The sequence below is a fragment of the Rhodoferax sp. RT4P68 genome (assembly GCF_056521305.1).
Window position 1 is genome coordinate 1 of the sequence record NZ_JBWMBB010000006.1, and the last position, 225,601, is coordinate 225,601.

Sequence of the window (225,601 nt, forward strand, 5' to 3'; positions counted from 1 at the left end):
CGTCCACGATCACGCTGAAACAGCGTCCACGATCAGTTTGAAACGGTGTCCACGATCACGCTGAAATCCCGTCCACGATCAGACTGAAATGCCGTCCACGATGGGCTGAAATACGCAGCCTGCGATGTCGCGCGCGCTGTCTACGTAGTTCTGCAGCGCTTCGGTCGCACCGTTGAGCCAGTTCTCCTGCGCGGCCTGCAGCTGGGCATAGTGGCCTTCATACGAACTCAGCGCCTTCGATTGGAAAGTTTCGATCAGCGCCAATTGGTCGTCGTACTGCTTTTGAGCATCAGGCCCGAACGTGCCGGCCATCTCCAGCTGCGCGCGAGTGTTCTGCAGATCCTGGCGCTGCTGCGCGTACTTCTCCGTGATCTGGGTCAGGCCCGCCAACATCTCGCGGTACTGATTGCCCATGCCGATCCCTGCGAGTTGCGCGGCTTGGGTCTGAACCATCGTGTCCAAGAATGACTGCGCCGCCTGCCGCGCAGCAAGCATGCCCGACTCGATGCGTTTTGCCGCTGCCTGCTCTTCGATGCTGAGCACTGTCAGCTGTGTGGTGGCGCTCTCGCGGAGCTTGGCAAGCTCGGCCTGTGCGGCAGCAACCTTGCGCGCGTTCTCGATGCCGGCCGTGCCTGTCAGCTTCTCCGCCTCCAGGCGTGTGATCGATTGCTGCAGCGCATTGATCTCGACGTTCGTTTGCTTCTCGATCAGCATGCGCTTTTCACCGTAGAAAGCCCGCTCTTCGGTCAGGCCAGCGGATCGCATGGCGTTCAGGATCTGCTCGCTGTTGTCGAAAGTCGCCACGAGCGCATCACGCGCGGCCTTGATCTTGTCAAGGTCGGCAGTCAAGCGCGCGACGGCCTCCGCAGCGCCTGTATCGGCGCTCTTGATGCCACCCGTCTTGCCTCTAGGCGGCTTGCCACCGCTGCCCGTGCCTGCCTTGCTGGTCTGCTGCACGACGGTCCCCACGTCGCCCAGCCGGCGGGGATCGGTCGCAGCGAACCGGGTGCGCTGGCTGGCTGCCAGCTGATCTTCATAGGCGCTGAGAAAGGTGCGGCCGGCCTGTGCTCCGCTGTCCGCCACCACCTTTCGGCCGACGCTGTCCAGCCCGTAGCGTTTGCGGAAATCCTCGCCGACCTTTGCTGCGCCGGAGAAGTCAAAAGACGCATAGCGCTCTGCTGCGCTGTAGGTCGATTGGGCAAAGTCCAGCAACACCGCGAACTCTTTCTTCGTCGTGGCGATCTGGTCGGCGATCTTGGCCAACTCGCGCGCAGCGTCCTGCGCGAAAGTCCGAATGCCGTTGTTGTCCTTCAGATCGCTCGCCGTGGCGCCCAGCGAAGTAGTCTCGCTGATCACGTCCTTGAACGACGTTGCCAGGTCAACGAGCGTGGGAATCACGCCGCCTGCAATCTGGATCTTGAAGCCTTGGAACATGGCATCAAGCGCCTTCAACTGCACGTCCAGCGCTTTGGAACTGGCGATGACATCTTGGTCGATCACCGCGCCGTACTGACTGGCCTGCCGGCTTAGATCCGCCCACGCCTGGCCGTTGCCGCGCAGCAAGGGAATCAAGGCCGATGCATCGCTGGCGATGGCCTCCATGAAGAAAACCATCTCGCTCTGACTGACGCCCGCCTTCTCCAAGGACGATGCGTAGAGTTGGAGAGCGTCAGGGCCGGACAGCTTGCGGAACATGTCCGCAGTCACACCGACCTTGGGCGCGATGTTCTCGAAGAAATCAGCAAGCGGGCCGCCTCCCGTCTGCATGAAGTCGCCGATTTTGTCCTGGGTGTCCTTGAAGATGTCGGCTAGCTTGTCCTGCTCGACGCCCACCGTTCGGGCGCCATAGGCCATCTCTTGGAACGTCGTCGTGCTGGTGTTGGACAGCTCCGACATCCGGGAAATCTGCACGCCAAGCTCTGCGACCTCCTTGGACCAGGAGACGATGGCAGCGCCGGCCGCCACCGCCGCTGCACCAGCTGCGGCGCCAATCTTCGCGCCTGCTGCGGCAATGGCTTTCGCCCGCTTTTCAGCTTCGCGTTCTGCCTTGTCCAGCGGACCGGTGAAGCCGCCGATTCGAGCGACGAGGTCCAGGCTCAACGTCCCGAGTGAATTTGCCATGGCTTACTTTCCAAAAAATAGCGGTTGAAACTTCGGTTGTGAAGTGCAGCACTCATTTCTTCACTGCCCTCAGCGGCGGAGGGCTTGATGCAAAGCGGCCAGAGACTTGCTTTGCGGCTGCATTGGCACTCGACTTCTTACCAAGCTCGCCTATGCGCGGGTGCATGAACGGCAACAGCGCTATCGCCGCGTCAACCCGGGTCTTCAGCGCGCCGGCTTCCGGATCTTGGGCGTACCACATCAAGAACCTCAACGGGCAATCGAACTTCGGGTTCGGGTCGTAGCCGTTCAGCCGGCGCTCTATGGCAGCGACGATCTCCGGTTGCTTGCGTAGTCGGCTCGCTGTACGTGCGGCACGGTCCATCGAATAGCCGGCTTGCCTGGCAGATTCAGCACCGGTCAGCCCTGAGGCGATGCCGTCGCAGAACACGCGCTGGCGAGCGAGTAGCCGCGTCTTCCCGTCACCAAAAACACGCTGAGGGGCAAGATTTTCTGTGCGTGCGAGGTTGGGTGGTTTCCCGTTCGGCTTCGGGGCTGTCATTCTCAAGGCCCCCCATCCTCTGGCTGCAGAAGGCTGAGCACCCGGGATAGCAGATCACGGACTTCGCCGATCTGATAGTCCAAGTCATCGAGCTTGCCCGTCGTGCTGATCTGCTCGGCGAGGAGGCCATCAATGGAGTCGTCAAGGCGCTTGCCCATCGCAGTGATCTGGTCGGCGACGCTCATGCCCGTTTTCCTCTGGTTGCCCCCTTTTGGGGGGGGCGCGTGGCAAGGAAGTCATCGAACTCGTCGCCCTCACCAGCGATCTCCCAAGGCTTGCGGCTGCCGGACTGCTGCCGCGAGTTGGCCCCTGCCACCAGGCGGTCGAAACGCGACTGCGGGCAGATGCGTAAGCGGGCCGAGAGCGCCACCAGCAGCTTGTCCGCCTTCTCCTTGGCGTTGAGCCAGGGGGACGCCTTGCCGTCGATCACAGAGCCCTCTACGCCCAGGTGTTCAGCTGCCTCGCTAGACAGATGCGCCGCGACCGCGTAGGACTCCAGCAGCGGCAGATCTACCTCAGAGAAGTGCGATGGGTCCACCGAGTTGACGACGTGTGCGAAGACGCGCGCCGGACCTTCAGACAGGGTGTTCAGGGACTTGATGCGGGGTTTGCCGGTACTGACGCGGCCTTTGGTCGCTGCTGGCATGGGTCGTCCTAGGGTGTAAGGTCACATGTCAAATGAAACGGGGGAGGACGGGTTCCAGGTGAAGGGCTCAGACCTTTGCATCTGGCCCCCCGGGCGTGGCAACAGGCCAGCCATCCGCACCCACAGCAATCTTGGCGACGCGGCCTAGATCGGCGTTGGTCTTGTCCACATGGCATGGCTTCGGACAGAGCACCTGACAGTTCTGGTCCGTGTCCTCGCCACCTGCGAACAATGGGACGCGATGGTCCAGTTCGAAGCCACGCGGCCAATCGGTCAGGCGCCCGCACATTGCGCACATTGGATCGGCAGTCCACACGCGAAGCCGGCGCTCCTGTGCCTTCCTGCCGCGAAGTCGTCCGTCGTGGCTATCGAACATGCTGCACCCACACCTCACAGAATGCGACGGCGCCCTGCGGGTCGGTAGCGGTATGCACCACACGACCTTTGCGCAGCACCTGCCACAAGTCCTTGCCATGCGCATAGGACAAGCCGAAACCCAACTCGCGGACTCTCTCCATCGCGGTTGCGAATGACATCAGTGCACCACCACCGCTTGAGACAGACCGACCTTGCGGGCGATGGATGCCAGCTGCTCTGCGTGCATCGTTTCGCAGAACGCCATCGCCGACTCGATCTCGCTCGTGCTCACCCCTGCAGCCTGCAGACGCTCTCGGCCGCGAACACGTTCTTCCGCCAAGGAGGCAGCGAGTTCGTTCAAAGCTCGGTCATTGCCGAGCGCCTCATCAACGCATGTGCTCATTTGGTCACCAACCAGTCGGAAAAAATGAATGCCCCTGAACAGAGGAACCGGGAGGTCCAGGGGGACCAGCGGGTCCAGTTGGGCCGGCACGCCCTGCGCCGCCGTACCCGTTCTGTCCGTTCTTGCCGGCCGGCGCGTCCAGCCATTCGCCCCAAGTTCCGTCGGGCTGTTCGAAGCGGATGCGATGCCCATCCACCTCATGCGCGGGCGGCGCACCTGTCTCACCCTGCGGACCCTCGGGGCCTCGCTCACCACGTTCGCCGCGCGGACCTTGCAGACCCTGCGGACCGCGATCACCCTTTTGGCCAGGCGGACCTTCTTCACCCTGCGGACCGACGACGGGCGCGGGTGGCGCTTTGAGCTTCACTCCGCGATCAGCAGCAAATGCCTCAAGGCGATCTGCTGCAGGGGCGTCGCTCTTCAACGCCAGTCCATGCTTGGCGGCCAATGCTTTCAGCCGTTCGTCAACATCAACATTCATCGCACGTCCTTCGCGTCGCGGCCGGCTTTCACAGCGAGAACCCAACTCGACCCGCCGAACTCGGGCGCTGCGGTCGTGGACTCGCTGCAGTACCACATTGAGCCTTTGGCCGTGACGACACTTCCCTTGCTGTAGAACTTCCCAACCTCGTGAACGCCTTGGTAGCGCAGTGGAAACTTCTCGACCTCCTCCATTCGCTTCTCCAGCGTGGCGATCTTGTCGTCGCGTTCCTTGATCTCAGCACGCGCTTCGGCCGCCAGTTCCTTCATCAGGTCCAGCGCCTCGCCCAGGTCCTTCCTAGCAAGCTCGCGCTCCGTCTTCAGCGCCTTGGTCACGTCAATGTCTGGCGACTTCACCACCTGCTTGATGTCGCTGAGCAGTGACGAGTCGGTCTGAGTGAGCAACTTCACTGCCTGCAAGAGTTCTGCTTTGGTTGCAAACTGCTCTTGGACAACCTCCAGGCCCTTCATGACATCGCCGATGCAGGCGGCTTTCTTAGACGTGCGGAGTTGTTGAAACTCGCGCGAGGCGGTGTCGATCTCTCTCTGACTCGGCGTAGTCATGCCGCCACCTCAGTACGGGACATCGTTGATCACGACCACGCCACCAGGACGGCCGACCATCCAACTTGTAGTCCGCTCCACACGAATTGCTGTCGAGTTCGTTTGCCAGAGACTGACCATCTGCACGGGGCCAGTCCCAGGCGTGTCGGACATTGCGACATTCGCATGCTCAGACCGCGCGACGTCAATGCCGTCCTCGGCATATAAGATTGACCCTGCGTCCAACAACGCAATGGTGCTGCCACCCGAGGAGTAGGGAACTGATTCGCTAGTAATCACAGGCAGGCCGCCCAGCATGCCACCGCGAGCGCCCAGGTCAGTGGCAATGCCACCGCTCCCGGCGCGCAGGCCAATGGCGACAGCGGTGCGCGGATGCATGATCCAATAGGCCGTCAGGAGGTCACCCTCCAGGAGATTGATAGCCGCCTCGACATCCGACTTAATGTCTGCTGCGGTGCCGCCTGACGCGGTCAGTGCCGGTGCGCCGAATGTGACTGCCGCAGGGCGGATGCCGGACTCACCACTGTTGAGCGGATTGATGAATGCCGCATCGGACGTTTGCACCACCGCCTTTGCCAGATCATCACGCAAGATCAGATCGGAGCCAGGCCCGAAGCGCAGCAGTTCGTCGCTCACGACCAACATACCGACAACTTTGGTCGGTTCAAGAAACTTCCGATTGAAGGCAGCGGAGGTGATCGGCTTTACTCGCCCCTCGCCGACGAAGTAGCCGATTGCACCGTTCGCCTGACTCGCGACAGGGACACGGACTGGAACGCGACGCAAGCCGGACAACTTGCCGACGATGGTCATCGGCCGCACGACTTCAAGAAACTCAAGCTGTGCACCCGAAGTCTCCGCGAGTGGCGACGCCCAGACACTTCCAGTAGTGGAGCCCGCTGCTACGGCTGCCTTCAGCAACGTGGCCACGCCGCTGCTGTGACCCCAGGTTGATTGCGACACCGCCAGGGCGCTGCGGACATCACCTTTCGAGTTCACCAACGCGCCGGCGGCGCGAATGAATGAGGCGCCTTTAAAGTACTCTGTCATAGCATTCTGAGTTGATTAAGCATGACTCCTATTGGATTAGTCATGGTCTTTCTGCGCCAGCCCTTTGCAGTGCGTTGCGGGTACTTACGTGGACCAATCACATCTGGTTGATTCAATCCATTTGGCGATGTCATGGAGTCGGTATGTGACTCTGTGCCCGTGTCCACCCAGTCGAAAGAAGTCCGGCCCCGACCCATCGGCTCTCTTGTTCGCCAGCGTTGCCTCCGCAAGACCAAGCACTGCGGCTGCCGGCCCTTCTCCAATGCGACCATCGCCGGTAATTGGATGGCTAGCTTCTCTGCATGCCGCCTCCAACATTCGAGCGGTCGCGGCAATCTGTTCTTCATGGTTCATGCCGCCCTCAATGAAATGGTGCGTGGGGTTCGGACTGGTCTCGAGCCGGCTTGAACTGGCCTTCGACCAGCAACCTCACGATCTGCACAGCGAGCGCCCCGACCGCTTGGGCCTGTGCGTTATCGGGACAGGCGCGGACGATGGCCGTCAGGGCTTCGAATTTGGACTTGAAGTCTTCAGCTTGGGTGTCGGTCATTCCAGCTCCAGTTGTTGGGGCGCGGCCGGTGTAGCCGGGCTACGCTGTCCGCACGTTGTCCGCGAACTGTCCGCTGGTGATGCGGACACGGGCGCAATGTTGTGGCAGTACTCGAGGGCGATGTCCCACGTCGCGCCGGAGTAAGCCTGCTCTGCGGATAGATCCTCATGGCTGCCACACAGGCCCAGCATCCCGTCTAGAGCGGCAATGCGATCCAGCAGAACCAGCATGCGGCGGTGCATGGTTGCGATCTCGCGCAATGCGTTCGGGTCGCTGGTGGGCACGAGTCCCAACGTTTCGACCATGTGGCGCAGGTGGAGCGGATGCACATCGACGGCGCAGCTGTCGCCATGCATTGATTCGTTCTCCAGTCGGAGGCAGCCGTTCGGCAGGGTCTCGATGGTCAGGTGAGGGATCTCGGTCATGCAACCTCCCCGGAGTCAGCGAAGAGGTGGGCAAGCCCCGTAGATGTGGCAACTCTCAGAACAGTGCAGAAACTGCACAAGGCGAGGCGTTGATTCAGGCGCCTACAAGTGCAGAAAGTGCACCTAGAGAGTGCGCCCCTTGTGCAGAAACTGCACCTGTGGGCGGGGGTAGGGGTGCAGAAATTGCACCAAGGCTTGCGTTTTTGACGGAGGCCAGATGACGGTACTGCCCGCGTGGAAAGTCGCGTTGCGCCATCTCCATGTCGGCCGACCAGTCGAGCGGCCACCAAGTGCAGGCGAACCATGCCGACGTGCTGGGGAACTTGCCCATGCGCGTTTCCACGACAAGGGCGCCGCTCTCCAACAGTTCGCGTTTCGCGTCGATCAGAGTGCGGTTGCTGCGCCATCCGCGCGTCTGCATGATGGTCCAGCCGGCCAGCAACTTGCCGTTGTTCTTGCCCATGTACTGGCTCGCAATGTCCAGCATGAGGGCCTTGGCCGAGAAGCCCAGCGCCCGGTACGCGTCGGACTCCAGAACGGGCAGCGGCAGCATGATGAAACGGCCCGGGTCGCGCCGGTCTTTCTTGTACGTGCTCATGCATTCCGTGCCTCCTGCGGTTCGGAGACAAGTTCGTACACCGCAATGCGCGGGTGCAGAAATCCTTGGTCGTCCCACATATCGATTCGTTGGACAGTCGGGATGTCGTAGCCATACACATCCTTCAGTTCTTTAATCCGAACAGCGGGGGCAATCACGCCGGCCTTGCGAAACTCAATGGTGTTGCATCTCCCGGTTCGGAGCAGTCTCAGAACTCGTTCGTACTGAGCTTCCGTTGCAGTGCTCTTCGGGCTAAACTGACGCTGCTTTTGGGTGGGGTTTTGGGAAGCCGTCGTGGTGGTGACACACCCGGCGGCTTCGTTGTTTTTAGGCATACATGTCCCTCGCCGTGCTTGCGGCAAAGTGAGCGCCGGGAGTGACCGTGTTAGCCGCGACGAATTTTTCGAGGCCATTGACTGGGTAGCGGATCGCGCCGCCCATCTTCACGTACGCAGGACCTTGTACGCGCTTTGTGCAGCGCCAAGTAGCCAGCGTCGCGGGCGCCATGTTCAGATATTCAGCAGCCTCGACCTCAGTCAAGAGCGCGGACCTGCGGTCGGTCGCGCGTGCCGGTTGTGCCTTCATTTCCATCTAGAAACCTTTCCATCGGTTGCAATGGCCGGCTGGCTATTGCGCTGCTTTGTGCAGTACCGACAGTGTTCCGAGATGGGTTCGATCAATCTATTGTTTGCGATCCCAAAACAAAGACACTTCCGCTTGTGTCTTGAAGACACTTCCCCTTATGTCTTTTTTGCTCGTTCTCTCGCCTTTTGAATTTGCGCCGTCATTTTCTCTAGGCTGATCTCCCACCCGGTTTCGCGGTCAACTAGGCGCCGCCGCCCGTCTGTGCGCCAAAAGAACGGCGCTATGCCATCGTCCTCGCCTGGCGATGTATTGAATATGTGGTTCGCGGCCTCTATGTTGGCGCCCCTACGTGACGGAAAGTCCTTCAAGACGGCTTGATAGAACTCGGTTTTTTTCAGCACCGGCCGATGCGCTCGATTGAACTTCCTAAGCTTTTCATTGAGCGACTCTGTGCCGATCGCACCTGAGAGAAAACCTTCCCATTGGGCTGCGTCGAATGCCAAGCCCCAAGCCGCTGCAGGATCTTTTTCTTCAACCATCATCGCTTCGACCGCATAGCACGTTGCGACCATCAGGATCTGATACGCGGCAGGCCCATAGGCATCGGGGTTGGCGCCGATCTCTGCCCTGATCTCGTCTCCGCTAACCCGATTCACCGTGCCGTCCGAAATTTGCTGCAGTAGGTCCTCGTACCAACCCGCTGGCCATTCCGGCATCGCCAGCGCGCTGTAGGCATTCAACGAATCAAGCAGGCGATGACAGCGATATCCGGGCGTGAAGCCCTTGCGCGCGTGACCGATACCATCCAGGAACTCTTGTGGAGTCATGTTGCCTTCCTCCGCGCGCTCGCCTTCTTGGCGGCAGGCTGCAAGCCAGCACCGACAAGGATTGCAGAAACTGCAGCGCCCATGGCCTCCCGTACTGGCTCGTGCTCTGCGATGCGCTGATAGATCGATGCCGCGTGCATAGACTTGTGGCCGAGCGACTTCATGCTGATAGCCATGTTTGCGCCAGTTCGAGCCATCCAACTACCAAGGGTGCGGCGCAGATCATGGATGTTGATGTCGTCCATTCCTGCCCTCTTGCGTACGGTCGCCCAAGCCCGCTTCGGCTCTTGATAGTGGCCGGTCTTGCCGGTGCCGGGAAACACAAAGTCGCTGCTTCCTACTTCTTTTTTCCTTGCCCGAAGTACATCCATAGCGGCTGGCACCAACGTGACCTGTAAAGGATCACCGTTCTTCACATACTCGCCGGGCACCGTCCAAATCTCGCCTTCCATGTGGATGTCTTTCCACTGCATGGCGGCGACGTTGCTACGCCGTGCGCCGGTAAAAATCGCCATCAGGAAGAAAGACCGCGCGGTGTCCGGGGCCGCCGAAATGGCGGTGAAGAACCGTTCCAACTCGTGCGCTTGAACGTGTCTCTCCCGAGACCGCTCGTCGTTCTTGGTGATCTTCTCTGCGGGGTTGGCGCTGTTCCAAAGTCCATTCTTGGACGCCCAGTTGAACGCAGCTTTGATCATGGATAGGACGCGATTTGCCGTCACCGGCCCGCCGTCGAAGCCTTTGACCTTGCCGAGACTGATGTCGCTGTGCAGCTTGGCAACGATCCGCTGTGAGACCTTGGACAACTGCAAGCGCCCCACGGTAGGCTCGACATAGTTGTTGTGCAGTCGCTTTAGCTCTGCCAGGCTGCGCGGTTTCATGGGCCTGCGCGCGAAGTAATCGGCCATCAGCTCGTTCAGCGTGGACTCGGCGCGGATGGCGCGATTGGCAGCGACGTGTGATTCACCACGTCCGAGCGCGGCGATGATCTGCTTTGCCTTTGCCCGGGCCTCATCCGGAGTTACCTTGCTGGCCGGGCCAATGGTGACGCGCTCGGGGTTCCCGCTCTTGAGCCGAGCGAACACGGAGTAGGTTTTTGAGCCCTTGTCCGTGACCCGCAGCACTAGGCCATCCTGTTCGTCGTCCGTGTAGCTGACGCGCTTTCCAGCAGGCGCCGGGGGCAGGGCGGCGACAGAGGTTTTTGTGAATCGCACATGTCCTTTCCGTAACCCGAGCTTCGGGGTTACGCCGGGGTTACGTGGAGGCGCAAAAACGCGCAATCTCTAGCCGTAACCCGCAGGACGATTCTCGTGGTAAGTCGTTGTCAGATCAAGGATTAACAATGATCCGCAAACTGTGCCCATGTCCTCAATTGGTAGGGCGGTCAAACTTCTAAGCTGTGGGTCGGGGGTTCGATCCCCTCCGGACAGGCCAGCTCTCTTCAGTCTTCCTCAAGCGCCAAGACGCGCTTTCTTTCGCCATAGAGGAAGGGCGGGAGCATCCGCGCTGCCTGGCGCAGCACGGCAAATTGGTAGTCATCCAGCGCGGTCTCGGCCATGTCGAAGTGGCACAGCGTGCCCCGCAGATCCATGCCGTGGTCCAGCAACGGCACTGCGTGGTAGGAGACAACGATTCCCTGGTACGGGCTGTAGCTCACCCGACTGTCTGCGCCCGTGTTGTTGGATCGAAATTCACCGTCACGCAGCGCGAGCTGGCAAAAGCTCTCCTTGAACGGCACGACCTCGAGGTACTTGGCGCGGGGCTGACCGAGCCGGTCGACAAGGTGACGGTTGACCAGGCTATCGCCCACCAGCTCGAACACCGCCGTGAACCGGCACGGCGTGCCCGCGTTCAGCACGGTCAGTGCCGCGTCGATGCCTTGGCGCTGCAGTGCGTGCAGAAAACGTCCAACGTTGTCGTCCATCAAACACCTCGTCAGAACATTACCGCTCGGGCCTGGATTCTAGGTCGCCCAACCAGCGCAGACGCGGCAGCTCGCCAGCGACGTGTTACGGCCGTTACAAAACCGAGATCGTCGGCTGGCCGTCGCGGCTCTTGGATTCGACGACGACGCGCACGCTGATTTTTGGCAGTTCATCCTCCAGCGGCGCGAAGTTGCTGTGGACCCATGCCTTGACGACACGCATGGAGCCAGCGTCGATCTTGGGTGCCCACGGGTCTGCAGGATCAGGCACCACGAAGCCGATGTGACCCCAGGTCTTCCACAGCCCCCAAAACCGTACGCACTTCACCCAGACACCGATGCCCTGAGAGTGTTGGCCACTGCCCAGCCTGCGCAGTTGGACCTCGGTGCCCTTGTGCGCGAACGCCTTGATCAACTTCGCGCGATCGCCGACAGAAGCCCCGATGACGGTCACCGTGTGGGTGTTGCGCTCCATATTTCTTATCCTCCTGGCAAGGCATGTGGATGCGGCGCACGCTGAAATGTGTGACGCACCAATCTGGGACATTCTCCGAACGACAGCGACGTGGCCGACGCTGCGCGTGGCGTCTTCCCGCAGAGGACCGTCGTCCCGCCGATCCTCGCAGACCAGGCGGCGAAAGTTTAGGAAGCCCGTGGCCGGGCAGCTGTAAGACAACGTCCCGAGTCGTCATGATGGCTCCGTGGCACCAACGCCCCCTGCCTGTTTCCCAGGCACCGCGTCGCAGCCCGCGCCCAGCAACGATCCCCGCAGATGCGCAGGGTGTTGTCCCCAGGCTTGTCCCCACATGCCAGGGGAAACTCTGAGGCAAGTTCGTGCCTATGTGCAGTATGCGCAGCGCTTTCCGCGAGAAGCTGCACGCGCAAGGGGCCGCAGGTCTGTGCGCTGGCGCACGCGTGGCGCGCGTTGACACCGCGCGCCGCACGGCGATAGACTCGCGCCCGCTCCGGGGTGCACGCTGCAATACGTGCTGAGATGGTCCAAACCAAACCCGCGAACTTGAACCGGTTAGTACCGGCGTAAGAAGAGCTGCATCATCTCGGCACCACGCCGGCCACATTCGGCCGCATCGTGCCAAGGGGCGCACGGGGCATTCTCACCACCTGTGGAGCCCCGATGAACGCACCCGAAGACAAGCTCAGCCAACAGTTCGCGCAGTTGCTCGCCCTCACGCGCGAGCCGTTCCCCGCATCACGCAAGATCTACCTCGAAGGCTCGCGCAGCGATGTGCAGGTGCCTCTGCGCGAAGTGACGTTGACCAACGGCGAGGTGGTGCATCTGTATGACACCTCGGGCCCCTACACCGACCCGGACGCCGCCATCGACGTGCGGCGCGGCCTGGCCCAGCCGCGTGCGCCGTGGATCGCCGCGCGTGGCGACACCGAGCTGTACGCAGGGCGCAGCCGCCAGGCGCTGGACGACGGCGTCAAGCACGAAGCGCAATCGGCCGAGCGCATCGCGCAGCTGCGCGCCGATGCAGCTGCTTTGCAGCGCCAGCCGCGCCGCGCCAAGGCGGGTGGCAGCCACACCGGCAACGTCACGCAGATGCATTACGCGCGGCGCGGCATCGTGACGCCCGAGATGGAATACGTGGCGCTGCGCGAGAACGGCCGGCGCGAGTGGATGGCCGACTACCTGGCCGATGCAGGGCGTGAGCGGCGCCTGGCCGGCAACCCCCTGGGCGCGATGCTGCAGCGCGGCCTGGTCACGCCCGAGTTCGTGCGCAGCGAGGTGGCGCGTGGGCGCGCCATCATCCCGGCCAACATCAACCACCCCGAAGTGGAGCCGATGGCCATCGGCCGCAACTTCCTCGTGAAGATCAACGCCAACATCGGCAACTCGGCCGTCACGTCGAGCATCGAGGAAGAGGTCGAAAAGCTGGTCTGGGCGATTCGCTGGGGCGCCGACAACGTGATGGACCTGTCCACCGGCCGCAACATCCACACCACGCGGGACTGGATCGTGCGCAACAGCCCGGTGCCCATCGGCACGGTGCCGATCTACCAGGCGCTGGAGAAAGTGGGCGGTGTGGCCGAGGACCTGACATGGGCCATCTTCCGCGACACGCTGATCGAGCAGGCCGAGCAGGGCGTGGACTACTTCACCATCCACGCCGGCGTGCGGCTGGCGTTCATCCACCTCACGGCGAACCGGCGCACGGGCATCGTGTCGCGTGGTGGCTCCATCATGGCCAAGTGGTGCATCTCGCACCACCGCGAGAGTTTTCTCTACACGCACTTCGATGAGATCTGCGAGATCATGAAGGCGTATGACGTGAGCTTCTCGCTGGGCGATGGCCTGCGCCCCGGCAGCGCTGCCGATGCCAACGACGAAGCCCAGTTTGCCGAGCTGCACACGCTGGGCGAGCTGACGCAGGTGGCGTGGAAGCACGACGTGCAGACCATGATCGAAGGCCCGGGCCACGTGCCCATGCACATGATCCAGGCCAACATGGACGAGCAGCTCAAGCACTGCGCCGAGGCGCCGTTCTACACGCTGGGGCCACTGACCATCGACATTGCGCCGGGCTACGACCACATCGCCAGTGCCATCGGCGCCGCGATGATCGGCTGGATGGGCACGGCCATGCTGTGCTACGTGACGCCCAAGGAACACCTGGGCCTGCCGGACCGCGACGATGTGAAGCAGGGGATCATTGCCTACAAGATCGCAGCGCACGCGGCCGATGTGGCCAAGGGCCACCCGGGCGCTCGGGCCCGCGACGATGCGCTCAGCAAGGCGCGCTTCGAGTTCCGCTGGACCGACCAGTTCAACCTGAGCCTGGACCCGGACACGGCGCGCGATTTCCATGACGAGACGCTGCCCAAGGACTCAAGTAAGGAGGCGCACTTCTGCTCGATGTGCGGGCCCAAGTTCTGCTCGATGAAGATCACGCAGGAGGTGCGCGCGTTCGCCGCGTCGAAAGGCCTTGCCGAAGGCGAAGCGCTCGCGCAGGGCATGGCCGAGAAGTCGGCCGAGTTCAAGGCCGCAGGGGGCGAGTTCTACGTCCCGATCGCGCACGCGAACGCGAACGCGAACGTGTAGGCGCCATGGCCTCGTTCGGTATCGCAGGCGCAGGCCTGCTGGGGCGGCTGCTGGCGTGGCGTCTGGCGCGTGAAGGCCATGCGGTGGCGGTGTTCGATGCCGCGCCTGGGCCACTGCCCCTGTTCGACGCGCGCGGCCCGGCTGCCGCCAGCGCGGCGGGCATGCTGTGCCCCTTGGCCGAGCGCGACCACGCGGCGCCGGCCATCTCGGCGCTGGGGTGGCGCTCCATCCCGCTGTGGCGCGAAATCGTGGCGGCGCTCGGCGAGCCCCGGCCCTTCTTCGCGCAGCGCGGCAGCCTGCTGCTGGCGCACCGCGGCGACGGCGGTAGCGCGCAGCGTGTGCTGGACCGCCTGGCGGGCGACCCGCAGGCCGCGCCACAGGTGCTGGACGCCGTGGGCCTGCAAGCGCTGGAGCCGGCCCTGCCGCCCACGGCCCATGCCTGGCTGCTGCCGGGTGAGGCACAGATCGACCCGCTGGCCACCTTGGCCGCGCTGCACGCGCAGGCACCTGGCGTGCAGTGGCACTGGGGCTGCGCCGTGGCGCGCGCGCTGCCGCACCGTCTGCAGTTCGCAGACGGCGGCACGCGCGCGTTCGACCAGGTGATCGACGTGCGCGGCCTGGGTGCCAGTGGCGCGCTGCCGCTGCGCGGTGTGCGTGGCGAGACGGCATGGCTGCATGCGCCCGGCCATGGCCTCACGCGGCCGGTGCGGCTGCTGCACCCGCGCCACCGCGTCTACCTGGTGCCACGGCCGGACGACCTGCTGTTCGTCGGCGCCACCGAGGTCGAGAGCGAAGACCGTTCGCCCGTGTCGCTCAAGAGCGCGGTCGAGCTGATGAGCGCAGCGCACAGCGTGCTGCCGATGCTGGCCGAGGCGCGCATCCTGCGGCTGGATCGGCACCTGCGGCCCGCGCTGCCGGACCACCTGCCGCGTACCGAATGCGAGCCGGGGTTGCTGCGCATCAACGGCCTGTTCCGCCACGGCTGGCTGGTGGCGCCGGCGCTGGTCGAGGATGCGCTGCATTGGTTGGCCCAAGAGGTGGCGGCGTGACCCAGGAGTGCCTGCGCATCGCGCTCGATGGTCAACCCCACACCGTGCAGGCCGGCACCACGCTGGCCGCCTTGGTGGCCGCGCTGGGCCATGTGCCGCAGGCCGTCGGCACGGCGGTCAACGGCGCCTTCGTCCCACGCGCGTTGCGTACGCAGCGCACCCTGCACGACGGTGATGCCATCGTGCTGTTTCAACCCATCGTCGGCGGCTGATCTTCCATGCACACACCTTCATTCGAACCAGACCACTGGCAGGTTGCCGGTGTGCCGCTCACCAGCCGCTTTCTGCTCGGCACGGCCGGCTACCCATCGCCCCACATCCTGGGCCAGGCGATTGCGGCTGCCGGCACGCAGGTGGTCACGGTCGGCCTCAAGCGCGCGCTGGCCGCAGGGGGTGACAACGGCTTCGTCGCCATCGTGCGCGAAGCCGTGCGCGGGCAGGGCGCCCGCCTGCTGCCCAACACCGCCGGGTGCCGCAGCGCGCGCGAGGCGGTGCAGCTGGCACACATGGCGCGCGAGCTGTACGACACGCCCTGGGTCAAGCTCGAAGTGGTGGGCGACGAGCACACGCTGCAGCCCGACCCGTTCGAGCTGCTGGCGGCAGCGCAGCAGCTGGCGCGCGACGGCTTTGTCGTCTGGCCCTATGGCACCGACGACCTGGTGCTGTGCCGCCGCCTGCTGGATGCCGGCTGCCCGGTGCTGATGCCCTGGGGCGCGCCCATCGGCTCGGGCCAGGGCCTGCTGAACCCGTTCGCACTGCGCACCCTGCGCGAGCGCCTGCCGGATGCGACGCTGATCGTCGATGCCGGCCTGGGCGCGCCGTCCCATGCGGCGCAGGCGATGGAGCTGGGGTTCGACGCCGTGTTGCTGAACTCGGCCGTGGCGCAGGCGCGCGACCCGGTGCGCATGGCGCTGGCGTTTGCCGATGCCGTGCGCGCTGGCCGGGGTGCCTGGCATGCGGGCGTGATGGCGCGGCAGGATTTCGCCGTGCCCAGCACGCCGGTGGCCGGCATGCCGTTGCTGCTGGACGGCGCGCCTGCCGTGCCCCTGGCGGCGGCTGCGCGGGCGTGGCCATGAAGGCGGTCGTCTGGTGCATTGCCGGCACCGACAGCAGCGGCGGCGCCGGGCTGGCGGCCGACCAGCGCGCGGTCGAGGCCTTCGAGGGCGTGCACTTCTGCGGCATCGTCGCGGCCGTGACGGCGCAGAACTCATGCGCTGTCACGCAGGTGGCGCCGCTGCCGGTCGCGCTGCTGGACGCCCAACTGCAGGCGCTGGCGCAGGACATGCCGCCCACCGTGCTGAAGACCGGCCTGCTGGGCGGGCCGGAGCAGGTGCGATGCGTGGCCCACTGGGTCGACCGCTTGCGCGCCGAGCGGCCCGGGACCGCGCTGGTGGTCGACCCGGTGCTGGCCGCCAGCAGCGGCGCGGCATTCGCAGACGAGGGCACGCGCGCGGCCTACCGCGAATGGCTGCTGCCGCGCGCCACGCTCCTCACGCCGAACCAGCACGAAGCCCGCCTGCTGCTCGGTGGCCAGCGCCGGGCCGGGCCGGATGTGCCCGCGCTCGGCCGTGCGCTGCGCCTGGCCGGCGCCCAGGCCGTCTGCGTGACCGGCGGCGACGCCGACCACGGGCCCGGCGGCCTGGTGCTGGACTGGCTGGACAGCGCCCACGCCCAAGGCTGGCTGGCGCTGCCGCGTATCGACACGCGCCACACGCACGGCACCGGCTGCACCTTCGCCAGCAGTGCGGCCGCGGCGCTGGCGCTGGGCTTTGTGCCGGCCGATGCGGTGGTGCTGGCCAAGATGGCCACGGCGCAGGCCTTGCGCCATGGCCATGCCGCCGGTGCCGGGGCGGGGCAGGTGGGCAGTGCGCGCGGTTTCCATGCCACGCCTGCGCTGCTGCCCCAGATGAGCTGGAGCGAAGCGCCGGCCTTCGCGCCGATGCCATCGGACCCGGTGCGGCCGCACGCGCCGCTGGGCCTGTACGCCATCGTGGACAGTGCCGAGCGTGCGCACGCCGTACTGGCCGCCGGCGTGCGTACGCTGCAGCTGCGCATCAAGACGCCCGACCACCCCGACGCCGACTGGTCGGCGTGCCTGCACCAGGCCGTGCGCGCCACGGCACAGGCGTGCCGCGCGGCGGGCGCGCGCCTGTTCGTCAACGACCACTGGGTGCTGGCCATCGAGGTCGGTGCCGATGGCGTGCATCTGGGGCAGGAAGACCTGCTCGCGCTGGGCGACGATGCCCGCGCCTGGCTGGTGGCCAGTGGGCTGGCGCTGGGCGTCAGCTCGCACAGCCTGTGGGAGCTGGCCCGCGCGCGTGCGCTGGCGCCTGCCTACATCGCCTGCGGCCCGGTCTGGCCGACGCTGACCAAGGCCATGCCATGGCTGGCGCAGGGGCTGGACAACCTGCGCTGGTGGTGCGCCATGGCCGGTGCACCGGTGGTGGCCATCGGCGGCGTGCTCTCGCCCGGGCAGATCACGCAGGCCGCAGACTGCGGCGCCGACGGCGTCTGCGTGGTGCGCATGCTGGGGCCGCAGCCGGGTGTGACGGTGCCGCAGATGCAGGCGGCACTGGCCGAGGCGCAGCGGCCGGCGCACGCGATGGACGGCTGGCCGCACCCCAGCCTGTATGGCGGTGCGATCGCTCGAAGTGAGGGTTGATTCGATCGCTTATCTTTGCCAATGGTGCGACGAATTAGGTTCGAATGCAGAGCGACTGTTAGACTCATCACCGGCAAACGCAATGTGAGTTGCGCACGCAAAGCCACAGGCCCCAGCTCGACGCACATCGCACGAGGGGGCAGCTGGGTTGCATCTGTTGGGCATTGCCCCTTCAGTCCCGTTGCGCTTCGCCGTTGCTTTGCCACAGCACTGCCACGTTTCGAAGACCACCGGGAGGCCCCATGCTTGTTCCTATCCACACCGTTCCGCGCGCCACGGCTGCGCAGCTGCACAGCGCTGCGCGGGGGACGTCGACATGAGTGCACTGCGCAACCTGCGCATCGGCGCGCGGCTGAATCTCGCGTTCGGCGTCATCTTGCTGATCGTCGCGACCAGTGCGGCCGTGGGGGTCTGGCGCTTGCAGACGCTGTCCGGCATGACGAACCAGCTGGCCACGGTGGACAACGAGAAGAACCAGGTGGCGGTGCGCTGGCGCCAGACGATCGACTTGAACTGGGTACGCACGCAGGCCGTGCTGCTGGATGCGGACACCCGCCGCATCCCGATGTGGCAGGCCGAAATGGACAAAACCTCGGAAACGACCATGGCGTCGCGCAAGCGGCTGCATGAGCTGGTGGATACGGACATCGGCAAAGCGCTGCTCGCCGACATCGATGCCAAGCGCGAGGCCTACCGCACGCCGCGGGCCGCCATCTTCAAGCGCAAGCTGGCCGGCGAGGATGTGACGCAGGAGTTGGAAAGTACGCTCAAGCCGCTGGCCGCCAGCTACAGCGCCAGTATCCGCACGCTGGAGGAGCGCCAGCAGGCGCTGTACGACGCATCACTGCGCGGCGCCGAGGAGGGCGCGGCGATGGGCACCACGGTGCTCGTGGTCTGCGGCGTTGCCGCCGTGCTGCTGGGCGCATTGTTCGCATGGGTGATCTCGCGCTCCATCACCGCACCGCTGGCCCAGGCGAGTGCGGTGGCGCGGCGCATCGCCGATGGCGACCTGACCGAGACCGTGGCGGCGCATGGCCGCGACGAGGCCGCCGAGCTGATGACGGCGCTGCGCGACATGCAGCAGCAGTTGGGCTCGGTGGTGTCCGGCGTGCGCCACAGCGCAGACGGCGTGGCCACGGCCAGTGCGGAGATTGCACAGGGCAACAACGACCTGTCGGCCCGCACGGAGCAGCAGGCCTCGGCACTGGAGGAGACGGCCGCATCCATGGAGCAGCTCAGCTCCACGGTGCGCCAGAACGCCGACAACGCACGTCAGGCCAAGAGCCTGGCGGTCAGTGCCTCCACCGTGGCGCAGCAGGGCGGCCAGGTGGTGGCGCGCGTGGTCGACACCATGAAGGGCATCAACGACAGCTCGGGCAAGATTGCCAACATCATCGGCGTGATCGACAGCATCGCTTTCCAGACCAACATCCTCGCGTTGAATGCGGCCGTGGAAGCTGCCCGCGCGGGCGAACAGGGTCGCGGCTTTGCGGTGGTGGCGACCGAGGTGCGCAGCCTGGCCGGCCGCTCGGCCGAGGCCGCCCGCGAGATCAAGTCGCTGATCGGCGCCAGCGTGGAACGTGTGCAACAGGGCACGACGCTGGTGGGCGAGGCCGGTGCGACGATGACCGAGGTGGTCAGCGCCATCCAGCGCGTGAGCGATCTGGTCGGCGAAATCAGCGCGGCCAGTGCCGAGCAGAGTTCGGGCGTCTCGCAGATCGGCGAGGCCATCACGCAGATGGACCAGGCAACGCAGCAGAACGCCGCGCTGGTGGAGCAATCAGCTGCCGCTGCGGACAGCCTGCGCGGCCAGGCGGGTCAGCTGGTGCAGGCGATGGCGGTGTTCAAGCTGCACGGCGGTGGCGGCGCCGCGCTGCGCGCACTGCCGGCCTGAGAGCGCAAGGCTCAGCGGACCAAGGTGGATTTGCCGAACAGGCTGCCCACCAGGTCCACCACCAGCTCGGCCGTGCGGTTGCGCACGTCCAGCGCCGGGTTGAGTTCGACAACGTCCAGCGAGCCCAGGCGGCCGGTGTCGGCCAGCATTTCCATGCACAGCTGCATTTCACGGTAGGTGGGGCCGCCGGGCACGCCGGTGCCCACGCCGGGCGCGTCGACCGGGTCCAGGCAGTCGGCGTCGAAGCTCACGTGCAGGTGTGTGTTCTCGTCCATGTCCTGCAGCACCTCGGTCATGGTGTTGCGCATGCCGTGCTCGTCGATGTGGCGCATGTCGAAGACCTGCAGGCCGAAGGTGTGCACGGCCTCTTTCTCGGCGGCGTCGACCGAGCGCACGCCGACGAAATCGATCTGCTCGGCGGTCAGCGCTGCCGGCGTGCCCGCCCAGCCCACCAGCTCGGCTGGGCCGTGGCCCAGGAGGCAGGACACCGGCATGCCGTGCAGGTTGCCGCTGGGGCTGATGGCCTCGCTGTTGACGTCGGCATGCGCGTCCAGCCACACCACCCGCAAGTCCAGACCACGCGTACGGCAATGCTGCGCCACGGCGCTGATCGAACCCACGGCCAGGCTGTGGTCGCCGCCGACCATCATGGGCACCTGGCCGGCGGCCAGTGCGGCGGCGACGCCATCGAACACGGCGCGGTTCCAGGCGACGACTTGCTGCAGGTGGCGCACGCCGCCGCTGTGCGGCGACCAGTCGGCCACCGGGCCGGCGAGGTTGCCCACATCACGCAGTTGCACGCGCTGCGCGGCCAGCGCCTCGGCGATGCCGGCCACGCGCAGGGCGTCCGGGCCCATGCCGGCGCCGCGCACACTGGCGCCGCAGTCGCTGGGGGCGCCGATGTAGGCGACCGTCGTCGTGGCGGTCATTTGCGTGCGTACTGGGTGGCGCCAAACATGTTTTCACGCGCCTTGTCGTCGGGTGTGGGCTTGCGGCGATCGGCCAGCACGGCCACGCCGCGCTTGACGGCCGGGCGCGCGGCGATGCGGTCGAACCAGCCTTTCAGAAACGGGTAGTCGGCCCAGTCGATGCCCTGGTTCTCCCAGCTGCGCAGCCAGGGGAAGATGGCGATGTCGGCAATGCTGTAGCTGCGCCCGGCGATGTAGGCGGTCTGCGCCAGCTGCTTGTCCATCACGCCATACAGGCGCCTCGTCTCGTTGGTGTAGCGGTTGATGGCGTAGTCGACCTTCTCGGGTGCGTACAGGCGGAAATGGTGCGTCTGGCCCAACATGGGGCCGACGCTTCCCATCTGGAACATCAGCCACTGCAGCACGGCATAGCGCTGGCGGTCGGTCTTGGGCAGGAACTTGCCGGTCTTGCCGGCCAGGTACAGCAGGATGGCGCCGGATTCGAACAGCGACACCGGCTTGCCGTCGGGCCCCTCGGTGTCGACGATGGCCGGGATCTTGTTGTTCGGGCTGATCTTCAGGAAGTCGGGCTTGAACTGGTCGCCCGCGCCGATGTCGACCGGCACCACCTCGTAGGGCAGGCCGCACTCCTCGAGCATGACGTGGACTTTGTGCCCGTTGGGTGTGGGCCAGGTATGGACGGTGATCATGGTGTGGGGGCGGCTCAGGCCTGCTGCGCGAACTTCCAGGCCATCTCGGCCAGCGGCCGGGCGCCGGCGCCCGAGGTGGCGGCCCGCTCGCTGGAGGCGGTGCCCGATTCGGCCCGCTTGGCGATGCCCTGCAGGATGGCGGCCAGGCGGAACATGTTGTAGGCCAGGTAGAAGTTCCAGTCGCGGGCCAGCGCATCGGGCGTGGTGAAGCCGGTGCGCTCGCAGTAGCGGGCGATGTAGTCGGCCTCCGACGGGATGCCCAGCGCCGGCAGATCCAGCCCGGCGATGCCGCGGAACTGGCCGGGGCTGATGTGCCAGGACATGCAGTGGTAGCTGAAGTCCGCAAGCGGATGGCCCAGCGTGGACAGCTCCCAGTCGAGCACGGCGATGGCGCGCGCCTCGGTCGGGTGGAACATGATGTTGTCCAGCCGGTAGTCGCCATGCACGATGCTGGTCAGCGCACCATCGCGCGCGGTGGCGGGCATGTTGCGCGGCAGCCATTCGATGAGCTTGTCCATCTCCGGGATAGGCTGGGTGATCGATGCGACGTACTGCTTGCTCCAGCGGCCGATCTGGCGCTCGAAGTAGTTGCCCGGCTTGCCATAGCTGGCCAGGCCGCGGGCGGCGTAGTCGACCTTGTGCAGCGCGGCGATGACGCGGTTCATCTCGCCGTAGATGGCGCCGCGCTCACTGGGGGCCATGCCGGGCAGGCTTTGCTCCCACAGGATGCGGCCCTGCTTGAACTCCATGATGTAGAAGGCTCGGCCGATCACCGATTCGTCATCGCACAGGCAGTGCATGCGGGGCACGGGCACGTCGGTATCGGCCAGGCCGCCCATGACGGCGAACTCGCGCTCGATGGCGTGCGCCGAGGGCAGCAGCTTGGCAACCGGGCCGGGCTTGGAGCGCATCACGTAGCTCTGCGTGGGCGTCACGAGTTTGTAGGTGGGGTTGGACTGGCCGCCCTTGAACATCTCCACCGTGAGCGGGCCGGCAAAGCCGGGCAGGTGGCGGCCCAGCCAGTCGGCCAGGCGCGCCGTGTCGAATGCGTGTTGGCCGGTCACCTCTTTGGTGCCGACGAAATGTTCGAATTCACTCATGTGCGGGTCTCCTTGGGAATTGTCTCGGTGGTGGTAGCAGCGGCTTTCTTGCGCTGCCTCAGGTGGCCTGCACGATGCGCATGAGGGCCTCGCGGTCGCGCACGATCAGGCCGGCCGGTTCGATGCGGATCGCTTGTTCGCGCTCCATGGCCTTGAGCTCCTGGTTCACACGCTGGCGCGAAGCGCCCAGCAGCTGGGCCAGTTCTTCCTGCGCCAACTGCAGGCTGATGCGCACCTCGTCGCCGTCGTCCAGGCTGGGCACGCCGTAGCTGCGCACCAGGTGCAGCAGCTGCTTGGCCAGGCGCGCGCGCAGGGGCAGGGTGTTGAGGTCTTCGACCAGGCCGAACAGCAGGCGGATGCGACGCGCCTGCAGCCACAGCAGGGCTTCGTACAACTCGGCATGGGTGGCCAGGATCTTCTTGAAGTCGGCACGCGCGACGCACAGGATCGTCGAATCGCCGTGCGCATAGGTGTCGTGTGTGCGGCGGTCGCCGTCGAAGATCGACACATCGCCGAACCAGATGCCCGGCTCCACGTAGGTCAGCGTGATCTGCTTGCCCGACAGCGAGGTCGAGCTGACGCGCGCCGCGCCCTTGGCACAGGCGATCCATTCCTCTGGCGGTTCGCCGCGCGCAGCGATCAGTTCGCCGTCCTTGAATCGCTTGACGTAGGCGCATCGAAGAATGTCGTGCCGCAACGAGGGGGAGAGGGATGAGAACCAGCGGCCGCCATTGATGGCGGCGCGCTCGGCGATGGTAAGAATGGGTTCGTCCATGGACTGTCGTTTCGGAGACTGGGCGTCGGTGCTGCGCGCGGGGTGGTTCCTGGCTGGTGGGGCGGTCGGGCGGCCCATGCGTCAGCGGAAGTGGGGAGTGGTCTTGTCCAAGGTAGCAGCCAGCGCAATGCCGGCATTCGGGTGGTGCAGGTGGGTCACGAACAGGTCGCGCTCGCGCGCCATGTGGGCCGACAGCGCTGCGCTGGCGGCATCGTTCAGCAACTCCTTGATGCTGGCCAGCGCGTTCGGCGCGCGCGCATCGAGTTGCGCGGCCAGGGCCAGCGCCATCTGCAGCGCACTGCCCGGCGCGGCGATGCGGTTGACGACGCCGAGCGCGTGCAGGCGTTCGGCGTCGATGCCGTCGCCCAGCATCAGCAACTCAGTCGCCAGTTGTCGCGGCATGGCACGCGCCAGATGCCAGCTGGCACCGCCCACGGGCGACAGGGCGGCGCGGCTCTGGTCCAGCGCGAACACCGCGTTGCGTGCGGCCACGACGAAGTCGCAGGCCAGCACGAGCGCAAAGCCGTCGCCGGTGGCGGCCCCTTCGACGGCGGCCAGCACCGGCTTGGGAAAGGTGCGGATCGACTCGATCCAGCTGTGCAGTCCCTCGACGTGCCCGGCCTGTTCGAGCGCGGACGCGCGCTGCTCGGTCTGCAGGCGATGCGCGTCGCCGCCGCCGCTGAACACCGCACCCTCACCGGTGATGACCACCGAGCGCACCTCGTCGCTGGATTCGGCAACGTTGAGCGCCTCGATGCCGGCAGCGTGGATGGCCGGGTCGAGCGCATTGCGTTGCTCGGGGTTGGACAGCGTGAGCACCATGGTCTGGCCATGGCGGGTGCTTTGGAGTGCGGCGGACATGGCGTGCAGTATCCGGCAGCTCTCAATCTTCCTCGTGCAGCAGGCTCAGCCCGAGCGCGCCGCGCCGACGCAGCCAGGGGCTGGGCCGGTAGCGTGGGTCGCCGTAGACGGTCTGCATGTTGAACAGCACCTCCAGCATGCTGGCGGGGCCATAGCGGTCGCCCATCGCCAGTGGCCCCAGCGGATAGCCCAGGCCCAGAGTCACGGCCAGCTCCAGGTCGCGCGGCGAGCAGATGCGCTGCTGGCAGATGTCTGCGGCGATGTTGACGATGGTGGCCACCACACGCTGCGTGACGAAGCCGCCGCTGTCGCGCACCACACTGACGGCCTTGCCATCGCGTGCGAACAGCGCGTGGGCGGCCTCGCGCATGTCGATGCGCGTGGCCGGGTTGGTGGCCAGCACGCGGCGCCGCGTGGCGGCGTCGTCCACCAGCAGGTCGATGCCGAGCGTGCGTGTCGGGTCCAAACGCTCGACCACGGCCACCGTGGTGACGTCAAAGCCCAACGGAGCCACCAGCGTCAGAGCCTGGGCCGAAGGCGCGCTGCCGGTCTCGATGCGCGCGCCGAGGTCCTTGAGCAACTGCAGCAGCTCGATGCGGCGCGCCGCCCGTGTCGAGACCCAGACCGGTGGCAGCTCGGCCACCTGCGGCGTGGCGGGCTCGGCCGGCACCTGGGCGACGCCGTCCTGGTAGCGGTAGAAGCCTTCACCCACCTTCTTGCCGACCATGCCGCCGGCCAGGCGCTGGGCGGTGATCACGCTCGGGCGGTAGCGCGGCTCGTCGTAGTACTGGCGGTAGACCGATTCCATCACCGGATGCGAGACGTCCAGCGCTGTCAGGTCCATCAGTTCGAAAGGGCCGAGCTTGAAGCCGATTTGGTCCTTCAGGATGCGGTCGATGGTGGCGAAATCGGCCACGCCCTCGCTGACGATACGCAGGGCCTCCGTGCCGTAGCCGCGCCCGGCATGGTTGACGATGAACCCTGGAGTGTCTTGCGCCTGCACGGGCGTGTGGCCCATCTCGCGTGCGTACTGCGACAGCGCAGCGCAGACGCTGGCGTCGGTCTTCAATCCGGCAATGACTTCCACCACTTTCATCAGCGGCACCGGGTTGAAGAAGTGGTAGCCGGCAAAGCGCGCGGGGCGCTGCAAACCGGCGGCGATGGCGGTGATCGACAGCGACGAGGTGTTGCTGACGAGGACCGCGTCCGGTCGCAGGAGTGTTTCCAGTTCTGCAAACAGCGCCTGCTTGACGTCGAGCCGTTCGACGACCGCCTCGATCACCAGATCACAGTCCGCCAGGTCGGAAAGCCGCGTCGTTTCGACCAAAGCCGCCCGATGCGATGCCAGGCGCGCGGTGTCCAACCGCCCCTTCTGGTGCAACTTGTCCCATTGCTGCAACACTGCCGCACAGCCTTGCGCGACAGCCTGCGCTTGCACGTCGAACAGTTTGACGGTGCTACCCGCTTGTGCTGCAATTTGCGCGATTCCGCGGCCCATGGCGCCGGCGCCAACGACGCCAACCACCGCATACGTAGTGTTCATTCGGCAATTATCACCAGCGGTTCTGGTGGTATCGTGATCGAATCATTTGCATATAAAACCTAGTGACTCTCAAAAACAAGCTCGTTGGCGTGGCCTTGCTGGGTGTAGCGATGAGCAGCTCGGCATTGACCTTGGGACGGGCACGCGGCGCGGTCGTCTTGGGCCAGCCCCTGAGTCTGGCGATCGAAGTACGCGTCGACAGCCCTGATGAGGCCACTGCCCAGTGCTTCAGCGTCGAAGTCTTGCATGGCGATGTGGCGATCGATGCGAGCCGCGTTCGGGTGGTGGTGCAGTCACAAGGCGGCTCGTCGCAAGATGCGGTGATTCGCGTGCGTTCCAGCGCAGTGGTCGACGAGCCCGTGGTGGGGCTGGTGCTGCGCGCCCTGTGCGGCCAGCAGGGGTCGCGCCGCTACGATTTCCTTCCTGAGTTTCCGCCGGAATTGTTGGCCAACCAGGCGCCGGTCGCTGTGGTGCCGGATGTCTCGACACTGACTCCCGGGCCGGTTGAAGCAAACACGACCAACGGGGTGGGCGCGATCGCGACGCCCGTACCTTCGCGGGCACCGGTGCCATTGGCACGTCCACCGGCGGCGTCGGCGCCTGCTGCCGAGGCGCCTTCCGCGGCCCAGGATGCGCGGCCCACGCCGGCACCGCCTCCTTCCGTCGTCCGCGCTCCTTCCGCAGCGCCGCGTCCTGCGGCACCGCGCCCAGTCCAACGGCCCAGGCCCCGTCCTGCTCCCGCAGTCCAGGCCGCAGCTCCGAAGGCGGCACCCGCACCAGCCAAAGCACCGGCGCCCGCGCCAGCCGTGGCGAGCGCCGACGCCGCGCCGGGAACCAGTGCCGGAAGCCCACGCCTGACCTTGGACGCACCTGGCGACCGACCCGCCTTGCGCGGCACTGTCGCGTTGGGTGCAGCGCCGGCCGAAAGCCTGCCGCAGCGCGCCGAGGCCGCTGCCGCATGGCGTGCCTTGAACGCCAGCCCTGAAGAAGCGCTGCGTGCCGCCGAGCGGTTGCAGGCACTGGAGACACAGGAAAAGGCCGCGCGCGATGCGCGCCAGAAGGCCGAGGCCGCACTGCTGGCACGGCTGGAGCGCGCCGAGCGCAGGCTGGACGAGGCCGAGAACAACCGCGTCGACATCGCCATCGTCTACGGCATGCTGGCGCTGCTGCTGGCCGCCATCGCCGCCGCCGCTTTCTTCTGGAGCCGCGCTCGCAAGAGTGCGCAGGAAGCCGCGCACTGGGCGCAAGGCGCAGCCGCCGGGTCGCATGGCGTCGATGCGCGCCAAAGCATGCAGCCGTCCACTCGGCAGGCTACACGCGATGGCGTGGACAGCGCCTTGCTGTCCGCACCGGGCGATGTCTGGGCGCCATCGCCCAAGCCTTCCGCAGCAGTGCCCGCCCCGGCACCCACGCCGCGGCCGCTGCCAATTCCGTTCCCCATCGCCAGCGCGCCCCGCGAGCGTGGGCTGGGCACCGATGCTGCGCTGATGCGCGCAGCCAACCCGGAAGATTTTCTGGACGCGCAGCAGCACGCAGACTTCTTTGTCTCGCTGGGCCAGTACGACCAGGCGATCGAGGTGCTGAAGAAGCACATCGACGACAACGCGGAAATGAGCCCGCTGGCGTATCTGGAGTTGATGAAGATCTACCACACGCTCAGCCGCCAGAGCGACTACAACGCCGCGCGCCAGGACTTCCACGCCCACTTCAATGCGCGCGTGCCGAATTTCGCAGCGTTCACGGACGAGGGCATCGGCCTGGACGACTACCCGGCCACGATGCTGAGCATCGAGACCGCCTGGGGCACGCCGCGCGTGTTGGACACGATCGAGGCCAACATATTCCGGGCCGAGGGCGACCCGGGCAAACCGCTGGATCTTGCCGCCTACCGCGATCTGCTGCTGCTGTATGCGGTGGCCAAAACCCTGGCGCGCACCGACGAGGAATCGACGGGCGACATGGCAGGCCGCCTGCCGGGCCTGGGCGGTGGGTCGAGCGATTCGTCGTTCATGCCGCAGCGCCTGACCCGGCCGGATTTCACGGCGTCGCTCAACACGCCGGATTCGAGCTTCGCGCGCTCTGCGGCCGCGCCGCTGACTGGTAGTGCAGCCGCTGCAGCAGCTGCGGCCTCCGCTGCAGCCGTGGCAGCCTCCTGGGCCGAGCCCGAACTCGATTCGGCGCCAACGCCGCTGGGCGGCCAGGATGCCGGTCTGGCGCTCGATCTGGATCTGTCGAACTCGTTGTCGCTGGCGCTGGACGACGCGCCGGCTTATCCGCAGATTCAAGCGCCACGGCTCTCGCCTGTGTCCGAGGTGGATATCGATCTGCCGCTGCTGGAGATGGAGATCGAGCCCGAGACCGGCATGCAGACCAACCCTGCGCTGTTGGGCGAAACCGCGCCACAGCCGCCGGTGGCGGTTCCGCCATCCAAGCCGGAGTTCGACAGCGGCATGATCGATTTCGACCTGTTCGATCCGAACACGGAAGCTCGGATCGCACCCAAGTCGACGCGGTGATGGGGCGGGGCTGGTTGCGTTTGGCGCTTGGCGTTTAGCGCCGAACCTGCAGTGAACCCGGGTTCACGATATTGGTCGGCGTGCCCTTGATGAAGTTCAGCACGTTGTCGAAGGCGGCATTGAAATACATCTCGTAGCTTTGCAGTTCCACATAGCCGATGTGTGGGGTGCAGATGCAGTTTTCTAGCCGCAACAGCGCATGGCCCTGCAAGATGGGCTCGCTCTCGAACACGTCGACGGCGGCCATGCCCGGCCGGCCGCGGTTCAGGCCTGCCAGCAGGGCGTCTGTCTCGATCAGCTCAGCGCGCGAGGTGTTGACCAGCAGCGATGTGGGCTTCATGCGCGACAAGTCCTCCAACGTGACGATGCCGCGCGTCTCCTCGTTCAGGCGCAGGTGCAGGGAGACGACGTCGCAGTTGGCAAACAGTTCCTGCTGACTGGAGGCGACGTGGTGGCCATCGGCAGCTGCGCGCTCGCACGATCCGGCACGGCCCCATACCAGCACGCGCATGCCGAACGCGCGAGCGTAGGTGCTGACGATCTGCCCGATGCGGCCATAGCCGAAGATGCCCAGGGTCTTTTCCCGCAGCACGGTGCCCAGGCCGAAGTTCGCCGGCATCGATGCGGTCTTCAACCCGGACTGCTGCCACGCGCCGTGCTTGAGGTTGCCGATGTACTGCGGCAGCCGCTTGGTCGCAGCCATGATCAGAGCCCAGGTCAGCTCTGCAGGCGCCACTGGCGAACCCACGCCTTCGGCCACGGCGATGCCGCGCTCGGTGCAGGCCGCCACGTCCACGTGGGCACCGACACGGCCGGTCTGGGCGATCAGCTTGAGCTTGGGCAGTTTCTCGATCAACAGGCGATTCAGGTGCGTACGCTCGCGGATCAGCACGATGATGTCCGCATCGCGCAGCCGCACCGAAAGCTGGCCTAGTCCCTTGATCGTATTGGTGAAGACCTTGGCCGCGTAGGGATCGAGCTTGGCAGCGCAATCGAGCTTGCGCACCGCGTCCTGGTAGTCATCGAGGATCACAATGTTCATGCGGGCATTGTGCCTCGCGTGCCGTGCAGAGCCGGCCAGCCAGACGGCTTCGACGGGGCTGCCGTCCGGGCTGGCGGCCGTGTGACATCGGCGTGTTGGCCGGCGTGTTGGCCGGCGTGTCAGCCGGTGCGTCGGCCGGTGCGTCAGCCGACGACGCAACGCTCGGCGCCGTCAGTCAGCTGCGGTCGAAACCGCTGGCCGCTTCTGCAGCGGCCAGCCGGTCCAGTTCGGCGCAGACATCGGCCATACGGCCGGAGATCACCATGCGGCCCGCCGCGTTGCGCGCCTGGTGGGGCTCGACGACACGCAGCACCCGCAGTGGCATCGTCGCGCCGGCCCGATGCGGCCCGCGCTCTGTCAGCCGGTCGCTCCGGTTGGCAGCGCTGGCCCATCTGCCGAGCAAGCGGCGCGCCAGACGGGCGACGCGGTGCCGCGCTGCAGGCTGCACCGGCGGCGTGCCGCTCCGGTGCACTCGGGCTGGCGCAGTGCTGCTGGCACGGCCAAGCTGTGGCCAGTGCAGTTCGAGCCACGCAGGCAGGGCTTGAACCACGCGAGCGGCTGCGAAGATTGCGATTCCCATGTCAACTCCTCTCCCCGAAATAAGGGGGTGTACACAGGCAGGATTGGTCGATAAGCCCGCAGCGAGAGGGTTGTCGTGCCACTGCACGGCCAAACGCCCGCCACCTCGCGCTGCGGACAAGTACGTACCGCTTACATCAGCATGGTGTTGCGGATCAGGCCGACGGCCAGACCTTCGATTTCGAACGGCTCACCGGGCTCCACGACGATGGTCGGATAGTCCGGGTTTTCGGGTAGCAACTCGATGTTGTCCTTGTTGCGCCGGTAGCGCTTGACCGTGACTTCGTCGCCGATGCGGGCGACGACGATCTGACCGCTCTTGGCGTCTTTGGTGGCACGCACTGCCAGCAGGTCACCGTCCATGATGCCGATGTCGCGCATGGACATACCGCGCACGCGTAACAGGTAATCGGGCTTGTGCTGGAACAGGCTGCTTTCGACGTAATAGGTCTGGTCCACATGCTCCTGCGCCAGGATCGGCGAGCCGGCCGCCACACGGCCGATCAAGGGCAGTGCCAGCTGAGCCAGCTCTTGCAGCGGCAACATGAATTGCTTGTTGCGCGCGGCGTGCAGAGAGCGCAGCATGTCGCCGCGCAACCGGATGCCGCGAGATGTCCCGCTCACCAATTCGATGGCGCCCTTGCGCGCCAGGGCCTGCAGGTGCTCTTCAGCCGCGTTGGCGGACTTGAACCCCAGTTCGCTGGCGATCTCTGCGCGAGTCGGGGGCGCGCCGGTGTTGGCAATGGCGGACTGGATCAATTCCAGAATCTGTTGCTGCCGAGCCGTGAGCTTGACAGGGAAGGCATTGGACGAAGCGTCGGACATGGCATTTCCTTTCGGGCTGGAGCAGTTCTGTTGATATTTCCAGTATCTGTATTTTTAACCAGTTTTCTGCACTGTGCAAGCATTCGCTGCAGCTTGCCCACCTCGGTCGGGATTTCGTGGCTTCCTGCAACGGGGGTACGGAGGCGTCAGTGGCCGTTGCCTGCCACGGCCGTCGTGCAATGGATTGCGCATGCGGACCCACCCGCGCAGGCAGGGCGTGCTGACCTGCGCAGTCCTGCGCTTCGAGAGTGTCTTGTGGGAGCGTGAAGGTTAGCGGCACGGGCTTGCATCCGTGCATCGGCAGTCGGCGCAGGCAGTCCGGCAACGCCGCCTGCACTGTGGCGAGCCTGAATATCAAACCGTGTTGTCAGCGCTGCCATGAGCACTGCACGTTTCGGGCCGTACGGCCGCAAGTTGACTGGCCGTGCCTCGCATGCTGCGACGCCTCGAACGTCCGCCCGTCGAACCGCCGTCAGGCAGCAGGCAGCGTGCGCCTGGTGGCCGTCAGTCGGCCAGGGCTGCCAGCGCGCGCGCGGTGATCTCGTCGACCGTGCCCGTGCCCGAGATGCTGCGGTATTTGGGTGCCTGCGCCGGGTCGGCTGCAGCCCATTTGGCGTAGTACTCGACCAACGGTCGGGTCTGTGCGCTGTAGACCTCCAGGCGCTTCGCGACGGTCTCCTCGCGATCGTCGTCGCGCTGCACCAGAGGCTCGCCCGTGACGTCGTCGACGCCCTCGACCTTGGGGGGGTTGAACTTGGCGTGGTACGTGCGGCCCGACGGCGCGTGCGAGCGGCGCCCGCTCATGCGTTCGATGATGGCGTCGAAGGGAACGTCGATTTCCAGCACGTAGTCGAGCTTCACGCCCGCGGCCTTCATCGCGTCGGCCTGGGGGATGGTGCGGGGGAAACCGTCGAACAGGAATCCGTTGGCGCAGTCCGGCGCGGTGATGCGCTCCTTGACCAGGCCGATGATGATGTCGTCCCCCACAAGGGCACCCGAATCCATGACCGATTTGGCCTGCACGCCCAACGGGCTGCCCGCCTTGACCGCAGCGCGCAACATGTCGCCAGTGGAGATCTGGGGAATCCCGAACTTTCTGCAGATGAAGGTGGCTTGCGTGCCTTTGCCGGCGCCCGGCGCGCCCAACAGAATCAGTCTCATGGATGTCCTCGGATGTTGTGAAGCTCGCGACACTGCTGGCAGAGCGTGCCGCCGCAGTGTTTCATGCGACCGAGGATAGCATGCGACCTTCCGTGATTTGCGCTCTTGACGCCGGCCCGCACGTCCCCCAGGCGCCTGCGGCGAACGGTTAGAACAGCCGCCGCACGCGCTCCAGGTCTTGCGGAGTGTCCACGCCCACCCCCGGCGGCTCGTGCGTCACGTGCACGGCGATCTCGTGGCCGTGCCACATCGCGCGCAGTTGCTCCAGGGCCTCGATGTTCTCGATAGGCGACTGTGCGAGCAGTGGAAACTGGCGCAGGAAGCCAGCGCGATAGCCGTAGATGCCGACATGGCGCAACGGCGCGAGCGCGGGCAGGGCGGTGTTGTCGGCGGCGTAGCCATCGCGCCACCAGGGGATCGGGGCGCGGCTGAAGTACAGCGCGCAGTCGCGCGCGTCCAGCACTACCTTGACAACATTCGGGTTGCGCAGATCGTCGATGGTAGTGATGGCATGGGCCGCCGTGCTCATGCTGGCTTGCGGGCGCTGCGTCAGCAGGTCTGCCACGGCATCGATCAGCAGAGGGGCGATCAGCGGTTCGTCGCCTTGCACGTTGACGACCACGTCCTGGCCGTCCAGGCCGAGCAGAGCGCAGGCCTCGGCCAGTCGGTCGCTGCCGGAGGGATGGTCGACACGCGTCAACACCGATTCGACACCGTAGGCCGCGCAGGCCGCTGCGATGTCGGCGCTGTCGCAGGCCACCACCGTGCGCGTGGCGCGCGACTGCATGGCGCGTTGCGCGACCCGCACGACCATTGGCACCTCGCCCAGCAGAGCCAGCGGCTTGTTGGGCAGCCGCGTGGACGCCAGGCGCGCCGGGATCAAGACGGTGAACGGGGCCATCAGCGTTCGATTTCGTCGTCGCTCAGGGTGCGGGCCTCGTTCTCCAGCAGGATGGGAATGTCGTCGCGCACCGGGTAGGCCAGCCTGGCGCTGCGCGAGACCAGTTCCTGGCGTTCGCGGTCGTACTGCAGCGGCCCCTTGGTGACGGGGCAGACCAGCAGTTCCAGAAGTTTGCTGTCCATGGCGGGGTCAGGAAGTCGAAACCGGCAATGGTACCTGCGGCCCTGTCGAGGAAGGCGTCGGCGAGCCCAGCATGCGGTCGAGCGCCTGCAGCAGCCCTTCGTCCAATGTCAGCTCCAGCGGCACGGCCCAGGCGTGGGGGTGTTCCGCCCACAGCTTGACGGCGTCCTTCGCAGTGCACAGCCAGACCGCCGGTGCCTGAGCGGGGGGCTGCCAGCCGGCGAAGTCGAAGTGGTCCGGCAGCGGCAACTCACGCACCTCGTGCAGGCCGGCGGCGCGCAGCATGTCGAAAAAGCGCTGCGGCCGTGCGATGCCGGCCAGGGCCAGCACCGGCGTGTCGGCCAAGCTGGCCAGCGCCATGCGCGTGCCATCGGCCTGCTGCGCCCACTGGCCAAGCCGGCGTCGCGCGCGAAAGCCTTCGAACGCCGGTTGCTCCCCGGTGTGCACGACGAGATCGGCCGGCCGCGGCCAGTGTTCGCGCAAGGGGCCAGCCGGCAGCAGCCAGCCATTGCCGACGCCGCGGTCGTCAAACACGCAGACCTCCACGTCGCGCGCCAGTGCCAGATGCTGCAGGCCGTCGTCGCACAGCACGATCTGTGTGCTGGGGTGACGGGCCAGCAGGGCCAGACCCGCCTCGGCACGGCGTGCCGCAACGAACACCGGCACACCGCAGCCTTGCCGCACGAGCAGCGGCTCATCGCCGACTTCATGCGCAGGGCTGGACGGCAGCACCTCACGGCAGTCCGTGGTGGCGCGGCCGTAACCGCGCGCGATCACGCCGACCTGCCAGCCGCGCGCGCGCAGGTGGTCGACCAGGCCCATGACGACCGGCGTCTTGCCCGAACCACCGGCGACCACGTTGCCGACCACGACCACCGGCACGGGCAGGCGCGTGCTGCCCAACACGCCGCTGCGGAACAAGCTGCGCCGGCCAGCCGCCACCATGCCGAACAACAGCGACAGCGGCCACAGCAGACAGGCCAGCGCGCCGCGCCGCAGCCAAACGCGTGGCAGGAAAGCCGCCAGCCAGCCGCGCATGGCCGTTGACGGAGAGGGGCTAGCGCGCGGCGGCGCCAGCGGCCGTCTGCGTCGCGAACGTGATCTGGAAGAGCCCCGCGCGACGGGCCGCCTCCATCGCTGTGACGACCGCCTGGTGCGCCGTGGTGGCATCGGCGCTGATGACGACCATGGTGTCCTTGGCGTCGCGCGACGCCGCCAGCATCGATTGCGACAAGGCGTCCACGCTGCGGTCGGCCAGCGGGTTCTTGTTGACGGCATAGCGGCCGTCGCTGGAGATCGCCACCACCACCTCACGCGGCCGTTCCTTCTGCTGCTCGGCGTTGGCCACGGGCAGTTGGATCTCCAGCTCGGCGTACTTGCTGTAGGTGGTGGTCAGCATCAGGAAGATCAGCACCACCAGCAGCACGTCGATGAACGGGATCAGGTTGATCTCGGGCTCGTCGCGCCCGGCCCGCCGGAAGTTCATGGCTGGCGCAGGCTGTTCAGGTGCCGCGCAAAACGCTCCGCCGCAAGTTCCAGCGTCAACAGGTAGCCGTCAACCCGGGCGCGGAAATAACGCCAGAAGATCAACGCCGGGATGGCCACGATCAGACCGAACGCGGTGTTGTACAGCGCGATCGAAATGCCATGCGCCAACTGCGCCGGGTTGCCGCCGACACCGCCGGTGGCGGCCGATTGGGAACCGAAGATCTCGATCATGCCGATGACCGTCCCCAGCAGGCCCAGCAGAGGCGCGGCCGAAGCGATGGTGGCCAGTGCGGCCAGGTATTTCTCCAGCCGGTGCGCCACTGCGCGGCCCGTGGTTTCGATGCTGGCGCGCAGCTCTTCCTCGGTACAGCGCGGGTTGGCGTTCAGCGTCTGCATGCCGCTGGCCAGGACTTCGCCCAGGGCCGAGTTCTGCGCCAGCTGGCTCACGATGCCGGGCGCGGGCACCGCGCGCTGTGAGACCGTCATCGCTTCATCCAGCAACTGGGCCGGCGCGACCTTGCGGGTGGTCAGGTTCACGAAGCGTTCGATGATCAATGCCAGGGCCAGGGTGGAGCATGCGATCAAGGGCCAGATCGGCCAACCAGCGGCTTGTATGATCGAAAACAACACGGATCTCCGGGCGGTTGAGGGTCGCGGATTATGGCCCACAGGGTTTTGGCACCCCGCGCCGGGCGCCATTTCGCACGGCCTCCCGGCTGTTTCTCTCCCTGGTTTTGCGCTACGAAACGACGCCGGTTCTCGCCCACAATTTTTGTGGATAACTTTGTGAAGAACTCTCGCCGGAACGGTCGAAACCCAGCAATGGCGCGGCTTTGCGACGCTTCGTCTAAAAATTAGGCAATGAAAATCCCAATGAATTCAAAGGCGTTCTACGAGAATGCTGGCTTCCCAGGGCCTGTTCACGTAGCCGCGCGGCCTATCGCCGCAGTTGTGGAGTACTCCGATTTTTTTTGCTGTGCTGCAGCAAACATCCGGGCCCGCAGCCGGTGCTGAATCGAGCATTGGCGCCGTCTGTGTGGCAAGTTGGGGCGCTATGCCGCGCCATTGCTGGTGCACTGGACCAAGGCTTCAATCCTGTCGCGGTGTGCGGCGAGGTTTCGGGCTTCTCGCGCGCATCCAGCGGTCATTGCTATTTCAGTCTCAAGGACCCGCAAGGCCAGATCCGCTGCGCGATGTTCCGGCGCGCGGCCTCGCTGCTCGATTTTTCGCCGCGTGACGGCGACCTGGTCGAAGTGCGCGGGCGCCTGGGCGTGTACGAGCCACGCGGCGATCTGCAGTTGGTCGTGGAAAGCCTGCAGCGGGCCGGGCAGGGCGCGCTGTTCGAGCAATTCGCCCGGTTGAAGGCGCGGCTGGAGGCCGAAGGCCTCTTCGATGGCGCACGCAAGCGCGCCCTGCCGTTGCTGCCGCGTGGCATCGGCATCGTGACCTCCCTGGGCGCTGCGGCGCTGCACGATGTGGCCACGGCTCTGCGGCGGCGCGCGCCGCATGTGCCGGTGGTGCTGTCGCCGGCCCTGGTGCAGGGCGAGCAGGCGCCGGCCGACCTGGTGCGCGCGCTCGAGAGCCTGTATGCCCTGGCGAGCGCGCCGGCCGAAGGGCGGGGTGCAACCGCACCGGTCGACGTGATCTTGCTGGTGCGCGGCGGCGGCTCGATCGAGGATCTGTGGGCCTTCAACGACGAACGCCTGGCGCGCTGTATCGCGCGCAGCCCCGTGCCCGTCGTGTGCGGGGTCGGGCACGAGACCGACTTCACCATCGCCGATTTCGTGGCCGATCTGCGGGCGCCCACGCCGACCGCCGCAGCCGAGCTCGCAGCCCAGCCGCAGGAGGTGTGGCTGGCACTGCTGCAGGCCATGGCCACGCGCCTGCGCGACAGTCTGCTCCGCACGTTGGAGACCCGCGCGCAACGGCTGGACCAGGCCGTAGGCCGCCTCGGCCGGCCCTCGCAGTTGGTCGCGCGCCAGCAGCTGCGGCTGGCGCGCGCTGCGCAGCAACTCGACCATGGCGCGCGCGACGCCGTGGCCCGTCGCCACACTGCCCTGGCCCTGCAAGCGCCGCGTCTGGACCAAGCCCTGCGCACCCGCTTGCACAGAGCGCACGATGCGCTGGCGCAGTCGCAGCGCGTGCTCGGTCTGCTGGACCCGCATGTGGTGCTGGGCCGGGGCTACGCATGGCTGGCCGACGCGCAGGGGCAGACGCTGACGAGCGTGGCGCAGGTGCCTGTCGGCGGCCGCATCACCGCGACGGTGGCGGACGGCGAGATAGACGCGCAGGTCCTACAGACCCGTCTTGTTTAGTTCCTACAATCGTTTGAGAGACACGTGCTTTTGCAACCCTGACCCCACGAGGAAAACAATGGAACACACCCTTCCCCCCTTGCCGTATGCGATCGATGCGCTGGCCCCGGCCTACTCGCAGGAAACGCTGGAATACCACCACGGCAAGCACCACAACGCCTATGTGGTCAACCTGAACAATCTGCAGAAGGGCACCGAATTCGAGAGCATGACGCTCGAAGAAATCGTCAAGAAGTCCAGCGGCGGCATTTACAACAACTCCGCGCAGATCTGGAACCACACCTTCTTCTGGAGCTGCATGAAGCCGGCCGGCGGTGGCGAGCCCTCGGGCGCCCTGGCCGCGGCCATCACGGCCAAGTGGGGCAGCTACGCTGCGTTCAAGGAAGCTTTCGTCAAGTCGGCCGTGGGCAACTTCGGTTCGGGCTGGACCTGGCTGGTCAAGAAGGCCGATGGTTCGGTCGACATCGTCAACACCGGCGCGGCCGGCACGCCGCTGACCACCGCCGACAAGGCGCTGCTGACGGTCGACGTCTGGGAGCACGCTTACTACATCGACTACCGCAACATGCGCCCCAAGTTTGTCGAGACCTTCCTCGACAAGCTGGTGAACTGGCAGTTCGCCGAAGCCAACTTCGCCTGACCGCCCCTGCAGCGGCTCAGCCTGCGGGCTGCCGCTTCAACGCCGACGCCCTGCCCGTGCAGGGCGTTTTACTTGGGCGCAGTGAACGGCTGGCCGGCCAGCTTGAAGCCGGCCTTGATGCCCTTCTTCGCGAACCAGCCCTGGTTCATTTCCAGCACGAAGCGCACTGGCTTGGCCGAGCAGTGCGAACGCTCGTCCAGCGGTTGCATGTCGGCCAGGTTCACGATCACGCCGGCGTCGTCCACGAACGCAGCTGTCAACGGCAGCAGCGTGTTCTTCATCCAGAAGCACTGCACGCCGGCCTGCTCGAACTCGAACAGCATGCCCTCGTGCTGCGGCATCTGGCGGCGGTGCATCAGTCCGATCTGCCGGTGCAACGGCGTCAGCGCCAATTGCACGTCGATCTGGTGCATGCCGGCCGACAGGGTGGTGCGTGGCAAGTCGAGCTGCGGGCCTTCCTGCGCCGGCGCGGCAGTAGCCAGCGCGACCAACAGGGCAGAGAACAACGAGCGGATCAAGCGCATGGCAAAGGTGGGAAAGCGGCGGGAAAAGCCATTGTGCGGGATGTGCGGTATTGCACTGCGCCAGGCCCCCGCCAGGCCCGCCGGCAGGCCGCCCGACAGGCCCTTCGACAGGCTGTTCGACAGACCCGCCCGGACTAGAATCGCGCGGCATTTTTCTCGAGTGCCAGGCTGTCGGCATTTCGTCCTTTCCCCCGCATCCCATTGGAGACATCCCCCATGTACCAGCACATCCAGGTGCCTGCGCAAGGTCAGAAGATCACCGTGAACGCCGACATGTCGCTGAACGTGCCGCACGAGCCGATCATCCCGTTCATTGAAGGTGACGGTACTGGCCTGGACATCACGCCGGTGATGCTGAAGGTGGTCGATGCCGCGGTGGCCAAGGCCTATGGCGGCCAGCGCAAGATCCACTGGATGGAGGTGTATGCGGGCGAGAAGTCGACCAAGGTCTACGGCCCCGATGTCTGGCTGCCCGAAGAAACGCTGCACGCCGTGCGCGACTACGTGGTGTCGATCAAAGGCCCGCTGACCACGCCGGTGGGCGGCGGCATCCGCTCGCTGAACGTGGCGCTGCGCCAGGAGCTGGATCTGTACGTCTGCCTGCGGCCGATCCAGTACTTCAAGGGCGTGCCCTCGCCGATGAAGCAGCCCGAGAAGACCAACATGGTCATCTTCCGCGAGAACTCGGAAGACATCTACGCCGGCATCGAATTCGAAGCGCAGAGCGACAAAGCCAAGAAGCTCATCAAGTTCCTGCAGGACGAGATGGGGGTCAGGAAGATCCGCTTCCCCGAGACCTCGGGCCTGGGCATCAAGCCGGTGTCGATCGAAGGCACCGAGCGCCTCGTGCGCAAGGCCATCCAGTACGCCATCGACAACGACAAGACCAGCGTGACCTTGGTGCACAAGGGCAACATCATGAAGTTCACCGAGGGTGGGTTCCGTGACTGGGGCTACGCGCTGGCGCAGAAGGAATTCGGCGCCGAGCTGATCGACGGCGGCCCCTGGATGCGCATCAAGAGCCCCAAGAACGGCAAGGAGCTCGTCATCAAGGACGTGATCGCCGACGCCTTCCTGCAGCAGATCCTGTTGCGCCCGGCCGAGTACTCGGTGATCGCCACGCTGAACCTGAACGGTGACTACGTCTCCGACGCACTGGCCGCGCAGGTCGGTGGCATCGGCATCGCGCCTGGCGCCAACCTGTCCGACTCGGTGGCCATGTTCGAGGCCACGCACGGCACAGCGCCAAAGTACGCCGGCAAGGACTACGTGAACCCCGGCTCGGAAATCCTCTCGGCCGAGATGATGCTGCGCCACATGGGATGGAACGAAGCGGCCGATCTGATCATCCGCTCGATGGAGCAGGCCATCGCGTCCAAGCGCGTCACCTATGACTTTGCGCGGTTGATGGATGGGGCCACGCAGGTGTCTTGCTCGGGTTTTGGCGAGGTGATGATCGAGCACATGTGAGGCTGCGCCAGCCCGTGGCGAGCGGTGCCACCTGGCGGCCCACCCTGGCGCTGCCAATGGCGCCGCTGAAGGCCTCGCGCCGCGCTGCACAACTGGCGGCGGCGTTGCATCGGTAGTCGCCCCTTCGCGGGTGTGACGCCACCCACCGTTCCGAATCCTGACCTTTCCGGGGCCCATGCCGGGCTCGGCCCGCCGGCTCACCGCGAGGCGCGCACACGCCTGCCGCTTGTTCGTTTTCCCTGGCGTCCGCGCCCAGGATTGCCCAAGCCTCCTCCTGCTCGAGCGCCGGTGGCACAGCCCGGGGCGACCCCACGCGGACCGCGCCTGAACCTTGTAACCGGCACGTGCTGCACGTCCCAGCGCACCGGCTTCTAAGTTCAAAAAATATCGATCAATAAACTATTGATCGCGAATTTGTGAACTCCTAGACTTTCCGCAGCCCGGCGCTTGGCCCGGGCTGAATGACAGTCACCAAGGATGTCCGTGCAATCCCACACCCGAACGCAGCAGCGCATGCTCACCGTCCGCATCCACCGCGGGGCGCAGCAGGGCGCACTTGCCACCTATGCCGTGCCCTGGCGCGAGAACCAGACGGTGCTGGATGTGGTCACCGAAGTGCAGCGCCGGCTGGAGCCCACGCTCTCGTACCGCTTCGCCTGCCGCGTGGGCGTGTGCGGCTCCTGCGCCATGACCGTCAACGGCAGGCCGCGCTGGACCTGCCGCACCCATGTGAGCCGGGTCGAGGAAGACGGCGTGATCGTGATCGAGCCGCTGCGCAACATGCCGCGCATCAAGGATCTGGTGGTCGACATGTCGGAGTTCTTCGACAAGTGGAAGAAGGCAGGCAACGCCTTCGTCGGCACCGCCACGCGGCTCGACGCACCAGCCAAGGTGCGGCCCGACAGCAAGCAGCGCAAGTTGGCCGATGCCGGCATCGAGTGCATCAACTGCGCCGTGTGCTATGCCGCCTGCGACGTGGTGGCCTGGGACAAGGACTACCTCGGGCCCGCTGCGCTGAACCGGGCCTGGACGCTCTACAACGACGAGCGCCACGCCGACCCCAAGGGGGTGCTGAAGCAGGCCACCTCCGGCAGTGGCTGCAATGCCTGCCACAGCCAGGGCAGTTGCATGACGCACTGCCCGGTGAGCCTCAGCCCCACTGGCAGCATTGCGGGCCTGAAGAAGCAGGCGCTGCGCCAATTCTTCAGCAGAGACTAGCCATGCAGCCGCGTCTCTTCGTGTTGCAGCGCCTCAGTGCGCTGGTCATGGCGCCCTTCGTTCTGGTGCACCTGGCGCTGGTGCTGTATGCGGTGCGTGGCGGCCTCACGGCGGCCGAGATCCTGTCGCGCACGCAGGGCAGCGTTGGCTGGATCGCGTTCTACACATTGTTCGTACTGGCGGTGGCGGTGCATGTGCCGATCGGCCTGCGCAACATCCTCGTCGAATGGGGCCGGCTGCCGCGCGGTGCGGCTGACATCGTCTGCGCACTGTTCGCCTTGCTGCTGCTGGCGCTGGGCCTGCGCGCGGTGGTGGCGGTCGGAGGGCTTCTCGCATGAAGTCCCCGCGCAACCACCGGGCGTACTGGGCCTTTCTCGGACACCGCTTGTCGGGCCTGGCGTTGGGCATCTTCCTGCCGGTGCACTTCTACGTGCTGGGCCTGGCGCTTCAGGATGCCCAGCGCTTCGACCGCTTGCTCAAGTTGTCGGAGATGGGCGCGGTGAAGTTCGGCGAGTGGGGCCTGGTGCTGCTGCTGTCTATCCACCTGTGCTTCGGCCTGCGCCTGCTGGCGATGGAACTGCTGCCCTGGCGCGCCACGCGCGATGCGCGGCTGTCCTGGATCGGCTGGGGTGGCGCGCTGTCGCTGGCCATCGGCATGGTGTTCATCGCTGGAGTGATGTGAATGCAGATCGACAACCACAAGACCGACATCCTCATCCTGGGCACAGGCGGGGCAGGGCTGTTTGCGGCCCTGCATGCGAAGAAGGCCAACCCCGCGCTGCAGGTGACCGTGGCGGTGAAGGGCCTGCTGGGCAAATGCGGCTGTACGCGCATGGTGCAGGGCGGCTACAACGTCGCGCTGGGCGCCGGCGATTCGATCGAGCGCCACTTCATGGACACCATCGAGGGCGGCAAATGGCTGCCGCGCCAGGACCTGGCGTGGCGGCTGGTGACCGGTGCCATCGAACGCGTGCAGGAGCTGGAGAACGAGATCGGCTGCTTCTTCGACCGCAACCCGGATGGCTCTTTGCACCAGAAGGCCTTCGCCGGCCAAAGCTTCGACCGCACCGTGCACAAGGCCGACCTGACCGGCATCGAGATCATCAACCGGTTGATGGAGCAGGTGCGCGCGGTGGACGCCGAAGAACTGGAGGAGCACCGCGCGATCGAGCTGATTCCTGCGGCCGACGGCTCGGGCATTGCCGGCGTGCTGTTCATCGACATGCGCACGGGGCGCTACCGGTTCGTGCAGGCCAAGGCCGTGCTGCTTGCTACCGGCGCCGGCCCCACCATGTACCGCTACCACACACCGTCGGGTGACAAGACCTGCGATGGCCTGGCCATGGCGCTGCGCTACGGTCTGTCGCTGCGTGACATGGAGATGGTGCAGTTCCATCCCACGGGCCTGCTCGGCGGGCCCGACACGCGCATGACCGGCACCGTGCTCGAAGAAGGACTGCGCGGCGCCGACGGCCATCTGCTGAACGGTGCCGGGGAACGCTTCATGACCCGCTACGACGATCGCGGCGAGCGCGCCACGCGCGATGTGGTCAGCCGCGGCATCTACGCCGAAATGCGGGCCGGTCGCACCAGCCCCATGGGCGGCGTGTACATCCAGATGAGCCACCTGGGGCCGCAGATGGTGGCCAAGAAATTTCCGGGCATGGTGACGCGCTGCAGCGATTGCGGTTTCGACCTGGCTGGTGGCCGCGTGGAGGTCGTGCCCACCGCGCACTACCTGATGGGCGGTGTGGAGTTCGAGATCGACGGCTCGACCGCATCGCCTGGCCTGTTCGCGGCCGGTGAGGACTGCGGCGGCGTCCACGGCGCCAACCGACTGGGTGGCAACGGCGTGGCGAATTCCACGGTGTTCGGCGGCATTGCCGGCGATGCCATGGCCGCCTATGTGCGCCGGGAAGGCCGCTGGCGCGATCCGGACACGCGCGTGCTGCAGCAGGGCGTGGCGCAGGCGGAGTTCCCGTTCTCGCGAGCTGCGGGCGCCGTGCACGAACTGCGCGATGCGCTCTCGCACACCATGTGGAACGACGTGGGCGTGCTGCGCAACCAGGCCGACATGCAGCGCGGCCTGGCCGCTGTCGCATCGCACCGTTCGACCTTGCTGGCCATGGGCGTGGCCGACGGGGACCGGCGCTACAACGTGAGCTGGCACGACTGGCTGAACCTGGAAAGCCTGGTCGCCATCTCCAAGGTGATCGCGGTGTCTGCGCTGGCCCGCGAGAACAGCCGCGGTGCGCATTTCCGCGAAGACTTCCCCGAGCCAGGTGACCTGCAGACCAGTTGCTACACGCGCATCCGCGCCGATGGCGATGCATTGCGGCTGCAGATGGTGCCGGTCACCTTCGACATCGTGCGGCCAGGGCAGTCCTTGCTGACCGGCGAGGAAGGCGCGGCTGGCCAACCGCCCAAGGTCACCGCCTGAGCGGCACTGCACAACAAAGGAGCGAGATGAACATTCCGATTCAGCGGGTGCGGGAAGCCGCGCTCGAAATCATGAAGCGCGCGGCGATCGAGATACCGCAGGACTACCGGGCCGGCATCGCAGAGCTGCGCAAGAGCGAGACCGGCAAGCTGGCCCGCTTTGTCATCCACGCCATGCAGGACAACTGGGAGGCGGCCGACCAGGACCGCCGCCCCATGTGCGCCGACACCGGCCTGCCGCGCTACTACGTGAAGGTGGGCAACGAAGCGCGGGTCGAAAGTGGCTTCATCGCGGTCGAGCACGCGCTGCGCAAAGCCACGGCCGACGCCACGCAGCTGGTGCCGCTGCGGCCCAACCGCGTGCACCCGCTCTGGCGCACCGACAACAACAACAACGTGGGCATCAACGCGCCCGAGATCGAGTGGAGCTTCGAGCCCGATGCTGACTGGATCGACGTGACCACCGTGCACAAGGGCGGCCTGTTCGGCACCGACTACCGCATGCTGTTCCCCGGCGACGGCATCGACGGCATCAAGCGCTTCGTGCTGGACACGTTGATCGCCTTCGGCAAGCGCGGCCTGGCCTGCCAACCCGCCATCGTGGGCATTGGCCTGGGCGGCTCCAAGGACACCTGCATGCAGCTGGGCAAGCAGGCCGCCTGCCTGCGCACCGTGGGAGACCGCAACCCCGACCCACGCATCGCCGAGCTGGAGCTGGAGCTCAAGCAGCTGGGCAATTCCATCGGCATGGGTGCGATGGGCTTTGTCGGCTCCTCCATGGTGGTGGACTGCCACATCGAGGTGGGCCACACCCACACCGGTGGCATGCCGATCAGCATCCACACCTTCTGCCTGTCGTCGAGACGTGCCACGGCCCGCATCCACGCCGACGGCCGCATCGAATACCGCACGGACCCGCAATGGTTCACCCCCTACATGCGCCGGGAGACAGTCGAATGGAACAGCAGCAAGACAACGCAGACGGCATGAAGGTGTTCCACCTCGAGCTGCCCGCGCAGACCGAGGACATCGCCAGGTTGGAGCTTGGCGCCGCGGTCTACCTGAGCGGCGTGGTCTACACCGCCCGCGAAGGCGTCTACAAGAAGGTGCTGGACGAGGGCCTGCCCCTGCCGCTGGACCTGGGCGCCATCAGCAACGTGAACTTCCATTGCTCGCCGGCCGCCGCGCCCAACGGGCAGGGCGGCTACAACGTCGGGGCGGTGACGGCAACCGCCAGCTTCCGCTTCTCCAAGTGGATTCCGCGCTGGATCGCCACAACCGGCGCCCGCATCATCATCGGCAAGGGCGGCATGCCGGCGGACGACTACAAGCAGGTGCTGGCCCCCGGCGGCGCGGTCTATCTGACCACTGTGGGCTACGGCACCGGTGCTCTGCTGGGCCGTGGCATCCAGCGCGTGCGTGAGGTCTTCTGGCTGGACGAACTCGGCATCGCGCAGGCGATGTGGCTGTTCGAAGTGAAGAACTTCGGCCCCTTCATCGTCGAGAGCGACCTCGCCGGCAACTCGCTGTTCGCCCAGCACGGCGCCATCATCAACGCCGGTATCGAGAAGCTGTACGAGGGGCTCAAGCCCCCTGCGCTGCACCGCTATGGCGAGAGCGATGACCGCAAGAACGAAGTGATGTGAGGGCATCCAGATGGTGATCGACTTCAGGCTGCGGCCGCCCGTGGATGGGTTTCTGAACACGCTGATGTACGCGGCCGGTGAACGCCGCGACGGCTTCACGCGCACCGTGGGCTTCACGCCCTCACCGGCGGCGCAGCAGCAGTCCATGGGCTTGCTGCTCGATGAGATGGACGAGGCCGGTGTGGCCCAGGGCGTGGTGGTCGGCCGGCTGGCCGGCGTGCTGGGCAGTGTGTCGAACGAGGACGTGGCCGGCATCGTGGCCGCGCATCCCGGCCGCTTCATCGGCGCCGCCTCGATCGACCCGACCTCGCGCAAGGGCGCCTGCGACACCATCACCCAGGCGGTACAGGCCGGCTTCAAGCTCGTCAACATCGAGCCTGGCTCGTATCCGGTGCCGCTGTATGCGGACGACCGCAGGCTCTACCCGGTCTACGCCCATTGCGAAGACCTGGGCGTGCCGGTGATCCTGATGGTGGGCGGCACGGCCGGGCCGGACCTGAGCTACTCGGACCCGATCCGCACCGACCGCGTGCTGGCCGATTTCCCGAGCCTCAAGGTGGTGGTGGCGCACGGCGGCTGGCCCTGGGTGAACGAGATCCTGCACGTGGCGTTTCGCCGGCCCAACATGTACCTGTCGCCCGACATGTATTTTTCGCGCATGCCGGGCTGGCTGGAGTATGTGAAGGCCGCCGATTCCTTCCTGGCCGACCGCATGCTGTATGCCAGCTCGTTTCCATTCTGTCCGGTGAAGGACTACAAGCGATGGTTCGAGGCCCTGCCGATCCAGCCCGTGAACCTGCGCAAGGTCATGGGCGGCAACGCCTGCAAGCTGCTCGGACTGTAGGGGCGGTATGGACGTCAAGACCCTCTACACGCTGGTCGCCATTGCCGACCGCGGCAGCTTCGTCGAAGCAGGCAACGCCATCGGGCTGTCGTTGTCGGCGGTCAGCATGCAGATGCGCTCGCTGGAGGAAGAACTGGGCCAGACGCTGTTCGACCGCAGCCGCCGCCCGCCGGTGCTGACCGCCAGCGGGCTGACGCTGACGCACCGCGCCCGCGACCTGATCGCACACTGGGAAAGCATGAGCGCCGCACTCAAGCGCGGCACACCGGGCGGGTTGCTGAAGCTGGGTTCGGTGCATACCTGTGTCTCCGGTGTGCTGCCGCTGGCGCTCAAGCGGCTGCAGCAGCAGGGCCACGGCATCGACATCCACCTGACGACCGGCCTCACGCACGAGCTGGAGCGCGCCATCCTGCACCGCCAGCTGGACGTGGCCGTGGTCACCGAGCCCGAGGTCGCACGCAGCGACCTGGACTTTCTGCCGTTCGTGGACGAGGCTTTCGTGGTCATCACGCACCGCACGAACCAGGGCGACTCCGATCAGCAGGTGCTGGAGAGCACGCCGTATGTGCGCTTCAATCGCTCGGCCCGCGTGGGCACGCTGGTGCAGGAGGAGATCGTGCGCCGCAAGATTGCGGTGCGCTCCATCATGGAGATCGACACGCTGGACGGCGTGATCGCGATGGTGGCCAACGGCCTGGGCAGTTCCATCGTGCCGGGGCGGTTGACGAGGAACGAGTTCCCGGCGCCGATCCGCACGCTGCCCTTCGGCTCGCCGCCGCTGACCCGGCGCCTGGGCATCCTGGTGCCGCGCGACAACCCGCGTTCTCACCTGTCCCACGTGCTGCTGGAGGCGCTGCGCGCCGTGGCAGCCGGCCCCAAGGGCAACCCGACACGGCCCACCCCCACGGGCTGACAGGCGCTGCGCCCACGGCGGCGCAGACATTCCGACATCCCCCGACAACAGACACAACAAAGGAGACCCCCGATGCGAGAAGCAAGGGATCTGAACCGCCCGAGGCGGCGGCTGGCGAGCCGGTTTGCAGTGGCGCTGCTGCTGGCCGGCCTGGGCCTGCCCGCGCTGGCAGCCGAATGGCCGGGCAAGCCGGTGCGGCTGGTCGTCCCGTTCGCGGCCGGTGGCGCCACCGACCTGCTGGGCCGGGCGTTGGCGGTGGAACTGGGCAAGGCCTGGAAGCAGACCGTCGTGGTGGACAACCGCCCGGGCGCGGGCGGCGCACTGGGCGCCGAGGTCGTGGCCAAAGCTTCGGCCGATGGCACCACGTTGCTGTTAGCCTCCGGCAGCATGTTCACCGTCAACCCGCATCTCTACCAGAATCTGCCGTATGGCAACGACAGCTTCGAGATGGTCAGCAAGGTGGCCAGCGGCCCCATGGTGGTGACCGTCCACGTCGGTGTCCCGGCCAAGACCCTGCAGGAGCTGATCACACATGGCAAGGCAAACCCGGGCCAGCTTGCCTTTGGCTCGGCCGGCAACGGCAGCCAGGTGCACATGGCGGGCGAAGCGTTGGCCGATGCGGCTGGCCTGCAGTTCGTGCATGTGCCCTACAAGGGTGAGAGCCCGGCCTACGTCGACCTGATGGCCGGCACGGTGCACCTGGTGGTGGGCAACATCAGCGGCGTCTCGCCGCTGCTCAAGGGCGGCCGCCTGCGCCCGCTGGCGGTGACCGGCAAGGAACGCTCGGGCCTGCTGCCCGACGTGCCCACTGCGGTGGAGGCCGGGCTGCCCGGCTTCGACTTCTCCGGCTGGTTTGCGCTGATGGCGCCGGCGGGCACACCACGCGCGCTGACCAGCCGCATGGCCGCCGACGTGCAGCGGGCTGTGGAACAGCCTGCCATGAAGCGCTACCTGAGCGAGCAGGGCATGACCGCCACGACCTCCACGCCCGCAGAGCTGCTGGCAGAGATCGGCAGCGAATCCTTGCGCTGGAAAGAGTTGGTCAGCCGCCGTGGCCTCAAGGCCAATTGATCTCCCAAGCCGCGCATGCCGCTGGGCGGTCGTGACGTAGCCACGCATGGACGATGGCACCGTCGCCCTGGCTGCGCTGGCCATCACCGTCGCCTACACGGTGTTCGGGCTGACCGGCTTCGGGGCGGCCATGGTGGCCGTGCCGATGCTGGTGCAGGTCGTGCCGCTGCAATTTGCCGTGCCCCTGGTGCTGCTGTTCGACCTGGTCGCCACGTCGCTGGTCGGGTTGCGCAACTGGCGCCAGGTGGCGACGGACGAGTTGAGGCGCTTGCTGCCCTGGATGCTGGTGGGGGTGTTCATCGGTGCGACAGCGTTGCAGCGGGTCAGCCCGCGCTGGCTGCTCATCGGCCTGGGCGTGTTCGTGCTGGCCATGGCGTTGCGCAGCCTGCTCGTGGCCGCGTCGGCGCAGACGCGCATTTCGGCACGTTGGGTGATCCCGGCAGGCGTCGTCGGTGGCGTGTTCAGCGCCTTGTTCGGCACCGGCGGGCCGGTCTACACCATGTACCTGGCACGCCGGCTGGACGACGTGGACCGCTTGCGCGCCACCATCGCGACGGTGGTGTTCACCAGCGCCGTCGTGCGTTTGGGAGCGTTCGGTGCGACTGGCCTGTTGCAGCAGCAGGGGCTGCTGCAGACGGCAGTGGTCCTGCTGCCCTGTGTGCTGTTGGGCGTGTGGATGGGCTCGCGGCTGCGGCGTCGCCTGTCGGCCCTGCTCGTCAAGCGCCTTCTGTTCTGCTGCCTGGCGGCCGGTGGTGTGGGCGTGATGTTGCGGGGGTTGGCGATCAGCGCCTGACGGTGCTTGGGGCACCGCCACCACGGCAGTGCCAGGCGCTCCGCCAGGAACTCGACGCGACCAGATCACGCCGCTGCGCGGGTGGCGCGCCTGACGACGGGCCGCCCGGGGCCGGCTAGCGTGCCGCAGGCCGCACGGCCGCCGCGGCCGCCGCGCGCGCCTGCAGATGCACCAGCAACAGCCGCGCCGCAGGCGACAGCAGCGCCGCATCGCGCAGGCAGATCGCAAACCGCCGCGTCGCCCAGGCATTGGTCAGCTGCACGATGCGCAGGCCCGCCCCCGGTTCGCCTGCCCCGGCGTACGGGCGGGCGATCTCCCCTGGCACGATCGCCACACCCAGCCCGGCCTGCACGCAGCGCAGCGCTGCATCGAAGCTGGAGACCACGGCCCGGTAGTGCAGCGGTTTGCCGATGATGGCCGCAGCCCGCGCCAGCATCGTGTGCACCGCCGTCGAGGCCGGCAGCCCCACGTGCTCGTGGTCCAGCGTCTGCGCGAAGCTGCACTGCAGCGCCTGCGCGAGCGGATGCGCGGGGTGCGCCGCGATCGCCAGGTGGTCGCTGTGGTAGGGCCGCGTCTGCAGTCCCTCCAGGTCTGCCGCATCCCAGCAGACGCCGAGCGGGGCCAGGCCCTCGCGGACGGCGGCGACCAGGTCGGTGCTGGTGCGCTCCTCCAGATCGACCCGGATCTGCGCGTTCTCGGGCGCCTGCAGGAAGGCCGCGATGTCGTCGGGCAGGCCCTCGGCAATCGAGGAGACAGAGGCCAGCACCCGCACCTGCCCCTTGATGCCGTGACGGTAGGCCGCCATGTCCCGCGCCACGCGGTCGGCGGTGGCCAGCATGGCGCGGGCGTGCTCCAGCAGGATCTCGCCCGCCGCCGTCGGCACCACGCCACGCCGGTGGCGTTCCAGCAGCGGCGCCTGCACCTGCTGCTCCAGCAAGGCCAGACGCTTGCTGATGGCGGAGGCGCCGATGTGCTCTTGCTCGCCCGCGCGGGCCAGATTGCGCTTGTCGCACGCGGCCACGAACAAGCGCAGGGTCGTCAGATCGAGGTCATACATGGCGTGTGTTTCCGGTTGGGCATGTCTGGGCGGAAAAATTGTCGCTTCAGTGCTTGGATGGTGAAGTCTAAAGTCGCACCCACCCCAAGAGGAGACAAGCGAGATGACATCCCTTCCCCCCCACGTCGTGGTGCGCGAGGTCGGCCTGCGCGACGGGCTGCAAAGCCTCCAGACCGTACTCGCCACCGCGCGCAAGATCGAATGGATCCGTGATGCCTATGCGGCCGGCCAGCGCGAGATCGAGGTCGGCTCCTTCGTGCCGGCGCGGCTGCTGCCGCAGCTGGCCGACACGGCCGAGCTGGTGAGCTACGCCAAGACGCTACCCGGCCTGGTGGTCTCCGTCCTGGTGCCCAACCTGCGTGGCGCCGAGGCCGCCATCGCCAGCCAGGCCGACCTGATGCTGGTCCCTCTGTCAGCCAGCCACGCGCACAGCCTAGCCAACCTGCGCAAGACGCCGGACGACGTGGTGGCCGAGGTGGCGAAGATGCGCGCCGCCCGCGATGCCGCCGGCTCGAAGACGCTGATCGAAGGCGGCATCGGCACCGCCTTCGGCTGCACGCTCCAGGGCCGCGTCGAGCCGGCTGAGGTGCTGCGCTGCATGCAGGCCCTGCTGGACGCCGGCGCCGACCGCGTCAGCATCGCCGACACCGTGGGCTATGCCGGCCCGGCGGCCGTGCGCGACCTATTCGAGCAGGCCCGCGCCATCGCCGGCGAGCGCTTTTGCTGCGGCCACTTCCACGACACGCGCGGGCTGGCGCTGGCCAACGTCTACGCTGCGCTGCAGACCGGGGTGGCCCGCTTCGACGCCACGCTGGCCGGCATCGGCGGCTGCCCCCACGCACCCGGCGCCAGTGGCAATGCATCCAGTGAAGACCTGGCCTTTTTGCTGGCTGACGCCGGCATCGACACCGGCATCGACCTGCCGCGCCTGCTGGTCCTGCGCGAGAAAGTCGCCGGGTGGCTGCGCGATGCGGGCGAGGGCGACAGCCTGCACGGCACGCTGTGGCGCGCCGGCCTGCCCAAGACCTTCCAGCCAGAAGCCGCTACCGCCTGAATCCACGAAAGCACTCCATGCACGCCGAACAGAACGCCCCGCACGCCAGCGCCACCGCCAAGGCGCCCCTGCCGCTCACCGGCGCGAACGCCGATGCAGCCTTGCCGTTGGCCGGTATCCGTGTCCTCGAATTCACCCACATGGTCATGGGCCCCACCTGCGGCATGATCCTGGCCGACCTGGGCGCCGAGGTCATTAAGGTCGAGCCGCCCGGCGGGGACAAGACGCGCAAGCTGCCTGGCCTGGGGATAGGCTTCTTCCGCAGCTTCAACCGCAACAAGAAGAGCATCGTGCTGGACATCACGACCGATGAGGGGCGTGCCACAGCCGCCGAGCTGGCCGGCTCCTGCGATGTGGTGCTGGAGAACTTTCGGCCCGGGCTCATGGAGAAGCTGGGCCTGGACCACGCCACGCTGTCGCAGCGCTTCCCGCACCTGATCTACGTGACGCACAAGGGCTTCCTGCCCGGCCCCTACGAGAAGCGGCTGGCGCTGGACGAGGTGGTGCAGATGATGGGTGGCCTGTCGTACATGACCGGCCCGGTCGGCCGGCCGCTGCGTGCCGGCACCAGCGTGAACGACATCATGGGCGGCATGTTCGGCGCCATCGGCGTGCTGGCCGCGCTGCGCGAGCGCGACCGCACGGGCCTGGGCCAGGAAGTGCAGAGCGCGTTGTTCGAAAACTGCGTGTTTCTTTCGTCCCAGCACATGCAGCAGTTCCTGATGACAGGCGAGCCGCCGCCGCCGATGCCCTCGCGCATCTCGGCCTGGAGCGTGTACGACGTGTTCACGCTGGCCGGGGGCGAGCAGCTGTTCATCGGCGCTGTCAGCGACAAGCAATTCGTCACGCTGTGCAAGGTGCTGCAGCGCGAAGACCTGCTGCAGCTGCCCGGCTTCGGCGACAACGCCTCGCGCGTGGCCATCCGCCCGCAACTGCTGGCTGTGCTGGGCGAGATCCTGTTGCACCACCAAGCCGATGAACTCTCACCCAAGCTGGAGGCCGCCGGCATCCCCTACGCGCCCATCATGCGGCCCGAACAGCTATGCGACGACCCGCACCTGAAGCAGAGCGGTGGCCTGGTGCCCATGGCCACCGACGAGGGCGGCGTGACCGAGGCGGTGCTGCTGCCCATCCTCATGGGCGGGCGCCGGCCCGGCGTGCGCATGCCGCTGCCCAAGGTGGGCGAGCACACGGACGAGATTCTGGGCGCGCTGCGGCAGCATGCCGCGCACAGCGCCTGATGCATTGATTGAAGAAACGGAGACCACCATGACGACTTCCCACGCCACTCTCACGCGCCGCACGCTGCTGTCGGCCACCGCACTGCTGGCCTTGCCCAGCTTCGCCCAGAGCGACAAGCCGGTGCGCTTGATCTTGCCGATCAGCGCCGGCTCCGGCGTCGACACGATTGCCCGCGCCTCTTCGGTCGCCATCGGCAAGGCCCTGGGCCATCCGCTGGTGGTGGAGAACCTGCCCGGCGCCGGCGGCATCACCGGTGCCTCGGCGGTGGCCAAGGCCGCGCCCGACGGGTTCACGCTGGGCCTGTTCTCCAACAACCACGTCATCAACCCGGCCGTCTACAAGAAGATGCCGTTCGATGCCGTGGCCGACTTCACGCCCATCAGCATCGTCGGCGCCACGCCTTTGGTGCTGGTGGCCGGCAAGGCCGTGCCGGCCAGCAACGTGAAGGAGCTGATCGCGCTGGTCAAGGCCAAGCCGGACGACTTCAACTACGCCTCGTCCGGCAACGGCACCATCATCCATTTGGCCGGCGAGATGTTTGTCGAGCAGGCCGGGCTGAAGGTGCGCCACATCCCCTACAAAGGCACGGGGCCGATGGTCAACGACCTGCTGGGCGGCCAGGTGCAGTTCGGTGTGGTCGCGCTGCCAGCGATCCAGGCGCACATCAAGAGCGGTGCGGTCAAAGCCCTCGGCCTGTGCGGCGCCACGCGTTCGCCGGCCGCGCCGGACATCCCGACGATTGCCGAGCAGGGTTTGCCGGACTACGACGTGGAGGGCTGGTTCGCCGTGGTCGGCCCGGCCAAGCTGCCGGCGGCGGACATCAAGCGCGTGCACGAGGCATTCGTCAAAGGCTTTGCCAGCCCGGAGGTGGCCGACGCCATGGCCAGACAGGGCAACGTCATCAAGCCCACGTCGCCGGAAGATGCCGCGAAGTTCTTTCGCAGCGAGGCCGCGCGCTATGCGGCGCTGGCCAAAAAGGCCAACGTCTCGCTGGATTGACCGGCCCAATCAGCCGGCCCAATCAGCCGGCCCAATCAGCCGGCCCGAATCAGCCGGCCCGAATCAGCCGGCCCGAATCAGCCGGCCCGCGCCGCCTTCAGCACATCGGCGATCTGGAACGCCAGCTCCAGGCTTTGCGAGCCATTCAGTCGCGGGTCGCAGGCACTGCGGTAGCGGCTGCTGAGGCCCTCGTCGGTCAGTGCCTGCGCGCCGCCGCGGCACTCGGTCACATCCTGCCCCGTCATCTCGAAGTGCAGGCCGCCCGCGCACGTTCCTTCTTGCGCATGCGCGGCGAAGAAGCCGCGCATCTCGGCCAGGATGCGTTCGAAGTCGCGCGTCTTGTAGCCGTTCGATGAGGTCACCGTGTTGCCGTGCATCGGGTCGCAGCACCACACCGGCTTGCGGCCCGCACGGCGCACGGCGCGCAGCAGCGCAGGCAGGCGCTCGGCTACCTTGTCGCTGCCCATGCGGCTGATCAGCACGATGCGCCCGGGCTGCTGGTCCGGGTCCAGCCGGTCCAGGAGACGCAGCACATCGTCGGCACTGGCGGTGGGGCCGAGCTTCACGCCGACGGGGTTGCCGATGCCGCGCAGGTACTCGATGTGCGCACCGTCCAGCCCGCGCGTGCGCTCGCCCAGCCACAGCATGTGGGCCGAGCCGCCATACCAGCTGCCTGTGCGTTCGTCATAGCGCGTCAGCGCCTGCTCGTAGTGCAGGTGCAGCGCTTCGTGCGAGGTGTAGAACTCCACCGCGTGCAGCTGCGGCGCGCGCGTCGCATCGAAGCCGCAGGCCTCCATGAACGCCAGCGATTCGGTGATGCGGTTGGCCAGCTCTTCGAAGCGCGTGCCCTGCGGGCTGGTGCGCACGAAGTCGGCCGTCCAGCGGTGCACCTCGTGCAGGTCGGCAAAGCCGCCCTGGGCCAGTGCGCGCAGCTGGTTGAGCGTGGTCGTCGAATGCGCGTAGGCGGTGAGCAAGCGCGCCGGGTCGGGCGTGCGGTCCTGCGCCGTGAACGGGCTGCCGTTGATGATGTCGCCGCGGTAAGAGGGCAGGGTGGTGCCGTCCACCGTCTCGACGTCCGAGGAGCGCGGCTTGGCGAATTGCCCGGCAATGCGGCCCAGCTTGACGACCGGGCAGGCGGCCGCATAGGTCAGCACCACGGCCATCTGCAGGATCACGCGGAAGGTCGATTCCACCGCCTCCTGGCCGAAGTCGTCGAAGCTCTCGGCGCAGTCCCCGCCCTGCAGCAGAAAGGCCTCGCCGCGCGCCACGGCGCCCAGGCGCGTGCGCAGCTGCGCGATCTCGCCCGGAAAGATCAGCGCCGGCAGCGTGGACAAACGCTGCTCGGTGGCGCGCAGCGCGGCCTCGTCCGCATAGGTCGGCAACTGCAGCGCGGGGCGGTCGCGCCAGGAGGAAGGGGTCCAGTGGTTGAGCGTGTGCATGGTGTGAGCTTATGCCGTTTGGCTGGCCCTGGATTTACCGGCCAGCCCTGTCACGGCCTGGCCCGGTCGCCGCTGAACAATTCCGCCATCGTCCGCCGCAACCACGCATTGCCATCGTCCGCATGAAAGCGCGCATGCCAGTGCTGGCGCACCGCATAGTCGGGCAGCGCGAACGGTGGCTCGATCAGCTTGACGGCCTCTTGCGTCGCCAGAATTTCGCCGAGGATGCGCGGCACGATGACCAGCAGCTCGGTGCGCGCCACGATGCGTGCCACGCCGAGGAAGCTCGAGAGCTGCACCACCACGCGCCGCTCGATGCCCTGGCGCGCGATCACCTTGTCGACGATGGCGTGTCCGGTGCCCGACGAGCCCACGACGGCGTGCGCCTCCGCCGCGAAGGCCTTGCGCGTGATGCGCGCGCCGACGCGCGGGTGGTTCTGTGCCACCAGGCAGACGAAGTTCTGGCGGAACAGGGTCTGGCCGTAGAAGCCCGTCTCCAGCAGCGGCATGAAGCCCACGGCCAGGTCGATCTCGCCATCCTCCAGCCGACGCGCGCTGGCGGCTGAGACGATCTCGGTTTCGATCAGGACGTGCGGGGCCGCGCGGCGCAGGTGCTCCACCAGCCGTGGCAGCAGCACCACCTCGCTGATGTCGGTCAGGCAGATGCGAAAGCGGCGTTGCGCGCGCAGCGGGTCGAACGCCTCGCGACTGTTGCGGGCCTGCTCCAGCTGGGCCAGTGCCTCGCGCAGGGCCGGCTGGATCTTCTGCGCATGCGGTGTCGGCTGCATGCCGAGCGAAGTGCGCTCGAACAGGCGGTCGTCAAAGTGGGCGCGCAGCTTGTTCAGCGCGGTGCTGGCGGCGGCTTGCGCCATGCCCAGGCGGTCAGCGGCCTGCGATACGCTGGCCGTCTGCCAGATGCCGTCGAACACCTTGAGCCATTCGAGGTCGAGTTTGGACATTGCATGTCTCCATGGCTTGGGTCGGCTGCTGTGGTGCGGTTCAGATCTCGATGGCGCAGTATTCAAAAAAGCAATGCCAAGTATCCGCCAGCAAGCTTGCTGCAATAGAACCCCGAGCCAACAATCACGCCACTGACACAGATCAACATCCCCGGAGACACCACATGACAACGCCGAACGCCCGCCAGGCCTACTACGACCGCATCCGCCCGCTGCACCTCACGCCCCTGTGGGAATCGCTGCACGCCCTGGTGCCGCGCGAGCCACAGAGCCCCTGTGTGCCGGCACTGTGGCGTTACGAGGCGATCAAGCCGTTCCTGATGGAGTCGGCCACGCTGATCACCGCTGAAGAGGCCGTGCGACGCGTGCTGGTGCTGGAGAACCCGGCCATCCCCGGGCGCTCGTCCATCACGCAGTCGCTGTACGCCGGCCTGCAGCTGATCATGCCGGGCGAGGTGGCGCCGGCGCACCGGCACACGCAGTCGGCGCTGCGTTTCATCGTGGACGGGCAGGGTGCGTACACCACGGTGGGCGGTGAGCGCACCACCATGTACCCGGGCGACTTCATCATCACGCCGTCGTGGGCCTGGCACGACCATGGCAACGAAGGCGTGGCCGGTGCGGCCGAGCCGGTGGTCTGGCTGGACGGGCTGGACATCCCCATGCTGCGCTTCTTCGACGCCGGCTTTGCCGAGAACGCCGACGCCATGTCGCAAGAGGTGGCCGTGCCCGAGGGCCACAGCTTCGCGCGCTTCGGCCACAACATGGCGCCGGTCAAACACCGCCACCGCTCGCCGACTTCGCCGATCTTCAGCTACCCCTATGCCCGCAGCCGCGAAGCGCTGGCCGCGCTGGCACGGGGCGAGGCGCCGGACCCGTGGCACGGCCACAAGCTGGCCTATGTGAACCCTCTGACCGGCGGCTCGCCGATGCCGACGATCCAGCCCTTCCTGCAGCTGCTGCCCCAGGGCTTCGCCGGCCAGGTGCACCGGCAGACCGATGGCGCGATCTACAGCGTGGTCGAGGGCCAGGGCACGGCCACCATCGGCGGCGAGCGCTTCGCGTTCGGGCCGCGTGACACCTTCGTCGTGCCGTCGTGGGCGCCGCTGCAACTGGCGGCCAGTGACGAGGCCGTGCTGTTCAGCTACTCCGATCGGCCCGTGCAGAACGCCATGGGCGTCCTGCGCGAGCGTTTCGAGTAGCCCGCATCCACACCCGCCGGCCTGCGCCGGCACCCCTTTTTTTTCAACCCCGGATGCCGCCACAGCGCGGCAGGAGACCACGCATGTCCTACGTTTTCGCCCCCACCCCCACGGTCGGCCTGCCGGTCACCGGCAGCGACCAGCTGTTCCCCGTGCGCCGCGTCTACTGCGTCGGCCGCAACTACGCGGCCCATGCGCGGGAGATGGGCTTCGACCCCGACCGCGAGCCGCCGTTCTTCTTCTGCAAGCCGAACGACGACGCATCGGTCGTGCCGGTCGCTGCCGGCAGCACGGCCACCATTCCGTACCCGCCGCTGACGCGCAACTACCACTACGAGGCCGAGCTGGTCGTGGCCATCGGCAAGGGCGGCAACAACATCCCGGTCGATCAGGCCGCCGAGCACATCTACGGCTACGCCGTGGGCCTGGACATGACGCGCCGCGACCTGCAGATGAAGATGCGCGAAGCCGGCCGGCCGTGGGAGATCGGCAAGGCGTTCGATTTCTCGGCCCCTGTCGGCCCTCTGCGCACGCTGGCTGCGGGCGGTGAAGTCAGCGCTGGTGCCATCACGCTGGAGGTCGATGGCCAGGTGCGTCAGAGCAGCGACGTGCGCAACCTGATCTGGTCGGTCGGCGAGGTGATTGCCAACCTGTCCACGCTGTTCACGCTACAGCCCGGCGACCTGATCTTCACCGGCACGCCCGAGGGTGTGGGCGCGGTGGAACGCGGCCAGACCATGACGGTGCGCATCGACGGCTTTGCGCCGCTCGTGGTGCGTGTCGATTGATGTCGTGACGAGACCCGAGGAGACAACCATGAACAAGACTGAACGACTCCCCGTGCTGGTGGCCGGTGGCGGCATCGGCGGCATCGCGGCGGCACTGGCCCTGGTGCGGCGCGGCTTCGACGTGCAGGTGCTGGAGCAGGCCCCAGAGCTTGGCGAGATCGGGGCCGGCATCCAGCTCGGCCCCAACGCCTTCGCCGCGTTCGACGCGCTGGGCATCGGCGAGATCGCCCGTGCCCGCGCCGTCTACACCGACGAGATGGTCATGCACGACGCGCTGGACGAGACGCTGGTGGGCCGCATTCCGACCGGCGAGGCCTTTCGCCAACGCTTTGGCAACCCCTATGCCGTGATCCACCGCGCCGATGTGCATGGCGCGCTGCTGGAGGGCGCGCAGGCCACCGGCCGCATCCAGGTCGCCACCGGCACCCAGGTGCAGCGCGTGGAGCAGGACGCGCAGGGCGTGACCGTGGTCGACGCGACAGGCCGGCGCCACCGCGGCCAGGCGCTGATCGCCGCCGACGGAGTGAAGTCAGCCGTGCGCCGGCAATACGTGGGCGACGAGGCGCGTGTCTCGGGCCACGTGGTCTACCGCGCAGTGGTCGAGAAGAACGACTTTCCCGAAGACCTGCGCTGGAACGCCGCCGCCATCTGGGTCGGCCCCAACTGCCACCTGGTGCACTACCCGCTGCGCGGCGGCGAGCAGTACAACGTGGTCGTCACCTTTCACAGCCGCGAGCAGGAGGAGTGGAGCGTGCGCGAGGGCAGCCGCGCCGAAGTGCTGAGCTACTTCGAAGGCATCAGCGCCCGCGCGCGCCAGTTGATCGAGTTGCCCAAGGACTGGAAGCGCTGGGCCACGGCCGACCGCGAGCCCATCAGCCAGTGGGTGTACGACCGCGCCGCGCTGCTGGGTGATGCCGCCCATCCCACGCTGCAGTACCTGGCGCAGGGCGCCTGCATGGCGATGGAGGATGCCGTGACGCTGGGCGAGGCGCTGGGCCGGCACGACAACGACTTCGTGAAGGCCTTTGCGCTGTATCAGACTTCACGCGTGGCGCGCACCGCACGCGTGGTACTGTCCGCGCGCGAAATGGGCCGCATCTTTCACGCGAAGGGCGTGGAGCGCCAAGTGCGCAATGCGCTGTGGACGGGCCGCACGCCAGAGCGCTATTACGACGCCATGGAATGGCTGTATGGCTGGACGGCCGACAACTGCCTGGCCCCCCTGATTGCAACTTCGGAGACAACGACACCATGAACAAACGCAACGCCCTCATCCGCCTGACCGCCCTGTCCGCCCTGTGCTGCACAGGCACCGCCGCGCTGGCCCAGGCCACCGACTACCCGACCAAGCCGGTCAACATCATCACGCCCTTTGCCGCGGGCAGCGGCCCCGACGCGGTGATGCGGATGGTGGGCGACAAGCTGGGCCGCTTGTGGAATCAGCGCGTGACCATCGACAACAAGCCCGGTGGCGGCGGCTTCATCGCCATCGACCAGGCGCGCCGCGCGGCCCCCGACGGCTACACCCTGCTGCAGCTGGACAGCGAACATGTGGCCGCCCTGCCGCACCTGTACAAGTCGAAGAACTTCGTCACGCTGCAGCATTTCGACCCGGTGGCCTCGCTGTTCCGCACGCCATTCTTCGTCGCGGTGGGCACCGACTCCAAGTACAAGACCATGGGCGATCTGATCGCCGACGCCAAGGCCCGGCCGGACAAGATCGTCTACGGCTCCTGGGGCGTGGGCAGCCCCGGCCACCTGGGCGGCCAGCAGGTCGACGCGCTGGCCGGCACGCAGATGCAGCACGCACCGTTCCGCGAGGTGTCGCAGCTGTTCACCAACGTGGCCACGGGCGAAGTGCCGTGGAGCTTCGCCTCGATCCCGTCCAGCCAGGGCATCTACAAGACCGGCAAGCTGCGCTACATCGCCGTGGCCGCGGCCAAGCGCGTGCCGCAGATGCCGGATGTGCCGACCATGGCCGAATCCGGCGGGCCGGCGGGGCTGGAGGTCAACTCGTTTGTCAGCTTGCTGGCGCCCAAGGGCATGCCGGCTGCGTTGCAGGCGAAGATCAACGCCGATGTGGCCAAGGTGATTGCCGACCCGGAGATCCGCGCGCGCTTCGACACCTTCGCGTTCGAGCCGCTGGCCTGGTCGCCGCAAGAGATTGCGCGGCAGGCGGAGATCAAGTCCAAGGTCTACGGCGAGCTGGTGAAGCGCGGGAACATCAGCCTGGAGTGAGGCGTTGACGACCGCGAAGCGCGGCGCCCGTGCGGGTGTGGCCATGGCCGCTTCATCCAAAAATGGATGCACGAGCGCGGGCCGATTTCCACAATCGCGGCAGTACTTCGAAAGAGTACCCATGAGGGCGGCACCTGGCAGGTGCTGTATTTGCCGCAAGGCGCCGACATCTGTTTCCGGTTGCGGCTGACCCGCTGACCTGCGGACTGCGCCCTGAATGGCGCCGCCAACCTTTCGTAACCTTCTCGCGGGAAACCCCTGATCGCAAACGTTTGCGCAATCGTTTTTGTCTTCCTATATTGGCTGCTTTCCAACGCAGCACAACAAGGAGACAGCCCATGCGTTCGACCCGCCGCACCCTGACCACCACGTTGGCCCTGGCCGGCCTGCTGGCCGCCACGCCCACCTGGGCGCAGAGCCCGCCCAAGGTGGCCCTGGTCATGAAGTCGCTGGCCAATGAGTTCTTCCTGACCATGGAAGAAGGCGCCAAGGCGCACCAAAAGGCCAACGCCAAGCAGTACACGCTGGTGGCCAACGGCATCAAGGACGAGACCGACGCGGCCGCCCAGATCCGCATCGTCGAGCAGATGGTGGCGCAGAAGGTCGACGCGCTGGTGATCGCCCCGGCCGACTCCAAAGCCCTGGTTCCCGCCATCAAGGCGGCCGCCGACAAGGGCGTGCTGATCGTCAACATCGACAACCAGCTGGACCCGGCGGCACTGAAGGAAAAGGGCCTGTCCGTGCCCTTCGTCGGCCCGGACAACCGCGCCGGCGCCAAGCTGGTGGGCGATGCGCTGGCCAAGACGCTCAAGGCGGGCGACAAGGTCGGCATCATCGAAGGCGTGTCCACCACCTTCAATGCCCAGCAGCGCACGCTGGGCTACCAGGATGCGATGAAGGCCGCCGGCGTGACCGTGGTGGGCGTGCAGTCGGGCCAGTGGGAGATCGACAAGGGCAACCAGGTGGCCTCCAGCATGATGCGCGAGCACCCCGATCTGAAGGCCCTGCTGGCCGGCAACGACAGCATGGCGCTGGGTGCCGTGGCAGCGGTCAAGGCCGCTGGCAAGACTGGCAAGGTCACCGTGGTGGGCTACGACAACATCAGCGCGATCAAGCCCATGCTGAAAGACGGGCGGCTGCTGGCCACGGCCGACCAGTTCGCGGCCAAGCAGGCGGTGTTCGGCATTGAGACGGCTCTGAAGGCCCTGGCCGCCAAGACGCCGCAATCGGGCATGCCGGCCGAGATCAAGACCGACGTGGTGCTGGTCACCAAGGACAGCAAGTAAGCATGGCGGCACTTTCTGTGCTGTCGCTGCAGGGCATCGGCAAGGACTACGCCGCCACCGTGCTCGACGGCGTGAGCCTGGATCTGCACGCCGGCCAAGTGCTGGCGCTGACGGGCGAGAACGGCGCGGGCAAGAGCACGCTGTCCAAGATCGTCTGCGGCCTGGTGGCGCCCACGCGCGGCAGCATGCAGCTGGGCGGCCAGCCGTTCGTGCCGCGTTCGCGCCGCGAGGCCGAGGCCCAGGGCGTGCGCATGGTGATGCAGGAGCTGGGCCTGGTGCCCACGCTGACCGTGGCCGAGAACCTGCTGCTGGGCCGCCTGCCGCAGCGCGCCGGCTTCGTGCAGAAGAGCCGGCTGCGTGCGCTGGCCGAGCGGCAGCTGGCCCGCATCGGCCTTGTCGACATCGACCCCGACACGCCGGTCGCGCAACTGGGCATCGGCCACCAGCAGATGGTGGAGATCGCGCGCAACCTGCAGGACGACACGCGCGTGCTGATCCTGGACGAACCCACGGCCATGCTGACCGCACGCGAGTCCGAGCGCCTGTTCGCCCAGATCGCCCAGCTGTCTGCAGCGGGCGTGGCGCTGGTCTATGTGTCGCACCGGCTGGAGGAGCTGCGGCGCATCTGCGACCAGGTGGCCGTGCTGCGCGATGGCCGGCTGGTCGACGCGCGGCCCATGGCCGGCGTCAGCGAGGCCGACCTGGTGCAACGCATGATCGGCCGCGCGCTGGACGACGACGCGGACCGCGCGCGCCGCCCGGTTGGCCCGGTGAAGCTGCGGGTGCGCGATCTGGGCCGCGGCCAGGCAGTGCAGGGCGTGAGCCTGGACCTGCACGCCGGCGAGGTGTTCGGCCTGGCCGGCCTGGTCGGCTCCGGCCGCACCGAGCTGCTGCGCCTGATCTACGGTGCCGACCAGGCGGACCGCGGCAGCGTCGAGCTGCTGGCGGCCAACGGCCAGGCCGCGCCGCGCTGGTCCAGCCCCATCCAGGCCGTGCGCCAGCGCATCGGCCTGGTCAGCGAAGACCGCAAGTCCGAAGGCCTGCTGCTGCCGCAACCCATCCGCGTCAACACCACGCTGAGCGACCTGCCGGCCGTGGCACGCGGCGGATGGCTGCAGCCGGGGCGCGAACGCGCCATCGTGCAGGCCCTGGTGCGCAAGCTGCGCGTGCGCTGCCAGGGCGAAGAGCAGGCGGTGTCCGCCTTGTCCGGCGGCAATCAGCAGAAGGTGGTGTTCGCGCGCTGGCTGCACCGCGACTGCGAGGTGCTGCTGCTGGACGAGCCCACGCGCGGCGTGGACGTGGGCGCGCGCGCCGACCTGTACGCCGAGCTGGAACACATGGCCGCCGACGGCCGCGCGCTGCTGATGGTCTCCAGCGATCTGCGCGAGCTGATGGCCATGTGCGACCGCATCGGCGTGATGAGCGGCGGGCGCCTGGTGCAGGTGTTCGAGCGCGGCGCCTGGACCGAGCGATCCCTGCTGGCGGCTGCATTCAGCGGCGTCAGCGAACCACGACACGAGGGGGCCTCTGCATGAGCGCGCGCCGGGCCGCCCCAAGCAAGCTCGCCCCGAAGGCGAAGCCGGAGGATTTTCAATGAGTGCCGCAGCAAGCACGACGCCGCGCAGCGGCCTGAACGCCCAGCTGGGCACCTACCTGGGCCTGGCCGTCGTGCTGCTGGGCATGGTGGCGCTGTTCAGCAGCCTCTCCGAGTACTTCTTCACCGCCGACACCTTCGTCGCCATCGTCAACGAGATCCCGGCGCTGGCGGTGATGGCGGTGGGCATGACTTTCGTGCTGATCATCGCGGGCATCGACCTGTCGGTCGGCTCGGTGCTGGCACTTAGCGCGGCGCTGAGCGCGATGGCCGTGCTGCAGTGGGGCTGGGGCACGCTGCCCGCCGCGCTGCTGGGCCTGGGCGCTGGTGCGCTGTGCGGCCTGGTGCTGGGCTCGGTCTCGGTGGCCTGGCGGCTGCCGTCCTTCATCGTGTCGCTGGGCATGCTGGAGGTGGTGCGCGGCTCGGCGTATCTCGTCACCGGCTCGCGCACCCAGTATGTGGGCGAGCGCATTGCCGGGCTGGCGGCGCCGCTGGTGGGCGGCGTGTCGGTGGCCTTCCTGCTGGCGGTGGCACTGGTCATCGTCGGCCAGCTGGTGCTCACGCGCACCGTGTTCGGCCGCAGCGTGGTGGGCATCGGCACCAACGAGGAGGCCATGCGCCTGGCCGGCGTGGACCCGCGGCCGGTGCGCATCATCGTGTTCACGCTGACCGGCCTGCTGGCCGGCCTGGCCGGGCTGATGCAGGCTGCCCGCATGGAGGCGGCCGACCCGAACGCGGGGCAGGGCATGGAGCTGCGCGTGATCGCGGCCGTGGTGATCGGCGGCACCAGCCTGATGGGCGGGCGCGGCTCGGTGGTCAACACCTTCATCGGCGTGCTGATCATCGCGGTGCTGGAGGCCGGGCTGGCCCAGGTCGGCGCCAGCGAGCCCAGCAAGCGCATCATCACCGGCTGCGTGATCGTGGTCGCGGTGATCGTCGACACGCTGCGCCAACGGCGCGCCAACAAGGGTTGAACCGATGGCCACCATCAAGGACGTGGCACGCCACGCCAATGTCTCGGTGACCACCGTCTCGCACGTGGTCAACAAGACCCGCTTTGTCAGCGAAGAGGGCCGCGCGCGCGTGGAGCAGGCCATCCGCGACCTGGGCTACGTGCCCAGCGCGGTGGCGCGCAGCCTGCAACGCAGTGCCACCCACACGCTGGGCATGCTGATCCCGAACAGCTCCAACCCCTATTTCGCCGAGATCGTGCGCGGCATCGAAGACCGCTGTTTTGGCGCCGGCTACAACCTCTTGCTGTGCAACACCGACGACGAGCCGCGCCGCCAGGGCATGGTGCTGCAGGTGCTGGCCGAGCGCCGGGTCGACGGGCTGATCGTGGTCTCGTCCGGCGAAGACCCGGCGCTGCCCGGTCTGCTGGCCGGCCTGCGCATTCCCACCGTGATGGTGGACCGCGAGATCGACACCTTGCCCTGCGATCTGGTGGAGACCGCCCACATGCAGGGCGCGCTGCTGGCCGTGCAGCACCTGACCACGCTGGGCCACCGGCGCATCGCCTGCATCGGCGGCCCGGCCGGCGTGGCCACGGCCGAGCAGCGTGCCGAGGGCTGGCGCCTGGCGCTGGCCGGCCTCGGCCTGCCCACGGCCGGCCTGCTGCAGCCGGGCGACTTCACCAGCGAAGGCGGCTATGCCGCGATGCACGCCATCCTGCGGCAGACGCCGCGGCCCAGCGCGGTGTTCGTAGCCAACGACCTGATGGCCATCGGCGCGCTGTGCGCCGCGCACGAATGCGGCGTGGCCGTGCCGGACGATCTGTCGCTGGTCGGCTTTGACGACATCGAACTGGCGCGCTTCGCCTGCCCGCCGCTCACCACCGTGGCCCAGCCCAAGCAGCGCATCGCCTCGATGGCGGTGGACATGCTGCTCGAGCGCATCGAAGGCCGCCGCCAGGACGCGCGCAAGGTGGTGTTGCAGCCGGAGCTGCGCGTGCGTGCGTCGACGGCGCCGTACCGGGGAGAGCGCGGATGACGGTCCAGCCCACCATCGTCGTGCTTGGCAGCCTGAACATGGATTTGCTGCTGCGCGTGCCGCGCGCCCCCGAGGCCGGCGAGACACTGACCGGCCATTCGCTGGCGCTGCTGCCGGGCGGCAAGGGTGGCAACCAGGCCGTGAGCTGCGCGCGCCAGGGGGCCTTGGTGCGGTTGCTCGCCCGTATCGGGCGCGATGCCGACGGCGAGGCCTTGTCCGCTGCGCTGGCCATGGACGGCATTGCGCTCGACGGTCTGCAGATCGACGACAACGAGCCCACCGGCCGCGCGCTGGTGATGGTGGAGGACTCGGCGCAGAACCGCATCGTGGTGCTGCCCGGTGCCAACGGCAAGCTGGAATTCGAGGGCTACACCCCCGTGTGGCACAGCGCCCAGTTCCTTGTCACGCAGCTGGAAACGCCGTTGCCGGTGGTCTTGCAGGCGGTCGCCGCGGCGCACCGGGCCGGCTGCCGCGTGCTGCTCAATCCCTCGCCGATGCAGCCACTGCCCGATGAACTGTGGCCGCAGCTGGACACGCTGGTGGTCAACGAGGTGGAGGCCGCGGCCTATGCCGGCTGCGAGGTCGCCACGCCCGCGCAGGCCGCCGCCGCCGGCCAGGCGCTGCGCGCGCGCGGCGTGGGGCGCGTGGTCGTCACGCTGGGCGCGCAGGGCGCCGTGATCGTGGAGCAGGGCGGTTGCCGTTTCCAGCCGGCGCTGCAGGTGCAGGCCGTCGACACCACGGCGGCGGGCGACACCTTTGCCGGCGCCGTGGCCGTGGCGCTGGCCCAGGGGCAGGATCTGGCGCAGGCCACGGCGCGCGGCGTGCGTGCCGCCGCCGTGTGCGTGACACGCCTGGGCGCGCAGGTCTCCATCCCCACGGCGGCCGAGGTCGATGCCCAGCCCGAACCACCCATTGCCCAGGATCTGCCATGAAGCGCACCACATTGCTGCACGCCGAACTCTCGCGCGTGATCGCCGGCATGGGCCACGGCGACCTGCTGGTGATCGGCGATGCGGGCCTGCCGATCCCGCCGGGGCCGCAGTGCATCGACCTCGCCGTGATGCGCGGCGTGCCCTCATTCGCCGACGTGCTGACCGCTGTATTGAGCGAGCTGCAGGTGGAGCGGGCGGTGGTGGCGCAGGAGGCGGCGGCCGGCCAGGTGCCCGGCTGGGCTGCGCCGCTGGCGCCTGCCGCCGTCGAGGTGGTGACGCATGCCCAACTCAAGCAGCTGTGCGCGGGCGCCAGGGCGATGGTGCGCACGGGCGAGTGCACGCCGTATGCGAACGTGCTGCTCTATGCGGGTGTGGCGTTCTGACCTGTAAGGTTTGGCCAAGTGGTGCGGCGCGTGGCGACGGGGCACAGGTCGTTCGAGGCTGGCTGGGCCGGTGCGCCGCGGACCGCTCTCGGCCAGGAGCTGTCCGTCGCCATGGCCTGCTTTCCGGCAACTCGCTGCCAGACTTCGAACAATGCGGCGTCTTCACTAGACGGCGACTTCACTAGCTGGCAAACGTCGGGAGTGCGAGGTGGCAGTCTGATAAGGCCTCGCGGCCCATCCGCAGCCTTGACTTCTCCGTGCGGGCGCGCAAACACCTGAGGGCTTGGCGCAGGTATCGGACGCAAGCAGTGGGGCGAAACTCTCTTGTAGACTTCTCTCAACAGAGCGCCAAATAACTGCGTGCTGAAGGAGAAAAAATGGCGACCCAATCCGCATCTGCGCCAACAAAGAAGATCATCCGAAAAAAGGCGACTACCTATCCTGCCTTGCTGATGACACAGAACAAGCATCGTTTTTACTTTACGACGATCCCAGTCGACGATCTGTTCAGTTATTGCTTCGTTGCAAAGCGAGACGAGGATCCTGTGGCAGGATTTCAGCGCGCCTTAAACGAGTCGCGCGCTGACGACATTGCAAGCTATCTTGCTGCTGGGACTGGTTCGATCCCGAGCAACATTGTCTTGTCTGCTCAACCGAATGCAACTTTCCTCTACAACCGGAAAACGAAATCTATTTCTTTCTCGCGCGAGCCGTCAGCCTTCTTGGTTTTGGATGGGCAACATAGACTTTGGGGTTACCAGAAATGTTCTGTTCGTCACAGAGTCCCAGTCGCTATCTACGAGGGCCTAACGCGTGCAGAAGAGACGAAATTGTTCATCGACATTAACACGACGCAGAGGGGTGTGCCTGCGGCGCTACTGCTTGATATCAAAGAACTCGCTGACGTCGAAGACGCGAAAGAACATACGCTCCGTCAGATCTTTGACCGCTTGAACACCGATTCGCAATCACCCCTCGCCGGAAAACTCAGCGCTTCCAAGTCGCTTGCGAACCGCATCTCAAGGGTGACATTCAACCGCGCAGTGGGTCCGATTCTGACTTCCGGTGTTGCTCTCGACGCTGGTGCAGAGAACAGATATAGGCTAATTCTTAACTTTCTCAACGCGTGGGATGCCGAAATTCCAGAGAAGTCACTACTTCTGCGGTCGGCCTTTTTCGAATCGATTTTTGAACTTTTCGGCGAAGTGATCCAGAGTACCTTGACCTCGAAGAAAAACGTTAAGCAGGCGATGATTCAAGCAACCATTCGACCGTTGGCTCGTCTTAGCTACTTCGGAACCGGTGGCAGGGTACTTTTGTCGAAGAAGGCAATCGTTGCGATCATGCAGTCCACCCTGAGAAAGACCGCTCCCATTTCGGCTGAGATGTTGTGAGCTTGCCTCAAAGCGCTCTTTGGCAGCGAATTCGCCAACGGGCTTTAGACGCAGTGCCGCCCGGGGCAAACGTCAGTTTCAAGAGCCCACTAACGCTAGCTGCATGGCAAGCGCGCGGCACTTATACAGTCGCATCAGCAACATCAACTAGGTTCTCCATAGCGGCCTCTCCAACTGACTTTGGAGGTGCATTGATCTCTGATGCCGCATACCACTTGGATCATGCGCTTGAGCATCAGGTTTCATTGATGAAGACGTTAGCGAGTTCAGAGTGGAACAGCCCAGCTTGGCAAGTGGTCACATTTTACTACTGGGCATACTTCGCAGCTATGGGTTTTTCGAGGATGGTCGGGCATGCTCTTTGGTTCGTCACTCCCGATGTGGCTAAGCAATTTACTAAGCTAGCGCCGACAGGTTCAATGTCGATGGGCAAAGGAACCTACGAGGTAATCTGCGGTGGTGCGATAAGCGCTGGAACGCGCGAGATTCTGCTTGTGAAGCGTCAGCGTCGCGTTCACGAGCAACTTTGGACCACTGTGTTCGGACTCTTTAAGGCCATATACGCCGAGGTTGGGTCGGGCGTAGCTTCCCCTCAAGAGGAGAGGCTTTTCATGGCGATCATCGCCTCGTCGGCGGTTCTTGGTGATGACTGGCCGAGCGCTTTGCGCAATGCAGTGAACTACAGACCGGGATTTGCATACACGGCACCGCGCTTCAAGAGCAGCCTGGATACCTTTACCTACCTTTCCACGGGCGCGCAAACCGTTGATGGACTGATTGACCGATTGGAAAACAACACGATTCTGATGCGGAGCGATCCTAGCGTAGAGCGGCAGCCAAAGCTCGCGGCGAGGATGCTTATAGATCTGACGCTTCTCTTGAGTCGCATCGCGCACTCGCTTCATGACGAGATCGTTGATCGAAGCGGTCTAGATCGACGCTGGCTAGTTAGCAAGAATCGGTTCGCACAACAGCGCGGATTGCTTAACGACGGTGCGCCATGGCCGTGTTGACGTGACATGCCACCACGGTTTGTAGAGAACACATCAGTAGCGTAGTCGCAAAGTTGATTTCTTGTAATGCCACAGTCGGTTGGGATCAAGCGCCGAATGTCGTATATCAGGCAAACGTTCTGCAGCCTCGACCGACTCCCCAGGGCGCAAAGTTGCCGGCGACGATGACCCGCTGTCGGCCAGGAGCGGGTGCCGGTCAGCGGCGGCTTCGACGTTGTTCGTTTCGTATCACTGAGCGCAGAACGCACTTCGCCATAGTCCACCAAGGCAGCGCGGAGAACTTGGCTTAGCATGATCTCGGCGGCTGCGCATCCCTACCATTTAGGATGCTTTCGCAAACTGAACTGAAAGAGCCTGTGGGACAATCGGGATAGTGCCCAAGCCCACAACATGCGAATGAGCGATGGCGTGGGAACGCGGGTCCGTTCATCGCTCAGTTCCTTGCTTTGCCCTCAGTGGACGAAACCTCTATAACAAGGTAGGAGTGGACATGTCCTTAAAGAAGCCGTCGTCTGCTGCCGTCTCTATGCTTAGAGATTTGCAAGAGCATGCGCGCACTGACTTCAAGTCTCTCTCAGTTCTGGACGAATCTGCCGCAGATAATCTCACGGCGGTGATGGCATACCGTCATCTAGCTTACTCAAATATCGAGATTCAACAGCTTGAAGAGTACAGGGCTGGCATTCGAAGTTCTATCCAAGACGCGCTGAAGCTTGAGAGGCCAACTCCCTACCAGGATCCACTAGATTATCAGTTGATCTGCAACCTCGACGAAAGACTCAGGAAGATAGTCTCCGAGGTATCCAATCACGGGCTCCATTCCGGAGTGCTTCTCGGGAGCCTGCCGATTGGTCAGTGTAATGCGCTCACCCTTTGCCTAGATGAGAGATCTGAAGAATACCTGATACTTTTTCAGACCGGCATCTTCGGTTCACTTAATCTGTTAGCTGCAGCACTTTTCAGCGAGTGGCCGGAACACTCGGACGGCCTCCCGCTATCGCCTGACCGCGATAAACTCGTTCGTGCGGTAAGACAGAACAAATTGCTGCACCAGCAGTTCCTCCAGGCGCTAAACGGAATTCTGATAGTAGGTGATCCGCGAAAGATAATCCCACCCGCGCTATCACCCATAAAGTCCGCGTCGAAGGAAGGACTACTCGGATTCGCGGAGCTATTCGTGCTTGCCCACGAATACGGTCACATCCGGCGAGGTGACTTCGGCCAAGAACGAAGGGTAGAAGCAAAGATCGGGAATAGGGCCTTGACGATTGCCGCCAGATCTCACCAAGAAGAGTTTGCCGCCGACATGCACGCGGAAGAATGGATTACGCGAGCCGGAACGGCCGACCCAATGCACATAATACATTGTTTTCAAGGCATTGCATTCTTCTTTGCATGTCAGATCGTTCTAGAGAATGCAATGGCGGCTATACCTGCGCGCAACGCTGGTCACTTAGCTAGAGATACCCATCCTTCGCCTACCGATCGATTTGACGCACTCATAGAAGTATTAGGCTTTCAGATTGGATACAAGAGCGCAAGAGTGATCCGCGAAGGTTGCCTAACCGCCTATGCGGTTTTCGAGGCTCTGTGGGAGTCCGTCAGGCAGGAATGGATTGTTGCAGTCAAGCGACCGGAATTTGCAATTGCGGAGATCTGGCGAGGTGCTGTTGAGTGCCAACTCCGGCCTCGGGAGAGATTCGAAGAGACAGCACCAGATCCTCTAGCAATGCAGCTTCTCGGTTTTGAGCTTAAGGAGATGGAAGGGCACAAAGGAGAGGCGTTCCTTCAGCTGTTGCATCTCGGGGACAAAGACCGCAATAAATCACTCTCCGCAGCGCGGTGGGTAGTTGAACAACCCCATCTTATTGTCCTGTGCTTGATTCACGAATTTTCGGCCGGTGAGGTCGTGCGTCGGGATGGACTTACCGACTATCTTGTTACTGAGTTTCCGGGAATCGAACGCTGGCTCACACAGCTTCGCTTTGTTCTTAGTCGTTACCGGGGAAATCCTGATATATTGGGTGTGCCCGCAGTTATGCCAGAATTCATGACCGGTTGCGAATTTTTGGTCTCGATTGCACAGAAGAAAATCGCCGGCGCTGAGCCTGACTATTTGCGACTCTTGTTCGAAGCTGCAAGGCGTGCGCATCATTCCGCGACCTAATCGTTATATTCTGTCTACCGGAACGTCTTCATAAGCTTTGATGGCTAAGCTACCGACGCCGGCGGCACGCGATATGCCCTTAAAGAATCTCCGCAGTTTCACCAATTTGAGCAATAGTGGTCCCGACGTACCAAGTGCGCGATAGGCAGCATCGCCAGAAACTACTAATCCGGAGTCGAGCTTTAGATCTCCCAATTCAAAAGACCTGAGCGCTTCAATTCCTCCCTTTAAGGATACCGTAGACGAGTCGGAAGCTGCTAACACCAAGGCCAAATTATTTGCCACTCGCAAGCTTGACACTAATACCCACGAAGAATCCCACCGGCTGTCCTCTCGAAGCAATGAGCATACTGTTTCTAAGTTTGCTACGTCATCGGTATAGGTTCGGCACGACTTCAGATATAACGAGTTTTGCCGGGCAAAATTTATCTGCATCTCCCCGCCGGCACCTCCGATCTCCAGTGTGGATGCGGTCACTTTTCCTTCCATTCCCAGATATTTGACCTGAGTTCCCGCACTAAGGAATTCGAGGTTCGACGGGGCGGAGCGGGTTTGCTTAAGAACATCCGACGGAAGAAACTCATCCAATTGACCAAGTTTCTGAAAAATTCCGTCTTGTAGCATGCCGAAATCCCCGAGCGAAATTCGAGTACCTGGCTCCCACACGGGATGCATACCTAACTCGCGCCTTACTGTTTTCGCATAGTTATCTCTAACCGACATTGGAACTCCTAAACTACATTCTTCACGCATCTGAAGATGCGATTGCGGTATTAGCTACAGACGGGATCGCTAAACATCAAGGGGCTCTCGCGGATTCTGACGCGACTACGCACTAAGTCAAGGCGGCGGCGCCTCTGGATGGGCGATGATCGGATGGCTACCACGCGCATTTGGAGCTCAAGTAGGCGCGCAGGGATCGGCGACCATCTTCTGTTCTCCCCTATGTCTGCTTCGACGACTGGATCTATGTGACCTGAATGACAGCAACGGGCGCGAAGCCGACCTTTTCTCCAGCGCTTCGCGCACGTCTGCCTGATCTTTCCCTGCTGCCGACCGACATTCAGCAGGCAGGCCACAGGCGGGGTTCGCGCATGGCGTACCAGCCACAACGCTGCGGAGCGATCGACCCTTACCGAATCGGCACCGGCCGCGTCAGCAAGTCCACGTAGAACTCGAAGAACCGCGCGTTGTCGAACTTCGTGACCACCTTCATCTTCTGCAGCGTCGGCCCGGCCGGCTGCGTGGCGTAGCCGATGGACTGGCCGTTGTTGGCGGCGCCCGGCGCGTTGACCACGTCCACGTACTCTTCCTTGACCTCGGTCGCATACGTGGGGTCCATCAGGTAGGCGATGGTCAGCGTGTCCCACACGTCCATTTCGTAGTTCGGGTCGCCCTCGAAGCCCACGCCGTTGAAGCCCGGGCCCATGACCTCCTGGAACTGCCGGGTCACGGCGGTCTGACGCGTGCCGCGCACGACGCGGTTGTACATCGGCGTGGTCAGCTGCACGGTGTCGGTCACGTCCAGCGGCACCACCACCTGCGGCACCGGCTGGCGCACCACGTACTGCGCGGCCTCGGGGTCGAACCACCAATTGAACTCGGCCGTCTTGGTGGTGTTGCCCGGCACGTGCACCGCCCCGCCCATGTAGATGATCTGCTTGATCAGCGGCACGATCTCGGGCGCCTTGCGCATGGCCTTGGCGATGTTGGTCAGCGGGCCGATGGCCAGGATGGTGATCTCGCGCGGGTTGGCCTTGATGCTGTCGATCAGGAAGTCCACGGCATGCTGGGGCTGCAGCGACACGGTCGTCGCGAAGCCGTCCGACGGCGCGACCACTTCGGCTGCGGTCGGTGCCGTCTTCTGCACGCTCCAGGCTCCGTAATAGCCGTCGTTGGCGGCGCCGGCCGCCAGTTCCTGCTCGATCGTGGCCCAGTCGTGCGACAGCGCGTAGTTCTCGCCGGCATAGACCGGGATGCGCTGGCCCATGCCCAGGCGCTCCATGGATTTCAGCGCCTCGGCCACACCCTGGTCCAGCCACTTGTTGCCCGAGACCACAGTGATGCCCAGCACCTTCAGCTTGCCTTCGGCCTGCAGCTGCGCGGCCATCACGCCCAGCTGGCCGTCGTCGCTCATGGTGTTGTAGTCGCTGTCGATGATGATCTTCTGTGCATCATCGTCGTCGCTGCCGCCGCAGCCGTGCAGTGCCAGTGCCAGTGCCAGACCGGCGAGCACGGCCCCGAAGGTGCGTCTTTGCATGACGGGCCCGTTCATTTGGAATCCTTGGTCACCAGCACCACGTCAGTCTTGATCTCGGCCGGCATGCCCGATTGCGGCGTCTTGGCGGCCAGGGCCTTCAGAGCCGTCTCAATGCCAAATACCGCCTGTTTGGCCGCGAACTGGTCGGCCGTGGCCAGCAGCCGCCCGTCTTTCAGCATGGGCTTGATGGCGCTGATGTTGTCGTAGCCCACCACCACTACCTTGCCGGTTTTGCCAGCAGCCTTGACCGCCGCCACGGCACCCAGCGCCATGCTGTCGTTGCCCGCCAGCAGGGCCTTCAAATCTGGGTGCTCGCGCATCATGCTGCTGGCCACCTGGTTGCCCTTGTCGATCTCCCACTGGCCCGACTGCACGCCCACCACGGTCACGCCGGCGGCCTTCATCGCATCCTGGTAGCCCAGCGTGCGCTGCTGGGCATTGAAGGTGGTGGACACGCCTTCGATGATGCCGACCTTGTCGCCGCTCTTGAGCGTCTTGGCCAGCGCATCGCCCACCAGCTTGGCACCGGCGCGGTTGTCCGGGCCGACGAAGGGCACGGACAGGCCCTTTTCCTTCAGCGCCGCCGGGTCCAGCTGGTTGTCGATGTTGACGATCAGCACGCCCTTGTCGGCGGCCGCCTTGATGGCGGGAACCAGGGCTTTGGAGTCGGCCGGGGCGATCACCAGCGCGTCGACCTTCTGCGCCACCATCTGCTCGACGATGCGGATCTGGGCGGCCGCGTCGGTCTCGTCCTTGATGCCGTTGGCCACCAGCGTGTACTGCTTGGCGTTGGCCTTCTGGTGCGCCTTGGCGCCTTCTTCCATGGTCAGGAAGAACTCATTGGCCAGCGACTTCATGACCAGCGCCACCTTGGGCGGGCTCTGCGCCCAGGTGGGCGTGGCGGCCAGCAGGCCGGCCAGGGCCAACGTGGTGGTGAGGGTGCGGCGGGTCGAACGCATGGGCTGTCTCCTTGTTGTGCTGCGTTGGAAAGCAGCCAATATAGGAAGACAAAAACGATTGCGCAAACGTTTGCGATCAGGGGTTTCCCGCGAGAAGGTTACGAAACGTTGGCGGCGCCGTTCAGGGCGCCAGCCGCTCGCGCAACCAGTCGCCGCCCTCCAGGCGGTACCGCAGCCTGTCGTGCAGCCGGCTCTTGCGGCCTTGCCAGAACTGCCATTCGGTGGGCACCAGCCGGTAGCCGCCCCAGTGTGGCGGGCGGGGCGGTTGCAAGAGGTACTGCGCGCCGATCTTGGCGGCGTTGGCCACCAGCACGCCGCGGCCCGAGATCACCTGGCTCTGCGGGCTGGCCCAGGCGCCGATGCGCGAGTCCAGCGGGCGGCTGGCAAAGTAGTCATCGCTCTCCTGCGCAGACGCTTTCTCCACCACGCCCTCGATGCGCACCACGCGTTCCAGCTCGACCCAGTGGAACTGCAACGCCGCATACGGGTTGCCGGCGAGTTCCTGGCCCTTGCGACTTTCATAGTTCGTGTAGAAGACCAGCCCGCGAGCGTCGTAGCCCTTGACGAGCACGATGCGCGTGGATGGCCTGAGGTCACCGCCCACAGTGGCCAGCGTCATGGCGTTGGGCTCGGGAACCTGGGCCGCGATGGCCTCGTTCAGCCATTGGTCGAACTGCTGCAGCGGGTCGGCATGCGAGGCCGATTCGTCGAGTTCGGCGCGCTCGTAGCTCTTGCGCAGAGCGGCGATGGAAGTTTGGAGTTCACTCATGGCGCAATTGTGCGCTGGCCGATCCAATGGCGATTGACGACTGAACATTCATTCGCCTAACATCGCCGCCGTGATGAAGCCCAAAGACGACGACAAACAGCAAGCCATCGCCAGCGCCACCTTTGCGCTGGTGGAGCAGGTCGGCCTGTCGGGCCTGACCATGGCCGGCATTGCGCGCCAGGCCGGCATCGCCACCGGCACGCTGTACGTGTACCACCGCTCCAAGGAAGAGCTGCTCAACGCGCTGTACGAGCAGGTCAAGGGCGCGCTGGCGCGGTTGATCACCGACGAGGCCGACGCAGGCCCCATGCCGTTCCGCGCGCGCTTTCAGCGCAACTGGCTGCGCATGCTGCAGCACCGGCGGGCGCATTACCCCGAGACGGTGTTCATGGAGCAGTACTACAACTCGCCCTGGTTCAGCGAGGCGTCGCGCCAGTTTTCGGCCCGCTTCACCAGCGCCTGCCTGGGCTTTTTCGACGAGGCGCGGGCGCAGCAGATCATCAAGGATGTGCCGACCATGCTGCTGGCGTCCAGCTTCTTCGGCTCGGTGCGCGAGACGGCCAATCTGCTTCGCAGTGGTGACCTGCCGGACACGGATGCCGCCCTCGCGCAAGCGTTCTCGATCTTCTGGGACGGCATCAAGGCCTGAAACCCGGGAAGTGCGTCTTTTGATTTCACCCGTAACAGAATGAACATTCATTCATAACATCCCCCACGAAGGAGTTCCCATGGCCACCTTGAACATCAATGGCAAAGACATGCGCGTCGATGCCGACGACTCGACGCCCATCCTCTGGGCCCTGCGCGACACGCTGGGCATGACGGGCACCAAGTTCGGTTGCGGCGCCGCGCTGTGCGGTGCCTGCACGGTGCATCTGAATGGCGCGGCGATCCGCTCCTGCGTGACGCCGATCGCGGCCGCCGCCGGGCAGAAGATCACCACCATCGAGGCCATCCCGAGCGACCGCGTCGGCAAGGCTGTGCACCAGGCCTGGGTCAAGATCGATGTGGCCCAGTGCGGCTACTGCCAGAGCGGCCAGATCATGAGCGCCACCGCGCTGCTGCAGGGCAATGCCAAGCCCAGCGATGCCGACATCGACGCTGCCATGGCCGGCAACATCTGCCGCTGCGGCACCTACGCCCGCGTGCGCGCCGCTATCCATGAAGCTGCGGCCACGCTGGCCTGAACGGGGAGACGACCATGCATTTGCAGAACACCACCACCGAACAACTGCGCGCCATGCTGCCGCCCGCGCTGGACCGACGGCTCGACACCGTCGCGCACACCGATGGCGTGCCGCGCCGCAGCTTCCTGAAGATCAGCGCCGCCACCGGCTTCGCGCTGGGCGTCTTTCCGCTGCTGGCCGACGCGCAGGGTGCCGCCGCCGCGCCGGGCTTGAAGCCTGCGCAACAACCCGCCGCGTTCGTGAACATTGCGAAGGACGGCATCGTCACCGTTACCGTGAACCGCCTCGAATTCGGCCAGGGCACGCACACCGGCCTGGCCATGGTGCTGGCCGAAGAGCTTGACGCCGATTGGGCGAAGGTGCGCGCCACGCACGGTGATGCGGCCCAGGCTTATGCCGACCCCGCGTTCGGCATGCACCTCACCGGTGGCTCCACGGCCATCAAGCATTCCTACACCCAGTACCGCGAGCTGGGCGCGCGCACGCGGGCCATGCTGGTCCAGGCTGCGGCCGCGCAGTGGGGCGTGCCTGTTGCATCGCTTGCGACCGAGCGCGGCGTGGTCATCGGCCCAGGCGGCAAGCGTCTCGCGTACGGCGCGCTGGCCGAGGCCGCCATGGCGCTGCCGGTGCCCGCCCAGGTGACGTTGAAAGTGCCGAAGAACTTCAAGCTGATCGGCCAGCCCACGGGCCGGCTCGACGCCGCCGCCAAGTCCAGCGGCCAGCAGTCCTTCGGCATCGACGTGCGCGTGCCTGGCATGCTGACGGCGGTGTGCCAGCACCCGCCCGTGTTCAAGGGGAAGATTGCATCGTTGGACGATGCCGCTGCCCGGGCCGTGCCCGGCGTGAAGGCCGTGCTGCGCGTGCCGCTGCACGACGGCGGCGAGGGCGTCGCCGTGGTGGCCACCGGCTACTGGGCGGCCAAGCAGGGCCGCGATGCGCTGAAGCTGCAGTGGAGCGACGCCGGCGTCGAGAAGGTCGACAGCGCCGCGCAGCTGGCCAGCTACCGGGCGCTGGCGGGCAAGACCGGCAACTTGAAATTCGACGCCGATGTGTCGGGCCTGGCCAAGGCACCGCACAAGATCAGCGCGGAGTTCGTCTTCCCCTACCTGGCCCATGCGCCGATGGAGCCGCTGAATTGCACCGTGCAGTTGACGGGCCGCGGCGCCGACGCCAAGGCCAAGCTCTGGGTCGGCACGCAGATGCCGGGCCTGGAGGCCGCCGCCGCCGTGCGCGTGCTGGGCATCAAGCCCGAGAACCTGGCGATCGAGGTGCAGATGGCCGGCGGTGGCTTCGGCCGTCGCGGCCTGCCGACCAGCGACTATGTGGTCGAGGCCTGCACCATCGCCAAGGCTGCGCAGGCCGCAGGTATCGACGCGCCCATCCAGACGCTGTGGAGCCGCGAGGACGACATCCGTGGCGGCTACTACCGGCCCATGCACCTGCACCGCGCCGAGATCGGCTTCGACGCGCAGGGCAAGGTGCTGGCCTGGGACCATGTGATCGTCGGCCAGTCCATCCTGGCCGGCACCTTTTTCGAGGGCGCGATGGTCAAGGACGGTGTGGACACCACCATGGTCGAAGGCATGCGCGAGCCCTACGCGCTGCCCATGCGCCTGTCCGCCCACCACCCGAAGGTGAACGTGCCGGTGCTGTGGTGGCGCAGCGTGGGGTCCACGCACACGGCCTACGTCATGGAGACGCTGATCGACGAGATCGCGCGCACGACCAAGCAAGACCCGGTGGCCTACCGCATGGCGCTGATGGACGAGAAGAGCGCGCGCCACCGCGCCGCCCTGCAACTGGCGGTCGACCGCTCGGGCTATGGCAAGCGCACGCTGGCTGCAGGCCGCGCCTGGGGCGTGGCCGTGCACGAGTCGTTCAGCTCGGTCGTGGCCTACGTGGTCGAGGCGTCCATCGAGAGCGGCACGCCCAAGCTGCACCAGGTCACGGCCGGCGTGCACTGCAACCTGGCGGTGAACCCCAAGAGCGTGGAGGCGCAGATCCAGGGCGCAGCGCTGATGGGCTTGTCGATGTGCCTGCCGGGCGCGGCCATCACGCTGAAGGACGGCGTGGTGGAGCAGAGCAACTTCGGTGATTTCGCCGTCCCGCGCATTACCGACATGCCCAAGATCGCCGTGCACATCGTGCCCAGTGCCGATGCGCCCACCGGCATGGGCGAGCCGGGCCTGCCGCCGCTGGCCCCCGCGTTCGCCAATGCGCTGGCGCGGCTGACGGGCAAGCCACTGCGCGAGCTGCCGTTCAAGCTGGCTTGAAGGCGATGCCGGGGGCACCTGTCGTGCTGGTGCTGGCCTCGGGCCGGGGCGAGCGCTTTCGGGCTTCGGGTGGGCAAGTGCACAAGTTGCAGGCGCTGCTGGCCGGCAAGCCGGTGCTTGCGCACACGCTGGACGCGGTGCGCGCCAGCGGGCTGGCCTGGCATCTGGAGGACGCGGGGCATCCGGGCATGGGCGACTCCATCGCAGCGGCGGTGCGGGCCACGCAGGGAGCAGGGGGCTGGCTGGTGTTGCCGGGCGATCTGCCGCTGGTTGCTCCGGCTTCCCTGCGTTTGGTGGCGGCGGCTTTGGCGCAGGCGGCTGTGGTGCTGCCCACGCACGACGGCGTGCGCGGCCACCCGGTCGGCTTCTCACGTGTTTGCCGGGACGAGCTGCTGGCGCTCACCGGTGAGGCGGGCGCCGCTGCCATCGTGCAGGCGCGCAAGCGGGCCGGGCAGGTGCTGGAACTGGTGCTGGACGATGCCGGCTGCGTGACCGATATCGACACGCTGGACGATCTGGCGCGGGCCGAGCAGCTGTGGCTCAGCCGGCCAGCCTGAGCAGCCGCCCCAGCGCCTTGTCGTGGATCTGATGGCGCTTCAGGCCGTCGTAGGTCTGTTGCGCGTAGTCCAGCGTCGTGCCGTAGCGGCCGCACGACTGCGCGAACACGCGGCGGTAGTCGTCGTCGGTCAGCACGCGCGTGAAGTTGGGGCTGTTGCGCGACAGCGTGAACGCCAGCGCGCGCACCGGGCCGTGCGGCGTGGCGCAGTCCAGCCAGCGCGGGTCGTACACGCCGGTCATCATCTCGCGCTCCCACAGCCGCTCCAGCACGGCATGGCCGTCGGCGCGCGGCACGCGGAACACCACGCCCTGGCAGCTGCCGCCCGACAGTAGCGCGAACACCAGGCCCGGGCATTCGGGCGTGCCACGGTTGATGCGGCTCCACATCTTCAGCGCCCGGTGCCAGCCGTGCACGCGGGCGGGGCGGTGCTCGATATGGTCGAACTCCGGGCGCCAGATCAGCGAGCCATAGCCGAAGATCCACAGGTCGCTCTGGCCGCCCCATTGCTGGCGTGCGCGCTCCAGCATGGGCACGGGATCGCGCAGCGGGGGCGGCAGTGAAGGGGGCGCAGGCGGTGTCACGGCTGCCACTCTAAGCCATGGCGGAGGGCGTGCGCGCCGGCCGGCGGCGCTGCTGGTTTCGTAACCTGCTCGTAACCCTGCAGGCCTGGATCACACGGGTTCGCGGTTAGCATCATCGAGGCCACCAGGCGCCGCGATCGGGCGTGCCCACGCGTGGTCCCACTTGCCGAGCGAGGCCACCACGATGAAGACCCACGCCACCGTCCAACACGTCACAGACCGCATCAAGGCCCGCAGTGCGCCCGGTCGCAGCGCCTACCTGGAGCGGCTGCAGGCCACCGCCAGCCGCACCCGCGGCTCCGACCGCATGGGCTGCGCCAACGTGGCGCACGCCTTTGCCGCCATGCCGTCCAACGACAAGTTCAAGGTCGTGGCCGAGCGCGCGCCCAACATCGGCATCGTCAATGCCTACAACGACATGCTGTCGGCCCACCAGCCGCTGCAGCACTACCCCGATCTGGTCAAGGAGGAGGTGCGCAAGTTCGGCGCCACGGCGCAGGTGGCCGGCGGCGTGCCCGCCATGTGCGATGGCGTCACGCAAGGCCTGCCCGGCATGGAGCTGTCGCTGTTCAGCCGCGACGTGATCGCCATGGCCACCGCCGTCTCGCTCACGCACGACATGTTCGATGGCGCGCTGATGCTGGGCGTGTGCGACAAGATCGTGCCCGGCCTGTTGATCGGCGCGCTGCATTTCGGCCACCTGCCCACGGTGTTCGTGCCGGCCGGCCCCATGCCCTCGGGCCTGTCCAACAACGCCAAGGCCAAGGTGCGCGAGCAGGCGGCCCAGGGCCTGGTGGGCCGCAAGGAATTGCTGGAGGCAGAGTCAGCTGCCTACCACTCTGCCGGCACCTGCACTTTCTACGGCACGGCCAACAGCAACCAGATGCTGCTGGAAGCCATGGGCCTGCATGTGCCGGGCACGGCCTTCGTGCAACCGGGCGAGGCGCTGCGCACCGAGCTCACGCGCGAAGCCGCCCGCACCGTGCTGGGCCATGGCAGCGCCATTGCTGGCAACACCGCGGCCTTCAAGTGCCCGCCCATCGGGCTGCTCGTCGACGAGCGCGCCATCGTGAACGCCATGGTCGCGCTGCTGGCCACCGGTGGCTCGACCAACCACCTGATCCACTGGGTGGCGGTGGCGCGTGCAGCCGGCATCACCATCGACTGGGACGATTTCGCCGCGCTCTCCGAAGTCGTGCCACTGCTCTCACGCGTCTACCCGAACGGCAGTGCCGATGTGAACCAGTTCCAGGATGCAGGCGGCCCGGGTTTCGTGATCCGCGAGTTGCTGGATGCCGGTCTCATGCACGAGGACGTGCTGACCGTCCGCGCCGGCGGCATCCGCGACTACACCCATGTGCCCGTGCTGCAGGGCGAAGCGCTGGGGTGGGCGCCGCCCGGCCCGTCGAAGGACGAGGCCATCGTGCGCAGCGCCACCGCGCCGTTCAGCGCCACCGGTGGCTTGAAGCTGCTGCAGGGCAACCTGGGCCGCAGCGTGATCAAGGTGTCGTCGGTGCCCGACGACCGCCACGTGATCGAGGCGCCGGCCCGCATCTTCGAATCGCAGGAGGAGCTGCAGAAGGCGTTCTCGGCCGGCGAGATGCAACGCGACCTGGTCTGCGTCGTGCGCTGGCAAGGCCCGCAGGCCAATGGCATGCCCGAGCTGCACAAGCTCACGCCGCCGCTGGCGGTGTTGCAGGGCCGGGGCTTCAAGGTGGCGCTGGTGACCGACGGTCGCATGAGCGGCGCGTCGGGCAAGGTACCGGCCGCCATCCACCTGTCACCGGAAGCGGCTGCCGGTGGCCCGTTGGCCAAGCTGCGCAACGGCGACATCGTGCGGCTGGACGCGCCCGCCGGCACGCTGCAGGCGCTGGTGCCGCAGGCCGAGTGGGACGCCCGCACCGCCGACACCATGCCCGAGGCCCTGCGTGTGGCCAACAACCTGGGCCTGGGACGAGATTTGTTTGCTGGCATGCGGCGCAACGCCGCCGCGGCCGAAGAAGGAGCGACGACATGGCTGTGAACACCCCCCTGACTTCTCTGGACGTGATGCGCGATGCGCCGGTCATCCCGGTCATCGTGCTGCACGATGTGGCCCACGCCGTGCCGTTGGCGCGCGCGCTGCTGGCCGGCGGCATCCGCATGCTGGAGGTGACGCTGCGCACGCCGCAGGCCCTGGCCTGTATCGAACAGATCGCCAAGCACGTCCCCGATGCCGTGGCCGGCGCCGGCACCATCCGCAGCGCCGCCGACGCACAGGCCGCCGCCATGGCCGGCGCACGCTTCGGCGTGAGCCCTGGGTACACCAGCAAGGTTGGCCAGGCCTGCCGAGACGCCGGCTTTCCGCTGCTGCCCGGTGTGGCCACCGGCAGTGAAATCATGATGGCGCAGGAAGATGGGCTGACCGAGCTGAAGTTCTTCCCCGCGATGCAGGCCGGCGGCATGGCCATGCTGAAGGCCTGGCAGGGCCCGTTCGGCGAAGTCACGTTCTGCCCCACGGGCGGCGTGACGGTGGGCAACGCGCCGGAATTTCTGGCGCTGTCCAACGTGGCGTGCGTCGGCGGTTCGTGGATCGTGCCGAACGACGCCATCGTGGCGGGCGACTGGGGTCGCATCGAACAGCTGGCGCGCGCTGCCAGCCAGCTTCAGCGGTAGATCCTGCGCACGGTGGCCGTCCGGCCGCTGCGCGCTCGTTTTCTGGAGGCTTGGCCGCCCCCGATTGGCCCTGCGGTCCTACCGGTGGCGCATGCACCGATGGCGCGCCAGCGTGGCCGGCGCGATGATGTCTTCTCCTGCCACAGCGCCTTCGCGGTGGCTTTTTTTTGGAGAGTACCCATGCACCTGCCGCACCCCGATCGTCGCCACGCCTTGGCCATCGCCTTGTCTGTGCTGCTGGCCGCCCCCGTGGCCGCGCAGCCAGCCCCCTATCCCGGCCGCCCCATCACGCTGGTCGTGCCGCAGGCCGCGGGCGGCACCAACGACATCGTGGGCCGCCTGGTGGGCCAGAAGCTGGCCGAAGTGCTGGGCGGCACGGCCGTGGTGGACAACCGGCCGGGTGCCGGCGGCAACATCGGCACGCAGCACGTGGCGCGCGGCCCCAAGGATGGCTACACGCTGCTGATGACGATCAGCAGCAGCCAGGCCATCAACCCCTCGCTGTACAAGAACCCGGGCTTCGACCCGGTCAGAGACTTCGTGCCGATCGGCCTGGTCGGCGCGGTGCCCAACGTGTTGCTGGTGAACCCCACGTTCCCGGCGCAGAACCTGGCTGAGTTCCTGGCGCTGGCGCGCAAGAGCCAGGCCGACTACCAGTACGCCTCGGCCGGTAACGGCACGCTCAACCACCTGCTGGGCGAGATGCTCAACAGCATGGCTGGCCTGAAGCTGCAGCACGTGCCCTACAAGGGAGTGGCCCCGGCCATGAACGATGTGATGGGTGGTCAGCTGCCCATGCTCTTTGCCAGCCTGCCGTCGGCGCTCGCCCACATCCAGGGCGGCAAGCTGCGCGCCATCGCCGTCAGCGGCGCCAAGCGATCGCCGGCATTGCCGAACGTGCCGGCCATCGCCGAGGCTGTGCCCGGCTATGACGGCACGCTGTGGATCGGCCTGTTCGCGCCGACCGGCGTGCCCGCTGCGGTGCAAACGACGCTGGAGGAGGGCATGCGCAAAGCGCTGGCCGCGACCGACCTGCGTGACAAGCTGACCCAACAGGGCGTGGAGATCGCGCCGCCCACTTCGCCGGCCCAGTTCAGCGCGCTGTTGCAGGACGACCTGGCCAAGTGGGCCCGGATCGTCAAAAGCTCGGGCGCTGCTGTCGATTGAGGGCCGTGCGCGGCCGGCGCATCAGAAGCGAGTGCCTCTCAAGCGCTCAGCGCAGACCGCCGCCGCTGCCACCTTCTGCGCGCTGGATGAGCTCGATCTTGTAGCCGTCGGGATCGGTCACGAAGGCGATCACCGTGGTGCCGCCCTTGACCGGGCCGGCCTCGCGCGTGACGTTGCCGCCACTCGTCTTGATGCGCTCGCAGGCCGCGGCCGCATCGGGTACGCCCAACGCGATGTGGCCGTAGGCGGTGCCCATCTCGTAGTGGTCCACGCCGTGGTTGTAGGTCAACTCGATCTCGGCGTGGTCGGGGTTGTTGCCGTAGCCGACGAAGGCGAGCGAGTACTTGTACTCGGGGTTCTCGCTGGTGCGCAGCAGTTTCATGCCGAGCACCTGGGTGTAGAAATCAATCGAGCGCTGGAGATTGCCAACGCGCAGCATCGTGTGGAGAAGTCGCATCGGCTGATTGTGCTTCAGCGCTGCGCAAAGACCAGGCAGGTGGTGGTGGCGTGGGCGTACAGCTTGTCGTCCGGGCCCACGATGCGGGCCTCGGCTGTGGCCATCTGGCGGCCGACGTGGATCACCTTGCCGATGGCGCGCAGCGGGCCGGTCTTGCTGGACGCGGCACGCACGATGTTCACCCCCAGCTCGGCCGTGGTGTAGCCGCTACCGGCCGGCAGGCTGGTGTGGACGGCGCAGCCCAGCGCCGAATCGAGCAACGTGGCGTACCAGCCGCCGTGCACCGAGCCCAGGGGGTTGTAATGCTTGAGCTGGGGTGTGCCCTGAAAGATCGCGGTGCCTGGGCCCACTTCCACCAGAGCGAAATCCAGCGTATCGGCGATGTGGGGGTAGGGAAGCTCGCCGGCCAGCATGGCTTGCATCACCTCCAGGCCGCTCTTGCCGGCCACGTGCTCGGGCCGAGCCAGGCCGGCCGCCCCACCGCCTGCGCGCATGCGGGCCACCACGTCCTGCACTTCGCGCGTCCAACGCTCCCGGGTTTCTTCTGCGCTCATCGCATCGTCCTTTTGATTGCAATTACAAAGGTTGTAGCTACAATCATAATCCATGAGCACCCGACCGCGCAACAGCCCTCAGCCCCAGGGTTGCACCAACATGCAACTGCGCCAGTTGATGCGCAGGGTCGCGCAGCACTATGACGTCGAGCTTGCCCGCGCCGGCCTCAAGACCACGCAGTTCTCGCTGCTGACGGCGGTCGACAAGCTGGGGCCGCTGCAGCCGGGGGCGCTGGCGCGCACGCTGGGGCTGCAGGCGTCCACACTCACGCGCAACCTCAAGCCCTTGGTGGCCGCTGGCCTGCTGACGCTGGGCCCGGGTGCGGACGGGCGCAGCCGCCTGGTGGCCATCACCGAGGCCGGCCGTGCCAAGCGCGCCGAGGCCAAGGCGATGTGGAAGCACGCGCAGCTGGAGCTGAACCGCCTGCTGGGGGTCGAGCGGGTGGTGGCGCTGCACAGCCTGATCCAGGAATCGTTGGCCTTGCTGGCACCCGTTCCTGTAGAGGAAGAGACCGATGCCGTCTGAACCCGCCCCCGCCTCCGCCACGCCGTCGCGCGCGCTGTGGCTGATCCTGCTGGCCGCAGCCGGCACCTTCGCGCTGACCATGGGCACGCGCCAGACCATGGGGCTGTTCCTGGGGCCGCTCAACACGGCCACCGGCCTGGGCCTGCCCAGCATCAGCCTGGCGTTCGCGTTCGGCCAGCTGTGGTGGGGGTTGACCCAGCCGTTCGCCGGCGCAATCGCCGACAAGGTCGGCACCGGCCGCGTGCTGGCGACCGGCATCGTGCTGGTGGCGCTGGGCACCGTCCTGACACCCTGGATGACCAGCACCGCAGGGCTGATCTTCGCCATCGGCGTGCTGTCCGCCGGCGGCGCTGGCATGGCGGGGCCGGCGGTGCTGATGGCCGCCGTCACGCGCATGACGGCGCCCGCACAGCGCGGCCTGGCCACCGGGATCGTCAATGCCGGTGGCTCGTTCGGCCAGTTCGTGATGGCGCCGCTGGCCGCCGCCTTGATGCTTGGTTTGGGCTGGGCAAGTGCCATGCAGGCGCTGGGGCTGATGGTGTTGCTGGCCTTGCCGGCCGTGTGGGCGTTGCGCGGCAGCGCGTCTGCTGCGGCCGCATCGCCTGCGGCCGCGGCAGCCGCCCGGCCCTTGGGCAACATGGATGCGATGCGCGTGGCGTTCGCGGACCGCAGCTACCGGCTGCTGGCGGCCGGCTTCGTGGTCTGCGGCTTCCACGTCGCCTTCCTCGCCACGCACCTGCCCGGCGTGGTGGCGGCCTGCGGGTTGCCGGCAGAGTGGGGCGCCTGGTCGCTGGCCATGATCGGCCTGTTCAACATCGTCGGTAGCGTGGGCATGGGCTGGGCGGTGGGCCGCTGGCGCATGAAGTCGCTGTTGGCGCTCGTCTATGCGCTGCGCGCGCTGGCCATCGTGCTGTTCCTGCTGGCGCCCAAGACGGGGCCGGTGATGCTGCTGTTCTCGGCCTTCATGGGGCTGACCTTTCTGTCGACCGTGGCGCCCACCGCCGGGCTGGTGGCCAAGTTTTTCGGCACCGGCAACATGGCGCTGCTGTTCGGCCTGTTGATGCTGGCGCACCAGGTCGGCGGCTTTCTGGGCGCCTGGCTGGGCGGGCAGGTGTTCGCGGCGACCGGCAGTTTCGATGCCATGTGGCTGCTGGACATCGCACTGGCGGTGGGCGCGGCGCTGATCCACTTGCCGATCCGCGAGGCCCGGCTGGCCCAGCCGGTGCGCGCCGCTGCAGCCTGAATCGCGGCCCTTCACCTGCCTGGCGGCGCGCCGCCAGCCGCAGGGGATGGCCGGCCGCCGCTGGCCGACGCGCGGCGGCGCCGGCCGCAAGCACGGCAGGGCCGTGTGTCAGCATCCTCCTACGTGACCACGTCTCCCCCCGATCTGCCCGCAGCTGCAGGCGCATCGCCATCGGGACAGGCGCATCCACCCGATCCCGAATTCGACTGGCTGCTCGCGCCCTTGCTGCTCGCACTCGGCCCGTCCGCCGATGACGCCGCGCTGCAGGGCGCTGTCCGCGCCTGCGAGGCCCGCTTTCGCGAGATGGCAGGGCGCCTGGACATGGCGCAGCACACCCGCGTGCGGCAGGAGATCCGGCGCACCGTCGACGACCGTGTCGCAATCTCTCGCCTGCAGCAGGAGATGGCCTCGCTCGAACTGGACCTGCCCACGCTGCTGGCCACCGTGGTGCAGCGCACACCGGCGCTGACGAGCGCCGACGGTTGCGCGCTGGAGCTGCTGGAGGACGACGGCTCGCTGGTGGTACGGGCCGGCAGCGGGTTGATGGCGCCCTTCATCGGCAAGCGCAGTCTGCCGGCCGAGACCATGCTGGGCCGAACCTTGGCCGAGCGCCGCGTGATGGCGTGCGAGGACATCGAGCAGGACAGCCGTGTCGACCGTCAGCTCGCCCGCCGTATCGGTGCGCGCGGCCTGGTGATGGCGCCGCTGCGCTCGGGCGACAAGATGGTGGGCGTGCTGGTGGCGGCCTACGCCGCGCCGCATGCCTTCTACGACCGCGACGTCGGCAATCTGCAGTTGCTGGGTGAATCGGTGGGCGTGACCATCGACCGGCACCGCATGAACGCCAAGCTGCGCACGTCCGAGGCCAAGTACCGCCTGCTCTTCGACCGCAACCCCCAGCCCATGTTCGTGGCCGACCGCGGCAACCTGCGCATCATCGCGGCCAACGCTTCGGCGGCCGAACGCTATGGCTACAGCGAGTCCGAACTGCTGGCCATGTCCCTGCCCGACCTGCTGGCGCCGGGCGAGACGGCCGGGCGTGAGCCGCAGCCCGGCGCGCGTTTTGGCGATCTGCAGTTGCGCCATCGAACCAAGGACGGCGAGCTGTTCGACGTCGAGGCTTCCGGCGCAACGATTGAGTTCGACGACCGCGTTGCGCGTCTGATCCGCTGCACCGACATCACCAAGCGGCTGCGCGCCGAACGCGACCTGGTGCGCGTCAGCCGGGCGCAGCACATGCTGTCTGCCTGCAACGAGAGCGTGGTGCGTGCCAGCTCCGAAAACGCCTTGCTGCAGGAGCTGTGCCGCATCGCCGTGGACATCGGCGGCTACCGCATGGCCTGGGCCGGTTTTGCCCACGACGACGAGCAACGGCGCATCGAACCCGTGGCCAGCGTCGGCGATGTGGGCAACTACCTGCATGATGATTTCTTGCTGAGCTGGTCCGACCAGGTGCCCCATGGCCTGGGGCCTGCGGGGCTGACCATCCGCAGCGGCGAGTTGGTGATCGTGGAGGATGTGCGGCGCGATCCGATCTTTGCGCCCTGGGCGGCGCGCGCGATCGAGCACTGCTTCTACGGTGTGGTGTGCCTGCCGCTGCGCGACGGCGAGCGCACCTTCGGCCTGTTCTACCTGTACCTGGCGGAGGTGGCGTCGCCGAGCGCGGACGAGGTGGCGTTGCTGCGGGCGCTGGCGGACGACCTGGCCTTTGGCCTGGTGACGCTGCGTGCGCGCGAACAGCAGCGCCGCACCCAGGAGACGCAGCAGCGCATCCAGAACGCCATGCTGAAGGTGGCGGCGGCGGTGTCCGCCAGCACAGGCACCGAGTTCTTCGAGCAGCTGGCACGCAACATGGCCGATGCCCTCGGCGCGCAAGCCGGGTTCATCGCCACGCTGGCGCAGGAAGAACCGCTGGTGGCGCGGGCCCTGGGCGCGGTGGTGCACGGCCAGGTGCGCCGCAATTTCGACGCACCGCTGCAGGGCACGCGGCTGGCGAAGCTGCTGGACGAGGGCCGCTGGATCGTCGAGGACGGGGTGCGCGAGGAGTACGCGCCCTGTGCGCTGCTGAGTGGCATCGGCGCCCAGGTCTACGCCGGCCATGCGCTGCAGGATGGCGCGGGCCGCACCACCGGCTTCGTGCTGGTGGCGTTCTCCGAGCCACTGGCCGAGCGCGCGTTCCTGATGTCCACGCTGCGCATCTTCGCGGTGCGGGTGGCCGCGGAACTGGACCGGCGCCATGCCGACGAGCGCAGCCGCCACCAGGCCTCGCTGCTGGACAAGGCGCGCGATGCCATCGTGGTGAGCGACATCGCCGACCGGGTGGTGTATTGGAACAAGAGCGCCGAACGCCTGTACGGCTGGGAGGCGGCCGAGGTCATGGGCCAGCCGGTCTCAGCACTGCTGGCCGATGACGGCGCCACCGCCCGCCACGCCCGTGCGCAACTGCTGGCCAGCGGCGAGTGGACGGGCGAGGTCGCGCGGCGGCGCAAGCATGGCAGCCCGGTGCTGGTGGAGGCGCGTTGGACCCTGGTGCGCGACGATCAGGGCGCGCCGCAATCGGTGCTGATGATCGATACCGACATCACGCAGCGCAAGGCGGCCGAGGCCAAGATCCAGAAGCTGGCGTTCTACGACGCCCTGACCAGCCTGCCCAACCGTCAGCTGCTGCAGGACCGGCTGCAAAAGGCCCTGGCGTCCAGCCAGCGCCACGGCAGCAGTGGCGCGCTGCTGTGCATCGACCTGGACAACTTCAAGACGCTGAACGACACGCTGGGCCACGACAAGGGCGACATGCTGCTGCAGCATGTGGCGATGCGCTTGGTCTCTTGCGTGCGCGAGATGGACACCGTGGCCCGCCTGGGCGGCGACGAGTTCGTGATCGTGCTGGAGGAGCTGGCCGGCTCGGCGGAGGAGGTCGGCGGCCACGCACGCCGGATCGGCGAGAAGATCCTGAACACGCTGGCCGAGCCCTATCGGCTGGAGGGCTATGAGCACCTGAGCACGGCCAGCATGGGCGTGGCGAGCTTCGGCCCGGGCACCGAGAGCGTGGGTGAGTTGCTCAAGCAGGCCGACATCGCCATGTACCAGGCCAAGAGCGCGGGCCGGCACACGCTGCGGTTTTTCGATCCCGGGCTGCAGGCGGCAGTGACGGCCCGCGCGGCGCTGGAAGGCGATCTGCGCCAGGCCTTCGTGCAGCGCGAATTCCTGCTGCACTACCAGCCACAGGTGGACGGTGCCGGACGCATCACCGGCGTGGAGGCACTGGTGCGCTGGCAGCACCCGCAGCGCGGCATGGTGTCGCCGGCCGACTTCATCCCGCTGGCCGAGGAGACCGGCATGATCCTGCTGCTGGGCCACCGCGTGCTGGAGATCGCCTGCACGCTGTTGGCCTCCTGGCGCGAGCGGCCCGGGGCCTGCGCCCTGACCATGGCGGTGAATGTGAGCGCGCGGCAGTTTCGCCACGCCGAATTCGTGCGCCAGGTGCGCAGCGTGCTCGAGCTGACAGGGGCCGACCCCGGGCGCCTGAAGCTGGAGCTCACCGAAAGTGTGCTGGTGGACGACATGGCGGCCATCGTCTCGAAGATGGCGGCGCTCAAGGACATGGGCGTGCGCTTCGCGCTGGACGATTTCGGCACCGGCTATTCGTCGCTGACCTACCTGAAGAAGCTGCCGCTGGACCAGCTGAAGATCGACCAGTCGTTCGTGCGCGATGTGCTGACCGATGCGAACGATGCCGCGATCGCCCGCACCGTGATCGCGCTGGCCAGCAGCCTGGGCCTGGGTGTGATCGCCGAGGGGGTGGAGACCGCCGAGCAGCGTGACTTTCTCGCCCGCGAGGGCTGCCATGCCTACCAGGGCTACTTCTTCAGCCGACCGGTGCCGGCCGAGGCGTTGGAACAGTTGCTGACCGACCGGGGCGTGACGAGCCCGGCGGTCGGGCGCTAGCAGCCCGGCGCCGGCGCCATCAGGCGGCCTGTGGGGCCTGCCAGGCGGCCTGTGGGGCCTGCCAGGCGGCCGCGAAGGCCGCCGCATCGCGCTGCACCGCGGCAGCCGCCTTGCCGGGCTTGTACAGCGCCGAGCCGATGCCGCAGCCTGCCGCGCCAGCGTCGCGCCACACCGCAATGTTCTCTGCCGTCACGCCGCCCACCGGCAGCAGCGCCGTGCCGGCGGGCAGCACCGCCAGCATGGCCTTGACCACGCTGGGCGAGGCCATCTCCGCAGGGAACAGCTTCAGGCCATGGGCGCCAGCGGCCAGCGCGCCGAACGCCTCGGTCGGCGTCAGGATGCCGGGCAGGCAGACCATGTCCAGCCGGGCGGCCTCGCGCACCACCTCGGCTTCGAAATTGGGCGACACGATCAGGCGCCCGCCAGCGGCCTGCACCTCGCGCACCTGGGCAGCGCTGAGCACGGTGCCGGCCCCGACGAGCGCGCCGGGGTGGGCCGCCGCCAGCTGGGCGATGCTGTCCAGCGGCTGGGGCGAGTTCAGCGGCACTTCGAGCATGGCGAAACCGGCGCCCGTCAGCGCCTGGCCGATGGCGGGTGCCTCGGCCGGCGTCAGGCCGCGCAGGATGGCGACCAGCGGCAGGCGGGCCATGGCGGCGCGAAGGTGGGAAGCGGCGTTCATGCAATGTCCTGTTCGTTGAGGGTGCGGGCCAGCGCGTGCAGGCCGGCCCAGGTGGCTTGCGCGCCGAGTGCGAGGGTCGGCACCTCGTGCACCTGCAGCGCCAGCGCGTAGCGTTCGGTCAGGGTCTGCGAGCCGATCAGCACCACGCGCTCACCCGCGGTGGGCGCGGCACCTCGCAGTTCGGCGCCGATCACCAGGCCCGACAGATAGCTGGCCAGCGCTGCGGCCGAGAGCCGGTCGAACAGCGACAGCGTGCGCGCGCTGAACGCGTGGTGCAGCAGGCCACCGGCGCCGCGCGCGCGGCGCACGCCTTGCACGAAGGCATCCTGCTCGAACGGCGCATCGGCCTGCAGCGTGCGCGCGAGGATGGAGTGCTGGCTCAGCAGCGCATAGAACTCACCGGTCATGAAGCTGCGAAAGTGCGTCACCCGGCCGTCGTCCACCCGGGCCCACTTGCTGTGGGTGCCAGGCAGCACGAACTGGCCCTCGCGCAAGCCGGCCAGCTGCATCGCGCCGAAGATCTGCACCTCTTCGCCGCGCATGACATCGGGCGTGCCGCCGTCTTCGGTGCTGAGACCGGGCACGATCGCCACCGGCATCGCGGGGCGGGCGGTGTCCACCCAGGCCAGGCGCGCGCCGAGTTCAGCAAAGCCGGCCGGGCAGGGGCAGTAGGGCGCTTCGATCCAGCCTTGCCGGCTGCCGGCCATGCCGCTCACCAGGGTCAGCCGGCCGGGCTCTCGCCAGTCGCCGTAGTGCTCGTCCAGCACGGCCTCGAAGCCGCCGGCCGGCACCGTCAGGATGCCGCGGGGAAAGGCGCGCTCGTGCAGCACCTGGCCGTCAGCGGCCAGCAGCGCGCCGCGCAACGAACTGGTGCCCCAGTCGATGGCCAGCAGGCCGAGGCGGGGTTGGATAGGGGCAGTGGAAGGCATGGCGGGGTTATACCGCGCGCGATACTCGCCGCTTTTCAAGGACGACGACCATGACGCAACTCCGCACGACTGTGCTCTTCACCGACACCGATGGGCGCGCGCGCTTCAAGGACGAAGAAGTGCCGCTGGCCGAGGGCACGCCGCAGGCCATGTTGTCGGCGCTGAAGGCCAGCGACGGCTACCAGTTTCGCGAGAGCCCGGTCGGCTTTCGCAGCCAGTTCCATGTGACCGTCACGCCGCAGTGGCTGGTGATCCTGAGCGGGCAGATGGAGATCGGCCTGCAGGACGGCAGCACACGCGTGTTCGGCCCCGGTGAGGTGTTCTATTCGAACGATGTGCTGCCGGCCGGCGCCACCTTCGACGCGAGCGTGCACGGGCATTGGAGCCGGCAGGTCGGGGACGAGCCGCTTCGGACCTTGTTCGTGCGGACTTGAGCCGCCACGGGCGGACCGGACGCAAAAAAAGCCACCGCATGCGGTGGCTTCTCTTTGCGTGCCGAAGCGCGCTCTCAATCGCAGCTGCGGGCGCCAACCTGTGACCCCCGCACGCTGGCTGCTTCAGCGGCCGTAGCCGCCACCACCACCACCACCGCTGCGCTGGCCGCCGTGGCCACCACGGCCGCCGCCACCACCACCGCCACCGCCGCCACTGCGGTTGCCGCCGAAGCTGCGGCCGCGACCGGCTGCCATGCTGTCCACGCTGGTGCGCATCGGGTCGGGCTGACCACCGGCACCACCTGCACCGCCGCCCGTGCTGCGAGGGGCTGCGTTGCTGCGGCCGCCCAGTGTGGACGTGCGCATCGGATCTGGCTGGCCATGGCTGTGGCCACCACCACCGTGGCCACCACCACCGTAGCCGCCACCACCACCACCGCCGCCGCCGCCGTGGCGAGCACCGGCGCCGCCGCTGGCCGGGCGGGCCGGCTGGTGACGCGGCTGACCGCCACCGCCACCGCCACTGCGTGCGCCACCGCCGCCACCGCCGCTGCGGCCTGCGCCCTGACGGCCGCCACCACCACCGCCACCACCACCGCTCTCACCCTTGGTCTCGCGCATGCGTTGCATCATCTCGCCGCGCGCGGCCTTGGCTGCAGCGGCCATGACCTCGCGGCTCGGCGGCTTGCCGGCACCGCCCCACAGGGTCTGTCGACCCATGGCGATGGGCTCGCCCTTTTCGCCGGCGTCGGGGCCGAAGCCATCGATCACCTGCACGGGAATGCGCTGCTTGGTGAAGTCTTCGATGTCCTGCATGAAGCCTTCTTCGTCCATGCAGACGAGGTTGATGGCTTCACCGCTAGCGCCGGCGCGGCCGGTGCGGCCGATGCGGTGCACGTAGTCTTCGCTGACGTTGGGGATTTCGTAGTTGACGACGTGCGGCAACTCGTCGATGTCGATGCCGCGGGCCGCGATGTCGGTCGCCACCAGGGCCCGGACTTCACCGGTCTTGAAGCCCGACAGTGCCTGTGTGCGCGCGCCCTGGCTCTTGTTGCCGTGCAGCGCCATGGCCGTCACGCCGTTCTTGTTCAGGTACTCAGCCACATGGTTGGCGCCGAACTTGGTGCGCGTGAACACCAGCACCTGGCTCCAGTTGTGCTCGCTGATGATGTGCAGCAGCAGGGCCTTTTTCTTCGCGCGGCCCACCGGGTGGATCACCTGCGTGATGCGCTGCACCGTGGTGTTGCGCGGCGTGACCTGGATGGATTGCGGGTCACGCAGCAGCGTGGCGGCCAGATCGCGGATCTCATCGCTGAAGGTGGCTGAGAAGAGCAGGCTCTGCTTGGCCTTGGGCACCACGGCCAGCACCTTCTTGACGTCGTGGATGAAGCCCATGTCCAGCATGCGGTCGGCTTCGTCCAGCACCAGGATCTGCACCTGGCCCAGGTCCAGCACGCCTTGCTGCAGCAGGTCCAGCAGGCGGCCGGGGGTGGCCACCAGAATGTCCACGCCTTGCTTGACCTTGCTGATCTGCGGGTTCATGCCGACACCGCCGAAGACGACGGTGGAGGTCAGGTCCAGGTACTTGCCGTAGGTCTGGACGGATTCCTCGACCTGGGCGGCGAGTTCACGCGTGGGCGTCAACACCAGGGCGCGGATGCCCTTGCCGTTGAACTTGTTGCGGGGGGCTTCGGTTTGCGAGAGGCGCTGCAGCATCGGCAGCACGAAAGCGGCGGTCTTGCCGGTGCCGGTCTGGGCACCGCCGAGCAGATCTCGGCCTTCCAGGACGACCGGGATGGCCTGGGCCTGGATCGCGGTGGGGGTTTCGTAGCCTTGCTCATGCACGGCTTTGAGGATGGCCGGAGCCAGGTTCAGTTCTTCGAATTTCATTGAACGACAGTTGGGCGCCCGTCCGGGCGCTAGGAGATCGGCCTGTCGCGATGGAGGGCCATCGGACCAGTCTTAGGCAGACATTGCTTGAGGAATGAGACCCGACGCGCCACAGAGCGTGGGCGGGAGTCGCCAGCGAAGTGCTGGTGTCGAGGCCGGCTGGAGGCCCACGACAGGGCGCATTGTCGCATGCTGGGATAATCCCTTCACCGCCGGGTGCCCCGGCCGCTGTTTTCTCTTCGCCGCGCCGGCTTCGGCAGGCTCCCCAACCGCAGGATCCATTCGCATGGCCCAGTACGTCTACACCATGAACCGCGTCTCCAAGACCGTGCCGCCCAAACGGCAGATCTTGAAGGACATATCTCTCTCCTTTTTCCCTGGCGCCAAGATCGGCGTGCTGGGCCTGAATGGCTCGGGCAAGTCTTCGCTGCTGAAGATCATGGCCGGTGTCGACACCGAGATCGAAGGCGAGGCCACGCCCATGGCCGGCCTGTCGATCGGCTACCTGGAGCAGGAGCCCAAGCTCAATCCCGAGCACACCGTACGCCAGGCCATCGATGAGGCCATGGGCGAGGTCAATGCCGCCAAGGCCCGGCTGGAAGAGATCTACGCAGCCTACGCCGAAGAAGACGCGGACTTCGACGCGCTTGCGGCCGAACAGGGCCAGCTGGAAGCGGTGATCGCTGCCGCCGGCACCGATTCGGAGCACCAGATCGAGATCGCGGCCGACGCGCTGCGCCTGCCGCCATGGGACGCCAAGGTCGGCCTGCTGTCCGGTGGTGAAAAGCGCCGCGTGGCGCTGTGCAAGCTCTTGCTGTCCAAGCCGGACATGCTGCTGCTCGACGAGCCTACCAACCACCTGGACGCAGAGTCCGTCGAGTGGCTGGAAGTGTTCCTGCAGCGGTTCACCGGCACCGTCGTGGCCATCACCCACGACCGCTACTTTCTGGACAACGCGGCCGAGTGGATTCTGGAGCTGGACCGCGGCCGTGGCATCCCATGGAAGGGCAACTACAGCACCTGGCTGGAGCAGAAAGGCGAGCGCCTGGCGCAAGAGCAAAAGGGCGAGGAAGCCCATGCCAAGGCCTTGAAGAAGGAGCTGGAATGGTCGCGCCAGAACCCCAAGGCGCGTCAGGCCAAAAGCAAGGCGCGGCTGGCGCGCTTCGAGGAGCTGTCGGACGTCGACTACCAGAAGCGCAACGAGACCAACGAGATCTTCATTCCCGTGGCCGAGCGCCTGGGTCAGCAGGTCTTCGAATTCAAGGACGTCAGCAAGAGCTTTGGTGACCGGCTGCTGATCGACAAGCTCAACTTCATCGTGCCACCTGGCGCCATCGTCGGCATCATCGGCCCCAACGGCGCCGGCAAGTCCACGCTGTTCAAGCTGATTGCCGGCAAAGAGAAGCCGGACAGCGGCGAAGTCATCGTCGGGCAGACCGTCAAGATGGCCTTCGTCGACCAGCACCGCGACGCACTGGCCGACAGCAAGACTGTCTGGGAAGACATTTCCAACGGCCTTGACATCATCAACGTCGGCAAGTTCCAGATGGCCAGCCGCGCGTACGCAGGCCGCTTCAACTTCAACGGGCAGGACCAGCAGAAGAAGGTCGGCAACCTGTCGGGCGGCGAGCGCGGGCGTCTGCACCTGGCCAAGACGCTGATCCAGGGCGGCAATGTGCTGATGCTCGACGAACCGTCGAACGACCTGGACGTGGAAACGCTGCGCGCACTGGAAGACGCGTTGCTCGAATACGCCGGCACTGTGCTGGTCATCAGCCATGACCGTTGGTTCCTGGACCGCATCGCAACGCACATCCTGGCGGCCGAAGGCGACTCGCAATGGGTGTTCTTCGACGGCAATTACCAGGAGTACGAGGCCGACAAGAAGCGCCGCCTGGGTGAAGAGGGCGCCAAGCCCAAGCGCATGCGGTTCAAGGCGCTGAAGTAACAGTCGCGCCTCGCGCACTACGCGCACCTCGCGCACCTTGATCTGGCCCGTCCCTGCGACGGGCCTTTTCGTTTCTAGGCGCCGTCCGCTTGGGTGGCCGGAGCCGTTGCCGGGCTCAGCACGCGCTTGCGCACGGCGTGGATGTTGTTGCGCAGCGCGTAGAGTTCTTCCGTGTAGGAGAGCGGCACGGCCACCTTGTTGACCACACGGTCGAGTTCGGCGAGGTCGGCCAGCAGCGTGTCGCGGTCGCCTTCGCCAGAGTCGGCGCGCGATTCGATCTCGCGCAGCCGCCCGTACCAGCGGAACACCCGTGAGCGCACCCGAAAGGCGTAGAGCGGCGGCACGATGCGCGACAGCGGCAGCATGGCCGCCAGTACCAGGCCCAGCACCAGCCACATGCGCTCGACCAGGTTGCCGATCCAGAACGGCAGATAACGTTGCCAGAACGGTGGCGTGCCGTTGATGGCGCGCTCGCCTTCGGCACTGACCGGCAGTTCGCTGGTGCGCGTGTTCGGAAAATCGCGCGCCCGGTTGAACCAGCCGGCGCCGCCATGGATGGGCTGTGCACTCTGGGCAAACAGTTGGCGCAGAGCGGGGTGCGTGTCCTTGCGCGACAGCAGCGAGGTGGTGGCCGCCAGCAGCTCCACGTCGCGTGCCGGCACGTCGGAGGCGATGTCCACCACGCCGCGCGGCAGCGTCACGGGCGACAGGAAGGGCAGGCGCCGTGCGTAGGCCTCGCTCTGCACGAAGTCCATCAGCTTGACGCCCGGCGTCTGCAGCAGCATCTGCACCAGTAGCGATTCGGGCGCGGAGACGAAGACCAGCGCGTCCAGCCGGCCGGCCAGGAATTCGACCGTGGCCGGCGTGTGCGCCAGGTGCGACAGCCGCAGGTCGCCCGGCGCCATCCGGTTGATGTCCAGCAGACGCGTCAGCAGGGCGGGCACGCCGCTGCCGGCGGTGTCGACGTTCACGCGCAGACGCCGCAGGTCCGCCAAGGTGGTCACCGCGGCGTCTGGCCGGCTCTTGGTCGTCGGCTCGCGGTAGAACAGCCACAGCGGCTCGACGAACAGGCTGCCCAGCGACGTCAGCGCTTCGTCGTCGGCCGCTGCGTCGGCCGTGCCGCCGCGCACGAACGCCACGTCGGCTTCGCCCTCGCGCAGCAGGCGCAGGTTGTCGGCGGCGCCCGCGGTCTCGATCAGCTCCACCGTGATGCCGTTGGTTCGCAAGGCTGCGGCATAGCGCTGGCCGAAGTCGGCGTAGGCGCTCTGCGCCGGGCCGGTGGCCAGCCGCACCTGGGTGGGCGGTGTCGGGTCCAGCCACCAATAGGCCAGCGCCAGCAGCAGCACCGGCAGCAGTGCCAACGGCCCGGCCGAGAGCAGCAGGTCGCGCACGGTCAGCAACCACAGGCGCACGGTACGGCCGATCTCGTCGCGGCGGCGCTCGGCCGAGGCTGGTTTGCGGGCCATCAGCCGGGCCGGCGCGTGGCGCCTGCGAAATCCCGCGCGCAAGGCAGGTGCAGCGTGCCGCACTGCAACGCCTGGGCGGCCCAGACGGCCTGCAGCACGGCGCGGGCCATGGCCTCGGCGGCCATCGTGGCCAGCACCATCATGCCGGGGGAGGGGCGTTCGGCCAGACCGGTGGCCAGCGCGAAGACGGTGTCGCCGTCCGACATCGTGTGGACGGGGTTGATGGTGCGCGCCAGGCCATCGTGGCCGGCCTGGGCCAGGCGCTGGGCCTGCGGCTTGGTCAGCGCGGCGTCGGTGGCGATCACGCCCAGCGTGGTGTTGGTGCCGGCCAGCAGCGGGCGCGGCAGTTCGCCGGCCAGCAAGGCACGGCGCGTGTCCCACAGGGCAGTGCCGTCGGGGCTGCGCGCGCCGGCGATGACCAGGCCAGTCTGCGGGTCGACCACGTCGCCCAAGGCGTTGCAGGCTACCAGGGCACCGACAGTCACGCCATCGACGCAGACAGACGCGGTGCCGATGCCGCCCTTCATCGCACGCCCGACGCCGAACACTTTGCCGACCATCGCGCCGCTGCCGGCGCCCACGTTGCCCTGCGCCGGTGCCGAGCGGCTGGCCGCCGCACAGGCGGCGTAGCCGGCTGCGGCGTCAGGGCGGATGCGGGCGTCACCCAGGGGCAGATCGAACAACACGGCCGCAGGCACCAGCGGCAAGGTGCCGTAGCGCACGTCCAGCCCTACGCCTTGCTCTTCCAGCCAGCGCATGGCGCCGTCGGCGGCGGCCAGTCCCCAGGCACTGCCGCCGGCCAGCATGACCGCATGCACGCGCTCGACCAGGTTGCCCGGAGCCAGCAGGTCGGTCTCGCGCGTGCCGGGCGCTGCGCCGCGCACGTCCACGCCACCGACGGCGCCGGCCCGCGCCAACACCACGCTACAGCCCGTGGGGCGGCGTCGGTCACTGAAGTGGCCGACCTCGATGCCCTGGACATCGGTGATGGCGCCACTGGGCGCTGGCGCTGACAGGCTGTTCGACATGGCGGGCGATTATGGAGCCCTGGCGCGGGTCAGCAATGGCGTGCTGGCTGTGTTCCACAGCGTACATACAGAGCACCAAACGCACACAAAGCCCTGTATTCGCGCATGATTTAGATCGTTTTATGTCTGTTACTCGTTCGTTTTTGTGAATAATCGCCGCGCGATCCCGGGCAGGCCTTTTGCGGACCTTGGCGCAGCTGTGGATCTATGAGTTTTCTTCCGACTTCGTATAACGCCTGGGGCGTTCTTGGCTCGCTGTTCATCGCAGCGTTTGCCTCTTACGTCACCCTCGATCTGGCCCGCCGCGTCCGCACGCCGGACCGCACCATCGCCCGCAACTGGTGGCTGGGCGGCTCGCTGGTGATGGGCACCGGCATCTGGTCCATGCACTTCATCGGCATGCTGGCGTTCTCGCTGCCGATCGCATTGGGCTACACCTATGGGCTGACCCTGGCCTCCTGGGTGGCGGCCGTGCTGACCTCGGCCACGGCACTGGGCATCGCCAGTTTGGAGACGCTGGCGCGCCTGCGCGTGCTGGGCGGCGCTGCCGTGATGGGGCTGGGCATCTGCGCCATGCACTACACCGGCATGGCGGCGCTGGACATGGCGCCCGGCATCGTGTGGGACGCGCGCTGGGTGGTGGCTTCGGCGGTGATCGCGGTGGCGGCCTCCGGGGTGGCGCTGTCACTGTTCTTCTGGCTGCGCAGGTTCGAGGGCTTGCGCCGGGGGCTCTATCAAGTGTTGGCCGCGCTGGCCATGGGCCTGGCGATCGCCGGCATGCACTACAGCGGCATGGCCGCTGCGGGCTTCCCACAGGACGCGGTGTGCCGCAGCGCCGATGCGCTGGGGGGCCCGCAGTTGTCTTTCGCGGTGGCGACCGCCTGTGCCCTGATGCTGGCGCTCACGCTGGGCGTGGCCAGCATCGACAACCGCGTGCGTCGCGGTGCGCAACGGCTGGCCACGTCGCTGCAGGAGGCCAACGCACAGTTGCAGTCGGCTAACGACGAGTTGCACCGTCGGGCCTTCACCGATCCACTCACCGGGCTGCCCAACCGCCTGTTGTTCGAGGACCGGCTGGAGCACGCGCTGTCGCGCGGCGAGCGCGCGGCCGAGCGCATCAGAGGGCGCAAGGCCGAAAAGATCGGCGTGCTGTTCATCGACCTGGACGGCTTCAAGCCGGTCAACGATTCGTTCGGCCATTCGGCTGGTGACCAGGTGCTGCAGGAGGCCGCCGCCCGGCTGCAACGCGAGGCACGCGAGAGCGACACCGTCGCGCGCGTGGGGGGCGACGAGTTCGTGCTGCTGATGGAGGACACGGGAAGCGTGGTGGACTGCCTGGCGCTGGCGGGCCGCCTGGTGGCCGCGCTGGGGGCGCCGTTCGACATCGCCGGGCGCCATGTGCAGATCGCCTGCTCGATCGGCGTCGTGGTCTATCCGGACCAGGGGCGGCGCGACAAGCTGGTGGCCAACGCCGATGCCGCGATGTATGTGGCCAAGCGCAACGGCGGCAACGGCTTTGCGCTGTTCGAGTCGTACATGGACCACAAGCCCGGCGAACAGCTGGGCCTGCAGAGCGATCTGCGCCAGGCCGTCGAACGCGGCGAACTGGAGCTGTACTACCAGCCCAAGGTCGACGGGCTGCGCGGCCAGATCCACGGTGTGGAGGCGCTGCTGCGATGGAACCACCCGCAGCAGGGCATGGTGCCGCCCGACGTCTTCATTCCGATGGCCGAGCGCTTCGGCCTGATCGGCAAGCTGGGCAATTGGGTGATTGACGAGGTCTGCCGCCAGATGCAGGCCTGGGCCGATGCCGGCGTGCGCATGAAGGTGTCGATCAATCTGTCCGTCCACCAACTGCGGGAGCCAGACCTGGTGACCCGCATCGAGCAGGCGCTGCTGCGCCACTACGTGCCGGCCTCACAGCTGCTGTGCGAGATCACCGAATCGGTGGCGATGGAGGACATGCGGGCCACGCAGCGCGCCTTCGAGGACCTGGCGCGCATCGGCGTGTTTCTGTCGATCGACGATTTCGGCACCGGGTATTCGAGTCTCAGCTACCTGCGCCAGCTGCCGGCGCGCCAGCTGAAGATCGACCGCAGCTTCGTGCAGGATCTGGAGACCAGCAGCGATGCGCGCGCGGTGGTGGACGCTGTGATCCAGCTGTCGCATGCGCTGGGCCTGCGCGTCGTCGCCGAAGGCGTGGAGACTGCGGCGCAGCACGACATTCTGCTGGCCATGGGCTGCGATGAACTGCAGGGCTATCTGTTTGCGCGGCCCATGCCGGCCGCCATGCTGATGGAGTGGACGCAGGGCCGCAAGCCCAGCGGCACGCTGGAATTTTCGCCCTCGGTCGTGGGACATCTGTGATGCCGCGCGGCCAGCGGCGCGCAGGCGCTCAGCGGTTGCGCGACTTCATGGCTCGCTCGACCTCGCGCTTGCCTTCGCGGTCCTTGATGGTGTCGCGCTTGTCATGCTCGGCCTTGCCCTTGGCCAGCGCAATCTCGCACTTGACCTTGCCATCCTTCCAATGCAGGTTCAGCGGCACCAGCGTGTAGCCCTTCTGCTCGATCTTGCCAGTCAGCCGCTTGATCTGCTCTTTGTGCAGCAGCAGCTTCTTGGTGCGGATGGCATCGGGGTTGACGTGGGTCGAGGCCGACTTCAGCGGGTTGATCTGGCAACCCACGACGAACAGCTCGCCATTGCGCACGATCACGTAGCCATCGGTCAACTGCACCTTGCCTTCGCGCAGGGCCTTGACCTCCCAGCCTTCCAGCACCATGCCGGCCTCGAACCGCTCCTCGAAGAAGTAGTTGAAAGCGGCCTTCTTGTTGTCGGCAATGCGCGTCGCGGCGTCGGGTTTCTTGGCCATGGGGCTCCAGATGGGGATGCGGAGCCGGTCCGCAAGGCATGTCTACAATTTGACGAGCCCTCGATTCTATGAAAACCGTCCAGAAGTCCGTTCTGATCTGGTACAGCGCCGAACAGATGTTCACGCTCGTGACCCAGGTTGACCAATACCCCCAGTTCCTGCCGTGGTGTGACCGCGCCTCGGTGCTGCAGCGTCACGACGACGGCATGACCGCAGAAGTCGGCATTTCCTTTGCGGGCATCCGCCAGAGCTTCACGACCCGCAACCGCCATGTGTTGAACCGCGAGGTGCACATGCAGTTGGTCAAGGGGCCGTTCTCGCAGCTACAGGGCGATTGGTCGTTCAGCGCCGTGGGCGACGGCTCGCAAAACGCCTGCAAAGTGGAACTGGCGCTGCGCTACGGCTTCAACAGCATGGCGCTGGCAGCAGTGGTCGGCCCGGTGTTCGACCGCATCGCTGGCAGCCTGGTCGATGCCTTCGTCAAGCGCGCCGAACAGGTGTACGGCTGATGACTGCGATGGCCATCACCGTGTCGGTGGCCACCGGCCCGCGCGAGGTGGTGGAGGCGACGCTGCAGTTGGCGTCCGGCGCGCGGCTCATCGATGCCGTGCGGGCGTGCCAATCGTTGCCCGGCTTCGCCTCGATCGACCTCGCGGCCATGCCAGCCGGTGTCTGGGGACGCAAGGCGGGTCCGCACCAGGGGCTGCACGATGGTGACCGCGTCGAGCTGTACCGGCCGCTGCTGGTGGACCCGAAGCACGCGCGCCGTGAGCGTTTCGCCAACCAGGGTGCGCGCGGCGCGGGGTTGTTTGCCAAGCGGCGCCCCGGTGCCAAAGCCGGGTATTGAGAGCTCAGCTGCAGTCGCTTGCGATGATGGTTTGCAGGCGTTGCGTCTCACTGGCGCGGGCCGCGTCGTCCAGGATCTCGCGTTCGCCCTGCGCGTTGGTGCGCGCGATGCGGACGCCTGAGTCGTAGTTGGACTTGGCCTGGCGGGCGCGGGCGCAGTTGTCGGCACGAGCCCGGGCCTGTGCCTCCTGCTCGGCCTTATTCTTGGCCGCTTCCTGCTGCTCTGTCTGGTCGCGGCGCTCTTGCAGCTCTTTGTCGGTCCCGCTGAGCTTGGGGACCGCCGCGCCGCTGGCCGCCGAGGTCGCGGCTGTGGCGCCCGGCGCCGGTGCGGTGGGGCGCAACACGCTGCCCTTGGGGCGCTGCAGGATGTCGGCGTCTGCGATGTGGGCGGGCGGCGGCCGATCGCTGTAGACCTTGCGGGCCTTGCCTTCCAGCCACACCCACTGCGCTGCAACGGGCAAGCCGGCGCCCAGCAACAGGGCCAGGATCAGGACACGATTCGTGCGCATTTCGGCAGTTTAGCCCCCTGCCCGAGGCGTGCGAATGACACGGGTACAATCTTTTTTTTGGAGCTTAGACATGCGCCTCCTCGGAAAAGCGCTCACCTTCGACGACGTGTTGTTGGTGCCGGCGTACTCCCAAGTCCTGCCCAAGGACGCCTCTCTCTCAACGCGTTTTTCACGCAACATCTCCCTCAATTTGCCGCTGGTGTCTGCCGCCATGGACACCGTGACCGAGGCGCGCCTGGCGATCGCCATCGCGCAAGAAGGCGGCATCGGCATCGTGCACAAGAACCTCACGCCGCAGCAGCAGGCTGCCGAGGTCGCACGCGTCAAGCGCTACGAATCCGGCGTGCTGCGTGACCCGGTGGTGATCACCCCTCAGCACACGGTATTGCAGGTCATGCAATTGTCCGAAGAGCTCGGCATCTCGGGCTTTCCGGTGGTCGATGGCGGCAAGGTGATCGGCATCGTGACGGGGCGCGATCTGCGTTTCGAGACGCGCTATGACCAGTTGGTCACCGCGATCATGACGCCGCGCGAACGCCTGATCTGCGTGAAGGACGGCGCCACCCCGGCTGAAGCCAAGGCCCTCTTGAACAAGTACAAGCTCGAGCGCCTGCTGGTCGTCAACGACAGCTTCGAGCTCAAGGGCCTGATCACGGTGAAAGACATCACCAAGCAGACCAGCTTTCCCAATGCCGCGCGCGATGGCTCGGGTCGGTTGCGAGTTGGCGCCGCCGTGGGCGTGGGCGAGGGCACGGAAGAGCGCGTCGAGGCGCTGGTCAAGGCCGGCGTCGATGCCATCGTCGTCGACACCGCACACGGCCACAGCAAGGGTGTGCTAGACCGCGTGCGCTGGGTCAAGCAGAACTATCCGCACATCGACGTGGTGGGCGGCAACATCGCCACCGGCGCGGCCGCTTTGGCATTGGTCGAGGCTGGTGCCGATGCGGTCAAGGTCGGCATCGGCCCGGGCTCGATCTGCACCACGCGCATCGTCGCGGGTGTGGGTGTGCCGCAGATCATGGCGATCGACAACGTGGCGACCGCACTGCAGGGCTCTGGTGTGCCGTTGATCGCCGACGGCGGCATTCGCTACAGCGGCGACATCGCCAAGGCCATCGCAGCCGGCGCGCACTCCGTGATGATGGGCGGCATGTTCGCCGGCACCGAGGAGGCGCCGGGAGAGGTCATCCTGTTCCAGGGCCGCAGTTACAAGAGTTACCGCGGCATGGGCAGCATCGGCGCCATGCAGCAGGGCAGCGCAGACCGGTACTTCCAGGAATCGAGCACCGGCAATCCCAATGCCGACAAGCTGGTGCCCGAAGGCATCGAAGGGCGCGTGCCCTACAAGGGTTCCATGCTGTCCATCGTCTACCAGATGTCAGGCGGTGTACGGGCCAGCATGGGCTATTGCGGTTGCGCCAGCATCGAGGAGATGCGTAACAAGGCCGAGTTTGTGGAAATCACCACAGCCGGCATCCGCGAGAGCCATGTGCACGACGTGCAGATCACCAAGGAAGCGCCGAACTATCGGGCAGAATGATCGCGCCCGAAACCCGTATACAAGGAGTCAGCATGGGATTGATGTCGTTCATCAAGGAAGCCGGAGAAAAACTGTTCGGCAAGTCACCTGAAGTTGCAGCAGCGGCAGCCGAGCCGAGCAACCAGGAGAAGGCGGCCGCTGCGAATGCCGCCGCTTCCAAAGCCATTGGCGACTACGTGCGTGCGCAGCAGCTGCCCGCCGACGCGCTGACCATCAACTTCGATGGCACCAGCCGCATCGTGACGGTGGCCGGCACCGTGCCCACGCAGGAGATCAAAGAGAAAGTCCTGCTGTGCTGTGGCAACGTGGAAGGTGTCTCCGGTGTGGACGATCAGCTCGTCTCGACCGAGCCGGCTGACCTGAGCCAGTACCACACCGTCGCGCGTGGCGATACGCTCAGCGCTGTGGCGAAAAAGTTCTACGGCAACGCCAACGCCTACCCGAAGATCTTCGAGGCCAACAAGCCGATGCTCTCGCATCCGGACAAGATCTACCCGGGCCAGGTGCTGCGCATTCCGCCGGCCTGAGTTTTCGAGCTCTCATGAACCAACGGGCAGCATCCGCTGCCCGTTTCACTTGCTGACCATGCAACACGACAAGATCCTCATCCTCGACTTCGGCTCCCAGGTCACGCAACTGATCGCGCGCCGCGTGCGCGAAGCCCACGTCTATTGCGAGATCCACCCGAACGATGTGGACGATGCCTTTGTCCATAGCTTTGCGCCGAAGGCCATCATCTTGTCGGGCAGTCACGCCAGCACGTACGAGGAGCATGACCTGCGCGCGCCGCAGGCCGTGTGGGATCTGGGCGTGCCGGTGCTGGGCATCTGCTACGGCATGTTCACCATGGCCGTGCAGCAGGGCGGGCAGGTCGAGGCCAGCACGCACCGTGAGTTCGGCTACGCCGAGGTGCGCGCGCACGGCCATACGGCGCTGCTGCAGGGGATCGAAGACTTCAGCACGCCCGAAGGTCACGGCATGCTGAAGGTCTGGATGAGCCACGGCGACAAGGTCACGGCGCTGCCGCCCGGCTTCAAGCTCATGGCCAGCACGCCGAGCTGCCCGATCGCCGGCATGGCCGACGAGGCGCGCGGCTATTACGCCGTGCAGTTCCACCCCGAGGTCACGCACACGCTGCAGGGCAAGGCGCTGCTGGAGCGCTTCGTGCTGCAGATTGCCAAGGCGCAGCCCGACTGGGTCATGCGCGACCACATCGCCGAGGCAGTGGCTGCGATCCGCGAGCAGGTCGGTGACGAAGAGGTCATCCTGGGCCTGTCGGGCGGTGTCGATTCCAGCGTGGCCGCCGCGCTGATCCACCGCGCCATCGGCGACCAGCTGACCTGCGTGTTCGTGGACCACGGCCTGCTGCGCTTGAACGAGGGCGACCTCGTGATGGAGATGTTCGTCGGCAAGCTGCATGCCAAGGTCATCCGCGTCGATGCGAGCGACCTGTTCCTGGGCAAGCTCGCTGGCGTGAGCGATCCGGAAGCCAAGCGCAAGATCATCGGTGGCGAGTTTGTGACGGTGTTCAAGCAGGAGGCTGCGAAGCTCAAGGCGGGCAGCGGTGGCCACAAGGGCGCGACCTTCCTGGCACAGGGCACGATCTACCCCGATGTGATCGAGTCGGGCGGCGCCAAGACCAAGAAGGCCGTCACCATCAAGAGCCACCACAACGTGGGCGGCCTGCCCGAGCAACTGGGCCTGAAGCTGCTGGAGCCCCTGCGCGACCTGTTCAAGGACGAAGTGCGCGAGCTGGGCGTGGCGCTGGGCCTGTCGCCCGAGATGGTCTATCGCCATCCGTTTCCCGGCCCGGGCCTTGGCGTGCGCATCCTGGGTGAGGTCAAGAAGGAATATGCCGACCTGTTGCGCCGCGCCGATGCGATCTTCATCGAAGAGCTGCGCAACTTCCGTGAAGAAGCACCCGGCCCGAACTTTGGCAAGAGCTGGTATGACCTGACCAGCCAGGCCTTCACCGTGTTCCTGCCGGTCAAGAGCGTGGGTGTCATGGGCGATGGCCGCACGTACGACTATGTGGTAGCCCTGCGCGCGGTGCAGACCAGCGACTTCATGACGGCCGACTGGGCCGAACTGCCGTACGCGCTGCTCAAGAAGGTCTCGGGCCGCATCATCAACGAGGTGCGCGGCATCAACCGCGTGACCTACGACGTGAGCAGCAAGCCGCCAGCGACGATCGAGTGGGAATAGTTGAAGGTCTGCCAAGCCGCTGCATGCGGTCTCGGCCCGCCCTGAAGCTCGAGCGCTGACGGGGCTCATGGGCCCCACATGGGCCTGCTAGGTACGCGTACGCATTGGGCGCTCGCCGCCAAGTCCCTATGGTGCGGGGGCCGGTGTGAGCATTGACGATCTCCGGTGTCCGGGCGGCAGGCCGAATGAATCTACACAGATTCAAGCGCGATCTTGCTGCCCGTTCCGCGTCGCGCCCCGCCTGCCAGAGAGACACCATGAGCCCGTTGCACAAGATTTTCCGTTTTCCGAAGGCAGCAGGTGTCGTCGCGATGCTGCTGGCGACCCTGATCGCGGGTTGCGGGGGTGGCGGGCTCGACCCCATCCTCGGCACACCGGGGGCCGGGCGCGTGCCGACCGTGACCGCCACCTCGCCCGTGGCCAGCACGCCCACCATCACTGGCGTGGCCAGCAGCGCCAAGGTATCCGCCACCTTCAGCGAAGCGATGTCCGCAGCGACGATCACCAACGCCAGCTTCACGCTGGCCTGCCCGGCCGGCACGCCGGTGGCCGCCAGCGTCACCTACGACGCCGCCACCCACACGGCGACCCTGACTCCCGACGCCACGCTACCAGCCAGCACCACCTGCCTGGCCACCGTCGCCGACACGGTGCAGGACAGCACCGGCACCGCAATGGGCGATGCCTTTGCATGGAGCTTCCTGACCGCGCCTGTGGACACGACACGTCCCACGGTGAGCTTCACGGTGCCGGCGGCAGCCGCCGCGGGCGTGGCCAGCAACGCCGTCATCAGTGCCACCTTCAGCGAGGCGATGAACCCGACCACGATCACCGCCAACAGCTTCACGGTGACCAACACCGCTCTGGGCACCACGGTGGCCGGCACGGTGAGCTACGTGGCGGCCTCGCAGACCGCCGTTTTCACACCGACGGCCCCCGCCGTCCTGGCCAACGCCAGTCCGTACAGCGTGACGATCGCCGGTGCCGCCACCGACCTGGCCGGCAACGCGCTGGCCGGCAACCTGGCGGTGCCACCAGGCGCCGGCAACCATGTTTGGACCTTGACCACCGGCGAGGCACCCGACACGACACGCCCGACCGTGACGCTGACCCTGCCCGCGGCAGGCGCCGGCGGCGTGCCGACCAACACCGCCATCAGTGCCACCTTCAGCGAAGCCATGAACCCGGCCACGATCACGGGCGCCAGCTTTACCGTCAGCAACACCACGTTGGGTACGGCTGTGGCCGGCACGGTGCGCTATGCCGCCGGTTCGTCCACGGCCGTCTTCACGCCGACCGCCCCCTCCATGCTGGCTGGCAGCAGCGTGTACATGGTGACCTTGACCGCTGCGGCCACGGACCTGGCGAGCAACGCGCTGGCCGGCAACACGGCCGTGGGACCGGCCGCCGGCAACCAAGTGTGGAGCTTCACCACTGCTGCCGCGCCCGACACCACCCGCCCCGAGGTGACGCTGACTGTGCCGGCCGCGCAGGCCACGGCCGTCGCCGCCAACACCGGCATCAGCGCCACGTTCAGCGAGGCCATGAACCCGGCCACGGTCACCGGGGCCAGTTTCACGCTGACCAACACCACGCTGGGCACCGCGGTGGCCGGCACGGTGAGCTATGCCGTCGGCGCGCGCACCGCCACTTTCACGCCGTCCAGCCCCGGCGGCCTGGCCGCCAGCAGCGGCTACACGGCCACCATCACCAACGCGGCCAGCGACCTGGCGGGCAATGCGCTGGCCGGCAACACGGCGCTGGCGCCGGCTGCGGGCCACCACGTCTGGAGTTTCACCACCGGTGCGGCCCCCGACACCACCCGCCCGGCGGTGACCTTCACGGTGCCGGCCGCAGACGCAACCGGCGTGGCCAACAACACGGCGGTCACCGCCACGTTCAGCGAGGCGATGAATGCATCCAGCCTCAACGGCACCAGCTTCACGCTGGTCAACACCACGCAGGGCACAGTGGTGGCGGGCACGGTGAGCTATGCCGCGGGCTCGATGGCAGCCACCTTCGCGCCGGCCGCCGCCCTGGCCAGCGGCAGCCTGTTCACGGCCACCGTGACCACGGCCGCCACCGACCTGGCAGGCAACGCGCTGGCCGGCAACACATCCGTTGCGCCGGGCGCTGGCAGGCACGCGTGGACCTTCACCACCGGCGCCGCCGGTGACACCACGGCGCCCTCGGTGACGGACGTCAGCCCGCCTGACTTCAGCGCCGGCGTATGCCTGACCCGCCCCATCAGTGCCACCTTCAGCGAGGCGATGGACCCGGCCACGGTTGTCGCTGCCACCTTCGTCGTCAGCGACAACGGCGTGGCCGTGGCCGGCAGCGTGAGCTACAACGTGTCCAGCCGTGTGGCCACTTTCGTGCCGAGTGCAGGGGCGGGCTTCACCCCCAGCCGCAGCTATAGCGTCACCGTCGTTGGCGGTGCTGCAGGTGTCAAGGACCTGGCCGGCAACGCGCTGGCCGCCGATCGGCAGTGGAGCTTCAGCACGGGCAACCAGCCGTGTCTGGCCCCGGTCCCGCTGGGCTCGATCGCATCCTTCGGCGCCTTTGGCGGCGCCGCCGGCATCACCAACCAGGGCATCAACACGGTCATCGGCGGCAACATCGGCAGCACCGCAGCCTGCACGCTCATCACGGGCCTGCACGACGCGAGCAACGCCTACACCGAGACGCCGCTGAACATCGGCGCCGTCAACGGCACCGTCTACTGCGCCCCGCCGGCGCCCGGCACGACCACCACCTTGGCCATCGCCACGCAGGCCCACGCCGACGCACAGACGGCCTACAACACGCTGGCCGCCTTGCCCCCAGGCAGCGACCCGGGCGCCGGACAACTGGGTGGCCTGGTGCTGCCCCCCGGCGTGTACACCGCGGCCGGTTCCACCTTCGCCATCACCGGTGCGAACCTGACACTGGACGCCCGGGGCGATGCCAACGCTGTGTGGGTGTTCCAGAGTGCGGCGGCGCTGACCGTCGGCGCGCCGGCCGCACCCCGCTCGGTGTTTCTCGTCAATGGCGCGCAGGCCAAGAACGTGTTCTGGCAGGTAGGCAGTGCCGCGCGCATCGAAGACGGCAGCACCATGGTGGGCACGATCATCGCGCCGGCCGGCGTGACGATTTCGACCGCCGACCAGACCGTACAGACCACGCTCATCGGACGCGCCATCGGCCTCACGGCTTCGGTGACCCTGGTCAACGTGACCATCGTCGCGCCATGAACGCGACCCACCACCCAGGCGCGCACGACATCCAAGGAAAACCGATGCACGCCATGCACACCATGCACACCTTGCGCCTGTGCGCACTGGCCTGCCTCGGCGCCCTGTTGGCTGCCTCGGCATCAGCGCAGGATCAGGGCTACGGCTACGTCGGCCTGTCGGGCGGTCCATCGCGCGCCAAGATCGACCAGGCGCGCATTGCCACCGGGTTGCAAGTCGAAGGCCTGGCCACCAGCGGCTTCGAACGCGACGAGAAGGGCAGTGCCTACAAGCTCTTCGGCGGCTACCAATTCAACCGCTACTTCGGCGTCGAAGCAGGCTACTTCAGCCTTGGCAAGTTCGGCTTCCATGCCACGACGGTGCCCGTTGGGATGCTGAGCGGCCAGCTCCAATCGCAGGGTCTCAACCTGGACCTGGTTGCCACGCTTCCGTTGAGCGCTCGGTTTTCCGCCATCGCCCGCGTGGGCGGCCACCTGCACCGCACGCGCGACCGCTTCACCAGCACAGGCGCGGTGAGCGTGCTCGACCCCAACCCCCGGAAACGCGCCGCTGGCTACAAGTTCGGCGGCGGACTGCAATACGAAGTGAATCGCAACTTCCTGGTGCGTGCCGAAGCCGAGCGCTACCAAATCGACGACGCCGTGGGCAACCGTGGCGGCGTCAACGTGGTGTCCGTGGGGCTGGTGTTCCCCATCGGCCGTGCCGGGTCACCGCCACCGCGTGCGATGGCGCAAGCGCCCTACGTGGCAGCGCCGCTCCCCATGCCTGCGCCACCGCCCCCGGCCAACCAATCGAATATCAAGCCCCCGTGACCAGCGCATCCGTGGCGTTCACGACGACCATGGATTGAAGCGCGCCAGCCCGTAGCCCGAACCGGCCACGTTGGCCGTTGCGAACCCGCCGAAGCCGAAGCTCGCGTCCAGGCTGCCGTCGGCCCGGTAGCGCGCAACGCCCGTGGGCCCGATGTTGCCGATTGGTGTGCCGCTCGCCATGATGGCGCCATCGGGCTGCACGACGAGGCTGCGCGCCAGGTCCGGCCCGCCCGCGATGTCGGCCAGCACCTGGCCGGCGCTGCCCAAGCTCGCGTCCAGACGGCCATCGGGCAGGTAACGCGCCAGCCTGAAGTTCTCGGACGCGGTGTCGTCGCCGGCCACCAGGATGCGGCCATCGGGCTGGATCGCCACCGCGAACGCGCGGCCCACCACGCCGCCGAGCACGGTGCCGCCGGCGCCGAAGCCGGTGCGCCCAGTGCCGCGCAGCTGCCGGGGTCGGAGAGTTGCAGGGCTAGAGAAGATCTGCTTGAAGCGCGTCGCCCGGTCCACAGCCGGACGAGGCGGGGCAGGGTGTCAACCCGGTCTGTCGGATGCGACCGCATGAACGCACGGGCTTCTCCTTGGACTTGGGCGCCATGTGGTCTGGCAACCGCTCGATGCGCACCCGCAGCGTCGCGATCTACCCGGCCAGGTTGTGCTGCTCGGTGCGTGGGAACGAGAAGGTGAAGGTGGTCCTCTCGTCCGACGATGCGACCGTGATGTCGCCGCGGTGGGCCACGGCAATCGCACGCACGATGTACAGACCCAGGCCCACACTGCGGGCCGCACGGTCGCTGGTGGCACCCCGCACCATCGGCTCGAAGAGCCGTGGTTGCAGGGCGGGTGGGATGGCGACCCCGTGGTTCGACACAGAGATGCGCACCACGCCCGCGTCCACTTCCGAGTGGATGGTGATCGCCGCGCCGGGCGACCCGTGGGTGCATGCGTTGCTCACGAGGTTGCCCAGAAGCTGGGCGACGCGGTCAGGGTCCAGCGAGCAACGCCCGTCGCCCAGGTGGGTGCAGTGCAAGGTCCGCCCCGGAACGCTGAGCGCCAGTTCATCCACGGTCAAGGCCACCAGGGCGTGCACGTCCATCGGCCTGCGCTGGACCGACAGCCCCCGTCCGACCCGCACCAACGTAAAGTCCAGCAGATCCTCGACCAGCCGCTGGGCGCGTCGCGCCGAGCTGGAGACACGGTGGGCCATGCGTAGCTTGCCTTCGGACGTTTCGCCACGCGCCAGCATCTCGGAGCCCACCAGAATGGCGGACAGGGGCGTGCGCAGGTCGTGGCTCACGATGCCGACCATCTGCTCGGCGAGCAGGGCGCGGTCCTCGGCCTGTTCGCGCTGCCGTGCAATGTCGGTGATGTCGCTGAGCACGCCCACGATGCGCAGCTTTGCGCCTTGCTCGTCCTGCAGAACGTGGCCAGACGACTCCACCGTGCGCATGCCGCCGGCGATGTCTGCCAGACGGTAGGTGCAGTGGTAGCCCTGCGCGCCCGAGATGGCAAGCTGCAGGGCCCCGCGCTCGCGCTCTATGTCGGCCGGATCGATCCGCGCGTCGAACTCGGCTTCGGACACGGACTGCGCTGCGCTGTGTCCCAGCAGGCGGGCCACCTCATCGTCGTAGTGCCTGAATCCCGTGGCGAGGTCCATCTCCCACAGGTACAGCGATCCCAGCCGCAGCGCTTGCCGCAGGCGGGACTGCGTCACCTGCAATCGCTCCTGCACCAGGCGCTCGCTGGCCAGGAGAGCGTCCGCCCGTCGGCGGGCGATCAGCAGCTCTTTCTCGTACTTGTTGCGCTCCTCCGCCATGGAGATCGAGACCTGGTCCAGCGTACCGCTGGCGCGCACGCGGCGAATGACGTTGAGCATGACCGGAAACGCGTGCCCGTCCGAACGCTTGAGGTCCAGCTTGACCTCGGACAGTGAGCCCTGCATCTCCAACATGGGCAGCCAGTGCGTCTGGTGGAAGATGCGCCCCCCGACGGTGAGCAGTTCCTGCAGCCGTCTGCGGCCGACCAGATCCTCCTGCGCCAGTCCCAGCCAGCCGCAGAAGGTGGCGTTGACCTTGAGAATGGTTCCGCTCGGGTCCAGCACCAAAAGACCGACCGGGACCTGGTCGAACAGTTCATCCGCAGTGGGCAGTGGCGGGCTGGGCTCGGGCATCAGAAAGCCAGGTCTTGCAGAAAGGCGTCGACCGCTTCGATGCTGGCGCAGGGCGCGCTCAAGTGGGGGCAATGGCCCACGTTGTCGACCACGGCGAGCCTGGCGTTGGGTAGCGTTCGCTGCATGTACTCGCCCACGGCGAAGGGTGCGATGAAGTCGTCGCTCGACTGCACGATGAGGGTGGGGGCCGCGAGTTTCGGCAGGTCTGCGCGGTTGTCGGCCAGGAACGTGACGCGGGCGAACTGCTTGGCGATGTCCGGGTCCGTGCGGCAGAAGGAGTTGGTCAGTTCCTCCCCCAGCTCCGGCTTCTCGGGTGTGCCCATGATGGCCGGCGCCATGCCACTGGCCCACCCGAGATAGTTCGATTCCAGGGTCTCCAGCAACGAGTCGATGTCGGCACGGCTGAAGCCGCCCAAGTAGTCGCCGTCATCGATGTAGCAAGGCGATGGGCCCATCATGACGTGCGCCGCCAGCGCGCCAGGCTCCCGAACGGCAGCCAACAGCCCGATCATGGCGCTGACGGAATGGCCGATGAAGACCACCGGGCCTTGTGCAAATGCGTCGACCAGCTCCAGTACGTCCGATGCGTAGCCTTGCAGGGAGTTGTACTTGGTGCGGTCATAGGCGTTGATGTCGGACATGCCTGCGCCCACCAGGTCGAACGTGACGACGCGAAAGCGCGAAGCATAGTGGGGCGCCAGGAGGCGCCACATGTTCTGGTCGCACCCGAAGCCGTGGCTGAACATCACCGTCGCTGGACCGGCGCCTGCGACCTTGACGTTGTTCCGCTTCTTCAAATCCATCCTGGCTCCGTAGACTCGCGACGCGAGGCAGCGGGATTGTTTCACAGGCGGTACGAAGCCTCGGGGCGTTCCGACCGGTGCGGCAAGCCGAGGTGCTGCGTTCACCGATGCGCAAAAAAGCGGTGGCTCGCAGTCACGACCGTCTTGGCACAGCGTGACCAGAAGAGGGCACGTCCCTAGGCCAACGTATGGCGCGGCAAGGCGATCGTGAAGACGCACCCAACGCCCGGCACATCACGGACCGTCAACGTTCCACCATCAGCCTCGACTGCACGCCTTGCAATGGACAATCCGAGACCAACGCCGGATTTATCGCTGCTTTGCTGGAAGAACGGGATGAACATTCCTGTCACGTCGCCTGCGGGCAGGCCGCCACAGTGGTCGCTGACGTCAATATGGACGCGGGTGCCGGCGGCATACGCCGCCAGCTTCACCTCGGTGTGCGATCTGGAGAACTTGAAGGCGTTCTGCAGCAGATTCTCCAGCGCGGACAGGACGAGTCCATAGTTCGCTTTCAGGGCCAGCTTCGGGTCGGCTGCTTCGACGGTGAAGCTGCAACCAACTTCGGCGGCGCGCAGCTCTCCAGAGGCTTTGGCGGCAGCGATCAGATCAGCGAGGGGAAAGAGGCTTGCAGCAATGCCGGTGGCCCTGTTGCGGACATCACCGAGCGCTTGGGTGACCAGCCTGTGCATGGCTGCATGGCTTCGTTTCAAGACCGAGCCGGTCGCTCCGGCAAGCGTGAGGCCCCCGAGTTCGAGGGCTTGCACCGCGAGGACGGCCGTCTGCAAGGCGTTGCGAAGCTCATGCACCAGCAGTCCAATTCGCTCGGCGGACTCATGCGCGCGCTTCGCGTCCAACAATGCATCGCGATGAAAACTGTACTCGCTGACGGCGTCCGCGATCGCATTGTCCAGACAGCGGTTCAGTGTCCGGAACTCCTCGATGGCAAACGGCGCATCGCGCTCAAATGCCAGATCGGTGACCGCTTGGCAAAGGTCGCCATAGTCATGCACCACCTGGTCCACTGTGTAGCCCAGTTCAAGCAACTTCTTGCCATGCGCCGCCGCGGTCACACTCATCTCGGAGAGCGTGCAAGTGGAGACACGGTCGGTTGGGCCTGAAATCTTCTCGCTGGCCACTTGCTCGCCAGCCTCGTCCGCGGCCAGTGTCTTGATCAGTTGGTCCAGGAACATCGGAATGCCGTTGACGAGCTGCTCGGCAGTCGCCCCGCGTCGTGGCCGCTGCGAGACTTTTTTCTTGCATCGCAGGATGAGCTCTTCGCGGTTGCCAGAGAGAAAGTTGTGCATCATGGGCGCAGCAGTGTGTGTGTGTCAGGCAGGATGGCCAGACACCCGGCCCCCAGAAGCGGTGCAGCCGCAGACGTGATGCAGCTTGCCTGCGCCGTTGGGTCCCTTCAGTGCGGTGTCCAACATAGCGATGCCCGTCGGTTGAGTCATGTCAATGAATTGCAGCCTGACCTGAACGCCAGCCCTTGGTTCACAAGGGGTGCGGCCCGGCGCCGACCCGGCCTCGCAGGGCCCGCGCCACGAATGGCGCGTGGTGCGCCATGGGCGTCAGGCGCCGGTGTCGACGCCACGGATGGTGAGCACCGGCACGGGCGAGAGCCGGATGATCTGCTCCGCGCCGCTGCCGAGCAGCACACGGCCGATGCCCCGGCGGCCATGGGTTCCAACCACGATGAGGTCGGCATCCCACTGACGCGCTTGTTCGGCCATGGTTTCACCCAGGCGTTGGCCGGGGAGCTCGACCAACTGCGTCTCGGCCTCGACACCTGCGGAACTGCAGATCTGAAGCGCCTCTGTCAGCAGGCGGGTTGCACCGTCACGCACCTGGCCCAGATACGCCCCGCTGTACTCAAATCCGCCCAGGTAGGCCAGCTCGTCCAGGCAGTGGACCAGGCGCACCTTGCCACCGGCATCGCGCGCCATCTGCAGCGCCATGGTCAGCGCGCTCTTGGACGTTTCGCTGCCGTCGACCGGCACGAGGATCTTTCTGAACTTGGACATGGCGGGCTCCTCAGGGAAATGGTGGAAGAGAAACGCAATCTGGGCCGGTTCTGGCCGCCCGCGCCCAGTTGCGATCTCGAAACGATCGGTGCGATGGCCTGGACGAGGACGGGTGTCGCGCGTTCTGACGTGCTCGCCCAGAGGGCTGCCGGATGGCCGGCCATCGCGCCGGCACATCGAGCATGTTCGTCAGGAGATCTGCAGCACCGAGCCCTTTACCTGCGCGTGCTTGGGCAGCGTCAGCGTCGGAATGCCATCCTTGAAGACGGCCTGTGATTCCTTGTCATTGACCTCGCAGGCCAGCGTGAAGCCGCGCGCCATGCGACGCAGGAGGTCGGAGGAGGGATCTGCCAGCAGGTCTCCCAGGCGATCGAATCGAGCCAATGCAGGCATGGTGAACTCCTTGTGTAGATGATCGGGGTGGGCAAAAGATCGTTGGCGGCCCACGGGTCAATATAGGTTCGGGGCGCCGCCTGCACTTTGCGGCGCGTCAACGCAGGCAGCGAGGTGGACGGACGCGTCTGCCTGGGACTTGCGTGAGCGCAAGCGATAGCCTCTCAAGCTCTCAGGTCGACGATGCTGCCGGCGGCCTCAGCGAGGCGATGAGGAGGGCGTCGCAGTCGATGGCCGTGTCGCGGCTCGGTTCCCTGTCCGCAAAGAGCCCGGTGGTTGCCGCGCGGTCAAAGAGGAACAGTACGCCTGCGATCAGGACAGCGGCCACCGGGCCGGCGAGCGGGTGCAGCATCGCCGCGACGACCGGTGCCATCAGGATCAACTGCCGGAGCCCGAAGCCGTAGAGCAGGCCGGCCTTGCGGACGTAGCGCACACCGATGGGCGTCCAACGCTTGCGGGCCTCCGATTCACCGGCATCCCGCCGATGCCCGCATGGGCTGCGCGCGCGATGCGCCCGGGGCTGCGGCGCTGCAGCACCAGCAGCAGCGCCTCATACAGCAGCAGCACGATCAGCGTCGCCACAACGGCTGGCCAGGCCCACTCCGGCGGCACGGGGTTCACCTGGCAGGCAGGGCCGGCGGCTCGGCGGAGACGCGCCGCTCCAACAGTTCGAAGATCCCCATGCCGGCCAGCATGGCCGCCACGAACACCGCAGCCTTCAGCTCGCCCATGCCCAGTGCCACCAGCGCCGGCCCAGGGCAGAAGCCGGCGATGCCCCAGCCGATGCCGAACAGCAGGCCACCGCCCACCAAGCGCCGGTCGATGCTGCTGCCTTTTGGCAACTGCATTTCCAGCCCGAGCAGGCTGCGGGTGCGGCGCTTGGCGAGCGAGAAAGCCACGATGCCGACGGCAATGGCGCCGGCCATCACCAGCGCGAGCGACGGGTCCCAAGGGCCGGCCAGGTCGAGAAAGCCCAGCACCTTGGCCGGGTCGGCCATGCCGGAGAGGATGAGGCCCAGGCCGAAGACCAGGCCGGTGAGCAGGGAGGTGATGACGGGCATGGTGGGCTCCTCAGGCGGACAGCAGGTGGCGGATGACGTAGACGGTGGCGAAGCCTGCGCCCATGAACGCCAGCGTGGCCACCAGCGAGCGAGGCGACAGCCGCGACAGGCCGCAGACCCCGTGGCCGCTGGTGCAGCCAGCGCCGTAGCGCGTGCCCACGCCAACCAGCAGGCCGGCCGCCACGAGCGCGACCCAGCCGGCGTCGATCTGTGGACGGGGCAGGGTGGTGATGAGCGCGTACACCAGCGGTGCGCCGACGAGACCGACCAGAAACGCCAGCCTCCAGCCGACGCCGCCCGCAGCCGGGCGCAACAGCCCGCCCAGGATGCCGCTGATGCCTGCGATGCGGCCGTTGAACAGCACGAAGATGGCGCTCGCCAGGCCGATGAGCGCGCCGCCTGCCAGTGCGGCGTAGGGCGTGAAGGCGTTCCAGTCGATGGTCATGTGATTAGTCCTTGGGACAGTAGAGGCGGTACAGCAACTCGAGGATCTTCAGCGTGCTCTTGTCGGCCACGCTGTAGAAAATTTGCTTGCCCTCGCGTCGGGTGCCAACCACACCCTCGCTGCGCAGCACACTGAGCTGTTGTGAGAGCGTGGGCTGGCGGATACCCAGGGTGCTCTCCAGGTCGCTGACGCACATCTCTCCCAGCGAGAGCTGACACATCAGCAGCAACCGGTCTTCGTTCGCGAGGACCTTCAGGGTGGCGACGGCCGACCCGGCGGCGGCACGCAGGGCTTCGGGATCGATGAGAACGCGCGCTGGAGACATAGACGTTGCGTGTTTAAATAATATATCGAATTATAAGATGTAATTCGTGAGAGTGACAAGCCCCGCGCGTTGGAGCCACAGGCCGGACACGCCCTTCAGCTGCAAATCGGCAGTGTCAGCACGACCGCCAGGCCGCCTTCGTCGATGGGATGCAGGGCCAGCGAGCCACCATGCCGCTGCGCAATGGCCTGCACGATCGGCAGCCCCAGCCCGCTGCCCGTGGTGCCGGGGCTGTGGCGCCAGAAGCGTTGTACCGCCTGCGCGCATTCGGCTTCGCTCATGCCGCGGCCATGGTCCTGCACGCGAAAGCACACCTGGCCAGCGGCTGGCCGGTCGATGGTCAGACGGACCGGCTGGCCGCTCGCGCCATGGCGCAGCGCGTTGTCGAGCAGGTTGCGCAGCGCCGCGCGCAGCAGGGGCGCCGGCACGGCCACCGCCAGGCCGGCGCCGCACGCATCGAACTGCACCGCGGCACCTGCGGCGGCATCGGCGATCGCCTGGCGCGCTGTGGCGTCGGCGTCGGCCGGCTCGGTGCAGGGGCTGGCGGACGGCCCGTCCAGCCGCGCCAGCGTCAGCAGTTGTTCCAGCGTGGCCTGCAGCGCCTGCACGCCACGCTCTGCGTCGGCCAGTGCCTTGGACGCGGTGGCCGCGTGCTCGGGCCGGGCCAGGGCCAGGCGCAGCACCTGCAGGTGTGTCTTGATGCCGGTCAGTGGTGAGCGCAGCTCGTGCGCCGCATCGTCGGTGAAGCGGCGCTCGCGCTCGATCGCGGCGTGCGTGCGTGCCAGGAGGTGCTGCACGGTGTCGACCAGCGGGCGCAGCTCCGGCGGGCTGGCCAGCGGCGGCAGTGCGCCGGCGTCGTCGGGGCGGCGCCGGGCCAGCGCGGCGCGCAAGTCCTCCAGCGGTCGCAGCCCGCGCCCGGTGCCGAACCACACGAGCAGCAGGCTGGCCGCCAGCGCCAGCAGGAATGGGACGCCGGCGGTCAACGCGATGTCGCGCAGCAGGCCGTCGCGCACGTCGATGCGGTCCGCCGTTGCGATGCGCAGGCCGCCGCTCTCCAGCACAAAGGTGCGCCAGGCGCGGCCGCCGAATTCGTAGGTGCCATAGCCGGGGGGAGCCGTGGCCAGGCCGGGGCTGCCGGACGTGCGGGCCAGCGGTGTCGGCTGCTGCGCCGCCACGACCTCGCCGCGCAGCAGGCTGACCTCGCAGGCCAGCCCGTCGCGTGCGATCACGTCCAGCGCCGCCCCGACGCGCGCATCCGGTGGCGCCCCGATGGCGGAGGCCGGCAGCTGCGAGACCAGCCCGGCCACCATGCGCGCAGAGGCGGCAAGCCGGTCGTCCAGTGCGCCGCGCACTTCCTTGCGCACGTCGACCAGCATCCACACCGCCACCAGGCTCCACACGCCCAGTAGCGAGGCACCGATGATGACCAGCAGCCGCAGGCGCAGGCTGGGCGGCTGTCTCACTGGAGTACCTTTGCTTGAGGCTGCGGTGTGAGCGCCCTTCGGACGGCCGTGCGGTCGCTCATGCGCCGATCTCCCCGAGCCGGTAACCCTGGCCGCGCACCGTCTCGACGATGCCGGCGCCGAGTTTGCGGCGCAGGTGGTGGATGTGCACGTTGACGGCGTTGCTCTCCACATCCTGCTCGAAGCCGTACAGGCTGTCACGCAGTTGCTCGGCGCTGAGCAATTGGCGCGGGTGCTGCAGCAGCGTGCGCAGCAAGGCCAGCTCGCGCCGCGACAGCTCCACCGGCAGGCCATGCAGCAGCACCTCACCGCGGCTCGCGTCGAACGACAACGGGCCGTGGTCGATGCGGTCGGTACTGCGGCCGCTGGCGCGGCGCAGCAGGGCGTGCAGCCGGGCCACCAGTTCGTCCAGGTCAAAGGGTTTGAGCAGGTAGTCGTCAGCGCCGGCCTGCAGCCCGGCCACGCGGTGCTCGACGGCGTCGCGCGCGGTCAGCACCAGCACTGGCAATTGCTGGCCGCGCGTGCGCCAGCGGCGCAGCAGGGCCATGCCATCTTCGTCGGGCAGCCCCAGGTCGAGGATGCAGACGTCGTAGGCCGCCGCCTGCTGCGCGGCCTGGGCGGCGCCGGCGGTGGCGAAGCGGTCCACCGTGAGGCCGTGCAACTGCAGTCCCGCGCGGATGCCGCTGGCAATCAGTTCGTCGTCTTCGACCAGGAGCACGTGCATGGCGGGGCAGGCGGGATGGGTTGGCAGCGCGATTGTCACCACGCCGCCGAGGGATTGTTAACGGCCGCTTAATCGGGCCTTGCCATCATGCGGCCACCCCAAAACTGTCCCTGGCCCATGCATCTTTCTTCCTATCTCCGAACCTGGCTGTGCGCCGCGATGCTGCTGCTGGCCACGGCCATCGGTACAGGCCCCGCCCGAGCGGCTGACGGCTTCCTCGACCCCGAACAAGCCTTTGTGCTGCAGGTCGAGCCGACCGCTTCGCCCGACGTGCTGGCCCTGCGCTGGACCATTGCGCCGGGCTACTACCTGTACCGCGAACGGCTGGAGGTTGCAGCTGTGCCGACCGGCGTGCAGGTGGAGTTCGAGCGGCCGCCGGGCGAGCGCAAGGACGATCCGAACTTCGGCGTGGTGGAGGTCTACCACGACCAGGTGGCGCTGACCGTGCAGGCGCGCGGTGCGCAAACGCTGCAGGTCACATGGCAAGGCTGTGCTGACGACGGGCTGTGCTACTTGCCGCAGACGCGCCAAGTGGCACTGGGCGGCGAGGCGGGCGGTGGCTCTGTCAGCAGCAGCGATGGCGCACTGGGGACGAGCAGCCAGGCCAGCGCCTGGGCGCAGGCCACAGCTGGCAGCGACAGCGCGGTGCGCACGCTGCTGGAAGACCGCAGCCTGGCCTTCACGGCGGCGCTGTTCTTCGTGCTGGGTCTGGCGCTGGCGTTCACACCCTGCGTGCTGCCGATGGTGCCGATCCTGTCCAGCATCGTGGTGGGCAGCCAGGCGGCACCCCGGCGTGCGTTCGCGCTGTCTCTGGCTTTCGTGCTGCCGATGGCGCTGACCTACGCCGGCTTGGGCGTGGGCGCGGCGCTTGCCGGTGCCAACCTGCAGGCGTTGCTGCAGCACCCCTGGGCGCTGGCGGGCATGGGCCTGGTGTTCGTGCTGCTGGCCGGCAGCATGTTCGGCTGGTACGAACTGCAGATGCCTGCGGCCCTGCGTGCGCGGCTCGACGGCGCCAGCCGCGGCCAGCGCGGTGGCACGCTGGCCGGCGCCGGCGCCATAGGTGTGCTGTCGGCGCTGCTGGTCGGCCCGTGCATGACGGCCCCGCTGGCCGGCACGTTGCTGTACATCGCCCAGGGTGGAGAGCCGGTGCAGGGCGGCCTGTTGCTGTTTGTGCTGGGCCTGGGCATGGGCGTTCCACTGCTGTTGGTCGGCACACTGGGCGCGCGCGTGCTGCCGCGGCCTGGGCCGTGGATGGAGCGCGTGAAGGCAGCTTTCGGCTTCGGGCTGCTGGCCACGGCCATCTGGATGGTGCAGCGTGTGCTGCCCGGGCCGGCAGCGCTGGCGCTGTGGGGCGCCTTGTTCGTGGCGGCTGCGCTGGCGCTGGCGCAGCTGGGCCGCAGCGGGAGGCCGCCTGTGCGCCGCGTACTGGCGCCAGCGGCGGCGCTGCTGGTCGGCCTGTGGGGTGGCGCCATGTGGCTGGGCGCGGCGGCCGGCGCCGGCGACCCGTTGCTGCCGCTGGGCTTCATCGCGCGGGCCCGTATGGCGCTGCCGGACGCCAAGACGCATGCCGGCCGCACCGTGGCGGTGGGCAGCACCGACGCGTTGGTGGACGCGCTGGCGCGGGCGCGCGCGGCCGGTCGGCCGGTGCTGCTGGACTTCACGGCCGACTGGTGCGTGTCGTGCAAGACCATCGAGCACGAGGTGTTCGGCGACCCGGGCGTGCAGCAGGCGCTGGCAGGCATGGAGCTGTTGCGCGCCGACGTGACGGCGGGCTCGCCCGCCCAGCGCGCCCTGATGCGCGCGCATGGCGTGATCGGCCCGCCCACGGTGATGTTGTTCGACGCGGCAGGGCAGGAGCTGCGGCCCCAGCGCCTGGTCGGCGAGTTCGACGCGCCTGCGCTGTTGCAGCGCCTGCCTGCGGCCGGAGCCCCGCTGTGAGCGGCGCGCTGCAGATCGGCCCGCTGAGCCTGCCGTGGACGCTGCTGCTGGTGGTCGCCGCCGTTGCGCTTGCCCAGTGGCTGGGCCGGCGCCTGGCGCGCCGTGCCGGACTCGATGCCGAGCCGCAGCTGCTGCGCATGCTGCTGGTGGCCTTGGTGGCGGCACGGCTGGGCTTCGTGTTCGTCTACCGCGACGGCTACCAGGACGACTGGCTGGGCGTCGTCGACATCCGCGATGGCGGCTGGATGCCGATGGCTGGCCTGCTGGCCGCCGGGCTGTATGTGCTGCACCAGGGCACGCGCCAGCGCGCGCTGCGCAAACCGCTGTGGGCCGCCTACGCCAGCGGCACGGCGCTGTTCGCTGGCGGCACTGTCGCGCTGGCCCTGGCGGCGCCTGCCGGCCAGCCGCTGCCGGCGCTCACGCTGACCAGCATGCAGGGCCAGCCGGTCGCGCTGCGTCAGTTCGAGGGCAAGCCGGTCGTCGTGAACCTGTGGGCCACCTGGTGCCCGCCGTGCCGGCGCGAGATGCCAGTGCTCGCTGCCGCCCAGCAGCGCTACCCCGATGTGCATTTCGTGTTCGCCAACCAGGGCGAGTCGGCGCAGAAGGTGCTGGGCTTCCTGGCGGCCGACCGGCTGGTGCTGCGCAACGTGCTGCTCGACGCGCGCGGCGAGGTGGCCCGCCACTTCGGCCATCGTGCGCTGCCCACCACGCTGTTCTTCGACGCCCACGGCGTGCTGGCCGATGTGCGCATCGGCGAGGTTTCCCAGGCCACTTTGGCCGAACGGCTGGCCCGGCTGGGTACGCCGCCGTCATCTCCCACGCAAAGGACCCCGACGCCATGAAGTTTTCATTGCATTTGCATCGCCGCACCCATGCCGCCTTGGCTGCGACCTGCTTGCTGCTGGCCCACGGCGTGGCGCCAGCCCAATCGCGCCCGCCCACGCTGCAGGCGCTGGAGCAACATGGCATCACGGTGGTGGGCAGCTTTCCGGCCGTCGGCGGGCTGCAGGCCTGGGCCGCTTACCGGGGCCAGACACCGATGGCGCTGTACGCCACTCCTGACGGCCGGCACATGGTGGCTGGCACCCTGCTGGACGCCAAGGGCTCGGATGTGAACCGCGCCGCGCTGGAGCTGGCCGTGGCCAAGCCCATCGCCGACGGCAGCTGGGCGCGCGTGGAGCGCAGCGGGTGGATTGCCGATGGCTCTGACAAGGCAGCGCGCGTGGTCTATGTGCTCACCGACCCGAACTGCCCGTACTGCAACAAGCTGTGGGCGGATGCCAGGCCCTGGGTGGACAGCGGCAAGGTCCAGCTGCGCCACATCATGGTCGGCATCCTCACGCCCACCAGCCAGGGCAAGGCCGCCGCACTGCTGGCCGCCGTCGATCCCGCAGCGGCGTTGGCGGCCCATGCCCGCGCCAACGCCGGTTCCAATGCCCTGGCCATGGCCTCGGGCCGGCCCCGGCCGCTGGGCAACGATGGCTTGCAGCCGCTGGCCACCATCCCCGCGGAGATCGCAGCGCGCCTGCAGGCGAACGAGGCGCTGATGGCCTCGCTGCAGCTGCGGGCCACGCCCGCCATGGTCTGGCGCGACGCCCAGGGACAGTTGCAAACTCGGACCGGCGCGCCCGAAAGCGCATTGCCGGCCATCTTCGGCCCCCGCTGAACCGTCCCCACCAACAGGAGCCACCATGCCCACCCACCACAGTACCGACATCGCCGTCATCGGCGCCGGCACGGCCGGCCTCACGGCCTTCCACACCATCCGTGGCGGCGGCGCCGAGGCGCTGTTGATCGACCACGGCCCTCTGGGCACGACCTGCGCGCGGGTGGGGTGCATGCCCTCCAAGGCCGCGCTGCATGCGGGCCAGCAGTGGTCCGCGATGGCCCGGCTGCCGGGTGCCGATGCGTCCGCGCTCGCCGCTGCGCGCACGGCGCTGTGGCAGGACGCGCGCCACACGCGCGACCAGTTGGCCCAGGGCGCGGTCGACCGCACCGTGCAGGTCGCCGGCGACCGGCTGCTGATGGGGCGTGCCCGTTTTCTGGACGCGCACACGCTGGATGTGGACGGGCAACAGGTGCGAGCGCGCGCTTTCGTGGTGGCCACCGGGTCGCGGCCTGTCGTGCCCGCAGCGCTGCAGTCCCTGGGCGACCGGCTGCTGACCACCGACACGCTGTTCGACCTGCAAACGCTGCCAGCGAGCATCGGCGTGCTGGGCATGGGCGCGATCGGCCTGGAGATGGGCCTGGCGCTGGCGCGCCTGGGCGTGCGCGTGTTTGGTGGCGATCTGCGCGAGACGGTGGCCGGCATCGCCGACCCCGTGGTGGCGGCGCGCGCGCTGGAACTGCTCCGCCCGGCGATGACGTTGTGGCTCGGCCGGCCGCTGGAGGCGCTGCTTGTCGACGAGCGGGTCCGCCTGCGCAGCGGCGACCAGACGGCCGACGTGGACCTGTTGCTGGCCGCGCTCGGCCGCAGCCCCAACGTGCAGGCATTGGACCTGGTGCGTGCCGGTGTGCTGCTGGACGACCACGGCCAGCCGCAGATCGACGCCGCCACGCTGCGGGCTGCTGGCGACGCCGCCGTCTACCTGGCCGGCGACGTGAGCCCGGACCGGCCCCTCATGCATGAGGCAGCGGACGAGGGCGCTCTCGCAGCCCGCAGCGCGCTGGCCTTCCTGCGCGACGAGGCGTCACGGCCTGCGCAGCGCAGTGTGCCGCTGGCGATCGTGTTCAGCGACCCCGATATCGCCAGCGTGGGCACGGCCCTGCGCGACTGCGATGTGGACACGACCATCGTCGGCACTGCAGAGGGCGCCGGCAATGGACGCTCCAAAGTGCTGCACGCGCCTGGGAACATGGTGCGCGTGTACGTGGACAGCGGCAGCGGCAAGCTGCTGGGCGCCAGCCTGGTCGCCACCCATGGCGAGCACCTCGCGCACCAGCTCGCCTGGGCGGTGCAGCGCGGGGAGACGGTGGACGAGCTGCTCAGAATGCCGTACTACCACCCCAGCATCGAGGAGATGCTGCAATCTGCTTTCAAGGACGCCGCGCGGCAACTGCGCGCTGGCGCATCCGCCTGACAGCCCCCACAGTTTTGGAGCACCCCATGCCGGCCAACCCCGAGCGACCCCTGCAGATTCTCTTGCATGCGCCCACGCAGCGGGCGCTGGCGCGGGCGCGCAGCCATGCGGCCAATCTGCTGAAGGAGCAGCCGGCGCCGCAGGTGCGCATCATCGCCAACGCCGAAGCAGTGAGCGCAGCGCTGGACAATCCCGATGCCGGCGCGGATCCGCTGACCTGGTTGTGCCCCAACACCCTGCGCAAGCTGGACCGGCAGGCGCGGCCGCCCATGCAGGTGTTGCCGAAGGCAGCGGTGCTGATGCTGGCCACGCTGCAGCGCGACGGCTGGACCTACCTGCGCGCTTGACGCGGCCACCAGCCGGCGGTGCAGGCGACGGGGGGCGCCCCAAGAATGTTCTCAGATCGCTGCACATCGTGCGTCAGTTGCGCTTCGTCAAGTTTGCCAGCCGTGTCCGCGCCTACGCTTGGTTGATGCATACCCACAGGCATCGATGACATGGACAGCCGCCATCCCGCCGCCCGGGATCGCTCGGGCCGTTGCCGAGCTCCAGTCGATGGCGCCGCCGCCGTAGCAGTCGATGGCGTCGTGCCGACACACCGGCCCCCGCGACGCGACTGCAGTGGGCCAGATGGGTGTTGACGCATTGCCCGATAGCCCCGCAAAGGCCTCGCCTGTGCCCGGCAGCCGACGCGACGCGACGCCCGCGGCTAAAGCCCGCTCACCCCGGAAGCGACGTTGGATCGTGCTCGTCCTCGCATCAGCTGCCCTCGCGGCTGCTGCTGCGCGGTGGGGTCCACGCTTGCTGCTCGGGCCCGAGGTGGAGGTCCACGCGATCGCCCGGCATGCACTGGTGCAGTCGGTGGTGGCCAGCGGGCACGTGGAGGCGGCGCATCGGGCAACCATCGGTTCGCAAATCGTCGCATCGGTCCGACGCATTCCGGTGGCTGAGGGCCAGCGCGTCGAAACAGGGCAGGTGCTGCTCGAACTGGAAGATGACGAACTGCGGGCCGCCGCTGCGCTGGCCGACGCAGCGGTGACCTCGGCGCACGCGCGCCTGCGCCAGCTGACCGAGGTCCAGGCGCCCGTCGCCCAGCAAGCGCTGCGGCAAGCACACGTCACGCTGGCCACCGCCAGGAGCCAGCTGGCGCGCAACCAGCAATTGCAGCAGCATGGCTTCATCGGCCCTGCCGCCATCGACGAGTTGCGCAAGGCCGTCGACCTAGCGGCTGCGCAGGTTCAGGCCGCGCTGACGCAGGCGGCCGCGCTGCGGCCGCAGGGAAGCGACTACGCCGTGGCGCTCACTGCGCTGGCGCAGGCCCGTGCCAGTGCGGACGCAGCCCAGTCACGATGGCGCCACGCCACCATCAAGGCGCCGGTGGCTGGGATTCTGATCAAGCGTGAAGTCGAACCTGGCGATGTGGTGCAACCAGGCAAGATGCTGATGACGCTTTCACCCGATGGCCAGACCCAGCTGGTCGCCCAGATCGACGAGCGCCACCTCAAATCGCTGCGGACAGGGCAGCGAGCGCAGGCATCGGCGGACGCCTACGCCGACCGCTGCTTCGGGGCCGAGCTCATCTACATCAACCCTGGCATCGATGCGCAACGCGGCTCGGTGCAAGTCAAGCTTGCAGTCGCGGATCCACCGGACTACCTGCGCCAGGACATGACGGTGTCGGTGGACATCACCGTGGGGTCGCGCGAGCAGGCGCTGGCCATTCCGCTTGGGTCTGTGCAGGAGGCCGACGGGCCTACGCCGTGGGTCCTGAAAGCCGAACACGGCCGGCTCCAGCGCCAGGACATTGCGCTCGGGCTACGTGGTGGCGGCCTGGCCGAAGTGGTGCAGGGCCTGGATGTCGGTGACCTGGTGGCGCCGTCGAGCGCCGCGTTGACGGACGGCACGCGCGTTCGCCCGATCGTCGGACCGCCGCTCGCGCCCGCACCGTCATGCCAGCGTTGAGCCGGCTGGCACCGTTCGAGTGGATCGTGGCTTCGCGCTTCCTGCGCGAAGGCCGGGCGCAAACCCTGCTGATCCTGCTCGGCATTTCCATCGGTGTCGGTGTCATCGTGTTCATGTCGGCCCTGCTCAATGCTTTGCAGACCAACTTCATCCGCCGCGTACTGACCGCGCAGCCGCACATCCAGTTGCTGCCGCCCAGGCAAACGGTGCGGGCGCTCGGCGTTGCCCCAGCGTCGCCTGCGGGCGCGGTGCAGATGGCATCGGTGCAAGCCCCCTTGCAGCGTGTCAAGTCAATCGACCAGTGGCAAGCCATTGCCGCGCGGATCCGGGCCATGCCGCAGACGCTTGTCGTGGCGCCCAACGCTACCGGCCAAGGGGTGGCCATACGCGGCGACGCTGCGCGCGCCATCTCCATCATCGGCGTGGAACCCGAGCTGTATTTCCGCATCGTCGCGCTGCCGGACAAGATCGTGGACGGCCGTGCCCGGCTGACCAGCAGCGACCTCGTCATCGGCACCGATCTGGCCAGCGAGCTGGGCCTGGCCCCGGGCGACAAGCTGCGCATCACCACAGCCACCGGCGGTGACAGCATCTTCAGCGTGACAGGCATCTTCGACCTCGGCAACAAGGGTGCCAACCTGCGCAACACCTACATGGCCCTGTACAGCGCGCAAAGCCTGCTTGGTCTGGAGGGTGGCGTATCGGGCATCGACGTGACGGTGCGCGATGTCTATGCCGCCGAGACCGTCGCACAGCAGATCACCGCGTCCAACCGGGTGCAGGCGGACAGCTGGATCGCGACCAACGCCCAGTTCTTCAGCGCGGTGCGTGCGCAGACGGCGGCCAACACCGCGATCCGCCTGTTCGTCGGCCTGTCGGTTGCGTTCGGCATTGCCAGCGTGCTCGTCGTGTCGGTCGTCCAGAAGTCACGCGAGATCGGCATCCTGCGGGCAATGGGCATCTCTCGCGGCCAGGTGCTGCGGGTCTTCCTGCTGCAGGGCGGTCTGCTCGGCATGCTGGGTGCTGTGGGTGGCTCGGGTCTGGGTGCGGGCGCGCTTGTGCTGTGGCAGCGGTACGCACGCAACGCCGATGGCACGCCGATCTTTGAGCTGCAGTTCGAGCCGGGCCTGTTCGGCGTGTCGGTGCTGCTGGCCGCCGTGACAGGCCTGGTTGCCGCCTTCATGCCAGCGCTGCGCGCGGCGCGGCTGAACCCCGTGGTGGCGATCCGTGGCTGAGACCGTCGTGGAGATGGCGGCCTTGCGCAAGGCGTTCAACGTCGGCCAGCCGAACGAGACCGAGATCCTGCACGGGGTCGATTTCACGCTGGCGCGCGGAGAGTTCTGCGCCATGATGGGCCCATCGGGCTCGGGCAAGAGCACGCTTCTCAACATCGTGGGCCTGCTCGATCGGCCAACGGCCGGCACGCTGTCGATCTGCGGGCAGGTGACGACGTTGCTGGGTGATGCCGCCCTTACGCGCCTGCGCGGCCACGCCATCGGCTTCGTGTTCCAGCACCACCACCTGATCTCCGCCTTCACGGCCGTGGAGAACGTGATGATGCCCATGCTGGCCGACAAGGGCTTCGCCGACGAGGCGATGCGCAGGCATGCCGAGGACCTGCTGGCGCGGGTCGACCTGTCGCCATGGAAGGACAGCATGGTCGATCACCTGAGCGGTGGCCAGCAACAGCGCGTAGCGGTTGCGCGCGCGCTGGTGATGAGCCCGGCCCTGGTGCTGGCCGACGAACCGACCGGCAATCTGGACACCAAGTCTGCCGACAAGGTGTTCAGTCTGCTGCGCCAGGTGAACCGCGAGCACGGCACGGCGATCCTGTTCGTGACACACAACCCTGATCTGGCCCGACGCTGCGACCGGAGCGTCCGGGTGGTGGATGGTTTGCTGGATGGTTGACGATCTTTGGTCGAGTGCCTGCGCTACGTTCAGACCATTGCCACCCGCAACACGCGGGCGGACCTTGAAACCGCAATGCGCTGGTCGGTGCTGAGCGATGCGTGTTGGGAACGCTACGCCCAGTGTCACGGCGTGATCGCGATCTTGAGCACGCCGTCACGCTGGTGTCTGAACAGCTCGTAGGCCTGCTCGATGTCATCGAGCTTGAACCGATGCGTCACCATCGGCCCCAGGTCCAGGCGGCCCGCCTGGATCACCGACATCAAGCGACGCATGCGTTCCTTGCCGCCGGGGCAGAGCGTGGTGATGATCTTGTGGTCGCCCAGCCCAGCGGCCATCGCGTCCAGCGGGATCCTGAGATCGCTGGAGTACACGCCAAGGCTGGACAGCGTCCCCCCCGGTCGCAGCACCCGCAGGCACGCCTCGAAGGTGGCCTGCTGGCCCAGCGCCTCGATCGCCACGTCGACGCCACGGCCGGCGGTCAGGCGCATGATCTCCGCTACCGGGTCCTGGCGGCTCGAGTCGATGACAACGTCGGCACCCATGCGCCGTGCAATCTCCAACCGTCCGGCAATGTGGTCCACACCAATGACCATCGTGGCGCCACTCAGCTTGGCGCCGGCGCTGGCGCACAGGCCGATCGGTCCCTGCGCGAACACGGCCACCGTGTCGCCGATGCGGATGCCGCCGCTCTCTGCGCCGCCGAAGCCGGTCGACATGATGTCCGGGCACATCAACACCTGCTCGTCGCTCAGCTCATCGGGTACCACGGCGAGGTTGGTCATCGCATCGGGCACCAGCACGTACTCCGCCTGGCAGCCGTCGATGGTGTTGCCAAGACGCCAGCCGCCCAGCGGCTTCCAGCCATGTGCGGTGCCCGCGCCGTCCTGCGAGCCATAGCCGCACTGGCAGGCATTGCTCCAGCCGCTCGGGGTGATTGCGCCTGCGATGACGCGTTGGCCTTCGCGGTAGCCGCGCACCGCCGAGCCGAGCTTCTCAATCACTCCCACCGGCTCGTGCCCGACCGTCAAACCCTTGGCCACCGGGTACTCGCCCTTGAGGATGTGCACGTCGGTGCCGCAGATGGTCGTCGTGGTCACACGCATGAGCGCGTCCAGGGGGCCCACGTCCGGCACCGGCTTTTCGTCGAGCACGATGCGACCCGGTTCGACAAACACGGCTGCCTTCATTTTGGCCATGGGGATCTCCTTGCGAGGATGGTGTATGGACGACGCGATCCCATCTTCGCCCGCGCGGCGCGCGTGCGGTTGAGCCACGTCAATCTGGCGCAGTGGTACCAAGGCATTGCGGGGGCGCGATGACCTGGACGCGACACGCCGTTCGATCAGCCGCACGAAACTGCATTTCATTGAGCGTGCTCAATCCCCGACCACCAGCCGCAAGCACACTGAACCTGCCGATGCACGGCGCAGCGCCACAAGCAGGACGTGGGTGTCCAGCTTGAGCGGTCCCTCCATCAACCGACATTCGCAGGAGCGTGAACATGAAGCAAGCTCAAGTCATGGCGAGAAAGCCTCGTGCGGTGGTCAAACACCTGCCGATGCCGGCCGCAGGCGAGACCAGCCAGGAACAGCTCGAGGACGGACCTGCCGACGAACCTTGCGCCGAGGTGCGCATCCATGCAGTGGCCTATGCCCTGTATGAGGCTCGCGGGCGTGTAGACGGTCACGCCCTGGAGGACTGGTTGACCGCGGAAGAAGCGGTCACGCATCAAGACCAGATGGCAGGGGCCAAAGACCCTGGCGTGGGCCACTGAGGGCGCGTTGGTCCGCGGAACAAGCATGAAGTACGGATTCAAGACCACGCTCGAACTTTCGTTCGACGACGCCCTTGCACGCGTTGTGGCGGCCCTGAAGCAGGAAGGCTTCGGCGTGCTCAGCGACATCGACGTGCAGAGAACGATGAAAGAAAAGCTCGGCGTCGACATGCCGCCCTACCGCATCCTGGGCGCCTGCAATCCGCCCCTGGCGCACCAGGCGTTGCAAGCCGAGCTCGACATCGGTTTGCTGCTGCCGTGCAACGTGGTCGTGCGCCAGGAAGCAGCGGGTCGCGTGTCGGTGGCGTTTGTCGATCCACTTGTGATGATGGAGACGGTCATCCAGTCCGAGGTGCAGACCGTCGCCAAGGAGGCTGAACAGCGGCTGCGCCGGGCTTGCGAGAGTCTTGCGAGCGGCGTGTGAAGCTTCGTGGAATGGGCCGGACCGCACGGGGCTCGGCCTGGGCTCACGGCTCTGCGTGTCGGGCCGTGACCGTCAGCGGACATTGAAGTCGACGGTGCTGACGGCCTGGTAGGTCGATCTGTCCAATGGGCGGCCGCCCCCTGCGCGCCATGGCGTGGTGGAAGGCGCCGGTGTGGGCTCGGCTTCGTGGGGCGATCAGGCGTTCCCTCCCGGTCATGCACCTGATGCTGAGACCCCTCGCACCCTCCCATAGCCCCAGCGGTCGCCGCACGGATCAGAACATGGGGTGGCGCACGTCGCTGGCGCAGCTTCCTCCCCGCCGGTGATGAACAGAGCATGAACGCGCCATTCAGCGTGCGTACAGGGTGGCTCTTCCAGAATCCCCTCCAACAGGAATGCAGCGGTCAATCACCCGTGCAGTTGCACGGCTCAGGAACTGCCATCCGTGTGTCATCCGTCGCGCTGTCAAGGAGCCCTCATGCCGTACTACCGTTCTCTGCGCCATAGCTTGCTGGTGTTGTCACTTGGCGTGGCAGCGCTGCCCGTACGGGCCGGTGACGATTGCGATGCGCCTGTCGATCGCTGGCAGAGCCGTGATGCCGTGCGGCAGATGGCAGCCGCACAGGGCTGGCAGATCCAGCGCCTGAAGATCGACGACGGCTGCTACGAGATTCGCGGCACCGATGCCCAAGGGCGCTCGTTCAAGGCCAAGGTCGACCCCGAGACCCTGAAGGTGCTGAAGATGAAGCAAGACGGCCACCCGCGTGCCCGGGAACGCGAGCGTGACGACGAGGGGGCTGCGCGGCCTGGCCCACCGCCGCAACGAGACAGCGCCGCCGCGCCATCGCCCTTGCCCACCCCCGGCGCTGCACCGCGCAGCCCCACCGAGTAACGACCCATCCTACGGAGCATCACCATGTCCAAACCTCTCCTGTCCCTCCTGGCCACCGCCTGCGCGCTGGCCCTTCCTGCCCTGGCAGACAGCCGCCCGTTGACGCTGAGCGCCCAGCTCAAAAACTATGGGGGCGACGGCGCCTACCTGGCGGCGTACCTGACCGATGCCAAAGGCGGCTATGTGCGTACGCTGTGGGTGTCCGGCGGCAAGGCCAAGTACCACAAGCACTTGTCCGACTGGAGCCGCCTGTCCGCCGGCGACGCCAAGCGCCTGGACGGTGTGACCGGTGCCAGCGTGGGCGCGGGGCGCACGCTCAAGGTCACCGCCGATCTGGCGGATGCACTGATCGATGCCGGCTATGAGATTCGCATCGACGCTGCTGCAGAAGACATGCGCGACAGCCCGTCCGAAGTCCGCATCCCGCTGACCAAGGCCAACGCCGGCAAGCCGCAGGCCGGCAAGCAGTACATCCAGTCGGCGACCTTCCAGTTCCCCTGATGAGGCCCACATGAGCTGGAAGGCAGTCCACCGCTGGCTGGGCCTGACGCTCGGCACCCTGGGCGTGGTGCTCGGCGTCACCGGCGCCATCCTGGCCATCGATCCGGTGCAGCAGGCCTGGCAGGCACCCGCCGCGCCGGTCGATTTGCCGGTGGCCACGCTGGTCGAGCGCCTGGCGCATACCGTCCCGGGCGTGGAAGAAATTCGACGCCTGCCGTCGGGTGCCATCGTGGTGTTCAGCTTTGCCGGCGATCAGCCGCAGGCGACTTACGTCGACCCGGCCGATGGCAGGGTTCTGGGGCCGTGGCAAGCATCGGCTTTGCCGCGGTGGGTGAAGAACCTGCACCGCTCGCTGCTGTTGGGCGACGCCGGGCGCTGGGGCGCCGCGGGCACTGCGCTGGCGATGGGCCTGCTGTGCGGCTCTGCCCTGGTGTTGCTGCTACGGCGCATGGGCGGCTGGCGCCGGCTGGCATCGCGGGTGCGTGGCTCGCTGGCGCAGCGCATCCACGTGGTCGCGGGCCGTGTGGTGCTCGCCGTCCTGTGCCTGACCTCGCTCACGGCACTGACCATGAGCGCCTCTACCCTCGGACTGGTGGCGCTGGACACCCGGGCCGAGCCCGAAGTGCTCTCGGTGGTCACAGGCCAGCCTGCCATGCCCGGCGCTCAGCTTGCCACGCTGCAACGCCTGGCGGTGCAGGATCTGCGCAAGATGAATGTCCCCGCCGGCAACGACCCGCAGGACACCTGGAAGGTCGCCACCGCCCAGGGTCAGGGTTGGATCGACCGCTACTCGGGCGTGATGCTGGTGTGGCAGGACGCCACCTTGGCCCAGCGCGTCTACGACCTGGCCGTGGTGCTGCACACGGGCGAAGCGGCGTGGCCATGGGCCGTGGTGCTGGGGCTGGCGGGCACCAGCGTGCTGCTGTTCTGGCTGTCCGGCATCGTCATCTGGTGGCAGGCACGCCGCCAGGCGCCACACATCACGGGCAGCAGCCCTGTGGCACAGGCCGACGTGCTCATCTTCGTTGCCAGCGAAGGCGGCAGCACCTGGGGCTTCGCCCAGACGCTGCAGGATGCGCTGAACCGGGGCGGCCACCGCGTCCACACCGGCGCGCTGGAGAACTTCCGGACCACGGCCGCCACGCGGCAGGTGTTTGTGCTGGCCGCAACCTATGGCGAGGGCCAGGCCCCGGCCCACGCCAGCCATGCCCTGGAGAACATCGCCAGGCGCAGCGCCGGTGCTGTGCCGGTGACGGTGGTGGGGTTTGGCGATCGGCAGTTCCCAGCCTTCTGCGCCTTTGCCGAGGCGCTGGATCAGACGCTGCGCGCACAGGGGTGGCCCGCGCTGTTGCCCCTCGAGCGCATCCACCAGCAGTCGGCGCAGCAATTTGCGCGCTGGGGCATGGCGCTGGCGCAGGCGTTGAGCGAGCCCCTGGTGCTGGAGCACGTGCCGCGCGTCCCACCCACCGCGACGCTCACGCTCACGACGCGCCAGGACTACCCCGGTGCCGGTGGCGGGCAGGCCACGGCGATCCTGCGCTTTGCGTGGCCCGCGCAGGGCCTGGGCGCACGCCTGCGCGGGCACGGGCTGGCGCGGTTTGCAGCGGGCGATCTCGTGGGGATCGTGCCGCCGGGTTCGGCCGTGCCGCGCTACTACTCGCTGGCGTCGGGTTGGGACGACGGGTACCTGGAAATCTGCGTGCGCCAGATGCCCCAAGGTGTGTGCTCGACGCACCTGCTGGGCCTGCAGCCGGGGGATGCTGTTGCGGCATTCATCCGGTCCAACCCCGGCTTTGCACTGCCACGAACGCGCAGGCCGGTGCTGTTGATCGGGGCGGGCACCGGTGTCGCGCCGCTGGCCGGCTTTATCCGCCGCAACGACGGGCACCATCCCATGCACCTGTACTTTGGTGGGCGCGACCCGGCGCGGGATTACTTCTTCGGCCCCGAGATCCAGCGCTGGCTCGGCGAAGGGCGCCTGTCGACCGTGCAGGCGGTCTTCTCCCGCGTGCCGGGTGGCGGTGGCTACGTGCAGGACGCGCTGCGCCGGGACGCCGGGCAACTGCGCGACTGGGTGACGCAGGGGGCCATCGTGCGAGTCTGCGGCAGCAGCGCCATGGCCCACGGCGTGGCGGCCGCGCTGGACGAGGTGCTGGCGCCACTGCGGTTGAACGTATCGACGTTGAAAGCCCAGGAGCGCTATGCCGAAGATGTCTTCTGAGTCGGCTGCGCTGTGCAAGCGCAGCACCCTGCACGGCCCGACCATGGGCACACGCTGGTCCGCCAGTGTCGACGCCGACCCCACCACGGACCTGGCAGCCCTGCACCGGGACCTCGCCGCTGCGGTGGAGCAGGTCGACGCGCAGATGTCGCCCTGGAAGCCGGACAGCGACCTCGCACGCCTGAACCGCGCGCCTGTGGGCACCTGGGTCGGCCTGGCCGCAGACATACGCGAAGTACTGGGGGGTGCGCTGGACGTCCAGCGCCTCAGCAACGGCGCATTCGATCCGTGCGTGGGGGCGCTGGTCGACGCCTGGGGGTTCGGCGCGGTGCGCGATGCGCCGGATGGGGAGGCCATCCGCGCCGCTCGCCAGGCCATGCCGCGCAGTGCGCACGGGTGCCTGGAGCTTGACGTGCCCGCAGGCCGCGCCCGCAAGCGTTCGCCCCTGCAACTCGACCTGTGCGGCATTGCCAAGGGCTACGCAGTGGACCGCATGGTGGCGGTGCTTCGGCAGCACGGTGTGCGCCATGCGATGGCAGCGCTGGATGGCGAGCTGCGTGCGCTGGGCGCGCAGGCCAGCGGTGTGCCCTGGGCGGTGGCGCTCGAACGCCCCGAGGACGGGCGCCGCGCGGTACACGGGGTCATCGAACTGGAGGATCTGGCCGTGGCGACCTCGGGCGACTACCGACGCTATGTGAAGGTGGGCGAGGCGCGCCTTGCGCACACCATGGACCGGCGCCGCAGCGCGCCAGTGAACAATGCCGTGGCATCCGTCACCGTACTGGCACAGAGCTGCATGCATGCGGACGCCTGGGCCACGGCCCTGCTGGTGGCAGGCCCCGGCGAAGGTCTCGCCTTGGCACAGCGCATGGGCTTGGATGTGCTGTTCCTGCTGCGCAGCGCAGAGGGATTGGTGGAGGTGGGGTTGGGCCGCTTCGGCGGCGCCGCAGATCGGTCGTCTTTTCAGTCGGGCTGACGTCTCATGCGCGAGGCCAGGCCAAGGCTCATCACGCCGATCAAGGCACCGCCCCCCGCCAGCAGCAGCCAGTCCACGGCGTGCAGGGGCCGCAGGTTCAATAGCCGGCTGATGGCTGGAATCTGGATGATCACCACAAGCGACAAGAGCACGGCAGCGACGAGCCACCGCGTGGTGGCCTGCTGCAGCCTGGTCAGACCGCTTGTGATGCCGGCGCTGGCGACCAGCAGCACCGCCAGCGCCATCGCGCGTGCGTGCTCGACATCCTGGTCGGCACCGAGCGCGACAAGGTAGCTCCAGACCACGGCAATGCTCACCACGCCGCCGAGCAGACCGATCCACAGCCAGATCTCGGTCGAGAAGAATCGTGCCTGTTGGTGACGCTGCACGCTTGCAAGCGGCCCGAGCATGGGCAGATCCTGGAAGGCCAGCATGGCAGTCGGGTGAATGACCAGTTCGAGCCACACGATGTGGATGGGCATGAACAGCAAAGGCAGGCCCATCAGCGGGATCGCTGTCGCTCCGATCACGATCGGCAGGTGCACGAGCAGTAGGTAGGCGAAAGCGACCCGCAGGTTCTGGAAGAGCTGGCGACCTTCTGCCACAGCGTCGACGATCGTCCTGAAGTTGTCATCGAGCAGGACCACTGGTGCCACCTCGCGTGCACTGCGCGTGCCGCGCTCTCCCATGGCCACGCCGACGTCGGCCTGGCGAAGCGCAGGTACATCGTTGACGCCATCGCCGGTGACGGCCACCAGTTCTCCTTCGGCTTGCAGCGCTTTGACCAGGGCGAGCTTCTGGGTTGGAGTGGCCCGCGCCACGACGTGCAGCCCGGGGTGGGCGCCCAGCACGACACCGGCGTCGTCCTCGGGCGCGAGAACCACGACATCCGGAGCTGCTCCCCCGAGCCCGATCTCGCGGGCGATCGCCGCTGCCGTGGCAGGGTGGTCTCCGGTGACCATGATCACGCGCATGTTCGCGGCCATGCAGTCGGCGATTGCCTCCCGCACGCCGTCGCGCACAGGGTCCTCGAAGGCCAGCAAGCCTGCAAACTGAAACCCTTGCGCGGGTTCGGTGCTGACGGGGGCGTCTGCGGGCATCTGGCGGCGGGCGCAAGCGATGACTTTGTGCCCGGACTGGGCGTACTCCTCCACCCGGGCGATCCAGCCGGCTCGCGCATCGTCGGACAGGTCACACAGGGCCAGCACGGTTTCCGGGGCACCTTTCGTGTACGCCGTTGTTTCGCCAGCAGCCTGGGTCCAGACAACGGTTTCCCGACGCCTGGCCTCCGTGAATGGGAAGTCGGCCAGCCGATCGGCTTGCGGCAAGGGCCCCGCTGCGCCGTGCAGGGCCTGGTCGAGCGGATCACCGCTGTCCGGCCTCGCGGCGAACGTGGCCACCTGCAGCACAGAGGTGTCATCCATGCCCTCTGCGGGCGCCCGATGGGCAAGTACCAGAGAGCCCGCGGTGATGGTTCCGGTCTTGTCCGACACGATGCACGTGATGCGGCCGATGTTCTCGACGGCGACCGCCCGGCGCACCAGCGCCTTCTTGCGCGCCAGCCGGAAAACCCCTACACCGAGAAAGAACGTGTAGACGACGGGAAACTCCTCGGGCAGGGCCGCCACCGCCAGCGTCACCGCGCTCAAGAGCGCGTCGATCCACCCGTGGCCGTGCCACAGCCTGACGGCTGCAAGCACAAGGCACATCGCCACCGCACCACCGAGCAGCACGGCCACCAGCTCCCCGATGGCCTTTTGCAGCTGGGTCGCCGCATGGCCACCTTCGGTCGCAGAACGAACGATCTCGCCATAGCGCGTGTTGCTACCGGTGAACACGATGCGCAGACAGGCGGTACCGGTCAGCAGGCGTGTCCCCGCCGTGCCCCAATGTTCCTCCGATGTGCTGGGCGGCAGAGGAGCGCTGGCATCCAGCGTGCGCTTGGCCACCGGCAGGGACTCGCCGGTCAAGGTTGATTCATCCACCTGCAGGCCCACACCGCAGACCAGCAGACCATCGGCTGGGAAGTAGTGGCCTGGGGTCACCTCGACCAGGTCGCCGGGAACCAGTTCTCGCGAGGCAATGTCCCGCCAGAGCCCGTCTCGCAGCACCCGTGCCGAGCTGGCCAGCCGGCTTGCCAGGCCAGCAGCCGAGGCAGCGGTCCTTCGATGCAGATAGGCGTCCATGCCGAGCAGCGGCGCCATTGCGAAGAGGAGCGTCACCGACTCCGCCGTCTGGCCCAGCAGTCCGAAGAGAACGGCAGTGAGCACGAGGAACCACAACATGGGGTCGCGCGCCGTGTCACGCGCAACGACTTTCCAGCTGCTGGAAGCGTGCGGGACGATGTCGTTGAAGCCGTGGACCTGCTGCTGGTGCGCGACCTGTGCTGCGCTCAACCCCACAGTGCCCGAATCCAGGGCGGGCAGGGTGTCGAGCGGAATACGTCGCTGGCTCATGGGGTGTGAGGTGGTGACAAGAAAGACCCCGGCAACACCGGTCCGACAAGTTGGCAGCACAACCAGCGACCGGACATTGACGATCATCAGTTGCGCGACAGAAGCCCGTCAGCGCGCGTGGAACCGCCCTGGGTTTCGCCGTGACCCATGGCCGTGGGTCAGGCCGGCATGGCCTCTCCACATCCCTTCTGGTCATCGCGGTGTAAGACGCAGCGACGATGGCGGCGGGATCGCCGCCGACGCGTGCGTCTTCAAAGAGCCCTTACGCTTCCCGGATGATTTTTCTCCCAAGTCCTCACTCGCTGCTGCGGTGCAGCCCCGTGTCTTTGGCCCCTGTCGGCGAGAGGGTGTCGACGTGAAAGCCTCACAGTGGTGGCAGGTGTGCAAGGACACCGTCAAGGCCTGGTCCGATGACTTCGCACCCAGCATGGGGGCGGCGATTTCCTACTACACGATGTTCTCGCTTGCCCCGTTGCTGGTGCTCATCATCGCGATCGCCGGGCTGGTGTTCGGCACGGAAGCCGTGCGGGGGCAGATTGCGGGACAGCTGACGAGTCTGATGGGCCAGGACACCGCGAAGGCGATCGAGGGCATGATCGAGAGCGCCACCTTGAGTGACAGCGGCTGGTGGGCCAGCGCTCTGAGCGTGATCGTGTTGATAGTGGGTGCCACCAGCGTGTTCGCCGAGCTGCAGAGCGCGCTCGACCGCATCTGGCACGTGCCGGAATCCAAGAAGCCCAACGGTTTGTGGGGCCTCTTGCGGGCCCGGCTGTTTTCGTTCGGCCTCATCCTCGGGCTGGCGTTCCTGCTCATGGTGTCGCTGGCGGTCAGCGCGAGCCTGGCGGCGCTGGGGACCTTCTTCGGCGGGCTGATGCCAGGGCAGGAGCTGCTGTTGCAAGCGCTCAACCTGGTGGTGTCGCTGAGCGTGCTCACGGTTCTGTTCGCCATGATCTTCAAGCTGATGCCCTCCGTCCAGGTGGCCTGGCGCGATGTGTGGCTGGGCGCAGCGGTGACGGCCGTTCTGTTCGAAGTCGGCAAGCTGCTGATCGGGCTGTATCTGGGCAAGAGCAGCATGGCCGACTCGTTTGCAGGCGCCGGCGCCTTGGTGATCCTGCTCGCGTGGGTGTACTACGCCGCGCAGATCTTCCTGCTCGGCGCCGAATTCACCAAGGTCTATGCGCACGGACATGGATCGGCGCGCGGCCGGCCGTTCCCCGCCGACGCTGCAACGCCCACAGGCCGAACCGCCGAGACCCCGGCACCGTCGCCGACAACCACGACAACCACGACACCCACGACACCCACGACACCCTCTGCCGCAGAGCCGTCGGTGCAGGCGCGCCTGGCCAAGGCAGGCGCCGAAGCCTTACCGCAGCTCGTCCTGCTCGGCGTTCTGATCTTGCTGCGGGGCGTGGCGGAAAGTCGCATCCCCACGGAGTTGCGGCGGATCAAAACCGCCAGGCGGCGTGCGAAGTAGCGATCGCACGCTCAGCGCCGCCGCAGCAGCTTGCGCCCTTCGCTGAACCAGAGCACCCCGCTGGCCATGGCCACGCACACCCCCCACTGGCCCGGCGTCAGCGGCACCGTGCCGAACGCGAGGTTGAGAAAGGGCAGGTGCACCACCGCCACCTGCAGCGCCGCTGACAGCGCCACCGCGCCCCACAGCCAACCGTTGGAGAAGGACGCGCGAAAGGCCGATACGGTGGCCGAGCGCGCATTGAAGCAGTTGAACAGCTGCGTCAGCACCAGCACCGTGAAGGCGGCGGTGCGCGCCAGCTCCAGGCTGTGCGGGCCGGTGCCCAGCCAGGCATCCACCGGCTCGACCATGCCGCCAGGCAGGAACAGATCCAGCGTCACAAGCGTCAGCAACGCCATCACGACACCGGCCTCCAGCACGTTCAGCCCCAGGCGGCCATCGATGATGCGCTGGCTGCGCGGGCGTGGCTTGCGCGCCATGACGTCGTCGGCGATCGGGTCCACGCCCATGGCCAGCGCAGGCCCTGTGTCGGTGACGAGGTTGATCCACAGAATCTGCGTGGCCAGCAGCGGCAGCACCACCGCGCCGCCCGATCCGGTGGCCGTGGCTTGCAGGCCAATGACACCGGCGCCCACCACCCCGGCAAACACCGTCAATACCTCCGCCAGGTTCGAGGACAGCAGGTAGCGCAGAAACTTGCGGATGTTGTCCAGCACGCCGCGCCCCTCGCGCACCGCCAGCACGATGGTGGCGAAATCGTCGTTCGCCAAAACCATGCGGGCCGCCTCCTTGGTCACCTCGGTGCCGGCCACGCCCATGGCCACGCCGATGTCGGCCGCCTTCAGCGCCGGCGCGTCGTTGACGCCGTCACCCGTCATCGCCACCACGGCGCCATGGCCCTGCAGCGCGCGGACGATGCGCAGCTTGTGCCGGGGCGCCACGCGGGCGAACACCGAGGTCTGCAGCACGGCCGCAGCGAAGGCGGCGTCGTCGGCCAGCGTGTCGAGTTCGATGCCCGACAGCACGGGTGCGCCGGGCTCGACGATGCCCAGGTCGGCGGCCACGCGCGACGCCGTGCGCGGGTGGTCGCCGGTGATCATGATCACGCGGATGCCGGCCCGGCGGGCCTCGGCAATGGCCACCGCCGCCTCTTCGCGCGGCGGGTCGATGATGCCCACGGTGCCCAGGTATTCCAGGCCCTGCTCGAGCGCGGCTGCCGCCGTGGCTTCCTTCGGCATCTGCGTGCCCGGTGCCAGCGTGCGGCGCGCCACCGCCAGCGTGCGCAGAGCGTCACCGGCCATCGCCGCCACGTCATCGAGAATCTGGGCCTGCAGCGCCGCGTCGAGCGACACCGTGTCCGCGCCGCGGCGCGCGTGCGTGCATAGCGCCAGCAGCACGTCGGGCGCGCCCTTGACGAACAGCACCGGCGCGGCGCCGTTCGCACGGTCGGCCACCAGCACCGACATCATCTTGCGCTGCGAAGTGAAGGGGATCTCGCCGATGCGCTCGAAGCCGTTGGCCCAGGCGGCCGCAGGTGCGCCTGCCCGTGGTGCTGGTGTCAGCTTGTGTGCGGCGACGAGAAACGCCGCCTCGGTCGGGTCGCCCTGGATGGCCCAGGCGCCGGTCTCGTCCTGCTGCAGCTGGGCGTTGCCGGCCAGGCTGCCGCCTCGCAACACGGCCTGCAGCTCGTCGCGCAGGGCACCGGCGGGCAGCTCGGCACCTGCGTGCTCGGCGCGGCCCTCGGGCGCGTAGCCCACGCCGGTGATGTCGCTGCGCCCCGATGCCGTCATGACCCGCTGCACCGTCATCTCGCCGCGGGTCAGCGTGCCCGTCTTGTCCGATGCGATGACGGACGCCGAGCCGAGCGTCTCGACAGACGCCAGCTGCTTGACGATGGCGTGGCGGCGCGCCATGCGGCGCACGCCCATCGCCAGCACCACCGACAGGATGGCCGGCAGGCCCTCGGGCACGGCGGCCACGGCCAGCGATACGCCCAGCAGCAGCACGGTGACGACATCGGCCACGCTGTGGACATCCGAGATCAGCAGGATGGTGGCCACCACGACACCGGCGATGACCAGCGCCGCGATGCCCAGCACCTTGCCGACGTAGGCAATTTCCACCTGCAGCGGCGTCGGCGCATCGGGCGTCGTGTCCAGCAGGGTGGCAATGCCGCCCAGTTCGGTCTGCATGCCGGTGGCGGTGACGATGGCGCGGCCGGTGCCTTGTGCGACTGCCGTGCCCTTGAAGACCATGTTGAGCCGGTCGCCCAGTGCCGCAGGCGCAGGGAGCAGCGCCGCATCCTTGCGCACGGCCTCGCTCTCGCCGGTCAACGGCGCCTCCAGCAGCATCAGCGCGGCGGCCTGTGCCAGCCGGGCATCGGCGCCGACCGCGTCGCCTTCGGCCAGCACCAGCACATCACCGGTGACGAGTTCGGCGCTGGGTACCCGGGCCACGGCGCCATCGCGCAGCACCGCCGATGTGGCGGTGGTCATCCTGGCCAGCGCCGCCACGGCGTGCGCCGCCTTGGCCTCCTGCACATAGCCCAACACCGCGTTCAGCACCACCACGCAGGCGATGACGATGGCATCCAGCGGCCAGCCGGCTGCACCAGGGTGGCCGCGGCCTTCGAACCACCAGGCGGCCAGGGCCACAGCCGCAGCCGCACCCAGCAGGTACACCAGAGGGTCCTGCAACTGCGCCAGCGCGCGACGCCACAGCGGCACGGGCGGCAGTGCCCGCAGTTCGTTGGGCCCGTCGGCACGCAGCCGATCCGCAGCTTCTTGCGTGCCGAGGCCGCGCTGCAGGTCGGTGCCCAGGCTCAGGGCCAGGTCGGCGATGTCCGTCAGCGACGGGTCATGCGGTGGTGAGGAATGCGGGGCAGCCACCGCCGTCATGGTCGGGTGGGCACTGGCGCCGCGCCTGCGTACGTGCAGCGCGGTGCACGCGGTGGCAGGAGCGGGAGCGTTGGGATCATTCGCATCGATTGTCGCGCTCCATGCCAGCGGCGCTGTGCGCTGTCGTACAGAGGCTCGCCCGCGCATCGCCTGTATCGCTGAAGAAGAAGCAACCACCTCAACGTACCAAACTTAAAAAAAGCGGCCTTGTCCTACGCGAAAATGCGACATCCGGGTGGGCAGATGTTGCGGTAGCGACGATGGTCGGTGTGCAGCATGGCGCCTATCGTTCCTATGTGCGCTATCGAACAGAAAAGATGCATGGTCCCGCTAAGATAAATCGAGGCTTTGCCAATATGGCAGAGCTTTCTTCGTCTGCTTGCAGCTCCACCCCAAGACTCTCAGGAGTTGCCGCCATGTCCAATGCCATCACATCCGTTCAGAACCATTTGCTCGCCGCCCTTCCAGCTGTCCAGTGGAAGCGATGGCAGCCGGATCTGGAGCTGGTCGAGCTTGCGCTCGGCCAGGTGGTCTATGAGTCCGGCCGCGTCATGAGCCATGTGTACTTCCCGACGACCGCCATCGTGTCTCTGCTGTACGTGATGGAGAACGGCGCATCGGCCGAGATCGCTGTCGTCGGCAACGAGGGCATCGTCGGTGTGTCGTTGTTCATGGGCGGCGGTTCCACCCCGAGCCGGGCCGTGGTGCAAAGCGCCGGCCATGGCTACCGCTTGAAGGCGGAAGCCATGCAGGCGGAGTTCGACCGCGGTGGCCCGGTGCTGCACCTGTTGCTGCGCTACACCCAGGCGCTGATCACGCAGATGGCCCAGACTGCCGTGTGCAACCGCCACCACACGCTGGACCAGCAGCTGTGCCGCTGGCTGCTGCTCAGCCTGGACAGGCTCACCGGCGTCGACCTGAAGATGACGCAGGAGCTGATCTCCAACATGCTGGGCGTGCGCCGCGAAGGCGTGACCGAGGCCGCGCTGAAGCTGCAAAAGGGGGGCCTCATCCGCTATTCGCGTGGCCGCATCAAGGTGCTGGACCGCGCCGCACTGGAGGAGCGCTCCTGCGAGTGCTACGCCGTGGTGAAGAAGGAATACGACCGGCTGCTACCGCCTGCCATGGCGTCCTAGCGCAGCCGGCTGCCGACGCACATCACGTGGCGGGAAGCGCCAGGTTCTGCTCATGCGGGCCGAACCGGACGGCCCCATCTGCGGCAACGTGCGCCATCGCACAGACCTGTGCGCGGGACCTCGCTAACTTGGCTGAATCTGCAGCCCCTGGCCCATCATGGATCGGACTCTCGGTATGCACCCGCAACTGCAGTTGAAGGATGTGGTGGACCCCGATCGCCCTGACACGGGTCGCGGCGGGTGTGAGCGTGTCGCAGCGCTTCTTGCGCAGCTGGTCGACTCCGGCGCGCCTGCGGTGGAGATTGCCGCTGTGGTCGTCGCTGCACTGCGAGACGTCGAAGCAGCACTGAAGCCCATCGTGGGGGAGCGGGGCGTCGCCGCGCTGTACCGGCGCACCCTGCATCTGGCCGCGCCGGCGCACGCGTGGCTCCCGAGCGCGCCGCAAGCCGCGTGCATGGCGACCGAGCTGAACGTATTGGCCACCGCTCTGGCGCAGCAGCCTGCCACGGCTGCGGCCTCGGCAGGTCGTGATCTGCTGCACGCTTTCGTGGATCTCTTGACCAGTCTGATCGGCTCTTCCTTGACCGAACGTCTTCTGTGCCCGGTGTGGGCCAACCTGTTGAGCGGGCCGTCCGCACGAGGCACCACGTCATGAGCAGCAAAGTGACCATCAACCGCCTGAAAACCGGCGTGCCGGGGTTGGACGAGATCCTGGGCGGGGGCTTGCCCGAGTTCTCCTTCAACCTGATCGCCGGCCAACCCGGCAGTGGCAAGACGACGCTTGCACACCAGATCATGTTCGCGCTGGCAACGCCCGAGCGCTCCGCCCTCTACTTCACGGTCCTGGGGGAGCCGCCGCTCAAGATGCTGCGCTACCAGCAGCAGTTCGGGTTCTTCGATGCGGAGTCGATCAACCGGGCCGTGCGGTTCGTCAATCTGTCGGACGATGCGATCGCCGGCAATCTGGACCTGGTGCGCAAGCGCATCGTGGACGAAGTGACATTGCACGGGCCGGCGCTGGTGTTCGTCGATTCGTTTCGCTCGATCGTTCTGCCGACCGAAGGCGACGCGCGGTCGCACCACAAGCTGCAGCAGTTCGTGCAGCAGCTCGGCGTGCTGATGACCAGCTGGCAGGCCACAACCTTCCTGATCGGCGAATACCTGGTCGCGACCGACGCCGATCCGGTCTTCGCCGTCGCCGACGGCCTGATCTGGTTGCGCCAGAGCGTGCAGCGCAACTCGATGGTGCGAAAAATGGAGATCCTGAAAATGCGCGGCCACGCGACCTTGCCAGGACTGCACACGTTTCGGATCACCGCGTCGGGGATCGAGGTGTTCCCGCCTGCGCACGGCGCGGGTTCGACGCGGGCTGTTGTCGATGCGCTGCGCGCCGCGCCGCGGCTGCGGATGGGCAATCCGCAACTGGACGACATGCTGGGTGGCGGCCTGCCACGCGGCTATTCCCTGCTGGTGGCCGGTCCCTCGGGGTCTGGCAAGAGCATCATGGCCACTGCGTTTCTGGCCGAGGGCGTCCAGGCGGGCGAAACCGGCGTGATCGCCGTGTTCGAACAGCACACGAACCGGTCGCGCAGCCGCACCATCGGCAATCTGGTGGCCGCCGGCCAGGTCGGCCTGGTGGAGAACCGGGCCGCCGACCTTTCGATCGAAGAGGTCGTCTACCTGCTGCTGCGCGAGATTCGACGGCTGGGCGCGAGCCGGGTCGTGATCGACTCTCTGACCGGCTTCGAACTCGCGCTGGCGCCGACCTTTCGCGAGGACTTTCGCGCATCGCTGTCGAACCTGGTGGCCGCCTTGGCCGAGACCGGTGTGACCGTTCTGATGACATCCGAGCTGGAAGACCGCTACACAGATCTGCGCTTCAGCCCCTATGGAACCGCCTTCATGACCGACGCGATCATCGTGCAGCGCTACATCGAGGTGGACAGCCGGCTGCGGCGGGTGATGGCGGTGGTCAAGGTGCGCGCGAGCGCCCATTCGGACCAGCTGCGCGAGTTCAGCATCGATGCGCAGGGCATTCACATCGGCGACATGCTTGCCGACCGGGAAGGGCTCCTGGGCGGCAGCCCGACCCGCACGCCGGCAGAACCGAATGCAGCATTGGCCGCGCCAGATGCCGGTGCGCAGCTGCCATGAAAGCGCGGACGCCGTGAGCGAAGCTCCACGCCCGCTGAGCGCAGCGGCCGAGTTGGCTGCGGCACAGCTCGACCGCCTCAACGCGCAGGTGGCCGCCATGCGCAAGGTGCTGGCGCAGTTGATGCAGGAAGTGGTCGTGGCCGAGCGCCGCCTGGCCAAAAGTGCGCCGCGCCAGCTGCTGGAAGCCAACGAGCACCTCGTCGTCAGCGCTTTGCTGGCCGTCTCTGAGGCCGAGGCCGCCAAGGACGCGCGGGATGAGGCTTTTCGCGTCGGCGGGCTGGACCCGCTGACCGGCTTGCCGAACCGCACGGTGCTGCTGGTCCGGTTCGAGACCGCCATCTTCAACGCGAAGCGCCATGGCAAACGCGTGGCGCTGCTGTTTCTGGACCTGAACGACTTCAAGGGCGTCAACGACACGTGGGGCCACGCGGTCGGCGACCAGGCCCTGCAACGGGTCGCCGATGGTCTTTCCTCGCTGGTGCGCGAGACGGACACGGTCAGCCGCCACGGCGGCGACGAGTTCGTTGTCCTGTTGGCCGAGGTCAACCATCTTGCGGATGCGCAGCTGGTGGCTGAGAAGGTGCATGCCAAGCTGGCGGCCTGCCACGCGCTGGACCGCCATCCGGTGCGCCTGCGCGCCAGCATCGGCATCAGCGTCTACCCCGAGGACGGCGACGATCCGACCTCGCTGATCGACCGCGCCGACGCTGCGATGTACCTGGCCAAGAAGGAAGGGCCCGGGGGCTTCACATTCCATGGCGACCGTCCCTCGCACCACGGATCGGCTTGAACCGCCTACAGCACGTCCGCGTACACCTTGCAGTCGGCGGCATAGCAGCTGCAGGCAGCGGCTTCGAGCCCGGCGCGGTCGCGCACCGTGAGGCTGCCACGGGTGTATTCGATCAAGCCGTCGCGCTGCAGGTCTCCGGCGGCGGCGGTGATCCCGACCCGGCGCACGCCCAGCATGTAGGCCAGGAATTCCTGCGTCACGTAGAAGGTGTCGGCGTGCGCGCGGTCCTGCGTCATCAGCAGCCAGCGCGCCAGCCGGGGGCCGATCCGGTGGTACCTCAGGCACGCCGCCGAGGTCGTCAGCTGCGCCATGAGCACGTACAGGTAGCGGTCCAGGCCGCGTTGCAGTGACACGCTGCGCTTCAGTTCGATCTGAAATGCCTGTGTGCCGATGCGCCATGCATCGCCAGGGCCCTGCACCAGCGCACGCAGCGGTGCGGTCACGACGCCCAGGGCCAGCTGCGCACCGACCATGCCTTCGCTGCCGACCATGCCCACTTCCAGCGCCGGGTGATCGGGAACCAGTGTGACCAGCGAGATGAAGCCTTCGGTGGGGAAGTAGACATGCCGGGTCGGCGCACCCGGTTCGCACAACACCTCGGACAGCACCAGCCGGACCGGCTCGCATATCGCCAGCAACCTCGCTTTGTCGACGCGGGGGAGGGACTCGATCAGGTGGTTGACGGCCAAGGGTGCTTTCGCGTTGCGGACAGCCCGTGTCAGGTGGAGTGGGTGCGGCGGCATCCGATGACGCTGGCGCTGACACTGCAAGTGTGGGGCTGCCGAGCGGTCAGCACTGTCTCCCAGCGCACATAGTGGGTCATTCGGCGCCACCCGGCACGTGGCGGCACCGTGTCCGGGGTGCAGCACTGTCGGGCTGCGTTCTCCACCGCACAGACCATCGGGCCTACCAATGGCCTGATGCAAGGATGGCGATCGCACATCCGAGTCGGCTGGTGGTCGAGCCTGCAGGAGCGCCCATGGCCCAAGACGCCACCTTCAAGTTCCGACCGCATGTCGCGGACAGCCTTCAGAGTGCATCGCATGCGCGGCCGCATCTGGTCGAGCTGTGCGAGAAATGCGCCGACGGCCGGTACGGGATCGAGCTGGTCGACACCGAGCGCCGCCTCAGCGACCTGTTCAGGAACGCGGAGCTGGCAGCCGTGGTGCTGGATTGCGACGCGCGCATCACCTACTGCAACCCTTTTTTGCTGCAGCTGACCGGATAGCGCAAGGAAGAGGTGCTGGGGCAGGACTGGTTCGCGCTCTTCATGCCGGCCGAGCTCGGCGACATGAAGCCGGTCTTTGCGGCGCTGCTGACCGATGCGCCGCAGGCCTGGCATGTGGAGCAGGAGATCTACACCCGCGCGCGCGAGCGGCGCCTGATCCACTGGAGCAACTCCGTGCTGCGCTCTGCGACGGGCGTGGTCATCGGCACGGCCAGCATGGGCGTGGACGTCACCAAACAAGCCCACGCCAACCGCAGGATCCAGCGCCTGCATCTGTCCTTCTGCGATGTGCTTACCGGCCTGGCCAACCGCAGTCTGTTCCTCGAACGCCTGGCGCATTACCTGCGCAGCGCTGATGACAACGGCGAGCGACTGGCCCTGTACGTGATCGACGTGGAGCGGTTCAAGAACATCAACGACAGCATGGGGACACCGGCGGGCGATGCCGTGCTGCGCCAGATCGCCGAGTGGCTGGAGGCCAACGTGGGCGACACCACCTTGCTGGCGCGCGTGGGCGCGGACCGCTTCGCGATCGTCCAGCCCGTGGTGGACGCAGAGGAGGACCTGGAGAACGCCATCCGCGTGCGTTCGCAGTCGTTTGCAGACCACGCTTTCGACGTGGGCGACGCCGTGGTGCGCCTCGCCTTCAAGACCGGCATCGCCGTGTCGCCGCGTGACGGCGCGGACGCGGACACCCTGTTCAAGCATGCCGAGGCGGCCTTGAAGCAGGCCAAGGCCCTGGGCGAGCGCCACCTGTTCTACGACCGCCGGATGACGGTGCGGATGGCCGGCAAGGTGACGCTGGAAAGCCGGCTGCGGCAGGCGCTGGACCGCGACGAGTTCGTCTTGCACTACCAACCCAAGATCGAGCTGCGTGGCGGCAGGGTTACCGGCGCCGAAGCCCTGATCCGCTGGAACGAACCGGGCTCCGGCCTGGTGGCGCCCGGGCTTTTCATCCCGTTGCTGGAGGAGACCGGGTTGATCCATGAAGTCGGCCGCTGGGCGCTGCGCCGCGCCGTGGCGGACAGGCTGCGCTGGCGCACAACCGGCCTGCACACCGTCCCCATCGCCGTGAACGTGTCGCCCTTGCAGCTGCGCAACCGCAGCTTCATCGATGAAATCAAAGACGCCATCGGCACCGACCCGCAAGCGGCGGCGGGGCTGGAGCTGGAGATCACCGAAAGCGTGATCATGGACGACGTGCGGCACAGCATCGACAGCCTGACCCACATCCGCGCGATGGGCGTGCGGGTCGTGATCGATGACTTCGGCACCGGCTTTTCTTCACTGAGCTACCTGTCCCGCTTGCCGGCGGACAGCCTGAAGATCGACCGGTCCTTCGTGACCGACATGACCGCCACGCCGCAGGGTCTTGCATTGGTGTCCACTATCATCGAACTGGGGCACGCGATGGGCCTCAGGGTGGTGGCCGAAGGCGTCGAGGAAGAAGAGCAGCAGCGGCTGCTGCACCTCTTGGGCTGCGATGAGATGCAGGGCTTCCTGTTCAGCGCACCGGTGGCGGTCGAGGACTTCGAGGCCAGGTTTCTGGTGCCGGCCACGCCCGCGTGATGCGCTATGTGCGCTGGCGAACGGATGGCCGCCGGCGGACGGCGTACGGTAGTGCTTCCCTCACGAGATGCGAGTTCCTATGAGCATTTCCAGTCACAGTGCAGCCACGCTGGTACGTGCGTACCTGGCTGGGCGTTCGATGGACGAGTGCCTGTTCGGCGCCGTGGTGTGGATGGCCGAGAGACGTCAGGCAGCCGGCTTGACGCCGGTGTTGGACCAGCGCCTGCAGATGGACATCGACAGCCAGGCCCAGGGCCCCACAGGGTCCTGCCGCTGCGCGCCCATCACCGCGCAGGCGTCGCCGGCGATCCAGTGACCGGGCCAGCGGCTGTGGACGCCCTCGCCCAAGGGCGCGAGCGTGTGGCGGCATGGCGGGCGTCGCTCGAAAGGTCCCAGGGTGCGGCGGTGCAGTTGGTCGAGACCCACATCTCCTGGGTGCTGCTCACGCCGTCACTCGCCTACAAGTTGAAGAAGCCGGTGCGGCTGCCGTTTCTCGACTTCTCCACGCTGGCCGCGCGCCGCCACGATTGCGAGGAAGAACTGCGCCTGAACCGGCGCTTGGCACCCGCCTTGTATCTGGATGTGGTGGACATTCGCGAGGGCCCGCAAGGCCCGGTGCTCGGTGGCGACGGGCAGGTGCTGGATGTCGCCGTGCGCATGCGCCGCTTTCCCGACGGCGCGCTGTGGAGCGACATGCTGGCCAACGGCACGCTGGCGGCGCAGCACGTCGACGCCATGGCGCAGACGCTGGAGGCGTTTCACCGGGCGGCTGCCGTGGCGCCGGCGGGCAGCACGTTCGGGCTGGCTGCCGTCCACCAGCGCGTGGTGCAGGGGCTGATCGATGGGATCGAGTCGTCGCAGGTGGCAACGTCGACGCCGGCTCTCGCACTCGGCTGGCCGGCCCTGCGGACGTGGCTGGCGCAGCAGCAAGACGCCTTGGCGCCGCTGTGGCTTGCGCGCCAGCGCGCGGGCCGCGTGCGTGAATGCCACGGTGACCTGCACCTGTCCAACGTGCTGCAGCTCGAGGGCCGCGCGACGGCCTTCGACGGCATCGAGTTCGACGCGGAGATGCGCTGGATCGACGTGCTCGACGACATGGCCTTTCTGGCGATGGACCTGCTGGCGCACGGGCGGCGCGACCTGGCGTTTCGCTTCATCAATGCGTACCTGACCACCAGCGGCGACGACGAGGGCCTGCCCGCGCTGCGCTACCACCTGGTGTGCCGTGCGCTGGTGCGAGCCCACGTGGCGGCGCTGGCCGGCCGGCAAGGGGGGGCGCCCACCAGCGGTTGCAGCGCCGCGCACTACCTGGCGTTGGCGGTGGCCTTGTCGCGCGGGGCCGATGCGCGCCTGGCCATCACGCACGGGCTGCCGGGTTCGGGCAAAAGCTTCGTCGCTCAGGCTGTGGTGGAGGCGGTCGGCGCGATCTGTGTGCGCTCCGATGTCGAGCGCAAGCGCCTGTTCGGGTTGGGCGCCCTCGAATCGTCGGCGGGGCGTGTGCCGGGCGGCATCTATGCCCACACGTCCACCGTGCGCACGTATGCGCGGCTGCTGCACACCGCGCGGCGCGCGCTGTCGGCGGGATGGCCGGTCGTCGTCGACGCCGCCTTCCTGTTGCGGGCCGAGCGTGATGCGTTCGCCGCACTGGCTGCATCCACCGCAGTGCCGTTCACGATCCTGGACTGCCAGGGCGCGCTGGCGTTGCTGCGCTCCCGGATCGAACGGCGCCAGGCCACCCGGTCTGACCCGTCGGAGGCAGACGCCGCCGTGCTCGATCGGTTGGCGGGGGTGGACGAGCCGGTCACCCACCCGGAATCCGTGCGCGCCATCGTGGTCGACGCGGCGCAGCCGGTCTCGCCGGAGCAGATTGCGCAGCGCTGGCTTGCAGCGGTTGCGCCAGGTCGTGAAGGTGGGACCAAGTCACCATGAACTCGCACTGGGTACCTGGCAACCGCATCACCTTGCTCGAAAACGGCGAGGGCTTTTACCCGCGCGTGTTCGAGGCCATCGGCGCGGCCCGGCACGAGGTGCTGCTTGAAACCTTCATCGTCTTCGACGACAAGGTGGGGCGCGCACTGCAGCAGGCGCTGCTGCTCGCCGCTGGCCGCGGCGCCAATGTCAACGTGCTGCTCGACGGCTGGGGCTCGCCCGACCTGCCGCCGTCGTTTCTGCAGCCGCTGCGCGAGGCGGGCGTCCAGTTGCGCAGTTTCGAGCCGGCGCAGCGCCTGTTCGGTGCCCGCATCAACATGCTGCACCGCATGCACCGCAAGCTGGTGGTGGTGGATGGCCGGTGCGCGTTCGTGGGCGGCATCAATTTCTCTGCGGACCACCTGGCCGACTTCGGCCCGCTCGGCAAGCAGGACTACGCCGTCGAGATCGAGGGCCCGCTGGTCGGCCAGATCCACGCGTTCTGCCGCGCCAGCCTGGCCTCGCCGCAACCGGCGCGACGTCAGTGGCTGCAGCGCTGGCGCCAGCGGCGTGCGCACGACCGCGACCTCGGCCTGCACGACGAGGCGGACACCGCAGCCGCCACGCCGGGCGCACGCGCCGCCTTCGTGACGCGCGACAACTGCAGCCAGCGCACCGACATCGAGCGCCACTACCGCGCTGCCGTGCGCACGGCGCGGCACCGCGTGCTGATTGCCAACGCGTACTTCTTTCCCGGCTACCGCCTGCTGCGCGATCTGCGCCGCGCGGCCCAGCGCGGCGTGCAGGTCGATCTGGTGCTGCAGGGCCGGCCCGACCAGGCCTGGGCGCAACATGCGTCGGAACTGCTGTATGGCTACCTGATGCGTGCCGGTGTGCGCGTCTACCTTTACGAAGAACGCCCGCTGCATGCCAAGGTGGCAGTCGTCGACGACCGCTGGGCCACCGTCGGATCGAGCAACCTCGACCCGACCAGCCTGGGCCTGAATCTGGAGGCCAACGTCGTGGTGCGCGACGTGGCCTTCGCCACGCGCCTGCGCGAGCAGATCGAACACCTGATACAGCAGCGCTGCGAGCGCGTGCGGCTGCCAACACCGGGGCCGTTGCGCTCAGCCTGGATCGCGCTGCGCAGCCTGGTCGTCTACCACGCCATGCGCCACTTTGCGGCCTGGGTGCAGCGTTCGCCGAATGCAGCGCCACGGGTGGTTGCGCTGCAGGCCGAGCCGAAATGAGTGCGCCTGTGGTGATGGCGGCGGCCCTGCTCGCGGCTGGGGCAGTGGCGGGCGGCATCCGCTACGGCAAGTCGCGCTGGGCGGCGGCCACCGACACGCTGCACACGACGCTGCAATCGGCCCGGTCCACCGCCGTGCTGCCGGTGTTCGGCATGCACGAGTTGCAGGGCCTGCCCGCACCCGTGCAGCGGTATTTCCGCGCGGTGCTGACCGAGGGCCAGCCCATGGTCGCTGCCGTGACGCTGGCGCACCAGGGCCAGTTCAACATGAGCGCGACCGCAGCGCGGTGGAAGCCCTTTGCCGCCACCCAGCGCGTGGTCGTGCGGCGTCCCGGCTTTGTCTGGGATGCGCGCGTGCGGATGCTGCCCGGCTTGCCGGTCCACGTGCACGACGCCTATGTGGCGGGGGCAGGGCGGCTGCACGCTGCCGTGCTGGGGCTGTTCTCAGTGGCCGATCTGCAAGGTACGCCGCAGTTGGCACGCGGTGAGCTGATGCGCTGGTTCGCTGAGGCCGTGTGGTACCCCACTGCCCTGCTGCCCAGCCAGGGCGTGCGCTGGCAGGCCGTCGATGCGCACGCCGCGCGCGCCACCTTGACGGATGGGGACATCACGCTGACGCTGCAGTTCCATTTTCAGGATGACGGCTTGATCGACACCGTGCGCGCCGATGCGCGAGAGCGCGTGGTGGACGGAGTCGTCACCACCGCACCCTGGCAAGGGCGATTCTGGAACTACGCGCTGCGCGATGGCATGCGCGTGCCGCTGGACGCCGAAGTGGGCTGGGACCTGCCACAGGGCCTCCAGTTGTACTTTCGTGCGACCACGAGTTCGCTGGCGTATGCGTTCCATTGAGCCCCTGGCCGGCGCACACCTGGTCGATGCTTGGCAACGTCGCCCCGTCAATCAGTGAACGTGGGGGTGCGCCGGGGAGGGTGGTGCGGCAGCCGTCATCGACACCCCCGCTGGCGCCAGCGTGGCGCAGGGCGCTGTGAAGGGCACCCGCACGATCTGGATCGTCACGTGCTCGATCTCGAACCGGTCGTGCAACTGCGCAGTGGCATGCTGCAGAAACGCGTCGTCTGCGTCGCCATGCGGCATCACCAGATGCGCCGTCATCGCGATCTGTGAGGTGCCCATCGCCCACACATGCAGGTCGTGCACCCGCTCGACACCGGGCAGCGACTCCAGCAGGGCCTGCACCGCGTGCAGGTCCACGCCGTCCGGTACGCCGTCGAACAGCAGGTGCAGCGACTGCTTGAACAAGCTCCAGGTGCCGACCACGATGACGGCGGCAATCAGCAGGCTGACGACAGGGTCGAGCCAGGTCCAGCCGAACCACAGCGCCAGGCCGCCGACCACCACCACGCCGGCAGAGACCAGCGCGTCCGCCGCCATGTGCAGGAAGGCGCCGCGGATGTTGAGGTCGCCCGCCCGACCCCGCATGAACAGCAGCGCCGTGGCGGTGTTGACCACGATGCCGATGCCGGCCACCACCATGATGGTGACGCCCTCGACCGCCTGTGGTGTCTGCAACCGGTGCGCCGCCTCCCAGACCAGCGAGCCCATGGCCACCAGCAGCAGCAGGGCATTGAGGAAGGCGGCCAGGATGCTGGCGCGCTTCCAGCCATAGGTGTGGCGGGCATCGGGGCGCAGGCGCCCGGCCAGCGCGCCGCCCCAGGCCAGCACCAGGCCGAACACGTCGCTGAGGTTGTGGCCGGCATCGGCCAGCAGGGCCAGCGAGTCGATCTTCCAGCCATAGAAGGCCTCGACCGCGACGAAGGCGATGTTCAGCGCGATGCCGATGCCGAAGGCGCGGTCGAAGTTGGCCGGTGCGTGGCTGTGGTCGTGGCTGTGAGCTTTCTCGGTCATGGGTGCGTCTTCATGGAACGATGGGGGCATGCCGGCACATCTCACCACGAATCTCCGGCCTTTGGGCGCGCCACACTGCGCTTGCACCAGGCCGTCCAATCTTCAGGCGCCCAGTGTGCAGGCCGGTGCTGCTGGCGATGCCTGCGAGCACGCCAATGTCGATGCCGAAGTCTCTTGGCTTGATCCAAGTCACGGCCGCATCTGCGTATTGGGCGAGGATGGAGCACTGGCCTGTCTTGCGCGAGCCCCATTGCTTGCAGCGTTGGTCTCCACATGGAAGTAGTCGACATGAACACCACAGTGCCCGGACCCGATGACGCACAAGCCGCCGTGGAGCCCAGCCAGCTCGGGCTCTTGCGCCACCCCACACGCCATTTGTTCTTCACCGGCAAGGGCGGCGTCGGCAAGACCTCGCTGTCCACTGCCACCGCGCTGACGCTGGCCGACGCCGGCAGCAAGGTGCTGCTGGTCAGCACCGATGCAGCGTCGAATCTCGATGAAATGCTGGGCATCGAACTGCGCAACACGCCCACGCCGGTGCCGGGCGCCCCCGGCCTGTCGGTGTTGAACATCGATCCGGACACGGCGGCCGAGTCCTACCGGCAGCGCGTGGTGGCGCAGATGGGCGCCGGCGCCAGCGATGCCGAACTGTCCACCGTGCGCGAGCAACTGTCGGGCGCGTGCACCACCGAGATCGCGTCGTTCGACGAGTTCGCCTCGCTGCTGTCGGGCGACAGCGAACACTTCGACCACATCGTCTTCGACACGGCGCCCACGGGCCACACCTTGCGCCTGCTCAGCCTGCCCCAGGCATGGAGCGGGTTCCTGGCCGGCAACGACCGGGGCGCCTCCTGCCTGGGCCCGCATTCGGGCCTGAAGATGCAGGAGGAACGCTTCAAGGCCGCACTGGCCGCGCTGAGCGATCCGGCCCTGACCACGGTCGTCCTCGTGACGCGGCCCGACAAGGGCGCGATGGCCGAAGCGGCGCGCACGTCCGACGAACTGCGTGCGCTGGGCCTTCGCAACCAGCGTCTGGCGGTCAACGGTGTCTTTCATGCGAGCGAGCGCACGGATGCCGTGGCGATGGCCATCGCCGCCCTGGGCCAGCAGGCGCTGGACGAGATGCCGCCGGTCTTGCGCGCCTTGCCGCAGGACCAGATCCCCCTGCGGGCGTTCGACACCGTGGGCTTGCCTGCGCTGCGCGCATTGCTGGCCGGTGGCGTCGCGTCCGGCAAGGCAGCCACGCTCGCGGTCGTCGAGCACGATGGCGACCTGCCAGGTCTCGCTGCCCTGGCCGACGAGCTGGCCGCAGCTGGGCATGGGCTGATCATGGTCATGGGCAAGGGGGGCGTGGGCAAGACCACCGTGGCGGCCGCGCTGGCCTTGGGGCTGGTGCAACGCGGCAAGACCGTGCACCTGAGCACCACCGACCCGGCCGCGCACCTGGCCGTGACGCTGCAGGGCGAGGTGCCCGGCCTGCGGGTGGACCGCATTGACCCCAAGGCCGAGACGCAGCGCTACATCGACAAGATCATGGCGGCCAAGGCACCGGGGCTGGATGCGCAGGAGCAGGCCCTGCTGCTGGAGGACCTGCGCTCCCCGTGCACCGAAGAAGTCGCCGTGTTCCACGCGTTCTCGCGCATCGTGGGCGAGGGCCGCAGCGCCTTCGTGGTGCTGGACACCGCCCCCACCGGCCATTCGCTGCTGCTGATGGACGCCACCGGCGCCTACCACCGGCAGATGCTGCGCGAGTTCGAAGGCCACGGCGCCGGCCGCGTGGTCACGCCCCTGATGCGGCTGCAGGACCCGGCGTACACGCGGATCATTCTGGTGACGCTGCCGGAGGTGACGCCGGTGTCCCAGGCCGCCGCGCTGCAGGACGACCTGCGCCGCGCCAGCATCGAGCCCTATGCCTGGGTGCTCAACAAGAGTGTGCTGGCGGCCGGCACGCGCGACCCACTGCTGGCGGCGCGCCTGGCCGGCGAGCGCAAGCAGCTGCAAAGAATGGCCGGCGGCCTGGCCAGGCGCCTGTTCACGGTGCCCTGGCTGACGCTGCCACCCATCGGCGTCGAGGCGCTGTCGGAGTTGGTGGTGCCACAAGACCAACAGCGGGCCGGCATGAAGTGATTCAGCGGTACCCGGCCCCCATGACGTAGTCGCGCAGCAGTGTTTCCCCGTGCTGCCCGTCGGCCAGCAGCGCCCGCAGCGCGTCGCGCGCGTTGACCACGCCCACCGGTTTGCGGTCGTCGTCGAGTACGGGAGCGTGCACGAGGCCGCGCTCTGCCATCCGCATCAGCAGGGCGGGCAGGCTGTCGGCGCGTTGGCACCAAACGACATCGCGCACCATCAGATCCGATGCCAGGCGGGTTCTGACCCATTCCTCGCCGCATCCGAGCTGCTGCACGATGTTCGTCTTGGTGACGACGCCGACCATGGTCTCCGACCGGTCGCAGACCACCAGCAGGCTGATCTGCGTGCTGCACAGCAGCGCCGCCGCGTCTGCCAGCGGGGCGTTCCACCGCACGATGCGCAGGCGCGAGCGGGTCATGGCGTCCATGCTGCCAACGAGCTTGGTGTTCATCCGGCGATCGATGTGGGTGGGTGTCAGTGGAATGGCCTTCGCCCGTCTTGCGCGCGCTGCAAGTGCGTGATCGGCGGGCTGTCTGCCGCGGTAGGCGAACATTAGCGACTTGGCGCGGCGTTCACTGTTCGCCACCGTACAGAAAGGCAGACTTTGCTTGCACATGTCAGGCGGCTGCAAGCCGCCATGGGGGTGCGCCAGCGCACAGACCTGCCAGCGCCCCGCGCCTAAGGTGTGCCGGCCAGCACGAGCTCACTCCGAAGGTACGCATTGAAGACCCTGCACACACCCGATCCGCTGACCCAGGGGCGCCTCGCCGAACTGGCGTCGTTCCAGGGCCAGCCCTGTTTGTCCCTCTACCAGCCGACCCATCGGCAGCATCCGGGCAACGGTGAGGACCCGATCCGCTTTCGCGATCTGCTGGTGGCCCTGGAGACCTCGCTGCGACAGCAGCACACGGCCGACGCTGCCCGCGCGTTGCTGGCTCCGTTCGAGGCGCTGGCGCAGGACCGGGAATTCTGGAACCACACCCTGGACGGCCTGGCCGTGCTGGGCGCACCGGGCCTGTTCCGTGTGTTCGTGCTGCAGCGCCCGGTGGCCGCGCTGGCAGTGGTGGCCGACAGTTTCCACACCAAGCCCCTGCGGCTGCTGGTGCAGTCGGCGGCGCGCTACCAGGTGCTGGGCCTGAGCCTGGGCCGGGTGCAGTTGTTCGAAGGGGACCGGCATGCGCTCGACCCCATGGCACTGGCGCCTGGCGTGCCGGCCACGATGACCGACGCCCTGGGCGAACAGCGCGCCGGCCCGCAGGCTACGGTGTCCTCGCATGGCGGCATCGGCCGCGGCCACATGGCCCCGCAGCACGGTCAGGGTGGCAACCCCGAAGAGATCGACAAGGATGTCGCGCGCTTCTTTCGTGCCGTGGACCGCGCCGTGCTGGAACACCACTCCCGCCCCAGCGGCCTGCCACTGATGTTGGCGGCCTTGCCGGAGCACCACCACCTGTTCCGCCTGGTCAGCCAGAACCCATGGCTGATGCCGGCGGGCGTGATGTGCAACCCGGAAGAGCTCTCGGCAGAGGTCTTGTGCGAACGCGCGTGGCAGGTCGCACAGCCCCAGCACGAAGCCCGGCAGGTGGCCTGGGCGGATGCGTATGGCGTGGCGAACGCCAAGGGGCTGGGCAGCGCGAACCTGGACGACGTGGCCCACGCGGCAGCGGGCGGGCGTGTGGCCAGTCTGCTGATCGAGGCAGAGCGCCAGTTGCCCGGCCGCATCGACGTCAGCACCGGCCGCATCGATGCGGCGGATCTTGGCCGTCCGCGCGTGGACGACGTGCTGGACGACCTGGGCGCGCTGGTGGAGAGGATGGGCGGCGAAGTCCATGTGCTGCCGGCCCGGCGCATGCCCTGCCGCACCGGCGTGGCCGCGAGCTTTCGCCACTGACGTCGAACCCCCCGACGTCAAGGAACACGGCATTCAGGCCAGACCACCGTCTGCACGCGGCCGTGCAGGCAGACGGACGGGATGTCAAAGCGCCGACGCGCCCCAGGTCCAGTCCTGAATCTCCGGCATGTCGTGCCCGTGCCGGTCGATGAAGACCTTGTGCGCTACGAGCTTGTCCGCCAGCTGCTGGCGCAGGCGCAGGCCCGCAGCCCCGGTCTGCGGCAGCCGGTCCAGCGCGGCCATGGCCAGGTGGAAGCGGTCCAGCCGGTTCAGCACCGTCATGTCGAACGGCGTGGTGATGGTGCCTTCCTCCTGGTAGCCATGCACGTGGATGTTGCGGTGGTTGGTGCGCCGGTAGGTGAGCTGGTGGATCAGCCGCGGGTAGGCGTGGAAGGCGAAGATGACCGGCTTGTCGCGCGTGAACAGCGCATCGAAGGCGGCATCTTCCAGGCCGTGGGGGTGTGCGTCTGGCGACTGCAGCTTCAGCAGGTCGACCACGTTGACCACCCGCACGCGGATGGCCGGCAGGTGTTCGCGCAGCAGGGCCACGGCCGCCATGGTCTCCAGCGTGGGCACGTCGCCGCTGCAGGCCATCACCAGGTCGGGGCCATCCGAGTCGTTGGCGCCTTCGTTGCCGGCCCATTCCCAGGTGCCGATGCCGGCGGCGCAGTGCAGCACCGCCGCATCCATCGTCAGCCACTGCGGCGCCGGGTGCTTGCCGGCCACCACCACGTTGACGTAGTGGCGGCTGCGCAGGCAGTGGTCCATGACGGAGAGCAGGCAGTTGGCATCGGGCGGCAGGTACACGCGCACGATCTCGGGCGTCTTGTTCAGCACCACGTCGATGAAGCCCGGGTCCTGGTGCGTGAAGCCGTTGTGGTCCTGCCGCCAGACGTGCGAGGCCAGCAGGTAGTTGAGCGAGGCGATCGGCGCGCGCCACGGGATCGTGCGCGTCACCTTGAGCCACTTGGCGTGCTGGTTGAACATCGAGTCGACGATGTGCACGAAGGCCTCGTAGCAGTTGAAGACGCCGTGGCGGCCGGTCAGCAGATAGCCTTCCAGCCAGCCCTGGCACTGGTGCTCGCTGAGCATTTCCATGACCCGGCCGGTGGGCGCCAGCGAGGCGTCGGTCGGCAGCGTCTCGGCGTTCCATTGCCGCGAGGTGACCTCGAACATCGCCCCCAGGCCGTTGGAGAGCGTCTCGTCCGGCCCGAACATGCGGAAGTTGCGCTGGTCCTCGTTGCGCACGGTCACGTCGCGTATGAACTTGCCCAGCTCGCGCGTGTCACCGATGCCGCGCACGCCGGGGTGCGGCACGTCGACCGCGTAGTCGCGGTAGTCGGGCAGGCTCAGCGGGCGCAGCAACCGGCCGCCGTTGGCGTGCGGGTTGGCGCCCATGCGGCGCGGGCCCTGGGGCGCGAGGGCGGCCAGCTCCGGCAGCAGCCGGCCCTGGGCGTCGAACAGCTCGGCCGGCCGGTAGCTCAGCAGCCATTGCTCCAGCGCTGCGAAATGCTGGGGCTGGCTGGCCAGTGCGGACAGCGGCACCTGGTGCGAGCGGGCCGTGCCCTCCATGGGCTGGCCGTCCACCACGGCGGGGCCGGTCCAGCCCTTGGGCGATGCCAGCACGATCATCGGCCAGCGGGGCCGGCCGCTGCGGCCATGCTCGCGTGCTTCTTGCTGGTGGTCCTGGATCTGTTCGATGGCGCTGTCCAGCGCCGAGGCCATGGCCTCGTGCATCAGCATGGGGTCGTGGCCCTCGACGAAGATCGGCGACCAGCCGTAGCCGCGCAGCAATTGTTCGAGCTCGTCGCGGCCGATGCGGGCCAGCAGGCTGGGGTTGGCGATCTTGTAGCCGTTCAGGTGCAGGATGGGCAGCACCGCGCCGTCGGTGACGGGGTCCAGGAACTTGTTGGAATGCCAGGCGGTGGCCAGCGGCCCGGTTTCGGCCTCGCCGTCGCCCACCACGCAGGCGACGATCAGCGAGGGGTTGTCGAACACGGCGCCAAAGGCGTGGCTGAGCGAATAGCCCAGCTCGCCGCCTTCGTGGATGGAGCCCGGGCATTCGGGCGATGCGTGGCTCGGAATGCCGCCCGGGAACGAGAACTGCCGGAACAGCTGGCGCAGCCCTTCGGTGTCCTGCCCGATGTCGGGGTAGACCTCGCTGTAGCTACCCTCCAGGTAGGTGTTGGCGACCACGGCCGGCCCGCCATGGCCCGGTCCGGAGACATAGACCATGTCCAGGTCGTACTTGCCAATCACCCGGTTCAGGTGCACGTAGATGAAGTTCTGCCCCGGCGTGGTGCCCCAGTGGCCGAGCAGCATGCGCTTGACATCGTCCAGCGCCAACGGGCGCTGCAGCAGCGGGTTGTCGTACAGGTAGATCTGGCCGACGGACAGATAGTTGGTGGCACGCCAGTAGGCGTCCATTCGCCGCAGCAGTTGCGGCGACAGCGTGGTGGCGGGCATCGCGTCGTCGCCCGGTGGATGGTGCGCGGGGGTTGTTTGTGGCATAGGTTGTGCCAGTCTGACACGCCTGTCGCGGCAGTCTGTCCGCCACCGTACAGACGTGGCTGCCTAGGGCGCCCAAGCTTGAGCCGATAAAACCCATCGGTTGGACGAAACCACCTGCCCCGTGGCATCGGCCCCAGCCAGCACCACGCCATGAAGTTCAAGGACTATTACGCCGCACTGGGCATCGCGCGGGACGCCGACCTCGACCAGATCAAGAAGGCCTACCGCAAGCTCGCGCGGCACCACCACCCGGACATGTCGAAAGCGCCCGACGCAGAGGCCAAGTTCAAAGAGGTGGCCGAAGCCTATGCCACGCTGAAGGACACGGAGAAGCGCGCCGCCTACGACGCACTGGGCCAGCGCACCGCGGGCGAGGAGTTCGCGCCGCCGCCGCCGTGGCGCCAGGAGCACGGCGCACAGGAGGCGGGATTCGACGAGATGGATCTGGCCGATCTTCTCGCCGCCATGCGGCGTGGACAGGGCCAGGCCCACGCGCCAGTGCCCATGCGCGGGCAGGACCACGAAACCAGCGCCCGCATCAGCCTGCTGGATGCCCACCGTGGCACCAGCATGCACCTGGACCTGGCCGATGCGCAGGGACGGCGCACGCTGGAGGTGACGATCCCGCCCGGTGTGCGCGAGGGCCAGAAGCTGCGGCTGCGCGGCAAGGGCGGCCGAGGGCGCCACGGCGGGCCCGATGGCGACATCTACCTGCACCTCACGCTGGCGCCGCATCCCGTGTTTCGGCCCGACGGCCATGACCTGCACTTCGTGCTGGCGCTCTCGCCCTGGGAGGCCGCTCTGGGCGCGGACATCGAGGTGCCGACGCTGGACGAGCCGGTGCTGCTGACCGTGCCGCCCGGCACGCGGGGCGGCGGGCGGCTGCGCCTGCGCGGGCGTGGCCTGGCCGATGGCCGGGGCGGGCGCGGCGACCTGTACGCCACCGTGCGGATCGACGTGCCCGCCACGCTGTCCGAACGTGAGCATCAACTCTTCACCGAACTGGCTGCGGCCTCGCGCTTCGATCCGCGCGCAGCCCCGTCACAGGAGCCCTCCCATGCACGCAGTGTCTGAACTCATCTGGCTCGACGTCGGCGAGGTGCTGACCTTGCCTGAACTGGCCGAGGCCTGCGCCGTGCATGCGGCCGAGCTGCAGGAGCTGGTGGACGACGGTGTCGTCCAACCGGTGGAGCGCGACGGGCCGGTGTGGGTCTTCAGCGCCGCATACGTGATGCCGCTGCGCAAGGCTGGCCGGCTGCGCCGCGACTTCGATCTGGACCTGTTCACCGCCGGCCTGCTGCTCGACCAGCTGCTGCGCATCGATGCGTTGGAGGCGCAGGTGCAAACCTTGCAGGCGCGCCTGGGGCACCAACGCTGAGCGCGCGCTGCGGCGTGCGTGTTCGCTAGCGCACAGACGCAGGCGCGGTCGCGGTTTCAAGATGCCCGCCATGCGATTTTCCTCAGCGCTCCGCCCCCACACCGGCGTTTTCAACCCCACGAAGGCAGCTGGCGTGGCTGCGGGCGCGAGCCCGGGTGCGGCGCCCGTAGCGGCCATGTCTGCAGGCACGTCAGCGGCTACATCTCCGGGCACACCTCCAGGCGCATCTCCTGGCGCATCTCCTGGCGCATCTCCGGCCACCGATGCGGCCTTTGCCGCGGCGCCGGATCTGGCCTCGCAACCCGGCTTGCCGTGTGTGCTGAGCGTGAACGGGGGCTCGTCCTCCATCAAGTTTGCGCTGTACCAGACCGGCCCCGGCCTCACACCTCTGCTCAGCGGCCAGATCGAGCGGATCGGCCAGGGCTATGGCACGTTGGTCTTCCGGCGTGCGGGCGAGCCCGAGGCGACGACACAGCCGATCGATGCCGGCGACCACGCGGGCGCCGTCGCCCTGCTGATGCGCCTGCTCGATGCCGAAGTCGGCGCGGCGGTGATCGGGGCCGTTGGCCACCGGATCGTGCATGGCATGCGCCACGTGGAACCCGAGACCATCACGACGGAGCTGCTGCAGGAACTGCGCGCGATCATTCCGCAGGACCCGGAGCATCTGGTGGGTGCCATCGCACTGGTCGAGGCTTTTGGCCAGGCTTACCCGGCGCTGCCGCAGGTGGCGTGTTTCGACACTGCGTTTCACCGTGACATGCCGCGCGTGGCCACCATGCTGCCCATCCCGAGGCGCTACGAGGCGCTGGGCGTGCAGCGCTATGGCTTTCATGGCCTGTCGTACGCGTTCCTGATGGAAGAGCTGGCGCGCCTGGACGGTGCACAGGCGGCGCAGGGCAGGGTGGTGCTGGCCCACCTGGGCAACGGGGCCAGCCTGGCGGCCGTGCACCACGGGCGCAGCATCGACACCAGCATGGGATTCACGCCGTCATCGGGCATCCCCATGGGCACACGCTCGGGCGATCTGGACCCTGGCGTCGCCGACTACCTGGAACGCACCGAGCACATGGGACGGCCCCAGTTCGACGCGATGGTGCACCACGCCAGCGGCTTGCTGGGCATGTCCGAGACCAGTGGCGACATGCGCGAGCTGCTCAAGCGCGAGGCCGATGACCCAAGGGCGGCCGAGGCGATCGCGATGTTCTGCTACCAGGTGAAGAAGTACGTGGGCGCGTATGCAGCCGCACTGGGGGGCATCGAGACGCTGGTGTTTGCCGGTGGCAGCGGCGAGTACGCCGCGCCGGTGCGCGCGCGGATCTGCGAGGAGCTGGGCTTTCTGGGCATCGAGATCGACGCGGCGCGCAACGCGGCGCATGGACCCGTGGTGTCGACTGCGGCCAGCCGCGTGATGGTTCGCGTCGTGCATACGGACGAGGAACGCATGATCGCGCGGTCGGTGTGCCGTGTCGTGGGGCTGCAGTGTGCGTTGCCTGCGGAGGCCGATGTCGCCGTGGAACGGTGACGGTCGCCTGCGGCCACGGCGCCGCAATCACTCCATGCAAGCGCCTGCCGGTGCGCCGGCACCGTGCGGCGTGGCAGCGTAGGCGTTGCCGGCGTGGAACGCGTGAGCCGTCTCGATGAACGCCCGCAGTCCTGCGGGCACCTGGCGCCGGCTGGGGTAGTACAGGAAGAAGCCCGGCTCGGCCGGCCGCCATTCGTCCAGCACGCTGACGAGGTGGCCTGCCTGCAAACCGGTTTGCGCGTACTGCGCGTAGACATAGGCCAGGCCCAAGCCCTCGTGCGCCGCACGCACCATCAGGCGCATGTCCCCCAGGGCCAGTGGGCCGTCGACGGCAATGTCGATGCGCTCCTCGCCGCGTGAAAACGCCCAGCGGTAGAACGCACCGTCCGGAAACCGCAGCCGGATGCACGGGTACCGGACCAGTTCGCGCGGCGATGCCGGCCGGCCATGCCGGTCCAGGTAGCCTGGCGATGCCACGACGACGAAGCGCTGCGCCGGCCCGAGCGGCACGGCCACCATGTCCTGCTGCAGGCTTTCGCCAAAGCGCACACCGGCGTCGAAACCGCTGGCGACGATGTCGATCAGGCGATCGTCGCCCACCAGTTCCAGGCGCATGCCGGGATGCTCGGCGAGGAAGCGGGCCACCAGGGGGGCCAGCACCCAGTCGCAGGCCGCGCGCGGCGCGTTGATGCGCAGCGTGCCGGTCGGCGATGCGCGGAAGTCGTTGACGGCATCGAGCGCAGCGGCGATCTCGCCCAACGCCGGCATCAGGCGCGCGAGCAGCTTTTCGCCGGCTTCTGTGGGCGTCACGCTGCGCGTGGTCCGGTGCAGCAGGCGCACGCCCAGCCGCGTCTCCAGCCCGCGCAGCGCATGGCTCAGCGCCGATGGCGAGATGCCCAGCGCCGTGGCGGCCTTGCGGAAGTTGCGCGCCTGCGCCACGGCGACGAAGCCGTGCAGTTCGTTCAGGCTGCTGCGTGCAGCGTCAGGCGGGGTCATTGCTGAATTTTTCTCAACAGGGCGTGCCGGATTATCTGGCTTGTCGCATGCAGTGCACCTGCCTACGCTCGGTGGATCAACCGATTCAGAAAGGACACCATGACGCAGATTTCCACAGAACTCCGGGGCAAGGCGGTGCTGGTGCTGGGCGCCTCGTCCGGCATCGGCGCGGCCACGGCCCTGGCGCTGTTGCTACTGTCGGACGCGGCCCGCTACATCACCGGCCGCGAGCTGAGCATCGACGGCGGCTTCACACTGCGCTGAACACAGGAGAAGCGATGCAACAACGCACACTGGGAACGCCCGGGCCGGCCGTGTCGGCCATGGGCCTGGGCTGCATGGGCATGAGCGAGTTCTACGGCCCCAGCGACGAGGCCGAGGCGATGCGCACGCTGGCGCGCGCGCTGGAGTTGGGCGTCACGCTGTTCGACACGGCCGACACCTATGGCCTGGGTCACAACGAATCGCTGCTGGGGCGCTTCGTGGCCGCAGGCGGGGCGGCCCGGCGCCGGCAGATGGTGTTGGCGACCAAGTTCGGCATCGTCCGCGCAGCCGGCCAACCTGAGCGGCGGATCGACAACTCGCCCGGCTACATCCGCGCCGCCTGCGAGGCCTCGCTGCGCCGGCTGGGCGTGGAGCATATCGACCTGTACTACTGCCACCGCCGCGACCCGGCCGTGCCCATCGAGGAGGTGGTTGGCACCATGGCTGATCTGGTCACCGCGGGCAAGGTGGCCGCCATCGGCCTGTCCGAGGTGTCGGTCGAAAGCTTGCGGCGGGCGCATGCCGTCCACCCCGTGGCGGCAGTGCAGAGCGAGTACTCCTTGTGGAGCCGCGAGCCCGAGGCCGGCATGCTGGCGGCCTGTGCCGAACTCGGCACGAGCTTCGTCGCCTACAGCCCGCTGGGCCGCGCCTTCCTGACCGCCACGCTGGACACCGCCAAGCTGGCCGAAGACGACTTTCGCAAGCACAACCCGCGTTTCAGCGGCGCGGCCGAAGCGGCCAACCGCCGCCTGGTGGTGGCCCTGGACGGGTTCGCCCGCCCGCGCGGTTGGACGGCGGCTCAGGTCGCTCTGGCCTGGCTGCTGCACCGGGCGCCGCATGTGATCCCGATCCCGGGCACACGGCGCGTCGCCTATCTGGAAAGCAACGTGGCAGCGGACCGCATCGCGCTGGCGGGGGACGAGATCGCGCAGCTCGACCGCCTGTTCGATACGGCCGCCGTGGCTGGCGCGCGCTACCCACAGGCCGGGTTCGTCGGGATCGAGGCGCTCTGACCCCCTTGCGCGGCTCGCACCGCAGCCGGCGCAGCGGCTGCACCACAATCCCGCGATGAGCCTTGCCGATACCCACCTCCGTACAGTCCTCGCCGCGATGGCGGGGCCCGCCGCGCGCCCGCGCGATGACCAGACCGCTGCCGTCGCAGCGCTGGTCGAGCAGCACGCCCGCGTGCTCGTGGTCCAGGCCACCGGCTGGGGCAAGTCGGCCGTGTACTGGGCCGCCACCTCGGCTTTGCGCGCCCAGGGCAAGGGCCCCACGCTGATCGTCTCGCCGCTGCTGGCGCTGATGCGCGACCAGGTCGACGCGGCCGCACGGGGCGGGTTGCGTGCTGCCACCATCAACTCCACCAACCTGGACGATTGGGACAAAGTCTTCGACGACATCGCCGCCGACCGGCTGGACGTGCTGCTGGTCTCGCCGGAACGGCTGGGCAACCCGGGTTTTGCACGCCGGCTGCCCATGCTGCTGGCCAGCACCGGGCTGGTGGTGATCGACGAGGCGCACTGCATTTCCGACTGGGGCTTCGACTTCCGCCCCGACTACCAGCGGCTGGCCAAGACGCTGGTGGCGATCGGCGCCGACACCCCGGTGCTGGCCACCACGGCCACGGCCAACCAGCGCGTCACCGAGGACATCGCGCGGCAACTGGGGCCGGACACGCAGACCTTTCGCGGCTCGCTGGCGCGCTCGTCCTTGCGCCTGGCGGTGGTGCCCGGGCTCGATGCGCTGCAGCGCCTGGCCTGGGTGGCCGATGCGCTGGACACGTTCGCCGGCTCGGGCATCGTCTACGCGCTGACGGTGGCCGAAACCGAGAGGCTGGCGGGCTTCCTCACGTCCTGCGGCTTCGAAGTGGCGGCCTACCACGGCGGGCTGGAGACGGCCGCGCGCCAGCAGATCGAAGATGCCCTGCGCCGCAACGCGCTCAAGGCCGTCGTGGCCACCTCGGCGCTCGGCATGGGCTACGACAAGCCCGACCTGGCGTTCTGCATCCACGTCGGCTCGCCAGCCTCGCCGGTCGCGTACTACCAGCAGGTGGGCCGCGCCGGCCGGGCGCTCGACGATGCCGTGGCCGTGCTGCTGCCGGCCGAAACCGACGAGCGCATCTGGGCCTATTTCGCGACGGCCGGCGTGCCCGACGAGAAGCGCGTGGGCCAGATCCTCGGCGCGCTGGCGCAGGGGCCGCAGACCCTGCTGGCGCTGGAGAACAGCACCTCCATCCGGCGCGGCCGGCTCGAAGGCCTGCTGAAGATCCTGGCGGTGGAGGAGGTGGTGCAGCGCGAAGGCACGGCCTGGGCGGTGACCGGAACGCCGTGGACGTATGACGCCCAGCGCTGGCAGGCGCTGGGCCAGGTGCGCGCGCGCGAGGCCGGCCTGATGCGCGCGTTTGCGGCAGGGCAGGGCTGCCTGATGCGCTTTCTGCAGGAGGCGCTGGACGACCCCGCGCCCACCGACTGTGGGCGCTGCAGCGTGTGCACGGGCCAGCTGCCCGAGCCGGGTGCTCTCCCCGGCGCGGCGCGTGTTGAGGCGGCGCGGGTCTACGCGCGCGGCCAGGACGTGGTGATCGAGCCGCGCAAGCTGTGGCCGAGCGGTGCCGCGCGCGCCGGCCGCAAGGGCAAGATCGCGGCCTGCAGCGAAGGCCGCGCGCTGGCCTTTGCCGACGATCCTGGTTGGGCCGATGTGCTGCTACCGCTGTTCAGCGCGCCCGATGCGCCAGCGCCGCAGCCCGTGCTGGACGGGGTGGTCGCCGTGCTCGCGCGTTGGCGGCGCGGCTGGGGTGCGCGGCCGGTGGCCGTGGTGCCGATGCCTTCGGCGACGCATCCGCAACTGGTCGCATCGGTGGCGGCGCATGTGGCGGGCCTGGGCCGGCTGCCGCTGGTCGATGCACTGCGCCTGGCGGGCCCGTTGCCGGACGCCGACCTGGCCTCCGCCGCCAAGGTGGCGGCGCTGAACCAGGCGTTGGTGTTGCAGCCCGATGTGGCGGTGCCGGACGGGCCGTTGCTGCTGGTCGCGGACCGCTACCGCAGCGGCTGGGCCGTCACCGTGGCCGGTGCACTGCTGCGTGAGGCGGGCAGTGGGGCGGTGTTGCCGCTGGTGCTGCATCAGATGCCTTGAGCCTGCGCTTCAGTCGGCAAGTCCAGTCAGAACATTTGCTCTTTGTATTACCTATTGCCAGGCGGTAAGATCCTGGCCATGCATACCCTCACCATCAAGATTCCCCCACGTTTGGAAGAGGCCGTCGCCCAGGCAAGCGCCCAGGCACACGTGAGCAAGTCCGAGCTGGTTCGGCGAGCTTTGGAAGCCTATCTGCGGCAGCGCGATGCGCAGGCGCCCTTCGTTTCGGCGCTGGACCAGGCTGGGGATCTGGTGGGCTGCTTTGCTGGTGGGCCTGCCGATCTATCGTCCAACCCTGAACATCTGGCTGACTTCGGCCGCACCTGATCCACACAGGCTGGTCGATGAACTTGCTGCTGGACACCGGCCCCTGGGTCGCGCTTCACTGCCGGGATGACCGCCACCACGCCTGGGCCCGCACCCAGTTTGCGAGCCACCCGGGACCGTTCCTGACCTGCGAGGCCGTGGTCGCCGAGACCTGCTTTCTGCTGGCCCGCGGCGGGTTCGATCCGAGCAAGGCATTGGCCCTGATCGAGCGCGGGGTGGTGCAGATCGCCATGTCCTTGAACGAAGAGATGGCGCCTGTGCGTGCGTTGTTCGAACGTTATGACAACGTGCCAGCCTCATTGGCAGATGCCTGCCTGATCCGCTTGGCCGAACTGCACGAGCCTTCTCGCGTGCTGACGCTGGACAGCGACTTTCACATCTACCGGCGCCACGGACGCAAGTCCATCGCGCTGATCACGCCGGGCGCCTGACCGGCGCCAGGGCGGGGTTTTCAGCGGGCCGCAGTCAAGCCGCGCGCCAGCTTTTCCACCGCCGGCCTGCGCCGCAGCAGCCACACCCCGCAGGCGATCATCCAGACCGACTGCGTGCTGACAGCCACGGCGACCGGAAACTCCACCGGCACGCCCAGCGCAGGCAGTGCCAGCGCGGCCAGAAAGGTGGCGCTGAGCAGGCCCAGCGCGCTCAGTGCGCGCGGCAGCCCGCGGCCGCGCCAGGTGCCGATGCTGAGCACGCCCACGGCCACGGCCATGAACAGGCTCACCCCCAGCAACTCGCCCACCCCGCCGCCGAACTCGGTGATGGCCAGGAAGGCGAGCTCGATCATCGGTTTGCCGGCGGCATCGGCAGCAGCCCAGGCGGCGGCCAGCGCGGGCATGGTGGTGAGCCAGCGTGAGATGCCGATGGCCCGGGCCAGCGTCGACAAGGCCGCGAACGATGCCACCGTGGCCGCCGCCGGCCGGTGCAGCCCGCCCAGCGTGTGGTGGGCCAGCAGCAGCAGGGCCGGTGCCACGCCCAGGCTGTACAGCAGGTACAGCGCGTAGCCCAGCGTCACGGCGCCTGCATTGGCATGCACCAGCGCCAACTGTTCGGCGGGCGGCAGGCCCAGCGATGCCGGCCAGCCGATGGTGGGGGCGAGCACGGCGAGCGGGGCAAAGGCCATCAGGCCGACGGCGATCAGCAGGGCGCCGGCGCCGGTGGGCCGGTCTGCCGTCGGGGTGAAGGTGGCCGAAGCCGGGCGCACTGGTGCGGCGAAAGAAGGGATGGAAGGGGTCATGGCGGTTTCCTTGGTGGGTGGATCAAGCAACGAACTGCCCCAGCGGGCGCCGGGGCGTGTGCGGTTGGGGTGTGCAATGGCCGACGCGGCAGAACATCTGCACCACGCCACCGCTGGCGGCGCTGCCGGTGAGCTGCTGGTGCAACGCGTCGTAGTGCGGCTTCATCTCCGCGAACTCCTGCGGCGCCTGGCTCAGGGGGTGGACCTGCAGGCCCATTGCGTTGGCGGCCAGTTGCTGGCGCACGAAGGTGCGGCCGGCCCAGACCTCGGCGCTGCGGTTGGCACCGGCGCTCGCCCAACTGGTGATCCAGTTGAAGGCCATGGCCGTGCCGGCCTGCGCCTCGTAGGTCTTCATGATCGTGTCGAAACCGCTGCTGCCCGGCGGCGCGGCCTGGCTGCGGTCGAACAGGCCCAGCGCCACGGCCACGCGCGGCAGCAGGCCGTTGATGGTGATGCCGTCGCGGTGCTGCGCGATCTCGTCGGGCCCCACGCGCGTGAGGCGGTGGCTCTCCAGCACGGTGCGCGGCGTGCCCACCTCGACGCGCGCGGCGGCCAGCGCCAGGGCGCGCAGTTGCGCCACCTGCGCGGGTTCGGCCGTGCTGCCCAGCTTCAGGGTGGGCGGTGCGTCGGCGGGCAGCATGGTGTCGAGCAGGGCCAGCGCCTGGGTTGGCGGCACGCGCGTGGTGTCGTGGGCGACCTTGGCGGTGTGCCGCTGCAGCACCTGGGCGAACAGCGGGTCGGGCGTGGGGGCCGGTGCGCCGGCCACCCAGTGCACCCGCGCCACCGGCCGCGCGTCCAGCGACCGGGCGGCGAATTCGCCCTGCGGGAACAGTTCGACGGTGGGTGCCATGCCGCGCTGCTTCAGCGCCATTACCAGCAGTTCCAGAAAGCAGCCCTGGCTGACCATGATCTGGCGGAACCAGGGGTCGGTCTCGGGCAGCAGGCGTTCGCGGTCGACGTACAGCGTCAGCGCATCGGGCGTGCCCAGGTCCACCAGCCAGGGCTGGCGGTTGTGCGAACTGGGCGCCAGGATGGCGTGGGCCAGCGCCCACTGGCGCACCTCCAGGTCGGCGGGCGGGCCGGCCCAGGCTTCGACGGCGGCGGGCGGCAGATCGGTCGAGCAGCCGGCGAGCAGCGCTGTGGCCGTGCCGCCGCCGACGAGACGGATGAAGTTTCTGCGGTGCATGGGATGGCTCCTGTGGGGTGGTGGCGCAGGCGGCTAGCGCGCGGCCAGGCCGAGTGACGTGAAGCACGCGTGCAGCGCGGCCGGCAGCGGCGTGGTCAGGGGCGTGTTCAGGTGCGGGGTCAGGGGAGGGACCACGGGAGTGCTCAGGGGAGAAGCCATGGGCGTGAACAGTGGGTTGGTCCGTGGCGTGGTCTGTGGCGCGATCCGTGGCGTGGTCACGCGCACGTCCGCCGCCAGCGCCTGCAGCCGCCGTCCGTCCAGCGCATGGGGCGCGCGCCACAGGTAGGCCATGCGGGCCAGTTCGCGCCACAGCGGGTAGACCCGTCCGACGGCCGCGATCAGGCCCCATGGCATGCGGCCGATGCGAAACCCCCCCGCCGGGCGCAGGCCCAGCGTCTGCGCGGACTGGTCGATGGCGTGCAGCAGTTGCGTGCCGGTGAGCGTGTGCCCCTCGAAATGCCAGGTCTGGAAAGTCGGATGCTTTGGCTGCGAGGCCACCTGCACGAAGGCCCGCGCCAGATCGGGCAAGTAGGCCCAGGCGTGCGGCAGGTCCATCGGCCCGGGGTAGACCAGCTTGCCCGCGCGCAGTGATTTCGCGATCACCAGGTCCAGGTAGGTGCCGGTGCCCGGGCCGAGAAAGTCACCGGCGCGGATGACGCTGGCGGTAAAGCCGCCGTCACGCGCCGCCTGCGCGATCTGCGATTCCATCTGGACGCGCAGAGCGCCTTTTGCAGTGGTGGGCTTGAACGGTGTGTCTTCGGCGAGCAGCTGCGGCATGGCCTCACCGTAGTTGTAGACATTGCCCGGCAGCATGAAGTGCGCCTGCGTGCGCTGCGCAATGCGCATGCCGGCCTGCAGGGCTGGCAGCGCCTCGGCATCCCAGCGGGTGTAGGCGGGGTTGACTGCGTGGAGCACCACGCGGCGGGCTGGCGCCGCGTCGACCGGCCCGGCGAGAGCGGCCACCAGCGCATCGGTCTCCGTGATCGCCGCGCGCAACAACTGCACACCGGCCGGCATGCCGGGCACGGCTTCGCGCCGCACTTGGGCCAGCACGCGCCAGCCTGCGGCATCGAAGGCCTGCGCTGCGGCGCAGCCGAGGCGGCCGTTGGCCCCGAGGATCAACACGACTGGGCGGGTGGAGGCGGTGTGGGCAGTGGTCACGTGGGGCTTTCGGATGCGGTATGCCCGCAGTCTCGGCCTTGGCGAGGCATCCGCCAATTGCCGATCCCTGCAAGCCAGCCATACACTTGTGCATGACCCGTGATTTGCAAGGATTCGACTGGGCACTGGTGCGCAGCTTCCTGGCCGTGCTGGACGCAGGCAGCCTGATGGGCGCCGCCCGCACCACCGGCGCCCAGCAGCCCACGCTCAGCCGCCACGTGGCCGAGCTTGAAGCCCAGTTGGGCGCGCCCCTGTTCGAGCGCACCGGCCGTGGCGTGACGCCCACCGCCGCCGCGCTGGCCATCGTGGACGCCGCGCGCCACATGCAGCAGGGCGCAGAGGCCCTGTCGCGCGCGCTGGCCGGGGAGCGCGCGCAGACCACCGGCACGGTGCGCATCACGGCCAGCATGGTGGCCGCCACCTACCTGCTGCCGCCGCTGCTGGCCGCGCTGCACGAACAGGAGCCCGGCATCCAGCTCGAACTGGCGGCCAGCAACGAACTGGCCAACCTGCTGCGCCGCGATGCCGACATCGCCGTGCGCATGGTGCGGCCGGTGCAGAGCTCGCTGGTGGCCCGTAAGCTGGGCATGGTGGGTGTCGGCGCCTATGCGCACGAGCGCTATCTGAAGCGCGCCGGCACGCCGTTGTCACCCGAGCAACTGCTGGGGCATACGCTGATCGGCTTCGCAACCGACGACACCATCGAACGCGGCTTCGCGGCGATGGGCATGCCGCTCACGCGCAATGACTTCGCGTTGCGCACCGACGACCAGGTGGCCTACGGTCGGCTCATCGCCGAAGGCGCAGGCATCGGCTTCGTCGCGCACTACAACGCGCGCCACTGGCCCGGTGTGCGCCGGGTGTTGCCCACGCTTGCCATCCCGCCGCTGCCGTGCTGGCTGGCCGTGCACCGCGAGATCAAAACCAGCAAGGTGGTCCGCCGGGTCTACGACTTTCTGGCCGAGGCGCTGCCGCTGGTGCTGGAGGAGGCGGAGCAGGCGGTGCGGTAACGGGCCGCCCGCGCGTGCACCGTCATGCAACGCCGCGGGTCACCGCACCTCGACACGAAACGGAAACCGGCCCAGCACCTCACGCGCCAAGGCGATGGCGCTGCTGTCCTCCACGGCGACCTCGACGCGCAGGCCGAGGCTTGGATCGTGGATGACCTCCAGCCCGCTGGCCGGCGCGCCCGCGTCGTGCAAGGCCGAGCGCAGCACATCGGCGATCTCGCGATGTCGCAGCGCGGGTTTGAAGATCTTGCCGACGCCTGTCAGCGGCAACGCCGCCATGAGCCGAATGGCTTTGGGGACCGCCGCCCGTTCACCGATCTGTGCACTGGCAAAGGCCAGCAATTCGTCTTCCGTCACGGCCGCGCCGGGCTTGAGCTGCACATAGGCCACAGGCAGTTCGCCCGCGTGCACGTCAGGCCGGCCGACCGCTGCGGCGAGCAGCACCGCCGGGTGCCGGTGCAGTGGCTCTTCGATGCTGGCCGGGTCGATGTTGTGGCCGCCGCGGATGATGAGTTCCTTCTTGCGGCCGGTCAGGTAGAAGTAGCCTTGCGCGTCCTGCCGGCCCAGGTCACCGGTGTTCATCCAGCGACGGCCGTCGCCCAGGTCCAGCCAGAGCCCCTGGTTCTGCCCGGGGTCGCGATAACCTGCGAACACGTTGGGGCCGCTGATCGCCAGCACGCCGGATTCGTCGATGTCGCAATCGCGCACATACGCCCCCGCGTCGTCCAGCACCACGGCCTTCATCGCCTGCAGGGGCACCCGCAGGCCGATCGACCCCGTGCGCCGCTCGCCTTGCGGCGGGTTGCAGGTGCTCACGCAGGTGCCTTCGGTCAGGCCGTAGCCTTCCAGGATCTTCAGGCCGGTCGATGCCTGGAAGTTGCGCATCAGTTCCAAGGGCATCGGCGCGGCGCCGCACAGCCCGTATTCCAGGGTGCTGAGGTCGCGGCCCTGCGTCGGCTGCTGCAGCAAGGCCGCGTACAAGGTCGGCACACCGCTGAAGAAGTTGATGCGGTGGTGCTCGACCAGCTCCCAGAAGCGCGGGATCACACCCTCGCCGCGAAAGCCGCCAGGTGTTCCCAGCAGCACGTGGGCGCCACGCGAGAAGGGCAGCAGGCCAGTGACCAGCACCCCGTTGACATGGAACATCGGCAGACCGCAGAAGAGCGTCTTGCCCGGTGCGATGCCTTCCCCCAGGAACTGGCCCACGCTCCACGCGTTGGCCACCTCGTTGCCGTGCGTGCGCACCGCGATCTTGGGCGCACCGGTGGTGCCGCCGGTGCAAAAGTAGGACGAGTGGTCGTCCGGGCGCAGCACGCGGCCGCTGACGAGCCGGTCCACCGGCTGCGGGCGCAGTCCATCTTCGAAATCGTGGATGGCATAGCGCTGCGCGGCGCCGCCCGGGGCCACGCCTGGGACCACGCCCGGGACCGGGGCCGCTGGCGTGTCCGCACCGACCAGCACCACGTGTTCAAGGCCGCGCACCCGGTCGAGCAGCGGCTGCAGCTTCGGCCAGGTGTCCATGCCCGCCTCCGGCGCCAGCGTGATCAGCACCTTCGCATGCCCGGCGGCGAGCAGATCGGCAATGGCCGCAGGCTCCAGCATCGGATTGATGGCAAACGCGATGCCGGCCGCCTGGCCGCCCCAGATCGCGAGGTGCGTCTGCGGCAGGTTCGGCAGCACAAAGGCCACGACATCGCCGCTGGCCACGCCCAGTGTGTGCAGGAAGTTGGCCGTGGCCGTGATGCGCGCGAACAGCGTCGCGTAGTTCCAGACCTGCGGTCGGGCATGGTCCTGGACGCGTGCGAAGTACGACAGCGCCGGTGCGTCGGGGTAGGCACGCGCTGCCGCGCCGATCATGTCGTAGGTGCTGGCGGGCAGGGGGGTGTGCTGCGCGGCTTCGAGCGCGCGCACGTCGGTGATGGAGGCGATGGCGTTCATGTTGTTCGTGCCTGAGAGATGTGGGAATCGGTTCACGCCGCGTGCTGCGCGTCGTAGGTGGGCAGGGGCGGCGCGGCCGCAGCCGCAGTGGCCGTCACGGGTGGCGCCAGCAGATCCAGTGCGCGCTGCAGGACCGCCTCGGCCTGCGCAGCCGGCCCTTCGGCCAGCACGCAGCGGTCGGGCCTGACGACGGCCACCCAGCCCAGTGGAACGCGCCGCGGCAGCAACGCCTCGTCCAGCGCCTCCAGCCGCTGCGCGGGCGGCGCCAGGTGCTGGGCCTGCGCGCGCTGGCACCACTGCCAGACGCGACCGCCCGTGGCTTGCCAGCGCTGCAGCAGGCCGGCCGGCACGGTGGCGGATGGGTCCACGCCAAAGCCGATCAAGGCCAGATCCAGGCCCAGTGCGTCGTCGCTGAGGACCGGGCCACCACCGGTGGCCGGCCGCACCCAGCCTTGCGGCAGCATGGACCCGGCGCGCAGTTGCTCGCTGCCGGGCACGCGCCGGAACAGGCCCTCGTCAAAGGTGTTCTGCGGTTTGACCTTCAGGTCTTCGAACAGCGCGCGGCCGGCCGGCAGCACGCGCAGCAGGCGCATCAGCCCGTGCACGGCGAACGCGGTGGCGCGGTTCTGCGGCATCACCAGCGCACCCAGCATGAGCGCCAGCTTGATGATCTTTTTGGCGTGTGGCCGGCGCTCGGTGTCGTAGCTGTCCAGCACCTGCTCGCCAGCCTGGCCGTGCACGACTGCCGCCAGCTTCCACGCCAGGTTGGATGCATCGCGCAGCCCGGCCACCAGGCCCTGGCCGGCGAACGGTGGGGTGATGTGCGCCGCGTCGCCGGCGAGGAAGCAGCGGCCCTTGGAGAAGCGCCCAGCCTCGCGCGCATGGAAGCGGTAGACCGCAGTGCGCTCGATGCGGATGCGCTCGCTGTCGCACCAGGGCGCGAGCAGCCGGCGCACCGATTCGGGCCGTTCCATCTCTTGCGGCGTCTCGCCGGGGCGCAGCATGAATTCCCAGCGCTGCCGACCACCGGGCGCCACCATGCGCGGCGCGGGGCGGCGCGGGTCGCAGCTGAACTCGATGTGGTCGATCGGCTCGGGCACATCGAGCGCGTCGACGATCAGCCAGTCCTGCTGGAAGGTGCGGCCCTCGAACTCCAGCCCCAGCGCACGCCGCACCAGCGAGTTGGCGCCGTCGGTGCCCACCAGGTAAAGCGCGCGCACACGGGTCTCCACGCCCGCGTCGTCCTTCAGGAGTGCCTGCACGCAGTGGCCGTCGTCCACGAAGCTCTCCAGCTGGGTGCCCAGCCGCACTTGGACACCAGGGAACTGCGCCAGCTTCGTGCGCAGCAGCTGCTCGAGCTCGGGCTGGTAGAAGGTGACGAGCGCCGGGTGGCCGTCGATCACGCCGGCGCTGTTGATGCGGGCAAAGCGGCCGAACAGCGGCGAGCGGTACTGCACCTGCGGGATGGCGACGGTTTCGAACTCGCCATCGCGCACGCCCACCGCCTGCAGGATGCGCAGCGCCTCGTTGTCCAGCGCGATCGCGCGGGGCTTCTCGAAGATGGCGGTTGCCTTGTCGATGGCCAGCACGCGCACGCCGTAGCGTCCGAGCAGGTTGGCCAGCGCCGCGCCGACCGGGCCCAGGCCGACCAGCAGGATGTCGGTTTCGAGCCGGTGCGCCGGGGATTCGGAGGGGATCGCGTTCATTGTTGGAGACTCGGTTTGGTGGGTTCTTCCAGGCGCTGGCCGCACAGCCCGTGTGCTGTGGCGCGGCAGCGGGGGTGCGGCTCAGGCGGCGGCCCGGACCGGGCGGCCAAGAACCCGCGACAAGGCGTCGGCCAGCACACTGCCGGGGGCATCGGCCCGCCCTGCGCTGCGCCAGGCGACCACGCGGTCGGGTCGGACCAGGACCGCCCCCTGAGCGGAAATGCCCCGCAACTGCGCCCAGGCCAGTCGCGGGTCGAACAGGTCGCCATCCAGGTGGCCGATGCGCACCGCGTCGATCGGCAGATCGTTGGCGTTGCCGATGGCCTTGGCGGCGCTCGACCAGTCCAGTCCGTCTTCGCCCGCGATCAACAGGAAGCGGCCGGGTCCCACCAGATCCTTCAGGGCCTGGCGATGGCCTTCTTCGTCGTCGATCCAGGCATGGGGCAAGGGGCTGCCGGGGCGGGTGCCGGGCTCGTACAGGCGGATATCGTCGATCGCCTGCGGCTGTGGCGAACCGTCGGCAACGATGGCGTCGGATTCGTAGCGGTAGCCGTACTCGACGTTGAGTTCGTTGGCCTCCATGCTGGCTCGGCGAATGGCCTGCAGCGCCCGGCTGCGGTGTGCGGCATCTTCCGCGCGCCCGCTGACCACGCGCTGCAACTGCTGCCAGTTCTGCTCTGCCGTCTGCGCGGGGCTCAACCCGAAGGCTGCACCAATGTCGAAGTGCATGAGCGTGTTTTCCATGGAACGCTGGATATTGCGAGCGTCCACGGGCTTGCGCTCCAGTTCATAACTGTCCAGCAGCGAGGGCTGCGCCTGGCCCTTGAGGACGGCCGCCAGCTTCCAGCAGAGGTTGTGCGCGTCCTGGATGCCGCTGGTCAAACCCAGCCCCCCGGTGGGCGGGTGGCGGTGTGCGGCGTCGCCGACGAGGAAGACCCGGCCCGCCCGAAAGCGCTCGGCCAGCAGACCCTCGATGGCCCAGCGGCTGATCTTGTGGAACGTGATCGGCCTGTTGCCCACCCCCAGGCCCGCGCGCATCATGTTCTCGATCTGCGCGTCGGTCAGGTCCTTGACCTGGTCGACCCGCTGGGTGACGTGGACCACCCATTCCTCGCTGTCGGGGCCCCAGTGGTCCGGCCCCATGGGCACCATCACCACCATCTCTCCCAGCGCGGGGCTCCAGATCCACCGGATCAGGACGTCTGGATCCGGCGCGAGCTGCGAGAAGTCCGCCGAAATGTGGGCCGTGATGGAGTGGGCGATGGTTCCCAGCCCCTGGAGCTGGATGCCGACCTGCCGACCGACGGTGCGACCGCCGTCGCAGCCCAGCAGGTACTGGGCGCGAACCTCGTAGTCCTCACCGCTGTCGAGGTTCCGGATGCGGGCGACGACGCCTTCGGCATGCTGTTCAACTGCACCAGCTCGTGGTGAAACCGCACCCTGCCGGGGTTGAGCGCCTCGGCACGGGCCTTCATCAGAGGTTCGAGCCGGATTTGCGGCAGGTTCGCACTGCGGCAGGCACTGGCCTGCAGCCACTGCAGGCTTTCGCATCCGTGACCCCAGGATTCGACCTTGCCGATGCGGCGCCCCACCGCCGGATCGGTCCCGCTGAAGCCGGCGTACCAGCCCATGGCCTTCATGTTGTCTGCGGGCGTGCTGCGCGCGTAGATGGGTTCGGCGACGCCTGCATCGGTGAGGATTTCCATCGTGCGCTGGTTCAGCACATGGGCCTTCGGCAGGATGGAGGTGGTCGGCAAGGCACTCACGAGCAAGCTGTCGATGCCCAGTCCCGCCAGCAGCATGGACGCGGTCAGGCCAGCGCCGCCGCCGCCAACGATCAACACGGGGGTGGTTTCGGTTTTCATGGGGGTTCCTTTCGGGTGGTGGTGGGTTCAAGGAGCGGTGATGGCAGTCGTCTGCTCGCCCAGATCGATGGCGCCGTCGTCGGTGCGGATGCTCAGGTTCAGGCGGTCGCCCGGGCGCAGGTAGGCCGGGTTGGTGCGCCCCTTGCCGATGAACGCCCGCCACTTGCCGGCGTCGGTCATGAAGTGCTTGAGGATGAACATCACGAGCTTGCCCGGCGCGCGTGCGGCGCAGCCCGCCGGGGTGCCGGTGGCGATCAGGTCGCCCGCGTGCAGGTCGTGCAGCGCTGCCAGCTCGGTCAGCGTGGCGGCGGGGCCGTGGATCATCTCGGCGCAGAGGGCGTCCTGCCGCGTCTGGCCGTTGACCGACAGGCGCATGTGCAGCTCGGGCCAGCGCGCCCATTCCTCGCGCGTCAGCAGCACCAGGGTCGGCCCGACAGGGCCGAAGCCACGGTAGCTCTTGCCCTTGTAGAACTGGCCTTGCGGCAGCTGCACGTCGCGCGCCGAGAGGTCGTTGACGATGGTCACGCCGGCCAGCCATTGCCACAGGTCGTCCGGGCCCACCTGCGTGCCGGCCGGCAGCGGTTTGCGCAGCACCAGGCCGAGTTCGATCTCGTAGTCCAGCAGCTCCACATGCGCGGGGCGGACCACCGGGGCATCGGCGGCCGTGATGCAGGAGGGTGCCTTGGTGAAGATCGTGTTGAAGGGGAAGTTGGACAGCTGCAGGCCCGATTCCTCGACGTGGCTGCGGTAGTTGACGCCCTGGCAGACGAACTGCTGCTGCTCGGTCACCGGCGACAGCAGGCGCACAGAGTCCAGCGGCACGGTGGCCTGAGCGGGTTCAATCGCCCAGAGCAAGTCCCAGTGGCTGGACAGCAGCGCGCCGGTGGTGGATGCGTCGACATCCAGGGGGGCAATCTGGCGGCCGAACTGGACGCCCCAGCGGGGTGTGCCGGCTTCGGCATAACGGATGATCGTGCGTGACATGGTGGTGTGGGGGTCGCTTGGAAGGTTGGTTGGAAGGGGGCTGGCGTCAGAGCCAGGGCCGCGCGGGCGCATCGAGTGCTGCGCTCAGCAGCTTCAGGCGCTGCGGCGTGATTGCCTTGGCGCGCACCAGCTTGAGCACATGCAGCAGGTTGGGCAGGCTCTTCTTCGGTTTCATCGAGGCGGGTGCATCCGCCCCCCAGGCCCAGATGCCGCCGAACTCCAGCGGCGAGTAAGCGGTCTCGAAGTCCGCCGTGAAGCGGTCGCCGTCCGTGTAGTGCTCGTGCTCGAAACCATCGGGGTCGAACCAGTAGTCGAACAACTGGCTGCCCAGCAGATGGCGGCCGATGCCCCACATGTGGCGGTGGCCCTGGGCGCGCAGCACCTGCTGGCCTTGGCCGAGCGCATCCAGGTCGAGCACTTCATAGGCGCTGTGCTCGTACTTCTCTTCGATGCCGCCGACGATCACCAGCGTGTGGTGGTCGGCTGGCTGCTGGCCCAGGTCGAGCCGGCAGAACGCCAGCGCAGGGCTGCCATCGGCAAGGTGCTGCACGTCGGTGGGGATCAGCCCGAGCACGCGCAGGTACCAGTCGGCCATGCGCGCAAAGTTCACGGTCTGCAGCACCACATGGCCCAGCCGCACGACCCGGGCCGGCTCGATGGGCGTGCGCACCGTGCGGTTCACGCGGGGTGTGTCGCGCGCCGTGTTCGTGTGCGGCGTGACCGTCTCGCGCAGCGGCAGCGGGTCGGCCCGCCGCTGGTTCTGCAACAGCCAGACGCTGCGGCCGCTGGGGTCTGTCAGCGCCACGCCCTGGCCACCTGCGGGCAACAGCTCGGGCGCCAGCCAGCTTGCGCCCATGTCTGTCACGTAGCGGTGCAGATCGGTGTCGTCCGACATCTCGAACGCAGGGCCGACGAAGCGGTCCCTCGCGCCTTGCTCGGCGATGGCGATGCAGGGCGCCGTTCCCGCGCCACGCGCCACCAGACGTTGTGGCGTGGCGTTGGTGATGTGAAAGCCGAAGTCGCGCCAGAAGCGCTCGGTGGGCGCCAGCTGGCGCTTTTCCCAGCGCAGGAAGGCCAGCTCGACGGCGCGGCCCAGGGCGGCGGGCCGGGTCAACGGCTGGATGTTCGCGGGCAGCCGGCTCTGGGGCGTGGAGTCGGGCTGGCGCAGTACGGCGGTGGCGGGTTTCACAGGGAGGCCTCGTTTCAGAACGTGCGGTGGTAGCCGAGCATGAACATCTGGACCTTGCTGGTCAGCGCGGTGCCGGCGCTGGCGCCGGTGCCTGTCAGCGTGGTGCGCGGGTTCAGCTCGTAGCCGAGGTTCAGCTCCGAATGCGCATCGAAGCGCCAGCTCACGCCTGCGGTGTAGGCCTCCTGGTGGATCGATGGCACGAGCAGGTTCTGCACGGTGCGCCCGCTGTCGATCTGGACGCTGTTGCGGCTGTAGCCGGCGCGCAGCGTCCAGCGCTCGTCCAGCTTCCAGGCGCCGCCGAAACGCAGGACGGGCTGGTCGCGCCAGGCAAAGCCGTTCGGGTCCTGCATGGCCTTCATGTCGCCCCACAGAATGCGCAGCCAGTCGGCCGCCAGGGTCAGCCGTTCGGTGGCCTGCCAGGCGACGCCGACGCCGTACTGTGCCGGCAGATCCAGGCGGCCACTGCTGTAGGCGAGCATGTCCTGGCGGTAGCCATCCAGCTTGCCCATGCGGGTGCGGCTCTTGAGGTTCAGGCCAAACGACCAGTCGCCTGCCGGCTTCCACAGCAGGCCGGCGCGCAGGCCGACCCCGGTGGCCGACTGTTTGCCGTGGCCGGCCAGCGGCAGCAGGCCGCCGGGCACCGGCGCCGGCACGATCACGCCATCGGCTTCGAACTGCTGCCAGGCCAGGTTGAGGCCCAGGCCGAGCGACAGGTCGGCGCGGGGCTTCCAGGCGATAGCCGGGATGAATTCCGCGACGCGCAGGCTGGTCTTGGCTATGCCGGCGCCCGGCACCGGCAGGGCGGGTTGACCGTAGTCGGAACCCGCGCCCGCGCCGGACGTGCTGATCCCGAGGGTGATGCCACCACCCCGTTGCCAGACCAGACCGCCTTCGGGCACCGGCTCGGTCTGGCGGTTTTCCAGATGGTTGCCCGGCAACAGATAGTCGGCTGACGAATGCCCGCGGAACACCTGCAGGCCGAAGGTCGTGGAGCTCGGCACAAAGGCAATGCCCGCCGGGTTGTTCGCCGCTGCCACTGCGTCCAGCGGCAGCGCGATGGATGCACCGCCCATCGCAGCGTTCTTGATGCCGTTGCCGCCAGGCAGCGCGCCGTTGACGGCCAGCGCACCGGTGTGCAGGGCGGCAGCGGCCAGCGCCGCGGCGAGGGGGAGGGTTCGGGATTGTCCGTACATGGGGTGGTCTTTCGGGTGGTCGGGAAGACGTTTAGAATTGACAGTACCGTCATGATGACAAAGTCGTCACTATGAAGGTACTAGCGTTTCTACCTACTCCACCGCGCCCTGCACAATTCATCCATGCCTATGCAAGACCACCGCCAGCGCGTCGCAGCCGAGCGCCGCGACCGCATGCGCGCCCGCCTGCTCGCCAGTGCAATGCGCCTGATTGCTGAGAAGGGCCCTGCGGCGACCTCGATCGACGACGTCATCTCGGTCGCCGAGGTATCACGTGGCACTTTCTACAAGTACTTCCCGTCCCCGGACGTGCTGGTCCGTGAGCTCGCGGTGGCGATTGCCAACGAGCTGATCGCGATGGCCGAGCCGGTGGTGCTCAGCCACGACGACCCGGCGGAACGGGTGTCGAGCGGCATTCGTCTCGTCGCCCGCCTGGCCATCGACCATCCGCTGGCCGCCACCTTCCTGGTGCGCCTCGGATGGCCCGATGCGCAGGGGCCGAACATGCTGCTCGCGTTTGTGAAACGCGATCTGGAGGCGGGCATCCGCGAGCGTCGCTTCACACCGATGCCGATCGCACTGGCCCTGAACATCGTGACCGGCGCCGTGCTCGGGGCGACGCACTGCATGCTCTTGCCCGGCTGCGAAAGCGACTTCGCTGAACAGAGTGCGGGCGCTGCCCTGCGTGCCCTGGGGGTGGATGCCAAGAGCGCCGATCGAATCGCGCGCACCCCGCTGCAGCCGGTGCAGATTCTTGCCGACGGTTTGCTCGTCGAAACGTCCGAATTTGCTGCGGGGCCCGTTGGGCCTGCACTGGCCAGCCGGGTCGCGCGGCGCAAGTTGGGGGTAACAGTCGGATACCCACCCGCATCTTCCAAAGCGCTTCGGGAACCTTCATAATTTGTGCGAGCCCCCTTCGCACGTCGCACCACTTGTCACGCCCGCCCCCGCCTGCAAACCCCGTCCGCGCTCGCTTCGACGTGTTCGAGCTCGACGAGACGAATGCCCGGCTGTTGCGCAACGGCCGGCCGGTGACCCTTGCCCCAACGCCGTTCAGTCTGTTGTGCACCCTTGCGCGACAACCGGGGGTGCTGCTCGCCAAGGACGCGCTGCTGGACGCCGTCTGGGGTCACCAGTTCGTCAGCGAATCGGTGCTCAAGACCGCCATCAGCGACCTGCGCACCGCGCTTGGCGACAACCCTCGCGAATCGCGCTTCATCGAGACCGTGCCGAGGCGCGGTTATCGCTTCGTTGCAGTGCTGTCGGCGGCGCCCTCCGACACCGGGCCGGCCGCATCGGCGCGGACGGGCCCCGATCAGTCACCGTCCTTCGTCGGCCGCGCTGACGCCATGGACTGTCTGGAGCGTGCATGGCACCAGGCCTGCAACGGGCAGCGTGCAGTGGTCTGGATTGCCGGCGAACCGGGCATCGGCAAGACCACGCTGATCGAGCACTTTGCCGCCGGCCGCGATGGCGTGGCCCGGGCACGCGGGCAGTGCGTGGAGCACCACGGCAGCAGCGAACCCTACCTGCCAGTGCTGGAGGCACTGGCCGAGCTGTGCCGGGGCGACACCTCGCTGCCGGCGCTGCTGCGCAGCGTGGCGCCGACCTGGCTGCTGCAGCTGCCGTGGCTGAGCACGGTGGAGGAGCGCGACGCGTTGCGTCGTGAGCTCGCTGGTGTCGGCCCCGACCGCATGCTGCGCGAAATGGGCGAGTTGCTCGACCGCTACACCGAGCATCGCCCGCTGCTTCTGGTGACTGAAGACCTGCACTGGAGCGATCGCGCCACGCTGCGGCTGATCGACCACGTGGCGCGGCGGCGCGGGCGGGCCCGTCTGATGTGGCTCGCGAGCTTTCGCCTGGCCGAGGTGGTCGCGCTGGAACACCCGCTCAACCCGCTGCGCCATGAGTTGCGCATGCAGCGCCTGTGCCAGGAAGTGGTGCTCGACCCGTTCTCGGAGACCGAGGTCGCCGACTTCATCGCGCATCGCTCCCCCTCTCTCGCGCGCGACGAGGCGTTCGTGCGCGCGGTGCACGACCGCACCGACGGCGTGCCGCTGTTCGTCTCGTCAGTCGTCACCGAGGTGATCGAGCGCAGTGCGGATGACGCCGCCATCGGCGCGCGGCTGTCGTCGCTTGCCGTGCCACAGAACCTTGCCGCCATCATCGATCACCACATCGCCAGGCTCCCCGCCGACACACGCACGCTGCTGTCGGCGGCGGCCGCCTGCGGCGTGGACTTCCGGGTCGACACGGTGGCGCAGGCATTGGCAAGCGACGCTGCCTCCGTGGCGCTGGCCTGCGAGGCGCTGGCCCGCGAACAGGTGTGGCTGACCGAGTTGCGCGCAAGCGGCACCGACACAGCGGTCGAGCCGGCCTACGCCTTTCGGCATGCGCTGTTCCGCCAGGTGCTGTATGAGCGCACGGCGCCGTCGTTGCGCGTGCAGCTGCATCGGCAGGTGGGTGCCGCGCTCGAGCGCGAGCGCGCTGCCGGTGTGCCGGTGGCGCCGGGCGAGCTGGCGATGCACTTCGAATGTGCACGCCAGCCGATGACCGCGCTGCGCTATTGCGCTGAGGCGGCGCAGGCGGCGCTGCTGCACTTCAGCCCGGCTGCCTGCCTGAGCCTGGCCGAACACGCATCGCTCCTGATCCCGCAGTCCCCGCCGGGGTCGGAGCGTGACACGCTGGAGATCACGCTCGCAACGTTGCAGGGCTTGTCTGCCTTTCAGACGCTGGGGGTCGGCAACGAAGCCAAAAATGCCCTCGAGCGTGCCTACGCGCTGTTGCCAAGCGTGCCCGGGCACGCGATGCGCGGCCGCCTGTTGCACGGGTATGGATACGTGCTGAGCCTGCGAGGTGAGCACGCGCGCGCACTCGAAGTGGCCCGACTGGCCGAACGCCTTTCGCTGGCGCACGACGAGCCCGTGTTGATGCTGGCGGCGTGCCTGGTGCACGGCGAAACGCAGCACATCCAGGGGCAGTCGCAGGCGGCGCGCGCGTGGTTCGAGCGCGGGCTCACGATCGCGCAGGCGCTGCAGGGCGCCGACAACGAAGTGGGTGCGGTGGACCCGCAAGTCACCTTGCTCGGGCTGCTTGCCATCGAGATGCTGCGTGGCGGTTGGATCGGGCAGGGCAGGGCGCTGCTGGGGCGGGCACGCAGACGCGCAACCGAGCTGCGCCAACCCATGACACGCCTCGTCGCGGCCTGGCACGAGGCGCTGTTCGAGGTGCGCATGGGCAATGCCGGCCGCGTTGCCCAGCTGGCCGACGAGATGCGCACGCTGGTCGAGGCGTTCTCTCTCGGGCAAGGCCAGGCGGCCTACCAGTCATTCCGAGGCTGGGCCCACGTCCATGCGGGCCGGCCCGCCGAAGGCCATCGGCTCATCCTGGAGGCCTGCGAACTCAATGCGCGCCTGTGCATGCGCGCCGGCTCCAGCGAAGTGCTCGGCTATGCGTCGGAAGCGCTGCTGTTGGGCGGCGATCTGGACGGCGCCCAAGCCCAGCTCGACGAGGCGCTGCAGATCGCCGATGAACTGACCGAGCGCGTCTATCTGCCGCAGCTGCGTCTGCTCGAAGCGGCCATCGCCCGCGGCCGGGGCCGCGTCGAAGCCGCCGCCGCGTCGTCGCGTTCGGCTGTGCAGGAAGCGCAGGCCCAGCAGGCGCCGTGGGTCGAACTGGTCGCGCTGACCGACTTGTGCGCGCACGCGGGTGCAACCGCCGCTGACGCTCTTGCCCTGGCTGCGCTCGTCGCAAGCCTGCCGGAGGCGGCCGGCACGGACGTGGCACAGCGCGCGCGGTTGCTGGCCGCCGCGTAAGGGCTCGAAAGCCCAGGGCCCCTGCGCTGTCGCTGTCGTTCAGTGTCGTGTGTCGCGCACCCACTGTGCCCAGAGCTCCCGGGCCAGGGTGAGCACCACCGGTCCGATCACCAGGCCGACCATCCCGAGCGTGCTGAAGCCGCCAATGCAGCCCATCAGCACCCAGGCGAATGGCAGCGGCACCCCGCCGCGCGACGCGAGGGGCCGCACGAGCTTGTCACCGCACAGCAGCACCAGGCAGCCCAGGAGCAGCACGACCAGCGCCGCCGTCGACGCGCCTTTGAGCGCCAGCTGCAGCACCAGTGCGGCCACCGCCGCATAGCCGAGGAACGGCACGGCGGCCAGCGCGCCGGTGATCGCCGCCCACAGCAGCGCGTGCGGTGCGCCCGCGATCGCAAAGGCCAGCGCTGCCGCCACGCCGTCGAACAGGGCCACGAGCACCATGCTGTTGACCGACGCACGCACAGCGCGTGTGGCGATCTGCACATAGCGCTCGGCCCGGTCTCCAATGGCCACGCGCAGGGCGCGGGTCAGCTCGCGGCCCAGCGCAGCGCCGTCGTGGTAGAGAAAGCTCATCAGCAGGATCGCGAACCCGACGATCAACGCGTGTCGTGCGGTGAACGTCCCCATCGATTGCGCCCAGCCGAGCAGCGTGGAAGCGTCGGCGCGCTGTGTGAGCATCTGCAATGCGCCGGGTTGGGCGAGTTGGTCTTGCCACAGCGCGGCCAGCCAGGGGCCGATGACTGGTGCGCTCGTCAGCCATGGGGGCAGCACCAGGGCCTCTCCATCCGCTGCGGCAAGCCCGAGCAGCAAGGCGTACCCCTCGCTCAGCAGCGCGCCACCGGCGAACGTCATTGGGGCAAGCACCAGCAATGTGATCACGCCGGTGAAGATGGCGGCGCCCATGTGTTCGCCCACGGCGCGCGGCAAGCGCCTGCGGAAGGCGGCGTAGAGGGGCCAGGTCGCGATGGCGGTCACGCACGCCGCCAGCAGTGCCTCGATGAAGTCGTGCACGATCCAGACGGACAAGGCAACGATCGCGGCGGCCAGCAGCCGCCCCGGGGTGAGTTGAAAGTTCATGGGCTGGGCCTCGGGGCAGGTGATGGGTGATCGCAGCCAATCTAGACGTGCGCGACGCCGCAGTCGTCAGCGTCCGGTCGTGGATGCGTCGCAGTTGTGCCGTACGGGCCTGCAGCAGGGGTTTTGACCGAACCCCGACGTTTCGCTGACGACGCGAGCGCACCCCCGCACTACGCTGACGTCGACCTTCACACAAACCAATCGCCTGTGCTCTACAGGCAATCCAACCATGCTCGGGCAACTTCAACATTACTGGAGCGGTGAGTTCCTCGCCGCCAACGCTTTCATCGCGCTGAACCTGGTGGGCGCGCTCCTGCTGGGCATGCTGGTCGGATACGAGCGCTCCTACAACGGCCGGGCGGCGGGCATGCGCACCTACGGGCTCGTCTGCATGGCCTCGACGGCGCTCACCGTGTTCGTCGGCCACGCATCGCTGTGGTACGGCGGAACGGCGCCGCACCTGCTGGCCGATCCGACACGCGTCGTGCAGGGGGTCGTGAGCGGCATCGGCTTCCTGTGCGCCGGCGTCATCATGAAGGATGGTTTGAACATCAGCGGCCTCACGACGGCCGCGTCGATCTGGGCAGCTGCAGCGATCGGCGTGTTGCTCGGCGTCGGCTTCTACCTCGCCGCGCTGCTGCTGGCATTGCTGTGCATGCTGTCGATGTCGATGCTGCATCGACTGGAGGCCCTGCTGCCTGGCCGCTCGACCTTGGATGTCACGCTGACGTTCCACCCGCAGCTTCCCCCGTCGTTCGACGAGATCTCCGGCATTGCGCAAGCTCGCGGCTACAGGATGTTGCGCAACAGTCTGAGCATCACGTTCGTGGACAGCCGGCCCGTGTGGCGGTTCAGTGTCGTGGCCCTGGACCGTTCGCGTGCCACATTTCCCGCCGCCCTGGCCGAGGAGATCGCCGCGACCGAGGGCGTCACCGGTTTCAGCATTGCGCCGGTGCGCAACTGAGCCCTACAGCGGCGTCTAGGCGATCGGCATCGTGCCCACGGTGTCGGGCACGCTGAGTTCGGCTTCGGTCGCCGCAAGGACCTGCTCGACGCTCACGCCGGGCGCCGTCTCCAGCAAGGTCGCGCGGCCGCCGGGGAAGGCAATCACCGCCAGGTCCGTGACGATGAGATCGACCGGGCGCACGGAGGTGAGCGGCAGGCTGCACCGGCGCACGATCTTGGCCTGGCCCTTGGCGGTGTGCTGCATGGCCACCACGACGCGCTTCGCGCCTGCGACCAGGTCCATCGCGCCGCCCATGCCGGGCACCATCTTTCCGGGGACCATCCAGTTGGCCAACAACCCGCGGTCGTCCACCTGCAGGCCGCCGAGCACGGTCATGTCCAGGTGCCCGCCGCGAATCAGGCCGAAGGACATCGCGCTGTCGAAGGCGCAGGCGCCCGGCAGGGCCGAGACCGGCCGCCCTGCCGCATCGGTGAGCCGTGCCTGCGCCAGACCCTCCTGCGGCACCGGGCCGGTACCGATCAGGCCGTTCTCCGACTGGAAGTAGATCTGCATGCCGGCTGGCACATGGTTGGCCACCAGCGTCGGGATGCCGATGCCCAGGTTGACCAGCATGCCCGGCCGCAGTTCCAGGGCGATGCGCTTTGCGATGAGGGTCTGTGCGTCCATGGTGTCAGTTGCTCGCGATCAGGTAGTCGACGACCGGCGCAGGCGTCATCACCTGGTCGGGTGGGATGACGCCGACCGGAACGATGTTCTCGGCCTCCACGATCACGGCACTGGCCGCCATCGCGATCACCGGATTGAAGTTGCGCGCGGTCAACGCGTATTGCAGATTGCCGATGTAGTCGGCGAGAAAGCACTGCACGAGCGCGAAGTCGGCGCGCAACGCGGTCTCCAGCAGGTAGGGCTTGCCCTCGACCTCGATGCGCTGTTTGCCTTCCTCCACGACGGTGCCGACACCGGTGGGCGTGAGCACGCCGCCCAGGCCGAAGCCTGCAGCGCGTATGCGCTCGATCAGCGTGCCCTGTGGCACCAGCTCGACCTCCATCTCGCCGGCCAGCATCTTCTTCTGCGTCTCGGGGTTGAGCCCGATGTGGCTGGCGATCGTCTTGCGGACCAGGCCGGCAGTCACAAGCTTGCCGATGCCAATGCCAGGCATCGCGTTGTCGTTGGCGATCACGGTGAGATCGCGCTTGCGCTGGCGCACCAGTTCGTCGACGACGCGCTCGGGCGTGCCCACGCCCATGAACCCGCCGATCATCAGACTGGCGCCATCGGGGATCATCGCCACCGCGTCGTGCAAGGAAATGGTTTTCATGATGAGGTGTTGCGGGCCAGGGCTGGCTGGCACAGGTGTTTGACAGGGATCAAGCGTAGCTGCGCCGCTTCGGCGAGTCGTCAGCGAAAGGTCGTGCTTGCGTCGCGATCACCCCCTCGCCGCTTACCTGACCACGACCGAATGCCGACGTTTCGCTGACGACTCGCCTGCAGTCGGTCGCTAACGTCTGTCCCCATGAACCAAACCCCCAATGTGAACCGCCGGCTCCGCAAGAGCCAGGACGTCTCGGCCAAGGTCGCGCAGGTGCTGAAGACCCGCACCACCACGGCCTTGACGCAGATCAACGACCGCGTGCGCGAGGCCGTCCAACAGCACGTCGCCGACGTTCCATCGCAGCCCGTCTCGCCATGGGACCTGTGGACCAGCGGCGCGCAATATGCGGTCGACTTCGTCCAGCGCTCGGTGATCTTCGGCGACACGCTGCGCAAGCGTGGCAACAACTTCATCGAGCACGAACGTCAGGGGCTGCCGCCGGTGCTGCACTTCGAGCACGAGATGGTGATGGACGGCCGCACCTTCGAGCAGCCGGTGAACTACGCGCTGCTGCGCATCGTGCCACCGGTCGGCATGGTCATCGACGACGCGCGCCGGCCCTACGTGATCATCGATCCGCGCGGTGGCCACGGGCCCGGCATCGGCGGCTTCAAGGACGACTCGCAGGTCGGTGTTGCGCTGCGTGCGGGCCACCCGGTCTACTTCGTGATGTTCTACCGCGACCCGGAGCCGGGCCAGACCTTGCTGCATGTCTGCAATGCCGAGCGCCTGTTCGTCAGGCGTGTGCGCGAGCTGCATCCCGATGCGCCCAAGCCGGCAGTCGTCGGCAATTGCCAGGGTGGCTGGTCCGCCATGATGCTGGCCGCAGCCAGCCCCGATGACACGGGCCCGGTGGTCGTTGTCGGCGCGCCGATGTCGTACTGGGGTGGTGCGTGGCGCGAGGGCGCGGGCGACAACCCGATGCGCTATGCCGGCGGGCTGCTCGGCGGGAGTTGGCTGGCCTCGCTGACCTCGGACCTCGGCGCGGGCACCTTCGACGGCGCCTGGCTGGTGCAGAACTTCGAGAACCTGAACCCGGCCAACACCTTCTGGGACAAGTACTACAAGGTGTTCTCGAACATCGACACCGAGCCGGAGCGGTTCCTGGAGTTCGAGCGCTGGTGGGGTGGCTACTACCTGCTCGGCGGGCAGGAGATCGAATGGATCACCCAGAACCTGTTCGTCGGCAACCGGCTGTGGGCCGGCACTGAGCGCACCGGCGAAGGCGGCGCGTTCGACCTGCGCGACGTGAAGGTGCCGATCGTGCTGTTCGCCTCGCTGGGCGACAACATCACGCCGCCGCAACAGGCCTTCAACTGGGTCGCCGACGTCTACCGCAGCACCGAGGAGATCAAGCTGCGCGGGCAGGTGATCGTCGGCTTGATGCATGAGGACATCGGTCACCTGGGCATCTTCGTCTCCGGCAAGGTGGCGAAGAAGGAGCACACGCAGATCGTCTCGGTGCTGCAGTCGATCGAGGCGCTGCCGCCGGGGCTCTACGGCATGCGCATCGTCGAGGGCCGTGGCGACAACGGCGAGCCGAGCCAGGAAGTCAGCTTCGAAGAGCTGCAGCTCGAGGACATCGCCAAGCGGCTGAACCGCTTCGAGCGCGAAGACGAGCAGCCCTTCGAGGTGGCCAACACGATCGCCGAGTTCAACCAGCGTGCCTACGCGCTGTTCGGCCGCCCGCTGGTGAAGGCGCTGGCGACCGAACAGGGCGCGCAACTGCAACGCATCTTCCATCCGCTGCGCTGGCAGCGTTGGGTGGCCTCGGACCTCAACCCCTTCACGTGGTGGCTCGGCCCTGCAGCGCAGTTGGCGAAGGCGCAACGCCAGGCCCTGCCAGCCGACCATCCTGCACGCCGTGCCGAGGCGCTCGTCTCGTCGTTGACCAGTGCGTCGCTCGACCACTACCGCGCCATGCGCGATGCCGTGTCCGAAGCGAGCTTCTTCCAGATCTACGGCAACCTCCAGGCCAACGACCTCGCAAGCGAGCCTGCGGCCGCCGCAAATGCACCGCCGCCAGCAGCCACCGGGCTGATCGAGCAAGCGCTGGCCCGCGTCGCCCGGGGCGGCTACCCCGAGGCTCTGGCGCGTGTCGCATTCTTGATGTCGCCCGACAAGGAGCCGTTGCCGCTGGCCCGGGTGCGGCTCGCGCAGGACCTGCTCGACGACTACCGTGAACTGCTCCCCGATCTGTCGCCTGCCGACGTGCGCCGCATCGGCGGCGCGCAGGAAGTGATCGCGCGGCATGACCCTGACACGGCGGTCCAGACGCTGCCGGCCTTGCTGAGCGACCCGCAGGACCGCCAACGTCTGCTCACGCTGCTCGAACGGCTGCTCGCCGACAAACGTGTGCAGAGCGTGCAGCCCAGCGTGGCGCAGCAGCGGATGCTGGCGCGCATCCGCGCGGTGCTGGCGCCGGCCACTCTGGCCACGCTGGCCACTCCGGCCAAGTCGGCCACGCTGGCCAGGTCGGCCACGCTGGCCGCTCCAGCCAAGTCGGCAACGGCCACGCCAGCGAAGCGGCAAACGCGCCGCGCACCGGCGGCTCGCAAGGCGCCCGCCGCCAGGAAATGACAGGAAGAATTCATGGACACCCAATCTGAAACCCTGCTCGCCGGCCGCAAGGGCCTGGTCGTGGGCATTGCCAACGAACACAGCATCGCCTACGGCTGCGCCAGCATGTTCCGGCGCTGCGGCGCCGAGCTCGCCGTGACCTGGCTCAACGACAAGGCGCGTCCGCATGTGGAGCCGCTGGCCCGCAAGCTGGAAGCGCCGATCGCGATGGCGCTCGACGTCGAGCAGCCCGGCGCGCTGGAGGCCGTATTCGACGCGGTGCGTGAGCGCTGGGGCCGGCTCGACTTCGTGCTGCACTCGATTGCGTTCGCGCCTCAAGCCGATCTCCACGGCCGGGTCACCGACAGCTCACGCGAGGGCTTTGCGCGCGCGATGGATGTGTCGTGCCACTCGTTCACGCGCATGGCCCGCCTGGCCGAACCGCTGATGACCGACGGCGGCACATTGCTGACGATGAGCTTCCACGGTGCTTCCGAGGTGGTGTCGCACTACGGCGTGATGGGGCCGGTCAAGGCGGCACTCGAGTCCTCGGTGCGCTACCTCGCCAGCGAACTCGGCCCGCGCGGCATTCGCGTGCACGCCGTCTCGCCGGGCCCGATCCGCACCCGCGCGGCCTCCGGCATCGCGTCGTTCGACGAGCTGATCGACGATTCGCGGCGCCGCGCGCCGCTTGCGCGTGAGGTCGAGATCGACGACGTCGGCTCGTTCTGCGCGTTCCTCGTCAGCGACGCCGCTCGCGCCATCACCGGCGACGTGCACTACGTCGACGGCGGCTTCCACGTCATCGCCTGACGGCTTGCCCAACACCCATCATGTCCAGAACCCTGAACCCCGAAGACTTCGACGTCCTGCGCAACCGAACCTTCGACGAGATCGCCGTCGGCGACACCGCGAGCAGCGAGCGCACGCTGAGCGCGGCCGACATCCAGCTCTTCGCAGCGGTGTCCGGCGACATCAACCCCACGCATGTCGATGGCGAGTTCGCCGCTGGCACGCCGTCGGGTGGCGTCGTCGCGCACGGCATGTGGGCAGCGTCGCTGATCTCCGCGTTGCTCGGCACCAGGCTGCCCGGACCGGGCGCCGTTTATGTCAGCCAGACGCTCAAGTTCCTGGAGCCGGTGCACGTCGGCGACACGCTGAAGGTCACCGTCCGCGTGACCCGGCTCGAAGCGAGCGAGCGCCTCGTCGAGCTCGACTGCCAGTGCGTGAACGGCAGCGGCGACCCCGTGCTTTCGGGCACGGCCACCGTGATCGCGCCCGCGGAGCGCATCGAGCGCGCGCGCAGCGCGTTGCCGCACGTGCGCATCGAGATGACGCAGGGTGACGAACTCGTCCGCCTGCTGCACAACGTGCGGCCGCTGGGGCGCCTCAATGTGGCTGTGGTGCACCCCTGCGACGCGGTCAGCCTGTCGTCTGCACTCGACGCACGGAGCGCCGGGTTGATCGAGCCGGTGCTGGTGGGGCCGCGCGAGCGGCTGCTGGAGGTCGCAGCGCAGAACGGCCTGGACCTGGGCGGCGTCGTCATCGAGGATGCGCCGCACAGCCATGCTGCGGCAGCCCGCGCCGTCGAGCTGGCGCTGGCCGGCACGGTGGAGGCGCTGATGAAGGGCAGCCTGCACACCGACGAGCTGATGGGCGCGGTCGTCGCAAGCCGGCTGCGTACCAGCCGGCGCATGAGCCACTGCTTCGTGATGCAGACGCCGTTCTACCCGCGGCCCTTCATGATCACGGACGCCGCGATCAACATTGCGCCCACGCTGCAGGACAAAGCCGACATCGTGCGCAACGCGGTCGACCTGGCGCATGCCTTTGGCGTCGCGCAGCCGCGTGTTGCCGTGCTGGCGGCGGTGGAAACCGTCAACCCGCAGATGCCCGCGACGCTGGACGCGGCGGCGCTGTGCAAGATGGCCGACCGCGGCCAGATCCAGGGCGCCCTCATCGACGGGCCGCTCGCGTTCGACAACGCGGTCTCGGCCGCGGCGGCACGCACCAAGGGCATCGTCTCCGAGGTCGCAGGCAGCGCCGACATCCTGCTCGTGCCCGACCTGGAAAGCGGCAACATGCTGGCCAAGCAACTCTCGTATCTGGGCGGTGCGGCCAGCGCCGGCATCGTGCTCGGCGCGCGCGTGCCCATCATCCTGACGAGCCGCGCTGACACGCGCGAGTCACGCATCGCCTCGTGCGCGGTTGCACTCATCGCGGCCCGTGGTGCTGCCGCCAAAACCGCGGCGACGCAGGTGGCCGCATGACCGAACCCATCCTCGTCCTCAATTGCGGCTCGTCGAGCATCAAGTTCGCGCTGTTCGACCCTGGTCTCGATCCGCTGCCGCGCGCGGCCATGTGGTCGGGCCGGATCGAAGGCATCGGCAGCGCAAACGCGCGCCTTGTCGAAGGCGGTGCGCCGCCGGTCGCGCTCGTGCTCGATGCCGGCGAGCCCTACGCGTCGGCGCTGCAGCGCGTGCGCGACTGCGTCGTGCAGCACACACGCGGCCAGCTGCCTGCGGTTGTGGCGCACCGTGTGGTGCACGGCGGCAGCAAGTACGGTGCGCCGGTGCGCATCGACCCTGCGGTGCTCGCAGACCTGCGCGAGTACATCACGCTGGCGCCATTGCACCAGCCCTATGCGCTGCACGCGATCGAGGTGCTGCTGGCCGAACTGCCCGGCGTGCCGCAGATCGCGTGTTTCGACACGGCCTTTCACCGCACGCTGCCGCAGGTGGAGCAGATGCTGCCGCTGCCGCACGCCATGTGGGAGCGCGGCGTGCGCCGCTACGGTTTCCATGGGCTGTCGTACGAGTACATGGCCATCACGCTGGCCGAGCGGCATGGCGATGCCGCACGCGGTCGCACGATCGTCGCCCACCTGGGCAGCGGTGCCAGCCTGTGTGCGATGCAGGGCTTGAAGAGCGCTGCCACGACGATGGGCTTCTCAGCGCTGGACGGCCTGATGATGGGCACACGTTGCGGCTCGATCGACCCGGGCGTGCTGCTGCACCTGATGGATGCCGAGGGCTACGACGCGAAGCGGCTCTCGCACCTGCTGTACCACGAGTGCGGCCTGCTGGGCGTCTCCGGCCTGTCGGCCAGCCCGCTGCCGCTGCTGGCCGCCGAGGCCACGGATGCGCGTGCGCGTGCCGCGCTCGAGTTGTATGTGCGCCGTGTGGTGCGCGAGATCGGTGGCCTGGCGGCCGCGCTCGGCGGGCTGGACATGCTGGCCTTCACCGCCGGCGTCGGCGAACACAGCGCGCCATTGCGCGAGCGCATCTGCAGCGCGCTCGGATGGATGGGCGTGCAGATCGACGATGCCGCGAACCAGGCCAACGCCGACACGATCTCGCGCCCGGGTGGTGCGGTGCGCGTCGTCGTCGAGCCGACCAACGAGGAGTGGGTCATGGCCGCGCACGCGCTCGACCTGATCCGCCCCGCGCGCAAGAGCCCCCAACCCCGAAAAGGAACCTGACATGAAAGCCCCACGCTCACTTTGTTCACTGCCCTCTGACGAGGCGCCCCGATTCCTCGGACCAGCCGGGCAGGACTGACATGGAAAGGCACGACGACCCATACCGCTATTGGTGGTGGAAGAACAACCTCGGTGCGGTGGACCGCGAGGTGGCCCGAATGGCCATGCTGTGCCGCGTGAGGATCCTGGACCCCGGAATCATTGACCGCGTGATCCAGGGCGACGACTCGGTGTGCGGGACCGACAACCCGATCGCGTTTCGCAAGCTGCACGACCTGGTGCGGATGCATTTCATGGTGCGCCAGAAGTCGGCCGACGCGCTCGGCCAGCAGCAAGCCACGGAGATCGAGCTCGACATCATCGAGCGCCTGAAGAAATCCTTTCCGGATCTCGCTGCGGACTGGCCCCGTCTCTGACGGCAGGGGCCGCTGCGCCGGCAGCCCGGCATGGCGCAGCAGCGCCGAACCGGGCCATGAAGCGCTTGCCCTGCGACGGGTAACGCGGCTTGAACAGAGCAGGCAGCACGTTCCGTGGCATGCACGAACCTGCGTTTGCACTGCGGGCGCAGCCCGCCGGTGCGCATCGGCGTGCGTGCCTGGTTTGGCTGCCGGCCCCTGGCCTTCCCCACCCACCGCGTGATCAGCCGGTGCATCACTTTGGTTCCCCTGACCGACCATGCGACCGAACGCCGACCTTTTGCTGACGACACGGCCACAGGATCGACATACGCTGGGATGCACGCTTGCCGATCCATCCGCTGCCATGACGCTCAACTCCGAAACCAAGTACCCGAACCGTCGCGCCTATGTGCTGAAGCTGCATGGCGACGCGACTGCCCAGACGCTCACAGGCCGCATCGAAAACCTGGTCACCGGGCGTCAGAGCGAGTTTGCGTCTGCCGTCGAACTGCTGGCCACCCTGGCCACTGACCTCATGCCGGCTGCCGACGAGTGTGGCACTGGTCCCGCCGAGTGAACCATGCCGATGGCGACCAAAACGCGACGCAACGCTGACGACTTCGCGAGAGGCGGGCCGTACGCTTCAACCCTTCGCATTCAGACGAGTCCATGACAATGTCCCCTCCCTCTGCGCTTACTCCACCGCCAACCGCCAGGCCGCGGGCCGGGCGTCGCGGCGCGCCGCTCAGTCCTGTCGCCCGCACGGCGCTGGCCGTCTCCCTGGCCCTGGCCCTGGCGCTGGCCGGTTGCTCCACCCCGGTTTCTCGGGCGAAGGTGGACGTTCCCTCCCAATTCGCCGCCGGCATGGACGCCCAGGCGGAGCCCGAAGCCGCGTGGTGGGAGGCTTTCCACGACCCGGTGCTGAGCGACCTGGTGCGCCGCGCAGCGCGTGAGAACCGCGACCTCCGGATCGCGGCCGAGCGGCTGAGCGCGGCGCGCGCCGGCGTGACGGTCAGCCGGTCCTTTCTGATGCCCAGCGTGAGCGCCGTCGGCGCGGCCAGCGACCGCAGCAGCGGCTATGGCAGCGCCGTGAAGCAGGAGATGCCCGACACCCAGGCAGCCAGTGCCGGCCTGGGCATTTCGTGGGAACTGGACCTGGCCGGCCGCCTGCGTGCCGGCGCGGCCGCGTCTGCCGCAGAGGCGCTGGCGGCCGAGCACGGCATGCACGGCGTGCGGCTGCTGGTGATCAGCGACGTCGCCACCCACTACTTCACGCTGCTGGGCGCGCAGCGCCAGCTCGATACCCTGCGTGCCATCTCGGCCGCCCACGACGAGACGCTGCGCCTGGTGCAGGCACGCCAGCGCGCCGGCCTGGCGAGTTTGTTCGACGTGGAACGCGCGCAGACCGATGCCGCATCGGCGCGCGCACAGATTCCGCCGCTGGAGACGGTGGCGGCCGTCTCGCGCCACCGCATCGCCGTGCTGATCGGCGACCAGGCCTTCCACGCCGCAAACATCGCGCCCTGGCAGGGCGAGGTCGCCGTGCCCCTTGCCCGGCCCGGCCAACCTGCCACGCTGCTGCAGCGCCGCCCCGACGTGCTGGCCCTGATGGCACAGCTGGACGCGGCCAATGCGCGCCGCCAGCAGGCTGCTGCCGAGTGGTTTCCACGGCTGTTCCTGGATGCGTCGTTCGGCCGCCAGAACCTGGAGCTCAACGGCATCGGTCTGGGCTCGGCCCGCTACACGAACGTGGCGGCGATGCTGGCCATGCCGCTCTTCAACGCCGGCCGCACGCGGGCCCTGAACGACGCGGCCGAGAGCGGCCAGCGCGAGGCGGTGCTGCGTGCCGAGGACGGCATGGTCCGGGCCTTGGAGGATGTGGAGAACGCGCTGGTCGCGTTGTCCGCCGAGCGGCAGCGTTCGGCGTCGCTGCAAGCCGCTGCGGCCTCGGCCGACGCGGCGCTGGGCCGCGCGCAGTCGCTCTACAACCGCGGCCAGATCGACCTGCTGCCGCTGCTCGACGCGCAGCGCGCGCGTCTGGCGGTGCGACTGGGCGCCAACAACAGTGGCACGCAGTTGCTGCTGGGCAGCGTGCAGCTCTACAAGGCGCTGGGTGGGGGCTGGCAGGTGTTCGAGCCCGCCACCCAGGCGCAGGACCCTGCTGCCGTGCCAGCGGCGGCGGCCGACACCGCCCGCCCGCTTTCCTGAAATCTTGCCGATCACGAGGTACTGTCTTGAAAAATTCTCTTGTCGCGGTCATCGCACTGCCGATCACCGTGCTGCTCTCGGCCTGCAGCCCGCAACCCGCACCCGTTCAGACGCTCCGACCGGTGCGCACGGTCGAACTGCGCTACGACCAGGCCCAGGAAGTCAACCGCTACGCTGCCACCGTGCAATCGCGCCATGAGGTCGACCAGGCCTTCCGCGTCGGCGGCAAGGTCGCACGGCGCCACGTCGACGTGGGCCAGGTCGTGAAGGAAGGCGATGTGCTGGCCGTGCTGGACGACGCCGACTACCGGCTCGCTGCCGATGCGGCGCTGCAGCAACACACAGCTGCCGTCACCCAGGCGCGCCAGGCCGACGCCGACCGTCAGCGTCTTGCCAACCTGAAGAGCGACGGCTCGGTCAGCGCGGCCGACGACGAACGCGCCACCACCGGCGCGCAAACAGCGCGCGCCGCTGCCGAGGCCGAGGCCCGCAAGCTCGAGCTGGCGCGCAACCGGGTCACCTACACCGTGCTGCGCGCCTCGCGCAGCGGTGTCGTCACCCAGGTACGGTTCGAAGTGGGGCAGGTCGTGCCCGAAGGGCTGCCGGTCGTCGCCATCGCCAACCCCGGCGAGCCGGAGATCGTGGTCGACGTTCCCGAAGACCAGGTGGCGACCTTCAAGACCGCACGCCTCAAGGCTTCCCTGGCGAACGCGCCGGCCGACACCTTCGACGTGACGCTGCGTGAACTGGCCCCCCAGGCCGCAGCCCAGACGCGCACCTACCGCGCGCGGCTGAAGCTGGCAAGCCCCCGCGCGCTGCCGTTGGGGGCCACCGCGACAGTGGTGGCCGACCGCACGGCATCGGGCACGCCAGTGGCGGTCATCCCGGCCGCTGCGATGACCCAGAGCGGCGGCAAGCCGGCACTGTGGGTGGTCAAGCGCACAGGCCAGGACCCGCAGGGAACCGTCGAACTGTTGCCCGTGTCGGTCCATGGCTACCGCAACGACGAGGTGCTGGTCGCCGGTCCGTCAGCGGGTGAGCTGGTCGTCACCGCCGGGGTGCAGAAGATGGCGCCAGGACTCAAGGTGGCATTGCCAGCTGCACAGCCCAGCGCGTCGCCAACCGCGTCGCCAACCGCGTCGCCGAGTGCGGCGACCACTGCAACGACACAGGTGGCCGCGCAATGAACAACTTCAACCTCACCGACTGGGCATTGCGCCACCGCGCGATCGTCCTATTCCTGCTGCTCGTCGTCGCGCTGGCCGGCACGTTCAGCTTCACCCGGCTGGGTCAGCTCGAAGACCCGAACTTCTCGGTGCCGTCGATGACCGCCGGGGTCGTCTGGCCTGGCGCGACCGCCCAGCAGGTGCAGGACGAGGTCCTCAACCGCATGGAGAAGAAGTTCGAGCAGATCGACCACTTCGACAAGGTCGTCACCTTCGCCCGGCAAGGCTACGGTGGCATGACGCTCAGCGTGAAGGGCGGCACCTCGGAGGCCGACCAGCGCGAGGCCTGGTACCAGGCGCGCAAGAAGCTCGACGACCTGCGGCTGGAGCTGCCCGAGGGCGTCATCGGCCCGATCGTCAACGACGAATACGGTGACGTCTACGGCCTGATGTACGCCGTGCAGGGCGACGGCATCCACCACGCCGACCTGACGGACGCGGCCGAGGACATCAAGCGCCGCATGCTGAAGGTGCCGATGGTCAAGAAGGTCGACGTGATCGGCAAGCAGGCCAAGCGCATCTACGTCGAGTTCTCGCACCAGCGCCTGGCCGCGCTGGGCATCACGCCGCTGGCGATTGCCGAGAGCCTGAAGAGCCAGAACGCCATGCTGCCGGCGGGCCAGGTGGACACCGCAAGCGACCGCGTCGTGGTGCGCGTGAGCGGCCAGTTCAAGAGTGAGGCCGACATCCGCAACGTGCCGCTCTCGGTGGCTGGCCGGACCATCAAGCTGGGCGACATCGCCACCGTGCGGCGCGGCTACGAAGACCCGCCGACCTACACCGTGCGCCACAACGGCCAGCCGGTGCTGATGCTCGGCATCTCGATGACCGACGAGGGCAACATCGTCGAACTCGGCAAGGCCATGGAGGACGCCGTCGCGAAGATCCAAGCCGAGCTGCCGCACGGCCTGGAGCTGGAGCGCGTGGCCGACCAGCCCACCACCGTGAAGGACGCGATCTGGGACTTCGAGCGCTCGCTGGCCGAGGCGCTGATCATCGTGATCGCGGTGAGCCTGGCCAGCCTGGGCTGGCGCTCCGGCCTGGTCGTGGCCACCTCGGTGCCGCTGGTGCTCGGCGGCGTGGCGTTGCTGATGCTGGCGATGGGCTGGAACCTCGAACGCATCTCGCTGGGATCTCTGATCATCGCGCTGGGCCTGCTGGTGGACGACGCGATCATCGCCATCGAGATGATGGTGGTGAAGATGGAGGCCGGCTGGGACCAGCACAAGGCGGCCGTGTTCTCCTACCAGGCCACGGCCATGCCGCGCCTGACGGGTGCGCTGATCACCGCGGCGGGCTTCCTGCCGATCGGTCTGTCACAGTCGACCACCGGCGAGTACGCGGGCGGCATCTTCTGGATCGTCGGCGCCGCGGTGCTGCTGTCGTGGATCTGCTCTGGCATCTTCACGCCTTACCTGGCGATGAAGATCCTGCCCAAGACCATGGCCCACCACCATGCAGGCGACCCGTACGACACGCCGTTCTACCGCCGGCTGCGCGGGTTGATCGACCTGGCCATCCAGCACCGCTGGCTGGTGATCGGCGCGACCGTCGGCGCGCTGGCCCTCGCCCTGGCGGGCACCCGGCTGGTGCCGGCGCAGTTCTTCCCCAACAGCTCGCGGCCCGAGCTGGTGATCGACCTGCGCCTGAAGGAAGGCTCTTCCTTCGAGGCCACGACGCAGCAGGTGCAGCAGATGGAAGCGCTGCTGGGCAAGGACGAGGACGTGAAGTTCTTCACCGCCTACACCGGCGCCGGCGCACCGCGCTTCTACCTGGCGCTCAACCCCGAGCTGCCGAACGCAGGCTATGCGCAGTTCATCGTGATGACGAAGGACCTGGAGGCGCGCGAGCGGGTGCGTTCGCGGCTGATGGCCTCGGCCGACGCGCAGTTCCCGCAGGCCTGGGTGCGTGTGACGCGCCTGGAGCTGGGGCCGCCGGTCGGCTTCCCGGTGCAGTTCCGCGTCGTCGGGCCCGACACGCAGGTGGTGCGCCAGATCGCCCGCGACGTGGAAAAGGCCGTCGCCGCCAGCCCGAAGGTGCGCGATGTGCAACTCGACTGGAACGACCCGGTGCGCACGCTGAAGGTGCAGCTCGACCAGGACAAGGCGCGCGCGCTCGGCCTGACGCCGGCCGACGTGTCGCTGGTGACCCAGACGGTGATGAACGGCGCCACCCTGTCGCAGCTGCGCGAGCGCGAGGACCTGATCGACATCGTGGCCCGCGCCGTGCCGCAGGAGCGCCTGAACCTCGACACGCTGAAGGACATCAACCTCTACACCCGCAACGGGACGGTGGTGCCGCTGTCGCAGGTGGCCAGCGTCAGCCACGAACTGGAAGAGCCGGTGCTGTGGCGCCGCAACCGCGACATGGCGATCACCGTGCGCGCCGACGTGGTCGACGGCGAGCAGGGTGCGACGGCAACGCAGCAGATCCTGCCGGCGCTGAAGGACATCGAGGACCGGCTGCCGTCGGGCTACCGCATCGACGTGGGCGGCGCGGTGGAAGAGAGCGCCAAGGCCAACAAGGCGCTGCTGGCCGTGGTGCCGCTGATGCTGGGCACCATCATGCTGCTGCTGATGCTGCAACTGCAGGACTTCTCGCGCATGTGGATGGTGTTGCTGACGGCACCCCTCGGCCTGATCGGCGTGGTGCCGGCACTGCTGGCGTTCCAGGCGCCGCTCGGCTTCGTCGCGATCCTCGGCATCATCGCGCTGGGCGGCATGATCATGCGCAACTCGGTCATCCTGATCGACCAGATCCGGATCGAGATCGAGGAGGGACGCGACCCCTGGAATGCGGTGCTCGACGCCGCGATCCACCGCACGCGCCCGGTGGTGCTGGCGGCCGCGGCCGCAGTGCTGGCGATGATCCCGCTGACGAGCAGCGTGTTCTGGGGGCCGATGGCGATCGCGATCATGGGCGGCCTGACGGTTGCGACCCTGCTGACGATCTTCTTCGTGCCGGCGCTCTATGCCGCGTGGTTCAAACTGCGCCGCCAGGCGCCTGCGGACAACAACGCTCCGGCGCCCGGTCCGCTGGTGATGGCCTCCTGATGGTTGCGGCCATGGCGACGGTTGCTGCAATGCCTGGCCCGGCCCGCGCCGGGTGGCGCGGGTGGGGTCAGGTCGCGCTGGTGGGGGCCGTAGCGCTGCTCCTGTCGGCGTGCTCCACCACACGCCCCTGGATCAACGTACCGAACACGCCGGCCTCGCCCGGCGTCTCGAAGCCGGTTGATTCGCCTGTCGTCGCTGCCACCGGCGGTGCGCGCACGCAGCCCGCGATTATTGCGGCGGTCACGCTGTCGGGCGGCGGCGCGCGTGCTGCCGCCTTCGGCCTCGGTGTGCTGCAGGAACTGAAGGCCACGCAGTTCGAGTTGGCGGGCCGGCGCACGACCTTGCTCGATGAAGTCGGCCTGGTCAGCGGCGTCTCTGGTGGCAGCGTGCTGGCGGGTTACTACGCAGCGTTCGGGGACGAGACCTTCACGCGTTTTGAGCGCGATTTCCTGCTGGTGGATTTTCAGTCCTCGCTGCTGAGCCGTCTCACCGAGCCGGCCAGCCTGTACAGACTCAGCTCGCCGTGGTGGGGCCGCAGCAACATCCTCGCGCAGCGGCTGGACACGGTGTTCCGTGGCACGACCTTTGGCGAGCTGCGGCGCACGCGCCCCAAGCCGCAGCTGCTCGTCACCGCCACCGACCTCACGACCGGTGGACCCTTCGAGTTCACGCCGGAACAGTTCGCGCTGATCTGCTCGGACCTGGACAGCGTGCCACTCTCGTTCGCAGTCGCCGCATCCGCCGCCGTGCCGATCCTGCTGAGCCCCGTCACGCTGCGCAACTATGCGGACAGCTGTCAACCCTCTGCGTCATCCAACGAGGCGCTGCGTGCGCAGGGGAACCTCTCCGCGCGCCTGCGGCATCTCATCGCACAAAGCTACCGGGACTCCACCGAGCGCCCGTACATCCATCTCGTCGACGGTGGCCTGGTCGACAACCTCGGCGTGCGCAGTCTGGTCGATCGCGTCGTGGCGGACGACGCGATCCAGACCGGCTTCGGAACGCTGCCGCCAGGATCGGTGCACCGGATCGTGCTGATCAGCGTCAACTCGGAACGCGACACTGCCGAGCGCATCGACGCGAGCGACCGTGTGCCCGGTGTCGGCCAGGTGGTGGACGCGCTGCTCTTTGGCGCAGGCTCGCGTGTGACGACGGAGACGACCGAAATGGTGAACGACGTTGCGCGCCAGCTGACCGAGCAACTGCGTGCCGACCGGGTCCGCCCCGGCAGCCCGTTCGCGTCCGATGCCGAGATCCACGTGGTCAACGTCAGCTTGCGGGGACTGCGCGATCCGGAGATGCGGCGCACGCTGATGGGTGTGCCCACCGCCTTCACGATCCTGCCCATCCAGGTTCGCCAGCTGCAGGTCGCCGGGCGCCAGGCGCTGCGCGAGTCACCAGAGTTTCAGCGGCTGCGTCAGAGCCTGGCGGCGGAGCCGGAGGCGACCATCGTGCAGGAGCGCGGGGCCGACCTACAGGCGCCGCAGGTCGTCCAGTAGGCAAGCCGTCACGGCTTCTTCCGCGATGGACAGGCCAGCGGCCTGCATGGCCGGGGCCAGCGCTGCATCCCAGTTCGCCTGCACGGCGGCATCCGGCAGATCGCGTTCGGCTTGCGGCGCGGTGCGCACGGCGGCTGCATAGTCGCCGGCACCCATGCGCCAAGCCTGCGCCGGCCAGCTTCGCAGCACGTGGTTGGCGATGCGGATGCCGGGCCAGTCGAAGTCGCCGTGGTAGCGCAGCTGCCGAGCGGTCGCTGCGGCCACTGCGGCGTGGTCCAGGCGCTGCCACTGGCCCTCGGCCAGTACCTCGTCGGGCCGCAGGTGCAGGCGGAACTGGCGCTTGGCGGCGGCGAAGCAGTCCATCACGGCGCGGTACAGCGCGGCCTTGTCGGCGCTGACGTGGCGGAACAGATCGCCCTGCGTCTGCGTCGAGGGCGCGGGCGGACTCAAGGTGCAAGCCTCTGCGCTTCGCGCGCATACGACATGCCGGTAGACCAGGCCTCGCGCATGGCTGCCAGGGTCGATGCGGGCACCCGCGCATCACCGCCCGCGTCATCCAGCGTCTGCTGCATGGCCTCGCCGATGCGCTGTACCACCGGTGCAGGTTGCGCCACGCGGCACACCGTGCGGCCGAAGCGCAGCAGCTCTGCCGTGCTGGGATAGCCCCGCGTCTGCCCCTTGCCGGCGAACAGCCTGAGCGCCAGGGTGCTGTCCTCCAGCTCGGGCCCGCCGTCGTAGCGCTGGTAGCGGTAAATCGAGGTGGTGACCACGTCGAACATCGGCGCCAGCCAGATGTCCTGCGCGCTGCGGTAGAGCACGCCGTAGTTCTTGAGATGGCCGTCGCCGTTGCGCACCATCACGGTGAAGGCGACCTGCTCGAAGAAGCGCTGCAGGTCGGTCTCGGCCAGCCGCAGCAGCTTGAGCACCTCGGCCACGCGTTCGTAGCTGCCGTGGTATTTGCGGTCCGACAGCGTGTCGCGCACGCGCAGGCCCATCAGCGAGGCAATGTCCTCGAAGCCCAGGCGCTGGCCGTCCGCTTCGATGTCGAAGCGGTCCAGCAGCAGCAGTTGGCCGTCGTGCGACAAGTCGAATCCGGGCGTGCGGATGCCGGCCCGGCGGGCGGCCTGCAGGCACAGGAATTCGTTGGCCGCCAGGCCGGGGTAGGCCGGCGATCCGGCCTTCACGATCAGCGTGGGAATGGGGATGGGCACCGTCGGCCGGTCAGGCACCATGATCTTGGGCTGCATGCCGGCAATGCCGGCGCCGGTGCTGAGGTAGGCGTGCACCAGGGCGTCGAACAGAGCCGGGGTGAAGGCCGTCTCAAGCAAGGTCTGGCGCGACAGCACCGGGGGCGGCGCCGGCCGCTCCTGCCCGGGCAGGGCGAAGCCCAGGCGGCCGATGCCGTTACTGCCGGACAGCGCCAGCAGGTGCATGGCCGACAGCGGCTGCTTGGGGAACAGCTGACGCAGCCGCATGAACAGATCGCCTTCGGGCAGGTTCTGGTCCATCACGGGGAACAGGTCGCCGTCTTCGTAGGTCAACTGGTCCGGCGGCATCAAGAGGCCCACCGCGGCCTGGTCGGTGTCGGCCCCGAGGTAGCGGAACTCGAAGCGCGACTGGCGCAGCAGCTGACCGCGCGCGTGGCCGGCGATGGCCACCTCCAGCAGTTTGATCCGGTCAGGCAGCATCGTCGTCGTCATCGGGCTGGGCGAAGCGCTGGGTCATCTCGGCCAGCGTCGGCAGGCCGGCCTTCTCCAACCGCAGCACCAGGCCCATGGCCTGCAGGAAGTCCATCAGCGAGGCGACGGTCACGTCGTCGCCGCGCTCCAGGCGGTGGAGGACATCGCGGCTGCGGCCGGCGCGGCGGGCCACGTCGGTGGCCTTCAGGCCGGCTGCCTTGCGCGCCTGGCGCACGGCTGCTGCCAGGTCGGTTGGGACGCGCAATGTGTCGTTCATTCCGGACAAATTAGCACATCAACGCATTTTTGTCCATGATCATGGACGATTCTAAGCGGAATGCGCCTGTTCGGTACCCTCTGCCAGCGGGTCTGGTGCTGGCCCGTGCACCATCTGCGGCGCCAGCGCTGCCACCGCCTGGTAGTGCGTGAGGAACACCTGCCCGCGCAGCTGGCGCAGGAAGTCCGTCCCCCGCAGGCGGTCCATCACCGGCCCCTTCACCTCCGACAAATGCAGCGTGATGCCGGCCTCGTGCAGCCGGTGTTCGATGGCCTCCAGGCTTTCCAGCGCGCTGGCGTCGATGGCGTTGATGGCCGAGCACTGCAGCACCACATGGCGCAGCGCCGGCTGGGCGGCCACGGCGTTGTTGACGTGGTCTTCTAGGCTGCGGGCATTGGCGAAGTACAGGCTCTCGTCCACGCGCAGGCTGAGCAGCGCCGGGCTGGTGCGCACGCTGTAGCGCAACACGTTGCGAAACGATTCCGTGCCCGGCAGGAGGCCGACGGTGGCGATGTGCGGCCGGCTGGTGCGCCACAGGTAGAGCGCCAGCGACACGCCCACGCCCACCAGCAGCCCGGTTTCCACACCCAGGCCCAGGGTCGCGAGCAGGGTGGCGGCCACTGCGGCGAAGTCGGGCTTGGAATAGGCCCAGGTGCGCTTGAAGATGCCGAAATCCACCAACGACAGCACGGCCACGATGATGGTGGCCGCCAGCGTGGCCTGTGGCAGGTAGTACAGCGCCGGCGTCAACAGCAGTGTGGCCAGCAGAATGCCTGCGGCTGTGAAGACGCCTGCGGCCGGCGTCTGCGCCCCGGCATCGAAGTTGACCACCGAGCGCGCGAAGCCGCCGGTGACGGGAAAGCCACCGGTGAACGCTGCACCCAGGTTGCTGGCCCCCAGCGCGACCAGTTCCTGGTCGGGCGCGATGCGCTGGCGGCGCTTGGCGGCCAGCGTCTGGCCGACCGACACCGATTCGACAAAACCCACCACGCTGATCAACAGCGCGGGGATGGCCAGCTCACGCCACAGCGCCAGATCCCAGCTGGGCAGCGTGAAGGGCGGCAGGCCCTGCGGAATGGCGCCCACGGTCTTCATGCCCTGGGCCTGCCAGTCGAGCGCCCAGGCGAGTGCCGTGGTGACGGCAATCACCGCCACAGGGCCGGCCTTGGCGACAAAGTCCGCCAGGCGCGGCCCGAGGCCCCAGCGGACCAGCAGCGGCTTGAGGCGCTTGCGCACCCAGAACAGGAACGCCGTGGCGAGCACGCCCACCACCAGCGTCAACCCATGCGTCTGCGGGATCTGCCGCGCCAGCGCGATCAGCAGATCGACGACGTTGTGCCCCTGCGCCTGCACGCCCATCAGCGTCTTCAGCTGGCTGGCCGCGATCAGCAGGCCCGATGCGCTGATGAAGCCCGAGATCACCGGGTGGCTCAGAAAGTTGGCGATGAAGCCCAGCCGCAGCAGCCCCATGGCCAGCAGCATCGCACCCGACAGGAAGGCCAGCGTGATGGCCACCGGCCAGTACGCGGCCGAGCCCGGCGCCGCGTGTTCGCCCACGGCCGCCGCCGTCATCAGCGAGACCACCGCCACCGGCCCCACGGCCAGCACGCGGCTGCTGCCGAAGATGGCGTAGAGCAGCAGCGGCGCCACGCTGGCGTACAAGCCCACTTCGGGCGGCAGGCCGGCCAGCAGCGCGTAGGCCAGGCTCTGCGGGATCAGCATGATGGTGACGATGAGCGCGGCGATGGCGTCGCCCGCGAAGGTGGCGCGGTCATAGCGGCGGCCCCAGTCGAGCACTGGCAGGCAGGGGAGCCAACTGCGCCAGCGGGACGCCACCGCGATGCCCGTCGTGCCGCCGCCCACGATCAGCATCGCATGCGCGGCGTCATGGGGCTGCTCGGCGCCTTCGTCATCGGGTCGGTTGCGGACGATGGCATTGAAGCCGGGTCGCGCACGGCCTGCAGGCCGGCGGGCGTGATCTGCGGCGAGACCAGCAGTGTGTCGGCGAGGGGGCGAATGTCATGCTCGGTGTTTCCAAAAGGCAAAGCGGGGCCACGGCCGCTCTGGGGGCGGCCTGTGGTGCGGGGGCGGGCGGGGCGGGACCGGCGTGCGATCCGGCTGCGTCAGATCGCGTTCAGAGGAATCTTCAGGTAACGCTGGCCGTTACCTTCGGGCTCGGGCAGTTCGCCGGCGCGCATGTTGACCTGCACCGACGGCAGGATCAGCACGGGCATGTCCAGCGTGGCGTCACGGGCGTGGCGCATGGTCACGAACTCTTCTTCGCTGATGCCGTTGCGCACATGCACGTTGGCGGCGCGCTGCTCGGCCACGGTGGTGATGAACTGCACCGGGCGGCCACCGGGTTGGTAGTCGTGGCACATGTAGAGCCGGGTGTCGGGCGGCAGGCTCAGCACCTTGTTGATGCTGCGGTACAGCGTGCGTGCGTCGCCACCCGGAAAGTCGCAGCGCGCCGTGCCGTAGTCGGGCATGAACAGTGTGTCGCCCACGAAGGCGGCACTCTGCACGCCGTCGCTCACCACGTAGGTCATGCAGGCCGGCGTGTGGCCGGGCGTGTGCAGGGCGCGCACCTGCAGTTCGCCGATGGAGAAGGTCTCGCCGTCGGCGAACAGGTGGTCGAACTGGCTGCCGTCCTGGGCGAAGCCGGTGCCCGCGTTGAACAAGGTGCCGAAGACCTTCTGCACGGTGGTGATGTGGGCGCCGATGCCCAGCCGGCCGCCGAGCTGCTGCTTCAGGTAGGGCGCGGCCGACAGGTGGTCGGCATGCACGTGGGTTTCCAGAATCCACTGCACGGTGGCGCCGAGCTCACGCACGCGCGCCACCAGCAGGTCGGCGCTGGTGTGCGAGGTGCGGCCCGACTTCGGGTCGTAGTCGAGCACGCTGTCCACCAGCGCGCACTGGCGGGTGGCCTGGTCCAGCACGATGTAGCTGACGGTCGAGGTGGCCTCGTCGAAGCAGCCTTCGACCTGCAGGGTGGGACGGGTGTCCATGCGCGTGCTGCCAGGTCGGTCGCTCAACGCTGCGTCGGGCAGGTGTTGATGCCCAGCATGGTGTAGAGCGGACAGAAGCCCACCGCGCCGGTCAGCAGCGGCACGACGCCGATGTAGCCCCACATGCCGACCACGCCGGTGGCGGCCATGCCGATGAGTGCCAGGCCCGCCACGATGCGCAGGGAACGGTCCAGGGTGCCTTCGTTTGTCTTCATGATCAGTCTCCAGTGGTTGAGATGGTTGGGACGCCTGCCTCGACGGGCAGCGACACACTCTGTTATCAAGACGCGTGCCAACCCGCATGGTTGCAGTGCGATGGATCCAAGCGGTTGATTCGTATCAAATTTTGCGTCGCGCAGCGGATGCGAGGGGCGCCTGCGCCCAGGCGTTCTGACAAATTGGCAGGCCGTTGTGGCAGAACTTTCGGCCGCGCTGGCAGCGAATTGGCAGCCCGCGCGCACAATGCCGCCATGCACTCCGAAGCCGCCATGCAGCCGCTGCTGTCCTACCTCGAACACGAGCCGCAGCCCATGATCGTGCTCGACCCCGACTACAACATCTTGGCCGCCAACACCGCCTACCAGCGCCAGTTCGGCGCCGTGGGCAAGCCCTACATCGGCGAGAAGTGCTTTCGCGTCTCGCACCACTACGACGTGCCCTGCGACCAGGCCGGCGAGCACTGCCCGATGAAGAAGGCGCTGGAGCTGAAGGGGCCGGACCGTGTGCTGCACATCCACCACACGCCGCGCGGGCCGGAGCATGTGGACGTGGAGCTGCGGCCCATCCTGGACGGGCGGCGCGAGGTCGTGGCGTATGTCGAGCGCCTGGCCACGGTGCGCAGTGCTTCCGCGCGGCCCAGCGGCGAAGGGCTCGTGGGGCAGGCCCCGGCGTTCAACGCGGCCTTGTCGGCGGTGCAGCGCGTGGCGCCTTCGATGCTGCCGGTGCTGCTGCTGGGCGAATCGGGCACGGGCAAGGAGTTGTTCGCGCGGGCGGTGCACGAGGCCAGTGGCCGGGCGACGCGCCCCTTCGTCGTGGTCGACTGCTCGGGCCTGACCGAGACACTGTTCGAGAGCGAGCTGTTCGGCTATGAGAAGGGCGCCTTCACCGGCGCCCATGCGCGCAAGAGCGGCCTGGTGGAAACGGCCAAGGGTGGCACGCTGTTCCTGGACGAGATGGGCGACGTGCCGCTGGCCATGCAGGTCAAGCTGCTGCGGCTAATCGAGTCCGGCACCTTTCGCCGCGTGGGCGGGCTGGAGACCCACCAGTCCGACTTCCGGCTGGTGGCAGCCACCCACAAGCCGCTGCAGCAGATGGTGGCCGATGGGCGCTTTCGGCAGGATCTGTACTACCGCATCAGCGCGTTTCCGATCGAGCTGCCGCCGCTGCGAGACCGGGTGGCCGATATCCCGCTGCTGGTGCACTCGTTCCTGCAGCGCGGCGGCAGCGCGCCGCAGCGCATGGTGGTGGAGCCATCGGCCATGGCCCGGCTGCAGGCGCACGCCTGGCCCGGCAACATCCGCGAGCTGCGCAACGTGCTGGAGCGGGCCCGGCTGTTCGCGGACGACGGGGTGATCCGCGTGGAACACCTGCCGCCATCGCTGGGCGCCGAACCGCCGATGGCCCGGGCCAATACCTTATCCACGACCGCACCCACGGCTGACCTTGCACTGCCTTTGGCGGGGCGTCTCGGGGAGATCGAAGATGCCGCCATCCGGCAGCTGGTGGCAACCTCGCGCGGCACGCGCAAGGAAATGGCGCAGCAGCTGGGCTTGAGCGAGCGCACGCTGTACCGGCGGCTGAAGGCGCTGGGGCTGGCGTGAGCAAACGCCGCCAGACGGGCAGCCGCGTGTCGAAGCAGCAGGCCGCACGCCTGCATCTGTGAGGGGCCTAGAACACCCACGGCACGAAGCGCCAGCTCTGCCGCCGGTACGCCGCGTAGTCCGGATGCGCCTCGGCCATCCAGCGCTCTTCCACCGAGGCCTTGACCGCCAGCACCGCCACCAGGGCGGCCAACGTCGCTGCCACCGGCCAGGTGCCAGCCGCAAGCGTGCAGCCCGCACCGAAGGCCATCACGCTGGTGTACATGGGGTGGCGGATCCAGCGGTAGGGGCCGTGGCGCACCAAGTGGCCGCCCTCGCGCGGCGCGGGCCGGATGTTGAAGTTGCCCGGCCGGTTGGCATAGAGCGCCCAGGCGCCCAGCAGCGCCGCGAGCAGCAGCAGCGCCCAGGCGGCCCAGGGCGCAATCCCGCCCCGCAGGGCCGGTGCGGCCCACCAGGCAAGCAGGCCGATGGCGGTGAACTGCGCCGCCACCAGCGCGCTGCCCAGGCCCGATCGGGTCTTGTCGGCCTGGGTTCCGGCGGGTGGAGTGGGGCCGGGCACGGTGCTACGCCTGACGTTGCAGCAGGCGCACGTGCATGGGCCGCAGGAAGTGCGCGCCGTCGGGGCCGCAGTGCGGCGCGAAGGCTGCGCCGACCTCGGCCAGCTTGGCGTCGTCGATGCGGTGGTCGGCAAAGGTGGGGCGCATGTGGCGCTTCTCGAAGTCGGCGAAATCGGCGAAGCGCGAACGCATCGCGAAGCGCCGCTCGGCCACCTGCGTCCACAGGCCGGTGCGCAGTGCGTCGTCGACGGCAGCCTGGGCGGCGGCCCGCACCACGCCTTCGTCGTTGAACAGGCGGATGACCTCGTTGAAGGCCCCGGCATACACCGGCTCGGACACATAGAGGTGGCCGCCCGGGCGCAGCACGCGCGCGGCCTCTTGCAGTGCCGTGGCCAGCAGCGGCTGCGGCACGTGGTGCAGCTACTTGAGCATCAGCGCCAGATCGAAGCTGGCATTGGCGACCGGCACGGCTTGCGCGCCGGCTTCGACGAAGTGCAGCCTGTCTTGCGGCGCCGCCAGGTTCTTGGCGTGCTGGCGCGCGTCGACCTCCAGTGCGGTGACGTGGCTGGCCGGGTGGCGCTGCAGCAGCGTGCGCGCGAGCTGGGCGGCGCCACAGCCCAGTTCGACGATGCGCTGGCCGTTCAGCGGTACCAGGGTGGCGAGCAGGTCGAGTTCGTCGTCGACCAGGGGCAGTTCGGATTCGGGTGGGTGCATGGTGAGAAGGTGGTGCGAGGAGGAGGGGGGAGAGTGAGGCCGTGCAGCTGCAGGTCCGCGTGGATGGCCATCAGTTCTTCGACTTCGACCAAGGGAACATGCATCGGGGCAAGACGGGATGGGGTTGACGCACCATTGTCACCAGGGGGCCGAGGGATTGTTCGCGGCCATTTGATCGGGCTTTGTCGTCATGCGATCCCCGGCTGCTCTGAACCGATGTCCCTTTCTTCTGGCGTTCGCCGCCGTTGCACTCGCCCAGTGGCTGACGCGCCGTGCCGGACTCGATGCCGAGCCGCACCATGCGTGGTGGCCGATGCTGGCCACGCGCAGCATGAGGGCTGGACTGACGTGCGCGCCGCCATCAGCGCTTGAGCAACAGCCGCAGCAACCAGGCGAAGAGCAGCAGCGCGCCGATGCTGCCGGCCCAGATGGTCGCCATCCAGGCCAGGCGCATCCACCAGGGCGGCAGCGGCTGGCCGGCCTGCGGCGCCGTGATCGTGGGCCAGCGCAGCCAGGAGCTTTTCATGCGTGGTACCCGTCTGCGTTGACCTTGCCACGGAACACCCAATACGACCACGCCGTGTAGCCCAGGATCATCGGCAGCACGATGGCCGTGCCCCACAGCATGAAGACCTGGCTCTGCACATCGGTGGCTGCCTGCCAGATGGTGACGGCGCCCGGCACGACGTCCGGGAACGCTGATGCACAGCCCCACGAAGCACAGCAGAAAAATGCCCAGCGACAGCAGGAACGGCGCCACCTCGTGGCCCGCCTTCAGGCTGCGCGCGAAGGCGACGCTGGCCAGTGCCACCAGCACGGGCACCGGCAGCACCGTCAGCATGCCGGGCCAGCGCAGCCAATTGTCGAAGTAGCTGGCGTTGAGAAAAGGCGTGGCCACGCTCACGGCGGCAATGGCCACCAGCGTGGCGATGCCCAGCGGCCAGGCCAGGGCGCGGGCCTGCTGCTGCAGGCGGCCCTCGGCCTTCATCACCAGCCAGGTGGCGCCCAGCAGCGCATAGGCCACCACGACGCTGACGCCGGTGACCAATGGCGGCCATCCACATGGCCATCGAGAACATCAGCCGCGCGCGCGGGTTGCTGCGGTCCTTCAGCAGGTGCCAGGCGCCGACGCCGCCGACGATGAAGGCCGTGGTCAGGTAGGCCGCAGACAGCGTGTGCGCCAGCCGGTACGGAAAGCTCGGGTTGAAGATGATGGCCAGCCAGCTGCCGGCCGAGATGAACTGGCCCGCGGCATTCGTCGTGTAGCCCGTTGGCGTCTGCATCCAGCTGTTGACCGACAGGATCCAGAACGCCGAGACGAAGGTGCCCAAGGCCACCATCAGCGTGGCCGTGAAATGCAGGCCGCGGCCTACCCGCTGCATGCCGAACAGCATCACGCCGAGAAAGCCGGCTTCGAGGAAGAAGGCCGTCAGTACCTCATACGCCATCAGCGGGCCGATGATCGGGCCTGCCTTGTCGGAAAACACCGACCAGTTGGTGCCGAACTGGTAGGACATCACGATGCCCGAGACCACGCCCATGCCGAACACCAGCGCGAAGATCTTGATCCAGTAACGGTACAAGTCCATGTAGTGCTCGCGCCCGGTCTTCAGCCAGAGCCCCTCCAACACCGCCAGGTAGCTGGCCAGCCCGATGGTGATGGCCGGGAACAGGAAGTGGAAACTGACCGTGAAGGCGAACTGGATGCGTGCCAGCAGCAGTGCTTCGGGGAGGTCGATCATCGGGCGTCCTTTGAGGGTGTGGGTCCGCCGGCCCTGATGGCGGCGAACGCCCGGCCACCTGCGGTGGGTCCGCCCGCTGGCCCGGCTCGATGGATGTCTATCAAGACGCGTGCCAACAGGTGCACGGCGAGAACTTGAGCGAAATCAAGGCCTGGCGCGGCGGGCAGCGAGCCCCGCTCCTGGCGTTGCGCCACCCTGTGCTGCCACCACATCGCCGCGCGCGCGACAGGCTGCAAGCCGTTGACCCGCAACGGCTACAACACAAGCGAGCGCGATTGCTCCGGGCGCACGGCACCAGCCCGGCGCACGCCGGCTCGGCCATGTGGTGCGTCGGCCGTTACGGTCGCACCGCAGCCGATGTACACGCCGCGGCGTCGCCCCGGGTTGGTCGACATTCGGTCGATGGATCTGCTGTCTTTCGAGCTGCAGAACCGGCGGGTTTGGAGCTACGCATGTGCTGCACAAGAGCGCTCAGCAGTTCGACGTCCGGGTCATCCGGAGCAGCCGATGGCCGGTTGCGCACCTGCGCCGTCGCCCGCGCCGGCTTGACGGCTTGGGAGCGAGCGGGGGCTACTTGCTTGTTGACCGTTTGGGGTGATGCAACCGGCTTGACCCTGCGGGGCACTGCGTCCGAGCGGTTCGGCTCAGTACGCGCTGCGGGACGGGCAACGTTTGTTGGTCCGACCAAGCTCTGGACCGGCGATGGAATTGACGCCACGGTCGTGGCAAGAGGCTTGGCCCCGTCGATAGGCGATTGAGCTGGATCGACAGCAGGCGCGGGAGTCGGCTCACGGGCAACTGGCAGCTCTGCAGTAGCCATGGCGCGCTCCGAGAGCGGCGCGGGCACGAATGTGCTTACGGCTGGCAACGGCGCTTGAACCGATGCCGCTACCTGGCTGGTCGCGGAAGAGGACTTCAGGTCTGCTAGTTCCCCCCAGACGGCGGCCCCGACCAGAATGGCACCGCCAGCCGCCCACCAATATTTTGCATACAGACGGTGGCCAACCGGCGCCGTACGAGGCTGCAATGTGTCCAGGATATTGACGTTTTGCGACGCTGCTCCTGTCTGAAAAAGTGTGGGCCGAGACATGTGGAGAGGTCGGAGGGTGCGTGGATGACAGTGGATGCCGGACGGTGTTGAGCCAAAATGCAAATGAAAACCGCCACTCGGCTATTTTTGCGCGACAAGTGGCTGCATTTTCTTATAATTTTCGCTAAATGTTACAGATTGTTTTTCTGTTGGCCTTGTACTTCTTGCTCGCAACTGCCGTGTTGGCCTTTGCGTTCATGCCCTCTGTTCGGAGCGCTGCTGGAACCGGTTGCCGGGCTGGCGCTGCTTGGTTTGGCGCCAGGATTCGGTTTGTGAGCGCTGCCAGCCGTCATGCTTGCAAATCTAGTGCATACAATACGGCGCTGATAATACAGGACGCGTCTAGGTTTGCTTATGTATTCCGGCGCGAATGGCTGTTCGTACTGGTCTTAGTGACAGTGTTGCCGCTGGCCGCACTTGCTTGGCGAAACTGGTTCCAACTTGAGACCTTCGATCACACCGAAGTGCACGTCAAGGATGAGCGGGTCGCATCCCTGCTGACTGGCGAGAAGCTGATACCTCCAGCGCCCTTGCCGCCAGAGGTGTTCCTGACGCGCGAGGTGACGCTCGCGAGGCCCCTGGCTCGCTTTGCCAGTCGTGACTGGATGCTGCTGGATGAGGTGTTTCGACAGCGCGTCCTGATGCTCTACCGAATCATGCAGGAGCACCACGGCTACGAAATGGTGCTGCTGGAGGGATACCGCAGTCCTGAGCGCCAGGCCCAGTTGGCGGGCATGGGGGCCCACGTGACCCAGGCTGGGCCGGGGCGCAGCTACCACCAGCATGGGCTCGCGGTGGACAGCGCGTTCCTTCGCAATGGCCGCGTGGTGATCTCCGAACAGGATCCCTGGGCGATGCGCGGCTACCAGCTCTACGGCCAGACGGCCGCATTGCTGGGATTGACGTGGGGGGGCAACTGGAAGGGACTGGCCGACTACGGTCACGTCGAACTGCAGCGACCCGGTGTGCTGCGCGCTGCAGCTGTTGGCCAAGCCAAGTCAGCGCCTTGATCGCTGCTGGACTGTTGGTTTTTTTGACGAGCTATAGGAGCAAATATGGGCAAGTCGTTCATTGTTGTAGGGGATCGCACCAGCCATGGTGGCGTCGTGATCCAGGGTTCGGCCGAGAGCACTGTCGATGGCAAAGCCATGGCAAGGATCGGCGACAAGGTCACCTGCCCGAAGAAGGGGCATGGCAGGGTCACCGTTGTGGCGTCGGGCGACGCGACCTGTATCGTTGATGGACAGCCCGCTGCGCGCGACGGCGACAAGACCGCCTGCGGTGCCACGTTGCTCTCTTCGCAATCCAATTCGGTGGATTGAGATCGCGACCGTTGCGTAGTCTGGAAGTCTGGCGTTGATGAAGTTCGTGCGTTTGTTGCTCTGGGTGCTGGTGGTCTGCAGCCTCACGTGGCTGGGTGTTCTGTGGTGGTGGCAGCGCAGCGGGCGCATGGTCGCCGAAACGGACATGGTGGTCTACCTCGGCGTCTTGCCTCTGGTGACGTTGCTGTTGCTCGTGGCCTTGCGAAGTGCCTGGGCGAGAGCCGGGGCGCGGGCGGCGCTTGCAACGGCCGCACTGCCGGCAGGCTCCACGACTGCGCCAACCGCCGGCGCGATACCCGCTGTCGATGAACAACTGCGTCACGCGACCTTGCGCATGGTCCATACGGCGGTGGTCAGCACGGGAGGGTCTCAAGCCGCGGACCTGCTGCAAGCGGTTGCCGATGGCGAGCCGATCCCCATGCCAGACAAATTGCTGGTCGGCGATGCCGGTCTGCCCATCATGTGCGCGCGTTTGCCGGATGCGGCGCTGGCGCTGGAGAGCTGCCGCGTCCGCCTGGACGTCTTGGTCGAGCGCATGCGGCTGGAGCATGAGCCATGGCAGGCGGAACAACCGGGCGAAGACGTCGTGCGTGCACTCGCGGCGTTGCAAGAGCCTGTGCTCTCACAACGCCAATGGTTGCTCGATCACGCCTTTCGGGCTGACGCCGCCGACACCTTGCCCCAGGCCGAACGGCCGCGCGTGTGGTTGTTGCTCGGATGTGCACCGCGCTGGACTCCGTTTGAGCAGACGTTGGCTGTGCGCTGGACCGAGTCACTGTGGGCAGGCGACGACGATGCCATGACCACCGCCTGCGTCTTGCGCGCCCAGGTGGTTCCCGGGACGGGTGAGGATCTCTGGCTCAAGGCCGACCAAATCGCGCACCGGAGCCCGGGCCATGAGGCCCCGGACTGGCTGTTGCTGGCAACGGCGCACAGCGATCTTGACCAGAACGCAGTCGACGCACTGTCGGCTTCCGGTCTCCTTTATGACGCGCGCAAGGCGCCTGGTGGTTGCATGCCCGGCGAGGGTTCCGCCACGGTGCTGATCGCGTCTGTGGCGTGGACGGCGCCTGAAGATCTCGCGACCGCGCAGGTGCTGCTGCATCGGCCCGGTGTTGGCCTGCGGAGCAAGCCCGTTGAGGCGGCGGGCAAGGTGGACGCGCAGGTTCTCAGGGAAGTGGTCAGCCATGCAACCGCTGCGGCACGTCTGCAGCCAGATCAGATCGCGGCCCTGGTGTGCGACGCCGATCAACACTCGCCCCGCGCCACCGAGTTGTACGGCGTCTCGATCGGCGACCTGCCGCAGCTCGATCCGCTGGAAGACATGCGGGTGCTCGGCAAAGTAACTGGCCATACCGGCTCCGCCAGTTGCTTGATGGTGGTGGCTTGCGCCGGTGAGTGGGCTCGCACGCTTGGCAAACCTGTCCTGGCAGTGGGCATGGCGGATTCCCGCACGCGGCTGGCGTTGATCGTCCAACCTGATCTTCCTAAGGATGCCGTAGCAGACGACTCTGCGGCGAACCGGACTTCCTGAAATGAACCGATTCTGGACTTTGCTCTTCGACACGCGCGTACTCGGCGTGATTGGTATTGCCGGACTGGCCGCCTTCCTGTTCTTCGGTGCGAACGCGCTCGAGCTGGGCCTTGTCTATGCCGCGATAGCGCTGGCTGTCTTCGTGTCCATCTGGGCCTGCGTCTGGTGCGTCAAACGTTTGCTGGCCTACCGTGCGGCGAGGGCGCTTGAGCATGCACTGGACGACGATGCGCGCAAGGCCGTTCCCGGTGCGGCCAAGTCGTCGGAGCTCAGCGCCATTCATGCGCGCATGCGCGAGGCCGTTCAGACCATCAAGACTTCCAGATTGGGACAGATGACGGGGCGCTCGGCCCTCTACGAACTGCCGTGGTACATGGTGATCGGCAATCCTGCGGCAGGCAAGAGCACTGCGGTGGTGCAGTCTGGACTGAAGTTTCCGTTCGCGGACAAGGCTGGCACGATCATCCAGGGCATCGGTGGGACGCGTAATTGCGATTGGTTCTTCACGACGGAAGGCATTCTGCTGGACACGGCAGGGCGCTACTCGGTGCATGAAGAAGACCGCACGGAATGGCTAGGTTTCCTGTCCCTGCTCAAGAAGCACCGCCGCAAGGCGCCGATCAACGGCATCGTGATCGCCGCCAGCGTGGCCGAGTTGACGGGTGCGCGACCCGAGAGCGCCATCCAGCTCGCCAAAAGCCTGCGCCAGCGCGTGCAGGAGTTGACCGAGTCCTTGGAAATCTTTGCGCCGGTGTACGTGGTGTTCACCAAGGTCGATCTCATCGCGGGCTTTCAGGCGTTCTTCGACAGGTATGACGAGCGCGAGCGCGAAAAGGTCTGGGGTGCGACCCTGGCCTACGACCCGACCCACAAGGCCGACGCTGTCGAGTTGTTCGACGCCCGTTTCGACGAGCTGCGCGATGGCTTGACCGAAACGATGATGTCCACGATGGCTCAGCATCACGGCCAAAAGATGCCTTCGGGCGTGCTGTCCTTTCCGCTGGAGTTCGCCGCCATCCGACCGGCATTGCGCTCGTTCATCTCGACGCTGTTCGAAGACAACCCTTATCAGTTTCGGCCGATCTTCCGCGGCTTCTACTTCACCAGCGCATTGCAGGACGGCGAGGTGACGAGCCGGGTGAACCGCGCCATGGCCGAGCATTTCGATCTCAAGCAAGAGGGCGTCGCCGAAGCGCCGGTGTCGACGGTGGGGCAACCCTATTTCCTGCGTGATTTGTTTTCCAAGGTGGTGTTTGCAGACCGCCATCTTGTGAAGCAATACACCAGTCGCAACAAGCGCCGACTGCGCGGTTTCGCGTTCAGCGGCGCTGCACTGGTGCTGGCCCTCACGCTGGCTGGCTGGGGCGCCTCATATGTCAGCAACCGTCAGCTGATGATGGCGGTGGGTGCCGATCTCGACAAGGTGGTCAAGCTGCAGAGCGATACCGTGGACTTGTCCTCACGGCTCGAAGCGATGGGGGTGCTGCAGGACCGGTTGCGCCAGTTGGAGAAATGGCGCCACGACCGGCCATGGAGCGTGAGCCTGGGGCTGTACCAGGGCGAAGCGATGGAGCGCAAGCTGCGGGTCGAGTACTTCCACGGTGTCCGGCAGCTGATGCTGGCGCCTGTAGCCCACAACTTGGAGCGCTACCTGGCCGACGTCAATCGCAATGCAGCGCGCCTGCAGCCGATGACCAAACCTCCACAGTCCGCAGTCCAGGCCGTGTCCAGCCGTGCTGCGGAGACCGCGCCGTTGGCTGACGCCAGCGGCTTTGCACAGGCATCGGCGACCAGCGTCGAGGACGCGTACAACGCGCTGAAGACCTATCTGATGCTGGCCGACCGGCAGTACATGGAATCGGGCCATCTGGCAGATCAGATCTCTCGCTTCTGGCGCGGCTGGTTGGAAAGCAATCGCGGATCGATGCCGACCGAGCGCATGGTCCAGAGCGCGGAACGCATGGTGTCCTTCTCGCTGGAGAACTTACAGGCACCCGATTTCCCACTGATTGAAAACAACCTCGGCTTGGTCGACCAGACCAGGGAAAACCTGCGCCGCGTGGTGCGCGGCATGCCGGCACGCGAGCGTGTGTACTCCGGCATCAAGGCCCGAGCGGCTACGCGCTTCGCGCCGGTCACCGTCACCAGCCTGGTCGGTGATCGCCCATTCGAAACCGTGCGCGGCAGCTATGCGATTTCAGGAACATTCACGAAGCAGGCTTGGACGGACTACATCGAGGACGCGATCCGGCAGGCTGCCACGGAAGAACTGCAAAGCGTCGACTGGGTGCTCCAGACTTCTGCGCGTGACGATCTTTCGCTCGAAGGCAGCCCTGACCAGGTGCGCAAGACCCTGACCGACATGTACAAGAACGAGTACGTCGGGGAGTGGCAGCGCTTCCTGCAGGGCATCAACGTCGTGGAGTTCGAAAATTTCGACGATGCGGTCAAGCACATGGACCAGCTCGGCGATGCCAACCGTTCACCGGCCAAGCAACTGATGGAAGCCTTGTATGAGCAGACGTCCTGGGACAACCCGTCGGTGTTGAATGAACGCCTGAACCGCACCCAGACGGGGTTCATGCAGTGGTTCAAGCAGAGCATCTTGAGGCAAGCGCCTTCACGCGTCGACGTCAACCTGAACCTGACTGCGGCCAAGACTGAAGTGCCGATGGGCCCGATCGGGAAAGAGTTCGCTGCGCTGCAGCGGATCATGATGACGCGCGACAACAGCCCGACCTTGATGAAGGGCTATCTGGAGGCCATGGGCAAGCTGCGGTCACGCTTCAACCAGATCAAGAACCAGGGTGACCCTGGGCCAGCGGTCAAGACCTTGATGTCGGAGACCTTCAACGAGGGCAATTCGGAACTGGCGGCGGTGCTCAAGTACGTGGATGAGCAAATGCTGGTGGGCATGCCTGAGCGGGCACGCAGTGCGATCCGGCCCGTTCTGGTGCGGCCGCTGGTGCAAGCCTTCTCCGTGATGACGCGACCGGTGGAAACCGAGCTGAACCGCATCTGGGTCGCGCAAGTGCAGGAACCCTTCATGCGGACGCTGGGTGGCAAGTACCCGTTCGACAACGCTTCCAAGATCGAAGCGGCCCCCTCCGAAATTGCCAAGATCTTTGGTGCCGAAGGTGCCGTTGCACAGTTCGGCAACCAAGCGCTGGCGCCCCTGGTAGTGCGGCGTGGCGATGCCGTCGTGGCCCGCACATGGGCTGATGTGGGCGTGCGTCTGAACGAGGACTTCACGCGCGGTTTTCCATCCTGGATCGCTCCGCTCGAAGGGGCTTCCGGCGCGGCCGGCGCAACTGCCAGCGGCGCCGCTGCTGGCGCTGGCGCCTCGCAGACGGTGTTCCAGATCATGCCGACGGGTGCGCCTGGACTGTCCGAGTACGCGCTGGAGATCGATGGCCAGAGTCTGCGCTACCGCAACACCGCGCCCACATGGAACAACTTTTTCTGGCCGAATCCTGCGGGCACGCCGGGTGTGCGATTGACCGCGACAACGGTCGACGGACGTTCGGTCGAGATCTTCAATGAGCCTGGCCGCTTTGGACTTGAGCGGCTGTTCGCCGCCGCAAAAAAGGTCAAGAAGGCCGACGGCAACGAGTTGACCTGGGAGAAGGACGGGCACGCCGTCACAGTGAGCCTGCGGATCGTCTCGCAGCCAGGCGCTGCCGCACCGTCCACCGCCAGCGCACAGGGCCGAGGCTCGGCGGCTCTGGTGGGCTTGCAGTTGCCGGCATTGATCGCCGGCACGCCGGCTGCACAGCTCGCCTCGGCGTCGCCGGCCGTAGCCTCGGCTTCCGGCCCATCGAGGACGGGTCCATGAAGACGTCCCTTGCGACCCATCCCGTGCTGTATTTCGGCAAGCTGCCGTGCAGGGGTGACTTCGTACGCAGCGCCACGTCGCCCGCCTTGATCCAGTCGCTCGACCGCTGGCTGAGTTCGGGGGTCGAGTTGATGGCGGACGACGCGCACTGGAAGCAGATGTATGACCAGGCGTCCAACGCCCGTTTCGTCATGCTCGGCGCACAGCGCTCCACCGCCGTGGTGGGCTACTTGGCTCCTAGCGCGGATGCTGCGGGCCGCCGCTTTCCTTTCCTGGTTGCGACCACGCTGGACATCGAGCCTGATCAGGTGGGGATCAGTCCCTTGATGCTCGAACCGGTCTGGGCCCGTCTGGGAACTTTGGGCAACGCGGCCCGCGACGCCCGTACCGATGCGGCGAGCGTTCTGGCCGACCTCAACAGCGCGGAAAGTTCGGCGCCCCGGTCCGCTGCGCAGGCGCGCGAGGACTATCGTGGCTTTCTCGAACAAACCACCCTGGGCCAGCTGAGCCGCGAGTTGCAAGGCTCGAACGGGGTGGGTGTCGACTTTCGTCAGGCATTGCTCGCCCTGGGCTTGCTGCTGCAGCCGCTGCTCAGCAGTGGGCAGCAAGCGGTGGATACGGGGCTGCACCTCCCGCTGCCTGCCGATGAGCCCTATCGCTCGCGCGCGGCGGCCTTCTGGATGGAACTGGTGGCTAGTTTCGTCGCACGCACGGCGCATGACGTCAGCGCGTTCATACCGCAGGGTGATGGTGCCCGGGCGCGTTTGCTGGTCAGTTTTTCTGCGGGTTCGGCCACGGCGCTTCATGGTCTGCTAGACGAGCGGGCGATGTCGAGCGCTTTCGTGGCGCTGGCGTCGTCGTCCTGGGTGGAGGATTGCCTTGCAGGCAACTACGGTCTAAAAAAGCTGTCCAGTTACCTCCAGTTGCCGCAGATGTCGTTGGCGCAGGTAGTGGAATCGTTCCACGAAGCCTTTTTGGGGAGTTGAACTCATGGCGAACGTTTTCTGGGTTGAGCAGCGACTGCGCACAGCCCGTCTGTCGCTGGTGTTGCTGATCGGATTTGTCGCCATCGGTGCACAGGCACAACAGCCTGCACGCCCTGCTGCCGAAGTGTCCGCCTTGGCAAGCGCAGCCGGTGGGCCGGTAGTTGTGTCGGGCGTGGTGCCCGATGAAACCTCACGGCAGGCGATTCTGGCGCGCGTGCGCGAGATCTACGGCGCGGCCCGCGTGGTGGACCAGTTGGGCGTCGCGCCGTCCAGTGCGCCGCCGCAGTGGGCCGATCATGTCCGCAAGATGGTGACGCCCGATCTGCGCAACGTCCACCGCGGCCATTTGCGGGTCGTCGGCAACTCGGTCGAGCTCGCGGGCCAGATCGACAGCGCTGCCGCGAAGGAAAGGATCGGCGCAGGCCTGGCGACCAGCCTGAACCCCACGTACACCGTGGGCAACCATTTGCAGGTGGCAGAGGCACCCCAGGCGCGAATCGACCAGGTGCTCGCCGGAAAGATCGTGGAATTCGAGTTTGGCAGCGCCATCCTGACCGCCACAGGGCGACAGGTGCTGGACGAGCTGCTCCCGGTGCTCCAGAGTCTCGATGGCAAACGGGTCCGGATCGTCGGCCACACCGACGCGGCTGGCTCCCGCGCGTCCAATCTGCTGCTCAGCCAGGAGCGGGCCGCAGCCGTCAAAACCTACCTGGCAGCCAAGGGCCTGGCTGGCGCAGCGCTGGTGATCTCGGGTGTCGGGCCCGACCAGCCGATTGCCAGCAACGCCACGGCCGAGGGCCAGGCGAAGAACCGTCGCATCGAGTTCAAGATCGACGTTTGACTGGCCACCCTGGAGCGGGCTCGCCGGTTCGACGTTGCCCCGGAACCGGCCAGCCCCTGGTCAAACCCGCTCGAAGATCGCGGCGATGCCCTGGCCGCCGCCGATGCACATCGTGACCAGCGCATAGCGCCCGCCCGTGCGCTGCAGCTCGTGCAGGGCCTTCACGGTGATCACCGCACCGGTCGCGCCGATGGGATGGCCCAGCGAGATGCCCGAGCCGTTGGGGTTGACCTTGGCCGGGTCCAGTTCCAGGTCGCGCGTGACGGCGCAGGCCTGGGCGGCGAAGGCTTCGTTGGCCTCGATCACGTCCAGGTCCGACACCTTGAGGCCCAGCTTTTGCAGCAGCTTGCGGCTGGCCGGCACCGGGCCGATGCCCATGTACTTCGGGTCCACGCCGGCGTGGGCGTAACCGACCAGGCGGGCCATGGGCGCCAGGCCGCGTGCCTTGGCGACCGAGGCTTCCATCAGCACCACGGCGGCTGCCGCGTCGTTCAGGCCCGAAGCGTTGCCGGCCGTGACCGTGCCGTTCTCCTTCTGGAACACCGCTTTGAGCTTGGTCATGTCGGCCAGCGTCAGGTCGCTGCGGAAATGCTCGTCGGTGTCGAACACCACGTCGCCCTTGCGGCCCTTGGACACCACGGGAACGATCTGTTCCTTGAAGTAGCCGGCCGCGCTGGCGGCGGCGGCGCGGCGGTGGCTTTCGACCGCCAGACCGTCCTGGTCGGCGCGCGTGATGCCCCATTTGGCGGCGATGTTCTCGGCCGTCACACCCATGTGGATGTTGTGGAAGGGGTCGTGCAGCGCACCGACCATCATGTCCACCATCTTGGTGTCGCCCATGCGGGCGCCCCAGCGCGCGTTCAGCGACGCGTAGGGCGCACGGCTCATGCTTTCGGCGCCGGCGCCAATGGCGATGTCGCAGTCGCCCAGCAGGATGGACTGGCTGGCCGAAATGATGGCCTGCAGGCCCGAGCCGCACAGCCGGTTCACGTTGTAGGCGGGTGTCTCTTCGCTACAGCCCCCGTCCACCGCAGCCACGCGCGAGAGGTACATGTCGCGCGGCTCGGTGTTGACCACGTGGCCGAACACCACGTGCCCCACGTCCTTGCCCTCGACCTTGGCGCGCGCCAGCGACTCCTGCACGACCAGCGCGCCAAGTTGCGTGGGCGGCACATCCTTGAGGCTGCCCCCGAAGGTTCCGATGGCGGTGCGCACACCGCTGACGACGACGACTTCACGACCCATGTCCTGCTCCTTGAACAACTGTATTGCGCCGGCCGCAGGCTGCGGGCCGGATCGAACGCAATCTTCCCACGCGGGTGCGGATCAGCGTGTCACTCAGAAGGCAGACGAAACAATTCGCTGCGATCGGTGGCGACTTCAGTGCACGCCGAGCACATGCTTGTGCCGGGCTGGAACCGGCGGCGCAGTGTCCGCAGCCAGGCCCTGCAGGATGCCGCAGTCTGCCGCCGCGTGCGCCACCTGGCACCGGGCCCGCAGCGCGTGCAGCTGGCGCTCCAGGGCATGCAGCTCGGCGATACGGCGCGCCACGTGGCCGATGTGGGCGTCCAGCAGTTCGTTGACTCCGGCGCAGTCGGTCTGCGGCGCGTCTTGAAAGCGCAGCAGTGCGCGCGCCGCGGCGAGTGCCATGTCCAGTCCGCGGCAGCGCCGGATGAAGCTCAGCCGCTGCACGTGCGCCTCGCCGTAGACGCGGTAGTTGCCCGATGTTCGCGGCGCGGCTGGTAGCAAGCCCTCGCGCTCGTAGAAGCGGATGGTTTCCACAGGTGTCGGTGGCGCTGGCGAGTTGGCCGATCTTCATGTGGTGGCTCCGGTGAGGGCGTGCGGTACCCCACAGTGGCGGGCGGGCAGCGCGCCGGCGAACGCAGGCTAGAATCCGCGCCGCTGCGGGTGTAGTTCAATGGTAGAACGGCAGCTTCCCAAGCTTCATACGAGGGTTCGATTCCCTTCACCCGCTCCACATCGGGCCAAGCTCTTGATTTGACTTGAAAATCTTGCAGTTGATCGACCCTGATACAGCGCGCTCATACAAAGGCGCCTGTGGAAAATCTTTATCGTCGGCCTTCTGGTCGGTGGGTTGTGCGGCTTGTCGTGCCGGAGCGGCTACGCGGGCTCGTTGGTGGCCGTCGCGAGTTCATTCGGTCTACCGAAACCACCGACATCCGGCTCGCCAAGCTGGTTGCCGCGACGCTGCTGGCACGCTGGCGCCAGCAGCTGTGCGACGTTGACCCTCAAGCTCCGCCCATGACCAACAGCCTGCTTCAGATCCTCGATGGTGGCCCAGCGTTGCGCACTGCCGGGCATATGCCGTTGGTGACTGCTGGCAAGGTGTCTGGCCTGGGTGTCGAGACGCTTCTGAGAGCTGCGGCTGCTGGGACCGTGGGGATGTTCTGGCGCCCTGCTAGCGAGCCGGGTGCACTGGTTCCGCTCAAGGACCTGGAGCTTGTCGACGCAGAGGAGAGTGACGTGCGCGAGGTGCCGCATCCCGGTCGCATGCCATCGAGCGCTGTGCGCCATGTCGCTGACGACGTTCTCGCGGTGCCATCGGACAGTGTTGCCGCGGTTGCCAACCGGTTGCTTCGCGGACCTGCCGAACGCGCCAGCCTGGTCGCCTTCGATGCGCGTGGTCGCCCTGGCTGGCTGTTCGCGCCGGATGTCGTCGTGCAGGTCGGGCGTGATGACCTGGAAGTCCTGAGCGCCCAGGTCGATGCCCTGCGGCTAGCTGCAGCAGCTGCGGCGACACCAGACGAGATTGCAGCCGCCAGGGCGCTGCAGATCGCTGCAATGCATGGTGGCTCAGGTCCGGAGAAGAAAAAGGCCGCTGAGCCGCTGTCCGTGGCGTTGGCGGCCTACGAAAAGCTTGTGATCCGCCAAAAGAACACCCGCGAAGACCAGATCAGGCGCGTTCGAAATGGCTGCGCGTTGTTGATAGACCTGTGTGGCGACGTGCCGGTCGGCCAGGTCGATACCGATTACTTGCGCCGTTTCCGCGATGAGGAACTGCTTAAGGTGCCCGAGCACGAAGGCCGGTTTCGTTCGATGCACAAGACCAAAAGCGTGCAGGAGTCCATCGCCGCCGTCGCCGCCGGCATCGCCTGGGAGCCCATGAGCGGGTCTGAGCGTGAACTGCGCATTAAGTGGATTCGACGTTGGTTCTCCTGGCTTAAGCTGCAGAGTTGGATTTCGGATGATCCGGGCGCGCCCCTCGAAGGAGAGTCCACCCTGACCGCCGCCGAGCGTCGCAAAGCGGCAAAGCGTAAGGACGAGCGGCGCGAGGTGTTCGCCGACAAGCACATGACCGCGATTTTCGGAGCGCCATGGTTCGAGACCGGCAAGACCGACGGCAGCCGTGGCTACAAGCCTATGTGGTATTGGTTGCCACTTCTGGGCGCCTTCATGGGCTGCCGTATCTCAGAGGCGAGCCAGGTCCACCTGGCGGACTGCGGGCAGACAGCGGCCGGCACCTGGTTCATCAGCTTCGTCGAAGACAGCGATGACCAGAAGCTGAAGAAGCCGAAGGCGCTCACTGCACGATCGGCGGCAACGTCATCGCCATCTCGTCGGGTCGTGCCGGTGCACCCACAGCTTGTTGAGCTCGGCTTTGGTCGTTGGGTGGAGG

General features: G+C 67.7%; 207 protein-coding genes, 1 tRNA gene, 6 pseudogenes and 2 riboswitches (1 of these 216 cut by a window edge). Of the genes and pseudogenes, 115 read left to right on the top strand and 99 right to left on the bottom strand.

What is annotated here, in order from left to right:
* Positions 1-78 precede the first annotated feature (78 nt).
* The 17 genes from AC099J_RS14260 to AC099J_RS14340 form a co-directional block, all read right to left on the bottom strand.
* The gene (locus tag AC099J_RS14260; protein ID WP_479615931.1) at positions 79-2,121 is read right to left on the bottom strand and encodes a phage tail tape measure protein; all 2,043 of its coding nucleotides are present in this window, start codon (positions 2,119-2,121) and stop codon (positions 79-81) included.
* Between the two features lie 52 nt (positions 2,122-2,173).
* Positions 2,174-2,662 (bottom strand): terminase small subunit, encoded by a 489-nt coding sequence (locus AC099J_RS14265; protein WP_479616295.1) that lies wholly within the window; start codon positions 2,660-2,662, stop codon positions 2,174-2,176.
* 2 nt (positions 2,663-2,664) lie between these two features.
* Positions 2,665-2,847, bottom strand: a complete 183-nt coding sequence (locus tag AC099J_RS14270) for a hypothetical protein (protein ID WP_479615932.1) — start codon at positions 2,845-2,847, stop codon at positions 2,665-2,667.
* Positions 2,844-3,308 carry a P27 family phage terminase small subunit gene (locus AC099J_RS14275; protein WP_479615933.1) on the bottom strand — a complete coding sequence of 155 codons (465 nt, stop codon included), beginning with the start codon at positions 3,306-3,308 and terminating at the stop codon, positions 2,844-2,846. Before AC099J_RS14275 ends, AC099J_RS14270 begins: the two co-directional genes overlap by 4 nt.
* A 67-nt stretch (positions 3,309-3,375) precedes the next feature.
* Positions 3,376-3,789, bottom strand: coding sequence for an HNH endonuclease signature motif containing protein (locus AC099J_RS14280; protein ID WP_479615934.1), 414 nt, complete (start codon positions 3,787-3,789; stop codon positions 3,376-3,378).
* 54 nt (positions 3,790-3,843) lie between these two features.
* Positions 3,844-4,260 carry a hypothetical protein gene (locus AC099J_RS14285; RefSeq protein WP_479615935.1) on the bottom strand — a complete coding sequence of 139 codons (417 nt, stop codon included), beginning with the start codon at positions 4,258-4,260 and terminating at the stop codon, positions 3,844-3,846.
* Positions 4,261-4,545: 285 nt separating this feature from the next.
* Positions 4,546-5,112 carry a hypothetical protein gene (locus tag AC099J_RS14290; RefSeq protein ID WP_479615936.1) on the bottom strand — a complete coding sequence of 189 codons (567 nt, stop codon included), beginning with the start codon at positions 5,110-5,112 and terminating at the stop codon, positions 4,546-4,548.
* A 9-nt stretch (positions 5,113-5,121) separates the two neighbouring features.
* On the bottom strand, positions 5,122-6,162 hold the full coding sequence (locus AC099J_RS14295; RefSeq protein ID WP_479615937.1) for a phage major capsid protein: 1,041 nt from the start codon (positions 6,160-6,162) through the stop codon (positions 5,122-5,124).
* A gap of 361 nt (positions 6,163-6,523) precedes the next feature.
* Positions 6,524-6,712 (bottom strand): hypothetical protein, encoded by a 189-nt coding sequence (locus AC099J_RS14300; RefSeq protein WP_479615938.1) that lies wholly within the window; start codon positions 6,710-6,712, stop codon positions 6,524-6,526.
* A complete protein-coding gene (locus AC099J_RS14305) occupies positions 6,709-7,137 on the bottom strand; it encodes a hypothetical protein (protein WP_479615939.1) in 429 nt (142 codons plus the stop codon). The genes AC099J_RS14300 and AC099J_RS14305 overlap by 4 nt, the downstream gene beginning before the upstream one ends.
* A 94-nt stretch (positions 7,138-7,231) precedes the next feature.
* Entirely contained in the window at positions 7,232-7,735 is a 504-nt protein-coding gene (locus AC099J_RS14310) for a hypothetical protein (RefSeq protein ID WP_479615940.1), read from the bottom strand.
* Complete coding sequence (locus AC099J_RS14315; RefSeq protein ID WP_479615941.1) at positions 7,732-8,070, bottom strand: helix-turn-helix domain-containing protein; 339 nt, start codon at positions 8,068-8,070, stop codon at positions 7,732-7,734. The genes AC099J_RS14310 and AC099J_RS14315 overlap by 4 nt, the downstream gene beginning before the upstream one ends.
* Complete coding sequence (locus AC099J_RS14320) at positions 8,063-8,326, bottom strand: helix-turn-helix domain-containing protein (protein WP_479615942.1); 264 nt, start codon at positions 8,324-8,326, stop codon at positions 8,063-8,065. The genes AC099J_RS14315 and AC099J_RS14320 overlap by 8 nt, the downstream gene beginning before the upstream one ends.
* A 149-nt stretch (positions 8,327-8,475) precedes the next feature.
* Entirely contained in the window at positions 8,476-9,147 is a 672-nt protein-coding gene (locus AC099J_RS14325) for a hypothetical protein (protein WP_479615943.1), read from the bottom strand.
* The gene (locus AC099J_RS14330; protein ID WP_479615944.1) at positions 9,144-10,358 is read right to left on the bottom strand and encodes a tyrosine-type recombinase/integrase; all 1,215 of its coding nucleotides are present in this window, start codon (positions 10,356-10,358) and stop codon (positions 9,144-9,146) included. Before AC099J_RS14330 ends, AC099J_RS14325 begins: the two co-directional genes overlap by 4 nt.
* A 227-nt stretch (positions 10,359-10,585) precedes the next feature.
* Positions 10,586-11,068, bottom strand: a complete 483-nt coding sequence (locus AC099J_RS14335; protein WP_479615945.1) for a guanylate cyclase — start codon at positions 11,066-11,068, stop codon at positions 10,586-10,588.
* Between the two features lie 94 nt (positions 11,069-11,162).
* Positions 11,163-11,543 carry a hypothetical protein gene (locus tag AC099J_RS14340; RefSeq protein WP_479615946.1) on the bottom strand — a complete coding sequence of 127 codons (381 nt, stop codon included), beginning with the start codon at positions 11,541-11,543 and terminating at the stop codon, positions 11,163-11,165.
* A 481-nt stretch (positions 11,544-12,024) separates the two neighbouring features.
* Positions 12,025-12,130, top strand: a riboswitch (TPP riboswitch).
* A gap of 73 nt (positions 12,131-12,203) precedes the next feature.
* Between AC099J_RS14340 and thiC the strand changes: the two genes are divergently transcribed.
* From thiC to AC099J_RS14370, 6 genes are all read left to right on the top strand, one after another.
* Complete coding sequence (gene thiC, locus AC099J_RS14345) at positions 12,204-14,132, top strand: phosphomethylpyrimidine synthase ThiC (RefSeq protein WP_479615947.1); 1,929 nt, start codon at positions 12,204-12,206, stop codon at positions 14,130-14,132.
* Between the two features lie 5 nt (positions 14,133-14,137).
* Positions 14,138-15,181 (top strand): FAD-dependent oxidoreductase, encoded by a 1,044-nt coding sequence (locus tag AC099J_RS14350; RefSeq protein ID WP_479615948.1) that lies wholly within the window; start codon positions 14,138-14,140, stop codon positions 15,179-15,181.
* Positions 15,178-15,393, top strand: a complete 216-nt coding sequence (gene thiS, locus AC099J_RS14355) for a sulfur carrier protein ThiS (RefSeq protein ID WP_479615949.1) — start codon at positions 15,178-15,180, stop codon at positions 15,391-15,393. The genes AC099J_RS14350 and thiS overlap by 4 nt, the downstream gene beginning before the upstream one ends.
* A 6-nt stretch (positions 15,394-15,399) precedes the next feature.
* On the top strand, positions 15,400-16,257 hold the full coding sequence (locus AC099J_RS14360) for a thiazole synthase (RefSeq protein ID WP_479615950.1): 858 nt from the start codon (positions 15,400-15,402) through the stop codon (positions 16,255-16,257).
* On the top strand, positions 16,254-17,843 hold the full coding sequence (locus tag AC099J_RS14365) for a bifunctional hydroxymethylpyrimidine kinase/phosphomethylpyrimidine kinase (protein ID WP_479615951.1): 1,590 nt from the start codon (positions 16,254-16,256) through the stop codon (positions 17,841-17,843). The genes AC099J_RS14360 and AC099J_RS14365 overlap by 4 nt, the downstream gene beginning before the upstream one ends.
* A 62-nt stretch (positions 17,844-17,905) precedes the next feature.
* Positions 17,906-17,999: riboswitch (cyclic di-GMP riboswitch) on the top strand.
* Positions 18,000-18,159: 160 nt separating this feature from the next.
* Positions 18,160-19,737, top strand: coding sequence for a methyl-accepting chemotaxis protein (locus AC099J_RS14370; protein ID WP_479615952.1), 1,578 nt, complete (start codon positions 18,160-18,162; stop codon positions 19,735-19,737).
* Between the two features lie 11 nt (positions 19,738-19,748).
* Here the strand turns inward: AC099J_RS14370 and rocF are convergent, their stop codons facing one another.
* The 7 genes from rocF to AC099J_RS14405 all read right to left on the bottom strand — a co-directional run bounded on the left by rocF (position 19,749) and on the right by AC099J_RS14405 (position 25,882).
* Positions 19,749-20,666: an arginase gene (gene rocF / locus AC099J_RS14375; protein WP_479615953.1), complete on the bottom strand. Its 918-nt coding sequence runs from the start codon at positions 20,664-20,666 to the stop codon at positions 19,749-19,751.
* Positions 20,663-21,355, bottom strand: coding sequence for a glutathione S-transferase N-terminal domain-containing protein (locus tag AC099J_RS14380; protein ID WP_479615954.1), 693 nt, complete (start codon positions 21,353-21,355; stop codon positions 20,663-20,665). The genes rocF and AC099J_RS14380 overlap by 4 nt, the downstream gene beginning before the upstream one ends.
* A gap of 14 nt (positions 21,356-21,369) precedes the next feature.
* Positions 21,370-22,455 (bottom strand): phosphotransferase, encoded by a 1,086-nt coding sequence (locus AC099J_RS14385; RefSeq protein WP_479615955.1) that lies wholly within the window; start codon positions 22,453-22,455, stop codon positions 21,370-21,372.
* A 58-nt stretch (positions 22,456-22,513) separates the two neighbouring features.
* Positions 22,514-23,230: a Crp/Fnr family transcriptional regulator gene (locus AC099J_RS14390; RefSeq protein ID WP_479615956.1), complete on the bottom strand. Its 717-nt coding sequence runs from the start codon at positions 23,228-23,230 to the stop codon at positions 22,514-22,516.
* An 81-nt stretch (positions 23,231-23,311) separates the two neighbouring features.
* Positions 23,312-24,091 carry an oxepin-CoA hydrolase, alternative type gene (locus AC099J_RS14395; protein WP_479615957.1) on the bottom strand — a complete coding sequence of 260 codons (780 nt, stop codon included), beginning with the start codon at positions 24,089-24,091 and terminating at the stop codon, positions 23,312-23,314.
* A gap of 22 nt (positions 24,092-24,113) precedes the next feature.
* Positions 24,114-25,634: a 3-hydroxyacyl-CoA dehydrogenase gene (locus AC099J_RS14400; protein WP_479615958.1), complete on the bottom strand. Its 1,521-nt coding sequence runs from the start codon at positions 25,632-25,634 to the stop codon at positions 24,114-24,116.
* A 59-nt stretch (positions 25,635-25,693) separates the two neighbouring features.
* Positions 25,694-25,882, bottom strand: a complete 189-nt coding sequence (locus AC099J_RS14405) for a hypothetical protein (protein ID WP_479615959.1) — start codon at positions 25,880-25,882, stop codon at positions 25,694-25,696.
* Between the two features lie 639 nt (positions 25,883-26,521).
* Between AC099J_RS14405 and AC099J_RS14410 the strand changes: the two genes are divergently transcribed.
* Positions 26,522-28,150, top strand: a complete 1,629-nt coding sequence (locus AC099J_RS14410; protein WP_479615960.1) for a hypothetical protein — start codon at positions 26,522-26,524, stop codon at positions 28,148-28,150.
* A 34-nt stretch (positions 28,151-28,184) separates the two neighbouring features.
* On the opposite strand, the gene AC099J_RS14415 is transcribed toward AC099J_RS14410, so the two are convergent.
* The 9 genes from AC099J_RS14415 to AC099J_RS14455 form a co-directional block, all read right to left on the bottom strand.
* On the bottom strand, positions 28,185-29,192 hold the full coding sequence (locus AC099J_RS14415) for a D-2-hydroxyacid dehydrogenase family protein (protein ID WP_479615961.1): 1,008 nt from the start codon (positions 29,190-29,192) through the stop codon (positions 28,185-28,187).
* Between the two features lie 175 nt (positions 29,193-29,367).
* Positions 29,368-29,772, bottom strand: a complete 405-nt coding sequence (locus AC099J_RS14420) for a hypothetical protein (protein WP_479615962.1) — start codon at positions 29,770-29,772, stop codon at positions 29,368-29,370.
* A 131-nt stretch (positions 29,773-29,903) separates the two neighbouring features.
* Positions 29,904-30,596 (bottom strand): transcriptional repressor LexA, encoded by a 693-nt coding sequence (lexA, locus tag AC099J_RS14425; protein ID WP_479615963.1) that lies wholly within the window; start codon positions 30,594-30,596, stop codon positions 29,904-29,906.
* A 504-nt stretch (positions 30,597-31,100) separates the two neighbouring features.
* A complete protein-coding gene (gene adk, locus AC099J_RS14430; RefSeq protein WP_479615964.1) occupies positions 31,101-31,757 on the bottom strand; it encodes an adenylate kinase in 657 nt (218 codons plus the stop codon).
* Between the two features lie 148 nt (positions 31,758-31,905).
* A complete protein-coding gene (gene kdsB / locus AC099J_RS14435) occupies positions 31,906-32,658 on the bottom strand; it encodes a 3-deoxy-manno-octulosonate cytidylyltransferase (protein ID WP_479615965.1) in 753 nt (250 codons plus the stop codon).
* Positions 32,658-32,840 (bottom strand): Trm112 family protein, encoded by a 183-nt coding sequence (locus AC099J_RS14440; RefSeq protein ID WP_479615966.1) that lies wholly within the window; start codon positions 32,838-32,840, stop codon positions 32,658-32,660. Before AC099J_RS14440 ends, kdsB begins: the two co-directional genes overlap by 1 nt.
* 7 nt (positions 32,841-32,847) lie before the next feature.
* Positions 32,848-33,876, bottom strand: a complete 1,029-nt coding sequence (lpxK, locus tag AC099J_RS14445; protein WP_479615967.1) for a tetraacyldisaccharide 4'-kinase — start codon at positions 33,874-33,876, stop codon at positions 32,848-32,850.
* Positions 33,877-33,895: 19 nt separating this feature from the next.
* Positions 33,896-34,324: an ExbD/TolR family protein gene (locus AC099J_RS14450; RefSeq protein WP_479615968.1), complete on the bottom strand. Its 429-nt coding sequence runs from the start codon at positions 34,322-34,324 to the stop codon at positions 33,896-33,898.
* The gene (locus AC099J_RS14455) at positions 34,321-34,953 is read right to left on the bottom strand and encodes a MotA/TolQ/ExbB proton channel family protein (protein WP_479615969.1); all 633 of its coding nucleotides are present in this window, start codon (positions 34,951-34,953) and stop codon (positions 34,321-34,323) included. Before AC099J_RS14455 ends, AC099J_RS14450 begins: the two co-directional genes overlap by 4 nt.
* A 380-nt stretch (positions 34,954-35,333) precedes the next feature.
* On the opposite strand from AC099J_RS14455, the gene xseA reads away from it, so the two are divergent.
* Complete coding sequence (gene xseA / locus AC099J_RS14460; RefSeq protein ID WP_479615970.1) at positions 35,334-36,641, top strand: exodeoxyribonuclease VII large subunit; 1,308 nt, start codon at positions 35,334-35,336, stop codon at positions 36,639-36,641.
* Positions 36,642-36,699: 58 nt separating this feature from the next.
* Positions 36,700-37,281, top strand: a complete 582-nt coding sequence (locus tag AC099J_RS14465; protein WP_479615971.1) for a superoxide dismutase — start codon at positions 36,700-36,702, stop codon at positions 37,279-37,281.
* Between the two features lie 68 nt (positions 37,282-37,349).
* Here the strand turns inward: AC099J_RS14465 and AC099J_RS14470 are convergent, their stop codons facing one another.
* The gene (locus tag AC099J_RS14470) at positions 37,350-37,805 is read right to left on the bottom strand and encodes a DUF192 domain-containing protein (RefSeq protein ID WP_479615972.1); all 456 of its coding nucleotides are present in this window, start codon (positions 37,803-37,805) and stop codon (positions 37,350-37,352) included.
* Between the two features lie 216 nt (positions 37,806-38,021).
* On the opposite strand from AC099J_RS14470, the gene icd reads away from it, so the two are divergent.
* The 11 genes from icd to AC099J_RS14525 all read left to right on the top strand — a co-directional run bounded on the left by icd (position 38,022) and on the right by AC099J_RS14525 (position 48,199).
* On the top strand, positions 38,022-39,275 hold the full coding sequence (gene icd / locus AC099J_RS14475; RefSeq protein WP_479615973.1) for an NADP-dependent isocitrate dehydrogenase: 1,254 nt from the start codon (positions 38,022-38,024) through the stop codon (positions 39,273-39,275).
* 513 nt (positions 39,276-39,788) lie between these two features.
* Positions 39,789-40,493, top strand: a complete 705-nt coding sequence (locus AC099J_RS14480) for a succinate dehydrogenase/fumarate reductase iron-sulfur subunit (RefSeq protein WP_479615974.1) — start codon at positions 39,789-39,791, stop codon at positions 40,491-40,493.
* A 2-nt stretch (positions 40,494-40,495) separates the two neighbouring features.
* Entirely contained in the window at positions 40,496-40,831 is a 336-nt protein-coding gene (locus AC099J_RS14485; protein WP_479615975.1) for a succinate dehydrogenase/fumarate reductase transmembrane subunit, read from the top strand.
* On the top strand, positions 40,828-41,175 hold the full coding sequence (sdhC, locus tag AC099J_RS14490) for a succinate dehydrogenase, cytochrome b556 subunit (RefSeq protein ID WP_479615976.1): 348 nt from the start codon (positions 40,828-40,830) through the stop codon (positions 41,173-41,175). Before AC099J_RS14485 ends, sdhC begins: the two co-directional genes overlap by 4 nt.
* A complete protein-coding gene (locus tag AC099J_RS14495) occupies positions 41,176-42,933 on the top strand; it encodes an L-aspartate oxidase (protein WP_479615977.1) in 1,758 nt (585 codons plus the stop codon).
* A 26-nt stretch (positions 42,934-42,959) separates the two neighbouring features.
* Positions 42,960-43,922, top strand: coding sequence for a fumarate hydratase (locus AC099J_RS14500; protein WP_479615978.1), 963 nt, complete (start codon positions 42,960-42,962; stop codon positions 43,920-43,922).
* On the top strand, positions 43,889-44,578 hold the full coding sequence (locus AC099J_RS14505) for a fumarate hydratase C-terminal domain-containing protein (protein WP_479615979.1): 690 nt from the start codon (positions 43,889-43,891) through the stop codon (positions 44,576-44,578). The genes AC099J_RS14500 and AC099J_RS14505 overlap by 34 nt, the downstream gene beginning before the upstream one ends.
* A gap of 10 nt (positions 44,579-44,588) precedes the next feature.
* A complete protein-coding gene (locus tag AC099J_RS14510) occupies positions 44,589-45,422 on the top strand; it encodes an amidohydrolase family protein (RefSeq protein ID WP_479615980.1) in 834 nt (277 codons plus the stop codon).
* A gap of 7 nt (positions 45,423-45,429) precedes the next feature.
* Positions 45,430-46,335 carry a LysR family transcriptional regulator gene (locus tag AC099J_RS14515; protein WP_479615981.1) on the top strand — a complete coding sequence of 302 codons (906 nt, stop codon included), beginning with the start codon at positions 45,430-45,432 and terminating at the stop codon, positions 46,333-46,335.
* A 72-nt stretch (positions 46,336-46,407) separates the two neighbouring features.
* Positions 46,408-47,406, top strand: a complete 999-nt coding sequence (locus AC099J_RS14520) for a Bug family tripartite tricarboxylate transporter substrate binding protein (protein ID WP_479615982.1) — start codon at positions 46,408-46,410, stop codon at positions 47,404-47,406.
* 46 nt (positions 47,407-47,452) lie between these two features.
* Positions 47,453-48,199, top strand: a complete 747-nt coding sequence (locus AC099J_RS14525; protein WP_479615983.1) for a sulfite exporter TauE/SafE family protein — start codon at positions 47,453-47,455, stop codon at positions 48,197-48,199.
* A gap of 115 nt (positions 48,200-48,314) precedes the next feature.
* Here the strand turns inward: AC099J_RS14525 and AC099J_RS14530 are convergent, their stop codons facing one another.
* Positions 48,315-49,256 (bottom strand): LysR family transcriptional regulator, encoded by a 942-nt coding sequence (locus AC099J_RS14530; RefSeq protein WP_479615984.1) that lies wholly within the window; start codon positions 49,254-49,256, stop codon positions 48,315-48,317.
* A 103-nt stretch (positions 49,257-49,359) separates the two neighbouring features.
* Here AC099J_RS14530 and AC099J_RS14535 point away from each other — a divergent pair, with 103 nt between their 5' ends.
* Genes AC099J_RS14535 through AC099J_RS14545 form a run of 3 tightly spaced genes read left to right on the top strand, consistent with a single transcriptional unit; the run spans position 49,360 to position 52,551 of the window.
* The gene (locus tag AC099J_RS14535) at positions 49,360-50,310 is read left to right on the top strand and encodes a hydroxymethylglutaryl-CoA lyase (RefSeq protein ID WP_479615985.1); all 951 of its coding nucleotides are present in this window, start codon (positions 49,360-49,362) and stop codon (positions 50,308-50,310) included.
* 17 nt (positions 50,311-50,327) lie between these two features.
* Complete coding sequence (locus AC099J_RS14540) at positions 50,328-51,551, top strand: CaiB/BaiF CoA transferase family protein (RefSeq protein WP_479615986.1); 1,224 nt, start codon at positions 50,328-50,330, stop codon at positions 51,549-51,551.
* Between the two features lie 28 nt (positions 51,552-51,579).
* The gene (locus AC099J_RS14545) at positions 51,580-52,551 is read left to right on the top strand and encodes a tripartite tricarboxylate transporter substrate binding protein (protein ID WP_479615987.1); all 972 of its coding nucleotides are present in this window, start codon (positions 51,580-51,582) and stop codon (positions 52,549-52,551) included.
* Between the two features lie 77 nt (positions 52,552-52,628).
* Here the strand turns inward: AC099J_RS14545 and AC099J_RS14550 are convergent, their stop codons facing one another.
* Together AC099J_RS14550 and AC099J_RS14555 are read right to left on the bottom strand one after the other, a co-directional pair.
* On the bottom strand, positions 52,629-53,990 hold the full coding sequence (locus tag AC099J_RS14550) for a class II 3-deoxy-7-phosphoheptulonate synthase (protein WP_479615988.1): 1,362 nt from the start codon (positions 53,988-53,990) through the stop codon (positions 52,629-52,631).
* 50 nt (positions 53,991-54,040) lie between these two features.
* Positions 54,041-54,949 (bottom strand): LysR family transcriptional regulator, encoded by a 909-nt coding sequence (locus AC099J_RS14555; RefSeq protein WP_479615989.1) that lies wholly within the window; start codon positions 54,947-54,949, stop codon positions 54,041-54,043.
* Positions 54,950-55,113: 164 nt separating this feature from the next.
* Here AC099J_RS14555 and gtdA point away from each other — a divergent pair, with 164 nt between their 5' ends.
* The 13 genes from gtdA to AC099J_RS14620 all read left to right on the top strand — a co-directional run bounded on the left by gtdA (position 55,114) and on the right by AC099J_RS14620 (position 69,935).
* Positions 55,114-56,151: a gentisate 1,2-dioxygenase gene (gene gtdA / locus AC099J_RS14560; protein WP_479615990.1), complete on the top strand. Its 1,038-nt coding sequence runs from the start codon at positions 55,114-55,116 to the stop codon at positions 56,149-56,151.
* A gap of 83 nt (positions 56,152-56,234) precedes the next feature.
* Positions 56,235-56,939 (top strand): fumarylacetoacetate hydrolase family protein, encoded by a 705-nt coding sequence (locus AC099J_RS14565; RefSeq protein WP_479615991.1) that lies wholly within the window; start codon positions 56,235-56,237, stop codon positions 56,937-56,939.
* A 28-nt stretch (positions 56,940-56,967) separates the two neighbouring features.
* Entirely contained in the window at positions 56,968-58,194 is a 1,227-nt protein-coding gene (locus tag AC099J_RS14570; protein WP_479615992.1) for a 3-hydroxybenzoate 6-monooxygenase, read from the top strand.
* Complete coding sequence (locus AC099J_RS14575) at positions 58,191-59,177, top strand: Bug family tripartite tricarboxylate transporter substrate binding protein (protein ID WP_479615993.1); 987 nt, start codon at positions 58,191-58,193, stop codon at positions 59,175-59,177. The genes AC099J_RS14570 and AC099J_RS14575 overlap by 4 nt, the downstream gene beginning before the upstream one ends.
* 338 nt (positions 59,178-59,515) lie before the next feature.
* On the top strand, positions 59,516-60,463 hold the full coding sequence (locus AC099J_RS14580; protein WP_479615994.1) for a substrate-binding domain-containing protein: 948 nt from the start codon (positions 59,516-59,518) through the stop codon (positions 60,461-60,463).
* Between the two features lie 2 nt (positions 60,464-60,465).
* Entirely contained in the window at positions 60,466-61,998 is a 1,533-nt protein-coding gene (locus AC099J_RS14585) for a sugar ABC transporter ATP-binding protein (RefSeq protein WP_479615995.1), read from the top strand.
* Between the two features lie 58 nt (positions 61,999-62,056).
* Positions 62,057-63,031: an ABC transporter permease gene (locus AC099J_RS14590; RefSeq protein WP_479615996.1), complete on the top strand. Its 975-nt coding sequence runs from the start codon at positions 62,057-62,059 to the stop codon at positions 63,029-63,031.
* A gap of 4 nt (positions 63,032-63,035) precedes the next feature.
* Entirely contained in the window at positions 63,036-64,046 is a 1,011-nt protein-coding gene (locus AC099J_RS14595) for a LacI family DNA-binding transcriptional regulator (protein WP_479615997.1), read from the top strand.
* A complete protein-coding gene (gene rbsK / locus AC099J_RS14600; protein ID WP_479615998.1) occupies positions 64,043-64,978 on the top strand; it encodes a ribokinase in 936 nt (311 codons plus the stop codon). The genes AC099J_RS14595 and rbsK overlap by 4 nt, the downstream gene beginning before the upstream one ends.
* The gene (gene rbsD, locus AC099J_RS14605) at positions 64,975-65,361 is read left to right on the top strand and encodes a D-ribose pyranase (RefSeq protein WP_479615999.1); all 387 of its coding nucleotides are present in this window, start codon (positions 64,975-64,977) and stop codon (positions 65,359-65,361) included. Before rbsK ends, rbsD begins: the two co-directional genes overlap by 4 nt.
* A 377-nt stretch (positions 65,362-65,738) precedes the next feature.
* Positions 65,739-66,755 carry a DGQHR domain-containing protein gene (locus AC099J_RS14610; RefSeq protein WP_479616000.1) on the top strand — a complete coding sequence of 339 codons (1,017 nt, stop codon included), beginning with the start codon at positions 65,739-65,741 and terminating at the stop codon, positions 66,753-66,755.
* Positions 66,756-66,946: 191 nt separating this feature from the next.
* On the top strand, positions 66,947-67,768 hold the full coding sequence (locus AC099J_RS14615; protein ID WP_479616001.1) for a hypothetical protein: 822 nt from the start codon (positions 66,947-66,949) through the stop codon (positions 67,766-67,768).
* A gap of 490 nt (positions 67,769-68,258) precedes the next feature.
* Positions 68,259-69,935, top strand: a complete 1,677-nt coding sequence (locus AC099J_RS14620; RefSeq protein WP_479616002.1) for a M48 family metalloprotease — start codon at positions 68,259-68,261, stop codon at positions 69,933-69,935.
* A 3-nt stretch (positions 69,936-69,938) separates the two neighbouring features.
* On the opposite strand, the gene AC099J_RS14625 is transcribed toward AC099J_RS14620, so the two are convergent.
* The 4 genes from AC099J_RS14625 to pdxH form a co-directional block, all read right to left on the bottom strand.
* Complete coding sequence (locus tag AC099J_RS14625; RefSeq protein WP_479616003.1) at positions 69,939-70,658, bottom strand: hypothetical protein; 720 nt, start codon at positions 70,656-70,658, stop codon at positions 69,939-69,941.
* A 409-nt stretch (positions 70,659-71,067) separates the two neighbouring features.
* The gene (locus tag AC099J_RS14630) at positions 71,068-72,210 is read right to left on the bottom strand and encodes a nucleoside hydrolase (RefSeq protein WP_479616004.1); all 1,143 of its coding nucleotides are present in this window, start codon (positions 72,208-72,210) and stop codon (positions 71,068-71,070) included.
* Positions 72,207-73,154 carry a substrate-binding domain-containing protein gene (locus AC099J_RS14635; protein ID WP_479616005.1) on the bottom strand — a complete coding sequence of 316 codons (948 nt, stop codon included), beginning with the start codon at positions 73,152-73,154 and terminating at the stop codon, positions 72,207-72,209. Before AC099J_RS14635 ends, AC099J_RS14630 begins: the two co-directional genes overlap by 4 nt.
* Before the next feature lie 121 nt (positions 73,155-73,275).
* Positions 73,276-73,923 (bottom strand): pyridoxamine 5'-phosphate oxidase, encoded by a 648-nt coding sequence (pdxH, locus tag AC099J_RS14640; protein WP_479616006.1) that lies wholly within the window; start codon positions 73,921-73,923, stop codon positions 73,276-73,278.
* Positions 73,924-73,996: 73 nt separating this feature from the next.
* On the opposite strand from pdxH, the gene AC099J_RS14645 reads away from it, so the two are divergent.
* The 4 genes from AC099J_RS14645 (at position 73,997) to AC099J_RS14660 (ending at position 77,940) form a co-directional block, all read left to right on the top strand.
* Complete coding sequence (locus tag AC099J_RS14645; RefSeq protein WP_479616007.1) at positions 73,997-74,572, top strand: TetR/AcrR family transcriptional regulator; 576 nt, start codon at positions 73,997-73,999, stop codon at positions 74,570-74,572.
* A 79-nt stretch (positions 74,573-74,651) separates the two neighbouring features.
* Positions 74,652-75,110, top strand: a complete 459-nt coding sequence (locus AC099J_RS14650; RefSeq protein ID WP_479616008.1) for a (2Fe-2S)-binding protein — start codon at positions 74,652-74,654, stop codon at positions 75,108-75,110.
* A gap of 53 nt (positions 75,111-75,163) precedes the next feature.
* Positions 75,164-77,383: a xanthine dehydrogenase family protein molybdopterin-binding subunit gene (locus AC099J_RS14655; RefSeq protein ID WP_479616296.1), complete on the top strand. Its 2,220-nt coding sequence runs from the start codon at positions 75,164-75,166 to the stop codon at positions 77,381-77,383.
* A gap of 5 nt (positions 77,384-77,388) precedes the next feature.
* Positions 77,389-77,940 (top strand): nucleotidyltransferase family protein, encoded by a 552-nt coding sequence (locus AC099J_RS14660; RefSeq protein ID WP_479616009.1) that lies wholly within the window; start codon positions 77,389-77,391, stop codon positions 77,938-77,940.
* Here the strand turns inward: AC099J_RS14660 and AC099J_RS14665 are convergent.
* Positions 77,924-78,469, bottom strand: a complete 546-nt coding sequence (locus AC099J_RS14665; protein WP_479616297.1) for a gamma-glutamylcyclotransferase — start codon at positions 78,467-78,469, stop codon at positions 77,924-77,926. The two genes, AC099J_RS14660 and AC099J_RS14665, sit on opposite strands and share 17 nt — an antisense overlap.
* A 238-nt stretch (positions 78,470-78,707) precedes the next feature.
* Here AC099J_RS14665 and edd point away from each other — a divergent pair, with 238 nt between their 5' ends.
* The 3 genes from edd to AC099J_RS14680 all read left to right on the top strand — a co-directional run bounded on the left by edd (position 78,708) and on the right by AC099J_RS14680 (position 82,345).
* Positions 78,708-80,546, top strand: coding sequence for a phosphogluconate dehydratase (gene edd, locus AC099J_RS14670; RefSeq protein WP_479616010.1), 1,839 nt, complete (start codon positions 78,708-78,710; stop codon positions 80,544-80,546).
* Positions 80,537-81,178, top strand: coding sequence for a bifunctional 4-hydroxy-2-oxoglutarate aldolase/2-dehydro-3-deoxy-phosphogluconate aldolase (eda, locus tag AC099J_RS14675; RefSeq protein ID WP_479616011.1), 642 nt, complete (start codon positions 80,537-80,539; stop codon positions 81,176-81,178). The genes edd and eda overlap by 10 nt, the downstream gene beginning before the upstream one ends.
* A gap of 180 nt (positions 81,179-81,358) precedes the next feature.
* Positions 81,359-82,345 (top strand): tripartite tricarboxylate transporter substrate binding protein, encoded by a 987-nt coding sequence (locus tag AC099J_RS14680; protein ID WP_479616012.1) that lies wholly within the window; start codon positions 81,359-81,361, stop codon positions 82,343-82,345.
* A gap of 46 nt (positions 82,346-82,391) precedes the next feature.
* On the opposite strand, the gene gloA is transcribed toward AC099J_RS14680, so the two are convergent.
* Positions 82,392-82,802, bottom strand: a complete 411-nt coding sequence (gene gloA / locus AC099J_RS14685) for a lactoylglutathione lyase (protein ID WP_479616013.1) — start codon at positions 82,800-82,802, stop codon at positions 82,392-82,394.
* Positions 82,803-82,816: 14 nt separating this feature from the next.
* Complete coding sequence (locus AC099J_RS14690) at positions 82,817-83,356, bottom strand: PaaI family thioesterase (RefSeq protein ID WP_479616014.1); 540 nt, start codon at positions 83,354-83,356, stop codon at positions 82,817-82,819.
* A gap of 52 nt (positions 83,357-83,408) precedes the next feature.
* Between AC099J_RS14690 and AC099J_RS14695 the strand changes: the two genes are divergently transcribed.
* From AC099J_RS14695 to AC099J_RS14705, 3 genes are all read left to right on the top strand, one after another.
* Entirely contained in the window at positions 83,409-83,882 is a 474-nt protein-coding gene (locus tag AC099J_RS14695) for a MarR family winged helix-turn-helix transcriptional regulator (protein WP_479616015.1), read from the top strand.
* Positions 83,872-85,125: an MFS transporter gene (locus AC099J_RS14700; protein ID WP_479616016.1), complete on the top strand. Its 1,254-nt coding sequence runs from the start codon at positions 83,872-83,874 to the stop codon at positions 85,123-85,125. The genes AC099J_RS14695 and AC099J_RS14700 overlap by 11 nt, the downstream gene beginning before the upstream one ends.
* 123 nt (positions 85,126-85,248) lie before the next feature.
* Positions 85,249-89,070 carry an EAL domain-containing protein gene (locus AC099J_RS14705; protein ID WP_479616017.1) on the top strand — a complete coding sequence of 1,274 codons (3,822 nt, stop codon included), beginning with the start codon at positions 85,249-85,251 and terminating at the stop codon, positions 89,068-89,070.
* 19 nt (positions 89,071-89,089) lie between these two features.
* Here the strand turns inward: AC099J_RS14705 and AC099J_RS14710 are convergent, their stop codons facing one another.
* Both AC099J_RS14710 and AC099J_RS14715 read right to left on the bottom strand, forming a co-directional pair.
* Positions 89,090-89,749 (bottom strand): 2-dehydro-3-deoxy-6-phosphogalactonate aldolase, encoded by a 660-nt coding sequence (locus AC099J_RS14710; protein ID WP_479616018.1) that lies wholly within the window; start codon positions 89,747-89,749, stop codon positions 89,090-89,092.
* Entirely contained in the window at positions 89,746-90,678 is a 933-nt protein-coding gene (locus AC099J_RS14715; protein ID WP_479616019.1) for a 2-dehydro-3-deoxygalactonokinase, read from the bottom strand. Before AC099J_RS14715 ends, AC099J_RS14710 begins: the two co-directional genes overlap by 4 nt.
* A 50-nt stretch (positions 90,679-90,728) precedes the next feature.
* Between AC099J_RS14715 and AC099J_RS14720 the strand changes: the two genes are divergently transcribed.
* Positions 90,729-91,112: a cupin domain-containing protein gene (locus AC099J_RS14720; RefSeq protein ID WP_479616020.1), complete on the top strand. Its 384-nt coding sequence runs from the start codon at positions 90,729-90,731 to the stop codon at positions 91,110-91,112.
* Positions 91,113-91,235: 123 nt separating this feature from the next.
* On the opposite strand, the gene AC099J_RS14725 is transcribed toward AC099J_RS14720, so the two are convergent.
* Complete coding sequence (locus AC099J_RS14725; protein WP_479616021.1) at positions 91,236-93,002, bottom strand: DEAD/DEAH box helicase; 1,767 nt, start codon at positions 93,000-93,002, stop codon at positions 91,236-91,238.
* A 286-nt stretch (positions 93,003-93,288) separates the two neighbouring features.
* Here AC099J_RS14725 and ettA point away from each other — a divergent pair, with 286 nt between their 5' ends.
* Positions 93,289-94,950 (top strand): energy-dependent translational throttle protein EttA, encoded by a 1,662-nt coding sequence (ettA, locus tag AC099J_RS14730; RefSeq protein WP_479616022.1) that lies wholly within the window; start codon positions 93,289-93,291, stop codon positions 94,948-94,950.
* A 74-nt stretch (positions 94,951-95,024) separates the two neighbouring features.
* On the opposite strand, the gene AC099J_RS14735 is transcribed toward ettA, so the two are convergent.
* Both AC099J_RS14735 and AC099J_RS14740 read right to left on the bottom strand, forming a co-directional pair.
* Positions 95,025-96,416, bottom strand: coding sequence for a TAXI family TRAP transporter solute-binding subunit (locus AC099J_RS14735; protein ID WP_479616023.1), 1,392 nt, complete (start codon positions 96,414-96,416; stop codon positions 95,025-95,027).
* Complete coding sequence (locus AC099J_RS14740; protein ID WP_479616024.1) at positions 96,416-97,444, bottom strand: P1 family peptidase; 1,029 nt, start codon at positions 97,442-97,444, stop codon at positions 96,416-96,418. The genes AC099J_RS14735 and AC099J_RS14740 overlap by 1 nt, the downstream gene beginning before the upstream one ends.
* Before the next feature lie 207 nt (positions 97,445-97,651).
* Between AC099J_RS14740 and AC099J_RS14745 the strand changes: the two genes are divergently transcribed.
* Positions 97,652-99,811 carry a putative bifunctional diguanylate cyclase/phosphodiesterase gene (locus tag AC099J_RS14745; protein ID WP_479616025.1) on the top strand — a complete coding sequence of 720 codons (2,160 nt, stop codon included), beginning with the start codon at positions 97,652-97,654 and terminating at the stop codon, positions 99,809-99,811.
* 28 nt (positions 99,812-99,839) lie between these two features.
* On the opposite strand, the gene smpB is transcribed toward AC099J_RS14745, so the two are convergent.
* A complete protein-coding gene (smpB, locus tag AC099J_RS14750; protein WP_479616026.1) occupies positions 99,840-100,313 on the bottom strand; it encodes an SsrA-binding protein SmpB in 474 nt (157 codons plus the stop codon).
* Between the two features lie 68 nt (positions 100,314-100,381).
* On the opposite strand from smpB, the gene AC099J_RS14755 reads away from it, so the two are divergent.
* Together AC099J_RS14755 and AC099J_RS14760 are read left to right on the top strand one after the other, a co-directional pair.
* A complete protein-coding gene (locus AC099J_RS14755; protein WP_479616027.1) occupies positions 100,382-100,822 on the top strand; it encodes a type II toxin-antitoxin system RatA family toxin in 441 nt (146 codons plus the stop codon).
* Positions 100,822-101,160: an RnfH family protein gene (locus AC099J_RS14760; RefSeq protein ID WP_479616028.1), complete on the top strand. Its 339-nt coding sequence runs from the start codon at positions 100,822-100,824 to the stop codon at positions 101,158-101,160. The genes AC099J_RS14755 and AC099J_RS14760 overlap by 1 nt, the downstream gene beginning before the upstream one ends.
* Before the next feature lie 4 nt (positions 101,161-101,164).
* On the opposite strand, the gene AC099J_RS14765 is transcribed toward AC099J_RS14760, so the two are convergent.
* On the bottom strand, positions 101,165-101,668 hold the full coding sequence (locus tag AC099J_RS14765; RefSeq protein WP_479616029.1) for a DUF4124 domain-containing protein: 504 nt from the start codon (positions 101,666-101,668) through the stop codon (positions 101,165-101,167).
* A gap of 70 nt (positions 101,669-101,738) precedes the next feature.
* Here AC099J_RS14765 and guaB point away from each other — a divergent pair, with 70 nt between their 5' ends.
* From guaB to AC099J_RS14790, 5 genes are all read left to right on the top strand, one after another.
* Complete coding sequence (gene guaB / locus AC099J_RS14770) at positions 101,739-103,208, top strand: IMP dehydrogenase (protein ID WP_479616030.1); 1,470 nt, start codon at positions 101,739-101,741, stop codon at positions 103,206-103,208.
* A 32-nt stretch (positions 103,209-103,240) separates the two neighbouring features.
* On the top strand, positions 103,241-103,735 hold the full coding sequence (lysM, locus tag AC099J_RS14775; RefSeq protein WP_479616031.1) for a peptidoglycan-binding protein LysM: 495 nt from the start codon (positions 103,241-103,243) through the stop codon (positions 103,733-103,735).
* 58 nt (positions 103,736-103,793) lie between these two features.
* Positions 103,794-105,413, top strand: a complete 1,620-nt coding sequence (gene guaA, locus AC099J_RS14780) for a glutamine-hydrolyzing GMP synthase (RefSeq protein WP_479616032.1) — start codon at positions 103,794-103,796, stop codon at positions 105,411-105,413.
* A gap of 257 nt (positions 105,414-105,670) precedes the next feature.
* On the top strand, positions 105,671-108,646 hold the full coding sequence (locus AC099J_RS14785) for an Ig-like domain-containing protein (RefSeq protein ID WP_479616033.1): 2,976 nt from the start codon (positions 105,671-105,673) through the stop codon (positions 108,644-108,646).
* A 44-nt stretch (positions 108,647-108,690) separates the two neighbouring features.
* On the top strand, positions 108,691-109,458 hold the full coding sequence (locus AC099J_RS14790) for an outer membrane beta-barrel protein (RefSeq protein ID WP_479616034.1): 768 nt from the start codon (positions 108,691-108,693) through the stop codon (positions 109,456-109,458).
* An 18-nt stretch (positions 109,459-109,476) separates the two neighbouring features.
* Here AC099J_RS14790 and AC099J_RS14795 read toward each other — a convergent pair whose 3' ends face one another.
* The 12 genes from AC099J_RS14795 to AC099J_RS14850 form a co-directional block, all read right to left on the bottom strand.
* Complete coding sequence (locus AC099J_RS14795) at positions 109,477-109,968, bottom strand: delta-60 repeat domain-containing protein (protein WP_479616035.1); 492 nt, start codon at positions 109,966-109,968, stop codon at positions 109,477-109,479.
* 130 nt (positions 109,969-110,098) lie between these two features.
* Entirely contained in the window at positions 110,099-111,628 is a 1,530-nt protein-coding gene (locus AC099J_RS14800) for a sensor histidine kinase (protein WP_479616036.1), read from the bottom strand.
* Positions 111,628-112,431, bottom strand: a complete 804-nt coding sequence (locus AC099J_RS14805) for an alpha/beta fold hydrolase (protein WP_479616037.1) — start codon at positions 112,429-112,431, stop codon at positions 111,628-111,630. The genes AC099J_RS14800 and AC099J_RS14805 overlap by 1 nt, the downstream gene beginning before the upstream one ends.
* Before the next feature lie 176 nt (positions 112,432-112,607).
* On the bottom strand, positions 112,608-113,741 hold the full coding sequence (locus AC099J_RS14810; RefSeq protein WP_479616038.1) for a sensor histidine kinase: 1,134 nt from the start codon (positions 113,739-113,741) through the stop codon (positions 112,608-112,610).
* Between the two features lie 264 nt (positions 113,742-114,005).
* Positions 114,006-114,458, bottom strand: coding sequence for a universal stress protein (locus tag AC099J_RS14815; protein ID WP_479616039.1), 453 nt, complete (start codon positions 114,456-114,458; stop codon positions 114,006-114,008).
* A 189-nt stretch (positions 114,459-114,647) separates the two neighbouring features.
* Positions 114,648-114,851: an Hsp20/alpha crystallin family protein gene (locus AC099J_RS14820; protein ID WP_479616040.1), complete on the bottom strand. Its 204-nt coding sequence runs from the start codon at positions 114,849-114,851 to the stop codon at positions 114,648-114,650.
* Between the two features lie 172 nt (positions 114,852-115,023).
* On the bottom strand, positions 115,024-115,284 hold the full coding sequence (locus tag AC099J_RS14825; RefSeq protein ID WP_479616041.1) for a hypothetical protein: 261 nt from the start codon (positions 115,282-115,284) through the stop codon (positions 115,024-115,026).
* A 184-nt stretch (positions 115,285-115,468) separates the two neighbouring features.
* Positions 115,469-115,912, bottom strand: coding sequence for a DUF6691 family protein (locus tag AC099J_RS14830; protein WP_479616042.1), 444 nt, complete (start codon positions 115,910-115,912; stop codon positions 115,469-115,471).
* 10 nt (positions 115,913-115,922) lie between these two features.
* Positions 115,923-116,357, bottom strand: coding sequence for a YeeE/YedE family protein (locus AC099J_RS14835; RefSeq protein ID WP_479616043.1), 435 nt, complete (start codon positions 116,355-116,357; stop codon positions 115,923-115,925).
* A 4-nt stretch (positions 116,358-116,361) separates the two neighbouring features.
* Entirely contained in the window at positions 116,362-116,682 is a 321-nt protein-coding gene (locus tag AC099J_RS14840) for a metalloregulator ArsR/SmtB family transcription factor (protein WP_479616044.1), read from the bottom strand.
* Between the two features lie 95 nt (positions 116,683-116,777).
* Positions 116,778-118,145 (bottom strand): ATP-binding protein, encoded by a 1,368-nt coding sequence (locus tag AC099J_RS14845; RefSeq protein WP_479616045.1) that lies wholly within the window; start codon positions 118,143-118,145, stop codon positions 116,778-116,780.
* 58 nt (positions 118,146-118,203) lie between these two features.
* Complete coding sequence (locus tag AC099J_RS14850) at positions 118,204-118,869, bottom strand: response regulator (RefSeq protein WP_479616046.1); 666 nt, start codon at positions 118,867-118,869, stop codon at positions 118,204-118,206.
* Positions 118,870-118,986: 117 nt separating this feature from the next.
* On the opposite strand from AC099J_RS14850, the gene dsbD reads away from it, so the two are divergent.
* The 8 genes from dsbD (at position 118,987) to AC099J_RS14890 (ending at position 127,760) form a co-directional block, all read left to right on the top strand.
* Positions 118,987-120,807, top strand: coding sequence for a protein-disulfide reductase DsbD (gene dsbD / locus AC099J_RS14855; protein ID WP_479616047.1), 1,821 nt, complete (start codon positions 118,987-118,989; stop codon positions 120,805-120,807).
* Positions 120,804-121,649, top strand: a complete 846-nt coding sequence (locus AC099J_RS14860; RefSeq protein WP_479616048.1) for a TlpA family protein disulfide reductase — start codon at positions 120,804-120,806, stop codon at positions 121,647-121,649. Before dsbD ends, AC099J_RS14860 begins: the two co-directional genes overlap by 4 nt.
* Positions 121,646-122,473, top strand: a complete 828-nt coding sequence (dsbG, locus tag AC099J_RS14865) for a thiol:disulfide interchange protein DsbG (protein ID WP_479616049.1) — start codon at positions 121,646-121,648, stop codon at positions 122,471-122,473. The genes AC099J_RS14860 and dsbG overlap by 4 nt, the downstream gene beginning before the upstream one ends.
* A 25-nt stretch (positions 122,474-122,498) precedes the next feature.
* The gene (locus AC099J_RS14870) at positions 122,499-123,887 is read left to right on the top strand and encodes a dihydrolipoyl dehydrogenase (RefSeq protein WP_479616050.1); all 1,389 of its coding nucleotides are present in this window, start codon (positions 122,499-122,501) and stop codon (positions 123,885-123,887) included.
* A 26-nt stretch (positions 123,888-123,913) separates the two neighbouring features.
* Positions 123,914-124,234 carry a hypothetical protein gene (locus tag AC099J_RS14875; RefSeq protein ID WP_479616051.1) on the top strand — a complete coding sequence of 107 codons (321 nt, stop codon included), beginning with the start codon at positions 123,914-123,916 and terminating at the stop codon, positions 124,232-124,234.
* Positions 124,235-124,688: 454 nt separating this feature from the next.
* The gene (locus AC099J_RS14880) at positions 124,689-125,849 is read left to right on the top strand and encodes an efflux RND transporter periplasmic adaptor subunit (RefSeq protein WP_479616052.1); all 1,161 of its coding nucleotides are present in this window, start codon (positions 124,689-124,691) and stop codon (positions 125,847-125,849) included.
* The gene (locus tag AC099J_RS14885; RefSeq protein ID WP_479616053.1) at positions 125,837-127,084 is read left to right on the top strand and encodes an ABC transporter permease; all 1,248 of its coding nucleotides are present in this window, start codon (positions 125,837-125,839) and stop codon (positions 127,082-127,084) included. The genes AC099J_RS14880 and AC099J_RS14885 overlap by 13 nt, the downstream gene beginning before the upstream one ends.
* Positions 127,077-127,760, top strand: a complete 684-nt coding sequence (locus AC099J_RS14890; protein WP_479616054.1) for an ABC transporter ATP-binding protein — start codon at positions 127,077-127,079, stop codon at positions 127,758-127,760. The genes AC099J_RS14885 and AC099J_RS14890 overlap by 8 nt, the downstream gene beginning before the upstream one ends.
* 125 nt (positions 127,761-127,885) lie before the next feature.
* On the opposite strand, the gene AC099J_RS14895 is transcribed toward AC099J_RS14890, so the two are convergent.
* On the bottom strand, positions 127,886-128,959 hold the full coding sequence (locus AC099J_RS14895) for an NAD(P)-dependent alcohol dehydrogenase (RefSeq protein WP_479616298.1): 1,074 nt from the start codon (positions 128,957-128,959) through the stop codon (positions 127,886-127,888).
* Positions 128,960-129,264: 305 nt separating this feature from the next.
* On the opposite strand from AC099J_RS14895, the gene AC099J_RS14900 reads away from it, so the two are divergent.
* The 6 genes from AC099J_RS14900 to AC099J_RS14925 all read left to right on the top strand — a co-directional run bounded on the left by AC099J_RS14900 (position 129,265) and on the right by AC099J_RS14925 (position 134,551).
* On the top strand, positions 129,265-129,537 hold the full coding sequence (locus tag AC099J_RS14900; RefSeq protein ID WP_479616055.1) for a DUF2934 domain-containing protein: 273 nt from the start codon (positions 129,265-129,267) through the stop codon (positions 129,535-129,537).
* Positions 129,538-129,562: 25 nt separating this feature from the next.
* A complete protein-coding gene (locus AC099J_RS14905) occupies positions 129,563-129,961 on the top strand; it encodes a DUF302 domain-containing protein (protein WP_479616056.1) in 399 nt (132 codons plus the stop codon).
* A 478-nt stretch (positions 129,962-130,439) separates the two neighbouring features.
* Entirely contained in the window at positions 130,440-130,853 is a 414-nt protein-coding gene (locus tag AC099J_RS14910; protein WP_479616057.1) for a PepSY domain-containing protein, read from the top strand.
* A gap of 24 nt (positions 130,854-130,877) precedes the next feature.
* Entirely contained in the window at positions 130,878-131,354 is a 477-nt protein-coding gene (locus tag AC099J_RS14915) for a DUF2271 domain-containing protein (protein WP_479616058.1), read from the top strand.
* A gap of 10 nt (positions 131,355-131,364) precedes the next feature.
* On the top strand, positions 131,365-133,575 hold the full coding sequence (locus AC099J_RS14920; protein WP_479616059.1) for a PepSY domain-containing protein: 2,211 nt from the start codon (positions 131,365-131,367) through the stop codon (positions 133,573-133,575).
* A complete protein-coding gene (locus AC099J_RS14925; RefSeq protein WP_479616060.1) occupies positions 133,556-134,551 on the top strand; it encodes an FAD:protein FMN transferase in 996 nt (331 codons plus the stop codon). Before AC099J_RS14920 ends, AC099J_RS14925 begins: the two co-directional genes overlap by 20 nt.
* Here AC099J_RS14925 and AC099J_RS14930 read toward each other — a convergent pair.
* Complete coding sequence (locus tag AC099J_RS14930; protein WP_479616061.1) at positions 134,539-137,007, bottom strand: cation-translocating P-type ATPase; 2,469 nt, start codon at positions 137,005-137,007, stop codon at positions 134,539-134,541. The two genes, AC099J_RS14925 and AC099J_RS14930, sit on opposite strands and share 13 nt — an antisense overlap.
* 76 nt (positions 137,008-137,083) lie before the next feature.
* Here AC099J_RS14930 and AC099J_RS14935 point away from each other — a divergent pair, with 76 nt between their 5' ends.
* Positions 137,084-138,484 carry a YihY/virulence factor BrkB family protein gene (locus AC099J_RS14935; protein ID WP_479616062.1) on the top strand — a complete coding sequence of 467 codons (1,401 nt, stop codon included), beginning with the start codon at positions 137,084-137,086 and terminating at the stop codon, positions 138,482-138,484.
* 11 nt (positions 138,485-138,495) lie between these two features.
* Here AC099J_RS14935 and AC099J_RS14940 read toward each other — a convergent pair whose 3' ends face one another.
* Entirely contained in the window at positions 138,496-141,381 is a 2,886-nt protein-coding gene (locus tag AC099J_RS14940; protein WP_479616063.1) for a cation-translocating P-type ATPase, read from the bottom strand.
* Positions 141,382-141,797: 416 nt separating this feature from the next.
* Between AC099J_RS14940 and AC099J_RS14945 the strand changes: the two genes are divergently transcribed.
* From AC099J_RS14945 to AC099J_RS14960, 4 genes are all read left to right on the top strand, one after another.
* Entirely contained in the window at positions 141,798-142,517 is a 720-nt protein-coding gene (locus AC099J_RS14945) for a Crp/Fnr family transcriptional regulator (RefSeq protein WP_479616064.1), read from the top strand.
* A gap of 175 nt (positions 142,518-142,692) precedes the next feature.
* Positions 142,693-143,172 carry a hypothetical protein gene (locus AC099J_RS14950; RefSeq protein ID WP_479616065.1) on the top strand — a complete coding sequence of 160 codons (480 nt, stop codon included), beginning with the start codon at positions 142,693-142,695 and terminating at the stop codon, positions 143,170-143,172.
* Entirely contained in the window at positions 143,169-144,671 is a 1,503-nt protein-coding gene (locus AC099J_RS14955; protein ID WP_479616066.1) for an ATPase domain-containing protein, read from the top strand. The genes AC099J_RS14950 and AC099J_RS14955 overlap by 4 nt, the downstream gene beginning before the upstream one ends.
* A 13-nt stretch (positions 144,672-144,684) precedes the next feature.
* Positions 144,685-145,461: a diguanylate cyclase domain-containing protein gene (locus tag AC099J_RS14960; protein ID WP_479616067.1), complete on the top strand. Its 777-nt coding sequence runs from the start codon at positions 144,685-144,687 to the stop codon at positions 145,459-145,461.
* A 5-nt stretch (positions 145,462-145,466) separates the two neighbouring features.
* On the opposite strand, the gene AC099J_RS14965 is transcribed toward AC099J_RS14960, so the two are convergent.
* Positions 145,467-146,150, bottom strand: coding sequence for a Crp/Fnr family transcriptional regulator (locus AC099J_RS14965; RefSeq protein ID WP_479616068.1), 684 nt, complete (start codon positions 146,148-146,150; stop codon positions 145,467-145,469).
* A 290-nt stretch (positions 146,151-146,440) separates the two neighbouring features.
* Here AC099J_RS14965 and AC099J_RS14970 point away from each other — a divergent pair, with 290 nt between their 5' ends.
* From AC099J_RS14970 to AC099J_RS14995, 6 genes are all read left to right on the top strand, one after another.
* A complete protein-coding gene (locus AC099J_RS14970) occupies positions 146,441-146,689 on the top strand; it encodes a PAS domain-containing protein (protein ID WP_479616069.1) in 249 nt (82 codons plus the stop codon).
* A 12-nt stretch (positions 146,690-146,701) separates the two neighbouring features.
* Positions 146,702-148,258 carry a putative bifunctional diguanylate cyclase/phosphodiesterase gene (locus AC099J_RS14975; protein ID WP_479616070.1) on the top strand — a complete coding sequence of 519 codons (1,557 nt, stop codon included), beginning with the start codon at positions 146,702-146,704 and terminating at the stop codon, positions 148,256-148,258.
* A gap of 79 nt (positions 148,259-148,337) precedes the next feature.
* Entirely contained in the window at positions 148,338-148,574 is a 237-nt protein-coding gene (locus AC099J_RS14980; protein ID WP_479616071.1) for a hypothetical protein, read from the top strand.
* 14 nt (positions 148,575-148,588) lie between these two features.
* Positions 148,589-150,187, top strand: coding sequence for a bifunctional aminoglycoside phosphotransferase/ATP-binding protein (locus AC099J_RS14985; protein WP_479616072.1), 1,599 nt, complete (start codon positions 148,589-148,591; stop codon positions 150,185-150,187).
* Positions 150,184-151,416, top strand: a complete 1,233-nt coding sequence (gene clsB / locus AC099J_RS14990; RefSeq protein ID WP_479616073.1) for a cardiolipin synthase ClsB — start codon at positions 150,184-150,186, stop codon at positions 151,414-151,416. The genes AC099J_RS14985 and clsB overlap by 4 nt, the downstream gene beginning before the upstream one ends.
* Positions 151,413-152,267, top strand: coding sequence for a DUF6920 family protein (locus tag AC099J_RS14995; protein ID WP_479616074.1), 855 nt, complete (start codon positions 151,413-151,415; stop codon positions 152,265-152,267). Before clsB ends, AC099J_RS14995 begins: the two co-directional genes overlap by 4 nt.
* 51 nt (positions 152,268-152,318) lie before the next feature.
* Here the strand turns inward: AC099J_RS14995 and AC099J_RS15000 are convergent, their stop codons facing one another.
* Entirely contained in the window at positions 152,319-153,284 is a 966-nt protein-coding gene (locus AC099J_RS15000) for a cation diffusion facilitator family transporter (protein WP_479616075.1), read from the bottom strand.
* 288 nt (positions 153,285-153,572) lie between these two features.
* Here AC099J_RS15000 and arsA point away from each other — a divergent pair, with 288 nt between their 5' ends.
* Positions 153,573-155,411 carry an arsenical pump-driving ATPase gene (gene arsA, locus AC099J_RS15005; protein ID WP_479616076.1) on the top strand — a complete coding sequence of 613 codons (1,839 nt, stop codon included), beginning with the start codon at positions 153,573-153,575 and terminating at the stop codon, positions 155,409-155,411.
* A 1-nt stretch (position 155,412) separates the two neighbouring features.
* On the opposite strand, the gene AC099J_RS15010 is transcribed toward arsA, so the two are convergent.
* Complete coding sequence (locus AC099J_RS15010) at positions 155,413-156,030, bottom strand: CBS domain-containing protein (RefSeq protein WP_479616077.1); 618 nt, start codon at positions 156,028-156,030, stop codon at positions 155,413-155,415.
* Positions 156,031-156,135: 105 nt separating this feature from the next.
* Between AC099J_RS15010 and AC099J_RS15015 the strand changes: the two genes are divergently transcribed.
* Positions 156,136-157,305, top strand: a complete 1,170-nt coding sequence (locus tag AC099J_RS15015; protein ID WP_479616078.1) for a baeRF3 domain-containing protein — start codon at positions 156,136-156,138, stop codon at positions 157,303-157,305.
* 84 nt (positions 157,306-157,389) lie between these two features.
* Here the strand turns inward: AC099J_RS15015 and AC099J_RS15020 are convergent, their stop codons facing one another.
* Positions 157,390-159,816, bottom strand: a complete 2,427-nt coding sequence (locus AC099J_RS15020; protein WP_479616079.1) for a phosphoketolase family protein — start codon at positions 159,814-159,816, stop codon at positions 157,390-157,392.
* A gap of 150 nt (positions 159,817-159,966) precedes the next feature.
* Here AC099J_RS15020 and AC099J_RS15025 point away from each other — a divergent pair, with 150 nt between their 5' ends.
* From AC099J_RS15025 to AC099J_RS15035, 3 genes are all read left to right on the top strand, one after another.
* Positions 159,967-160,890, top strand: coding sequence for a DnaJ C-terminal domain-containing protein (locus tag AC099J_RS15025; RefSeq protein ID WP_479616080.1), 924 nt, complete (start codon positions 159,967-159,969; stop codon positions 160,888-160,890).
* Entirely contained in the window at positions 160,874-161,194 is a 321-nt protein-coding gene (locus tag AC099J_RS15030) for a chaperone modulator CbpM (RefSeq protein ID WP_479616081.1), read from the top strand. The genes AC099J_RS15025 and AC099J_RS15030 overlap by 17 nt, the downstream gene beginning before the upstream one ends.
* A 316-nt stretch (positions 161,195-161,510) precedes the next feature.
* The gene (locus AC099J_RS15035) at positions 161,511-162,719 is read left to right on the top strand and encodes an acetate/propionate family kinase (RefSeq protein ID WP_479616082.1); all 1,209 of its coding nucleotides are present in this window, start codon (positions 161,511-161,513) and stop codon (positions 162,717-162,719) included.
* Between the two features lie 27 nt (positions 162,720-162,746).
* Here the strand turns inward: AC099J_RS15035 and AC099J_RS15040 are convergent, their stop codons facing one another.
* The gene (locus tag AC099J_RS15040) at positions 162,747-163,715 is read right to left on the bottom strand and encodes a LysR family transcriptional regulator (protein ID WP_479616083.1); all 969 of its coding nucleotides are present in this window, start codon (positions 163,713-163,715) and stop codon (positions 162,747-162,749) included.
* A gap of 99 nt (positions 163,716-163,814) precedes the next feature.
* Between AC099J_RS15040 and AC099J_RS15045 the strand changes: the two genes are divergently transcribed.
* From AC099J_RS15045 to AC099J_RS15065, 5 genes are all read left to right on the top strand, one after another.
* Positions 163,815-163,979, top strand: a complete 165-nt coding sequence (locus AC099J_RS15045; protein ID WP_479616084.1) for a hypothetical protein — start codon at positions 163,815-163,817, stop codon at positions 163,977-163,979.
* A gap of 14 nt (positions 163,980-163,993) precedes the next feature.
* Positions 163,994-164,992: an aldo/keto reductase gene (locus AC099J_RS15050; RefSeq protein WP_479616085.1), complete on the top strand. Its 999-nt coding sequence runs from the start codon at positions 163,994-163,996 to the stop codon at positions 164,990-164,992.
* Between the two features lie 55 nt (positions 164,993-165,047).
* Positions 165,048-167,108: a RecQ family ATP-dependent DNA helicase gene (locus tag AC099J_RS15055; protein WP_479616086.1), complete on the top strand. Its 2,061-nt coding sequence runs from the start codon at positions 165,048-165,050 to the stop codon at positions 167,106-167,108.
* Positions 167,109-167,186: 78 nt separating this feature from the next.
* Complete coding sequence (locus AC099J_RS15060; RefSeq protein WP_479616087.1) at positions 167,187-167,435, top strand: ribbon-helix-helix protein, CopG family; 249 nt, start codon at positions 167,187-167,189, stop codon at positions 167,433-167,435.
* A 17-nt stretch (positions 167,436-167,452) separates the two neighbouring features.
* Positions 167,453-167,866, top strand: coding sequence for a type II toxin-antitoxin system VapC family toxin (locus AC099J_RS15065; RefSeq protein ID WP_479616088.1), 414 nt, complete (start codon positions 167,453-167,455; stop codon positions 167,864-167,866).
* Between the two features lie 20 nt (positions 167,867-167,886).
* Here the strand turns inward: AC099J_RS15065 and AC099J_RS15070 are convergent, their stop codons facing one another.
* Genes AC099J_RS15070 through AC099J_RS15080 form a run of 3 tightly spaced genes read right to left on the bottom strand, consistent with a single transcriptional unit; the run spans position 167,887 to position 171,016 of the window.
* Positions 167,887-168,669, bottom strand: coding sequence for a DUF4386 family protein (locus AC099J_RS15070; protein ID WP_479616089.1), 783 nt, complete (start codon positions 168,667-168,669; stop codon positions 167,887-167,889).
* 22 nt (positions 168,670-168,691) lie between these two features.
* Positions 168,692-169,855 carry an Acg family FMN-binding oxidoreductase gene (locus tag AC099J_RS15075; protein ID WP_479616090.1) on the bottom strand — a complete coding sequence of 388 codons (1,164 nt, stop codon included), beginning with the start codon at positions 169,853-169,855 and terminating at the stop codon, positions 168,692-168,694.
* A gap of 33 nt (positions 169,856-169,888) precedes the next feature.
* On the bottom strand, positions 169,889-171,016 hold the full coding sequence (locus AC099J_RS15080; RefSeq protein ID WP_479616091.1) for an NAD-dependent epimerase/dehydratase family protein: 1,128 nt from the start codon (positions 171,014-171,016) through the stop codon (positions 169,889-169,891).
* Positions 171,017-171,108: 92 nt separating this feature from the next.
* On the opposite strand from AC099J_RS15080, the gene AC099J_RS15085 reads away from it, so the two are divergent.
* Entirely contained in the window at positions 171,109-172,026 is a 918-nt protein-coding gene (locus AC099J_RS15085) for a LysR family transcriptional regulator (protein ID WP_479616092.1), read from the top strand.
* Positions 172,027-172,065: 39 nt separating this feature from the next.
* Here AC099J_RS15085 and AC099J_RS15090 read toward each other — a convergent pair whose 3' ends face one another.
* The 7 genes and pseudogenes from AC099J_RS15090 to AC099J_RS15120 all read right to left on the bottom strand — a co-directional run bounded on the left by AC099J_RS15090 (position 172,066) and on the right by AC099J_RS15120 (position 180,901).
* Positions 172,066-173,964, bottom strand: coding sequence for an acyl-CoA synthetase (locus AC099J_RS15090; RefSeq protein WP_479616093.1), 1,899 nt, complete (start codon positions 173,962-173,964; stop codon positions 172,066-172,068).
* 32 nt (positions 173,965-173,996) lie between these two features.
* Positions 173,997-175,670, bottom strand: a complete 1,674-nt coding sequence (locus AC099J_RS15095) for a bifunctional 3-(3-hydroxy-phenyl)propionate/3-hydroxycinnamic acid hydroxylase (protein ID WP_479616094.1) — start codon at positions 175,668-175,670, stop codon at positions 173,997-173,999.
* An 81-nt stretch (positions 175,671-175,751) separates the two neighbouring features.
* Positions 175,752-176,414 (bottom strand): aromatic-ring hydroxylase C-terminal domain-containing protein, encoded by a 663-nt coding sequence (locus tag AC099J_RS15100; protein WP_479616299.1) that lies wholly within the window; start codon positions 176,412-176,414, stop codon positions 175,752-175,754.
* A gap of 60 nt (positions 176,415-176,474) precedes the next feature.
* Positions 176,475-177,535, bottom strand: a pseudogene (locus tag AC099J_RS15105) (FAD-dependent monooxygenase); the annotation flags it as partial.
* 27 nt (positions 177,536-177,562) lie between these two features.
* Positions 177,563-178,519 carry a fumarylacetoacetate hydrolase family protein gene (locus AC099J_RS15110; RefSeq protein WP_479616095.1) on the bottom strand — a complete coding sequence of 319 codons (957 nt, stop codon included), beginning with the start codon at positions 178,517-178,519 and terminating at the stop codon, positions 177,563-177,565.
* A gap of 46 nt (positions 178,520-178,565) precedes the next feature.
* Positions 178,566-179,708, bottom strand: coding sequence for a VOC family protein (locus AC099J_RS15115; RefSeq protein WP_479616096.1), 1,143 nt, complete (start codon positions 179,706-179,708; stop codon positions 178,566-178,568).
* 14 nt (positions 179,709-179,722) lie between these two features.
* Complete coding sequence (locus AC099J_RS15120) at positions 179,723-180,901, bottom strand: OmpP1/FadL family transporter (protein ID WP_479616097.1); 1,179 nt, start codon at positions 180,899-180,901, stop codon at positions 179,723-179,725.
* 123 nt (positions 180,902-181,024) lie between these two features.
* On the opposite strand from AC099J_RS15120, the gene AC099J_RS15125 reads away from it, so the two are divergent.
* Complete coding sequence (locus tag AC099J_RS15125; protein ID WP_479616098.1) at positions 181,025-181,801, top strand: TetR/AcrR family transcriptional regulator; 777 nt, start codon at positions 181,025-181,027, stop codon at positions 181,799-181,801.
* An 80-nt stretch (positions 181,802-181,881) separates the two neighbouring features.
* On the top strand, positions 181,882-184,716 hold the full coding sequence (locus tag AC099J_RS15130) for an ATP-binding protein (protein ID WP_479616099.1): 2,835 nt from the start codon (positions 181,882-181,884) through the stop codon (positions 184,714-184,716).
* A 39-nt stretch (positions 184,717-184,755) separates the two neighbouring features.
* Here the strand turns inward: AC099J_RS15130 and AC099J_RS15135 are convergent, their stop codons facing one another.
* Entirely contained in the window at positions 184,756-185,796 is a 1,041-nt protein-coding gene (locus AC099J_RS15135) for an AI-2E family transporter (protein WP_479616100.1), read from the bottom strand.
* A 229-nt stretch (positions 185,797-186,025) separates the two neighbouring features.
* Here AC099J_RS15135 and AC099J_RS15140 point away from each other — a divergent pair, with 229 nt between their 5' ends.
* Positions 186,026-186,760 carry an MgtC/SapB family protein gene (locus AC099J_RS15140; protein WP_479616101.1) on the top strand — a complete coding sequence of 245 codons (735 nt, stop codon included), beginning with the start codon at positions 186,026-186,028 and terminating at the stop codon, positions 186,758-186,760.
* Positions 186,761-186,775: 15 nt separating this feature from the next.
* Here AC099J_RS15140 and AC099J_RS15145 read toward each other — a convergent pair whose 3' ends face one another.
* Positions 186,776-187,429 (bottom strand): 3-oxoacid CoA-transferase subunit B, encoded by a 654-nt coding sequence (locus tag AC099J_RS15145; protein ID WP_479616102.1) that lies wholly within the window; start codon positions 187,427-187,429, stop codon positions 186,776-186,778.
* Between the two features lie 4 nt (positions 187,430-187,433).
* Entirely contained in the window at positions 187,434-188,081 is a 648-nt protein-coding gene (locus AC099J_RS15150) for a CoA transferase subunit A (protein ID WP_479616103.1), read from the bottom strand.
* A 195-nt stretch (positions 188,082-188,276) separates the two neighbouring features.
* Between AC099J_RS15150 and AC099J_RS15155 the strand changes: the two genes are divergently transcribed.
* The 10 genes from AC099J_RS15155 to AC099J_RS15200 all read left to right on the top strand — a co-directional run bounded on the left by AC099J_RS15155 (position 188,277) and on the right by AC099J_RS15200 (position 202,559).
* Positions 188,277-190,715, top strand: coding sequence for a DUF3141 domain-containing protein (locus AC099J_RS15155; protein ID WP_479616104.1), 2,439 nt, complete (start codon positions 188,277-188,279; stop codon positions 190,713-190,715).
* Positions 190,716-190,727: 12 nt separating this feature from the next.
* Positions 190,728-191,507: an enoyl-ACP reductase FabI gene (gene fabI, locus AC099J_RS15160; RefSeq protein ID WP_479616105.1), complete on the top strand. Its 780-nt coding sequence runs from the start codon at positions 190,728-190,730 to the stop codon at positions 191,505-191,507.
* A 20-nt stretch (positions 191,508-191,527) separates the two neighbouring features.
* On the top strand, positions 191,528-192,964 hold the full coding sequence (locus AC099J_RS15165; RefSeq protein WP_479616106.1) for a bifunctional enoyl-CoA hydratase/phosphate acetyltransferase: 1,437 nt from the start codon (positions 191,528-191,530) through the stop codon (positions 192,962-192,964).
* The gene (locus tag AC099J_RS15170) at positions 192,961-194,175 is read left to right on the top strand and encodes an acetate/propionate family kinase (protein WP_479616107.1); all 1,215 of its coding nucleotides are present in this window, start codon (positions 192,961-192,963) and stop codon (positions 194,173-194,175) included. Before AC099J_RS15165 ends, AC099J_RS15170 begins: the two co-directional genes overlap by 4 nt.
* An 80-nt stretch (positions 194,176-194,255) precedes the next feature.
* Complete coding sequence (locus AC099J_RS15175; RefSeq protein ID WP_479616108.1) at positions 194,256-194,591, top strand: hypothetical protein; 336 nt, start codon at positions 194,256-194,258, stop codon at positions 194,589-194,591.
* Between the two features lie 259 nt (positions 194,592-194,850).
* Positions 194,851-195,150: a hypothetical protein gene (locus AC099J_RS15180; RefSeq protein WP_479616109.1), complete on the top strand. Its 300-nt coding sequence runs from the start codon at positions 194,851-194,853 to the stop codon at positions 195,148-195,150.
* Between the two features lie 98 nt (positions 195,151-195,248).
* Complete coding sequence (locus AC099J_RS15185) at positions 195,249-196,781, top strand: efflux transporter outer membrane subunit (RefSeq protein ID WP_479616110.1); 1,533 nt, start codon at positions 195,249-195,251, stop codon at positions 196,779-196,781.
* Positions 196,782-196,807: 26 nt separating this feature from the next.
* Positions 196,808-197,968: an efflux RND transporter periplasmic adaptor subunit gene (locus tag AC099J_RS15190; protein ID WP_479616111.1), complete on the top strand. Its 1,161-nt coding sequence runs from the start codon at positions 196,808-196,810 to the stop codon at positions 197,966-197,968.
* Positions 197,965-201,060 (top strand): efflux RND transporter permease subunit, encoded by a 3,096-nt coding sequence (locus AC099J_RS15195; RefSeq protein WP_479616112.1) that lies wholly within the window; start codon positions 197,965-197,967, stop codon positions 201,058-201,060. The genes AC099J_RS15190 and AC099J_RS15195 overlap by 4 nt, the downstream gene beginning before the upstream one ends.
* 11 nt (positions 201,061-201,071) lie before the next feature.
* Positions 201,072-202,559: a patatin-like phospholipase family protein gene (locus tag AC099J_RS15200; RefSeq protein ID WP_479616113.1), complete on the top strand. Its 1,488-nt coding sequence runs from the start codon at positions 201,072-201,074 to the stop codon at positions 202,557-202,559.
* On the opposite strand, the gene AC099J_RS15205 is transcribed toward AC099J_RS15200, so the two are convergent.
* The 7 genes and pseudogenes from AC099J_RS15205 to AC099J_RS15235 form a co-directional block, all read right to left on the bottom strand.
* Complete coding sequence (locus AC099J_RS15205) at positions 202,533-202,823, bottom strand: DUF2399 domain-containing protein (protein ID WP_479616300.1); 291 nt, start codon at positions 202,821-202,823, stop codon at positions 202,533-202,535. The two genes, AC099J_RS15200 and AC099J_RS15205, sit on opposite strands and share 27 nt — an antisense overlap.
* A gap of 3 nt (positions 202,824-202,826) precedes the next feature.
* Positions 202,827-202,970 (bottom strand): annotated as a pseudogene (locus AC099J_RS15210) (DUF2397 family protein); the annotation flags it as partial.
* A 35-nt stretch (positions 202,971-203,005) separates the two neighbouring features.
* Entirely contained in the window at positions 203,006-204,247 is a 1,242-nt protein-coding gene (locus tag AC099J_RS15215) for a type II toxin-antitoxin system HipA family toxin (protein ID WP_479616114.1), read from the bottom strand.
* Positions 204,237-204,515, bottom strand: a complete 279-nt coding sequence (locus AC099J_RS15220; RefSeq protein WP_479616115.1) for a helix-turn-helix domain-containing protein — start codon at positions 204,513-204,515, stop codon at positions 204,237-204,239. The genes AC099J_RS15215 and AC099J_RS15220 overlap by 11 nt, the downstream gene beginning before the upstream one ends.
* A gap of 51 nt (positions 204,516-204,566) precedes the next feature.
* Positions 204,567-206,387, bottom strand: coding sequence for a SulP family inorganic anion transporter (locus AC099J_RS15225; protein ID WP_479616116.1), 1,821 nt, complete (start codon positions 206,385-206,387; stop codon positions 204,567-204,569).
* A 251-nt stretch (positions 206,388-206,638) separates the two neighbouring features.
* On the bottom strand, positions 206,639-207,523 hold the full coding sequence (locus AC099J_RS15230; protein ID WP_479616117.1) for an MBL fold metallo-hydrolase: 885 nt from the start codon (positions 207,521-207,523) through the stop codon (positions 206,639-206,641).
* 23 nt (positions 207,524-207,546) lie between these two features.
* Positions 207,547-207,738, bottom strand: coding sequence for a YgaP family membrane protein (locus tag AC099J_RS15235; protein ID WP_479616118.1), 192 nt, complete (start codon positions 207,736-207,738; stop codon positions 207,547-207,549).
* 255 nt (positions 207,739-207,993) lie between these two features.
* On the opposite strand from AC099J_RS15235, the gene AC099J_RS15240 reads away from it, so the two are divergent.
* On the top strand, positions 207,994-209,343 hold the full coding sequence (locus AC099J_RS15240; protein ID WP_479616119.1) for a sigma-54 interaction domain-containing protein: 1,350 nt from the start codon (positions 207,994-207,996) through the stop codon (positions 209,341-209,343).
* A gap of 67 nt (positions 209,344-209,410) precedes the next feature.
* Here the strand turns inward: AC099J_RS15240 and AC099J_RS15245 are convergent, their stop codons facing one another.
* The 6 genes and pseudogenes from AC099J_RS15245 to AC099J_RS15270 form a co-directional block, all read right to left on the bottom strand.
* The gene (locus AC099J_RS15245; RefSeq protein WP_479616120.1) at positions 209,411-209,902 is read right to left on the bottom strand and encodes a methyltransferase family protein; all 492 of its coding nucleotides are present in this window, start codon (positions 209,900-209,902) and stop codon (positions 209,411-209,413) included.
* Positions 209,903-209,906: 4 nt separating this feature from the next.
* On the bottom strand, positions 209,907-210,311 hold the full coding sequence (locus tag AC099J_RS15250; protein ID WP_479616121.1) for a hypothetical protein: 405 nt from the start codon (positions 210,309-210,311) through the stop codon (positions 209,907-209,909).
* Positions 210,312-210,320: 9 nt separating this feature from the next.
* Positions 210,321-210,614, bottom strand: coding sequence for a class I SAM-dependent methyltransferase (locus AC099J_RS15255; protein WP_479616122.1), 294 nt, complete (start codon positions 210,612-210,614; stop codon positions 210,321-210,323).
* 361 nt (positions 210,615-210,975) lie between these two features.
* Positions 210,976-211,140 carry a DUF2474 family protein gene (locus AC099J_RS15260; protein WP_479616301.1) on the bottom strand — a complete coding sequence of 55 codons (165 nt, stop codon included), beginning with the start codon at positions 211,138-211,140 and terminating at the stop codon, positions 210,976-210,978.
* Positions 211,137-211,641, bottom strand: a pseudogene (locus AC099J_RS15265) (cytochrome d ubiquinol oxidase subunit II). The gene AC099J_RS15260 and the pseudogene AC099J_RS15265 overlap by 4 nt, the downstream one beginning before the upstream one ends.
* Positions 211,642-211,660: 19 nt before the next feature.
* Positions 211,661-212,356, bottom strand: a pseudogene (locus AC099J_RS15270) (cytochrome ubiquinol oxidase subunit I); the annotation flags it as partial.
* A 1,218-nt stretch (positions 212,357-213,574) separates the two neighbouring features.
* Here AC099J_RS15270 and AC099J_RS15275 point away from each other — a divergent pair.
* The 6 genes from AC099J_RS15275 to AC099J_RS15300 are packed head-to-tail and all read left to right on the top strand — an operon-like array spanning position 213,575 to position 221,964.
* Positions 213,575-214,456, top strand: a complete 882-nt coding sequence (locus tag AC099J_RS15275; RefSeq protein ID WP_479616123.1) for a M15 family metallopeptidase — start codon at positions 213,575-213,577, stop codon at positions 214,454-214,456.
* 45 nt (positions 214,457-214,501) lie between these two features.
* Positions 214,502-214,768, top strand: a complete 267-nt coding sequence (locus tag AC099J_RS15280) for a PAAR domain-containing protein (RefSeq protein ID WP_479616124.1) — start codon at positions 214,502-214,504, stop codon at positions 214,766-214,768.
* A gap of 37 nt (positions 214,769-214,805) precedes the next feature.
* The gene (locus tag AC099J_RS15285; RefSeq protein WP_479616125.1) at positions 214,806-216,302 is read left to right on the top strand and encodes a hypothetical protein; all 1,497 of its coding nucleotides are present in this window, start codon (positions 214,806-214,808) and stop codon (positions 216,300-216,302) included.
* Between the two features lies 1 nt (position 216,303).
* Complete coding sequence (gene tssM / locus AC099J_RS15290; protein WP_479616126.1) at positions 216,304-220,137, top strand: type VI secretion system membrane subunit TssM; 3,834 nt, start codon at positions 216,304-216,306, stop codon at positions 220,135-220,137.
* Entirely contained in the window at positions 220,134-221,123 is a 990-nt protein-coding gene (tagF, locus tag AC099J_RS15295) for a type VI secretion system-associated protein TagF (protein ID WP_479616127.1), read from the top strand. The genes tssM and tagF overlap by 4 nt, the downstream gene beginning before the upstream one ends.
* A gap of 58 nt (positions 221,124-221,181) precedes the next feature.
* Positions 221,182-221,964, top strand: coding sequence for an OmpA family protein (locus AC099J_RS15300; RefSeq protein ID WP_479616128.1), 783 nt, complete (start codon positions 221,182-221,184; stop codon positions 221,962-221,964).
* A 60-nt stretch (positions 221,965-222,024) separates the two neighbouring features.
* On the opposite strand, the gene bktB is transcribed toward AC099J_RS15300, so the two are convergent.
* Both bktB and cadR read right to left on the bottom strand, forming a co-directional pair.
* On the bottom strand, positions 222,025-223,209 hold the full coding sequence (gene bktB / locus AC099J_RS15305; RefSeq protein WP_479616129.1) for a beta-ketothiolase BktB: 1,185 nt from the start codon (positions 223,207-223,209) through the stop codon (positions 222,025-222,027).
* A gap of 135 nt (positions 223,210-223,344) precedes the next feature.
* Positions 223,345-223,783, bottom strand: a pseudogene (cadR, locus tag AC099J_RS15310) (Cd(II)/Pb(II)-responsive transcriptional regulator).
* 85 nt (positions 223,784-223,868) lie between these two features.
* On the opposite strand from cadR, the gene AC099J_RS15315 reads away from it, so the two are divergent.
* The 3 genes and pseudogenes from AC099J_RS15315 to AC099J_RS15325 form a co-directional block, all read left to right on the top strand.
* Positions 223,869-223,942 (top strand) — tRNA-Gly (locus tag AC099J_RS15315).
* A gap of 80 nt (positions 223,943-224,022) precedes the next feature.
* Positions 224,023-224,184: pseudogene (locus AC099J_RS15320) on the top strand (DUF6538 domain-containing protein); the annotation flags it as partial.
* A 42-nt stretch (positions 224,185-224,226) separates the two neighbouring features.
* Positions 224,227-225,601 carry the 5' portion of a site-specific integrase gene (locus AC099J_RS15325; protein WP_479616308.1) on the top strand. Its footprint extends 458 nt past the window's final position, so only the first 1,375 of its 1,833 coding nucleotides appear in the window; its start codon is at positions 224,227-224,229; the stop codon falls past the right edge of the window.

Excerpts from the sequence above, each read along its gene's own strand:
- AC099J_RS14925 (WP_479616060.1), top strand. The coding sequence starts at position 133,556 with ATGCCGAAGATGTCTTCTGAGTCGGCTGCGCTGTGCAAGCGCAGCACC.
- AC099J_RS15095 (WP_479616094.1), bottom strand. The coding sequence starts at position 175,670 with ATGAACGCGATCCCCTCCGAATCCCCGGCGCACCGGCTCGAAACCGAC.
- AC099J_RS14580 (WP_479615994.1), top strand. The coding sequence starts at position 59,516 with ATGCGTTCGACCCGCCGCACCCTGACCACCACGTTGGCCCTGGCCGGC.
- AC099J_RS15275 (WP_479616123.1), top strand. The coding sequence starts at position 213,575 with ATGTTACAGATTGTTTTTCTGTTGGCCTTGTACTTCTTGCTCGCAACT.
- AC099J_RS14900 (WP_479616055.1), top strand. The coding sequence starts at position 129,265 with ATGAAGCAAGCTCAAGTCATGGCGAGAAAGCCTCGTGCGGTGGTCAAA.
- AC099J_RS14515 (WP_479615981.1), top strand. The coding sequence starts at position 45,430 with ATGGACGTCAAGACCCTCTACACGCTGGTCGCCATTGCCGACCGCGGC.
- AC099J_RS15175 (WP_479616108.1), top strand. The coding sequence starts at position 194,256 with ATGGAAAGGCACGACGACCCATACCGCTATTGGTGGTGGAAGAACAAC.
- AC099J_RS14495 (WP_479615977.1), top strand. The coding sequence starts at position 41,176 with ATGCAGATCGACAACCACAAGACCGACATCCTCATCCTGGGCACAGGC.
- AC099J_RS15030 (WP_479616081.1), top strand. The coding sequence starts at position 160,874 with ATGCACGCAGTGTCTGAACTCATCTGGCTCGACGTCGGCGAGGTGCTG.
- AC099J_RS14390 (WP_479615956.1), bottom strand. The coding sequence starts at position 23,230 with ATGGACGAACCCATTCTTACCATCGCCGAGCGCGCCGCCATCAATGGC.
- AC099J_RS14755 (WP_479616027.1), top strand. The coding sequence starts at position 100,382 with ATGAAAACCGTCCAGAAGTCCGTTCTGATCTGGTACAGCGCCGAACAG.
- AC099J_RS14465 (WP_479615971.1), top strand. The coding sequence starts at position 36,700 with ATGGAACACACCCTTCCCCCCTTGCCGTATGCGATCGATGCGCTGGCC.
- dsbD (WP_479616047.1), top strand. The coding sequence starts at position 118,987 with ATGCATCTTTCTTCCTATCTCCGAACCTGGCTGTGCGCCGCGATGCTG.
- guaA (WP_479616032.1), top strand. The coding sequence starts at position 103,794 with ATGCAACACGACAAGATCCTCATCCTCGACTTCGGCTCCCAGGTCACG.
- AC099J_RS14480 (WP_479615974.1), top strand. The coding sequence starts at position 39,789 with ATGCTCACCGTCCGCATCCACCGCGGGGCGCAGCAGGGCGCACTTGCC.
- AC099J_RS15155 (WP_479616104.1), top strand. The coding sequence starts at position 188,277 with ATGAACCAAACCCCCAATGTGAACCGCCGGCTCCGCAAGAGCCAGGAC.
- icd (WP_479615973.1), top strand. The coding sequence starts at position 38,022 with ATGTACCAGCACATCCAGGTGCCTGCGCAAGGTCAGAAGATCACCGTG.
- dsbG (WP_479616049.1), top strand. The coding sequence starts at position 121,646 with ATGAAGTTTTCATTGCATTTGCATCGCCGCACCCATGCCGCCTTGGCT.
- AC099J_RS15090 (WP_479616093.1), bottom strand. The coding sequence starts at position 173,964 with ATGAACGCCATCGCCTCCATCACCGACGTGCGCGCGCTCGAAGCCGCG.
- AC099J_RS14575 (WP_479615993.1), top strand. The coding sequence starts at position 58,191 with ATGAACAAACGCAACGCCCTCATCCGCCTGACCGCCCTGTCCGCCCTG.
- sdhC (WP_479615976.1), top strand. The coding sequence starts at position 40,828 with ATGAAGTCCCCGCGCAACCACCGGGCGTACTGGGCCTTTCTCGGACAC.
- AC099J_RS15285 (WP_479616125.1), top strand. The coding sequence starts at position 214,806 with ATGAAGTTCGTGCGTTTGTTGCTCTGGGTGCTGGTGGTCTGCAGCCTC.
- bktB (WP_479616129.1), bottom strand. The coding sequence starts at position 223,209 with ATGGGTCGTGAAGTCGTCGTCGTCAGCGGTGTGCGCACCGCCATCGGA.
- AC099J_RS14715 (WP_479616019.1), bottom strand. The coding sequence starts at position 90,678 with ATGCCTTCCACTGCCCCTATCCAACCCCGCCTCGGCCTGCTGGCCATC.
- AC099J_RS14995 (WP_479616074.1), top strand. The coding sequence starts at position 151,413 with ATGAGTGCGCCTGTGGTGATGGCGGCGGCCCTGCTCGCGGCTGGGGCA.
- AC099J_RS15010 (WP_479616077.1), bottom strand. The coding sequence starts at position 156,030 with ATGTGCAAGCAAAGTCTGCCTTTCTGTACGGTGGCGAACAGTGAACGC.
- AC099J_RS15055 (WP_479616086.1), top strand. The coding sequence starts at position 165,048 with ATGAGCCTTGCCGATACCCACCTCCGTACAGTCCTCGCCGCGATGGCG.
- AC099J_RS14260 (WP_479615931.1), bottom strand. The coding sequence starts at position 2,121 with ATGGCAAATTCACTCGGGACGTTGAGCCTGGACCTCGTCGCTCGAATC.
- AC099J_RS14350 (WP_479615948.1), top strand. The coding sequence starts at position 14,138 with ATGGCCTCGTTCGGTATCGCAGGCGCAGGCCTGCTGGGGCGGCTGCTG.
- pdxH (WP_479616006.1), bottom strand. The coding sequence starts at position 73,923 with ATGAGTGAACTCCAAACTTCCATCGCCGCTCTGCGCAAGAGCTACGAG.
- AC099J_RS14450 (WP_479615968.1), bottom strand. The coding sequence starts at position 34,324 with ATGAACTTCCGGCGGGCCGGGCGCGACGAGCCCGAGATCAACCTGATC.
- AC099J_RS14300 (WP_479615938.1), bottom strand. The coding sequence starts at position 6,712 with ATGACCGACACCCAAGCTGAAGACTTCAAGTCCAAATTCGAAGCCCTG.
- AC099J_RS14720 (WP_479616020.1), top strand. The coding sequence starts at position 90,729 with ATGACGCAACTCCGCACGACTGTGCTCTTCACCGACACCGATGGGCGC.
- AC099J_RS15085 (WP_479616092.1), top strand. The coding sequence starts at position 171,109 with ATGACCCGTGATTTGCAAGGATTCGACTGGGCACTGGTGCGCAGCTTC.
- AC099J_RS14760 (WP_479616028.1), top strand. The coding sequence starts at position 100,822 with ATGACTGCGATGGCCATCACCGTGTCGGTGGCCACCGGCCCGCGCGAG.
- AC099J_RS14980 (WP_479616071.1), top strand. The coding sequence starts at position 148,338 with ATGAGCATTTCCAGTCACAGTGCAGCCACGCTGGTACGTGCGTACCTG.
- tagF (WP_479616127.1), top strand. The coding sequence starts at position 220,134 with ATGAAGACGTCCCTTGCGACCCATCCCGTGCTGTATTTCGGCAAGCTG.
- AC099J_RS14385 (WP_479615955.1), bottom strand. The coding sequence starts at position 22,455 with ATGAGTGAATTCGAACATTTCGTCGGCACCAAAGAGGTGACCGGCCAA.
- thiC (WP_479615947.1), top strand. The coding sequence starts at position 12,204 with ATGAACGCACCCGAAGACAAGCTCAGCCAACAGTTCGCGCAGTTGCTC.
- AC099J_RS14625 (WP_479616003.1), bottom strand. The coding sequence starts at position 70,658 with ATGTCGGTTAGAGATAACTATGCGAAAACAGTAAGGCGCGAGTTAGGT.
- AC099J_RS14665 (WP_479616297.1), bottom strand. The coding sequence starts at position 78,469 with ATGCTGGAGCGCGCACGCCAGCAATGGGGCGGCCAGAGCGACCTGTGG.
- AC099J_RS14740 (WP_479616024.1), bottom strand. The coding sequence starts at position 97,444 with ATGTCGAACAGCCTGTCAGCGCCAGCGCCCAGTGGCGCCATCACCGAT.
- tssM (WP_479616126.1), top strand. The coding sequence starts at position 216,304 with ATGAACCGATTCTGGACTTTGCTCTTCGACACGCGCGTACTCGGCGTG.
- AC099J_RS15220 (WP_479616115.1), bottom strand. The coding sequence starts at position 204,515 with ATGAACGACACATTGCGCGTCCCAACCGACCTGGCAGCAGCCGTGCGC.
- guaB (WP_479616030.1), top strand. The coding sequence starts at position 101,739 with ATGCGCCTCCTCGGAAAAGCGCTCACCTTCGACGACGTGTTGTTGGTG.
- AC099J_RS15040 (WP_479616083.1), bottom strand. The coding sequence starts at position 163,715 with ATGACCCCGCCTGACGCTGCACGCAGCAGCCTGAACGAACTGCACGGC.
- AC099J_RS14920 (WP_479616059.1), top strand. The coding sequence starts at position 131,365 with ATGAGCTGGAAGGCAGTCCACCGCTGGCTGGGCCTGACGCTCGGCACC.
- AC099J_RS15100 (WP_479616299.1), bottom strand. The coding sequence starts at position 176,414 with ATGGAAAACACGCTCATGCACTTCGACATTGGTGCAGCCTTCGGGTTG.
- AC099J_RS14275 (WP_479615933.1), bottom strand. The coding sequence starts at position 3,308 with ATGCCAGCAGCGACCAAAGGCCGCGTCAGTACCGGCAAACCCCGCATC.
- AC099J_RS15145 (WP_479616102.1), bottom strand. The coding sequence starts at position 187,429 with ATGGACGCACAGACCCTCATCGCAAAGCGCATCGCCCTGGAACTGCGG.
- AC099J_RS14305 (WP_479615939.1), bottom strand. The coding sequence starts at position 7,137 with ATGACCGAGATCCCTCACCTGACCATCGAGACCCTGCCGAACGGCTGC.
- AC099J_RS14655 (WP_479616296.1), top strand. The coding sequence starts at position 75,164 with ATGCTGCCGCCCGCGCTGGACCGACGGCTCGACACCGTCGCGCACACC.
- AC099J_RS15000 (WP_479616075.1), bottom strand. The coding sequence starts at position 153,284 with ATGACCGAGAAAGCTCACAGCCACGACCACAGCCACGCACCGGCCAAC.
- AC099J_RS14835 (WP_479616043.1), bottom strand. The coding sequence starts at position 116,357 with ATGACCATCGACTGGAACGCCTTCACGCCCTACGCCGCACTGGCAGGC.
- AC099J_RS14400 (WP_479615958.1), bottom strand. The coding sequence starts at position 25,634 with ATGAACACTACGTATGCGGTGGTTGGCGTCGTTGGCGCCGGCGCCATG.
- AC099J_RS15255 (WP_479616122.1), bottom strand. The coding sequence starts at position 210,614 with ATGCACCCACCCGAATCCGAACTGCCCCTGGTCGACGACGAACTCGAC.
- AC099J_RS15170 (WP_479616107.1), top strand. The coding sequence starts at position 192,961 with ATGACCGAACCCATCCTCGTCCTCAATTGCGGCTCGTCGAGCATCAAG.
- AC099J_RS14660 (WP_479616009.1), top strand. The coding sequence starts at position 77,389 with ATGCCGGGGGCACCTGTCGTGCTGGTGCTGGCCTCGGGCCGGGGCGAG.
- AC099J_RS14810 (WP_479616038.1), bottom strand. The coding sequence starts at position 113,741 with ATGATGCACAACTTTCTCTCTGGCAACCGCGAAGAGCTCATCCTGCGA.
- AC099J_RS14645 (WP_479616007.1), top strand. The coding sequence starts at position 73,997 with ATGAAGCCCAAAGACGACGACAAACAGCAAGCCATCGCCAGCGCCACC.
- AC099J_RS14800 (WP_479616036.1), bottom strand. The coding sequence starts at position 111,628 with ATGCCCGAGCCCAGCCCGCCACTGCCCACTGCGGATGAACTGTTCGAC.
- lpxK (WP_479615967.1), bottom strand. The coding sequence starts at position 33,876 with ATGCGCGGCTGGCTGGCGGCTTTCCTGCCACGCGTTTGGCTGCGGCGC.
- AC099J_RS14535 (WP_479615985.1), top strand. The coding sequence starts at position 49,360 with ATGACATCCCTTCCCCCCCACGTCGTGGTGCGCGAGGTCGGCCTGCGC.
- AC099J_RS14510 (WP_479615980.1), top strand. The coding sequence starts at position 44,589 with ATGGTGATCGACTTCAGGCTGCGGCCGCCCGTGGATGGGTTTCTGAAC.
- AC099J_RS15060 (WP_479616087.1), top strand. The coding sequence starts at position 167,187 with ATGCATACCCTCACCATCAAGATTCCCCCACGTTTGGAAGAGGCCGTC.
- ettA (WP_479616022.1), top strand. The coding sequence starts at position 93,289 with ATGGCCCAGTACGTCTACACCATGAACCGCGTCTCCAAGACCGTGCCG.
- kdsB (WP_479615965.1), bottom strand. The coding sequence starts at position 32,658 with ATGGCCCCGTTCACCGTCTTGATCCCGGCGCGCCTGGCGTCCACGCGG.
- AC099J_RS14500 (WP_479615978.1), top strand. The coding sequence starts at position 42,960 with ATGAACATTCCGATTCAGCGGGTGCGGGAAGCCGCGCTCGAAATCATG.
- AC099J_RS14725 (WP_479616021.1), bottom strand. The coding sequence starts at position 93,002 with ATGAAATTCGAAGAACTGAACCTGGCTCCGGCCATCCTCAAAGCCGTG.
- AC099J_RS15065 (WP_479616088.1), top strand. The coding sequence starts at position 167,453 with ATGAACTTGCTGCTGGACACCGGCCCCTGGGTCGCGCTTCACTGCCGG.
- AC099J_RS15045 (WP_479616084.1), top strand. The coding sequence starts at position 163,815 with ATGACGCAGATTTCCACAGAACTCCGGGGCAAGGCGGTGCTGGTGCTG.
- AC099J_RS14525 (WP_479615983.1), top strand. The coding sequence starts at position 47,453 with ATGGACGATGGCACCGTCGCCCTGGCTGCGCTGGCCATCACCGTCGCC.
- AC099J_RS14805 (WP_479616037.1), bottom strand. The coding sequence starts at position 112,431 with ATGGATTTGAAGAAGCGGAACAACGTCAAGGTCGCAGGCGCCGGTCCA.
- AC099J_RS14610 (WP_479616000.1), top strand. The coding sequence starts at position 65,739 with ATGGCGACCCAATCCGCATCTGCGCCAACAAAGAAGATCATCCGAAAA.
- AC099J_RS14270 (WP_479615932.1), bottom strand. The coding sequence starts at position 2,847 with ATGAGCGTCGCCGACCAGATCACTGCGATGGGCAAGCGCCTTGACGAC.
- AC099J_RS14405 (WP_479615959.1), bottom strand. The coding sequence starts at position 25,882 with ATGCAAGACTTCGACGCTGAAGCACTGGGCAGTGGCCTCATCAGGGCT.
- AC099J_RS14325 (WP_479615943.1), bottom strand. The coding sequence starts at position 9,147 with ATGACTCCACAAGAGTTCCTGGATGGTATCGGTCACGCGCGCAAGGGC.
- fabI (WP_479616105.1), top strand. The coding sequence starts at position 190,728 with ATGGACACCCAATCTGAAACCCTGCTCGCCGGCCGCAAGGGCCTGGTC.
- clsB (WP_479616073.1), top strand. The coding sequence starts at position 150,184 with ATGAACTCGCACTGGGTACCTGGCAACCGCATCACCTTGCTCGAAAAC.
- AC099J_RS15120 (WP_479616097.1), bottom strand. The coding sequence starts at position 180,901 with ATGTACGGACAATCCCGAACCCTCCCCCTCGCCGCGGCGCTGGCCGCT.
- AC099J_RS14335 (WP_479615945.1), bottom strand. The coding sequence starts at position 11,068 with ATGGACGACAACGTTGGACGTTTTCTGCACGCACTGCAGCGCCAAGGC.
- lysM (WP_479616031.1), top strand. The coding sequence starts at position 103,241 with ATGGGATTGATGTCGTTCATCAAGGAAGCCGGAGAAAAACTGTTCGGC.
- AC099J_RS14970 (WP_479616069.1), top strand. The coding sequence starts at position 146,441 with ATGGCCCAAGACGCCACCTTCAAGTTCCGACCGCATGTCGCGGACAGC.
- edd (WP_479616010.1), top strand. The coding sequence starts at position 78,708 with ATGAAGACCCACGCCACCGTCCAACACGTCACAGACCGCATCAAGGCC.
- AC099J_RS14415 (WP_479615961.1), bottom strand. The coding sequence starts at position 29,192 with ATGAACATTGTGATCCTCGATGACTACCAGGACGCGGTGCGCAAGCTC.
- AC099J_RS14550 (WP_479615988.1), bottom strand. The coding sequence starts at position 53,990 with ATGCACACGCTCAACCACTGGACCCCTTCCTCCTGGCGCGACCGCCCC.
- AC099J_RS15200 (WP_479616113.1), top strand. The coding sequence starts at position 201,072 with ATGGCGACGGTTGCTGCAATGCCTGGCCCGGCCCGCGCCGGGTGGCGC.
- AC099J_RS15135 (WP_479616100.1), bottom strand. The coding sequence starts at position 185,796 with ATGAACTTTCAACTCACCCCGGGGCGGCTGCTGGCCGCCGCGATCGTT.
- gtdA (WP_479615990.1), top strand. The coding sequence starts at position 55,114 with ATGACAACGCCGAACGCCCGCCAGGCCTACTACGACCGCATCCGCCCG.
- AC099J_RS14905 (WP_479616056.1), top strand. The coding sequence starts at position 129,563 with ATGAAGTACGGATTCAAGACCACGCTCGAACTTTCGTTCGACGACGCC.
- AC099J_RS14555 (WP_479615989.1), bottom strand. The coding sequence starts at position 54,949 with ATGTCCAAACTCGACCTCGAATGGCTCAAGGTGTTCGACGGCATCTGG.
- AC099J_RS14785 (WP_479616033.1), top strand. The coding sequence starts at position 105,671 with ATGAGCCCGTTGCACAAGATTTTCCGTTTTCCGAAGGCAGCAGGTGTC.
- lexA (WP_479615963.1), bottom strand. The coding sequence starts at position 30,596 with ATGTCCGACGCTTCGTCCAATGCCTTCCCTGTCAAGCTCACGGCTCGG.
- AC099J_RS14765 (WP_479616029.1), bottom strand. The coding sequence starts at position 101,668 with ATGCGCACGAATCGTGTCCTGATCCTGGCCCTGTTGCTGGGCGCCGGC.
- AC099J_RS14545 (WP_479615987.1), top strand. The coding sequence starts at position 51,580 with ATGACGACTTCCCACGCCACTCTCACGCGCCGCACGCTGCTGTCGGCC.
- gloA (WP_479616013.1), bottom strand. The coding sequence starts at position 82,802 with ATGCGACTTCTCCACACGATGCTGCGCGTTGGCAATCTCCAGCGCTCG.
- AC099J_RS14310 (WP_479615940.1), bottom strand. The coding sequence starts at position 7,735 with ATGAGCACGTACAAGAAAGACCGGCGCGACCCGGGCCGTTTCATCATG.
- AC099J_RS15225 (WP_479616116.1), bottom strand. The coding sequence starts at position 206,387 with ATGCTGATCGTGGGCGGCGGCACGACGGGCATCGCGGTGGCGTCCCGC.
- AC099J_RS14295 (WP_479615937.1), bottom strand. The coding sequence starts at position 6,162 with ATGACAGAGTACTTTAAAGGCGCCTCATTCATTCGCGCCGCCGGCGCG.
- AC099J_RS15180 (WP_479616109.1), top strand. The coding sequence starts at position 194,851 with ATGCGACCGAACGCCGACCTTTTGCTGACGACACGGCCACAGGATCGA.
- AC099J_RS14360 (WP_479615950.1), top strand. The coding sequence starts at position 15,400 with ATGCACACACCTTCATTCGAACCAGACCACTGGCAGGTTGCCGGTGTG.
- eda (WP_479616011.1), top strand. The coding sequence starts at position 80,537 with ATGGCTGTGAACACCCCCCTGACTTCTCTGGACGTGATGCGCGATGCG.
- AC099J_RS14590 (WP_479615996.1), top strand. The coding sequence starts at position 62,057 with ATGAGTGCCGCAGCAAGCACGACGCCGCGCAGCGGCCTGAACGCCCAG.
- AC099J_RS14745 (WP_479616025.1), top strand. The coding sequence starts at position 97,652 with ATGAGTTTTCTTCCGACTTCGTATAACGCCTGGGGCGTTCTTGGCTCG.
- AC099J_RS15150 (WP_479616103.1), bottom strand. The coding sequence starts at position 188,081 with ATGAAAACCATTTCCTTGCACGACGCGGTGGCGATGATCCCCGATGGC.
- AC099J_RS14620 (WP_479616002.1), top strand. The coding sequence starts at position 68,259 with ATGTCCTTAAAGAAGCCGTCGTCTGCTGCCGTCTCTATGCTTAGAGAT.
- AC099J_RS14395 (WP_479615957.1), bottom strand. The coding sequence starts at position 24,091 with ATGTCCGCCGCACTCCAAAGCACCCGCCATGGCCAGACCATGGTGCTC.
- AC099J_RS15025 (WP_479616080.1), top strand. The coding sequence starts at position 159,967 with ATGAAGTTCAAGGACTATTACGCCGCACTGGGCATCGCGCGGGACGCC.
- AC099J_RS14565 (WP_479615991.1), top strand. The coding sequence starts at position 56,235 with ATGTCCTACGTTTTCGCCCCCACCCCCACGGTCGGCCTGCCGGTCACC.
- AC099J_RS14790 (WP_479616034.1), top strand. The coding sequence starts at position 108,691 with ATGCACGCCATGCACACCATGCACACCTTGCGCCTGTGCGCACTGGCC.
- AC099J_RS14875 (WP_479616051.1), top strand. The coding sequence starts at position 123,914 with ATGCCGGCCAACCCCGAGCGACCCCTGCAGATTCTCTTGCATGCGCCC.
- AC099J_RS14520 (WP_479615982.1), top strand. The coding sequence starts at position 46,408 with ATGCGAGAAGCAAGGGATCTGAACCGCCCGAGGCGGCGGCTGGCGAGC.
- AC099J_RS14320 (WP_479615942.1), bottom strand. The coding sequence starts at position 8,326 with ATGGAAATGAAGGCACAACCGGCACGCGCGACCGACCGCAGGTCCGCG.
- AC099J_RS14650 (WP_479616008.1), top strand. The coding sequence starts at position 74,652 with ATGGCCACCTTGAACATCAATGGCAAAGACATGCGCGTCGATGCCGAC.
- AC099J_RS15070 (WP_479616089.1), bottom strand. The coding sequence starts at position 168,669 with ATGACCCCTTCCATCCCTTCTTTCGCCGCACCAGTGCGCCCGGCTTCG.
- AC099J_RS14955 (WP_479616066.1), top strand. The coding sequence starts at position 143,169 with ATGAGCAGCAAAGTGACCATCAACCGCCTGAAAACCGGCGTGCCGGGG.
- AC099J_RS15240 (WP_479616119.1), top strand. The coding sequence starts at position 207,994 with ATGCACTCCGAAGCCGCCATGCAGCCGCTGCTGTCCTACCTCGAACAC.
- AC099J_RS14910 (WP_479616057.1), top strand. The coding sequence starts at position 130,440 with ATGCCGTACTACCGTTCTCTGCGCCATAGCTTGCTGGTGTTGTCACTT.
- AC099J_RS14950 (WP_479616065.1), top strand. The coding sequence starts at position 142,693 with ATGCACCCGCAACTGCAGTTGAAGGATGTGGTGGACCCCGATCGCCCT.
- AC099J_RS14870 (WP_479616050.1), top strand. The coding sequence starts at position 122,499 with ATGCCCACCCACCACAGTACCGACATCGCCGTCATCGGCGCCGGCACG.
- AC099J_RS14315 (WP_479615941.1), bottom strand. The coding sequence starts at position 8,070 with ATGCCTAAAAACAACGAAGCCGCCGGGTGTGTCACCACCACGACGGCT.
- AC099J_RS14840 (WP_479616044.1), bottom strand. The coding sequence starts at position 116,682 with ATGTCTCCAGCGCGCGTTCTCATCGATCCCGAAGCCCTGCGTGCCGCC.
- AC099J_RS14710 (WP_479616018.1), bottom strand. The coding sequence starts at position 89,749 with ATGAACGCCGCTTCCCACCTTCGCGCCGCCATGGCCCGCCTGCCGCTG.
- AC099J_RS14850 (WP_479616046.1), bottom strand. The coding sequence starts at position 118,869 with ATGCACGTGCTCCTGGTCGAAGACGACGAACTGATTGCCAGCGGCATC.
- AC099J_RS14885 (WP_479616053.1), top strand. The coding sequence starts at position 125,837 with ATGCCAGCGTTGAGCCGGCTGGCACCGTTCGAGTGGATCGTGGCTTCG.
- AC099J_RS14695 (WP_479616015.1), top strand. The coding sequence starts at position 83,409 with ATGAGCACCCGACCGCGCAACAGCCCTCAGCCCCAGGGTTGCACCAAC.
- AC099J_RS14830 (WP_479616042.1), bottom strand. The coding sequence starts at position 115,912 with ATGCCCGTCATCACCTCCCTGCTCACCGGCCTGGTCTTCGGCCTGGGC.
- AC099J_RS15140 (WP_479616101.1), top strand. The coding sequence starts at position 186,026 with ATGCTCGGGCAACTTCAACATTACTGGAGCGGTGAGTTCCTCGCCGCC.
- AC099J_RS14420 (WP_479615962.1), bottom strand. The coding sequence starts at position 29,772 with ATGGGAATCGCAATCTTCGCAGCCGCTCGCGTGGTTCAAGCCCTGCCT.
- rocF (WP_479615953.1), bottom strand. The coding sequence starts at position 20,666 with ATGACCGCCACGACGACGGTCGCCTACATCGGCGCCCCCAGCGACTGC.
- AC099J_RS14815 (WP_479616039.1), bottom strand. The coding sequence starts at position 114,458 with ATGTCCAAGTTCAGAAAGATCCTCGTGCCGGTCGACGGCAGCGAAACG.
- AC099J_RS15280 (WP_479616124.1), top strand. The coding sequence starts at position 214,502 with ATGGGCAAGTCGTTCATTGTTGTAGGGGATCGCACCAGCCATGGTGGC.
- AC099J_RS14585 (WP_479615995.1), top strand. The coding sequence starts at position 60,466 with ATGGCGGCACTTTCTGTGCTGTCGCTGCAGGGCATCGGCAAGGACTAC.
- AC099J_RS15215 (WP_479616114.1), bottom strand. The coding sequence starts at position 204,247 with ATGCTGCCTGACCGGATCAAACTGCTGGAGGTGGCCATCGCCGGCCAC.
- AC099J_RS14915 (WP_479616058.1), top strand. The coding sequence starts at position 130,878 with ATGTCCAAACCTCTCCTGTCCCTCCTGGCCACCGCCTGCGCGCTGGCC.
- AC099J_RS14930 (WP_479616061.1), bottom strand. The coding sequence starts at position 137,007 with ATGAGCCAGCGACGTATTCCGCTCGACACCCTGCCCGCCCTGGATTCG.
- AC099J_RS14530 (WP_479615984.1), bottom strand. The coding sequence starts at position 49,256 with ATGTATGACCTCGATCTGACGACCCTGCGCTTGTTCGTGGCCGCGTGC.
- AC099J_RS15260 (WP_479616301.1), bottom strand. The coding sequence starts at position 211,140 with ATGAAAAGCTCCTGGCTGCGCTGGCCCACGATCACGGCGCCGCAGGCC.
- AC099J_RS14540 (WP_479615986.1), top strand. The coding sequence starts at position 50,328 with ATGCACGCCGAACAGAACGCCCCGCACGCCAGCGCCACCGCCAAGGCG.
- AC099J_RS15110 (WP_479616095.1), bottom strand. The coding sequence starts at position 178,519 with ATGTCACGCACGATCATCCGTTATGCCGAAGCCGGCACACCCCGCTGG.
- AC099J_RS14470 (WP_479615972.1), bottom strand. The coding sequence starts at position 37,805 with ATGCGCTTGATCCGCTCGTTGTTCTCTGCCCTGTTGGTCGCGCTGGCT.
- AC099J_RS14690 (WP_479616014.1), bottom strand. The coding sequence starts at position 83,356 with ATGAGCGCAGAAGAAACCCGGGAGCGTTGGACGCGCGAAGTGCAGGAC.
- AC099J_RS14290 (WP_479615936.1), bottom strand. The coding sequence starts at position 5,112 with ATGACTACGCCGAGTCAGAGAGAGATCGACACCGCCTCGCGCGAGTTT.
- AC099J_RS14380 (WP_479615954.1), bottom strand. The coding sequence starts at position 21,355 with ATGATCACCGTCCATACCTGGCCCACACCCAACGGGCACAAAGTCCAC.
- AC099J_RS15230 (WP_479616117.1), bottom strand. The coding sequence starts at position 207,523 with ATGGACACCCGTCCCACCCTGCAGGTCGAAGGCTGCTTCGACGAGGCC.
- AC099J_RS14940 (WP_479616063.1), bottom strand. The coding sequence starts at position 141,381 with ATGACGGCGGTGGCTGCCCCGCATTCCTCACCACCGCATGACCCGTCG.
- AC099J_RS14635 (WP_479616005.1), bottom strand. The coding sequence starts at position 73,154 with ATGCGTTCGACCCGCCGCACCCTCACCACCACGTTGGCCCTGGCCGGC.
- rbsK (WP_479615998.1), top strand. The coding sequence starts at position 64,043 with ATGACGGTCCAGCCCACCATCGTCGTGCTTGGCAGCCTGAACATGGAT.
- AC099J_RS14285 (WP_479615935.1), bottom strand. The coding sequence starts at position 4,260 with ATGGGCATCGCATCCGCTTCGAACAGCCCGACGGAACTTGGGGCGAAT.
- AC099J_RS14365 (WP_479615951.1), top strand. The coding sequence starts at position 16,254 with ATGAAGGCGGTCGTCTGGTGCATTGCCGGCACCGACAGCAGCGGCGGC.
- AC099J_RS14630 (WP_479616004.1), bottom strand. The coding sequence starts at position 72,210 with ATGAACGGGCCCGTCATGCAAAGACGCACCTTCGGGGCCGTGCTCGCC.
- adk (WP_479615964.1), bottom strand. The coding sequence starts at position 31,757 with ATGAGACTGATTCTGTTGGGCGCGCCGGGCGCCGGCAAAGGCACGCAA.
- AC099J_RS14340 (WP_479615946.1), bottom strand. The coding sequence starts at position 11,543 with ATGGAGCGCAACACCCACACGGTGACCGTCATCGGGGCTTCTGTCGGC.
- AC099J_RS14265 (WP_479616295.1), bottom strand. The coding sequence starts at position 2,662 with ATGACAGCCCCGAAGCCGAACGGGAAACCACCCAACCTCGCACGCACA.
- AC099J_RS14280 (WP_479615934.1), bottom strand. The coding sequence starts at position 3,789 with ATGCGCATGGCAAGGACTTGTGGCAGGTGCTGCGCAAAGGTCGTGTGG.
- AC099J_RS14735 (WP_479616023.1), bottom strand. The coding sequence starts at position 96,416 with ATGGCCCGCAAACCAGCCTCGGCCGAGCGCCGCCGCGACGAGATCGGC.
- AC099J_RS15125 (WP_479616098.1), top strand. The coding sequence starts at position 181,025 with ATGCCTATGCAAGACCACCGCCAGCGCGTCGCAGCCGAGCGCCGCGAC.
- AC099J_RS15165 (WP_479616106.1), top strand. The coding sequence starts at position 191,528 with ATGTCCAGAACCCTGAACCCCGAAGACTTCGACGTCCTGCGCAACCGA.
- AC099J_RS15050 (WP_479616085.1), top strand. The coding sequence starts at position 163,994 with ATGCAACAACGCACACTGGGAACGCCCGGGCCGGCCGTGTCGGCCATG.
- AC099J_RS14700 (WP_479616016.1), top strand. The coding sequence starts at position 83,872 with ATGCCGTCTGAACCCGCCCCCGCCTCCGCCACGCCGTCGCGCGCGCTG.
- AC099J_RS15075 (WP_479616090.1), bottom strand. The coding sequence starts at position 169,855 with ATGCACCGCAGAAACTTCATCCGTCTCGTCGGCGGCGGCACGGCCACA.
- AC099J_RS15195 (WP_479616112.1), top strand. The coding sequence starts at position 197,965 with ATGAACAACTTCAACCTCACCGACTGGGCATTGCGCCACCGCGCGATC.
- rbsD (WP_479615999.1), top strand. The coding sequence starts at position 64,975 with ATGAAGCGCACCACATTGCTGCACGCCGAACTCTCGCGCGTGATCGCC.
- AC099J_RS14485 (WP_479615975.1), top strand. The coding sequence starts at position 40,496 with ATGCAGCCGCGTCTCTTCGTGTTGCAGCGCCTCAGTGCGCTGGTCATG.
- AC099J_RS14895 (WP_479616298.1), bottom strand. The coding sequence starts at position 128,959 with ATGGCCAAAATGAAGGCAGCCGTGTTTGTCGAACCGGGTCGCATCGTG.
- arsA (WP_479616076.1), top strand. The coding sequence starts at position 153,573 with ATGAACACCACAGTGCCCGGACCCGATGACGCACAAGCCGCCGTGGAG.
- AC099J_RS14820 (WP_479616040.1), bottom strand. The coding sequence starts at position 114,851 with ATGCCTGCATTGGCTCGATTCGATCGCCTGGGAGACCTGCTGGCAGAT.
- AC099J_RS15185 (WP_479616110.1), top strand. The coding sequence starts at position 195,249 with ATGTCCCCTCCCTCTGCGCTTACTCCACCGCCAACCGCCAGGCCGCGG.
- AC099J_RS14945 (WP_479616064.1), top strand. The coding sequence starts at position 141,798 with ATGTCCAATGCCATCACATCCGTTCAGAACCATTTGCTCGCCGCCCTT.
- AC099J_RS14370 (WP_479615952.1), top strand. The coding sequence starts at position 18,160 with ATGAGTGCACTGCGCAACCTGCGCATCGGCGCGCGGCTGAATCTCGCG.
- AC099J_RS14440 (WP_479615966.1), bottom strand. The coding sequence starts at position 32,840 with ATGGACAGCAAACTTCTGGAACTGCTGGTCTGCCCCGTCACCAAGGGG.
- AC099J_RS14505 (WP_479615979.1), top strand. The coding sequence starts at position 43,889 with ATGGAACAGCAGCAAGACAACGCAGACGGCATGAAGGTGTTCCACCTC.
- AC099J_RS15020 (WP_479616079.1), bottom strand. The coding sequence starts at position 159,816 with ATGCCACAAACAACCCCCGCGCACCATCCACCGGGCGACGACGCGATG.
- smpB (WP_479616026.1), bottom strand. The coding sequence starts at position 100,313 with ATGGCCAAGAAACCCGACGCCGCGACGCGCATTGCCGACAACAAGAAG.
- AC099J_RS15235 (WP_479616118.1), bottom strand. The coding sequence starts at position 207,738 with ATGAAGACAAACGAAGGCACCCTGGACCGTTCCCTGCGCATCGTGGCG.
- AC099J_RS14680 (WP_479616012.1), top strand. The coding sequence starts at position 81,359 with ATGCACCTGCCGCACCCCGATCGTCGCCACGCCTTGGCCATCGCCTTG.
- AC099J_RS14595 (WP_479615997.1), top strand. The coding sequence starts at position 63,036 with ATGGCCACCATCAAGGACGTGGCACGCCACGCCAATGTCTCGGTGACC.
- AC099J_RS14570 (WP_479615992.1), top strand. The coding sequence starts at position 56,968 with ATGAACAAGACTGAACGACTCCCCGTGCTGGTGGCCGGTGGCGGCATC.